Source organism: Candidatus Amarolinea aalborgensis, from assembly GCF_900491745.1.
Taxonomy (GTDB): domain Bacteria; phylum Chloroflexota; class Anaerolineae; order SSC4; family Amarolineaceae; genus Amarolinea; species Amarolinea aalborgensis.
On the sequence record NZ_UETR01000003.1, the window covers coordinates 1 to 230,686 of the forward strand.

The window sequence follows — 230,686 nt, forward strand, 5'->3', positions numbered from 1 at the left end:
ATGGTGAATGTTATCCCGGTGCACGACCAACCGATCGCCGGCGCCGGGCAACCCGCCCAAGCGATGAGTCTTGGGCGCATCACCGGCAAGCATACGCAGGCAAAATGAACCTCAGATGAAAACGCCGCCTGCGCACATGACAGTTTGTTCAACTTCGCCGCCGCCATCCAGTGTTTCCTACGCTGGCACTCTGCCTTTTTGCACTCGGCCCTTTGCCCTTTGCGCTCAACGTTCCGCCTTGAGCGAAAACATCAGCGGCAGGCTGCCGTCGTGATCGGGCAGGCGCCACCAGTTGTCAGGGCCTTGCACCAGGCAGGGCAGCAGTTGTTCGGTGCAAAAGGCGAATTCGTGCAGGAATTCCAGGCGCAAACCGGCGCGCGTGAGCGCCGTGACGATTTCGCCCAGGCTGTGATTCCATTCGAAGCTGTGCGCCGTGGTCAGGGCGCGCTGGCTGTCGGGGCTGGCAATTTCCCAGGTCAGCGGCTCCGGTGTGATGAAGTAAGAGTAGGCCAGGCGCAGGTCCTTCACGCGCTGGGCATCCTCGCGGAAGACACGCGCCAGCGGGTGGAATTCGGCCAGATAAAAGAAGCCGCCGGGCTTGAGGTACGCGGCGATGATCTCGGCCCAGGTAGTCAGGTCAGGCAGCCAGCTCAACACGCCAAACGAGGCGAAGACGATGTCGAACGCGCCTGGCAAGAGGCCCGGCAGGTCATACAGATCGGCCGCGAGAAACGTGGCGGGCAGGTCCAGCTCGCGGCTCAGGCGCTGCGCCGCGGCGACGGCCGTGGTGGAAAAGTCCACGCCAGTGACCTGTGCGCCCAGCCGCGCCCAACTCAAGGATCCCAGACCAAGGTGACATTGGAGATGCAGCACGCGCTTGCCGGCCACCGGGCCAATCTCCGCTAGTTCCAGGCTAGTCAGGCCGTTGAGGTCTGCGGCGCCTGTCGCAGGTAGGTTAGCGACGGCCTGCGCGGCCAACTCATCCCACAGGCGGCGATTGCTCTCTTGAATGTTAGGCGGCGCCATGCTGCTCCTCCGCTTAGCCATGTCGTTGTTCAGTCCTGCCTCAAGCCGTTTCCGTCGAGGAGCCATGATTTGTCCTCGTCATCGAACAGCCTGATCACGTTGGGCGTCACCCACTCCAGACCGATGAAGGTGGGAGTCTCGGTTGTCAGCAGCACGGACTGGCTGAGGTCCGCGGCGTTGATCCTCACGACGTACGACTTGCCCGACGAATTCGGGTCGCAACGCGATGGAGCCAACAGGTAGGCCACGGCGGCTCGACTGAGCTCGCCGAAGTCCTGGCTGTCTGGCGACCAGGCGAGCGCCGCCAGCGCAACGTTGGGAGCGACCGTCGGCCAGCGACCCAGCTCGCTGCCGTCAATGTCCCACAGGACCAACTCCTGGTTCCGCCAGGCGGCGAATTTCGTCCCGTCCGGCGAGCGCGATCCGCCGCCCAGTTCCTGGATCGTACCCGATGCGACGTCCACGCGCCAGACTGGGGGCTGCCAATAACCGCAGCCGTCAGGAACGCCTTCCCTGGCCGTGGTGTAGTAGAAATAGCGGCTGTTGGGCGACCAAAACAGGCCATCCAATCCGTACGCGCCCAATCCACCGCAGTAGATCAACTGGCTGTCAACGATGGCTGATCCCGCGCCATCGCTGTGGGCAAGGCTGATTGTTTCGTAGGCGTTGGCGCCGCCAGCCTCCGTTGGCGCGCAATCGAACATCGCCAGATCCACGCGCCACTGCTTGTCGGGGGACGCGTACGACCTGGTCTTGGGCTGAGCGCTGGCCTGAACCGTGGCGACGGCGCTTATCTCACTCAGAATGCTATCCAGCAACTCGACGTCCACCTGGGACCTGTCGGCCGTTTCCAGCAGCCAACGCTCGACGCCTCGGCCGGCATCAACGCGGCACGTCCTTGTCCCTCCCAGTTCGTAGCAGACCGCGCCCTGAAAAATCTGGATCGTCTCCGGCATACCGTAGGGCGGCAGATTGAAATGCACCAGCAGCCCGCGATACCCCAGGCGACCCGGATAAGGCGCAGGCGCGCCTGGCGAGAGGCCCGCCAGGCGCGTGAGCAGTTGTTGGCGCTGTGCGTCGGGCAGGGACCAGATCGGATTGGGTCGGCCCGAGAAGACATCCAGCTCCACAAACGAGACCGTGTCCCGCAGCGGGTCGAGCGCCGGAGCCGGTGGGGAAAACCGCACGGATGCGCCGATCTGGCGGATGTGCGCGCGGTCGGCCGACACGATCAGGGTGCGATTGTGCTCGTAGGCCGTGGGATACTGCACGAAGAGCAGCGCCCCGCCATCCGGCGGCTGCTGGTCATCCGAAGGCAGAATCAGGCAGGCCGGCTGTCCATCTACTTGCAGATGCTCCAAATTGGGATGGCTGCCGAAGCGCTGCTGGGGGTTTTTGTCTGTGCGGGTATTGCTTTCGATCTCCAGCGCGCATACCGTCTCGACGGTGTCCGCCACCATGTAGGCGGAGGTGAGGCCGAAAAACCCGTCTGCCCCGCGGAACAGCGCCGTATCATCCGGGTTGGCAGCGCGCCAGATCGCAGGATACGCCACGGTGACGCTGAACTGCTCACTCACATAAATTTGCGTGGCCGCCGGCGGCGCGCCGCTGGCCGTCGTCGGCGTCAATTTTCCCGTGTCGAGTGCGAGCTGCCAGATGCTCTCATCGCGGCTGCGCAGCAGCACCCGGTTTGCCTCCGGCCAGGCGATGGGCTGATAATACGCTGGGCCATCGTTCACGATTGTCTGCGTCCACGCAGGCGAATCGGCCCGCACCAACAAAAAGCGCCAGCCGGCCAATACGCCCTGCGCGTCGGTAAGCGCAGCCTGCATGGAAAACACCACTGCATCGCCCCGCGGCGACCAGACGAGGTCGCTGGCGAGCTGTGCGGCCTCGCTCCACTGGCTCTTGACCTCCTGGCCGGTCTGCAGGTCGCGCACGATGAGTCCCGGCCATCCGGCGCACTCCACATAGGCCAGCCGGGCTTCGTCCGGCGAGAGCGCCAGCGCGTAGAGCCGCCCCTTCCCCAGCAGCACCTCGGTCACAGCGCCATCGGCCAGGTTGAGCTTGAGCAGGCCTGATCCATTCATCATGCATTCGTGATCCGCGCTGGGAACAATCAGCATGGTCAAGGACTGGCCGTCGGCGGACCAGCGATAGGGCCGCAGCTCGCCTTTGTCCCAGCCAAACCGCTGGTCATCGAACGTCGCCTTCCATGCGACCGCGCCATCCTGCCGCGTCACGTGCAGGCTCATGTCGCTCTCCGACCAACCCGCCTTCCATTCCCCATCCGGAGAAGCGGAGATATCCACGGCCAGCTCTTGCACCGGCGCCGCCGTTGGCGTTGACAGATCAGGCGCAGGCGTTGCGGGCGGCGACACCGCCTGGCAGGCGAGGAGAAGCAGCGGCAGCAGGCAGCCAGAAAGCAGCTGCGGCGCATACCGCCTCACGAAATCGGCTGCAGGCCATTGTGTGGCTGCGAGCGGCACAGCTTTGCGCATCATGAGGATCCTTTTACTCCTTTCGCAGGCGAGCGCGCACCGTGTCGTCGAAAGGGTTTTGCCCGGCCCGCGCCGCGGCCAACCAGGCGCGGTGGGTCGTTTCCAGCGCGTTGCGGTCGGCGAATGCTTGACCGGTTGGCCAACTCAAGAACGCCTGTAGGTCTTCCACAGTTCCCGGCCAATTGCCCTGGCTGGCCCGCGCCAGGGCGCGGCCGTCGAAAGCCACTGGCGAGGTCTTCTGCTGGATGGCGCGGTCGCAATAAGGCAGGGCCAGGCTGGGCTGATTGTCGAGCGCCCAGGCCCAGCAGAGCGCGGTCAGACCGCGGGCGTCGTCGGGCTGCTGCGCCAGCAGGGCGTTGAAATCGGCCTGCCACTGCGCCGGACGATCGAGGCGCACATAGGCCAGCCCGCGATTGAGCAGGGCTGCGCCGCTGGCGGGCGTCAGGGCCAGGGTCTGCGAGTAGAAGGCGATGGCTGCGGGCAGATCAGCGGGGCGGCTGCGTTGACTGACATAACCGGATAGAAACGCCAGGGTGGCGGCGGCCTCCTGCTCGCTCGGCGCCTGCGCCGCGGCCTGGCTGAACGCAGAAGCGGCCTGATCCCAGGCGCCCTGCTGGCTGGACAGGAGTCCCAGGGTCAGCAGAGCCAGGCTGCGCACCTCGTTCGGGCGGCTGGCGTGGATGGGAAAGGAGAGGGACGCGGGCGCGGCCAGCAGGGAATCGAGAAGCGAGGCGGTCGGCGGCGCGTCCGCGGTCAGGATGACATAGTGAGCCGCCTGCAGGTCATCAGGGAAACCGGCTTCGGCGTCGCTGAAGCTGTCCTGACGCCAGAGAAGAAGGCTGGCTCGACTGCGGGCGCGCGCGGCCGCCGCGCTGTCGAAATTCGGCAGGACGACCGGCAGTTCGCGCAGCTCGGTCGTCGCGCCAAGACGCGCGGCTTGCAGTTCACGCTGCAGAGCGGCTTGCGCGGCTGCGGCGGCTTGGGATCCTTCGATTGCCAAGGCAAAGGTCTCACGCGACGCCAGCAAAATCAACGCTTGACCAGGGCGCGCGGTCGGAAGAGGCTTGACGGCGCCCCGCATCTGCTGCGTCCACAGCGCTCCGATGAGGAGTAAAGAGAGAAAACCAATCAGCGCCGGCCACAGGCCGCGGCGCAAGAAGGGACGCGCCGGCGCAGGCGGGACGGTCGCCGCGACCGGTTCCGCGGCGATGGCCGGTTGATCTGGGGCGACAGACGGCATAGGCGGCGCAGGCACGGCGGCCGCGGACACGGGCGTGGGGTCGGTTGCGCCCGTCACGTCGCGGACTGTGACCGCATCGCCAACCGGCGGTCGTGGCGGCGCGGCGGTTGCCGGGGCAAAGCCGGCTGCCAGCAGCAGCGCATCACTCTCCTCTCGCGAGAGGCGCAATTTGACCGCGCAGCGCACCACGTCATCGCGCTGGCGCGGCCGTTCGCTCAGTCCTTCCTTCCAGCGAAAAACCGTCTGGCGGCGCACACCGATGGCTCGCGCCAGTTCGCTATCGCTGATGCCGGTGCGCGCCGTGTATTGCGTTAGAAGTTCAGCAAATGTGGTCATGCGTGCTGACTGAGGCGCTGATCGCCCGCGATGTCGTCGTAGTCGGTCTTATTCTGTGTGTTACACCCAATGTGACACAGCGCAGAGCGCAAATGGTACACAATTGGCCCTTGAAATTGCCGGGGTTGGGCTTATAATCGTCCATAGAACGATTGGTCGAACGAAAGGTCACACTCGTCCAACCGATTATACCTGAAAGCCAGCGCGAGAATAAATCTTCTACGAAGGAGTGAGCATCATGTGGTCCAAGAAATCTGTGTTGGGTGGCCTGCTGTTGATCGGCGTGCTTCTGCTGCTGAGTTCATGCGGGGGATCGGTGCCTGACAGCGCGAAGGCGCGCAGTCGTGATGTGATTCAATCTGGCGGCATTGCGCCGGCCGAGGAACTGCGCGTGGCGGAGTATCTCAATTATTACGAGCAGCACTTTGCCGCGCCTGTCAACACCGCGCTGGGGCTTGACCTGCGCCTGGGGAATGGGTGGATGCCGACTCAGGGGGGCGAGGCCTGGCTGCAGGTGGGCATTCAAGCGCGCAGCGAGGCCAACGAGGCCATTGCGCCGCTCAACCTGGCGCTGGTGATTGATTGCAGCGGCTCGATGAGCGCGGCCGAGAAGATGCCGTATGTCAAAGAATCGCTGCGCGCCTTCTTGCGCAGCCTGGCATCCAACGATCGGGTTGCCATCGTGACCTACAGCGATAACGCCGAGCTGCTCGTGCCATCGCAGAGGGTGGGCGACGGCGCCTGGATCGAGCGGGCCGTTGAGCGCCTGACCACCAACGGCAATACGAACCTGTATGCTGGCCTGATGGCGGGTTTCAAGGAGGTGGAGCATAATTTCGATGTCCGCCGTAACAACCGGGTCATCCTGCTGACCGACGGCATCGCCAACAACGGCGTGACCGATTCCAACCAGATTGCCGCGGATGCGCGTGCTTTCAATGACCGCGGCATCTATTTGTCCACGATTGGCTTGGGGCATGACTTCAATGACGCCCTGCTCAGTCAATTGGCTCACCAGGGCAAGGGCGGCTATCACTTCATTGATTCAGCCGCCGAGATGGACAAAGTCTTCCGCGAGGAAGCGTCCGGTCTGATGCAGAAAGTAGCCGCTGACGTCTCCATTCTCTTGCAGCCCCAGGCCGGCGTGCGCGTCGTCAGCGTGACCGGATTCGACGGTGCGCCGCCCGCCGGACCGCTGGAGGTGCGGGCGCGTGACATGGGTACGGGCGATAGCCAGGTGATCGTGGTGCGCCTGGAAGTGGCGCCTGATCGGCGCGGGGCGCGGCCGTTGATGGATGTGACCCTGCGCTATCGCGATCTGTTTGCGCAGCGCGACGAGGCGTTGGCGGCCCAGGCCACGGTGGACGCCGCCAACATCACAGGCTATGACCCCTTGTGGGACCTGGAAGTGCTGCGCAACGTCACCATTCAGCGCACGGCGGAGGGGCTGCGGGAGATCGCCCGCTTGTATCAGTCACAGCGCTACGAAGCGGCCTGGGACCTGGCCTTTCGCCTGGAGCAGGCGCTGCGCCAGGTAGCCAGCATGACCGGCGAGGCGCAGATGATCCAAGACGCCGATTTGATGCGCACCTATCAAGACACCCTGGCGCGCTGGGTGCAGCAGCAAACGGGCCGCCTGCCGCAGCCCGTCGCGCCTGAACGCCCGTCACGCGGCCGCGAGGCCACGCCTTTGCCCGACACGGCGCCGACCATCGAGATTCGTTAGCCGCCGCAAAGAAGAGGAGAAGCAGGGGGACATTCATTACATGCTGCAAGCGGGAATAGGCTTCACTTGTCCGCCTAAGGAAACAGGCGCAACTCGTGCCCGCTTGCAGCATACTTGACCAGAATTTGTCCTCTGGCGCGTGCAGATGTAGAATTAAGTTGCCTGATATCTAGGAAGGCACAGCATGAAACGCTTTTTTGTAATCGGTAATAATCTGTTGCTCCTATTGGTATTGGGAATATGCAGTGTGGCACTTGTCTTTATGTTAATTGGGAAAGGACTGCTGCCAGAACCTGGTTTCTTTCAATCTGCGATTCCAACTTCAACGTTCATCCCAGTAGTTCTGCCCACACGCACGCCAACTACACTGCCTACATTTACACTACCGCCTCCACCAACGAAGATACCGCCCGACTTCGTTCCCGCTTACACCGGCACGCCGCCAACCGTCACCCCACGTCCTGATGAAACAAGATCGTCGGTTTTCATCTCCACACCTACCCCATTTCCAATATCAAAGGTTACTGACCTGGCAGTGGATTTGCCGGATGAGATGAAGTCAGTGTGCATCATCAAGCGCGTTGATGGATCATATGAGAAATTCTTGATTCCCGGCCCTTACACTGGCGATGTCAGGGTATTGATGAGACTAGCCCCTGATGATGTAATCATCAATCATTACCCTCTCATCGCACATCCGTCCACACCGGTGGTCACTCCTTTACCTTGTGGAGGCAAGTGTTAGCGAGGTATCTTGTGCCCACGCCGCGGCATCGCCTGGATGGCGCGGAAGTCGGCGCGGAGCTGCGCCAGTTCGCTCTCGTTGATTGGGTGGTCGCCATCGTAAACGCGCATGGTGGCCAGGGTCAGGCGCTACAAGGCGACGTCCTGGCCGGGAAAGGCATGCCAAAACAGCGGCAGGCAATCGTTCAGTGTCACAGTAGAGTTAACCGGGTTGCACCATAGGCTTTCGCCAGGGTGATTGCCTTGTCCAAGTGAAAGAGGCCGACCAGCTGCTCGAACAGCCATTCCAAGGTCGGCGCTGGACGGCAAAGAGCGCATCCAGCACGAAGCGGAAGATGTGGCCGAGAAAGACCCACAGCGGCCCCAGCCAGCGGATGAGGGCCAGAATTCCCGGCCTGTCAGCAAACCCCATGGCAAGGGACGCAACGTCGCCAACGCCAATCTTCGCTGCCTGGTTTGGCGACCACTGACTGTCGCAGTATAATCATGACGCCAGGTAGTACTGCCCAGACTCACATTGAGGTCTCAGACCATGGTCGAATCCACGCGCGGCGAAATCGAAGCGGCGCTCGCTGATGCCATCACCCAGTTCGAGAAAGAGCAAATGGGTCGCGGCCCCGTAGAGACGCGCGTCTACATCATCGAGGACATGATCCTTGTGCGTTTGCGCGGCGTGCTGACGCCTGCAGAAGTCCAGTTGGCGCAGAACCCTGATGGGCACGCGCTCATCAAACAGCTGAGGCGCCAACTCCTCGAAGGTTCGCGACCGCTCCTGGAGGAAATCGTCCAGCAGACGACGGGCGGCCGCGTGGTCAGCCTGCACACCGACATCAGCGTCAGGACCAGCGAGCGGGTGATTGTATTTACCCTGACCCAAAACCTGGAAGAGCGCTTTGGCCGGGGCAAACGGGAGAAAGTTCGCAAGAATCAGTCGTGGAGTACTTGACGATCGCACCCGTCTCTGCTATACTGACAGCAATAACAATATAGCTTTTCGTCGGTGGACGGAACAAAGAGTTCCTTGTAGTTATAGAGAACTGGTTGTTCGGTAGGCCGGCATCTTTTCCTTAAGGGAAAAGGTGTCGGCTTTTTTGTTTTGGCGTTGCGGAATGAGCGACTTGGGCCAAAATGAGGAGATGACTTGATCGCGGAATTAGAAACTCAAATCGTCGCTGCGCTCCAAACCCTATTCGACCGTTTTGGCTGGTTCGGCGTGGCCGGACTAATGGCCTTCGAAAACGCGACCGGCATCACGCCCAGCGAGATCGTCCTCGGGTTAGCCGGCTGGCTGTTACTGGCGGCGAAGAATGCAGGGTTTGGCATGGTTTTCGTCGGCGCGCTCTATGCCGCGTTGGGCAGCACGGCTGGCGCATCCGTCACCTATTGGCTGGCGCGCCTGGGCGGGCGACCCGTGGTTGACCATACGGCGCGCTGGTTGCGCATCACCCCGTATCACATCACGCGCGCCGAGGCTCAGTTTCGGCGTTGGGGCCCTGGCGTGGTGCTCTTTGGGCGCCTCGTGCCAGGGGTGCGAACGTGGGTGACGGTTCCCGCCGGCCTGGCGCGCATGTCCTACCTGCAATTCGTTGTGTTTACCTTTGCGGGCGCTTACGTATGGAGCGCGCTGCTTATCGGCGTCGGTTATGAACTGGGGCACGCCTGGTGGCGTATGCGTGATTTTGCCCAGCAATTCGCTCCCTGGTTCCTGGCTGGGCTGCTGGCCGTGGGGCTTCTCGGGTTGATGGCGCGCTGGCTGGCGGCCCAACGGCAGAGGCGTTCGGCTCTCGTGCCGGTAACAAATGAAGACGAAAAAGAAGCTCATTGTCACTTGACCATGAAGGACTGAAGCATGAATCCACAACCTACCTGGCATGTCCTGACGACTGATCAGGTCTTTGCCCATCTGAATACCGGCTCTGCCGGATTGACCAGCGCAGAAGCGGCGCAGCGGCTGGCTGAGCACGGCCCCAATGAGCTGCGCGCGGCCGGCCGCGTCTCGCCGTGGACCGTGCTGCTCGGCCAGTTCAAGAACGTGCTCATCGTGATCCTGCTCGTGGCCACAACGCTCTCGGCCGTGCTCGGGCACGGCGTCGAGGCCATCGCCATCGCCGTCATTGTGCTGTTGGCCGTGCTCTTGGGTTTTACCCAGGAATACCGCGCCGAGCGCGCGATCGAAGCGCTGCGACGCATGGCCGCGCTCACCGCAACCGTGCTCCGGGACGGCGAGGAGGTGGAAATCCCGGCGCGCGGCCTGGCGCCCGGCGATGTCATTCGGCTGCAAGCAGGCGACGTCGTGCCGGCGGATGCGCGCCTGGTAGAGTCGGTCAACCTGCAGATCGAGGAGGCTGCGCTCACCGGCGAGTCGGTCCCGGTGGAAAAGCACACTGCGCCGCTGGCCAACGAGAAGTTGGCGCTCGGCGACCGCAAGAACCTGGCCTATTCCGGCACGGTGGCCACCTATGGCCGGGGGCTGGCCGTAGTGATCGCCACCGGCATGAACACCGAATTCGGCAAGATCACCGGCATGCTGCAATCGGTGGAGACCGGCAAGACGCCGCTGCAAGAAAACCTCGACCGGATGGGCAAGTCGTTGGCCAAAGCCGCCCTGGTCATCGTGGCGCTCATCGTCGTTGCGGGTCTGCTGCGCGGCCAGTCCTTCATCGAGATGTTCATCTTCGGCATCGCGCTGGCCGTCGCCGTGGTCCCAGAGGCGCTGCCGGCCGTGGTGACGATCTCGCTGGCCCTCGGAGTCCAGCGCATGGTCAAGCGGAACGCCCTGGTGCGCCGCCTGCCGGTCGTCGAGGCCCTGGGCAGCACCACGGTGATCTGCTCGGACAAGACCGGCACCTTGACCCGGGATGAGATGACCGTCCGCAAGATCTTCGTGGCCGGCCGGCTGGTGGATGTCTCCGGCGCGGGCTATGAGCCGCACGGCGCATTTGCCCAGGATGGCTCCCCCGTCACCCCGTCCGGGCCGCTGCTGGAACTGCTGCGCGGGGCCGCGCTGGCTTCCGATGCCCGGCTGGTCGAGAAGGACGGTCACTGGGACATCAAAGGCGACCCGACAGAGGGCGCGCTGGTGGTGGCCGCGGTCAAGGGCGGACTGCAGCGAGCAGACCTGGAAGCCGAATTCCCACGGGTGAACGAAATTCCCTTCACCTCCGAGACCAAGCGCATGACGACCTTGCATGCGACCGCGGACGGCCCGGTGGCCTATGCCAAGGGCGCGGCCGAGGTCATCCTTGACGCCTGTACACAGCGGTTGACCGAAGACGGCGCACAACCGCTCGACGCCGCGTCCCGCGAGGAGATCCTGGCACAGGCGCGGCAGATGGCCGGCACGGCGCTGCGCGTGTTGGGCATCGCTGCCAAGCCCGGCGCGTCGATCGAGGATGCTGAACGCGAGATGACCTTCCTGGGGTTGATCGGCATGATTGACCCGCCCCGCGCCGAAGCCAAGGCGGCCATTCAGGCATGCGAGTTGGCCGGCATCAAGGTGGCGATGATCACGGGCGACCACCCGCTGACCGCGCAGGCGGTGGCGAGTGAATTGGGCCTGCTCAAGACCGGACGCAGCGTGACCGGCGCGGAGCTGGAGGCGATGAGCGAGGCCGAATTCGAGCGTGACGTGGAAGGGATCGAGGTCTACGCGCGCGTTTCGCCGGCGCATAAACTACGTGTGGTGACGGCTCTGCAAGGACATGGGCACATCGTCGCGATGACCGGCGACGGGGTGAACGATGCGCCCGCGCTCAAGAAGGCGGACATCGGCATCGCTATGGGCATCACCGGGACGGACGTCAGCAAGGAAGCCGCGGCCATGACCCTCACCGACGATAACTTCGCCTCCATCGTCGCCGCGGTGGAAGAGGGGCGCGGCATTTTCGTATCTTCTCAATAATCCGGGGTAACCAGTTATGTTGGTTCCCAGGAAGCGCCGAGTGACAGTTCGATGGCGCGCTGCGTGATGAGGTCGGCGAGATCAGGCATCTGGCAGGCGCCAGACACGCGATCATGGATGTAGCGATAGATGCTGACGCCCAGCTTCTTGGCTGTGGCCGTCAGAGTCATAAAGGTATCCCAAGCGTTGGCGCCATCGTGCGTACGCGGGCCAAAGCTGACATCACGTTTGCGCACGCGCTGGCGGGCACCCAGTTCGGCCGGGTTGTTGTGCAGCGGGATTTCGGGATGGTCGAGGACCAGCAAGAGGTTGGTCTTCTTGAACTTGGTCTTTTCAATGCGCTCATCCAAGGCTCGGTAGCCAGTCACCGTGGCGAACAAGGTATCGAACTTGGTCTCGAGTCGCGCTTTCTCGTCTGTGCTGGGCTGCTGACGGTAGGTCAGCAGTTCGTCGTAGTATTTCCAGAACTGCTTGGTAAACTCGGTCAAGAGGTTGCGGAACGGCGGACTGCTCGGGTCAAGTTTCTTGTAGTGGCGGCCTTCGTGAATCCAACACAGCGCCAGTTGCTCAGTCACCCAGTTGAATTGGGGAGCGTCATCGCACAGCAGGAGTTTGACGACCGGGAACTCCAATTGGGCATGGTAGGAGGCAACGGTCGCCGCTTCCAAGATGTGCGACCGCTGCTGCGGCCCCAGGGCCGGCAGACGTTCGTCCAACAGAGCTTTGAACTCGGCTTCACTCAAGTCCTGGTCTTGCGGCAGACCTTGTACGATGCGTACGGTGCGCTGCGCCAAGCCGAACACGTACAGAAAACTGATGGCTTCGGCATTGACCCGGAAGGTACGGACGTGCAGATTACGCAGTACGTCCACAATGGTCAGCCGGTCTTTGTGGGCCGTCGTGAAGTACGCCGTATACAGCGGATTACATACCACATGACAATGCTCATTCTGGCCATTGACCCGCGTTGCCGTATCGTCCAGGTGTTGCCACGGGCTGCTGCGCAGTCCCGCTTCGTAGATGGCAGCCTTCTCGGCGTGCAGGTCCGGCCAGTCTTTGATCAGCCAGTTCGACAACTCACCCGCCGACAGTTGGATACCAACATTGGCGAAGAACTCCAGGATCTTCGGCTCGGCCACGTTGCAGGCGAAATACTGCACCAACGCCAGCGCTTTGATCCCCGGCCCAAACTGTCCTGTGTAGCCCGGCGGCAGTGCCGCCAGATACACCCGGCGCTCGCTCGGTGAGTAGTACTTCTCTTTGTGGTACAGCACGTTGTCGGTGTGGATGACCACATCCTGCACAACGCTGTCTTCGTAACCCTTGAACTCCGCATCGGCAGGCAGTTGCGTCTTATCAACCGTCAGCACTTCTTCGCGATCAATCGTGATCTTGGCCAGCTTGCTGCCCTTCTGCCATGCCTGTGGCTTGCGCCGCTCGGCCTCTGACGAGTGGTTCTTATCTGCCCCAGGCGTCTTGCCACGCCGATTGGGCTTGATATCCGGCTTGCCTTGTTCACCCTTCAGGTGGTTGTTCTCGTCGCGCAGTCGCTGCACCTCGGCTTGCAACTGGCGCACCGTCGCCTGCAGATCCTCAACCAAGTTCAGCAACCCAACGATGGCACGCTTGGCCTGCGCTACATCCTCGAGCTGATCCAGATCAAGCTGTTCGAACAACATAATCCCTCACCACCTGCACGGGTCAGACTATTCAGCTTCACGGCACCCGGCACAACGACTCGCAGTATAGCACGACTGACAGCCGCTTGTCTATGATCATTGTCCTTGACACCGGGCTCAGTTCACTCCCCCCGGTTTATTGAGAAGATACGCATTTTCGGCAACATCAAGAAATATCTGATGTACCTGCTCTCGTCGAACATCGGCGAGATCGGCCTCATGGCCGGCGCCACCCTGGCGGGCCTGCCGCTGCCGCTGACCGCTGTGCAGCTCCTGTACGTCAATCTCGTCACCGACGGCCTGCCGGCGCTCGCCCTCGCGGTGGACCCGCCTGAGCGGGACCTGATGCAGCGCAAGCCGCGCGACCCGCGCACAGGCATCTTCACCCGGCCGGTGGTGTCGCTGATGACCGTGGGCGGGCTGTGGTCAACGACTGCCAACCTGGGCGTGTTCATCTGGGCGCTGAACTCCGGCCGCAGCGTGGCCGAAGCGATGACCATGACTTTCGTCTCGCTCGTGCTCATCCAGTTCTTCAAAGCCTACAACTATCGCTCGGATCGCAACTCCGTGTTGGATCGGCCCTTTGCCAACAAGTGGCTGAACCTGGCCATCGTCTCGCAGTTGGCGCTGTTGGCCCTGGTCATCTACTGGCAGCCTCTGCACGATGTGTTCGGCACCTTCTACCTAACGCTGGAAGATTGGTTGATCGTAACAGCCGTGGCGTTCACGGTCTCGCCGGTGCTGGAGCTGGCAAAGTGGATGGTGCGGCGCGGCTGGTTTGGGAAGATGAGTTGATCACTCGTACGAAGTCCGAGGCCGCCGATCAGCGGAACGTCAGCAGAAATGCGGCGATCCCAGCAACTACAAGTGGAGGTCATTGATGGCCGATGCGAATGGGGTGCAACAGCACGAGATGGCCCTGGCGGCGAGACTGCGCCTGCTCTGGGAGCAAGCGCACGGCGCGCCCGCCGGCGAGGTGCACGTGCTCATCGGACCCGACAGTGTGGCTGCTTGGCTCGATGACGTATTGAGCCTGGCCGAGCGGGCGGTGATCAAACGCGCGGATGGTCAACACTTGATGGAGCGCTATGCCGAACAGTTGTTGGCGGTCATCCAGCCTGAGCTGCAGGCGCACGTCGAAGCCGTGGCGGGGCGAAACGTGGTTTCCGGCAGCATTCGCGCCGATGTGGACACGGGGCGCGTGGTATGCTTCTTTCTCCTGGGCGAGCCGTTGGCGCCGCTACCCGTTCCCGGGGCCGATAGTCTCCCATCAGGAGGTTGCGATGCCCGCGCAGACTCTGACCGCTGAGGTCGTTTCGGTGCCGCGCTGGTCTGATGGTACAATTCAGTTACAAACAAGACGCTGAGGCGGGAGAAAGACGGCCATCCGATCGCGGACGCACATGAGGAGGACGCGTGCCACTACTCTTCTTCTTCGTTGGGTTGGCGCTGTTGATCGTCGGCGCCGAGGTGCTGGTGCGCGGGGCCACACGCCTGGGCGCCGCCTTTGGCATGCCCCCGATCGTGATCGGGCTGACCATCGTGGCCTTTGGCACCAGCGCGCCCGAGGTCGCGGTCGCCGTGCAAGCGGTTCTCGCCGGACAGCCGGACCTGGCGGTGGGTAACGTGGTAGGCAGCAACATCGCTAACATCCTGTTCGTGCTCGGCCTCGCCGCGCTGGCCACGCCGCTGATCGTGACCCAACGGCTCGTGCAGATTGACGTGCCGCTGGTGATTGGCGCGTCGTTCCTCATGTTATTCATGGCGCTGGACGGCGCAATCAGCCGGCTGGATGGCCTGGTGCTGTTGGCAGGCGGCGCGGCCTACACAATCTGGACGGTTAGCCAGAGTCGTGATCCGACGCAAGCGGTCCGCGCTGAATACGCGGGAGAATTCGGGGCGATCCGGGCTGGGCCAGGCACGTGGCTCGTTTCGGGTGCGCAGGTGCTGGCGGGGGTGGGGCTGTTGGCGCTGGGCGCTCACTGGCTGGTGCTCGGCGCCGTGAGTATTACCACGGCCCTCGGCGTGAGTGAGCTGGTCATCGGGTTAACGGTGGTCGCGGTCGGCACATCCATGCCGGAAGCCGTCACGTCAGTCGTGGCCGCCTTGCGCGGCGAGCGCAACATCGCGGTGGGGAGTATCGTCGGCAGCAACCTGCTCAATATCTTCTGGGTCTTGGGTCTCGCCAGCACAATCGCGTCCGGCGGCGTGTCCGTATCCCCGGCCGCCCTGCGTCTCGACATCCCGGTCATGATCGCGGTGGCCATCGCGTGCATGCCGATGTTTCTCCGTGGGAACGTGATTGCTCGCTGGGAAGGAGCATTCTTCCTCGGCTACTTCGTGGCCTATACGGCCTATCTCATCCTGGATGCTTCACAGCACCGCGTGCTCCCAGCTTTCAGCGCCGTGATGCTGGAATTTGTCCTGCCGTTGACAGCCGTGACGCTCGTGGTCATTTTGGTAGGTGCGGTGCGCGCAGCGCGCGCACCGCGAAGGAACCCTTAGCCTTGTTCGGATAGGCGCTTGGTTTCTGAAACCAATCATGCCACAGCTTGAAGCACATGTCAACAGCATGACATTCCGGATCTGCACCCTTCTTCGGGCGCCTGGCATCGCCTATGATGATAGCAGCCATTCAGCCAGGGAGCGGACTTCGATCGTGAGGCCGTTTGTCTCTATCGGCTCCGCATTGGCATCCGTCAGGATCAGCCCGTGCGTCAAGCCCAGGCCGCGCGTGGCAGCGGTCAAGGCGCGCAGCTCGCGCTCGCGGGTGGCTGGCTGCGCCAGGTTCTGGCTGACCTGGATCAACTCGCGGGTTTCCGGCAGATAGAAGTCCACCTCGAACCCTGCCGGCGACGTGTAGTAGTAGACCTCCGGCGTCCGCCGCCGGAGCGCCAGAAAGGCCAGGTTTTCCAGCAGTTTCCCCGTGTTGGGCGAGAAAGCAAAGCCTACCGCGCTCGCCAGGCCGGTGTCAATGGCATAGACCTTTTTCGGCGCCACCTGTTGGCGCTTGACCGAAAAGTCGTAGACGTTGGCCGTGAAGATCAGCCAACTGTTCTCCAGGTATTCGACGTAGTTCTTGACGGTGTTGACGCTGCCGAGCCGGAGCTGCTCCTTGAGCTTGTTGAACGACACCAGGCCCGCCGGGTTGCTCATCAGATAGAAGGCCAGCTCCTTGAGCGCGCGCACCTCCTCGATCCGGTGGCGCGTCGCGATGTCCCGGTAAAGCACATCGTCGTAGAGGGTGCGCGCCAACGGCAGCTCGGGGTACTTGAGCGGTTCTGGGATCCCGCCCAGGCGCAGGTACTCGCCCAGGTAACCCTGCAGGCGCGCCCCGTCTATCGTGGTCAGGCGGGTCAGGTCGGGCACGGCGTAACCCCGAAAACGCAGGAACTCGGCGAACGAGAAGGGGAATAGCTCGATCGGCACATAGCGTCCCGTCAGGCGGCTGCCCAGTTCGCGGCTGAGCAGCGAAGCGTTGGAGCCGGTGATGTAGAACTTGAGCCCCATCTCCATGAAGCGGCGGACGAAGTGCTCCCAGCCGGGCACGTTCTGGATCTCGTCTATCACGAAGACGCCGCGCTCGCCGAACAGCTCCACCAGCAGCGCGTACAGATCGTTCGCATCATCGGCCGCGAAGCCCAGGAAGCGTTCGTCCTCGAAGTTGATGTAGTAGAACCTGTCCTCGCCTAGGCGGTGGGCCAATTGCGCCAGCAGGGTTGACTTGCCAGCCCGCCGCAGGCCGGAGATGATAACCGCATGCGGCAGCGGCGCCGCGCGCTCAAGCTCGCCTAACTGCGCCCGTTCGATGCCGGTGTCGCGGCGCCAGAAGGCATCGAACTGTTCCAGCAGCATAGCCCGAACCTGGTCCCTAGACCACCTGGTTATCCAGCTATTGTCAGTCATACTGCAATCATACACCAAAATGCTTTCACTGTCAATGAAATCATTTTCAGGGTTAGACTGGCTGGGGATCTGCTTGCCGCGGCGTCTCCTGGATGGCGCGGAAGTCGGCGCGCAGCCGCGTCAGTTCGCTCTCGCTGATCGGATGATCGCCGTAGTGGACGCGCATGTAGGCCAGGGTCAGGCGCTGCAGGGCGACGTCCTGGCCCGGAAAGGCCTGGTGGAGGATGGGCAGGTATTCATCGGGGGCCACGGCCGGCGGCCGGGCAAAGCCGCGCTGCCGCGCCAGGCGCGTCAGGTTGGCGTAGAGGTTCTGCACGGAGATGGCGGCCAGGAGCTGGCTGCCCAGGCCGTAGCGGCGCACCAGGCGCGCCAGGTTGCGCAGCCGTCGCCAGCCGCGGCGCAGGCTGTTGCCGCCAAAGGTCAAATCCTCGTGCGCGACATCTTCGGCCTGATCGCTGACGCGCGACCGGCGCACGCGCCCGAGCATCAGGAGGACAAAGACGATCATCAGGCCCAAGACCACCAGCACCAAAGTGTAGCGAGCGGCCACCCAGATCCAGGGGGGGATGGGGTCGGCGGTTGGCTGCGTCGTCGCCTGGGTATCCAGGCTGGCAGCCTGCATCCTTTGAATGATGTTGTCCAGGCTGGTGAGCAGCGACGAATTACGAAAGAGGCCGACCAGGCTCTGGAACAGCCATTCCAAGATCGGCGCCAGGACCGCAAAGAGGGCATCGAGTACGAAGCGGAGGACGCGGCCGAGAATGACCCACAGCGGCCCCAGCCAACGGATGAGGGCCAGGATTCCCTGCGGCGTCACGACTGCGGCCAGGAGCGCGGTCGCGCCCAGCGTGACGCCGATCATCGCCAGGAGCTGCGCCAGGCGGCCCGCAGGCATCATCACGCCGGCGCTGTCGTACCCTCGCACCGCCTGTTGGTCAATGCGCGTGAGGGCCACGGCGGTCAGACCGAGGAAGAAGTAGAACCATACGAACTGCACGGCAGCCAGCGCCTGCGGTGCGACGCCGGCCAGCAAACCGCCGCCGACAATGAGCAGCAGAATCCCCAGGCGAAAGGCGACGCCGATGCTGAAGAAACCGAGGTCACGATTGGACGCGCTGGCCGCGCGCTGCCATAGGAAGAGCATGACCAGGAAGAAGAACAACTCCGGCCGCAGGCCGCGCTGGAAGTTGAAGATGGCGTCTGCCGTGTTGCGCAGCCAGGCCGCGTCGGTGAGCAGAGCGCGGCTGTAGAGGCCAAAACGAATCGCCAGCAGGGTCGTCAGCAGCAGCAGGCCCAGCACGCTCAGCTCGAACTGCGGCGATTCCAGGTCGCGGCGCTGCAGGATGTCGAGCATCAGCATGAGCAGCAGGAGGCTGGCCCAGAGCACGGCAAAGAGCGCCAGCGGGCTGGGAGTCGGCAGCGCCAGGTCTGCGCGCCAGATGCGCCGCGCCTGAAAAAACAGCAGGAGCAGCGGCGTCAGCCAGGCCATCTCCATGCCAGCCAGGCAAATGAAAATCAAGCGATGCCGACGATTACTCAGCAGCACGATCCTTCTCCAATCCCCGGTCTCCGATCTCCAGTCTCCAATCTCCGATCTCTGGTCTCCAATCTCCGATCTCTATCCTGCGATCTCTGGTCTCCTCACAGAACTCGCGTCTCAGCATCCTGCACCAACGTGGGGGTGAGCAGGTCCTCCACCAGATGCGGCAGGTGATAAATCATGATCCCAGGCATGAGGGCGACCGGCGGCTCCTCGGCCAGGGTGAAAAGGACGACACGGCGGCCGGCGCGGGCCAGGTCAAGCAGCGCGGCCAGCAGGGCCTCATGCGCGATGGCCGTCACCAACACCAGGGTGGCGCCCCACGGCGCGCGCGGCGCCTCACGCAGGAGCATCTCCTCGATCGGGCCGGTGGCGAAGTTGGTCACCGCGGCCAGCAGCTCCAGAATGTGCAGCAGTTGGTCAGGGCTGCGGCCTGGCAGCACGCGGATCGGCTGGTCGCTGTTGGGCAGCGCGCCGTTGGCGATGAGGCCGACCGGCAGGCGCTGCTCTGCGGCCAGCGCGGCCAGGGTGCCGGCCACGCTGACGACGCGTTCCAGCAGCTCAGGAATGTAGCCGTGCCAGTGGCGCACGAGCGTCGCCACGTTGAGGAAGATCAGCACCTGGGCTTCGGCGCTCGGCTCGAAGGCCCGACTGAGCAGCTGCTGTTGGCGCGCGGTGGCCTTCCAATGCACATGATGCAGCGAATCGGCCGGCTGCCAGGCGCGAATGCCCACCGTGCGCAGCGGATCGTCGAACAGGCGCCCGCGGGCGCCCTGGCTGCCGAACGGATTCTTGCGCGGCAGGCGCAAATCGGCCGCGCGGTAGAGGTGCGGATAGACAATCAGGCGCTGGCGTTCCATCAGGGTGGCGCGGCGGCTGAAGAGGCCAAAGCCATCACCGGTCGTGACCACCGATGGGCCGAAAGTGTAGAAGCCGCGCTCACTGCATTGAATTTGGAACGAACGCTGCAGGCGTTGAAACGCGCCGGGCATCCAGAAGGTATGGAACTCGCCCAGGTTGGTGGTGGCGTTGACCATGACTTTGCTGGCGTTGACCGGCAGTTCGACGGGGAAACGATCCACAATGCTAAGCCAGGTTAGGGGCAGGAGCTTCTGGTTGCGCACCATCAGCACCAGGTTGATGGTCTCGCCGCGAAAGGCGCGGATTTCGCTCAAATGCCGTTCGTAGTGCAGACCAAAGAGGCTGAGCGCGTTCCAGAGCCAGCTCGTCGCCGCGACCACGAGGAGAGCCACGGCGACCGCGGTCAAGAAGACATTCTGCAGCACCAGCCCTAAGAACAGCAGCAGCGCGCCCAGGACAACCCAGGCGTCGCTGAACTGCGTGTCGCTTTCGACATCTATGAAGCGATGGTGATGCGGTGTTCGAGATAGCCGACGCAGCATGTTCTTTGGCCCTCATTTGTACCGCGCGGTGCGGCGCATGGGAGACGAATCAGCCAGCGGATGGCGCGCCGGTTGGCATCAGGGTGGGCTGATAGGCGTCGAGCGCGCCTTCGGACAGCTTGAGATCATGCACATTCAACTGCAGACGGCGGTTGCCGTTGTACTCATTGGCTTCGAGCGCAAAAACCACGTCCAGGCGCTGACGCACGCGGCTCAGCCAGTGGCCTTGACGGAAGGCAATGGCGTCACGCGGCGGCCCGCCGTCGCTCAGCGTCAGCTTGAGATGCGCACCTTCGCCGCCAACGGTGCGCGCCTCCAGCACTTTGCAGTCACGCGCCAGCAGAACTGGCGGCCGGTTGTCCTGACCGCATGGCTCCAACTGCTGCAGAACCGCCAGCAGGCCAAAGTCCAGGTCGCTGAGGCGCACCACGGCGTCAATCTCGAACACCGGCTGCAGCGTCTGCTGCGCCAGCTCGGCCGCAGCCACGGCCTGAATCTCCTCGCGAAACTGGGGCAGGCGTTCGGTGCGAATCTTGAAGCCAGCCGCGGCTTCGTGCCCGCCGTGGCGCTCCAGCAGATGCGCCACCTGGTCGAGCGCGCGGGTGATGTGGAACGCTGGAATGCTGCGCGCGGAGCCGTGGCTGAAGTCAGGCCCGCGCTCGATGACGATGGTGGGCCGGTAGAACTCCTCGGTCAATTTACCCGCGGCCAGCCCCACCACGCCGTGCAGAAAATCGTCGCCTTCGGCCAGCAAGAGCAGCCCATTGCCGGGATTGGCTTCGATTTGACGCCGCGCGCGCTGCACGGTCTGCTCAGTCAGTTCTTGACGCTGGGTGTTCAGATGGCCCAACTGCGCGGCCAGCTCAGCCGCTTCGGTCTGATCCTGGCTGGAGAGCAGGCGGTAGGCCAGCATGGCCGACTGCAGCCGGCCGGCGGCGTTGAGGCGCGGGGCCAGCCGAAAGCCGATGGCGGTTGTATCCGCCTGGCCCGGCGTGACGCCCGCCTGCTGCATGAGCGCCTGCAGCCCAACGCGCGTCGTGCGGTTGAGGCGCGCCAGCCCCTGGCGCACCAGCTCGCGATTCTCCTGCAGCAGCGGCACGATGTCGGCCACGGTGCCGAGCGCGACCAGGTCAAGCAGATCGCTTTCGTCCAGGCTCGGAGGCTGAGCGCCGCGGGGCAGATTGGCGTTGACCGCGCGCAGGAGACCCTGCGCGACGCGATAGGCAACGCCAACGCCAGCCAGCCCGCTGAAGCCGTAGCGGCAGCCGGCCTGGCGCGGGTTGATGACCGCGAGCGCGTTGGGCAGCTCCGCGCCGACGTGATGGTGATCGGTAATGATCAGATCGAGGCCCAACGTGCGGGCATGGTCGGCTTCGGCCAGCGAGCGGATGCCGCAGTCCACGGTGATGACAAGCGCGAAGCCCTGCTGGTGCAAGAACGTCAGCGCCCGGTTATTCAGGCCGTAGCCTTCATCTACGCGGTGCGGGATGTACGGCTCCACCTGACCGCCGCACGCACGCAGCGCCTGTACCAACAGCGTGGTGGAGGTGACGCCGTCCGCGTCGAAATCGCCGTAGACCGCAATGCGTTCGCCCTGGCGCAGGGCGCGGCGGATGCGCGTGACAGCTTCGGGCAGCCCTTTCAGGCTGTATGGATTCTTGACCAGGGTGGATCCTTGCAGGAAGGCCTCGATCACGGTGGGATCGCGCAGGCCGCGGTTGTACAGAATCTGCGCCAGCACGCGATGCACGTGCGGCACTTGCGCCAGGAAGGCAGGTGGGGCAGGCTCGGCAATCTTCCAGATTCTGGACAGCGGCGGCACGGGTCAAACCTCAGCAAAGGGATGGGGTCTATTGTAGCACGTTGCGCCTGTTCTGCCAACGCCGGTTGCCAAAGCGCAGCAATTCCCAATGTGGGGCATAGTCAACCACAAGGAGCACATGCGGGGGTGGGTGAACGCAAAGAAACGGCAGACTAAACGCAAAACAGCAGTTTTTTGTGTTCTTTGTGATCTCTGCGGCGAAAAACTCGGCCAAATTTGGAACTACTGGCCAAAGCGCGGCGCCTGTGAATCTGCGGCGGCGAGATTGGAAAAGCCTGGGCTACCGGTTGTGTACGGCAGCCCAGGCTTCGTTCATGCACTGGGGAATTCCATGCCGGCTGGACCAGCTTCTCAGATGAGCGGCCCATGCGCTGCGCGCGCAACCGTCTATGAAAACGGCAGGCGGCCCCGGAGTCGCAAACTTGTTCGATTCTTTTTCGGTCAGCCTTCACACAAAGCCGCCGAGGGTCAATAGGTTCTTTGTGTCTTGGTGTCTTTGTGTGAGCCAGTCCTATCCGGGGAGCCAGCATCTTCAGGTCAGCGGTCCCATCCGCCCTGTGCGCGCAAGGCGGCGATGGTCTCTTTGGCCAGGGCTGACAGCGTCACGTAATCGGTCTTTGCCACCCGATTGAGAGGCAGCTGTCCAGGTTCCAAGATCACATAGTGCAGCGGTCGCATGTAGGCGGTCAGCCCGCGGCCATGCGCTTCCAGGTCCGCCGGGGTCAACTCAATTCCCGGCTTCTTTTCCACAAAGGCCACGATGGCTTCGACGAACACATCGTGCTCCACCCCCACCACGGCCGCGGCCGCCACTTTCTCACGCAATTCGCACAGGTAATCTTCCACCTGGGCCGGGTAGACCTGGTATCCCTTGGGCTTGATTACCCAGCGTGTGCGCGCGGTAAAGTGCAGACCGGCGTCGTCCTTGAAGCCGATGTCGCCGGTGTAGATGATCCCATCCGTGGAGATGGTGTGCGCCGTCGCTTCAGGGTTATTGACGTAGCCCAAGAATGTCTGCGGGCCGCTGAAGCAGATGTCCCCAATCTCGCCGTCGGGCAGCTCGGCGCCGGCCGCGCCATCAGCCTGCAGGGGCTGACGAATGGAGAGCGGATAGGCTGGCATGTCGAAGCCGACGCTGGCGAGAATATCATCCACGGTGCCATCGAGGGGCGAATAGGTGACAAAACCGCCGGTTTCCGTCAAGCCCAGCCCTGTGCCAAACTTGGGCGCCATGGCCTTGAGCCGCTCCAGGAACGAGCGCGGCACCTGCTGGCCGCCGTAGAGGGCAAACTCCAAGCTCGACAGGTCGTACTGGTCGTAATTCGGCAGGCGCCACTCCATGTTGAAAAGGGCCGGAATCTGGCCCATGACCGTGACCCTGTAGTCTTGGATGGCCTGCAGCGACTTGACCGGATCGAAGATGTGCAAAATGACGGCTGTGCCGCCCATCCAGAGGACAGTCATCAACTGCTCGGCCTGTCCGCCGACGTGCGATGGCGGCAGGTTGACCAACATGCGCGAGTCTTCCCCAATGCCAAAGCCGTAGGCCAGGCACATGTTTTGGCAGGTGATGTTGCGGTGCGAGAGCAGCGCCGGCTTCGGGTAGCCGGTGGAACCGGTGGTGAAAATGACCTGCGCGCCGTCGGTTTCCGCAACGGCCGCCGCCGCGGCGCCAAACGCGCGCAGGGTCGGCGAGTTCGCAGGGTCCTGCACCGCCGCCGTCGCCAGGGCCTGCGCCTCGGCGGCGAGAACAAAGGCCGACTTGGCGCCCGCGATCGTCTCATCGGGCGCAGAGAACTGAATGAAATGCTCCACGAACGGGCAGTGCGCCATCACGGCCTTGCCCAGCTCGCGGAAGTCGGCCAGTGGCGTCTGTCCGAGGAAGGCGTAACCTTTGGCTTTGATCAGGCTCAGGCTGCGAATCACCTCCGGCCCCTTCAAGCGCAGATCCAGCGGCGCATGGATCACGCCGATTTTGAAGCAGGCGTACTGTAGGAAAATGTGTTCGGTTAGGAACGGCAGCGAAGTCGCAAAAAAATCACCCTTCTTGAACCCCATCGCGACCAACTTCATGGCGAGCGCGGTGGTGGTCTTGTCGAATTGTTCCCAGGTGATTTCCTGCTTGGTGTCGGCGTTGATGAGGGCCAGCGCCTTGGGCTTGGCGCGCGCCCATTTGGCGACGATGCCATGCAGCAGATGCCGATCGGCGAAGTCAGTCTCATAATGTCCCAACGTCATTTGCGGGACGCCATGTCGCTTCTCAATCTCCACGATTTCTTCCTCCAGGCGGCGGGGGTTTACGAGTCCAATTTGAACACGCGCTGCGCGTTGTCGTGCATGAACCGGGCGCGCACGTCCGGCGGCAAATCGAGCGCCAGCGCTTGCTGCGTACAGGTTTCGAAGGATAACTGCGGGAAGTTGGTGGCAAACAGCACCTTGTCCCTGCCGTAGGTGCGCAAGAAGTGAAGCAGCGACGGTGGGTAGTAGCGCGGCAGGTAGGCGGATGTGTCAATGTAGACATTGGCGTGCTTCCAGGCCAGGCTGATCATCTCATCGGTCCAGGGATAGCCAATGTGCCCGCCGACGATGCGCAGTTCGGGAAACGTGAGGGCCACTTCATCTATGTAGGGAATGGGGCGCCCCGTTTCGGAGGGCATGAGGGGGCCGGTGTGACCCACCTGCGTGCAGAATGGGATGTCAAGCTCGATACATTTGACATAAAGGGGATAGTACAGCTTATCGTTGGGTGGGCGATTCCACAGCCAGGGGAGCACGCGCAGCGCCTTGAAGCCCAGCTCTTTGACTGCGCGCTCTAGTTCATGCACTGCTTCCAACGGGCGCTCGAGGTTGACCGCGGCGACGCCGTTGAAGCGGCCGGGGAACTCGCGTACAATGGCTGCGACGTCGTCGTTGCTGAACACCCAGGCGCCGGGCCGACGCCAGGCCGACAGCAGCACCGTTTGGATGCCGGCTCGATCCATCAGGGCGACTGTTTCTGCAGGGGTCAAACCGGTTTCGAGAAGATGGCTGGCGCCCGATTGGGCAAAGAGACGCAAGATTTCCGGCACGTGTTGGAAACCCTGCAGGGACGCGGGCTGCGCCCAGGCATCAATGATGGTCATCAGTTCAGTTGACATCGTTGTCCTTTGTGATGCTGACCTTATGTGATTATTTTAACATAGTCCTCGCCGATTGTCATCTTGTCGCCCTGCGTAGGGTGTGGTTCAAACTGGGGGCATTTCAGAATGGGGGCCGTTCGGCTGAGACCTCGTCGAAGCGGGTTGGGCGATTGAGGCTTCGTCGTGAGCGGCTCGACCGCACGGTTCGACAGGCTCGACCGCACGGTTCGACAGGCTCTGAGCTTGTCGAAGGCCGCTGCCACCACGGTTAATACGGTTAGATGCAGCTCCTCAGCCACGGGCTTGGCACCGGCTTGTCGAGGCCGCACGGTTCTGCACGGCAGGCTCAGCCCAAGCACGGGCCCGCGTCAGGCCTTGCGGCTCGAATGGAAAGGGCCCGCCACCTACGTAACCCAGCCGTTGACAAGATGCAACCAGTTCCTATCGGCTGCGCGGCCTGAAATACGTCAGCCACGCCGCTCCAGTTACAAGACGATGCCGCCAAGCCCCGATCCGGGAACCGTCCAGGCCGGCATTGCTGCCGAAACGTACCTCCAGGTCGGGCTGCACGCGTTCCATGCAGCCCGTAGACCCCGGCATCCGTTCACGGTAACCCGCCGCGCCGGCAGGCGCTTAGCTGGGTGCGCATCCGGCTACGACATCCGGGCCAGCACCCCCGCCGGAGGCCAAAGGCCATCCGGCTACGAGGTGCAAGCCCCTCCGGGGCTACGCCCTCAAACTGAAATGCACCCCCTTGCGTTGCCTTGTCGGCTTTACGGCTCGAAATGATCGGGATGATCCGCGACGAAGATCCGCAGGCGCTGCTCCGCGCGCAAGAGCGCGCTGGCAACTGCGCCGTACGTCGTGTTGAACTCTGAGGCCGCGTCCGCCAGGCTCTTGTCTCGCAGCCGACATTCAACGAATACCTGACGCTGCCAGGGAGACGTGACGCACCGCAACGCTTCGGTCATGGCTTCATCGAACAACAGGTGATCGCGGTCATGAAAGGCGACGCGCATGCGGTCGTTGGGATGAAGATCGAAGGGCGATTCCTCGGAACTCTCATGCAGCATTTCAATGTCGTAGGGCAGCGAGGCATCAAGCGCCTCATGCCGACGCAGCAGGTCAATCGTCAGATGCTGCGCGACGATGGTCAGCCAGGCCACGAAATCTACGTCCCACGGATAGCGCGTGAGAACGACAAGCAGCTTGAGGCACATGGTTTGGGCAATGTCTTCGCTGTCCACTTGCGCGCGTCGCCACGGCACCTGATAGCGGGTCAGGGAGCGCACGACCTGCGCCCTGATATCGCGATAGAGTGCACGCCAGACGGTTGGGTCGTTGGAAGTCAGCGCCAGCACATGGTCATAGTGCGTCTCGATCATCTGCGCGATGATCGCGACATACGGCATCCAGCCCTGGCGGGTGACCACTGCTCGCATACGCTGGAGGCGCTGCCAGCGGGGCCCGGTGAGGTTGTGATAGGCGAGCCGGTTGAGCAATTCTGCGCCATCGTCCGCGGGCCAACGGCGCCATGGTGTGCGCTGCTCGGCCCACGCCGCTTCGACGAGCTGAAAACAGAACGCGCGCAATTCATCGGTGGAAGGAACATACATGGTCATGCGGAGGCCCTCCTCAGCGGGTGTTCATCAGAGCATCATGACACGAGTAGTAGATTGTGGTACAATCTGTGAACGTAAAAAGTGGTCTCAACGACACCGCATCATCCGGGAAATCATGGGCGCCCGCGATAGGATGGGGTGAGCGTGCGAACCGGCGGCTATTACCATTATACTACGCATGTTGCCGTTTTTGCAAATCCGGCGCATCGCTGCACTCTAACTTGAAGGTGACAAAAATGACCGTTCAAATGACCTTTGACGAGATTGACCTCTATTCCGGTTTGGCGGCGCTGCATTGGTCCGCGTATGACGACCCGGCGTGGGATCATGATTTCTACAAGCGCATCGTGGAGCAGGCTGGCGGGCTGGCGTTGGACGTGGCCTGCGGCGCAGGCCGGCTGCTGCGCCGTTACTTGCAGGCCGGGCTGGAGGTCGAGGGCGTGGACAGCGCGGCCGACATGCTGGCGGTCTGCCGGCAAAAGGCTGAGGCCGATGGGTTGGCGCCCGTGCTTTACTGCCAGCCGATGCAGGCGCTCGACCTGCCCAAGCGTTACGCGTGCATCTATGTTCCGTGCGGCAGCTTCACCTGCGTCATTGGCCAGGAGAACGCCCTCGAAGCGCTGCGCCGCTTCCATCGCCACCTGCTGCCCGGCGGTGTGCTGGCCTTCAACGCCTATTTCGGCGATTGGGGCGATTACGACTACAACAAGCCGGAGGCCGAACGCATCTATCCGTCACCCTGGAAGCCGCACGTGATCAAGGAGTTTGGCGGGCAGCGGCGCCTGGTGGTCGAACGGCGCTGGACCGGCATGGATCCGGTCGAGCAGATCAGCAGCGAGCAGCGACGGTATCGCCTCTACGACGGCGAGCAGCTGCTGCAAGAGGAGATTCACGCCGGCCAGAACCATTGGTACTTCAGGAAGGAGATGCTGCTGATGCTGCGCCTGGCTGGCTTTACGGATGTGCAGGTCAAGGGCGATTACACCGACGAGGACTTCGGTCCGCAGCACACGGGGACCATGGTGTTCATCTGTCGCAAGCCCAACGTCCCGGCTTGACAGGCAGTAGTTCCAAATGCGGCCTGGTTTTTTGACCACAGAGATCACAAAGAACGCAAAGAAGCCGCCAATTTGCACCTGAGCTGCCTTTTCTTTGTGTTCACCCACCCCCGCATGTGTTCTTTGTGGTTGGATGTGTGCTACCTTTGGAATTCCGGCTTGACAGGTCCAGAACCGTGCGTTCAGCGGCGGGCGCCCGCCGCTTCAAGGAGAAACTCAGTGACCCTTTCTCTAGCCACCTTTGATCTGATCGTTATCGGCGGCGGGCCAGCCGGCTCGACCGCCGCCCTGCGCGCCCGCGAACTGGGCGTGTCCGTGGCCCTGATCGAGCGCGGCGCCATGGGCGGCACCTGCACCAACGACGGCTGCGTGCCGACACGGGTGCTGGCCCGCGCCGCGCGGCTTATGGCCAACGCCAGCCAGTACGCCGACTACGGCATGAGCGCGCCGCCGCCTGAGCTGGATTTTCAGCGCCTGCTGGCGCGCACCCAGGCCATCGTCTATGAGATCCACGAGAAAAAGCAGCTCATTGCCCACCTGGAGGCGTCAGGCATTCAAGTGTATGACGGCGTGGGCAACGCCCGCTTCCTGGATCCGCACACCGTTGAAGTGCCGGACGGTCGCCAGTTCCGCGGCGACAAGTTCATCCTGGCCGCCGGCGGCCGCGCGCGGCGGCTGGATTTCCCGGGCGCTGAGTTCGCGCTGACCCACAGCGATATCTGGCGCTTGCAGCGGCTGCCGCGTTCCGTGGCCGTGGTGGGCGGCGCAGCCACCGGCTGCCAGCTCGCCGCCATCTTCAACGCCTTCGGCAGCGCGGTCACCGTGCTGGACGTGGCTCCGCGCATCCTGACCACCGAAGACAGCCTCGTGTCGCAGGCCATGACCGAGGCGTTCCAGCGTCGCGGCATTGCCGTGGTCACGGGCATCAGCGGCATTGAACGCATCGAGCGACAGGGCAAGGAGCTGGCGCTGGTCTATCGCCGCGGCGAGAGCACGGAGACGCTGCTGGCCGAGGCGGTGGTGCTCTCCACCGGCTGGCTGGGCAACCTGGACGGGCTCAACCTGGCCGCGGCGGGCGTGGCCACCGACGGTCGCTATGTCCTTTCCGACGACACCTGTCGCACCTCCGCGCCGCACATCTTCGCCGCCGGCGACATTGACGGCCGTATGATGCTGGTACAGAGCGCAGGCTACGAGGCGCGCATTGCCGCCGAGAACGCGGTGTTGGGCGGGCAGGGCCGCAAGGAATACCAGATCGTGCCTCACGGAGGCTTCACCAACCCCGAATATGCCAGCGTCGGCCCGACCGAAGAGCAGGCGCGCAAGGAGCGCGCCGTCGCCGTCGCCGTCGTTCCCTACGCTGACCTGGACCGGGCCGTGATTGATGGCCGCACCGAGGGCTTCTGCAAGCTCATCGTGGACTGGGAAACGCACCGGCTCGTGGCCGCGCATGTGGTGGGCGAGCAGGCGCTGGAGATCGTCCATGTGGTGGCCGCAGGTATGGCGGCCGATATGCGCGTCGAGCCGCTGGCCGAGCTGCAGATCGCTTATCCGACCTTCACCGCGATTCTGGGCCTGGCCGCGCGGCGCATCGTGGCCGAGCTGGGCGTGACGCCGCTGGCGCCGGAATGGCGCACGCTGGGTCGCGCGCCGGCCGAGTGGGAGAGGAGCGAGTAGGGGGCGTTGGATCACGAAGATGCGAAGGAGAGCGCGAAGGCGCGAAGCAGTACGAAGGAGAGCGCGAAGGCGCGAAGCAGTACGAAGGACACGAAGCACGAAGATTGCTGACTTCGCGACCTTCGCGCTTCGCGACCTTCGCGCTTCGCGATCTTCGCGCTTCGCGACCTTCGCGCTTCGCGACTTCGTGGGTCTTCGCGTTTTCGTGATCCAGCGGTCTTCGCGTTTTCGTGATCCAGCGGTCTTCGCGTTTTCGTGATCCAGCGGTCTTCGCGTTTTCGTGATCCAGCGGTCTTCGCGTTTTCGCGATCCAGCGGTCTTCGCGTTTTCGTGATCCAGCCGCCCCCCGTAACGCTTATCGTAACGTTTCGCGGACGATCATCGGTTATTATGGAGTCTATGACAACAACTACGCCAGTTCTCACGCAAGCTAGTGGCCCCTTACTAGGCAATGCACGACGCGGCCGGCTGCTGTCCATCGCCCGCGTCGTCGCCATGCTGTTCATGGCCTTCTGCATTGCCACCTTCCTATGGGGCTTGCTGCTTTTTCCGCGCTATGGACTGACCAATCTGGATTCCATCCGTCCTAACGACAACTGGAGCGACGCGACCTTGTTGGCTGTGATGGCCTCCGCTGGCCTGTCGGTGGCCGCGTTGGGCTACACGCAACTGGCGGTGTCCGTGCTGGCCGCTTTGAGCCTGGTAGCTGTCGGCCTCATCATTTTCTGGCGCAAGGCGGATAGCTGGTTTGGCTTGTATGTGGGCGTTTTGTTTGTCTGGTTTGGTACACAGGCCAACTTTGTAACCGGGCCTGTGGGGCAGGTTCAGCCCATACTTGCGCCAATCCTCGATGTTCTCGGGAACCTGGCCTGGCTGGCCTTTTTCCCCTTGCTGTACCTGTTCCCCGATGGCCGCTTTGTGCCGCGCTGGACAGGCTGGCTGCTGCCGGTCTGGCTTGGGCTGATGACTCTTTTCACCTTGCAGCTTCTCCCCGATTCGTTGGCCTTTGCGCCGGTGGCGCTGTACCTGCTGCTTGGCATCGGCAGCCAGGGCTATCGTTTTGCCCGCCGGTCGGATGTCGTCCAACGACAGCAAACCAAATGGGTGCTGTTCTCTTTGGGTTTCGTAGTCGTGATGACGACTTGGGCAGGAAGCATCCTGGCTGCAAGCCAATCGGAGCAGCAGTTCACCGTGTGGGATTTGTGGGTTTCGACGGTGGCAACAACTCTCTTTGCGGTGAGCCTGGCTGCGTTGCCGATCAGCATCGGCATCGCCATCCTGCGCTACCGGTTGTGGGACATTGATGTCATCATCCGCAAAACGTTGGTCTACACTGCTCTAACCGGGTTGCTGGCGCTGGTTTACTTCGGCAGCGTGGTGCTGTTGCAGCGCCTGGTCGGCGCACTGACCGGCGCGGCGCAATCGCCGCTGGCCGTGGTCGTTTCGACGCTGGCGATCGCCGCGCTCTTCACCCCGCTGCGCCGCCGCATCCAGGATGGCATTGACCGGCGCTTCTTCCGCAAAAAGTACGATGCGCAGCAGGTGCTGGCGCAGTTCGCCGTCACCGCACGCGACGAGACCGACCTGGATGCGCTCACGGGCGAGCTGGCGCGCGTGGTGCAGGAGACGCTGCAGCCGGAGCAGGTCAGCGTGTGGCTGCGGCAACCTGTAGGCGCAAGAGCGACTGAGGCCCCCGGCAAATCCGGCTGATGCTTAACCGTTCTCGGCTACGTCTGATCGCTTGTCACCCCGAACCGCCCAGAGAAATGGCAGCGCCTTCGTGATCCTCATGTCCTGGTAACTGTCGCCTAGCGCTGCAATGTGTGGATCATAGGTGACCAGACAATCGGCGTTGCCGACAACAGCGCATGCCACCACGACATTGTCGTCGGCGTCAGCCAGCACCACCTGCTCTATGGCTTGGTCCGGCACATCCACCCATTCGGCCATGCTGTCGAGCAGCGCTACGAATGCCTCGATGTCTGCGCGTGCGATCCGGCGTTCGATCAATTTCTCGATGAGCTCGTCCACGATCGCGTCACAGACGAGCAAGGTAAACTCGCCGGCCAGCCAGCGGCCGATGAGTTCCTGGGTCGGGCTGGTGGGGTTACGGCTCAGATACGCTGAGACAAAGACGTTGGTGTCGAAGACGGCGCGCAGGCGCTCAGTCACCTTCCCAGTCTCCCTCGACGGCTGTGCCGGCAGCAACAGCTTGACTGCGTATTCGCTCGCCAACCTCACGGAACTGCGCGGCGAGCTGGTCGCGCGGTGCGCCACGCAGGACCACGGCGCGCCGGCGGGCTGCTTGCCGGATGTCGTCGGCTGTCATCTCGCTTACCCTCTGCTGTTTCAGAAAGGCAACGACATCGAGGAGGATAGCCAAATCGTCATCAGGAAGATTTGCGACTTCGACCACTGTTCGGCGGAGCAGAGACTGGTTAATCACCTGGACATGGTTCACGCTATTCACACCCTTTCTCAGCGCGCTGTAGGCGACAGTTGTTTCGTCGGCATTATAACACACCTATGCTGGGCCGGAAAGCCTCCGTATTCACTCAGCTAAAATGTTACCAGTGTGGTATGGTTCACTCAAATGAAAATGTTACTGAGGGGATCATGTCCACAGACGAGAAGATGTCGATTGATGAGCGATACAAGTATTTGCGGTTAATGCAGCGCCGGTATGCGAAGGCGAGCCGGCGTGAACGGCAGGGGTTACTGGATGAGATGGTGGCGGTGACTGGGTGTCATCGCAAGAGTCTGGTGCGACACATGAAGGAGTTGCCCAAGCGGGAGAAGCGGAGCAAACAACGGGGGCGGGTGTACGGAGCGGAAGTGGAAGATGCGTTGCGTGTGATTGCGCCGAGCTTCGACTACCTATGTGCGGAGCGATTGAGGCCAAACCTGGAGTGGATGGCAAGTCAGTTGGAGAAACATGGAGAGTTGGAGGTGAGCGAGGACTTACGTGCGCAGTTGCGTGAGATCAGCACGGCGACGGTTGGCCGGATTCTGGCGCGCATTGGGCAAGACGATATGCGATTGCCACGAAAAGGTCCGGCGCGGGCCAACCAGGTCAGGCGTGAGGTGCCGATGGAGCGTATCAGTTGGGATGAAACAGAGCCAGGACATTTCGAGGTGGACACGGTTCACCACAGTGGGATCAGCGCCAGCGGCGAGTACGTGCATACACTACAGATGATCGATGTGGCGACGGGCTGGAGTGAGCGGGTGGCCGTGCTGGGGCGCAGTTATCGGGTGATGCAAGACGGCTTTACCCGCATTCAGGCGCGTCTACCCTTTGCGATTCGTGAACTGCATCCGGATAACGGGAGCGAGTTCTTCAACGACCATCTGGTCGCTTTCTGGAAAGAGTTGGTGGTTGGCGTGCGCCTATCGCGCAGCCGACCCTACCACAAAAATGACAACCGTTTTGTCGAGCAGAAGAATGACACCTTGGTGCGTGCATACCTGGGCAATGAGCGACTCGATACGGTCGCACAGACATTAGCCATGAATCGTCTATACAACCAGATGTGGCTCTATTACAACCTTTTCCAACCAGTCATGCGCCTGTGCGCCAAGCAACCGGTTACTGAAAACGGCGAGCAGGTACGTTATCGCCGACGCTACGATGAGGCGCGCACGCCTTTCGACCGCGTGTGTGCTACCGCAGCCATCCTCCCACCACAACGTACACACCTGGAGCAGTTGCGCGACCGTATCAACCCACGCCAACTCCGCCAGAACATCTATGACGGCATTGACCAGCTCTTTGCACTTCCCTGCGCTGTGCCTGGCATCACCGAGGATATCTTTGCTACCCTCATCGCGCAAACCGGACCATCCCCCACCGGCGATGAGTGGTTGGCGCTGGCATCTCGCCCATCCAAGCGGCCAGCTGTCCCTCCTACCTGACACGCATCCATGGCGAGTCGGCAGTGTGGAATGTGTCAATGACTTTGAGACAACTTGAGTCTGGAAATTAGTGTACAGGCTTGATGCGCCGACCACCGGGCTGCCCTGGGAACCGGTTGGCGCCGGTCTGGGCTTCGACGTGAGCGGCTCGACCGAGCTCGCCGAGGTCTCAGCCGAACGGTGGCGCTCGCCGCATTGAACGTTTGGGTTTTTCGCTTTGTTGACAATGTAGCCCTGTGTGTGGATGAGGACGATGCGGGCAGAGTGACATGATCGTGACTCTGCCCGGCTACATCGTCAACGGGATCGGCGCTCGTGTCGCTCCCCAGCGTTGCACTATCCTCCGTCCCGCTAGGCGTAGTCTAGAGGATGGATGACAAAGGCGCAAGTGGCAGCACATCTGCTTGGGTGGTGACAGGCGGCTGCGCCGGCCGATCGGAAGCGGATGCTGATTGGTCTGCGATGGCCTTGGGGGGATTGATCCAGACCTCCTCAGACAATTTGCCTGGTTGGGGTGGGCTATTCTCAGCCGCTGAACTGTCTCGTGCTTCATTGGCACAATCGGGTGCCTATTTCATCACATGAAAGGAGAGGACTGCCCGGTAACATTATCAGTTGAGTGAATGACCCTGCCCGGTAACATTATCAGTTGATTTGACATGCCTCGCAATGCCCGCCAGGGGTCAGTTCTGGGCGCGTGAAATGGCTGGAATCGTATGTTCAACCGCTTCGTAACGCTTTTCGTAACGTTTCGTGGACGGTCGGGTGGTATCCTGTAGCCCAGGAGATAAACCATGAGCACCATCACTCAACGATCAGTTCAACCAATGCCTGCTCGCCGCCCGGATGTGTCTGGCCCCGCTGGCCTGCCCGTGATCGGAAACACGCTGCAGTTCCAGCGCGACCCGCTGGGATTCCTGATGCACACCGCGGCCGATTATGGCGACGTGGCTCGCTACCGGTTGGGCCACATCACCTTCTACCAAATCAACCACCCGGACGGCGTGCAGCGCGTGCTGCAGGACAACCATCGCAACTATGTCAAAGGCGACCTGTTCGACATCATCCGCCGGGTGGCGGGCGACGGCCTCTTCACGAGCGAGGGCGAGCTGTGGCAGCGCCAGCGGCGGCTCATGCTGCCGGCTTTTCACCGCCGCCGCATCGCCGGCTTTGGCGAGCTCATGACCGGCCGCACGCTGGATATGCTGGCGCAGTGGGAACAGCGCGCCCATCCCGGCCAGCCGCTCGACGTCGCCGAGGCGCTAACTGGCCTGACCATGGCCATCATCAGCGAGACCATGTTTGGCGCTCGGCTGGACGGCGACGTTCACGCCGTCAGCCAGGCCATCGGCGTGATTCTGGCCGACGTCAATTTTCGCTTCCAGGTGCCCTTTTACCCCTCCCTGCGCTGGCCGACGCCGCGCAACCGCCGCGCGCTGGCCGCCATACGCACCGTGGACGACGTCGTGCTAGGCATTGTCGAGCAGCGGCGCTGCAGCCGCGAGGAGCGAGACGATCTGCTGGGCATGCTGATGGAGGCGCGTGACGAGGGGACAGGGCAGGCGATGAGCGACAAGCAGCTGCGCGACGAGGTGGTCACCATCTTCGTGGCCGGCCACGAGACCACCGCTGTGCTGTTGACCTGGGTGTTCTACCTCTTGTCCCAGCACTCCGACGTGGAGTCCAGGCTGCACGCCGAGCTGACCGAGGTGTTGGGCGGACGCACGCCTGGCGTGGCCGACGTGCCCAATCTGCATACCGCTCGCATGGTGATTGACGAGACGCTACGTCTCTATCCGCCCGCCTGGATCACCAACCGGCAGGCTGTGGCTGATGATGAAATCTGTGGTTATCACATTCCGGCCGGCGCCGTCGTGGGCATCAGCCCGTATGTCATGCACCACCTGCCGGCCTATTGGCCCGAGGCGGAGCGTTTCAACCCGCAGCGCTTCGCGCCCGATGCGGCGCATGAGCGGCCGCGCTTCGCGTACATGCCCTTCGGCGGCGGCCCGCACCAGTGCATCGGCAACAGCTTTGCGCTGATGGAAGCAACACTGATCCTGGCCGCCGTGGCCCAGCGCTATCGCCTGCGCTTGCCGGCCGGCGCGGTGGCGACGCCCCAACCGAAAGCGACCCTGCGGCCGGCCAACGGGCTGCCGATGCTGCTGGATCTACGGTGAATAGATGAGAAGACAAGGAGATGTCATGAATACCTTGAACAAATGGAACCGGAAACTACATCGCTGGCTGGGATTGCCCTTTATACTAGCTTTCATCGTATTGGTGGTCAGCAGCCTCAGCCAGGGCGGCGCCTTCCAGCTGCCAGGCTGGCTGGCTGCTGTGGCGATCGGCTCGCTGCTGGCGCTGCTGCTGACGGGCGTGACTATGTTCGTGCAGCATTATTGGGGCCGCTGGCAGCGCGCCAGGCGCAGCAGCCGCACAGCGGCGAGTTAGGCGTCTATCGGTTGAATTCTTGTACAGGAAGCAACGATTCCCCTGCCACGAATTACACGAAGGCAGCAAGATCAATGAGTCTACAATGAAACATTTCCAGAATCGTCTCTGACGTTCGCCCGTCTATTGCTGGCTGGCCTTCCTGGTGTTCAAGTGGGTGTACTGGGTCGCCAGCATGCCCCGCTTCTTCGCTGGTCAACGCCGGCGCCATCCCGACTGTTGTGACCAGCGGCGGCGTGCAGGTGTCGCCTGCACTCTTGCGGCCGCTCGGCTGCCTGGGGAATCCGTTCCGCCTGGGCGCTCAACACCTCATCAACATCCTGAGCGCCGTCGTGTTCACGCTGACGGCCGCATTGGTGGTGTGGCGGTTGCGCACCTGGTTTGGCTGGATCACGGCCATGGCAAGTGTGCGGCGGTTCCAGCGTCCAGAACAGCCGTCCGCACGGCCATGATTTCGCGGTTGCCCAAACCATCTGGAAGCTGGCGCACTCATCTAGCCGCTCTTTCTTGTGTGGCTCTATCTCTTTCCCGATGGTCGTGTGCCGCGTTGACTGCGTTGGGCCATCGGCCCGTTGGTGGCCGTGTTTACATTGCTTTTCGTCGTTTCGGTCATCCCTGGCGTGCTCACCATCTTCCCGCGAGCGCTGACCTGGCCTCTGCACCCGCTCGGTTCGGAGCGGTCTTGATTGTCCCGCTTTTCTTCCTGGCCCCTTAGTTCGTCAAATCTATCGCTATGTGCGGGTGTCTGGCAGGGTCGAACGAGACCAAACGAAGTGGTTCTGTTCGGCCTGGTCGTAGCCGTAGGGTTTCCCCTGGTCGCCGGCTGTTCGTGACGCTGCCCGCCGAGGTCGAGGTGATAGTTTCGGCGATACCGCTGGGCATCGGTGTCGGCGTGCTGCGCTACCACCTGTGGGACATTGACGTCATCATCCGCAAGACGCTGGTCTACACCATGCTGACCAGCGCTGCTGGCGCTGGTTTACTTTGGCGGCGGTGCTCTTGCAGCGGCTGGTCGGCGCGCCGACAGGCGTCGAACAGTCCACGTTGGCGGTCGTCGTCTCGACGCTGGCCATCGCCGGTTGTTCACGCCGCTGCGCCGCCGCATCCAGGATATCATTGACCGGCGCTTCTTCCGCAAGAAGTACGATGCGCAGCGGGTGCTGGCGCAGTTCGCCCAGACCGCGCGCGATGAGACCGACCTGGATCGCGCCGACCGGTGATTGGCGCGGTGGTGCAGGAGACGCTGCAGCCGGAGCAGGTCAGCGGTGGCTGCGGCCAGCACCGGTCTGCCTATCGCCCCGAGGAGTCTGGAAGCCATGAGCGAATTATCAACCCAAGAGCTTCCAAGCGCGGCGGATGCGGGCCGTTACTCCAGTTCATGGCCGACTTCATCGGGTTCAAGCCCGAGCACGCCGAAGCCATCCGAGAGACGCGCTTGTGATCGAGGAAGCACATCCCAGCCATCGTGGGCGAATTCTACGCGCAAGTGCTGAGCTTTCCGCCACGCGCAAGCACTTCCTGCGGGCGGATGGGACGATTGACCAGGAGTACCTGGATCTGCGAGTGGCACCAGGCCAGCTTCTGGCGGCGCACTGCGCCGGGCCTCTTCGACGAAGATTATGCGCTTCGTGGACTACGTCGGCCGCGCATACCTCGCACGGCGCCGATCCGCAGGTCTACATCCCCGAACGCTACGTCATCGGCATGATGGGCTTTACTGGGCAGCGGATTGCCGGGCTGTGCCGGAGCTGCACGCTGGATCCGGGCTGGAGATACGCAGGGCTGGCCGCCTGGCACGCCCTGCTCATGTCCCTGATCGAACTACTGGCGCGACCGTATGGGGAAGGCCGCGAACCGGAGACCTTCCAGTCGCGCGAGGCGACGCCGAGGCGTCGGTGCGCGTGCCGGCGGTGGAGACGTATGAGAAGGCGTTGGATGGCGCGAGCGATCGAGTATCACGACGTGTCGAGCTGGCACGGTTGACGCAATCCCCGAAGGGCGGTGATCGTCGAGGCCGAGAACCTGTCCATCGGCGTGTTCCACCTGGACGGCAAGTGGATTGCGCTGCAGAATAGCTGCCTGCACCGCGGCGGGCCAGTGTGTACGGGCGAACTGGCGGGCGGCACGCTGACCTGCCCAGCACGGCTACCAGTACGATCTCCCACGGGCCAGCTTCCTGCTGATCGGGCGTCGGCCCCGCCCACTACCCGGTGTCGGTGCGTGACGGCTGGTGACCGTGCGAGTGCCGGTGCATCCGCGATGAACCCGACGTGTCGCTCACGGGCATGTTCGGCGGCGCTGATCAGCCGGCCGGCGCCGCCGAACGAGTTCCGGGTCGCCGATCTCAAGCCCGGCCAGATCAAGCGGGTCACGGTGGACGGGCAGGGCGTGGCCGTCTACAATGTCGAGGGGACGCTACGCGCACGCAGGATGCGTGTCCCCACGCCGGCGGGCTGTTGAGCGAGGGCAAGCTCGACGAGATCGTCATCTGCACCTGGCATGGGTCGTGTTCGACGTCACCACCGAGAAGTGCTGCTAGTCCGGCCAACAAGGCGTTGCAGACGTATCGCGGTGACTGATGGGGAGATGGCGCGTGAGCCGCAAACACAATGAAAAACGAATTGTCTGGCCGCCGGGCTTACCTACGCTCGGATAGGTGGGCTGTATTTGCCTTCACGCTGCTTTCACTTCAGATCGCTGGTCAAGTGGCCGCTTTCCACCAGGCGCAAAACCTCAGCCTGCTCCGGCCCAAATTCGGGAATTAGAAGGCATGGGCTTGAGTCTTGGATTCTATGCGACTTTTCGTTTCTTGCTGCAATTGCCAACCCCGATCCTGTGGGGCAGCCCGCCATCCTCATCTTTGGCGCAAATCACGTGAGCGCAGCGCCTTGATTTTATCAGCCATGATGTTGGGAATCGAACGGCGGGAGCCATCCCCATTTGGCAGGCGTTTGCTGCTGCTTATCCTGACTGGGTATGGATCATTCCCTTTGCGGCTTTTGTGGGCAATATGTATTTATACTCATTTTTCCTCGTTTTCCCCACCGGACGTTTTGTTCCGCGTTGGTCTGTTGGAGTGGCCATCGGGTTGAGTGTATACAATATCATAAACTCCTATCAGTTTGCGCTTCCGCCATTCTGGGTCATAGTGGGAAAAAACATGGAAGTGATTTTCCCGCTGTTTCTTATCACGTCGTTAGCCAGCGTCTTCCTCTTCCCTACCTATCGCTATCGTCGGGTATCAACACCCATTGAGCGAGAACAAACCAAATGGGTGGTATTCCCACTTTTCGTTGGCTTCACTCTCTTTGCGTTAGCAGCTTCGACCATATTCCTGGTGCCAAACAGCGTTCCCGATGAAGACATTTCCTTCGTCACGGTCTTTGTCCAGCCGCTTGGTTGGGTTACGTCACTTGGTCTGATTCCGCCTCTCGCTATCGCTGTTTCGATTCTGCGTTATCGCCTGTTCGACATTGACGTCATCATCCGCAAGACGCTGGTCTACACCGTGCTGTCTGGGTTACTGGGCCTGGTCTACTTCGGCAGCGTGGTGTTGTTGCAGCGGCTGGTCGGCGCGCTGACAGGCGTCGAACAGTCCACGTTGGCGGTCGTCGTCTCGACGCTGGCGATCGCCGCGCTCTTTACGCCGCTGCGCCGGCGCATCCAGGATGGTATTGACCGGCGCTTCTTCCGCAAGAAGTACGATGCGCAGCGGGTGCTGGCGCAGTTCGCCCAGACCGCGCGCGATGAGACCGACCTGGACGCGCTGACCGGTGAACTGGCGCGCGTGGTGCAGGAGACGCTGCAGCCGGAGCATGTCAGCGTCTGGCTGCACAAACAAGAAGCCCCGAAGAGCGCACTGGCGTCTTCGGGGCTAACCGAGCACGGAGCGTAAGGTGCCGCGTTCATGCCGCCAAGGGAACCTGGCGCGTCGTCAAGACATCGAGCGCGGACAAACGGCGCACTTGCTCAGGCGCCAGGGTCAGCAGCGCCCTGGTGGAACCATCCGGGTTCACGAATTCGACTTCATAGGCCAAACGCGGCGTGGTGTAGATCTCGACCACTGTGCCGAGGTCGCCGGCCAGGACGGAATGGCCAGGAAAGCTTGCCGTAGCGATGATGGTCTCTAACAGCTCGATAGTCTCGTTCATACAACTACTCCTTGCGCCGCGATGCAGGCTCAATGGTCACCAGGTCGGCCCAGTCGTTGCCGGGCCGGACGATCCAAACCGTTGTCACTTGCCTTGCCTCGCCGGTGGGACCAACCAGCGGCGCAGTGACGGTGTACTTCTGGCCGAAGGGCGACCGCTGGCCAGGTTTGGCGGGCTGCGTAAGATGCTGTTCTCGAATATCGCGCTCCAGCCGTCGCCAGTCTGCAGCGGTGTAGCCCATCTGCGCAAAGAATGCCGCTTTGAACCGGCCCGACTCATGGGCTGGGTTGAGAGCGTAATCTCGCAACTTGCGCGGATCGATGCGCGCTTGCCCTGGCGATGGAATGCTACTCGACATGGCGACATTGTACCATCATGGCAATAATTCAGCCAAGCAAGGTTGGTCGAACGATGACCGGACTTACGGAGGTAATAGAGGCCCATGCTCAATCATGACCTACATACCGGCCGCCTGATGCGCCTGTTGTGGGCTGTCACGGTGGTAGTGTTCACAGCGCTGTACCTGCTGGCCTTGCCGCAAAGCGTTGCCAAGGCGCAACAGGACCCCATGGCTTGGCTCGATATCGCCCTGCAAGCGATCTACTTGCTCTTGGCCTGGTTCGTGTTCTGGCAGCGTTCTGCCGATTCCGTGGCCTACATCTTCTCGCTGATCCTGCTGATGGCGCTGACTGGCGACAGATTTCAGGTTGTTTTCGCTGCCAGTACGACCGCCCAGTCGCTCGATCTCATCTTTGCAGCGCTTTCGAGCACACTGTTGATCTGGCTGTTCTACGTGTTTCCCGATGGGCGTTTCGTGCCGCGCTGGACGCGGTGGGCGGCTGTGGCGGTGGCTGCAGTCCAACTGGGGCGCATCTTTTTCGAGGAAGCCTACATGGCGCGCGGGTTCCCGGTGATGGGGCTGTTCATGCTGACCGGTGCTTTCGCGCAGGTATGCCGCTACCGCAGCATCTCTGACCCCATTCAACGTCAGCAAATCAAGTGGGTTGTCTTCGGTCTTGCGATTACGCTGGTCCCGATGGGCGTCATTCTTGCCGCCGTGGGCATCTTCGGGCTGGATCTCTTCGAAGGTAACTCGGCGGCTGAGACGCTAGGTTTGCTGGTGTGGATCGGCTTTCTGATCGTATTCCCGCTGTCTATCGTGGTGTCGATCCTGCGCTATCGGCTGTGGGACATCGACGTCGTCATCCGTAAGACGCTGGTCTACACGGTGCTAACCGCGCTGCTGGCGCTGGTCTACGTCGGCAGCGTGATCCTGCTGCAAGGGCTGGTCGGCACACTGACGGGCGTCGAACAGTCCACGTTGGCGGTCGTCGTCTCGACGCTGGCGATCGCGGCGATCTTCACACCGCTGCGCCGGCGTATCCAGGACGTCATTGACCGGCGCTTCTACCGCAAAAAGTACGACGCGCAGCAGGTGCTGGCGCAGTTCGCGCTCACTGCGCAGGACGAGACGGATCTCGATGCGCTGACCGGCGAGCTGGCGCGCGTGGTGCAGGAAACGCTGCAGCCAGAGCAGGTGAGCGTGTGGCTGCGCAAGAAGTGACGTCAGGAGATACCCAATGACCTTCGACGAAGTTGATGTGTATTCCGGCCTGGCGGCGCTGGAGATACCACATGGCGCATGAGCAGGTATTCAGGTGGTTCTTCATCGCCATCGGTGTCGGCGCGCTGTTGATCTCGGGCTATTTTCGGCGCAAGGCACGCCGATCAGGTGAAGCGATTCCACGGGCGCGCGAAGGCAAGCTTGTCCTGCTGTCGCGTCTGGTCTTCGCGGCTCCCTTGTACCTGTCCATCCTGGCCTACATGGTGAACCCTGCGTGGATGGCGTGGTCAGCAATGCCCTTGCCTGCATGGCTGCGTTGGCTGGGCGCCGCAGTCGGCCTGGCGATGTGGCCCCTGATTTACTGGGTGTTCAGGAGCATCGGCGACAATATCTCGGAGACATTTCTGACCAAGTCGCAGCACGTCCTGGTCGCTCATGGCCCTTATCGCTGGGTGCGCCATCCCTTATACTCCGCTGCTGCGCTGAGCCTGGTCGCGCTGAGTCTGCTGGCGGCGAACTGGTTCATGTTCGCGATGGCTTGCGCGGCTTTCCTGGGCATCGCTGGACTGGTGATTCCGAGAGAAGAGGCGGAGCTGATACAGAAATTTGGGGACGAGTATCGGGCGTACATGGCGCGAACGGGCAGGTTTGCGCCGCGCCTGCACCTTTTCCCGTAGAAGGAAACAGCTGACGACCTGGATTGCCGTGCGCTTTGGAAGGAAGACCTGTGACAATCACTTCAACAACAGCCAAGAACCTCGCGGAGCCAGCGGAGAAAATGCCAAGCGCCCTGATCATCGGAGGCGGCATCGGGGGCCTGACGGCGGCCCTGGCCTTTCGCCAGAAAGGGTGGAATGTCGCGGTGTACGAAGCCGCCCCGGAGTTACGCCCTGTCGGCAAAGGGATTTGGGCGCCCGCCAATGCAATGCAGGTGCTCAACGAACTTGGCCTGGCCGCCGCGGTTGCTGAGGCAGGGTGTCCGCTCGATTCCATCCAACTGCGCACGAAGTCGGGGACGGTGCTTTCAGCGTTCGACCTGGGGCCGGTGAAGGCTCAATACGGCCAAACAACGATCTCGATCCAGCGTGCCGCCCTGATCGGCATCCTCGCGGCCGCGCTGCCGGTCGGCGCGCTGCATCTCGGCAAGCGCTTCAGCCGCTTCGAGAGCGGCCCCGACCAGGTGGCAGCTTACTTCGAGGACGGCAGCCAAGCGGCCGGCGACCTGCTCGTCGGCGCGGATGGGATTCATTCCGTCGTTCGAGAGCAGCTCTTCCCCGGCGTTAAGCTTCGTTACAGCGGTCAAACCTGTTACCGCGGCATCAGCGCAATGACACTCCCCAGCGCATTGACCAACACGTGCTGGGAAGTGTGGGGCGGGCATTATCGCTTCGGCTTTTCGTCCATCGGGCACGGCCAGGTGTATTGGTTCGCACCGGTAAACGCAGCGGCAGGCGGGCATGCCGAGCCAGGCGAGATCGCGGCCAGGTTGGCGGATTGGTACGCGGACTTTCCGAGTCCGATCCCCGAAATCATCGCCGCCAGCCGCATGACCGACGTGATTCGCACGGATTTGTTCGATTTCCCACCGATCCCGCGCTGGCACGAAGGACGAGTCGTCCTGATCGGCGATGCCGCCCACGCGATGACGCCCAACCTCGGCCAGGGCGGCGCCCAGGCGATCGAAGATGCGCGGGTTTTGGCTGAGGAATTCAGCAAGACAGGCTCGGCAGCTCAGGCGTTCGAACGCTTCGAACGCATCAGAATGCCGAAGGTGAAGTGGGTCGCGAACACCGCCTGGCGTCTTGGTCAGTTGGCGCACGTGCAAAACCCGCTGGCGCGCGGCCTGCGCGATCTCGCGTTGCATTGGACGCCGGAGCGGGTCAACCGCAAGCAATTGGAGCGTTTATATCGCCTGGAACGCGGACAATGAGAAACTCGGAGCTGGCGCGCGTGGTGCAGGAGACGCTGCAGCCGGAGGGGGTGAGCGTGTGGTTGAAGGATGCCCCTACCCGCATATCCTGAGGAGTGAAACGTGAATCTACAGCGCCATCTCTGTGGCAGTCACTACGGTCAACCCGGGCACGCGCTCAAAATGCCGTTCGTTCAGGGTCAACAAAGGCAGCTGGTGTTCCAGACAGATGGCGGCAATCAATACGTCCTTGATCCCGATGTCTTGGTTGCGCCGAATGAGTTCGTCGTGCAGCTGCGCCGCGCGCCGAGCAGCCATGATGTCCAACGGCAACGTTTGCAGGGTTCCCAACAACGCATCTTCGCCGATGTGGCGACGCGCCCGCGCCACGCCGAAGAGCAGTTCATAGGCAGTGATGACGGTGACAAAGCAGTCCAATGTCCGCACGGCGTGTTCAACTGCAGAGGCGCCTGGATCGCGGCCTTTCAGAAAGGCAATCACAGGCCCTGTGTCTATGCAAAGACGGGTAAAGTCCATGCGGCCCATCCCCGCTCCAGTTCTTCGATGGCCTGGTCAAAGGCTTCGTCGCCGGCCAATACACCACGCAAGTTCAGAAAAGCCTCCAGGCGAGCGACTCGTAGCGTCTGCCCTTCGACTACAATCTTGACAGCATCGCCTTCTCGCAATTTCAACAAGCTGAAGAGCTTCTCTGGCAGGAAAATCGTATCTGCTCTCGTACTCCTCGCTACGAACGTCATAACGCACCTCCAGTAGTCCCGTGCTGTATTGATTGTAGTCGAGTGAAGTCTTTTTTGCAAACACGCCGTGAAGCAGTCGGTTAGCGCCGACAGGGGAAAGCGCAATCCATTGACCGCCAGCAGCCGACCTGAACACGCGAAATGGACGTCGCCTCACATTCAACAACGTCGTAACGCTTTTCGTAACGTTTCTTGGACGGTCAGGTGGTATCCTGTAGGCCAGGAGATAATCCATGATTGCAACAACTCTGACGTCACGGCAGGCAGCGCGGCCCGGCGCGGGGGTGACGCCCCAATCGCAAGCGATCCTGCGGCCGGCCGGTGGGCTGACAAGCGTCCAGCAGTCGCCGCTGCGCCGCCGCATCCAGGATGGCACTAACCACCGCTTCTTCCGCAAGAAGTACGATGCGCAGCGGGTGCTGGCGCAGTTCGCCATCACGGCGCGCGATGAGACCGAACCTTCGACATCGCTCAGGACAGGCCCGGATGCGCTGACCGCCGAGCTGGCGTGCGTGGTGCATGAGACTCTGCAGCCGGAGCAGGTCAGCGTGTGGCTGCGTCCGTCCTCGGATCGTTCTATGAGGTCGCAACCATGAGTAAGCTATCTGTCGCTACGCCCTCACGCTGGCTGCGCTGGGCGCAGATCGCCTGGATGGTGGTCGTCGCGGTCGCGCTGCTGATGTTCGTGGCCGGATCGGCGGTGTACTACGGCCAGTTGCGCCAGGTATGCACCGCGGCAGCCGCGCAGTGCGCGGAGTTCGACTATGCCACGCCCACAGGGGTCGCACAGCTTGCTGCCCGCGGCCTCTCGTTGGATGCGTATGCGCTGCTGCGGCTCGGCATCCTGGTCGTCTATGCCTTGATTCCGCTCACGCTCGGCCTCCTGATCTTCGCGCGCAAGCGCAGCGAACCGATCGCGCTTCTGGTTTCCTTCTTTTTGATCACATTCGGTACGATTGGCAATGCACAGAGCGTCCTGGCAGCCGCGTATCCTGCGTTCGCGCTCCCCGCAAAAATCATTGGGCTACTTGCCACCGTGTCCCTGCCGCTGTTTTTCGGCCTCTTTCCGAATGGGCGCATGATTCCGCGGCTCTACTGGCTCGCCGTCGCCTATTTTGGTGTTGCTTTCTTCCTACAAGACACGCTGGGGCTGATCAGCATCGGAAGCCCTTTGGGATCATTCCTGGCATGGACGGGGTGGCCGCTCGTATTGTTGGGCGGCGTGGCGGCGCAAATCTATCGTTATCGCCGCGTCTCCAATTCGGTGGAGCAGCGACAAACGCGTTGGGTGCTGTTCGGCATGGGCGCCATGGCCATACTCATGGTGGTTTTGTTGGCCTACATCGCCATCACCGGCGACCCAACGCTGGGGACAACTGCTGATCGCGATTTGCTGCGACGATCCGTCTTCCTCATCGTGGGGAATCTGATGTTCCAGGTCATCTTTCTTTCGATGGGCCTGGCGATCCTGCGCTCGAACCTGTTCGACATTGACGTCATCATCCGCAAGACGCTGGTCTACACTGTGGTGACGGCCCTGCTGGCGTTGATCTATTTCGGGGGCGTGATCCTGTTGCAGCGGCTGGTCGGCTCGCTGACCGGCGTGGCGCAGTCGCCGCTGGCCGTCGTGGTCTCGACCCTGGCCATCGCCGCGCTCTTCACCCCGCTGCGCCGCCGCATCCAGGACGTCATTGACCGGCGCTTCTATCGCAAGAAGTACGATGCGACGCAGGTGCTGGCCCAGTTCGCCGTCACCGCGCGCGACGAGACCGACCTGGATGCGCTGACCGGTGAGTTGGCGCGCGTGGTGCAGGAGACGCTGCAGCCGGAGGGGGTGAGCGTGTGGCTATTCACGCCAGATTCCGCTCAGGGACGCCGATAGATGTCGTGAGTGCCGATGTTGCGAAAGACGTAGATGATCTCCCCCATTTCCTCGTCCTGTTCGATGTGGAACGTGAAGACGTATTGCAGGGTGACGTGGCCTTCCCAAATGCTCGCATGCCCCTGCATCTTGCGGATGCGCAGCGATGGATGGAAGGGTGGATGCTCGGCGCCGTCCTGGAAGCGCTGGAACGCCTCCCGCGCCTTCTCCTTGATGTCAGCCGGGAGCGCTGCGTATGCTTCCCAGAAAGTCTGGGCAGGACGAAACTTCATTGCTGGTCTAGGAACTCGATCATGCCAGCGACGTTGCCAAAGGTTTCGACCCGTCCTTCTGCAATGGCCCGGTCTGCGGCTTGTTCCTTTTCCTGCCACGATGGCGCCCAGAAATAGGCTTGTTCGGCCGCCACGCGCAGGGCATTCAGGATTACTTCTTGGGCGGAAGCGCCTGACGATGGGCTGCTTGCCAACTTCGCCAGGGCCTCGCGGACAATGTCCGTTTGATCGAGAGGTACAGCTACGACCAACTGCGGCCGTCGAGCATCAGCAGTATCCAACCGCACATCAGACTGATAATGATGGGACATACAACTCCACTCCTTTTGCGAAGTACAGGCTCGCGCAACTTTCGCCATTATAGCATAGCTGTTCCAGGCTCAAAAGTAGCACTAGCCCTGCTGCCGACGTTCCCTGGGCGCGTGAAATGGCTGGAATCGTATGTTCAACCGCTTCGTAACGCTTTTCGTAACGTTTCTTGGACGGTCGGCGAGTATGCCAGTGGTAGTTGATCGGTGCAAGACGTCGGACGCCCGTGCATGGATCGTACAGGTCGTGGGGATGGTTGTGGTGTGACATGAGTTCAGGCGCCTGGCGTCAATCCAATATCATTTTCGTAGCAAGAAGGAGAGTAGTAATGTCTTACAAGACTCAGATAGCAGCTGGATGGAAAATCGTCGTGTTGATGCTGGCAACCGCGCTGGTTGTGGCGGCGTGCAGCGCACCGGCCGCCGCGCCGACCCCCACACCCGTGGCGATGCCAGAGGTGACGGTGGAGGTTTCGGACAGCGCCTTGACCGCGCCGGCGCAGGTGCCGGCCGGTCTGGTCGCGGTGACGGTCAAGAACAGCGGGCAGGCGGCGCATGGTCCGTTCTTAGCCCGCCTCAACGATGGCGCGACGGTGGAGCAGTTCATGGGGGCCGTGCAGGCGGCGGAAGGCCCGATGGCGGCGCTCGCCATGGTGACGCTGCTGGGCGGTGGACAGGCTGCACCGGGGGCCAGCCAGCGCGTGGTCTATGACCTCAAGCCGGGCAACCATATCATCCTGGACTTCGGCCAGGGCCCGCCACAGGTCGCCAGCTTTACGGCCACGGCCAACAGCGGTCCCGCCCCAGCCGCGCCAGTCGCCGCGGTCAACGTTGACCTGATAGACTTCCAGTTCACGCTGCCCGACCAAATCAAGACCGGCGCGCAGACCTGGAAGATCGAGAACAAGGGCAGCCAGTGGCATGAGATGATGATCGTCAAGCTCAACGAAGGGGTCACCGTTGCGGACTTGATCGCCATGATGGGACAGGAGGGGCCGCCCCAGGGACCGCCGCCCTACGAGCAGGTCGCCTTCTGGGCGCCCATGGGCGCCGGCGAGAAGGCGTGGACCACCCTGGACCTGCCGGTGGGCACGTACACAGTGCTGTGCGCCCTGCCCGACTTCGCCTCCACCCCGCCCATGTCCCACGCGCAACACGGCATGGTGCGCACGTTGACGGTGATAGAGTAGCATGGCGCAGGGCTGACCGCGTTGGTTTCGCCAGGCGCCGGTCCCGATGTTGCGGGATGGCGGCATGGCGAGCACACACGGTCAGTCCTGCACGTTGACTGTCTTCCATCCGACAAGCATGGTGAGGGCGGACATGAATACCGTGAACAAATGGAAGCTGAGCAGTCAGTGATCGGGTTCCGCAAGACGGCGCCACGGACACCGGAAGGGTCGTAATGAGAGATGAACGTCGTTGGGTGCGCTTCAGGTTCAACAAGCCCGGTCAAGGGCAGGCGGAGCCACAGGACAACAGACCATGAACAGCCAGCCATCGAGGTATGATCGTCTGCTCACCATCTGCTTTGCCGTGCTCCTGGCAGTTCAACTTCTGTATCTGCTGATCGGCTTTGCCAGCATCCCGTCCTACTATCACCGCGTCACGATGCAGACCATCGAGCCCGTGGTCTATTACGGACAAGTGCAGATGAGCAACGAGCTGGCGGCCCAGATGGCCGAGGCGCGGGGGCTGTCGCTGACGCAATACGCAGCTTATCGCATCGTTTTCAACGCGCTGGCGGCCCTGATTCCGCTGATGGTCGCGGCTCTGATCGTCCGGCGGGCCCGCTGGCAGTGGTTCGCCTGGTTCACCGCTTTCATCATCGTCTATCTGGGCGAGTCTGCTCTTGCCGAGCAGACCCTGGTCAGCCACCTGATTTCGGTGGAGGTGTTTGGCCTCAACGCCCTTTTCTGGTTCCTGGTGTTGCCCTATCTGTTCCTGTTTCCCAACGGCAAAGCCATACCGCGCCGCGCGGCGTGGCTGGTGGGAGCGCTGGTGGTGTACCATTTTTTCATCCAGGCAGGCACGGTGATCGCTTATGTTGCGCCAGATCTGGCCACGCGCTTCAACCTGCCTAATTGGGGACAACCCACTTATATCACGCCCGTTCTGTTGAACTTCGTCATCATTCTGGCTTGCCAGGTCTATCGCTACCGCCGCGTCTCGAGTGCCATCGAACGCCAACAAACCAAATGGTTTCTTGTCGGCTTCGGGTTGATCGTCGCGCTCACTTCGGTGACGGTTTTCTTGGATGCCACGGGGCGAGGCGGCATTCTGAATGACATCGGCGACGTTCTGCTTTGGGTGCCGCTCTACTTCGGCCTCCTCATCGCGATCCTGCGCTACCGCCTGTGGGACATTGATGTCATCATCCGCAAGACGCTGGTCTACACTGTGGTGACGGCCCTGCTGGCGTTGATCTATTTCGGGGGCGTGATCCTGTTGCAGCGGCTGGTCGGCTCGCTGACCGGCGTGGCGCAATCCCCGCTGGCCGTCGTGGTCTCGACGCTGGCCATCGCCGCGCTCTTCACGCCGCTGCGTCGGCGCATCCAGGATGTCATTGACCGGCGCTTCTATCGCAGGAAGTACGATGCGCAGCGGGTGCTGGCGCAGTTCGCCCTCACCGCACGTGACGAGACCGACCTGGATGCGCTCACGGGCGAGCTGGCGCGCATCGTGCAGGAGACGCTGCAGCCGGAGGGGGTGAGCGTGTGGCTCAAGCCTATTGACCGGCAACAAGGGCAATGAAGCACATTCGCACAGCAACGTTGCGAACTTCACTTTGCTCACCCATGATCACGCGTCTATAATGATATCTGAGGTTGATCGGATTTGGAAGGGAGGACACCATGACGATGCAGCTTGCCGTGAACGAGTTAACCGTTGCTCAGTTGGAACAGGCCGCGCGCGAAAGGAACACGACACCGCAACGGCTGGCCGAGCAGGCAATTCGTGAGTTTCTGCGCAGCGAGGCGCGCCGAAGTATGCAACGCGAGATGAATGCGTTCTTCCATCTGCACGCGCGACTGCTAGACGATTATTCTGGCCAATATGTGGCGATCCACCAGGGCAAGTTGGTTGATCACGACTCCGATCAGCTTGCGCTTTATCAACGGGTCGAGCGGCGCTATCGCAACACCCCTGTGTTGATCAAACAGGTGCTGGCCAATCCCGAAGAAGAGTATACGTTTCGTTCGCCTACGTTGGAAGGCGCGCCATGAGAGTGCTGACCTATCCGTACAGCAACGCGTACACACCGTCCATGCCTGTGGTTGATCTCGGTGTGAGCCGGCCTGGCGAGCGGCAACCAGCCCAGGTGATCCCAGCCGTCGTCGACTCCGGCGCGGATGGAACATTGATTCCCATAGACGTGTTGGAGGCCGTGAGCGCAGGATACGTGGGGGAGGCTTTCATCCGGGGGATCTCCGGAAGAAGGCGGGGAGTGAGCATGTACCTGGCGACATTGCACATTGGTTCTCACGTGCTCAACGCGGTGCGGGTTGTGGCAGTTCATGAAGGCAGCGAGGCTATTCTCGGGCGGAATGTCCTGCAGTTCCTGGTGGTGACGCTTAACGGCCCAGCGGCGGCGACCGAGATTGTCGCCTAGCGAACCGCACGCGGTATCTGCACAAGTCACAACGCCGGTCACGATGAGAGCGATGGCCGGCTTTTTTGCGTACAATGCTATCGTAACGCTTTTCGTAACGTTTCTTGGACGGTCAGGTGGTATCCTGTAGCCCAGGAGATAATGCATGATTGCAACAACTTTGACGTCACGGTCGGCAGCGCGGCCCGGCGCGGGGGTGACGCCCCAACCGAAAGCGACCCCGCGGCCGGCCGGTGAGCTGCCGATGGTGCTAGACACACGTGCTGGGCTGGATCTTTCAGAACATCGGCACATGACTGAACTGCCCTCGTCGCCTCAGACAAGTAACCTACTGCCGGGCAGCAAGCGCCACGGGCGCTTGCTGCCCGCTGCCCGTGCCTTGCTGGCCTTCGCCCTCGTGAGCCTTCTCGCGCTGTGGCTCGTCAGCCTGCCAGAGTATTTCACGCGCATCACGACGCTGACGGTGGAAAGCTACTCGCAGGCGGGTGAAGTCATCACGAGCAACGAGCTGGTGCAGGTGCAAGCTGAGGCGCGCGGGCTATCGTTGGCTGCCTATGCCCTTTATGAAATTGCCCTGAGCGTGCTCCTGATGGCTCCGTTCTGGCTAGTAGCCGGCCTCATTCTCTGGAGGGCGCAGGGCGAGTGGTTCGGCTGGTACACAGCGTTGGTCCTGGCCGGGTTGGGCGCTGTCAATGTAGAGAAAGTCTTTTACGTCGCACAGCCGCCCGGCCTGGTTTTTATGCTGATTGATCTGTTGGGTTGGGTTGTGTGGTCCGCCATGTTCATCTGGTTTTTCCTGTTCCCGGGCGGTGGAGCGATCCCCCGCTGGGCATGGCGGTTGGTAGTCGTCGCGCAAGCGATCTTCCTTGCGCTGTCAGTGCGAGGGTTTCTGGTTGCGTGGGGCGTGTTGGCGCCCGATCCCGCCAACCTGCAATTCGTCCTGGGGATGCCAATCGTGCTTGCCACCCTTGTGCTCGTCCTCTACGCTCAGGTTTATCGCTATCGACGCGTGTATTCGGCCGTGGAGAAGCAGCAGGTGAAGTGGTTCGTTTTCGGAATGGCGATCCTCTTGATCGAGGTTGTTATCTTCGCGGTTGCGCCGCCTGACGATGTTAGTTTATTTGTTCAGGATCTTTTCGGAATGGTGCTCTTAGTGATCCCAATATCGATCGGCATCGCGATCCTGCGCTACCGCCTGTGGGACATTGATGTCATCATCCGCAAGACGCTGGTCTACACTGTGGTGACGGCCCTGCTGGCGTTGATCTATTTCGGGGGCGTGATCCTGTTGCAGCGGCTGGTCGGCTCGCTGACCGGCGTGGCGCAATCCCCGCTGGCCGTCGTGGTCTCGACGCTGGCCATCGCCGCGCTCTTCACGCCGCTGCGTCGGCGCATCCAGGATGTCATTGACCGGCGCTTCTATCGCAGGAAGTACGATGCGCAGCGGGTGCTGGCGCAGTTCGCCCTCACCGCACGTGACGAGACCGACCTGGATGCGCTCACGGGCGAGCTGGCGCGCATCGTGCAGGAGACGCTGCAGCCGGAAGGGGTGAGCGTATGGTTGCGAAAAACAGAAAGCCCGAAGGGCGGTTGAAGCCATTCGGGCTGGAATGTGGCAAACGATGATCAGACCGCACAATCAGGCCAACTGTGGAACGGAGCGGATGTCTGCTTCCCACTGAATCTGCTGCACGAGGCGTACGCGTTTCTTCATTTCGACGTAGACGCGCCGGCTACCGTCGGGCAGCGGCGTAGCCTCTGCCAAAGCCAGATTGGCTTGGTTGAATACCGGATCGTTTGCATCCAGGAAGACTAGCATGGCCTTCTCTGGAATGCTGTCGAGGATCTGGGGATGATCAAAAATGTAGTGGTTGAACTGTTCACTCAACTCAAAGAGCTTGTCAGCCATTGTTTGAGCGTTCATTCTGCCCTCCATTGCCAGTACCTTTGCATGTAGAAGCGATAGTTCGTTCGGAGATCCCGCAGAGCGAAGTTGAAGCCATCTTCGTTGTCGGCAAACGCCATCGGTGGCGTCTTGATTTGAGAGCCATCAGGTTTGAGATCATCTCGATGCACAAATTGATGCGCATTGTCATAGCGCACGATCGGAGTCCAGTCTTGATCAATCAGCATTTCCAATTGCACGACAAAACGCAAAATGCGGCCCCGATCCTTCAGATACCGCACACGCAGGGTTGCACTGTCGGGCAAGGGGATGAAAAACTCGCGCTCGTCCATGGCGCCAAGATTATACTACGACGACAGGCAACCGCCAAGAAGAGCATTCTCGCCCCTGGGACACCCGCGCTGCGGTCGGCGCATGTGAGCGTGTGGTTGAATCACGCGGGCGATGGGAAAGGGCGAAGAGCATGACGAATCTCCGTCGGCTCGCGCGTGGGCTATGGGTCGCTATTTTTGTGTTGCAGATTGCCGTGTTTGCAGCGGGCGTTTCCGTTTCGTTTCCGGGCCTGCATCAAGTCTGCACCGACACCGCGCAAGCATGCCAGTCGCGCCTGCAACTGACACCGTCCGGCGTGGACGGACTGCACGCGATGGGGTGGTCAATCACCGGTTATGCCTGGTATACCACGCTCACCCGCAGCGCCCTGAAGCTGATTGGCGTCATCGTGGGCCTGTTGATCTTTCTGCGTAGACCGAACGATCGCATGGCGTGGGTGGCGTCTATCTATCTAATCATCGGCCTGGACAATTCAGTGATGGATGCATTGGCGGCGGTGATGCCTGCCTGGTGGCTTTCGACGCGGATCATCGAACTTCTCGGCATCGTCGCCTTCGCGCTCTTTTTCTACTTGTTCCCGGACGGCGGCTTCGTTCCCCGCTGGACGCGTTGGCTGGCGCTCGTTTGGACGCTCGTGTTCGCTGGCGTCTACTTTTTCCCTGCCACCGTGCTTGATATCAATCGGTATGTGATCGTCCTTGTGCCTTTCGCTGCCGTATTCTTTGGCAGTTTTGTCGCCGCGCAAGTATATCGCTATCGGCGCGTATCAACTGCGGTTGAACGGGTGCAGACCAAGTGGGTGGTGCTGGCGATTGGGGCAGGCATCGCAGGGTTCGCGATGGCGCTATCCATCGTTCTCACTCGCCACGATAACGCCTTGACCATGACCCCCTATTTCTTCTTGACGGATTGGGGGTTCAACGCCCTCGGGTATCTGTTGCCAATTGCGGTGGGCGTGGCGATCTTGCGCTATCGTCTGTTCGACATTGATGTCATCATCCGCAAGACGCTGGTGTACAGCGCGCTGACCGCGCTGCTGGCGCTGGTCTACTTTGGTAGCATTATATTTTTGCAGCGACTCTTCGGCTCGCTGACGGGTGTCGAGCAATCCCCGCTGGCCGTCGTGGTCTCGACGCTGGCGATCGCCGCGCTCTTCACGCCGCTGCGCCGCCGCATCCAGGGCATCATTGACCGGCGCTTCTTCCGCAAGAAGTACGATGCGCAGCGGGTGCTGGCCCAGTTCGCCATCACCGCGCGCGACGAGACCGACCTGGATGCGCTCACGGGCGAGCTGGCTCGCATCGTGCAGGAGACGCTGCAGCCGGAAGGGGTGAGTGTGTGGCTCAGGGCGCCTGCTGTGGCGAGAGGAGAGAGCGCCAATGGGCAAGATCAATAGTTTGATCGTCGCGGCTGGCCAGGCGCAAGCCCGCGTGGATTGATTTTTCGCCTAACGCTTGCACCAGCGCTCCGGGCAAGGATGACAGCGTAACGTGGTCTAGCAGGAAGCGAACAGCACCCTCATCGCTCAAGAGGAAAGACACCAGTCTATCCTCGACCTTTTCCCAATCCTGATAGCTCACCCGTCCCACTGAACGCCGAATCAGTGTTTGCTCGATGGTCAGCAACCGTCCGCGCACCAGCGATGGATAGCGAAGTCCTGCCGCCGCCCAATCCGCCAAGACATGATCGTACGGTCCCATGTTGCCTATCTGCGAGGTGATTCCGGCAGCAACCACGTCTGGTCGGGCCAGATTGTAGGAATCGCTACTCACGATCAACGCAGGTCGCACCTTGCCGCCCGTCAGATCGCTGTACTCATAGGGCACGGCAATGATGTCACCACGACGATGTGGCATCGTGGACCTCGTCTGCTATCCAGTCATCAGGCATGGCCTCCCAGTCCCCTTGCATGGAGGCTACCGACAGCCAGTAATCTTGGCGCAGCGCACCATCATCTCGTTCGAACAACAGCGCCAGCGCCTGTTCCACAACCGCAGCGTCGGTGACGCCGTGTGCCTGCGCCAATTGGCGTAACTGGCGCGCCGTACTTCGTGTTAAAGCTAGTGATAACTCTACCTGAGCCATTGTCATGACAACGACCTCTCCTTTGTCAGAGCCGCCCTGGAGTTGGCTGAGTGCATCGGCACGTTACCTGTGATGATCGGATTATAGCATAATTGCCCAGGGCATGGAAACGCCGAAAATTCGGCAAAGCGGTCGGCGGATGCGGGAACTGGACGCAAGTTTACGTTCAACAGCTTCGTAACGCTATTCGTAACGTTTCTTGGACGGTCGGGTGGTATCCTGTAGCCAGGAGATACCAGGCAAAGCCTGGCTGGGAAATGGAAGCAGCGGCCAAGTCGCTGTAAGAAGGCTTCCAACACTTGCGCATTGACCAATGGCTCACCCATGATGTCTCTGCTCCAGGTTGAGCTGCTGCAAAAAGAGGTTCATCGTTGATTCGTAAACGCTTAGCCAATCGAGGCCGGTCTTGTCGGTGTAAAGTCTGGCCAGGCCGCGCAGTCCCGCCTCGCCAAAGCGTTCGTCGGGACCTGGCAGATCATAATGCGCTCGTCCGAAGTAGTCAGGCAGCAGCCGAAAGTCGCCGAGGTAGATACGCAAGGTGCTCAGCCAGAGTCGTTGAAGATAGACCGCAGCTGGTAACTATTCAGGCATCCTGCGCCGACTGCAGCCGCCGAATGAATTCGGGCCGCAAGGGCGTGCCGCCGCCAGGTCGGCCGGAGCCGACCGGCGCCGCGTCCACTCAGGTGGACGCCTGGCGGAACGCCCATCAGGCGCGATTTCAATCGCTCGCTCGCCATGGCGCGCCGCCTGAATAGTTACGATTCGCCATGCATGAAAGTGGCGAGCTGCAGGAAACAAAAGTCCGTGTTTCGTAACGCTTGCCGTAACGATCTCAGGACGATCATCGGGTATACTGATGGCGTCATCAGGAAAAAAGTCTCTTGCTCGAATGAATATCAAAAAGGAGAGGTAGAAATATGAACCAACCTGCAAACGCGCAATCCCCCTGGCGAGGCGCGCACCATCTCTCGCTCGTCACGCGCGATTTGGACGCGACTGTACGTTTTTATCACGGATTGTTGGGGATGCCGCTCTTTGGGGCGATGGGGCCGAGGGAGAACCATGGTTGCCACTACCTCTTCAAGGCTGGTCATTTCATCATGCATTTCTTCGCGCAGCCGGACGCTGAAATTCCCACGCCGCCCGCCGGTTGGGAAAAACACGGTGTCGCCTTCCTTCCAGGCACGTACCAGCATGTGGCCTTAGAACTGGCAGATGAAATGGCCTTGCTGGATCTTCACACACGCCTCTCCGCCGCAGGCGCGACCGTTACGGATGTGACAAGCGAGGGGCCAATCCGGTTGTTCTATTTTACGGACAATAATGGCATCCTTATCGAGGCAAACTGGACGCCATTCGATACGTTTGCGATGCCAATAGATTACGGGAATCCCGCGCTATTCAGTGATCCCGACCCGGTGCCGGCGGTGCAGGAACTCCTGCGTCACGGTCGTCTCAGCGGGTAAAATACGAAGGGAATCCGGAGCGATTATGCGCAACCCATTTCGCAAGCAACCTCAGGTGGCAGCGGCCCAGCCTGTGCCCGTCGTCGAGGCGCCGGCCAGCCCGATCCCGGCGGCCGCACAAATCCTGCCGCTAGATTTCGCGCCCAACGACCCGCTCAGCCCTTACTTGCTGAGCGCCAGGGGCGCGGTGGACCTGGAGCGGGTCAAACTGGACTCGCCCGCGCTGCGTGCGCTGCGCGAGGCGGGGGTCAGGCTGATCGCGCCGCTGACCGGCCAGGGCGAGCTGATCGGCCTGCTCAACCTGGGGCCGCGACGCAGTGAACAGGAGTACACGGCCGACGACCGCCAGCTCCTCTCCGATCTGGCGACCCAGGCCGCGCCCGCCGTGCGCGTGGCTCAACTCGTGCGCCAGCAGCAGATCGAGACCCGCGCGCGTGAACGACTGGAACAGGAATTGCGCGTCGCGCGCGTCGTCCAGGAGACTCTGCTGCCGAAGGAGCTGCCCGAGCTGGCGGGCTGGCAGGTCGGAGCCTACTGGCAGCCGGCCCAGGCGGTCAGCGGCGATTTCTATGACTTCATCGCCCTGCCCGACGGCAACCTGGGCATCGTCGAGGCCGACGTGACCGGCAAGGGCGTGCCTGCGGCGCTCGTCATGGCGGCCGCACGCGGCATTCTGCGCGTCGCGGCTGAACAGGATCCCACGTTACCGGGCAAGGTCCTGGCGCACGTCAACGACTTGCTCTTCCCCGACATCCCACCCAGCATGTTCGTGACGTGCCTCTACGGCGTGCTGAATCCGACGACCGGGCGCTTCGTGTTCGCCAACGCCGGCCACAACCTGCCCACCCAACGCGCCGCGGATACAGTCCTTGAGCTGCGCGCGACGGGCATGCCGCTGGGGCTGATGCCGGACATGACCTATGACGAGCACGAGGCAATGTTGGCGCCCGGCGAGATGATTCTCATCTACTCCGATGGCCTGGTCGAGGCGCACAACCCGCAGGGCGAGATGTTCGGATTCCCGCGGCTGCGCACCCTGGCTGGCAGCGCCGGCAGCGGCGCCGATCTTATCGAGCACCTGTGCGGCGCCCTGGCCGACTTCACCGGTCCTGGCTGGGAGCAGGAGGACGATGTGACGTTCGTGACGCTGGAGCGCGTACATCCTCCCAGGACTCCCGAACTTGTTCGGGAGAGTGGGGTCAGGGGTGAGATGCTTGCCGACTTCACCGTTGCCAGCGCCGCCGACAATGAACGCGAGGCGATGGAACGGGTGGCGACCGCCGTCTCGGGGCTCGATCTGCCCGCGGATCGGCTGGAGCGGCTCAAGACCGCCGTGGGGGAGGCGACGATGAACGCCATGGAGCACGGCAACCGCTACGATCCCAACCTGCCGGTCGCCATCCAGGTGCAAACCAGCGCCGACGAGCTGATCGTCAGCATCACCGATCACGGCGGCGGCCAGCCGATCCCGCAGGCCGCCGCACCCGACCTGGAGGCCAAGCTGGCGGGGCTGCAATCTCCGCGCGGCTGGGGTCTCTTCCTGATCCGCAGCATGGTGGATGACATGCGTGTGACCGCCGACGATGGCGTCCATCACACCGTCGAGTTGGTGATGAAACTAGAAGAATCAAGGAGATAGTTATGCCAGTCCAACCGTTTGCCGCCAGCGTGCGCCACCAGCCGCCGAGCACCGGCATCATTGACCTGCGCGGCGAGATCAACGCCGCCGCCGAAGCAAGGCTGAGCGCGGCCTATACCGAAGCCGAGGGCCGCAACCCGCCCACCATCGTGTTGAACTTTGGCGATGTCAGCTACATCAACAGCACGGGCATCGCGCTGATTGTCGGCCTGCTGGCCCGCGCGCGCAAGGCCAAACGCCGCCTGCTCGTCTTCGGCCTCAGTCCGCACTACCAGGAGATCTTCCAGATCACCCGCCTGGCCGACTTCATGACCGTCTTCCAGGACGAGACCAGCGCGTTGGCCGGCAGCAAATAGACGTATCACGTATCACGCAAGGAGACAACCATGGCATCCGCCAAACTCACGATTACCACGCGCACGAGCAGCGCCAAAACGAGCATTCTGGACATTCGGGGCGAGGTCACTGGCACAGCCGAGCGCATCCTGATGGATGCGTACCACAAGGCCACGGAGGATGGCGCCCAGGCGATCATCCTGAACTTCAGCGGGCTGGAGTACATGAACAGCTCTGGCATCGGCCTGCTGGTGACAATGCTGATTCGCACGCAGCGCCACAAGCAGCGCCTGCTCGCCTATGGGCTGAGCGACCACTATCGGCAGATCTTCGACCTGACGCAGTTGGACAAGGCCATCGGCATCCACGTCTCGGAAGCCGCGGCGCTGGCCGCAGCCGGGTGATGATGGCCGATGGCAGCGAAGGTTATTGAAGGTTATTGGTAACTATTCAGGCATCCTGCGCGGACTGCAGCCGCCGAATGAATTCGGGCCGCAAGGGCGTGCCGCCGCCAGGTCGGCCGGAGCCGACCGGCGCCGCGTCCACTCAGGTGGACGCCTGGCGGAACGCCCATCAGGCGCGATTTCAATCGCTCGCTTGCCACGGCGCGCCGCCTGAATAGTTACGGTTATTGAAAGTTATTGATAGCGAATTGAAAATCAAGAATGGAGTAAACCATGTCTGAACTTGTTGACACACCCACTGTGCAAGAACCGGGCCGCGACGCGACCTACTGGGCCAAGCCGGTGGACGGGCTTCGGGTCGGCGACATTTCGCCGGAAGCCACCAACCTGAACGTCGAGGGCAAGCAGCTCTCCGGCCCCCTCGCGGGGTTCGGTCAGATGTGGCAGAAGACCTATCGCGTCCGCCTCCGCGGCGCAGACGTCACGCCGGAGCAGGTCATCAAGCTCTGGAAAGAGAACTTCGCCACGTTCTGGCCCGCAGGCAACCGTTACTTTGGCGGCGTGGGGATGGAGCCTGGCCAGGTGGCCGTGCTCAATCTCGCCGGCCCCGGCGGGATGAACGCGCCCGGCGGCGGACCGCTCATCTCCACCGGCATCATGGTCATTTACGCCGACGACGAGTCCTTCTCGTTCATGACGCCGCAGGGCCACATGTTCGCGGGCATGATCACCTTCAGCGCTGACCAGGAAATGAATCCCGTCAGCGGAGCTGAGCAGGCGGAGATGACTACCTGCGTCCAGGTGCAGGCGCTGGTGCGGGCCAGCGACCCCATCTACGAGATCGGGTTTCGCCTGGGGCTGCTGAAACAAGAGGACATCTTCTGGAAGCAAACGCTTACCGCGCTGGCCGGCTTCTTCGGTGTGCAAGGCGAGGAGCCTGATCTGAAGATCGTGCTCGTGGATCCAAAGGTGCAGTGGGCGCAGGCAAAGAATGTGTGGCACAATTCGGCCGTGCGCACCGGGCTTTACATTATGGCTGCGCCGGTGCGTTGGCTCCGCCGTCAGATGAATTAGCCGCTGGGACGCTTCATGGCTGCAAAACAATCCTATGACGCCGTCATCATCGGCTCCGGCCCCAACGGCCTGGCGGCCGCCATCACCCTGGCGACCGCTGGCCGCCGCGTCCTGGTGATCGAAGGCAGCGAGACGATCGGGGGGGGCACGCGCTCCGCGGCGCTGACCCTGCCAGGCTTCGTGCACGACGTCTGTTCCGCAATCCATCCGCTGGGCGTGGCTTCACCGTTTTTCCGCGATCTACCGTTGGCAAAACATGGCCTGGCGTGGGTTTTCCCACCCGCGGCCATTGCGCATCCGCTGGATGACGGTACGGCCGTCCTGGTCGAACGCTCGGTCGAGGCCACCGCCGCGCAGCTCGGCCCCGACGCCGCGGCTTACCGACGGCTGATGGGGCCGCTGGCCGCGGACTGGCGCAACGTGCTCGCGGAAATGCTCGGCCCGCTGCGCTTTCCGCGGCATCCGCTCAGCCTGCTGCGCTTTGGTCCGCCGGCCTTGTTGCCCGCAGCCAGTCTGGCGCGACTGTTGTTCCGCGGCGAGCGCGCCCGCGCCGTATTCGCAGGCATGGCTGCGCATGCGATCATGCCGCTCGAATGGCCGGCGACCGCCGCGTTCGGTCTCGTTCTGGGCATGCTGGCGCACGCGGTCGGTTGGCCCATGGCCCGCGGCGGCTCGCAGCGGATCGCCGACAGTCTGGCCGCGCACCTGCGCAGCCTGGGCGGCGAGATCGTCACCGGGCAGTGGGTCGGCCGGATGGACGATCTGCCGCCTGCAACCGCCGCCCTCTTCGATGTCACGCCGCGCCAACTGGAGAGCATCGCCGGCGATCGTCTGCCCCCGTCCTACCGGCGCAAGCTCCGCGGCTACCGCTACGGTCCCGGCGTTTTCAAAGTGGACTACGCGCTCGACGGGCCGGCGCCGTGGCGGGCGGCCGAATGCCTGCGGGCCGGCACCGTCCACCTGGGCGGCACGCTGGATGAGATCGCCGCGTCCGAACGCGCCATCTGGCGGGGAGACCATGCCGAGCGCCCCTATGTCCTCTTTGTGCAGCAGACACCCTTCGACCCGACGCGCGCCCCCGCGGGCAAGCACACGGCCTGGGCCTACTGCCACGTGCCGCATGGCTCAACCGTGGACATGACCGGCGCCATCGAGGCGCAGATCGAGCGCTTTGCGCCCGGCTTCCGCGACCGTATTCTCGCCCGCAGCACGCGCACCGCCGCCGAGATGGCCGCGTACAACCCCAACTACATCGGCGGCGACATCAACGGCGGCGTGCAGGATTTGCGCCAGCTTTTCACCCGACCGGTCGCCAGCCTGAGCCCCTACACGCCCCCGGACTTCGGCGAGGCTTCGATGAGCGGCTCGACTGAGCGCTCACGCCGAAGGCTCGCCGAAGTCTCAGCCGGATCGCTCAGTCGAGCCGCCAGCGGCATCTTCCTCTGCTCCTCTTCCACCCCACCTGGCGGCGGCGTGCACGGCATGTGCGGGTATTGGGCCGCGCAGGCGGCGCTGCGCAGGGGACTGTAGACGCCGACCATTGCGCCGCCCAGGTCGTTTGTCCCAGCGGAAACGACTCCCCCGATGCCCACCGTATACGGTGCAAGCCCTGGCGACGCTAAAACGCACACAGCCTGCGGATGTCAATCCGCAGGCTGTGACTGTGGGCGGGTAGGGGCTCGAACCCTAGACCTCACGGATGTGAACCGTGCGCTCTGACCGACTGAGCTACTCGCCCGTAACGGCCGGCAGTATACCATCAATCCACGCGCGGGGCAAATTTTGTGCTTGTGACCGCCCGGCGGTTGCGGCGGTCATAAGAGGTAGCTTACGCTTTTCGAGCGCAACGCAAAAGAATGAATTGACAGCGCCGTAGCTGACAGGTATAATTGGGCCACTTGCGCCCCCACAACTGCAGCTTGATTCCGTGACCATCAAGCGGCGGCTGTGCTTTGTAACGCTCGTGCCCAAGCATTAACTCACTGCCTGTGTAACTCAACCCGACTGGGCTGAATACTCATCATGTGAAAGGAGCGACTCTATGCCGGATAAAGATGCTGCGGTTATTGCAGCCGTCGCCAAAGGCCTCGAAGGGGTCATCGCCGCGGCGACCTCCATTAGTTCCATTGACGGAACCGCCGGCCGCCTGACCTACCGCGGTATTCCCATCGAGGAATTGGCTGCCAACTCGTTCTATGAGGAAGTGGCCTATTTCCTGTGGAACGGCCAGCTGCCCACGCAGGTCCAGTTGGACCAGTTCATGGCCAACTTGGTCTCCATGCGCACGCTTCCCGACAACATCGTGGCGGCTCTCAAACTCTTCCCTGCAAATTCCTCTGGCATGGATATGCTGCGCACGGTGATCTCGCTCCTCTCCGTGAGCGATCCAGATGAGGAGAACAACTCGCAGGAATCGAACCGGCGCAAGGCGCTGCGCCTGATGGCGCTGTTCCCTTCTATTATTGCCGGTTTCCACCGTGTGCGCAACGGGTTGGAAATCGTCCCGCCTGATCCGGTCCTGGGCCACGCCGCGAATTTCCTCTACATGCTGACCGGCGAGAAGCCTGATCCAGTCAAGGTCAAAGGCATTGACCTGTACCTGGTTCTGCTGGCCGACCATGGCTTGAACGCCTCCACCTTCACGGCCCGCGTGATTGCCGGCACCGAAGCAGACATGTACGCAGCCGTCACCGGCGCGCTGGGCGCGCTCAAGGGGCCGCTGCATGGCGGCGCCAACCAAGGGGTGATGGACATGCTCGACGAAGTCGGCAGCCTCGATCATGTGGACGCCTGGTTCGACGCCACCATGGCGGGCCAACGCCGCATCATGGGCATTGGTCACCGTGTCTACAAGACCGAAGATCCGCGCGCACGCGTCCTGCGCCGCGTCTCCGACGAGATGGGCTACGCGGTAGGGAAGCATGACCTGCACGAGATGGCGCTGCGCATCGAGCAGCGCGCCTTGTCGCACCCCCATTTCGTGGAGCGCAAACTGGCGCCCAATGTGGACTACTACTCCGCCACTGTCCTGTATTACGCCGGGATTCCTTTGGACCTCTTTACGACCATCTTTGCCATGAGTCGTATCGTGGGCTGGACTGCGCACCTGATCGAACAATACGCGGATAATCGCCTGATCCGCCCGCGCGCACAGTACATCGGCCCTGATTACCAGCCGTACATCCCAGTCGCGGAGCGAACGGTGGAGAAGTTGGCCGAAGTGGCTCAGTCTCTTCACATGAGCATGAGCCAGTCATAGTCCGCGACCTTGACATTCACGGCCGGGTCGCGTATCCAGTCCCGCTGGCAGGCCAGCGGGACTTTAGTTTTTCGCCGAGGCTTGAAGATAGATCATGAGTTTCGTGTCTAAGTTGTTCGGGAAAAAGAATGCCCAGCCCCCAGCCGCAACCGCAGCGCCGGCCGCCGCGCCGGCTGCCGGTCTGCCTGGCAGCGTTGTTTCGCCGAGTGGCAAAACGCCGTCCTTACGCATCGAGATTGACCGGCGCTGCTGTACGGCCATGGGCGACTGTATGCGCACAGCGCCAGGCGTTTTCGAAATTGATGAGCACGGCATTGCGATTGTCGTGGACGCGGCGGCGGCCGACCGTGAACGCCTGGTTCTGGCTGCGGAAAACTGCCCCACGCAGGCCATTCGCCTGTATGAGCTGCAGGATAAACGCGTCTACCCCGATTGGATGGACACGGTTGGCAGCGCCGGCGGCGGCGGGGCGGCCTTGGGATGATCGGCAGAACCCCCCGTTTGTCCATAAGCTCCCGCAATTGAAGGTCAAGGTGCAAAAGCTTGACAGCTGCGATTAGCCATATCAATGTGTCACTCGGCGGCGTTCCCAAGCTGCCTCAAGCGGCCGTGCGGGTCACGCGCCAGGGCCTGGAGGGCGACCGTCAACGCGACCTGGTTCACCACGGCGGCCCGGACCGCGCGGTTTGCCTTTTCTCGCTCGACCTGATCGAGGCGCTGCAAGGCGAGGGCCATGCCATCTTCCCTGGCGCAGCCGGCGAGAATATCACCGTGGCCGGGCTGGATTGGGCAGCGCTGCGCCGCGGGCAGCGCCTGCGCCTGGGCGCAGAGGTTGTCATCGAACTGACCGATTTTGCCAGCCCATGCAGCAATCTGACTCGCTATTTTGTGGACGGCGCCGTGCAGCGGATTTCGGCCCGCGTCCATCCTGGCTGGAGCCGCTTCTATGCACGCGTGCTGGTAGAAGGCGCGCTGCAGGTAGCCGACCCAGTGCAGCTGCTGGAGTCGCTTGATAGGAGAGAGTAATGGATTACGATGTCTTAGTCGTTGGCGCCGGCATGACCGGCTTGATGGCCGCGCTGCGCCTGCATGCGTTGGGTCAACGCGTGCGCCTTGTGGACAAGGGGCGCAGCGTGGGCGGACGCATGGCCACGCGACGCGTCGGGCCAGGCTTTGCCGATTTTGGCGCGCAGTTCATCACCGCGCATGACGCCGGCTTTGCTGACTTGCTGGCGCGCTGGGAGGAGGCGGGTCTGATCCATCCCTGGGCCGCCGGCTTCGCCCAGGGCAGCCTGCGCCCCAGCCCGGATGTGGTGTTCTATCCACGCTATGTCGCGCGTGACGGTATGACGTCCCTGGCAGAGCATTTGGCGCATGGGCTGGACGTGCAGACACAGGTCACGGTCAAGGCGGTGCGCCAGGTGCAGGGCGGTTGGCAGGTGGAAGACGCAGCCGGCGGTTTGACGCTCGCCCGCCGCGTGCTGTTGACTCCGCCCGTGCCGCAGAGCCTGGCCCTGCTGGCGGCTGGCCACGTGGAATTGAGCGCAGCCGATCAGGCTGCCCTCGCCTCCATCACGTATGACCCATGCCTGGTCGGTCTTTTTTGGCTGCAAGGCGAGATCTTCCTGCCGCCGCCTGGCGCGCTCATGCGCAGCCATCACGATCTTTTCTGGATTGCGGACAACCAGGAGAAGGGCATCTCGCCCGACGCGACGCTGATCACCGTGCAGACAAGCCCAGCCTTTGCGCGTCGACTGTGGGAGGCCGACGACGCGGATATCCTGGCTGAGATTCATACCAGCCTGCAGGAATTCCTGGCTCCCCAGAGCGTTGTGGTCGAAGCCTACCTCAAACGGTGGCGGTTTGCCACCGTGGCCTCGGTCTACCCGCGCCCCTATCTGCTCCCGTCGGGTTTGCCTGGCCTCGCTCTAGCCGGTGACGCGTTCGGCGTTCGCAGCGGCCTGGAAGGCGCGGTCTTTTCGGGCCAACAGGCAGCCGAGGCGCTCGCAGCCGCCTGACCTGAAAATAGGCCACGGATGAACACGGATCGCCACGGATTGCCTGTTTTCATCCACGGTTGTGCCACCGGGGCATGGGCAACTGACCTGAAAACTACTCAATGGCTTACACAAAGCCACCAAGACACCAAGAAGCTCAGTGCCTTGGTGGCTTGGTGTGAGGGCTGACTTAACCGGAAAACAGGCCGCGGATGAACACGGATCGCCACGGATTGCCTGTTTTTGTTCCTGGTCGTGCGTTGATATGTGGACGCCCGGCGGTGCGCCCATTCGGCGCGACGTCATTTGCTCTTGCTTAGCTGCCGGACATGAGCGCCTGGGCCGTGACGCCGCACGCGATGCCCAATGCCACCAGGGTGTCGGTGACGGCGGCGCGGCGACGAAATGTTCCTGCCAGGTACGGCAGCGCCGTCAGGGCAAGACTAACCTGGGCGGGCGGGGTCTCGAAGGAGAAACTGCCGGCCAAAACGCGCGCGGGGCCAAACGCCAGCGCGGCCAGGGCCAGGAAGATCGTCAGCAGCAGCCCACGCGCCGCCATGCGCGCCGCGCCATAGCGGTTGATCTCTTGCACGTAGGCCTCATCCTGGTGCGCGAAGATGCGCTCGCTGATGAACCAGACGTAGGTTGCCAACAGATAGCCGCACAGGATGACAGCCAGGTTGGGCGATAGAAACGGGACGGCGCCCGGAGAGCGCTGCGCGATCGAAGCGCAAGCCAGCCACAAGACGAGCATGTGCAGGGCCTGGTCGGCCAGGTAGCTGCGCACCACCCAGCGTGGACGCCAGCGCATGACGGCGTTCTTGCCTGCGTCCACGACGAAGTGCGCGGCCGCAATGACCGCCACCTGGGGCCAGACCTGGGCCAGGGTCGGGCTGACAAGGATGCCCATGACGACGATGTGAATGGCGACATGGGCGGACAAGCCCCGCAGCGTGCGCTTGGCGCGCAAGATCCACGGCAATTGCAAGGGATAATCTGCGATGAAATGCGCTAAGAGCAAGATCCAGAACATCGCTCGAATTCACTTCCCCCCGCCCAACAGGCGTTGATGCGTGCGGCGCATGCAAGTGTCCATCACGACCTGCAGACCGGCTTGGCGTGCGCGGTCGGCCGCTTGCTCGTGAATAATCCCCTCTTGCATCCAGACGACAGCCGCCTTGATCTGGATGGCCTGCTCCACGATGGCCGGCGCCTCTTCGCTGCGACGAAAGATCAGCACGGTGTCCACCGGTTCGGGAACGGACATCAAGTCAGGATAGGCTTTGGCGCCCAGCACTTCCATCAGCGTCGGATTGACCGGGATGATCCGATAGCCGTGGGCTTGCAGATAGGCTGGCACCGTCGTCGCTGGGCGCTCCGGTTTGTTCGAAATACCAACGACGGCAATGGTGCGCGATTCTTCGAGGATATGCCGTAATTCAGCATCCGTTGGCCGCTGACTTGGCCCCAGGGGGATCGGCGCCGACATCGCTGTGTCGGCGCGCACCGGAAGCAGCACCTGGAAACAGGTCTTGCCCGGCTGTGAGAAGGCCTTGATGTCGCCGCGGTGTTTGTGCACGACGATGTTGTAAGAGATGTCGAGCCCCAGACCGGTTCCCTTCCCAGGCGCTTTGGTCGTGAAGAAAGGATCGAAGATGCGCGGCAGCACGGCGGCCGGAATCCCCGGGCCATTGTCCTGCACCTCCACGACCACAAAACCGTCTTCGAGTCGCGTACGAATGATGATCTCGCCCTGACCGTCGGTCTTGCCATCCAACGCGTCCGCGGCGTTGTCCAGCAGATTCGTCCAGACCTGGTTCAATTCGCTGCCGTAAGCCTCGATGCGCGGCAGGTCAGACGCATACTCCCGCTTCAACTGGATGCCCTTGAGCTTGTGGCGCAGGATGAGCAGGGTGTGATCTAGCCCCTCGTGCACGTTGACCGCCTGCGTCGGCGCCTGATCCAAGTAGACATAAGACTTGAACGATTTGACGATGTCTGTGATGCGCGCAGCGCCCTGCGTCAGTTCGGCCAACAAGCTGTGCACGGCATAGATGGCGCTCAACCAACGCACAACAGGCGCCAGCGCATCGCTGGCGAACGTCGTCGTAAGGTCCGCCAGAAACGCTTCATCCGCCTGAACCTCAACCAGGGCGGGGGCCAACTCCCAGGCGTCGGGCACGTCGCGGCGCTCAAGCCACTGCTCCAGCGTTGCTTCGCGGTCGCTGCGGGTCAGCGCATCGAGCGGCAGCGGTTCGGCGGCCTGCTGCTGCACCTGCGCGGCCAACGCCTCCAGGCGCGCCATCTGCGCCGGCGGCAAGCCCAGTGCGTGCAGCGCGGCCTGCGCGGTCAGCAGCGCGGGCAGCGCGTCGCGCAGTTGGTCCGCGCCTCGATGGACCGCGGCGGCCGGGTTGTTCAACTCGTGCGCAATGCCCGCAGACAGCGTGCCGAGCTGCGCCATCTTCTCACTCTGCCGCAGCATGGTCTCCGTGGCGCGCCAGCGCGCCAGCACGGTTTCGAACATGGCCCGCGCCGCGGATGGGCTGGTCCGCAGCAGGCGTCCCAGTTGATCCTGGCGAATGGTGATCAAAGTGGCCGCGGTGCGGGCGCGCGCGGTCGCGGTGCGCGGCGAATCTTGCAGCAGAGACAGCTCGCCAATCACCTCGCCGGGCTGGCGTACGGCCAACAGTATCTGGCGGCCGGCTGTCGCTTTGAAGATCTCGATTTCGCCCTCGCGGATGATGTAGGCGCGGTCGCCGGCGTCCCCTTCGGCGAAAAGCGACTGCCCCGCCTCCAACGTGACCTCGTCAGCCATCTGGCACAGGCGCTCCAGGTCGTCGTCGGGCAGGTCGGCAAACAAGGGAATTTTGCGCAGGAAGGTGTAGGTGCTCATACCGCTTTCAGATACTGATGCACCAGGCTGACGGCGATGGCGCCCTCGCCGACGGCCGAGGCCACACGGCGGACCGCGCCCTGGCGCACATCACCGGCGGCGAAGATGCCAGGCACGCTGGTCTCCAGCAAGAACGGGTCACGCTTGAGGCGCCAGCCGGGCGGCCGCTTGCCATCGAGCAGCCAATCTTGTCCGGTCAATATGAAGCCGGCGCTGTTGCGTTCCACCACGCCCGCCACCAGGCTGCTGTGCGGCGCTGCGCCAATGAATAGAAAGAGCGCGGCCGCGGGCAGCGTTTGCACCTGGCCGGTCTGGCTGTGGCGCAGCGTCAACGCTTCCAGGCGCGCCGCGCCCAGGGTTTCGATCACGTCGGTGTGCGTAAGAACTTCGATATTCGGTGTCGCGGCAATCTGGTTGACCAGGTACTGTGACATGCTGGTCGCCAGCGAAGCAGCACGGACCACCATGCTGACCTGGCTGGCGTAGCGTGAGAAGAAGAGCGCGCCCTGGCCGGCCGAGTTGGCGCCGCCCACGACAAAAACGTGCTGCTGGCGGTAATTGGCGGCTTCGGTCAGCGCGGCGCCGTAGTAGATGCCCGCGCCTGTCAATCGCTCCACGCCAGGCGCGGCCAGGCGTTTGACCGTGACACCGGTGGCAATCAGTACAGCCCGGCAGCCGATCTCCGTGCCGTCGGCCAGGCGCACGTAGCGGTAGGGATCTTCGACGCGCACGGCCACGGCCTCTTGCGCGGTCAGAATCTCAGCGCCGAGGCGGCGCGCCTGCACAGTGGCGCGCTGCGCCAGTTCCGCGCCGCTGAGGCCTTTGGGAAAGCCGAGGTAGTTTTCGATGAGCGAGCTGGTGCCGGCCTGACCCCCGGTCGCGTGCTTGTCGAGCAGCAGGGTGCGCAGGCCTTCGGACGCGCCATAGACCGCGGCGCCCAGGCCGGCCGGACCGGCGCCCACGATCACAAAATCATAGAACGGCTGCGTGGCCTGCGTCTGCAAGCCGGCCCTGGCGGCCAACGTGCGCAGGTCTGGCTCGATCAACACGCTGCCATCGGCCAGGAAGACGACGGGCAGGCGGACGGGGCCGGGCGCAGCGCTCTCCACGAGCTGGCGCGCCGCGGCGTCGGTCTCGATATCTAGCCACTGGTAGGGAACCCGGTTGCGCGCCAGGAAATCCTTGACATCATGGCACGCCGGCGACCACAGCGTGCCCGCGACGCGAATCCCATCGAAGGGCACGGGCACGGTCTGCCACCAATCGTCCAGCAGGCCATCGAGCACCGGGTAGAGGTGCTGATCGGGCGGATCCCACGGCTTCATCAAATAGTAATCCAGCCCAATGCGGTTGATGCTGGCAATGGCGGCTTCGGTGTCGGCATAGGCGGTGAGCAGCACCTTGCGCGCCTCGGGGTAGAAGATGATGGCCTGCTGCAGAAACTCGGTGCCGCTCATTTCGGGCATGCGCTGGTCAACCAGCAGCAGCGCCACGGGATCGTTGCGCTGTTTGAACTGGCGCACGGCGTCCAGCGCCTCCGCGCCCGAAGCGGCCTTCACGATGCGATAATCGCCGCGATAATGCCGCCGCAGATCGCGCTCAATGGCGTTGCGGACTTGCAGTTCGTCGTCTACCGTAATGATGATTGGCTTGGCCATGTAATTGATATTACCATCACTGGCGCACATCGGCAAATGTTGAGGCATTAGCAGCGACGTTGTCGCGCCCGAAAAGGGTGCATTTCAAATTGGGGGCGTAGCCCCAGAGGGGCTTGCACCTCGTAGCCGGATGGCCTTTGGCCTCCGGCGGGGTTGCACCGGATGGCGTGCGCGCAACCAACGCCGCCCGATCGTGAACGGATCGGGCTACGAGGTGAAAGGCCCTATCGGGCCTGACCGTCCGGGAGGGGCTCGCATCTCATAGCGGGCGCATTTCAGTTTCGCGGTGCAGCCCACGCAGGTTAGGCTTGGCAGTGGTTGCAGCGATCGTTCGACTGAGCTCACGACGAAGCCTCAATCGCCCAACATGCCCCCAGTTTGAAATGCACCCGCCTGAAAACTGAAAATCGCCTCTTGACAAACAGACGCGGTGGTGTTATAAACAGGCCAACGATCGTCCCGTCTCCCGGCTTTACGACCCAACAGGCAGTTTGCACAGCCCGCGCAAGTCCTCTCTGGCCTGAGACATCCTTTTGGCAGTCAGGAAATGTCCCTGACCCCGCGTCGTTCCGTTCGCTGCATGAAAGGAGTCTGTTGTCATGACCCGTTGGCCTTCCTCATCGTTCCATCGCTCTTCAGGGCGCCTTCCTATCCCGCGACCGACGGCGCGCCCGCGGCTGGTCGTTCATCTGCTGGTTGTTTGCAGCCTGCTGACCTCAGCGGCTCGACTGAGACTTCGGCGAGCGGCTCGACTGAGATTTCGGCGAGCTCAGTCGAGCCGCTCGCCGAAGTCGGCGCGGCGACGGCCAGCTTCGCCTATGACGCCGACGGCAATCGCATCAAGAGCGTGCTGAACGGCGAGACGATCACCTACGTCGGCAGCTTGTACGAGAAGAAGGTGGTCGGCAGCGCGACGACGCACACGAAATACTACACCTTCGGCGGCCGGCGCATCGCGGTGCGTGTGGCGGGGATACTCTCTTGGCTGCTGAGCGATCACCTGGGCAGCACCACAGTCACCGCGGACGGCGTCAGCGGGGTGCGCACCGCGGAACTGTGGTACAAACCCTGGGGCGAGTCACGCGGCACGCCCTTCGGCGCGACGCCGACGACGTACCGGTTCACGGGTCAACGCGAGGATGCGAGCATCGGTCTGTACTTCTACAACGCGAGATACTACGATCCGACGTTGGGACGGTTCATCAGTGCGGATACGATCGTGCCGCAGCCGGGGAATCCAGCGGCACCGAACCGGTACGCCTACACGGCGAATAATCCGGTCAAGTACAATGATCCTACTGGGCACCGTTTTGAGTGCGGCGTGCAAGGCGGGGAATGTAGTAACGATACCTACTATACCGGCTTCAGCGTCCTTGATCGCCGCCCCTGGGTGCAGGCTTACCTGGCTGATCAAATGGATGGCCGCCACTTCGGAGAAATCATCCTTGCCGGTATCCTTGGCAATGCTATTGGCAATTTTGTCGGACAAGCGGTCGGTGACTTGTTTTGCATTGGCGCTCCACAAGTTCAAGTGGGCGCTGGACAGTCGAGTTTTAGGGCTAGTGATGCCGTTGGCGATCCTGGTTTCGGCCCTACTGCTTTACCTTCAACCGCGCGATTACTACCGAGTAATGAGGTTAGGCAGTGGTACAGCGATCAGGCAGGAAAGATCGACACAAGCGGGCCTCCCACTCGCGAGCTGGCGGAACAAGTGCATGCACAGCGAAATGCACTTAAGGTACAAGCTCGGTCTATGATGGTGGATCAAGCAGCAGCATCGCAACTTGACAAAGACTTCCCAATCCGAGACTTTACGTACTATGTGAATAAGTACAGCGCACAAGGCTACACAGGTACGGAGTTATGGAAACGTATTATTCAGGGAAGCGTAACACCCAATCAAGCTGTCAATGACAGATTCGGCATTAAATAATGATTACTGGAGGTTCATAATGGATGTTATCTCCGCCTTATTCGAAGAACGAATTGTCTGGCATTCGGTGGAACCAGAAGGAGAAGGGCCGGAATACTACGCTTACATAGACGGCGCCAAATGCGAGATCCGCATGAATGATTTCCCAGACGAGTCACTGTTTACCCTTAGGTTCCAGGGGCAATCGCTCAATATCGATAATCGCCCTTCAACATGGGTGTTTCCATTTGATCAAGACCATTGAACCGGAGAAATAGTCAAAGCATGTGTGTACCCAGAATTGATCAGTATCAATAGGCCTGAGACAACTCGCTGACAAGGTCATCGTGCAAATTTACACCACTCGCTATCGGTAACAACGCTACACCCTGACCTACGACGCCGAGAACCGGCTGACGGCGATGTCCGGGGGCGTCACGGCGAGTTACGTGTATGATGGCGATGGCAACCGGGTCAAGGAGACCATCGCTGGCGTCACGCGCGTCTTCATCGGCAACTATTACGAAGTAGACAACGGCGTCGTCAAGAAGTATTATGACGCCGGTTCGGTGCTCGTGGCGGAGAACAGCGGCGGCGCGCTCTACTACCTGCTGACCGATCATCTCGGCTCCACGGCGCTGACCCTGGACAGCGCGGGGAATCGGCTGAACACCAACACCGAGATCAGGTACTATCCCTACGGCGCGCCGCGTTACACGGCCGGCGCGACGCCGACGACCTTCAACTTCACGGGTCAGCGGCGGGACAGCGGATCGGGGTTGCTGTATTATGGGGCACGCTGGTATGATCCAGTCATCGGGCGGTTCATCCAGGCGGATACGATCGTGCCGCAGCCGGGCAATCCGCAGAGCTTGAATCGGTACAGCTATGTCGGAAACCAACCGCTCAGGTTCACAGATCCCAGCGGCCACGCAGCGATCTGTGGAACGAGCGCAGATGGGGGTTGTGGCGACACAGACGTCCTCCACACCATTGAAATGCAACTGCTGCGAGGAAGACTGGACCCGATCGGCGCCAAGCAAGCGTACTATCAGTATTACCGGACGCATCCAGGAGAAAGCGTCGGTGCCTATCAGCCAATCAAATCAACCGAAGAATTCAACGGAATCATCTCGACCGGATATGCGCAAGCTCAAGCGGAGTTAGGCGTAGCGAACCTCGGTGGGTTAGCATTGGGTGCAGCGACCACCAATGGCGTAATCTTCGAGGCGATGTCTGGTTATGGCGGGAATGCAGCTCACGGGATTGGAGTCTTGGCGGCCAGTGGGGTGCTTGGAAGCAGTACAATACTAAAGCGTGCCTTCAGGAGCGAACAGGATCGATTCTTAAGAAAGAGCGAAACCGGGTTATCGGTTCACATTGGTGCGACCGATGAACAGATCTCAACACACCTGCAGGGTGACATATTGACAGTGACGCACAGTGAGGTTCGTGACCTGGGAATGGCAGTCGTCAAGACAGATGGAACGATCCCAGAATTGGTTCCATACCACCACGAGATTGTGCAAGGTCCAGGACAGACATGGAACCAGTTCAAGAACGCTCTCAAGGGTTTATTGTGGAGGAAATAGTCAATGTGGCATTTACTTGATCAAGCCCCAGATGGATTCGACACTGGTTTCTTGGAGTGGCTGCGAGGAACCGAGGACTCTCTGTCAGTCTCTTTTGCAGACTGGCGTCCATCAGACGTGGAAACGCAGGAGTTGGAGCGAGTGATACATCGGACGGGCCAAGGAGTTCCTAGTGATTTGCAAATCTATTATATGCACGCCTATCCCTTCGATGGTGTGAAGAATGCAGCGTCATTATGGGCAGAACGGATCGAGCGATTTACGAGAATCTGGGTCGAACGGCAGAGATGTGAGGACTGGACAGCGGACCAGGAAGACAATCTATCATCTTCAATACCTGTTCTCTGGCCTGTAGACTGTTTTCGTCAATACGATACGGTGGCATTCCTTACTGAACGGGGCGACCTGGCGGTGATCCATATCGACGCATTGTCAGCCAAGGCGACACCTGTGGCTATGGGTCTTAGGAACTACTTCCTGACCCAAATAGCGCTGCAAATACTTGCAGATGAGCTGAATGTTGAACCCAACTGGGACAGGCTGTGTTCACACCCGGCAATCGCTTCGCTTTCGCGATGGCCTGTTGTTAATCCACCGCGCCACATATGCTTGGAAGCGGGACTTGCAAGTCAATGAGAGATCGCTAACAGGTAGCTGTCAACCTTCAGGACATCGTAGAATGAAGTGATGCACATTAACAACCATGAACCTTCAGGACATCGTAGAAAAACACCGGGAGAGAACCGCTTTGGCGAGGTTGCCGAGTCGAGTGCGCCAAGACGGTGAGTCATCCGAGTGTCGGGACGGTGGAGCAGTTTGTTGTACCGGGTTCCTGATTGGAAAGGGATGCTCGGCCAGGCAAAGACGTTGGCTGACATCTGGTGCGGTGTCGTAGACACGCAGCGTAGCGGTTCGAGCCGTGATGGCGAGCGTGACCCATACGCCCTGATCAGGCTGCGCTGCGGGGACATCCCACTTCAGATTGAGGACGGAGACGGTGCGTTCTTGAGTGACCCGACGGATGAAGTGCACTTCGCCGACGCTGACAGGCAAGGGGGTTAGCACTCGAAAGCCGGTCGGCAAAGTCCGGATGGGGGTGGCAAAATGCAGTTCGGCCGGAGAGCATCCATTCAAGGCCGAATGGTGTTGGCTGCTCCGATAGCTGGTGAAGAAGATCGCCGAATGCGTGCGCACGGCGGTAAGGTCGGGTAGTTGCACTTTGTCCCACACATTTTGGCCGTAGTCTTGATGGAAGCGTTCGACAAAGGCATTGCTCTCTGGGTGGTAGACTGGCGAGAAGACCAGTTGTGTGCCAACCAGCAGGGCCAGACGCACCACTTTACCGAAGACGGCTGGATGAGTAAACCCGCCGCTGAAACAGCTTTCGTTATCTACCTGCGTGTACGTGGGGATGCCCAACTCCTGCCAGACGTGGAGCAGAAAGGATGCGGCATCTCCGGAGCGCTTAGTCAAGTGCTGCTCCCCGTGTGGATAGCGCGAAACCACATCAAGCGCATTGAAACAGGACACGAGGTCACCCCCGGTTAGGTAGCGGGGAAAGATGTCGACCTGGATCAACTCGTGCGGATGCAGCGGACGTACATGCGGATAGATAATCTCCACGGACTCGGCTGGGTGATAAGGTCGCGTCATGCCGGCCAGGTGTAACACGCGCTCTATGCTGCTCACACCAGGTAGCGGCCTCATGCCTTTCTGCCGCAATCGAGATCGAACCGCATGGGCGCCAATGTATGACAGCTTGTCCGGTTCGTTGGCCTCAGCCTCAAGTTCGCTGCGAGCTTGCCGAATCGCCTGGCACGTCACTTGCGAGAGCCGCGTCGGCTGTCGTTTCGGCACCCTCGACTGCTCTTCCAGGGCATGCCAGTCGGCTTCCGCCAGATACCGCTTCCACCATTTGTAGACCCAGGCCAAAGATCGTTTCAGTTCTTCGGCCGTTTCAGCGGGCGTCTTTCCACTGCGCAGCAGATGAATCGCAGCTTTGCAGTCAGCGTTGTCGAATTGTGTCATGATCCACCTTCTTTACCTTACGTCCCGTTTGGGTGAATCGTAACACCGTCGCCCGAATTCTACGATGTCCTGAAGGTTTGGTTGTTAAGGAACTTTCCACGATGTCTTGAAGGTTTGACCATTAGCCTTTCTACGATGTCCTGAAGGTTGACAGGTAGCGAGTATCCGTCTCAAGTTGGGCTTCGCGCCCTGCGACGTTGGCCCGGTGTAGCAAAACACCTTCGCGTGCGGCTACACCTCCACGATCTACACCGCTCAGACCCATGGTGCCAATGAAGGCTGAGACAGTTCAAAGGTCAGACGTAGTGTGCAACAGGTGGGCGGTCAGCGCATCGTGTTGCGTGTGGCGGGGATAGTCTCCTGGCTGCTGAGCGATCACCTGGGCAGCACCGCAGTTACCGCGGATGGCGTCAGCGGGGTGCGCACCGCGGAACTGTGGTACAAGCCCTGGGGCGAGTCACGCGGCACGCCTTTCGGCGCGACGCCGACGACGTACCGGTTCACGGGTCAACGCGAGGATGCGAGCATCGGTCTGTACTTCTACAACGCGAGATACTACGACCCGGCGCTGGGGCGGTTCACTCAGGCCGATACAATCGTGCCGCAGCCGGGGAATCCGCAGGCGCTCAATAGATACTCGTACACGGTGAACAATCCCGTCAAGTTTGTAGATCCCAGCGGCCATATACCATGCTATGGTGATGGACCAGATGAGTGCAGTTGGGCGGGATACAAGGATCAACCTGCAGGCGCTCGACGTCATTCGTTGCGTGGGTATGCACGATTCCTAGAGAAACAAGTCACAGTCGGCGAAATGACAGCGCTCGATGCGGTGATCGATTTGTGGGGATTTGCTGGCTTGTATGGCAAAGACGCTGTTACTACCTCGGATGATGTCAGTTACACCCTGGTAGGGAGCGGCGGCACGTTCACTCTCCTAGGTGGATTTTTGCTGAAAGGTAAAGAGTTTCTTGGCGGCGCGTCACTCAACTTGCCGAACTTCGGGGATACCGGTTTCAATCCGAACTACCAAGATGGTCATAACCAGCCGTATCACTTTTGGGCGAATGTCAACACGACCGCTCAAGGCGGAAATCTTGGCAAAGGTATTGGCTTAGTCGCCAATGTCGTACATGAGATGGCGGATCCGACGGAGGCGCTTAAGACACCTCAGGAGCGCGGAACATCTTGGGAAGATTACTTCCTTTCCTTGAAAGGGATGGAGATGGGCCAAATGTTGCGTTCTGGTGAACTCACCGTTGACCAGGCTGGCGGTTGGATGCGGGCTAACCTCAGCGCGCCGGCCGGGCCAGCCTATGACTTCTGGAAATCTACCGGCACGAACTGGTGGCCGTCCGTCTGGATGCAGCGAGCGGTTGATCTTTTCCGTTGAGGAGGCGAGCCATGCCACAATTACGCTATCTTAAGTCGTCTACGTTCTCGGCTGGGGACAAAGTCAGATCGGCGCTGTGTGGCTTGATATGTGTCATGTTTCTGGCTGGATGCGGGCTTGCGCAGATTCCAGACAGCATCCACCGTTACGAGACCCGTCAGGCGGCGCGCTATCCCTGGACCGTCAAAGCAATAGATGAGGAGCATAAAGCCAAACTGTGCCAGGCGCTGCGGCTGAAGTCAAATGACCTTTTCTGTCAAGCCGAAACACGCGTGACGACGACCGAGCTCATGCAGACTGTGCAGCAGCGGTTTCCCGTAAATCGGACAACATATTCTGAGGTCGCGACTGCTTTGCAGGACTTTCCGGTAGTAGTCGAGGAATCCAAGTCACCGACGGGTATGGTGACAGGAAGAAGATATGCGTATCTGCTGGCCCAGTTCCGCGGGTTCTGTACTTACTTTGAGGTTAACTTGGACACACATACCGTCCATAGAATCTACAACACAAAGGCACCAGGCCTCTCTGACGGGCCAATTCCTGAGGTGTGTGGTCCTGCGATACGATCTGCGCTGCCGTAGTGTCAGGTGTGAGCTTGCGACGACATAGATTTCTGAGAACTCTCGTTAGTTCAGTACATAGCCAGGAACCGATCAAGGAAGATAGGCTACCGCAAATCCACCTGCTGTGCGCTGTTAGCTTCACAATAGCCGGGGTAGGGTGGTTGTTGGTCAAGGGGCCAACCCAGGTGATCCGAGGAACTGTGCCGCTGGACATTGAAGCTCCTTTCAGCTATATGGTGATGGCCTTTCCTTTTCTAGGGATCTTGGTGGCTGATGCTCTCGCCCTATGGAAGTTGGCGACGAAGTGGGCCAGCTTGGTTCTGATACTACAAGTGGGCTGCATCTGTTTCCTTTCCATAGTGCGCTTGACGTATCGCCTGCCCATCAGTGGACACGTACTGCTGATTGCATTCTTCATACTATACTCGCTCGGCACAAGGCGAGCTCTCGTGAGGACCATAGAGACTCTAGTCGCAGTGGTAGCCTTCTGTGTGCTGCTGGCTACGAAGCTGATCGCCTGGAGCGATTGGCAGACGCCAGCGGTCGCGCTGGCTGTCGCCGTCACACTGTGGATGAGCGGCAACATAGGTGGCCGAGCACTGGACATGGTCGGCAGACGTACCCGAGATAGATCTGGCAGCGCTGGATAGAGAAACTGCGTACCATCGAATTAGGTCATGCCGATCGAGGCAGGCGAGCCGGCACACGAGTACGAGCGACCTCTTGAGCAGCATAGCCTGGGTCTACGATCTGCGGGTGATCCAAGAGATGAAGGTCATCAACTGGACAGGCGGCGGGACGTTCGTCACGCAGCGAGGGTATGACCCGGCCGATCGGATGACGCCGTTGGTCTACCCTGGCGGGGAGGCGGTGAATTCTGTTTACAATGACCAGGGGCTGCTGCGGCGCATTTACACCACGGGGCTTGACTATGTGCAGAGCACGACGTATGATGTGGCAGGGCGGGTGACGCAGCGGGTGTTGGGAAACCCGGCCGTGGTGCAGGTGGGGTTCAGCTACTACCCCTGGACGACCGTCACCGGGCAAGGGCGCTTGCAGCAGCTGACGGCTGGGATACCGGGGGACCTCAGCAGCTTGCAGAACCTGACCTATGTGTACGATGCGGTCGGCAACGTGGATTGGATTAAAGACTGGGAGGCTGGCAGCCCACAGCAACAGGACTTCACGTATGACCGGCTGAACCGGTTGGTCAACGCTGTGGCGAGCGGTGGTGCGAATGGCGTCTACCCAACTGAGACCTATGGCTTCGCTCCCAACGGCAACCTGACCACCAAAACTGGGGTGGGCGCGTACAGCTACGGTGTGCAGGCGAGCAGTTGCCCAGAGGGTGCGTTGAGCAAGCCGCATGCGGCGGTGACCGCGGGCAGCAGCAGTTACTGCTATGACCAGAATGGCAACATGCGGCGGCGCACAGTGGGCGGCAGCACGTACACCCTGACCTACGATGCCGAGAGTCGGCTCGTCAGCATCAGCGGCGCGGCGACAGCCAGCTTCGCCTATGACGCCGATGGCAATCGCATCAAGAGCGTGCTGAACGGCGAGACGATCACCTACGTCGGTAGCTTGTACGAAAAGAAAGTGGTTGGCAGCACGACGACGCACACGAAATACTACACCTTCGGCGACCGGCGCATCGCAGTGCGTGTGGCGGGGACGCTCTCCTGGCTGCTGAGCGATCACCTGGGCAGCACCGCAGTCACCGCGGACGGCGTCAGCGGGGCGCGCACCGCAGAACTGTGGTACAAACCCTGGGGCGAGTCACGCGGCACGCCCTTCGGCGCGACGCCGACGCTGCGCCGCTTCACCGGGCAGGTGCTGGACAACGTCGCGGGTGGGTTGTATTTCTACAACGCCAGGTACTACGATCCGGCGTTGGGGCGGTTCATCCAGGCGGATACGATCGTGCCGCAGCCGGGCAATCCGCAGAGTTTGAATCGGTACAGCTATGTCGGAAATAATCCTCTGCGCTACGTGGATCCTTCGGGTCACCGAGAATGTGAGGGAGCCAGTAACTGCAACGGGCCTGATCCTGCGCTGCCAGCGGCGCCGCCGGCTTACGGCGGGCCTTGTATCAGCGTCGTGTGTTTGCCAACTCTCACTCCTGCCCCCTCAATGATGATGCCTGGAACTCCAGACCCGCAATGGGTTGCTCCAACGGCAACCCCATATGGGGGAGCATGGGTGGGGCCAGGAGGTCCGTGGACGCCAACCTCGACACCACATCCGTATGTACCGCCGTCGCAGCGCATCAATCGCCCATCCGTGTATTGGGCGATTGTGGCAGCTTACAATGAATTGCCGCGGGTAGTTTCCAAATTCACTCCAGTGACCGCACGCGCGGCAGGGCGAACCGCTGTGTTCGTCCCATTCCCAGAACCGGTCATCAAAACGATGGGAATCGTCGCCAACTATGGCCCCAATGTGGTGCAACATCTGCGCAACCATGACCACCCCTACGAGGTAGTTACCGACCTGGCGGTGGATACTGGCGGACTGGCGTTTTCTGCGCTGACAACTTCGGTGTTGACACCTGTCCTGGCGTTGGCGGGGCAAGCTATGGTTCCCACTGGCGGACAAGTGGTAGGCGGTATCGCTGGATTTCTTGGCGGCTCGATTGGCGGTAGCGTTTCCTGGGACGTGCTCATCGCTCCTGTCGTTAGGCCAACGATACGCTCTTGGGTTGGCAGCTACGGCGAGTTTTTCAGATAGGTACCAGGTATGCGTAAATTTACTGATGCCCACCGCGGCCCTTTCTCGGCGTTTCTGTTTGGTTTGTGCGCTGCACTTATTTCTTTCATGGGAATAGGGTTTTTCAGCGTAGTCAACGCAAAACTACCTCTTGGACTGTGGCCCTTGTGCCTTTTCTACGTCGTAGCTGGCGCCCTAATAGAATTAGCATCCAATCGGGTGGCTCATATCAGGGCGTTCCAGGTTGTTGCTATGACAGGATGGTCTCTCCTCCAGAGTGTGCTTTTGTGGAGAATCCTGTCCGCCGGGCAAACAGAGTTGTTCCAGGTATTTGCAGGGCTGACAATTGGCGTGATGATCATCGGGCTGATCTTCGTAGGCTATCGAGCGAACCATGATCGGCTTTATCTCGCTGACATTCCACAGGGTCCTTTTGGCGTGCTGGATAAGCAGACGGGCCTAGTAAATCCTTATGACTCTGAGCCTCCTCTGCGTGAAGCACAAAATCGAACCTCTACCGTGATTGGCCGTCTATACCGACTCATTCCCCTGGCCGTTGGCTTGTCCACATTGTTGGTTCGGGGTTTGCCTGATTCAGGCATTGCTACTGTGACGACTATGCTCGCCTTCGTGATGGCCGCAGGGGGATCTCTTGGTAGTGGCGCGTTCTGTTTCTTTCTTGTTACTACACTGCGTTGGGAACATACACACGGGAAGCAGATACGAGTCAATCGCTAAATTCTCAGCAGCGTCACGGCGAGCCACGTCTATGACGGCAGAGCCTGCCCTGAGCGCCGCCGAAGGGGCAACCGGGTGAAGGCGGTGATTGGCAGCAGCACGACGGTGTACGCGGGGGCCATCTACGAGCAGACGACCAGCGGAGGCAGTACGACGATCACGAAGTACTACCAGGCTGGCGGTCAGCGGATTGCGCTGCGGGTCAACGGGGTGGTGCGCTGGCTGGCGACCGATCACCCTTCGGCAGGCTCAGGGCAGGCCTGGGCAGCACGGCGGGTGGACTTTTGCCACGAATGGCACGAATTGCCACGAAGGTAAGAGTTCGATTCGTGAGAATTCGTGAAATTCGTGGCAGAGAAAGCGGTCAACGAGAGCAGAGTTCGGCTGCCGGAGATTCGCTACAAGCCCCTTCGGCAAGCGTTCGACTGAGCTCGCCGAAGTCGCTGCGCCGCTTCACCGGGCAGGCGCTGGACAGTGTGGCCGGCGGGCTGCGCTTTGACAACCACGAAACCGCTGACCGCGAGCATCTCGCGGTCAGCGGTTTTATCGTTCACGGCGTTTTGGGAGAAAGCGCCGAGCTGTCGGCGTTCGCTAACAGCTCGTGCCCCAACGCGCCGCCACCATCTGGATATCCACAATCGTCACAAAGCCATCGCCATTGAGATCATAGCCAGCCGGCGCGGGCTGCCCCCACAGCCCGGCAATCGCGATCAGATCAGCGATGTCAATCACGCCGCTGTGATCGAAGTCAGGACAGATGCCGCCATCCACCCGTATGTCAATCTGCTCGCTCGACCGCGCCAACATTCCCTCGCCGGCGACGACGGCGAACGCGGTGCGCGTGACCGCCTGCGTGGCCTGCGCCGTCCACGTCAGCGTCACGGGGACGTCTGGAGCAACGAAGCCGGTCCAGGTCACAGGCTGCGTCAGGGTGATGGCGCCGGTCGAGGCCGCGCCGCTCAACGGATTGAGGCCGTACGTGCTGAAGGGGAAGGCGACCTCGGCCGTCAGCGGGTAGCTGGTGGTCACCAGGGCGCTGTATGCCACTACGCCGCCCACCACGGTCGTCGTCGGGACGACGCTCAGGCTGATGCCGTAGTTCGGCTCCACACTGATGCCAACGAAGTCAGGCTTGCTGACGTTGCCGGCTTGATCCACGGCCACGGCCTGCATGAAGTTGAGGCCGACGGTGATCGGCACCGATGCGCTCCAGGCGCTGCTGTTGACCGTGGCCGTGATGCCGTTGACAAGGACGAAATCCAACCCGGTCTCCTCGGTGACAATGCCGCTGACGGTGATCAGGCTTTGGCCTACCGGCATGGGCACGGTCGCGGCGTTCAGCGGCGCGGTGATCTGCACCTCGGGCTGCGTCGTGTCGAACACGTCGGCCACCTTGTAGGCTGACTGACGGGTCGAGGTCATGCCCTGGCTGTCGGTCACGGTCGCCAGCAGGACTTCGTCGCGCACCGTGGCCGTGGGGATGGCAAACGTCAGTTGCGCGAAGCCGGTCAGCACCACGCTCTGGCTGAGCAGCGGCGTGCTGTCGGAGGTTGTCACCAGCACCTGCGTCGCGCCGACGCCGAAGAGGCTGACCGCGCCGCTGCCCGGCTGGCCGGGGCTGTAGACGCCGCGGTCGGCGCCCAAACCGGTGATGGTGGCCGCGCCGACATCCACGGTCGCCGCGTCGCCGCCCAGGATGTTGCCAGACGCGCTGTCCATGACTTCCAGCACGATCTGGTGCGCGCCAGGCTGTGTCGTATTCAAGATGCCGTGCAGAACGACTGGGGTCGCCCCCGCCGGCAGGGAGATGATCTGCCGGGCCGCAGCGCCCAGGTCGAGCAGCGCGCCGTCAGGCGCCAGCGCGTAGGCCGAGACCGCTGCGTTGGGCACAGGCCGGTTGACGCGCAGCGTGGCCGTGACCGTGATCGGGCTGCCAGGCAGCAGGCCTTGAGGCAAGGGAGCGGCCGGCCCGCGCCGGGGCGCTGCGCTTGCGCCCGCCGCCTGCACCGCCAACTGCTCGGTTTGCAGATCAACCCCAAACACATCCACCGGCAGGCTGCGCACTTCGCCGTCGTAGCCGTAGGTGAAGAAGTAGCGCCCACTGCGCACCATGGCCGGCAGCGCGTAATCCATCGTGAAGACGCCTGCGGTGCTGGCAGGCCGGGTGATCGGCACGGTTTCGGTCAGCGCCAGGCTGGTCCAGAGCACCGATCCCGGCGCGTCCGGGGCCGAGGAGAGCGGGATCGCGGCCGGCGCCAAGACAAAAGCGCCGTCCACGGGCCGCTGCAGGTGCAAGGTGAGATGCACCGTTTCGCCCGATTGGTAGCGTGCGCGATCCGATTCCAGCCACACGTCAGGATCGTCCCGCACCGGAATCCAACGGCTGTCAATGATCAGGTTGTGGCGCGTCTGCTCCGGGCTCAGCGCGTGCGTTTGCACGAGCACGCTCGCGCGGTCGCCGCTGGGGCCAACGTCGAAGGTCCACGGGATCACCACATCGTCGCCTGCGCCCAGCCCCACGGTCTGCGTCAGAGTCTGTGTGCCATAACGCAGCGCCACGTCGTAGAGCGCGCTCGCGCCGCTGAGGCCGTGCAGGGAGATCGTCCAGGTGGCCGGTGTGTTGGGCGCATAGCTGGTCGCGTCGAGGGTTTGGGCCAGGGTCATCTGGATGCCGCTGATGGCAACCGTGGCGCGCTGTTCGCTGTCGCCGCTGCGCACACTCGCCGCGTAGAGGCCATCCACCAGGTCAGGCGGCGCGGTGACGGTAAAATCATAGGCGGCCGTGGTGTAGCCCGCCACCGGGGTCAACACTTGGTACTCCTGATCGAACAGCAGGTAGGTCAACGGCATGTCGCCGGCCGGCCCGTTGTTGGTGATGAGGGCCGAAAGCGTGACCGCGCCGCCCGGGCTGCCGGCCGTGGCCGCCGCCCCGGTGAGCACGGCTTGCGGCGCCCATCGCGGCGCTCCGTTGATGGAAAGCTGGCCGCTGGCGGCAGCCGCGTCATCGGCCGTGACCAGGCGGCCGCGCAGCGTGTGCCCGCCCGACCGCTGGCTCAAGTCCAGGGTCAGATAGGTCGTATTCGCATCGCCGGGGTAAAGGGTCAGCGCCGTGGTGGAGACCACCGCGTCGCCGTCTTCGATGACCAGCGCGCCGCGCCAGGGCTGTTCGCTGCTGTAGGCGCTCCTGGCCGTCACATAGACCTGCTGCGTCTGCTGTTCGTCCATGGGATCAGCCTGCACGTCCACCGTGAGGTGATAGATCGGGGCCACGACGCGGAAGCTCAGCGTGGCGCTGCCAATCACGTGACCGAGGCGCGCATGGCGCACGGTCAGGCTGGCGCTGTAGTCGCCGACGGGCACGGCGCCCAGCGGCACGCTGATGCTGTTGATCCCCGGGGCGATGGTGCGCAGCTCGGAGCCGGCGCGGCTGACCGGGCCGCTCAGGCTGTAGTCGGCCACGACATCGAAAGTGGCCGGGCTGGCGTTATCGAGCACAAAGGCCAGGCCGGCGTTATCGCCCTGCACCAGGTCAGGCCCGGCGCTGGGTCGTTGACCCGCGCCGATGAGACTGCCCTCGTTACGCAGCACGCCGGTCGGGGTGATGGTCGCGCTGACGGTCTGGTCCGCAACCTGCAGCACAATGTTATCCGTGCGGCTGACGTCGCCGCTGTAAACGACGCTGACGGTGTAGGCGCCCGCCAGGGTCGGCGTGACGCTGCGGGTCAGGGTGGTGTCTTGGCCCGGGTCGAGCTGGATGGCCTGCGGGCCATTGCCGATGTCTACGGTGGCGAGGGCCGGGACTGCCCCCGCGTTATTCAGAAAGACCTGCAGATCGGCCGTTTCGCCCAGGGCAATGCTGGCCGGTACGAATTGACCGCTGGCGGCCAACGTGGCCGGGTTGATCTGCACGACCGTGGCGACGCTGAGCGCGCCTTCGGTCGTCGCGGTGTAAACCACCGATCCGGCCGGCGGCGTGGGGTCGTTGGCGCTGAAGCTGGCCTGCGCGCCTGGCGGGATGTTGGGCAAAGTCGCCGTGTAGATCGTCGCGCCATCGCTGCGCGTGATCGTCACCGGCAGCGTACGCGTGACGCCGGCGCTGTTGTTGACCGAGCCGGTCAGATGAACCGTCGCCAGGGCGTCATCCGCGGGGTAGCCCGGCAGATTGGCGCGATAGCGTGCCCGATCGGCCGTCAGGGTCAGGCCAATCTCGTTGACCGCAAACGCGTGGCTGGCGCGCGCCAGGATTTGGCGGCTGCTGGGAGGCGCTGCGGCCGGTTGTGACCCAAAGAGCGTGCCTTCCAGGAGCAGCGCGCCGCGCGCGCGCGGATCGTCCAGCAGATTGGGCGCATCCAGCACGCGCGGGTAGGTCAACACGCCGGCGCCATTGACCGCCTGCCATTCCTCACGCAGGACGATCGGGTCGCCCTGGGTGTCGGCGCTGCCGATGGGGGCGGCAGCCTGCAGGGCGTAGAAGACCGTTTCGGAATCGGGGCGCTGAGCCTGGGCGCCAGCAGCTCCAGCCTGCCGTGTTTCCCCCGGCGTGTAGCCGCCGACCAGGCCGGCGCTGCTCAGCGCCAGCGATTCGACGCTCGCCGGCAGATTGGCCGCGACGGTGTCTTGCTCGGAGAGGACCGTGCCGTCCAGCGCCACCAGCATCAGCTTAGACGACCCACCAAACCTATTCATGCGATAGATCACCAGGCGGTCGGCCGCGCCCACCATGACGTACTCCTGATTCTCGTACGCCAGCAGCGAACGCCGGATGCCGGTATTCAGGTTGAGGCCCTCGATGCTGTCCAGGCGCCCCGTGTCAGAGTAGACGCGTGTGGCCAGGAACAGCTCATGATCGGTCAGGACGGTGCTGGCCGGATCGAACTGGGCCTCAGGGAAAACGGTGCTGCTGGTCTCGTCGCCGGTGGGCGCCGCAAACGCCACGGTATGCTGCTCATACTGGTTTGCCATCGGATTGTAGGTCCAGTAATACGTCACGACGTAGCCGGAATTGGCGACGACCAGCGACGGACTCTCTGGCAGGGTCACGCTCCACAGGGCATCACCCGTGCCAATGTCATACGCGTTGAGGCTATTGTTGACGCCAACGAAGAGACGCCCATCAGCCAGGAGCGCGTCGTTGGCGCTGGCCGCGATGGTGCGTAGAGTGTTGCCGCCATCAGGATCGAGCACCTCGAAACCATTGTTGGTGCGCACAACCAACGCCGTGTCGGAGGCCAAGAGCAGACCGGGGTTGTCGAGCGTGCGCGACCAAACCAGCGCGCCGCTGTGAACATCGTACGCGGCGATGGCGCCCTCATAGCCACGCGTGACGACGGCATAGCGATGGTTGATGACGAGGCGGTTGGCATCGGGAATTTCCAGCGGGCCCCAGCGCGCATCGCCGCTGGTGCTGTCCAGCGCGACCAGGCGCCTGGGCAGGTTGGTGTTGCTATCGGCAGCCAGAAGCAGAATCACCAGGTCATCCACGGCCGCGGGCAGCGCACCCGGATCGCCTGACACGGTCCACGTGGCGGTAAACGGCGCGGTTGCGGTCTGGGCAATGTGCCCGCTGCGCCCCGCGTCGCCCTGTTGGCTGAACCATCCATCCCAGCCGCCGACGCGCGGGCTGGGCTTGAGCACGCGCAGGCGCAAACTGGCGCCGGCCAGGGCGGTCGGCGTGGTCACGGTGCTCGTGGTGGTGACGGTGTCGGTGGGCGCGTACACATCCGCATCGGTGACGACCCCCAGCGCCGCGCTGGCGCCGGTCACGGCTACGGCCTGGCGCAGAGAAACGAAGCTGTTGACTCGATCGCGTCCCTGGGCTGCCAGGTGGTAGGAACCGGAACGTACGCCCTGGGGAACCGTGAGCGTGAACGCGCGCGTGACGCTCAGCGGGAGCGTCTCCGTGATGGCGAGCGAGACGACCTGGATGTCATCGGCGTCCAGCAGGGATAGGCTGCCGGTCAAGGTCGTGCTGATGCCGCCGCGGTTCGTCAGAGAGACCGGCAGCGATGCCCCGGCCTGCACGTTTCCTGGGGCATCGAGGACAAGATCGTAGGGCGCCGCACGGAATGTGGCGCTGGTGTACCAGCTGTTGAGCCGCGGGGTGCTGACCTCCAACCCGTAGTTGCCGCTCTTGGGCAAATCGGGCACCGTCAGTGTCACTTCCAACCCGTCCGCTGTCACCGTAGCGGTTGGCACGCTGGTGAAATAGGTGAAGCTGTAATCCTGGCTGTGCAGGTAGATGTTGTAAGGGCCGCCCGCTGGCAGCTGCGCGCCCGTGGGCGGCGGCACGATGCGTGCGGTCAGCGCCTGACCGGCGTTCACCTGCGCGTCGGCCACTGTCAGACCGGGCGCGTTGACCGTCAGGGGGAAGCTGTAGGCGGTTGTTGACGCGCTGGCCGCGGCTCGACTGAGCTCGCCGAAGTCGCCCGTGATCTGCGAGGTCATGCTGACGACGACGGTGTAGTAGGCGTAGAGATCGAGGCTGGCCGGCAAGTCAAGGTCCAGATCCAGCGTTTGGAAACCACCGCCAATCGGTACGGTGATGACTGGCCCGGCGCTCAGAGGAGAGCCGTACAGGTTGAGGATGGTTTGGAGGCGCGCCGTGCCCTCGAAACCGGCATCATCCAGGCCGACCAAGACCGCGCCTGCGGTGCGCTGGCCGATGGTGGGAGACGTGGTGAGCGCCGCATCGAAGACAGTGGCCGGCGCACGCACGGGGATGGTCACGGTCTGCGCCGGAAACCCGCCAGGCAGGGCCGCGCGCACGGTATACTGTGCGCCGGCCGCAGCCGCGGGCAGGTTCACATTCAGCACGGTCGTTAAGTAACCGACGGCCGCGACCAGCGAAGTCGTCGTAGAGGTGATGAGCACGCCGTTGCGGCGCACCTCCCAGTCAACCGGCGTGCCGGGTACGCCGTTCAGGACGCTGGCGGTGATGATGGCCGTGGCGTCCAGGCCCGCCACGACACTGGTCGGCGTGGCATCGAGGCCGATCGAGGGGACGCGCAGGCTGAGCGGCGCAATCGCCTGGCTGACCACTTCGCCGTCCTCTTGCGCTTCCAGGCGCACCAGGTGCGACTTGGCAACCACGGTGGTATAGGTCTGCGTGATGACGCTGTGCGGGTCCACGGTCACGGTTTGCGGTGCGGCTTGCAGCCCGCTCACGGCTGCCAGGGTGAAGGTGCGCGCCACCGGCCGGTCATTGCGCAGCGTGGCGGTCAGCGTCGCGACCGCGCCGAAGGGGTAGTCGGGTTGGTCGCTGGTGAGACGGAAGTTGAACAGATCGGCTTTGACGGCTGCCGAACGCACCTGGTAGAAGGGGCCGGGAATGACGCCGGAGTAGCCCCAGGTGTTTGGATCGAAGCTGGGATTGCCGCCCAAGAAATAGCCGATGCGAAGAATGCCGGGTCGTTCGGGCGCTGGGAAGTTGAACGCGACCGTGGCCGCGGCTCCAGGCGCCAGCGGCGGGTTCAAGGTGATGATCTGCACGGCCCGCGTGGGATTCGGTTGATGCACGGCCCAGCGCCAGCTCTCGCCCAGGCGCCGCTCGTAATAATCGTCCCAGACAGTCACTTCGGTCATGGTGAGGGCCGTGGTGTTGGTGACTGGCGTGCTGAAACTGACCGTCTGGCCGGGCGCGACTGTCGCCAAGAGCGATGCGCCGCCGCGCAGCGCGGCCACGCCAAAGAGGGCGCGCGCGAAGATAATGTCATCATCGCTTTGCAGACCGTTCATGTAGAAGTCCGGGTACGCGGACGTGGCCACGACCAGGCCGGCGCCGTACGGATACTCGATCATGGCGGGCATCTGGTTGCCCGTGGTGCGCATCAAGACCACGGTAGCCGAGGTCGGCCACTGCGTGAAGGAGCCATCCACCTGAATGTTGGGGCGGTCGCGGTCCAGGCCGGTGATCCAGGCGGAGGCGTTGATGATGCGCACGGATGCATCCTTGCACAGGATGTCCTGGAAGTAGCCCAGGCCCTGCACCTCGCCGCCGGGCAGCAGCCCCCAATCGGGGCTGTCAGCCTGCGCCAGTACGACGAGCGTGCCGCCAATCGCGGTGTAAGTCGCCAGCCAGGCGCGCGCCTGTGCGCTCTCCTGGTAGCGATAGAGCCCGCCGCTGGGCACGATGACCACCGGCGGGGCCTGGTAGGGGTCCACATAGCGGCTTTCGGCCAGGCGGCTCGTACCGGTGCCGGCCACGATCTCGACCGGTCGCGCCTTGATGCCGAGGCTGCCGATGGCGCCTATCGCATCGAAGACCAGGCCGCTGTCCAGGATGCCCACGCCGGTCGCGCTCGTCATCTGGCGCAGTTCCCGCTGCAGCTCCAGCTCCTGACCGCGCAGGCCGGCGTAGATGCGGCGGGCAAACTCGAGCGCATCGCGCAGCACGCGGCGCTCCCGATCGAAAGTTGTGTTGTCGAGCTGGACGTAAAAATCGGTGTAAGCGGACTGCACTGCGTCGGTGATGGTCTGCCCTGGAGGCGGCAGGACGGTGCCGCTGATCAGGCTGCGCACCTGCACGTCGGCCGCCTGGTAAATGGCGTCCATTTCTAGCGTGTGGCTGATCATCTTCTGCGTGTCGGCCTCGAAGATCGCCAGCTCGGTGGCCGCCAGGGAGACGCGGTAGTAAGCGGCGGCGTGCGTGAAGCCGGCCTGATCTGCGATGGACACCTGCTGCTGGTAATACTGCAAGTCGCCGCTGAGGCCGGCCGGCGAGGGGTCATGATCGTTGAGCGAGGCGTCACGACGATCATCGGGCGAGCCGTTGGGCGGCGGCGGGTTCTTTTTGCCACCGCCGCCGGTGCCGCCGCTCCCACTGCTCCCGCCGCCGCCACAGCCGCCGCCGACTGACTGCTTCTGCGCTTCGCTGATCACCTTGAAGACGGTGTCCATGGTCTTGGCTGTTTCCACCAGGCGATAGACAAAGGTGATATACTGATAGCCGTTGGCAATGCTGATCACCAGGTCGAGCAGGGCCGATGCCTTCAGCTTGAGGCCGAACTTGCCGCCGACCTCCAGGTTGAATTCACCGAAGATGCCCAGCTCATTGGGAGTCTTGTCTGCTTCCAGTTTGAAGGCAAAGACCGGCGCCAGTTCCGCCCCCAGGAACCAGAGGCCGGGAATGGTGAAGCGTATCTTGGCTTTGCTTTGGAAGGTCTCGGAGATTGTCTTGAAGCGGAAGGTAACAAATTTGGCAATCTCCTTGAGCGCGTTCGCGTTGGCCTTGAGTTGATCCTTGGCGGCCTGCAGCGCCTGCTGCGATGGACAAGAGGCCGGGTCAATCAACACGCGCGTGTAGCGGGCGCCCAATGTCGTGGTCAGGGTCAGGCTGCCCAGCGGGATGCCCTCGCCCAACTTGGCGATGATCTTGTCCAGGTCATCCAATTGCGCGACATCGCGGTATTGGTTGCGCAGAAAATCGCGCACGCCGGTGGTGATCGTCGCCACCCAATCGCCGGGCTTGAAGAAAAGACCCGAAGGTTTGGTCTCGCACAGTTCGGAGCAGACCACGGCGTAACTGCCGACGTCAATCTCGATCACCTTGAGCTGAAAGCGAAACGAGGCCGTGATCGAGAAACCGGCGTCGTTGATGGGGCGGCGCAGGTAGTCGTACACGGTCTGCACCAGGTCGCCGACTTTTTGGAAGAGCCAGGAAATGTCGGCCGGGTCATGCACGATGATGCGCAGCCCGGATGGCTCCCCGCGGTCGCTCGGCACGCTGACCTGGTAGGTCAACGGCGCGGCCGGATCGAGCAGGATGGGCGCGGTTTCTTCATAGATCACCACGCCGTGCGGGCCAAGCACCTGCACCGTCAGCTTGTCCTCGACCGTCTTTGGCATCAGCGATTCGATGCGAATGTCATAGCGCCGGGCGAGCGGGTCGTAGGCAAAGCCGTCCACCACGACGCGCTTCTTGTGGTCGTCGGCCTGCACCTGCACCGTCGAGGTGTAGGTCACGGTGCGCCAGGAAAAGGGGCCGCTGCGTTCGCTCTGCACAAAGACCGGCGCCGATGGCGGCGGCGTCGCGGCCTCGGTCGGCAGGTCGGCCAGACGCCGCGTCAGCAGGGCCGCGTAGCCGTCGGGTGTGCGATATTGCACCAGCGCGGTGGTCAGGTCATCGCTGACATTGCCGATCTGCTCGACCTGAGCCACGGGCGGCGCAACCTGCTTTGTTACTTCGACAAAGACCGGTTGGCTGCTGGCTTCGACATGCCCTGACAGCACGGTGGCGTTGAGCAGGTAATAGCCGGCATCAAGATAAATTTCCGCGCGCGCGTGATAGGCATCCAACCGGCGGGCGACAAGGGGCGGCAGCAGCTCTTTGTCCGGCTCCGCGGCGCCTGCGGGAATCAGGTGCAGGGCGGTGAGCTGCACCGCGTCGAGACCCTCATCTATGGCGACGGTCGAGGTCACATCTACGACCAGGCGGCCATCCGGCTCGAAATGGGTGGTCAGGCTGGCGGCGCCGAGCTGTGTGTCATGGCCGATGCGTTGTGCATCCACATCGAAGGTGCGCACTTCGGTTGGACCTAAACCGGGCGCGCTGGCGCTGTAGAAAAAGGGGCCGCCCAGGTGCAGATCGTCCAGCACAAAATGCACACCGGCCGCCCCCCAGGCGTCGGCTGTCGTGCGGCGCTCCAGGTCAACCTGACGCGACGCGTTCCACAGATGAAACGTAACGGGCGTGCCGGCCGGGTTCTGTTGAGCCGCATCCGGTATCACCTCCACGGCGAGGTCGAGCTGGGTGTAGCGCACTTCCTGGCCGTCGCCGCCAACGCGCAGCACAGCGAGCGGCGTTGTCGGCAGTGGGTTGGTGCTGGGATCGCGGTCCGTATCCACGGCCGGCGAAAAGCGCAGCGCGCCGGTCAGCGTCGACGCGGCATGATCTACCGGCGGCGAGGACGACTCCGGGACGGGCGCGGCTTGAGGCGCGCCGGCCGCGCTATTTTCCGCGGCGCTGGCGTCAACACCCGGCGGGGGCAGCAGGCCGATCAGCAGGGTGATCAACAAGAGGTAGGACAGCAGGTTGTAGAGCCGGCGTGAGGTGGAACGCCCGCGCAAACGGCGGCTAAGGCGCGAGGGGAGAGCCATCCAGGATGTCATGAGTCATGCCTCCAAACAAAATCAACGGTTGCCGGCCGCGTGGATGCGACCTGCACGGATTATGCCTGGGATGACTATTCAATCCCTAGTTCAACTCCTGTTCATTTTCAGGTCAAATGATGGGGATCAGACGGCTTCAGTGACGGGGACCACGGCTTGCGGGATGCTGTTGCGCACCCGGTGGCCGATCCCGTCGCTGGCCGGCACCCACTCGCGGTGATTACATTCGAGACGATAGCCGAAATCGGTGCTGAAACTGCTGAAGGCCTTACGCGGCCAATCGCGCACAGGGTAGCGCGCGAGCTGACGCAGGCCGCGGCTGGCAATGCTGTTCCAACCGTACAGTTTGCGCGACAGCCAGTCATAGCCCTGCGCCAGCTGCTCATGGGTCATCTGCGCGGGGTAATAGGTGACATGGTTGGTGTCGTAAAGCGACCAGGGCACGTCCGGCAGCAGGCGATTTTCTTCGATCCACTTGGCGCGCTGCGGTGTGCCCACGTAGGGCGTCAGAACAGTGATGCTGACGCCGTCGAGGCCGCTGCTGCGGATGAAGTCATAGGTGCTTTGGAAGATCTGCGGGGTGTCGCCATCGAAGCCGAAGACGAACAATCCCACGACGCCGATGCCCGCGTCATGGACGCGCTGAATGACCTCACGGTAGCGCTCGATATTGCCCTTGGCCTTGCCGCCCAGTTCACGCCGGTTGCTTGGGTTGGCGCTCTCGAAACCAATGAAGAACTTGTCCAGGTGCGCCTGTCGGGCCAGTTTGAGCAGATCAGGATAGTCGCCCACGAGCAGCTCGGCCTGGCACGTCCAGCCGTGCAGCGGCAGCCGCGCCAGCGCCTTAAAGAGCTGCTCCATGTACTCGGGATGCAGCCGAAAGTTCAGACCAAAGTTGTCGTCGGTCAGGAAAAAGCGCTTGATGCCGCGGCGCTCGATTTCTTCGACGACTTGCTCCACCGGGCGCAGGCGCATGACCGCACCCGAAACCCGGATCGCAGTGCAGAACGTGCAGCTGCGAGGACAGCCGCGCGTAATCTCCATGTACGGCGTCCAGTAATTGCGGTTTTCATCCACCTGCTGCAGCACGCGGCCGGCCAGGGGCGGCAGGAAATCAAGGTTGGCCCATTCCGTGTCCACGTAAGACGGCTGCAGCTGGCCGCGGTCAAAATCGGCAATCATCTGCGGCCAGGTGCGATAGGCCTCACCCACGGCGACGCAGTCAGCCCAGGCGGCCACCTCATCTGGCGCCAGCGTGGCATGTGTGCCGCCAATGACGACCTTTGCCCCGCGTGCTTGCGCGCGCGTGGCGATCCAGCGCGCGCGGTCAATCTGCAGGGTTTTGGCCGTGATCCCCACCAGGTCCTGCGGGCCAAGCTCGTCGAACGGCAGCGGCCGCAGATCTTCGTCAATGATCTGCACATCCACGGCGTCCGGGACAAGCGAAGCCAGGCGCATCAACGTGTACGGCGCCATGGTGCCGCGGCCGAGGAAGCGTCCGTCGCGGCCGGGCTGCACCAGGTAAATTTTGCGGATTGGCATGAGCGCCCTTTCTGCGGTCTGAATTCCTGCACCGCCGAGCGGGCCGGCAATTGCACGCCCAGAAGAAAGCCTTTTTCTGGACGGGCCGAGGATGTCGCCCGATTATATGCACATAGGAGCAAAAGTCAAACGAACCGGGTCGGTGAGGTGCTGCCTGATCAATTTCGGCCAGTTGACGCTCTGCTGCCCAGGTGCTACAATCCGTGCCAGATACGACTGGTTCGCGCGGAGTGAAGCAGGATGAGTGCCTTGCAACGGATTCGCCAACTGGTGATTGATAGGCGCTACGACTTGTCCGCCTACGCCGAAGAAGAGATGTGGATTATGATTTGTGAGTTCTGCGGGGGCCAGACGATCAGGAAGAAGGTCCGCAAGATCCATTGGCTCCGACAACAACTTTATATCGTAGACGATGTCGAAGCTGAAGTCTGCCAAGAGTGCGGTGAGCGCTACTATCATGCCACGACGCTCGATGCCATTGATCGCATGTTGGCCGCGGGTAGCCTGCGCGTCAAAAAGCATCTCAGAGTGCCAGTAGTTGGCATGCGTGCCAGTAGTCCAGCCTGACCGGCGCCTCAACTACAGTATGGCCGATTATTGGCTGGATACATGGCAATAAATGAGGGAGTCAGGCATGACTGAGGTCGAACGTGTCCTCGCCACGCAGTGCGAGCTAGGCGAAGGGCCGTTGTGGGATGCGGCGACGCAGACCCTCTACTTCGTGGACATCCGTGGGCGCTGCTACTACCGCTGGTCTCCTGCGACCGCCGCGCTGAGGCGCGTGGACGTCGGCGTGACGGTGGCCGCGCTGACGCTGCGAGCTGAGGGTGGGCTGCTGCTGGCAACCAGCGCAGGCTTGCAGGCGTGGGATGAAGCGGCTGGCCGCCTGACGCCGCTCGTCAATCCGGAGCCGGACCGGCCCCTCAACCGCTTCAATGACGCCGCCGTGGATCGCTGCGGCCGCTGGTGGGCCGGCACCTACGGCGACGCGCCCTCGGTCTGGGGACAGAGGCTAGGCGCGCTCTACTGCCTGCAGCCGGACGGTCATCTACGCACGATCGAAACCGAGGTCGGCTGTGCGAACGGCATCGGCTGGAGCCCAGACGACAAGACGATGTATTTCACCGATTCCGGCGTGCGCACGATCTACGCCTACGATTTCGACCTGCCCAGCGGGGAGGTGTCCAATCGCCGCGTCTTCGTGCAGCCGCCGCCGGAGTTCGGCACGCCAGACGGGCTGACCGTAGACGCGGAGGGGGGCGTGTGGAGCGCGTGTTGGGGCGGTGGGCAAGTGGTGTGCTATGATCCCGCAGGCCGGCCGGCGCGCATCCTGCGTATACCGGCGCCAAATCCGACGAGCGTTATGTTTGGCGGGCCGCAGCTCGATCAGTTATTCATCACCTCAGCCTGGGATGGGCTGACGCCTGCGCAGCGAGCGGCGGCGCCGATGGCGGGCGATCTCTTCGTCGCCATGCCCGGCGTGCGCGGCCGACCAGAGCCGCGCTTCGGATAGCGCCCCGGCCGTCGTCTGCACGCTCTTCTTTGCCTCGTCCTTAAGCATCTTTTACGATCTCTTTACGGCGACGAGTCATACTTGCCGTAAGCAAATCGCCAGGATGCCCTGGCAAGATTGAAAATCAGAGGAGTATCAAAAACCATGCCCAATCAAGCCATTGATGATAAGGCGACGCCAGCCCCTGCGCTCAGCCCGATGGAGCAACTGGCGAAGGATATCAACGAGCTGCAGGCGCGCTATGAAGACTTGCAGAATAAAGTCAAATTGGGCGATCTGCGCCAGCAGGTGAGCCAGGCCGCTGACCAGGTGAAGGCCGTGGCCGATACGTTGACTTCCGTGCGTGGGCGGGGCTACACGCTGGACAAGGGCCTCGATGAGGGTGTGAGCAGCCTGAACGGGCAGTGGGCGCAGGCGCAGGCCGCGGCTGTCAAGCAGATGGATGAGCAGGCGCCCGCGCTGGCGGCCAGCCTACAACCGTTGGAAAGCCGCATGTTGATGATGGTGGCCGCTTCGACCAACCCCGCCGTGGCGCAGCCCATGGTGGCCGTGGTCAGGACCACGCTGGATGCCGTCGAAAAGCGGTTGAAAACGCTTGCGGAAAGCATCGCGGCGCTGCTCAAGGCGCCCGCTGAGCAGGCCAAGGCGCTGGAGGCGCGGCTCAGCACTATCAACGACATGCTCAAGCTGTTCGCCGAGGCGACCTTCAAGCTGCAGCCCGGGGAATCGCCGGTGGCCGTGGAGCGCGCGGCCTGGTTCCGTCACGGCGACAAGAAGGCCGATGATGATCCCGACGGCTTTATCTTCCTGACCACGCGGCGCCTGTTGTTCGAGCAGAACGAGAAGGTAGCCACCAAGAAGTTCCTGTTCATCACCACCGCATCGGAGACGATCCACCAGCTGCTGCTGGATGTGCCGCTGGCGCAGGTCGGCGCGATAACCCCGCGTGACATGGGCTTCCTCGGCCTGGGCGAGCACATGGACATCGTCTTCGACGGCGCTGCCGTGCCCTCGGCGCATTTCCAACTGGGCGCGGATAACGTCAAGTGGCAGAAGATGATTGAAGACGCGAAGGCGGGTGCTTGATTGAAGATTGCAGATTGAAGATTGCAGACACTTTGCACGAAAAACACCACCCTCATGCCCAGCGGCGCAAGGGTGGTGTTTTTGTTACGGGCTGCGGAGCTTACTCGCTGGCCGGCCGGCTGCGTTCTTCAGTCGGTTCGGGGCCGGACGGCTTGGGCAGGCGCTGCGCAGGTGCAGAGCCAGCATGCGGATCCGGTTGGTCGTCGCCGATGAACGGCACGGTCAACGCGACATCGTCAATGTAGAAGGAACTGCTGTACGACGCGTCCGTGGTGGCGCGGAAGCGCAACGTGACGGTTTGTCCCGCATACGCCGCCAGGCTGACGGTGCCCTGCACAAAGTTCGTGGTGGCATTGGACGAGCACAGGTTGTAGCTCTTGATATCGGTGGTGTTGATGCGCACGCGGCCATAGTCATAACCGCACACGTCCGTCGAGGCGATGCGATACCAGTAGCTCAGCGTGCCGCCCGTGGCGGGCACCACGATGACCTGGCTGATTTCAGCCGTGTCGTTGTTGGCGCCGCCCAGCCAGGCGCGCCAGGAGCCGAGGTGGGCGGCGCCGGTGCTAACCAGCGCGTACCCGAAGGTATCTGATTCAGCCCAGCCGACGTTGCGGCCTGACTCGAAGCCTGGATTGACGATCGCGCCAGAGCCAGAGGGTGTGGGCGTGCGCGTCGGCGTCGCCGTCGCAGCGCCTGGCGTGGGCGTGGCTGTTGCGGCTGCCGGTGTGGGCGTGCGCGTTGCGGTAGCGGCCGACGTGGGCGTGCGCGTCGGCGTTGCCGTGGCGCTGCTTGGCGTCGCGGTGGCGCCGCCAGATCCGCAGATCGGCCCGTTCATCTTGACCGCTTCCAGCGCGTTGCGCACATTGGTGCAGTCAGCCGATGCTGCGCCGTAGAGATCACCGCAGGAGCGGATAAGCCCGTTGTAGTTGTCGAGCATCTTGGCCGAGCTCGTCAGGTAGACCGTGTTCGTACGATACTCAATCGCCGCCGACTTGTCCATGCCGAGCGCGGCGATGGTATAGCCGTTGAAGGTGCCGCCATCTACCATGAGGGCAAAGGCCTTATTGGGCACGCCCGAGTTGGTGTGGACGCCGCCGCTGTCAGACGTGCCGCAGTAGTAGTAGGTGCTGTTGGTGCGGTCGGGATCGCTGAAGCGGGTGGGGTCCATCATGTCGCGAATCGCGCCGATGCCGGGGATGTCCTCGCCCATGTCCCAGCGCACGGCCGAGCTGTCGTTGCCGCCGGTGTTGGTCAGGTCAACCGCTTCGCCGAAGATGTCAGAGTAGCTCTCATTGAGCGCGCCCGACTGGTTGGAATAGACCAGAGCGGAGGAATACTCGGTAACGCCGTGGCTCAACTCGTGCGCGACCACGTCATCGGCCGCGGCAAAACCATCGCCATAGGTCATCTTGGAGCCATCCCAGAACGCGTTCTGATAGCCGGAGCTGTAGCAGACGTAGGAATTGAGCGCGCCGCCGGCGTTGTTGTAGGAGTCACGACCGTAACGGTTGAAATAGAAGTTATAGGTGTCGCCAGCATAGTCGTGCGCGTTGTTGACGTCGGTTGGCGTACAGCTCGGCGCCGTGGTTACCGCTCCCTGCGATTCTGTGCGGGCCAGCGTGGCCGACGTGTAAGACGTGCCATGCTTCATATTATAGGTGTTGCGGTTGCGGCCATCGGTGACAGCCGGGTAGCTGAAGCGCACCTCCGCCGACTGCGCATCCACAAAAACCCACATCGCCAGATGCGGCTGCGACGTCGAATCTACCCGCAGGCGAAAGGCAAGTCCGCTCCTGCTTGGCTGATCGGTAATCAGGCCGGGGTTCAGAATGACCAGGCTGCGGTCGGCGATGAAGGCATCGGCGGCGGCTACCTGACTCAGACCAGCCACGTCCACGACACTGGGCTTGGCGGCGGCGGTGGTGTTGACTGCGGCGGCGTCTGGTAGGGTGTAGCCGTTGACGGCGAGCACATTGCCCTGGGCGTCGAGGTGCACGATCAGGTCAGCGCCAAAGACGGGCACGCCGTTTTGCTGCTGGGCAAAGCGCACATGCGTTTGATTGAGTTTGTCCGAATTGACCGAAGTCAAGCTGAGCTGGCTGGCCTGGTCAGTCAATCCAAAGAGGGCGCCGTAGCTGCCCAGGAAGGCACGCGCTGTAGCTTCGGGGCTGCCCACGCCCGCAAACTCCGATGTGAGGGCGCCTTGCTCGGCGACCACAAAGCGGGCCGCGCCGGTCACCGGGTTGACATCAACCCGCAGCGCGCCCTGCGCCTGGCGTTGCAGTTTCGCCTGGGGGCCGTCATCCTGCCAGGTGGGCGCAGCCATGACCGCGCCGGCGAGCAGCGCCAGCAGGAGGAGCACGCCGCCGATCAAGGCGACGCGACGTTGAAGAGACGACGACGATTGGACCGATGACTTCATAGCAGAACTCAGCCTCCCTATCAGTTGACATAACAATTGATGCGCGGCGCACACCCTGGCGCCCTGAGGTCTCGAAACGGTGAGCGCTTATTATAGGCGAATCGGCCCGCGAGGCAAATTGCGTCGCGCGGCGGCTTGTCAGAACAAACGCTGAAGGCGGAACGCTGAACGCTGCATAGCTGGCGGGGAGGTTGGAGCAGCAGGGCGCATGAGACCGGCGCATCATTCTGCGGCCCAGTCAGCGTGACCTTCGGCGCGCCGACGACTGTGACGGTGAACGGTTTCACGCCGCAAGCTGGGGTGCCGACCGGCTGGCTGCTGGCCGCAGGATTGATTGCGCTGGTCGCTCTTGCCGGCGCGGCCGTTGTCTGGCGCCGCCGTATGGGCGCAGCCTGACCGCAAATCGCCCGACCGGCGGTAACGGCGAATTAACGCCGTCTTTACCGAATCTTAACAATCTCGTGGTATAGTGAGGAGAGCGTTTTCGCAAGAAACGCTGGATGTTGTCTTGAGCAGAGGAGCATAATAACCATGAATCGAACGCTGCAGATCGTCCTCGGCGTTGTCCTTTTGGTTGCGGTGGCCGGAGGTAGTTTTTATGGCGGCACGCTGTATGGTCGCAGCCAGGCGCAGGCCAATTTCCTGGCGCGGCGTACGGGCGGCGCGCCAGGCGCGGGCGTCATATTTGGCGACCCGAATCAGGCCGGAAACGCACGCCGCGCTAACGGCCAGGCCGGTTTCTTGTTCGGGCAGATCGAAGAGATTCGCGATGGCGTCCTGGTCGTGACCGATAACGATGGTAAACAGACGCAGGTGCAGGTGACTGACACGACCCTGATTGAGAAGAACGCATCGGTCAAGGTGACAGATCTACAAAAGGGCGAAACGGTCATTGTGTCTGGTTCACCCGGCAGCGATGGCACCATTACCGCACGCTCGGTCCAGGTTGCGCCTGCTGGCCGGTTTGGTCCAGGCGGGGCTGCCCCAACAGGCCAATAAGCCCGACGGATCGGGGGTTGATATGAAAGCAGTGCGCCTTGCCGCGCTGACGCTGGTTATTGTTGCTGTCGTCATCGGCGGCTTTCTATTCCTGCGCGGCCGCACGGCCGCCACGACGAGCAGCGCGGCGACCAGCGGTTACACGCAGGTCGTCGAAGTGCAGCGCGGCAACCTCAGCGCCAGCCTGAGCGTGGTTGGGCAGGTGGAGGCCGTGCAGCAGGCGAACCTGACCTTCACGCGGCTCAGCGGCACGACCAAGTTGGCGACGCTGGATGTGGCTGCGGGCAACACGGTGACCGCCTCGCAGGTGCTGGCGACCATTGACCCGGCGGTCTACCGGCAAGCCCTTGACCAGGCCCAGAGCGATCTGCAGGCGGCCGAGGAGAACCTGGCCGATCTTAAGGCATCGGTCACCGATCTGGCACGCGCCAAGGCTGACCTGGCGATTGCAAAAGCCGACTATGATAAGCAGCAGGCCGCGTACGATCTGGCGAACTTGCGTGCGCCTGATTTGAGCCGCCTGCGCAACAGCGTCAAGGATGCCGCAGATGCACTTACCCTTGCGCAGGTCCAGCAGACGCTGGCTGAGCACGATGCCTCGGCCAAGAGTGAGCGCGATTTGCAGTACACGGTGGACTGGCATCAGCGTCGAATTGCAGAGCTGCAGGCGCTGATTGCCAATGGCAAGGCCAACGCCGAACAGGTGACGCAGTTGAGCGATGAGCAGACGGCCTTGGGCGAGGCGCAGGCTGACCTGGGACGCGTGCAAGCCCAACGTCAATTGGCGCAGCAAGCCGCGGCCGCAGAGATCGTCAAGGCGCAGGTCGCGCTGGCGGATGCGCAGAAGGCGCTGGCGGATGCGCAGGCCGGGGGCGACAAGCTGGCGATGGCGAAGGCGCAGTTGGCCGTGCAGCAGGCGCAGGTCGCACAGACCGAGGCGGCTGAGAATCGGGCGGATTTGGACAAAGGGCCGGATGCGGTGAAGTTGGCGGGGGCGCAGGCGGATGTGGACAAGAAGCGCCTGGCGGTGGCCGATGCCGAGGCGGCGTTGGCGGGAGCGAATCTGACAGCGCCGTTCGATGGGACGATTCTGCAAACGAATGTGCAGGCGGGGGATTTGGTTTCGAGCAACACGCGCATCCTGACGGTTGCGAACCTGAAGACGCTGCAGATCGTGGCGTCGGTGGATGAGACGACGATTCGGCAAGTGGCGGCCGGGCAGACGGCGACGATCACATTCGATGCGTTTCCGGGGCGGACGCTGCGCGGGCGGGTGGCGTCGGTGCCGCTGCAAGGGACGCTGCAAGGGGATGTGATGGTCTATTCGGTGCCGATCACGCTGACGGGTGCGGTGGAGCTGCCGCTGCTGGTGGGGATGACGGCGAACGTGAAGATCGAACTTGGTCAGGCGACGCAGGTGTTGTTGGTGCCGACGATGGCGCTGCAGCGCAGCGGGGGTCTGGTGCAGGTGCTGGTGCCCAATGCGAGCGAACCGGGCGGCGCGCCGGTGGCGGTGCCGGTGGAGATTGGGCTGAGTGACGGGGTGAACACCGAGATTGTGCGCGGCCTCAACCCCGGCGACAAAGTGGTGATGCAGATCGCAGCCACGCAGTCCACCAACCCGTTCAACTTCCGCGGCGTTGGCGGCGTCCTGGGCGGCGGCGCCCCGCGCACCCAGCCTGCGGGCCGCTAACAGGAGTATACCGGTTATGCAGCAACGAAATCGAATCTGGCCTTTAGCGCTTGGGGTACTCGTGGTGGTCGCGGCCGTCGGTGGATTCCTAATTCTGCGCGGCCGCACGGCCGCCACGGCGAGCAGCGCGGCGACCAGCGGTTACACGCAGGTCGTCGAAGTGCAGCGCGGCGACCTCAGCGCCAGCTTGAGCGTGGTTGGGCAGGTGGAGGCCGTGCAGCAGGCGAACCTGACCTTCACGCGGCTCAGCGGCACGACCAAGTTGGCGACGCTGGATGTGGCTGCGGGCAACACGGTGACCGCCTCGCAGGTGCTGGCGACCATTGACCCGGCGGTCTACCGGCAAGCCCTTGACCAGGCCCAGAGCGATCTGCAGGCGGCCGAGGAGAACCTGGCCGATCTTAAGGCATCGGTCACCGATCTGGCACGCGCCAAGGCTGACCTGGCGATTGCAAAAGCCGACTATGATAAGCAGCAGGCCGCGTACGATCTGGCGAACTTGCGTGCGCCTGATTTGAGCCGCCTGCGCAACAGCGTCAAGGATGCCGCAGATGCACTTACCCTTGCGCAGGTCCAGCAGACGCTGGCTGAGCACGATGCCTCGGCCAAGAGTGAGCGCGATTTGCAGTACACGGTGGACTGGCATCAGCGTCGAATTGCAGAGCTGCAGGCGCTGATTGCCAATGGCAAGGCCAACGCCGAACAGGTGACGCAGTTGAGCGATGAGCAGACGGCCTTGGGCGAGGCGCAGGCTGACCTGGGACGCGTGCAAGCCCAACGTCAATTGGCGCAGCAAGCCGCGGCCGCAGAGATCGTCAAGGCGCAGGTCGCGCTGGCGGATGCGCAGAAGGCGCTGGCGGATGCGCAGGCCGGGGGCGACAAGCTGGCGATGGCGAAGGCGCAGTTGGCCGTGCAGCAGGCGCAGGTCGCACAGACCGAGGCGGCTGAGAATCGGGCGGATTTGGACAAAGGGCCGGATGCGGTGAAGTTGGCGGGGGCGCAGGCGGATGTGGACAAGAAGCGCCTGGCGGTGGCCGATGCCGAGGCGGCGTTGGCGGGAGCGAATCTGACAGCGCCGTTCGATGGGACGATTCTGCAAACGAATGTGCAGGCGGGGGATTTGGTTTCGAGCAACACGCGCATCCTGACGGTTGCGAACCTGAAGACGCTGCAGATCGTGGCGTCGGTGGATGAGACGACGATTCGGCAAGTGGCGGCCGGGCAGACGGCGACGATCACATTCGATGCGTTTCCGGGGCGGACGCTGCGCGGGCGGGTGGCGTCGGTGCCGCTGCAAGGGACGCTGCAAGGGGATGTGATGGTCTATTCGGTGCCGATCACGCTGACGGGTGCGGTGGAGCTGCCGCTGCTGGTGGGGATGACGGCGAACGTGAAGATCGAACTTGGTCAGGCGACGCAGGTGTTGTTGGTGCCGACGATGGCGCTGCAGCGCAGCGGGGGTCTGGTGCAGGTGCTGGTGCCCAATGCGAGCGAACCGGGCGGCGCGCCGGTGGCGGTGCCGGTGGAGATTGGGCTGAGCGACGGGGTGAACACCGAGATTGTGCGCGGCCTCAACCCCGGCGACAAAGTGGTGATGCAGATCGCAGCCACGCAGTCCACCAACCCGTTCAACTTCCGCGGCGCAGGCGGCGTCCTGGGCGGCCCTGAAGGCGGGCCTCGGATTCAGGTCATTGGCCGGTAATAGGAGAAGATCGCCATGCGAAAATTGATGATGGTCTTGCGCGTCGCGGTGACGGCGCTGACGGTGCACAAAATGCGCTCCATCCTCACCATGTTAGGCGTCGTGATTGGCGTGGCCGCGGTGATTGCCCTGGTAGCCGTCGGGCAAGGCGCGCAGGCGCAGATCGTCAGTCAGTTTCAATCGCTTGGCTCCAACCTGTTGACTGTCACCGCAGGGACGAACTTCGGCTTTTCACGCAACGGCTTGCAGCAGAATACGCGCCCACTGACCGACAAGGATGTAGAGGCTATCCGCGCGCTGGCAACCTCGGTCAATTTGATCGCGCCCGATTACAGCACAAACGCCACCGTGGTCTACCAGGGCAAAACGACAAACACCAGCGTCAGTGGGGTAACGGCGGATTACGCCGCCGTGCGTAATTGGAGCGTGGAACGCGGCCGCTTCATCAGCGCGGATGACAACACGAATCTCGCCATGGTGGTGATCCTGGGTCAGACTGTGGTCGAGAACCTGTTTGGCAGCACGCTGGTCAACCCGGTAGGCGAGGTCGTGCGCATCAACCGGCAGCCGTACGAAGTGGTGGGCGTCCTGAAGACCAAGGGGCAGAGCGGTTTCAACAACCAGGATAACACCGTGTTCATGCCGCTGCGCACGGCCCAGATCAAGTTGGGCGGCGCAGGCACCACCCAGGTGCGCTCCATCAGCCTGCAAGTGCGCTCCGCCGCGGAGATGGACCTGGCGCAGGCTGAAGTCACAGCGATTTTGCGCACCCTGCATGGGCTGCAGACCGGCGCGGAAAACGATTTCACCGTGCAGAACCAGGCCGATATTCTAAGCACGGTTGCCCAGACGACTGGCACCTTTACCACCTTGTTGGGGAGCATCGCCGCCATCTCACTGCTCGTCGGCGGCATCGGCATCATGAATATCATGCTTGTCAGCGTAACCGAGCGCACGCGTGAGGTTGGTCTGCGCAAAGCGGTCGGCGCCAAGCGCAGCGATATCCTTGTCCAGTTCCTGGCTGAAGCTGTTGTGCTCAGCATCACCGGGGGCGCTGTGGGCGTGCTGCTTGGCGTGGGCGGTGCGCAGCTGATCTCACCCTTGTTGGGGAATACCCGCGCCCTCGTCACGCCGCAAAGCATCATCTTGGCTCTCGCCGTTTCCCTCGCCATTGGCATCTTCTTCGGTCTCTATCCCGCCAATCGCGCCGCGCGCCTCAACCCCATTGATGCCCTGCGCTATGAGTAACTGAGCAACTTCCGTTTGACTTCTTGCATAGAAGAATAGGAAATCTCAGACGCAAAGATCGCCAGGCCCGATGGTTTACTTTGCGGTCTTGGCGTCTTCGCGATTCCTGCGCGATTCCAGATCTGATCCTCAAATTCCTCATTTTGGATCTTGACAAACCACATCGTGTATGATAGAATTTCCATAGTTAAGCGGTTTCTGAAAAATTGCTTCTCGGCTTGTCTCTTTGGTAAACCGCTTAATGTTGTCACGGCGCCACGATCCTTTGATGGCGCGCTGAATCGGGATGACCAGGCCGCGTCGCCAAGACGACCATCCTGGCCGCTGGATGCGAAGAAGCAGGAGCGTTCCCGTGCCGGTCACGATCTACGATGTAGCGAGACAGGCTGGGGTCTCAACGGCCACGGTCTCGAAAGTACTGTCGAACACGCCCTATGTGAGCGACAGCACGCGCGCCAAAGTGCTGGCGGCCGTTTCCGACCTCGATTTCATCCCCAGCCTGGCGGCGCGCGGCCTGAGCCAATCGCGCACGCATATCATCGGCTTGGCCTTTCCGTACGCGTCTGATTATCTCTTCGATGACCCACATTTGATGCTGTTCCTGCGCGGGGTTGAGAATATCGCCACGATGCACGATCACAGCATCCTCCTGATGACCGCCCGTCAATCCGACGACGCCGCGGGCGGATTGCGCCGCCTGCTGCACACCCACTATGTGGATGGCGCCATTGTCGTTGGAATGGAAAGCGTGCGGCCCGTGACGGCCGAGCTGCGCCATCGCGCCTATCCCACCGTCGCCCTGGGCTACTTTTCGCCGCTTGGCGACCAGAACACGGTTCATGCCGATGATTACCAGGGCGCGCGCCTGGCCGTGGCCCACCTCCTGGCTTTGGGGCATCGCCGGATTGGCCTGATCGGCGGACCGCCGGAGATCACCGCGGTCGGCCAGCGTATCCAGGGCTTTACCGATGCCCTATCCGATTATGGACTGAGCTTCTCCCAGGCGCTGATGGCCGCCGGCGACTTCACGCAGGAGAGCGGCTTTGCGGCCGCCGTTCACCTGCTGGCGCAGCCTGAGCGGCCAACCGCCGTTTTTTCTGTCAACGACCGCATGGCGCTTGGATTCATGGCCTACGCGCAAGCGATTGGTCTCGCCATCCCTGCCGATCTGTCCATCGTCGGTTTTGACGACATCCCTTCGGCAGCCTACTCGCATCCGGCGTTGACAACCGTCCACCAGCCCTCGCTCGACCTGGGACGCACCGCCGCCGAGCGCCTGCTGCAGTTGATCGAGCACGGCGCTGAAAGTTTTGCGCCGCTGGTTCTGCCGACGACCTTTGTCTTGCGCGGCTCAACGCGACCAGTTGCCTGAACTGCTGTGGCCGGTTGCAGTTACCGTGACGATCAGCCATTGACACAAACTGCCCATCCAGCCCCCGGCGCTCCCCGAGACGAATGTTGGTTGCAGTTTTGACCTGACTTTGACAGCCGAAAGGAGGCCGCTTAGGAAGAAAAACACCCGCATTCAGGATGACACCCGAAATGGAGAGAGAATGATGCGATGGATGCAGCAGATGTCCGTTTGTGCCAAAACGCCATCTGCGGCGCCAACGTCACAGCCCTGTTTAGTAGACAGAAGGAGAGCTTCTACGATGATGAAGAAATTGCTCGTACTATTGGTCATTGCTGCCACCTTGCTCACTGCGTGTGGCGGCGCGGCACAACCTACCACGGCTCCCGCGCAACCGGCCGCGGAAGTCACCATCCGCTGGCGTACGCGTCCTGACAACCAGGAAGAGCAGAACGTCTATCAGAAGATCAGCGATGAGATTGACGCCAAGCTGGCGAACGTCAAGCTGGTGTACGACCCAGCCCCGGTGCAGGGCTACATGGACAAGTTGACAACTGAGCTGTCCGCTGGCACTGCCCCGGACATCACCTGGATTCCTGGCGCCAGCACGGCTGACCTGGCCAGCAAAGGCGTCCTGCTTGATCTCATGCCCATGGCGACCAAGGACAGCGCCTTCAAGCTGACCGATTACTATGACGCGCCGATGAAGGAATTGCAGCATGACGGCAAGCTGTGGGGCCTGCCGCGCGACATCTCCACGATGGTCATTTACTACAACATGGACCTCTTCAAGGCGAAGGGGCTGCCTGATCCGGCTGAGCAGGCCGCGAAGGGCGAGTGGACATGGGACAACTTCCTGAAGGCCGCCCAAGCCATCCGTGATGAAGGCGCTGGCACCTACGGCTTCAGCTTCAGCAACTGGTGGGGCCTCTGGGGCTACTTCGCCTACGGCGGCGGCGGCAATCTCTTCAATGCCGATCGCACCGCCTGTGGCCTGGATCAGCCTGGTTCGATCACCGGCTTGCAGTTCATGTCCGATCTCTTCAACAAGTACAAGGTTGCACCGCCTCCAGGCGCCGAGGGCGGCGTGGGCGAGACCGACTTCCTGGCCGGCAAGGTGGGCATGTTCCCCAACGGCCGCTGGATGACGCCTGGCATGCGCCAGAATGCCAAGTTCAACTGGGGCGTGGTGGAGATGCCGCAAGGCCCAGGCGGCAAGACGACCTGGCTCTTCTGGGGACCGTACGTCGTCAGCGCCAAGACCAAGAACGCCGATGCAGCGTGGCAGGTCATCAAGGAACTGACCAGCCCCGACGTGCAGGCAAAGGTGGCCGCCTTGGGCAGCAACATCCCGTCCAACAAGGCCGACAGTGCCAAGCAGGCGTTCCTCGATTCCAAGCCGCCGGCAGACAACACCGCGTTCATCAAGGGCGCGGACTACGCCGTGGCTGAGATTCCCTTGTGGACTGGCAACTGGGGTGACATCGTAGATGCCATCTACCAGCCCAACATTGACAAGCTGTTGAACGGCAAGGCGACCGCAGAGCAGATCGCCAAGGATGCCTGCGCGGCTGCCAATCCTTTGTTCAAGAAGTAGCACCGATTGAGCAAGACTTCGGAAGTCCCGCCGCAGCCGCGGTTCGCTCCTGCGTTCAGGATTTCCGAAGTCTGCTCCCTCCCCGCCTTCGATCTCCGATCTCCGATCTCTCGCAACCAGGGAGGACTACGTCCATGACAGCTTCGGCCACGGTTCGTGCATCGAGTGCAGCATCCCGGCAACGACGCGAAGCCCTCGATGGAATTCTCTTCTTGCTACCCAATATCTTGGGCTTCCTGATCTTTTTCGCCGGCCCCCTCATTCTCTCGCTCTATTACAGCCTGACCGACTGGGACCTCTTCAATCCGCCCAAATTCGTCTGGCTGCGTAACTTCGTGCAAGCCCTTGGCTTTCAGATTCAGCCCGCAGCCTATCAGACGGCAATCGCCCAGGGAGAGGGTTTCTTTGCCGCGCTGGGCAAACTGCTCGCCAGTAACGACCCGCTCTTCTGGGTTGCGCTGCGCAACACCTTTGTCTATGCCGGCGGCGTGCTACTCCTGTCAGTGCTTCCCGCTTTCTTTTTGGCCTATCTGCTCAACTCCAAACTGCGCGGCATGACCTTCTTCCGCGGCCTCTACTACCTGCCGGTGGTGGCATCAGTCGTTGGCATCTCGCTGGTTTACCTCTGGATCTTCGACCGCCAGAGCGGCGCCATCAACTTCGTCCTGGGCAGTATTACGACGCTCATCAACCGGCTCTTCGGTACCGAATTGGCCAAGCCCCTGATCGGCTGGTTGAACGACCCCGATTGGGCTCTTTTTTCCCTCATCCTGATGAGCGCCTGGCGCACGGTTGGTTATGATATGGTGATCTTCCTGGCCGCGCTGCAAGGCGTCCCGCACAGCCTGACCGAAGCTGCGCTGGTGGATGGCGCTTCACGCGGCACCATTTTGCGCAAGATCATCATCCCCCTGATTACGCCAACGATCTTCTTCATTCTGGTCACAAATCTGATCGAAGTGCTGCAGATTTTCGCAGAACCTTACATCATGACCCGCGGCGGCCCCGCCAATGCCACGCTGACCATCGTCATGTATCTATACCAAAAAGGTTTTCAGCGCTTCCAAATGGGCTATGGCAGCGCCCTGGCCTGGCTGTCGTTCGCCATCATTTTCATCATCACCACCATTCAATTCCGCGCATCCCAGCGCTGGGTAGTCGAAGACTAGAAGGGAGGTTCATCCATGCTTGGCCGTAGTCAATCCATTCCGTGGGGGCAGCGCATCCTGCTCTACGCTTTCCTGATGATCGTTGGCGCGGTGATGGCCTATCCCTTCTTCTTCATGGTCACCACCTCACTCAAGGACAACCAGTCCACGTTTGCCAACATCTTGGCGCCCTTTGGCCCCTCGCTCGAATGGGCCAACTATCAGGCTGTGCTCAGCACCATCAACATGGGCCGCTACATGTTGAACACCGCCTTCATCACCATCTGCGTGGTCCTCGGGCAGATTTTCACCTCGGTCATGGGCGGCTTTGCCTTTGCGCGCATCAAGTTCCCTGGCCGTGATGCACTCTTTCGCGCGTATCTAGGGACCATCATGATTCCGTTCATGGTCGTGCTGATTCCGACGTATAAGCTCATGCTGCTGTTCAACTGGGTAGACCGTTATGAATCGCTGATCATTCCCTGGCTCTTCACGGCCTACGGCACCTTCCTGATGCGCCAGTTCTTTCGCAACATTCCCAACGAATTGGAGGAGGCCGCGGTGATTGATGGCGCCAACCGCTTCACCATCCTGTGGCGGATCTTCGTGCCGCTTTCGATGCCCGCAATTGCGACCCAGGCCACCATCAGCTTCCTCTACGCCTGGAACAGCTTCATCTGGCCGCTGGTGGTCATCCATAACAAGGAGATGTACGTCGTGACGCAAGGCCTGGCCGACCTGCAAGGCGGCTATCATGCCAATGTGCCGTACATCATGGCCGGCGCGACGCTCGCCATCTTGCCGACGGTGCTCGTCTACATCCTGGCCCAACGCTATTTCGTCGAAGGTATCGCCACAACGGGCCTCAAATAACGGCCGCGCCGGGTTCGCGGCGACCTCTCGCCGCCGCGCGCCTGACCGTCCTTCGCTGCGCATTGCAGAGAATTTTCTTTGTGGGCGCCGCGCGAAAGTTGGTACAATGGAAAATTACATGACCCCCACGCAGCTGTACGACGCGTACATCTTCGACCTGGATGGCACTGTCTATCTGGGCGACGCGCTCCTACCCAGCGCCGGCGAGACCATCAGTCATCTACGCGCCGTGGGCAAGCGCACCGTCTTCCTCTCAAACAATCCGACGCACACCCAGCAAGATTACGCGAACCGGCTGGAGCGCTTAGGCCTGCCTACGCCCTTGTCGGATATCATCAATTCCTCCATGGTGATGGTGGATTTCCTGCAGCAGCATTTGCCCGGCGCCCGCCTCTTCGTCGTGGGCGAAGCGCCGCTCTGCCATGACCTGGAAGCCGCTGGTTTCGAGTTGGTAGAAGACCCCTCGCGCGTCGACGCGGTCATTGCCAGCTTCGACCGCACCCTGGTCTACCGCAAGCTGCAGATCGCCTTCGACGCCATCCGCGGCGGGGCGCGCTTCTTTGCCACCAACGCCGATCGCTACTGCCCGGTGCCAGGCGGCGGTCAACCGGACGCTGCTGCGGTCATCGCCGCCATCGAAGCCTGCACCAACACGCGGGTGGAGGTGGTGGTTGGCAAACCGTCGGCCTTCATGGCCGAAGCCGTCCTGCGCGTCTTGACGCTGCCGCCTGACCGGTGTATCATGACCGGCGACCGCCTGGAAACCGACGTGAAGATGGGGCTTGATGCCGGTATGGCGGCGGCATTGACCTTGACCGGCGCCACCTCGGCCGCCATGCTGGCTGCGTCGCCTGTGCGCCCCACGTTCGTCCTGCGCCAGTTGGCCGATTTGCTGCCAGGCGCCATCTGAGACCTATGCCAACCAAACCTTTTTTGCTCGGACTCGACCAGGGCACCAGCGGCAGTCGCGCCCTCATCCTGGATGACCAGGGGCAGGTGCGCGGCTACGGCTATCGGCCCCTGGCGCGTATCTACCCCAACCCTGGTTGGGTGGAACAAGACCCGCTGGCGGTGGCTGAAACGGTGGCCGCTGCCATCACCGAAGCAATTGGACGAGCCGGCTGTCATCCCGCGGAAATTGCGGCCTGCGGCATCGCCTGCCAGCGCAACACCGATTTTGCCTGGCATGCGGTGAGCGGCCGGGCACTGGCCCCCGCCATCACCTGGCAAGACCTGCGCACCTTGCCCCTGCTCGATGAACTGCGGTCATGGGATCTCTATGCGCAGAGCCGTCGTCGCTTGGGCTACTCGCCCGGCCCATACAGCTCGGCGCTGCACCTTGCCTGGCGTTTGCGCAACGATCAGATCCTGATTGACGCCGCTGCCGCCGGACATCTCCGGCTGGGATTGTCCGCGGCGTGGCTGCTGGTCGCCTTGGGGCAGCCGGCGCAGCACGCCATGGACTTTTCCCTGGTGCAGGCCATGGGCCTCTACGATTTCCGCGCGCGCCAGTATTGGCGCGCCTGGCTGGAACGCCTGGGCGTGCCCGTGGACCCGCTGCCGGCGGCTGTGCCCACGGTGCATGAGTTTGGCGCGGTGCGGGTCCGCGCGCCCGGCGGTGCGAGCGCGGCCGTACCGGTCCTGGCGATGATCGGCGATCAACAGGCGGCTCTGTTTGGCTATGACTGCCGCCGCCCTGGCGACGCGGAGTGTACGCATGGCACCGCCTCGTTTGTGGATGTTTGCCTGGGCGATCGCGCGCCCGATCAGGAGAAGATCAACGTCTACGTTGCGTGGGCGCTGGCGCAGGGCGCCGACCCTGACCCGGCCTTCACCTACTGCCTTGAGGCCGACACTGCGGTCACCGGCGCGGCCATCCGTTGGATGCGCGAAAATGCGCGCCTGTTCGATCGCGACGATGAAGTGGGGCCGCTGGCCGCCTCGGTCGCCGACGCCGGCGGCGTCGTCTTCGTCCCCGCCTTCACCGGCTTGAATGTGCCCTACAACGATCACCGCGCGCGCGGCACCATTCTGGGTTTGACGCTGGGCAGCACGCGCGCCCACATCGTGCGCGCCTTCCTCGAGGCCCTGGGCTACCAGGTGCGCGCTATTTTAGAAACGATCCAGGCCGAAACTGGTCTGCATGTGGACCGGCTGCACCTGGGGGGCGGTGTTTCGGCTAGTGATGAAGCGTGCCAGATTCAGGCTGACCTCATCGGCATCCCGACCATCCGCCCGCAGTTCCGCGAGACCACCGCGCGCGCGGCCGCCATGTTGGCTGGAATCGGCAGCGGCGCCTGGAAGTCGCCTGCTCATTTGCCGCCCTTGCCCGAAGGAGTCACCCGCTTCGAGCCCCGGCTGACGGTTGACCAGCGTGACGCGGGCTACGCACGCTGGCAGCGCGCGGTCGAACGGGCACGCGCGTGGGACACGGAGGCGTAGACGACGGCGATGAGCGAGTGGCCGTGGTTGCTTGAACTTGACCCGCCGCCCGACCCGGTGGCGGTGTTTCAACACCTGGCGCACGATCCCTTCGCCTTGTTTCTTGACAGCGCCCTGGTCACACCCCCGCCCCAGCCGGCGGCACATGCGGCTCGACTGAGACTTCGGCGAGCTCAGTCGAGCCGCGCTCACGCCGAAGGCTCGCCGAAGTCGCCGGAGACGCCGACCGCCCATCCCCTGGGGCGCTATTCCTTCATCACGGCCTACCCGTTCGCCACACTGATCAGCCGCGGTGAGCAGACCGAGTTCACGCAGACCGACACCGGTCTGACCACGCTCAGCGCAGAGGACCCATTTGCCCTGCTGCAGCGGCACTGGCGCGCCTGCGCACAGCCTCCGATTTCCGGCGATGCCAACCTGCCGCCGTTTCAGGGCGGCGTGGCTGGTTACTGGGGCTATGAACTGGCGCATCGGCTGGAAAAAATTCCATTTGTCGCGCAACCTGCCCGTTCGACCGTACCCCCGCCTGACATGGCGCTTGGGTTCTACGATTGGGTGTTGGCCTGGGATCATGCCAGCGCCGGCGACCCGCGCTGCTGGCTCTTTTGCAGCGGCCGGCCGGCGACCGAACCATCCGACCGGTTGCCGCGCGCCCAACAGCGGGCAGAGCAAATTTTGGCCTTGATCGGCCGGCCGCCCCCAGCCTTGGCGCCCTGGCTGGTTTCACCTGCGCCGCCGGTCGCAGACATGCGTAAGCCCGCGCCGCGCTTTCACGTCCCCGGCCATCCCGGCCTCACTTCCACCTTCAGCCGCCCAGCCTACCTGGCGGCCGTGCGCCGCGTGCTGGCGTCCATTGCTGCCGGAGATGTCTACCAGGTCAACCTTGCGCAGCAGCTGCACCTTCCCCTGACAGCCCATCCGTGGGAACATTACCAGCGTCTACGCCGGATCAACCCGGCGCCTTTTGCGGCCTTTTTTGTGCTTCCGCCCGGCCCGGAGGCGGAGCCTGGCCGTGTGGGCGGCGCCATTCTCAGCGCCTCGCCGGAGCGCTTCTTGCGCGTGCAGGGCGGGCAGGTTGAAACGCGGCCCATCAAGGGGACGCGGCCGCGCGGGCGCACTGCCACGTCCGATGCGGCGCTGCGCGCTGAACTGGCCGCCAGCGCCAAGGATCAAGCCGAGAACGTCATGATCGTTGACCTCCTGCGCAACGACCTTTCTAAAGTCTGCCAGCCCTTCAGTGTGCAGGCGCCGGAGCTGTTCGCCGTCGAATCGTATACTACGGTGCATCACCTGGTTTCCACCGTGGTCGGTCACTTGCGTCCTGGTCTGGATGCGGTGGACCTGCTGCGCGCCTGCTTCCCCGGCGGCTCGATCACGGGTGCGCCGAAGGTGCGAGCCATGCAGATCATCGCCAGCCTTGAACCAACGCCGCGCGGCGTCTACTGCGGCGCGCTCGGCTACCTGGGCTTCGACGGCGCCTTCGACAGCAGCATTGCCATCCGCACGGCCGTGGCCGGCGCGCACGAGTTGAGCTTTGGCGTGGGCGGCGGCATCGTCGCAGATAGCGATCCAGCCGCGGAATACACGGAGACCCTGCACAAGGCCGCTGGCCTTTGGCGCGGGTTGACCCTGCCGTAGGAGGCGCTGCCATGTCCTTTGTGCATGTGAATGGTGAACTATTACCTGAGCAGAATGCGCGCATTTCCGTGCACGACCGCGGCTTCCTGCTCGGCGATGGCCTCTTCGAAACCATGCGCGCCGCCGGCGGTCGCGTCCTTCACCTGGATCAGCACCTGGCGCGCCTGAGCCGCGGCGCGGCCGTCCTGGGCTTCGAACTGCCGCCGCAGGCAGGTCTGGCAGATGCCGTGCACAGCACGCTGGCCGCCAACGACCTGGCGAGCCGCGAGGCAGTCGTGCGCCTCACCGTATCGCGCGGCGTCGGGCCGCGCGGCCTGGGGCCGCCGCTGCGTCCGTCGCCCACCGTGGTGATTATCGCGGCGCCGCTCACCGCGCCTCTGCCGGTTCAGCAGACGGCCATCACGCTCCCGTTTCGCCTGGATGCCGCATCGCCGTTGGTCGGGCTGAAGACCCTCAACTACCTGCCGCAGATTCTGGGTCGTCAGGCCGCGTTGGCGGCCGGCGCGGATGAAGGCATCTTCCTGAATCATGCTGATGCGCTGGTGGAGGGCTGCGCCAGCAATCTGTTTTGGGTGCGGGGCAATCTCCTCTGTACGCCCGATCTGACCTGCGGCCCGCTGCCAGGCATCACGCGCGCGATCGCCTTGACGCTTGCGTCCACGCTGGGGTTATCGGTGCGCGAAGGGGCGTTCGCGCGATCAGCGTTGGCGGAGGCGGACGAGGCCTTCCTCACCAACTCCGTCTTGGGTTTCATGCCGCTGACCAGGCTTGATGATCGCGCCATTGGCCAAGGAAAACCTGGATCAGTCACGGCGCGGCTGCAGGCGGCCTTGCAGCAGATGGCCGCGGCCTAGCTGATTGTTGTCTAGTCCAGCGCTTTGGGCTACAATACGGACTGATTTTTCATCTCGCTGGCAAAGGCGTTTTCGCAGGTCGTCGCAATGCTTGATCCAACCCTCATTCTCACCCTGGTTGTCGTGATCCTCACCGCGTTGCTCGGCGCGTACGTCAACGGCCGGCGTCGCGATCGCTGCCTGGCGCACTTCGAGGCTGATCACGTCAATATCGAACTCCTGGGCGGTCAGCAGATTTGGGGTCATCTGCACGTTGAACCGACCGGCGTCGAGCTTATCTATACACGCGATCATCGCGATCAGCAGGAGCACATCGAAACGACCTATCTGCTTTACAAGGACGAGTTCCCGCAAATTCAGGCTGTCTATCGCTACTGTGACGAGATGGATGCCGACGAGCAGCAAAAGCGCCGGGCGATGATTGAGCGGGTGTTTCATCCCCGTCCCAGCATGCGTCTGCGCCGCCGCCTGCGCAATTTCATCAGCTCCGCGTCTGATTCGCTCAGCCAGGCCATCGGCGTGATCGTGGGCAGCAGCAAGGCTCAAGGCTCCAAGCTCATCACCGAAGAAAGCCAGGACTACTTCACCAACCTGGGCAGCAACTTGATCGGTTACGCCGGCACTGACTACGATCCCCTGCTAGAGCGTTACGTTGGCGTCAAAGTGGTGGTGGAGCTGCGTGAAGGCGATGCGGTTTATGAACATGTCGGCATTCTGTGCGACTATACGGCCGATTTTCTGGAGATCCTCGATGTCCATTTCCCCATTGTGCAGACCCATCCGCTGGCGGCGCCAAGCGCTGGGATAGACACGCCGTTCGTGCGTGCAAATCGTACGGGCAAATCGCTCTATGTGGTCAATGTGGGCAAGAATTCGCTCCTGGTGCAGGCAGCGACGGCCGGCGAACAGCAGATGCCGATCAACGCGCTGCTCGATGTCAGCGAAGATCTGGCCTACGACCTGCCGAATGAGTTGGCAAGCGCAGAGGTTGAATTGACGATCAAGATCGTGCGTCATCTCGACTTCATCATCCCGCGCTCCCGCGCGCTCATCCGGCACAAAGCGGAACGTTACGATCCTGACCAGGTGTTCGATATTGGTCTGGGGTTGAAATCGAACTACACGCCGGAAGAGAAGAAACTGAGCGCGGCGCTGGAAGCAAATCCACAGGATGGCGTCAGCGCTGTAGCGCTCGGGCAGCTACTTTTTCGGCGCGGCCGCCTGCGCGAGGCCGAGCGCTGGTTCGATTATGCGCTGGCGCGCCGCGACCGGTTGCCAGACAACGGCAAGCTGGCCGAACGACAGCTGCGCTACATCAAGCTCAAGCGCAGCGAATTCTACAAATAAGCCGAGTTGCAGGTCAAGGCCCTGGGACATGCGGCGGTCAGAACGCTCATGTGACCCAGGCGAGGCGTTCGTCACGCTCGTGGAAGGAATCTACGAAGAAGCGCAGTCGTCACAGCAATGGTGTGACGCGAGCTATCGAATGGTCTGTCTAATGGTGGGCGTTAACGGCGTGATGCTGGCGCCCTGTTTTTTTTGCACACGCGGCAAGCAGCGCGCGTAGTGAGGAACCCAATGGGAACTATACGAACAATTGTTGAGGAACAGAGCGGCCAAACCGTCCTGCGGCGCCAAATCCCCTACGTGCGGCCGCAATCCTGGCGACGCCTGCTGATTGGCGACCGGCTGTCGAATGCGGACGCGCCGCACCAGACCATCCCCAAGGTGGTTGGCCTGGCCGTTTTCGCCTCGGATGCGTTGTCATCCACTGCCTACGCAACCCAAGAAATTCTCGCCATCCTGGCCCTGGCCGGCGCGGGCGCTTTGCCGTTTGCCCTCCCAATCGCCGTCGCCATCGTGGCCTTGCTGGCGATTGTCACGATTTCTTATGAGCAGACCATTCACGCCTACCCTGGCGGCGGCGGCGCCTACATCGTGGCGCGCGACAACCTGGGTGAGCTGGCCGCGCAGACGGCGGGCGCGGCCCTGCTGACTGATTACACGCTGACCGTAGCGGTCTCGATCTCATCTGGCGTGGCGCAAATTGTCTCGGCCTTTCCCGCGCTCTTGAACTGGCGCGTCGAAATTGCCATCGGCATGGTGCTCCTGGTCACGCTCATCAACTTGCGCGGGGTCAAGGAGTCCGGCAGCGCATTTGCCATTCCCACCTACTTCTTCATTGTCATGATGTTTTTGACCGTTGGACTGGCGTTTTTCCGTTACTTGACCGGCAGCCTGGGACAGGTCGTCAACCCGCCGCCCCTGGAGATGATCCATGAAGTTCGCGCGATGTCGCTCTTCCTCTTGCTGCACGCCTTTTCCAGCGGCACCACCGCGCTGACCGGCGTCGAAGCAATTTCCAACGGCACCACGGCCTTCCGCGAGCCGCGCAGTCGCAATGCCGGCATCACGTTGATCTGGATGTCGGTCATTCTGGGCACACTCTTCCTCGGCATCACCTTCCTCAGCGGTCAAATCGGCGCGGTGCCGTCCGAACAAGAGACGGTCATCTCGCAGCTGGTGCGTACGGTCTTTCAGGGGCAGGGGCCGCTTTACCTGGCCGTGATTGCGGCGACGACTGTCATCCTGATCATGGCGGCCAATACCTCCTACGCTGATTTCCCGCGCCTGAGCGCCCTGGTCGCCGGCGATGGCTTCCTGCCGCGCCAATTGACGTACCGTGGCAGCCGCCTGGTCTTCTCCCGCGGCATCTTAAGCCTGGCGGCGCTGGCGTCGGTCCTCATCATCGTATTCGACGCCAGCGTGACGCGCCTCATTCCGCTCTACGCGATCGGCGTGTTTCTCTCCTTCACCCTGTCACAGGCCGGCATGGCCCGGCGTTGGTGGCGCATCGGTCATTTGGCGCCCGAGCAAGAGGTCAAAGACGCCGGCTCCACACTGCACTATGAACCTGGCTGGCAGTTGAAGATGGTTATCAATGGCTTTGGCGCTTTCTGTACAGCCATCGTCATGCTGGTCTTTGCGCTGACCAAGTTTCAGGACGGCGCCTGGGTGGTCTTGATTCTGGTGCCCCTCATTGTGTTGGGTTTCTACACCATTCATCGCCATTACAAGCGCCTGGCCCGCCGACTGTCGCTGGAAGGATTCGGCCCGCCGCCCCTGATTCGCCGCCACCGCGTCATCATGCCGATCGGCGGGGTGCACCGCGGCACGCTCAACGCCTTGCGCTACGCGCGCACCCTGACCCACGACGTGACAGCCGTCTATGTCTCGACCGATGCGGCCACCTCTGATCGCGTCCGCCTGAAATGGGAGCATTGGGGCGAAGGTGCGCGCTTAGTTGTCCTGGAGTCTCCTTATCGCTTGCTCATGGAGCCGCTGCTTGACTTCGTGGATGAGGTCTGCACCTATCGCCAACCCAATGAACTCATCACCATTGTCGTGCCCCAGTTCGTCCCGGCCCATTGGTGGCAGAACCTTCTGCACACGCAGGCGGCGCTCACCTTGCGCATGGCCCTCATGCGGCGCAAGGGCATCGTCATCACCAACGTTCCGTACCAGATTGATGAGGAAGAACCTACTGAGGAGCATGCATGACTCACGCTGCGTTCACCACAACCACGCACGGCTTACGCCGCGATCTGCCGCCGATGCGGCTCTTCGAAAAAGCCAAACGTTACGGCATCTGGAATCCGAGCGAGATTGACTTCAGTCAAGACCGCCGTGATTGGTTGACCCTGGCGCCCACAGAGCAGGACATTCTCCTCCGCCTGACCAGCATGTTTCAGGCCGGCGAGGAGGCCGTGACGCTTGATCTCCTGCCGCTGGTGATGGTCATCGCCCAGGAAGGGCGCCTGGAAGAAGAAATGTTCTTGACCACCTTCCTGTGGGAGGAAGCCAAGCACACCGATTTCTTTCGCCGCTTCCTCGACGAGGTCGTCCAACACTCAGGCGATTTGAGTCGCTTTCATACCCCAAACTACGTCGCCCTTTTTTACCAGGCGCTGCCCGCAGCGATGAACGCGTTGGTCACGGATCGTTCCCCTGCGGCGCAAACGCGAGCGTCGGTCACCTACAACATGATTGTCGAGGGTGTGCTCGCCGAGACCGGCTATCATGCCTACTACACCGTCTTCAATCAAAACGGGATGCTGCCCGGACAAGTCAAAGGCATTGGCCTGCTCAAGCAAGATGAGTCGCGCCATATTGCCTATGGGGTTTATCTCATTTCGCGCCTGTTGGCGCAAGACGCCGGCTTATGGGCCGTGGTGGAAGACACCATGAACGAGCTGCTGCCGTTGGCGCTCGGCGTGATTGGCGACACCTTCGCCTGCTATGACCCAGCGCCGTTTGGGCTGACGCTCGATATGTTTACCGATTTCGCTCTCGGTCAGTTCCAGAAGCGGATGGAGCGCATCGAGCGTGCGCGCGGCGCCACCCTGGACCAGGTTATCGCGGCGACCCAGGCGATCATCGAGCAGGATAGCGCTTGAGATTGCGCGCGCATCGCGCAGACCCCGCGGCCATTCGTAACACAATCGGACGTGCCTGGACTACGCAGTAGATTCATCGCTGCCAGGAGGCACGTCCGATGCGTTTGACTTTGCTTCATGTTGTGTGCGTAACCCTTGTTGCTGTTGTTGGTTCTATCGTGCGGCCCAGCGCCCCTTTACGGGCCGCGCCCCCATTCGCTGCCGCCCCCACCGATTGCATGGCCTTCGCATCTTCCCTGCGCTGGTACCAAATTCCAGTGCAGGGTGTGCGGCCAGCCGCGCGGCGCGACGCCGCGCTCGCGTACGACGGCGCGCGCCAGCGCCTGATTCTCTTTGGCGGCCGCAACAGCGCTCCTCTCGATGACACCTGGGCTTTTGACCTGGTGGCGCGCGCCTGGCAGCCGCTGGCGACCGGCGCGGTCACCAGGCCGCCCGCGCGCTTCAGCATGGTGGCCGCGCACGATAGGGATCACAACCGCTTGCTCGTCACCACCGGTCAAGGCAGCAGCGCCCAATTCTTCAACGACGTTTGGAGCTTCGATCTTCTCAGCAACACCTGGACCCAGGTAATCGCACAGGGGGCCGCGCCGCCCATCCGCTACGGATCCGCAGGCGGATCTGCAAACGCTGGCGCAGCCGCGCTCTACCTGAGTCACGGTTTCACCGACCAGGGGCGCTTCGATGACACCTGGACGTTCGACCTCACGACCCAACAATGGACGAACGTGACGCCCACAGGCCCCTTGCCACTCAGACGCTGCCTGCACGCCGGCGCATTGACCGCCAGCGATACGCTCGTGATTTTTGGCGGCTGCGCCTCCGGCTTCGGCCCCTGCCCTCTCAACGACACCTGGCGCTTCAACGTGAGCACTGCCAATTGGACGCAGCTGGCAACGCAGGGCGCCACGCCGGCCGCGCGCTATTTCCCCGGCCTGGCCGCGATCAACACCTGCCAGCAGGCCGTGCTCTTCGGAGGCCACACCACGGGCGCTGACCTGAATGACGCCTGGCTGCTCGATGCCAGCGCCGGCGCCTGGAGCCCACTCACACCGCAAGGCGCGGCCCCTGCGGCACGCCAGAGTCACAGCATGGCCTGGCTGGCGCAGTTCGGCGAAATCTCCGGTCGCAGCGCGGTGGCCGTCTTTGGCGGCGCCAGCGCCAGCGACAATCTGAACGACCTGTGGGTGCTGCTGCCCGCGGTCACGTGCTATGATTTTGTCGCGCCGGTTGGTGTGGGCATCGAGGATGTGACCCTGATTGCCGATCACTGGGGCCAGACGGCCAGTCACTCGCAATGGGATCCCGGGTTTGATGCCAACGGTGATGGTCAGGTGGAGATCAGCGACGTGATGCAGGTGGCCGCAGCGTGGATGAGTCACTGCACCTCATCCTGACAGCACGCCATGCCCACCCCGTGGTCAGTCGTTATCGGCAGATTGTCAGGCATAAATGCTGGCGACTGTGATATAATGTCCCGTGTCCGACAATTGCCGCCGCATGACGGCGCGGCTGACCTTCCCCCATCATCATCCGTGGAGAAACGTATGCGAATCCGTTTGCCGATCTCTGTCATCGCTATTCTCATCGGTTTGTTGACCCTTCCCAGTATCGTATCGGGCGCCAAATCGTACAGCGCCGATCGCTTCGATGTGGATGTGGCCGTTCAGGACGATGGTTCCCTGCTCGTCACCGAGACGGTCATCTTCCGCTTCAACGGCGGCCCTTTCACCTATGTCTTTCGCGATCTTCCCACCGACCACACCGATGGCGTGACCGTGGTGAGCGCCAGCATGGACGACCAGACGCTGCCTCCTGGTAAGGACGCCGGTCAGGTGGAGATTCGCGGCCGTAATCCGATCAAAGTGCGCTGGCATTTTGCCCCCACGTCCGATAGCTCACACACCTTTGTCCTGGTCTATCGGGCGCTGGGCGTGATTCGCGTGAATCCGGAGGCCGATGTGCTGGCCTGGCAGGCGTTGCCAGACGATTACGACTATCCGATTGCCTCCAGCACGATCACGGTGACGTATCCTAAAGCCGTTCAGCGCATCGCTGCGCCCCGCCTGCGCGCCGGCGATGCCAGTGTGGAAACGAGCGCTGGCCAGGTGCGCTTCGTGGCGCAGAACCTGAAACCGAAATCACCCTTTGTACTTGAACTAAGCTTTGCGCCGGGCAGCGTGATCACGCAGCCCCCACAGTGGCAGGCGCGCGCCGCAGAGGCGAACCGGGTTGCGCCTACCCTGGGCCTGTTCACCGCGGCGCTGACTCTGCTGGGACTGGGAGGCGTCGCGGCTTACCTGCGGCGCTACAGCCGTCCAACCTCATCAACGGCCGCTGTTGTGCGTCCGACAACGCCTCCCAGCCGCTTGCCTCCAGCCATCGCCGGCGTGATCGGCAGCTCAGCCGCCGCCGCGTCGGGGTGGAATCAAGCCCTGGCTGCGCTCTTCGACCTGGCCGCACGCGGCGCCTTGCGCTTCGAAGAAGCGCCAGACAAGAAATGGTATCGCCAGCATGACTTCATCGTGCAGCGGCAGGGTCAGCCCGCCGGCCTGCGGCCGCACGAGCAGGCTGCGCTCGACCTGGTGTTCAGCCACCAGGGCCAGATGTTGACCAGCGTCAAGCTCTCGGACCTGCAAAATCGCCTGACCTCGCGGCTAGGGGAATTCAACAAGGCGATCGAGCAGGAAATGCAGGACTTGGGCTTGCTTGATCCGGCGCGGCGCCAGGTCAAGCGGTCGCTCGGCATTGCGGCCGCGCTGCTCTTCGGGCTGCTCATCGTTGGCTTGGCCCTGGGCGTCCTGATCGCCGTCAACACGGGGCTGTGGCCTGTCCTTCTGCTGCTGATCGCTGTCTTTAGCATGAGCATGGCGCTCTTCATCGCCTCTGCCGGCTTCTCACCCTTGTCTGAGGCCGGCATGGTGGAACATCAGCAGTGGAAGGCATTTGGCGACTACTTGCGCGAGGTGGTCAAAGGACGTGAATTATTCAGCGAGGCCGCCACGTCTTCCATGTTTGAGGCGAACCTGCCCTTTGCCGCGGGCCTGGGGCTGTTGGATCGCTGGGTGAAGTTCTTCCAGAAAGAGGGCGCCCTGACCATACCGACCTGGTTCAGCTCGTTGTCGAGAGCAGGCGACGGCAGCGAGATTGCCATTTTCGCCACCATGATGCACTCGGCGGGCAGCGTCGGCGGCGACGCCAGCGGCGCGGGCGCGGGCGCTGGGGCAGCGGGCGGCGGCGCCAGCGGCGCGGGGTGAAAGGAGAGTCAATTCTATGCGAGAAAACCATGTGGTTCGCTTGTTGATGACGCTGGTCGTCACTTTGTCTGTGTTGACGGCCTGCGCGCCGGTTGCATCTGATGCCACGCGCGCGGTTCCGCCGCTGCCTCCCACCAACACGGCCCAGCCGCTGCCTTCCTACGCCCTTCCCGCGCAGGCGCACCTGGCGCAGGCGCTAGGCGCGCCGCTCGAACAGGTGGTCGTCAAGGAGATTCAGCCCACGCAATGGCCCAATTCCTGCCTGGGCGTCATACGCACCGACGATGTTTGCCTGGAGGTGATCACGCCAGGGTATCGCATTGTCTTCGGCACACCGCAGGGCGACTACACCTACCACACCGATCAGACCGGACAGAAATTCCGCGCCGCCGAGCCGCCGCCGACAGGGACGCCCACGCTGGCCGTGACGCCCGGGGTCATCAAGCCGGGGGAAAGCGGCATCGAGGGAATTGTGACCATCAGTCCGACGTGCGGCGGGCCGGTGCGCCCTGGACAGGATTGCACGGCTCCGTACCAGGCTGTGATCACCGTGCTTGATGCGGCCAACAAGACTGTCGTTCAGGCGACAAGCGATGCGCAGGGACGTTTTCGCCTGCCGCTGCCGCCAGGCGTATACACGCTGCGACCAGAAAGGCCCAAGCCGGGGATCGCAACCGCCGCGGATGTCACCGTGACCGTCGAAGCGGGTCGCGTGACTCCCGTTGAGATCACGTACGATAGCGGCCTGCGCTGACGCTTGTTCATTTCGCGCTTACGCGCAATCTGAGTATAATCTAGGTAGAGTGACAGAGTGGCGCTGCCACATGAAGCCCGGGCGGCGCCATAGCCTACCCACGGCGGATGTGCATCAACAGGCGCCTGCACAGCCAGGCGCCTGTTTTGATTCAAATGAAGATTGCTGAGTAATTCGATGCCGATCATTGAGGACAATACAAGAACAACCGTGCTGCACCGTCCAGCCATATACACCCCTCCGCGGTCCTGGCGCACATGGTTGTTTGGCACGCCTCTCGCCACAGCGGAGGCTCCCCACCAAACGATCAGCAAACGCATTGGCCTGGCCATTTTTGCTTCAGACGCGCTATCGTCCACGGCCTACGCAACCCAAGAGATCCTGGTCATTTTGGCGGCCGCTGGAACGGCGGCGTTCGGCTATGCCTTCCCGATTTCCCTCGCCATTGTGGCCCTCTTGGCTATCGTTACCCTGTCTTACGAGCAAACGATCCATGCGTATCCTGGCGGCGGCGGCGCGTATATCGTCTCGCGCGACAACCTGGGCGAACTGCCGGCCCAGATTGCCGGCGCGGCCTTGCTGACAGACTATATCCTCACGGTGGCGGTCTCGGTTTCCTCTGGGGTGGCTCAAATCGTCTCCGCGTTCCCTGCGTTTTTTGAATATCGGGCCTATCTCGCTGTTGGGCTGGTCTTTTTCGTCATGCTGGTCAACCTGCGTGGAATCAAGGAGTCGGGGGCGGCCTTTGCCATCCCATCCTATTTCTTCTTGGCGATGATGGTAATCACCATAGGCTCGGCGTTGATTCGTTATCTGACTGGCACCCTGGGCGCTGTGATTGATCCGCCTCCGATTGAGATGCTGCACGAGGCCCAGGCGTTGAGTCTATTCTTGATCTTGCACGCGTTCTCCAGCGGCACCACGGCGTTGACCGGCGTCGAGGCCATTTCCAACGGCACCATGTCATTCAAGGAGCCGCGCAGCCGCAACGCCGGCATCACCCTGATGTGGATGGCTGGCATCCTGGGCACGCTATTCCTGGCGATCACCTTCTTTGCCGGCCAGATTGGCGCCGTGCCATCTGAGATCGAGACTGTCATTTCACAATTTGCCCGCACGGCACATGGCGGGGAGGGCATCCTTTACCTGGCGACCATCGCTGCCACGACGGTCATCTTGATCATGGCGACCAACACATCCTTTGCTGGTTTTCCCAGCCTGAGCGCGCTGTTGGCCGTAGATGGGTTTGTTCCACGCCAACTGGCGTTCCGCGGCAGCCGCCTGGTCTACTCCAACGGGATTATCGCGTTGGCGGTGATCGCCTCCATACTGATTTTCGTTTTCAATGCCAGCGTCACGGGCCTTATCCCGCTCTACGCGATTGGCGTTTTCCTTTCCTTCACCCTGTCGCAGGCGGGCATGGCGCGGCGTTGGTTCAAAATTGGCCGCCTGGCGCCTGGACAAGCGGTGCAAGAGCGCGGCTCGTTGCTGCGCTCCGACCCGCGCTGGGCTCTGAAGATGACAGTCAACAGTTTTGGCGCCCTCTGCACGGCGATCGTGATGTTGGTATTCTGCATCACCAAGTTCCAGGACGGCGCCTGGTTAGTGCTCATCCTCATTCCCGCCTTGGTCGTTCTGTTCATGCGTATCAGCCATCACTACCGCGATCTGGCCCAGCGCCTGTCGCTGGATCACTATGCCGCGCAGCCCACCACCAAACGTCACCGCGTGATTTTGCCAGTGAGCAGCGTGCATCGCGGCACCCTGACCGCGCTCCGGTATGCGCGTACACTCTCGAACGACATTACCGCCGTCCACGTTTGTGTTGACCCTGAAGCCCTGGCGAAGGTGAAGCAAAAATGGGAGGTATGGGGCGGCGGCGTGCGTTTGCAGATCATTGATTCTCCCTATCGGCTGTTGATTGAGCCGATGATGGATTACATTGCCAGCGTGGCCGAACTGCGTCAGCCCAATGAAATCATCACGGTCGTTGTCCCTCAGTTCATTCCGCGACACAGGTGGCAGAATTTGCTTCATACCCAAACGGCGTGGCTCCTACGCCTGGCGTTCCTTTCACAGCCGGGCATCGTGATTACCGATGTCCCCTATCAATTGGACCAGGACGATCCTAGTCCTAGCGAGGCAACATGAATGTGATTGTGGTTGGTTGTGGCCGCATGGGCGCTGAGCTCGCCTACCGGCTCTACCAGAATAGACACGAGATCACGGTCATTGATCAGGTTGGCGAGGCATTCCAGAATTTGCCGCCTGATTTCCGCGGCCGTATGTTAGAAGGCGACGTGCTCTCAAGCGATATGCTGCATCGAGCTGGCCTGGGCACGGCCCAGGCCCTGGCGGCCGTAACGAGCGCGGACACGATCAACGCGGTGGTGGGGCACGTAGCGCGCACCGTTTATCACATCCGCAATGTGGTGGTGCGCAACTTCGACCCGCGCTATCGCCCCATGCACGAGGCCTTTGGCCTGCAGATCGTCAGTTCCAGCAGTTGGGGCGCTCAGCGCATGGAAGAAATGCTGGCGCCAGGCGCGCTGCACACCGTTTTTTCAGCCGGCAACGGCGAGATCGAAGTCTACGAAATGCTCGTGCATGCAGGCTGGGACGGCCATACGCTGCAAGCGGCGGTGCCAACCGGCCAATGCCTCGTGATCTCCCTGACTCGCGCGGGCCGCGCGCTCCAGCCCACCCCGGACACGCTGCTGCGCGCGGGCGACATCTTGCACTTGAGCGCGGATCAAACTGGCATCGAAGCGGTGCGTCAACGCCTGGTCGCACTGGGGGAGAAATAACATGTTCGTTGTCATTGTCGGTGGCGGACGCACCGGCACTCAGTTAGCCACCCTGCTGCTCGCCCAGAACCACGACGTGCGCGTGGTTGAAAGTCGTTCCGAAATTTTGGCTCGCATCCACCGCGAGCTGCCAACCGAAACCATTTACGAGGGAAACACGACTGACCCCAACGTGCTTGAGCAGGCTGGGATCAAGACCGCTGATGTGGTGGCGGCGGTGACAAACAACGATGCGGATAACCTGGCCATCTGCTTCCTGGCGCGTTCACGCTACAAGGTGGGGCGCACCATCGCTCGCGTGAACAATCCCCGTTCGGCCTGGCTCTTCGACCAGAAGTTCCACGTAGACGTGGCCTTGAACGCCGCCGAGATCCTTTCCGGCTTGATCGAAGAGGAAATGTCGCTGGGCGATATGATGACGTTGCTCAAACTGCGCCGCGGCAACTACGCCATCGTGGAGCAAAAGGTGCCGGCCGGCGCCAAGGGATTGGGCATCGCCTTAAAAGACCTGGCGCTGCCGGAGCAGTGCATCATCGCGGCCATTGTGCGCCAGGGTGAAATCGTCTTGCCGCGGGGCATCACCGCCTTCGAAGTGGGCGATGAGGTCTTGGCGGTCACCGACTCGCAGGGCGCCCAGCAGCTGGCTGAACTGTTGTCCGCACCCGGCAACGGCGGCAGCAAACGCCCAGCATAGCCGAACGCTGAAGTCGTAATGCTGAGCGCTGACTAGGGAACGGCCAGCATTGGCTAAAGGTCAACCACATGGCTCACATCGCCTGTACGCGTGAGGGCATCACGCTTGACGAGCAGCCCTTCTACCTCTTGGCGGGCCAGGTTCACTACTTCCGCTATCCCCCGGCGGAGTGGCGGCCTCTCCTGTTGACCGCACGCGCAGCCGGGCTGAACACGATTGATTTTGTTATTCCCTGGAACCTGCACGAGCCGCAGGAGGGCCATTTCGATTTCAGCGATTTGGCCGATCTCCCGGCCTTCATAGATTTGTGCCATGACCTGGGTCTCAAGGTGATTGCTCGCCCCGGCCCTTACATCTGCGCGGAATGGGAAAACGGCGGCATTCCAGCCTGGCTGGCCGCTGTCCCCTCCATCGCCTACCGCCTGGACAATCCGGCCTTCCTCGCCGCCACCCTGCGCTGGTTCGACGTTTTGATTCCTTTGCTGGCTGCACGCCAGGCAGACCGCGGCGGCCCGATCATTCTGGTGCAGATCGAAAACGAGCATTGGGCGTCCGGCGTCTATGGGCACGATGCGCACCAGGCCACTCTGGCGCAGGCGCTGGCCGCGCGGGGCATCACCGTTCCGCTCTACACCTGCATGGGCGCCATGCCGGGCGTGGCCGAGTTTCGCAATGGCTGGACTGGCCTGGATCGCAAGCTGCAGGCGACGCGCCGCGCGTGGGCGGATAATCCGATGATCGTCAGTGAGCTGTGGAGCGGCTGGTTCGACAACTGGGGCGCCAGTCGCCACAACGGCAAGTCGCCAGCCGGCCTCGACGCACGCTTGCACGAACTAACCGCGGTAGGCGCCAGCGGCCTCAGCCATTGGATGTGGGCCGGCGGCACCAATTTTGCCTTTTGGGGCGGCCGCACCGTGGGCGGCGACACGGTGCATATGACCACCTCGTACGATTACGATGCGCCAGTGACGGAATACGGGGGACTGACAGCCAAATACTTCGTCGCCCGACGCCATCACCTGTTCCTCAGCACTCTGGGCGCTGCGCTGGCGCCGCTCCTGGCCGATGCGGCGTTCGGCGGGCCGCGTGTCCTGGGCGCCAAAGCTGTGGCCGGCCGCGCCGGCGGCGGCGGTGAACCGCTGTGCAGCGTGCGCCATGGCCATTTTGCCGCCGCCTACCTGCGCAACGAGTCAGCCGATCGCCAGGTCTACCAGCTGTTCGACAAACCGGTTGATCCGGGCGGCAGCGCAGTTCACCTGGCGGTCGAGGTCGAAGCCTTCTCACTCAAGCCGGTCTTCATGAACCTGCCCCTGGCTGACAGCGGGCTGCGGCTGCGCTTTCACACCGGACGTATCCTCGGTTTCTGGCATTGGCCCGCGGCCGATGTGCTCGTGATCTACGGTTTCCCGGGCGAGGTTGGCAGCCTGAGCGTAGAAGCCATGACAGATCTCCAACCCCAGGCATTGGATGATGGAGGTCGCCCGGCGGTGCGTTTGGAATGGCAGGAAGAGACGCCCAGCGCCAGCGGTCGGGTCGTTGGCAGCGAGCTTCAGGTCGCCTATTGGTTGCGCGCCGCGCCGGGCGTGGCGCGGGCGAGGATCCACCGCGCCGGCGCGGCGCCGCGCGACCTGCTGATTCTGCTCCTGACCCAGGCCTACGCCGAACGCTGCTGGCCGATCGGAGACCTGGGCTTCTTGCTCGGCCCGCATCTGGTCAACGAGTTTCGGGTGGACGCCGCGGGCGCGCTCTCCATCCAACTCGACGGCCGCGGCGTCGAGCCGTGGTATTGGGTGGACGCGGATGGGCGTCTGCTGGAAATCAAGCAGCCAACATCTGAAGCCCCAGCGCATGCGTCTGCGCTACACGCACCGGTACTTCAGGCGTGGGAGACGCTCCCTGTGGCAGAATTGGAAGCCAATGTTGGTTGGCAGGCGTTGGACGATCTACAGCGGGATCGGCCCAACGCGCACGGCTATGCCTGGTACCGCGCCCGTTTCACCGCGCAGCAGCCGCCCGGCCTCACTACCCTGGCCGCGCCGGGTCTGGCTGACCGCGGCCATCTGTTCGTGGATGGCGCGTTCATCGGCGCGCTCGGCGTGGGGCCGCACGGGCCGACCTTAGCCGTGCCATGGACCTTGACGCCGGGTGAGCACGACCTGCGCGTGCTCGTGGATGACCTGGGACGCTTCAATTACGGCAGCGGCCTGGGTGAAATCAAAGGCCTGACCGACACGCTGTATCTGGGCGGAGAGCAGACCGACATCACAACCGGCTGGACGGCGCTCTGGCAAGAGGCTGCTTTTGCGGGCGAAGCCCTGGCCAACGCCCGGCCCGCGCATGTGCGGCCGGACGCGGCCAACGTCAACCTGGCTGCTTTCGCCCCGCCGGAGGGGGCCGGCAGTGAACTGTGGCTCCTGCGCGACCTGCCCATACCAACTGGGAAACGAGCTTTGCTCTACGTGACCGGCGACCGCAACCCTGGCGGCCTGTTTATCAACGGCGCGCCGCTCATCCGCTTCAGTCGTCATTTTGGCGGCGGTTTTTTCAAATTCGACATTAGTCAGCACTTGCGTGCAGACGGCGCTAACGTGATTGCGCTGCATATCCGCGATTATGCCGGACACCCGTGGCGCGCGTGGCTGCTGACCTTCGACGCCGACCAGGCGCTGGACGCCGCGTGGGAGTTTCGCCCTGGCGTCAGTCCCATGGCCATGCCGCTCGATCATCAACCACCGCCGCGGCCCGCATTTTTCCGTTGTCACTTCGCTTATGATCCGGCCTTGCACGGCATGGGCCCGTTCAAACTGAGCCTGGGCGGACTGCGCAAGGGACAGTTGTGGCTCAATGGCCGCAACCTGGGTCGTTATTGGCAAATCGGCCCGCAGGAATTCTACAAAGCGCCGGTTTCCTGGCTGACCGCCGTCAACGAGCTGTTGGTCTTCGAAGAAGAACAAGGCTCGCCGGCTGGCGTGCGCTTGTGGGTGGATGAGCTGGGACAGGCTGCGCCGCAGGAACTTCTGCTGAACCGAGCCGCCCTGCCCCAGGGAGATTGACCCGGAGGAGGATCCATTGGCCGCGCCGCGCATCCGATCTATTTCGTTCGGGTTGAGCGTTTGCCTGCTGCTCGCCGGCGTGTTGATGGGCTGCAGCCGTGCATCCAATGGCTCCAATCCTGTCACGCCAGGCGCCAGCATGAACGGCCCTCTTTTCGAGCGCACAGCCGCGGGTCGCGACTTCCCCTTCACCGTCACCGTCGCCCAGGCCGCGGACCCCATCGGTATTGATGCACGCGGCGTCCTGGTGTCCGGCGGCGTGCGCGTGCAGCTGCTGGACGCCGGCGGGCAGCCGGTATGGCAGCAGCTTGTGACCGCGCCTGGCCCCTTTGTCATCAACACGGTCGTGCGGCCGTCGCAAGCCGGCGCCTACCAGCTCGGGTGGCAATGGGATGAGCCGCTGATCATCAACAACTACTCCCTACAATGGAAGCCAGGCCCCATCGCCGCCTCCGGCCTGACGCCGTTGATGCTGTTAGGGCCGCTGGGCATGCTGGCCGTAGCGGCCGGCTTTATCGTCTACGCCGTGCGGCGCACGCACGAGTGGCGCTATTTGATCTTTGGCGGCGTCTGCTGGGCCGTGGCGGTTGCGCTCAAGGTTGCTTGGGCCGTTCCCATCAATCCATCCATCTACCGCGCGCTTCATGCCTGGCCGCTCGGCGACTGGCTTCTCTATCTGTATGTCGGCGCGCTGACCGGCGTCTTCGAAGTGGCGCTGGTCTGGCTGCTCTTGCGCTTCACGCGCCTGGGCCAAGTGGCCTGGCCACGGGTGCTCGCCTTTGGCATCGGCTTCGGCGCGCTGGAGGCGCTGCTGCTCGGCTTGAGCGGCCTCGGCAGCGTGTTGGCGATCGTGCTGGCGCCCGAGCTCGTGCCGCCCAGCCTGAGCGCCAGCCTGACCGGCGTGACGGGTTTGGTCAACGGCCTGGCGGCCGGCTGGGAACGCTTCTTCACCGTGCTCGTTCATCTCTTCAGCAACGCCCTTCTGTTCTACGGCGTCCAGCGCCGCCAGCAGCGTTGGTTCTGGCTGGCCTTTGTGTTCAAGAGCCTGATGGATGCTGTCGCTGCCTGGGGCCAGGTAACCGGCCTCGATGTGCCGAAGACGTTGTTCATCGAAGCCATCGTTGCGGCCTGGGGCATCCTGGCCTGGCGCGGCGCCGGTTGGGTGCAATCTCGCATGGCCTCCGCCTGATACGTCTTCCCGCAATCTACAGCGCCGCATCTCGGTCAATTACGTCACGCGGACTTGGGTTTTCTCTGTCAGCGGGTTGACTGCACGTTTTTTGCATTTCCCTAGAATCGCCATTATAATGCGCACCTTCCACGCACGCCCGTCTTTTTTCCGTACAACCGCATAACCGTGTGTCGCCTCCCCCGTCACCAGAGGAAAGGAGCAGAACTCATGGCTAACAAGGGTAAGTCGCGCGAAGAAATGATCCGCGAGGACATGCGCGACCTGCACAGAATGGGTTACGCGCAGCAGTTGTTCCGCGAGATGGGAGGCTTCTCCAATTTCGCCATCTCATTTTCCATCATTTCCATTTTGACCGGCGCGATTCTCCTCTTTGGCTACGGCTTGCAGTTTGCCGGCCCCATCATCAACACCTTCGGCTGGCCCCTCGTCAGTTTCTTCACGATTTGCATCGCCGCCTCCATGGCCGAACTCGCCTCCGCCTATCCCACAGCGGGCGGCCTCTATTTCTGGGCGCATCGCCTCGGCGGCTTCAAATGGGCCTGGGTCACCGCCTGGTTCAACATGCTTGGGCAGATCATGATCACGGCCGGCATTGATTTTGCCGCCGCCATCTACATCGCCGGCGCGTTCAATCGCCTGTTCGGCACGACGATTGACACCACCAACACCATGACGATGGTCGTCGTGATGATGGTCATCATGATTCCGCAGGTGCTGATCAATATCTTCGGCATCAAGCTGACCGCGCGTTTGAGCGATTTCAGCGTCTACTGGCATATCGGCGGCGTTCTCATGATCGCGCTGCTCCTGACCTTTTTTGGCAAGCATACGCAGCCGCTCAGCTTCCTCTTCCAGGGTGTGACCACCGTGCAGCCGGCCGGCTTGACTGACACTTTTGCGGCTGGCCCGTTTAGCTTCAACTCACTCATGATGAAAATACCGGGCATGACCGGACTATATGCCGGCGGCGGCATTGCCCTGGCGTTCGTGCTTGGCCTCCTGCAGGCGCAGTGGACTTACACCGGCTATGACGCCTCGGCGCACGTGGCCGAAGAGACGGTCATGGCTCGCCTCAACAGCGCCTGGGGCGTCTTTCTCTCCGTTGCCGTCTCGTTTGTCGTTGGCTATGTCATGCTGCTCATCCTGACGCTGCACATCCCCGGCGGCGACATTGCCAAGACCGTGGACGCGGCCAACAGTCCGGCCGTGCTCTACATCGTCTACGAGAATTTCGACACTGTCTTCTTCGGCCATATCATCGCCATCATCATCGGCGTCGCGATGTGGCTGTGCGGCCTCTCTTCCATCACCAGCATGAGCCGCATGTGGTTTGCCTTTGCTCGTGATGATGGCATGCCTGGCTATCGCCTGATCAAACAGATCCATCCCACGCTGCGCACGCCGGTCTGGTCCATCGTCATCACCTGCATCCTCGCCGTGCTGCTCACGGTCTGGTCCGCGCTGTACACCGTGGTGGTGGCCGTCAGCACAACGGCGCTCTATGTCGCCTACGGCCTGCCGATCTACCTGAACCTGCGCAACAAACTGCGCAAGCAGGGCGAGTTCACCACGCCCAAAACAGCCCCCTGGAGCCTGAGGAACTGGGGTATTCTGATCAACGTGCTGGCTATTGCCTGGATCGTGTTCATCACCATCCTGTTCTCGATCCCGCCGAACGAGCTGGCCGGCTGGTCCATCATCCTGGTGGCGTTGTTCATGCTCATCTACTGGCAGGTGGACGCCAAACACCGCTTCAAAGGCCCCTCCCCGACGGACGAAGCCGAGCTGCGCAAGATCGAGGCTGACCTGGCGGCGGCCGCGCACGGGCAGTCCTAAGCCCAGCCGGCTGCATTCACCCTTGCGCCGCCAGCCCTCCATCGCCCGGCCTGTGCAGCGTCAGCGTGGAAGAAAGGACGCTGCACAGCCGGCGGCATGGGTCAGGCCACTGAGGCCGGCCCATTTGAGCCAATGAACCCAAGACCCCCGTTTGTTCTTGAGTCTGGAATTCAAAGTGAACCGTCATGACTGAAAGCTCCCGTACGATGCTCAGCGTGGGGTTGGACGTGGGCACCACCACGACCCAAATCGTCTTTTCGCGCCTGACGCTGGCCAACGTGGCCCGCGCCGCACAGGCGCCGCGCGTGGGGATTACCGCCAAAGAGGTGCTCTACCAAAGCCCGGTCACGTTGACCCCGCTGGCTGACGCGGACACGATTGATGTTGACCGCCTGACCGCGCTGGTCAAGGCGGAATATGCCCGCGCCGGCGTTGATCCGCGCCAGGTGGAGACCGGCGCGGTCATCATCACGGGCGAAACGGCCAAGAAAAAGAACGCCGAGCAAATCCTGCACGCGCTGGGCGGGCTGGCCGGCGAATTTGTCGTCACCGTCGCCGGGCCGCACCTGGAATCGTTGATTGCCGGCCGCGGCGCAGGCGCGGCCGCGTATTCGCAGAAACACTTCTGCCGGGTGACGAACGTGGACATCGGCGGCGGCAGCGCTAATTCGGCTACGTTCCACGCGGGCGAGGCCGTGGCCGCGGCCGCCATGAACTACGGTGGGCGGATCATCGAGATCGAACGACGCACTGGGCGCATCCGCCACCTGGCGCAGCCGGCCCTGGCCGTTCTCGCACACCTGGGTCTCAATCTGCGCCTGGGCGACGCGCCAACCCTTGAACAGCTCCGCCGCTTCACCGACTGCCTTGCCGATCTCACCATCGAACTGATCGAAGGCGCGTCATCATCGCTGGCCCGCCAGCTCTATCTGACCCCGCCGGCGGCCATCTCTGGCCAGGGTACGATTCTGATGCTTTCGGGCGGCATCGGCTATTATTTCTACCATCCCATTCCCATTCACAGCGTCAGCGATGCGGCCGTGCACGACGATATCGGCCCGCTGCTGGCTGAATCTCTGCGGCGCCACCCTGGCATCCTGGCCTATGAGGTGGTGCAGCCAGCCGAAACCCTGCGCGCCACGGTGTTGGGCGCCAGCTCGCAAACCGTTACTCTCTCTGGCTCGACGATCTGGGCCGAACGCGACATTTTGCCGCTGCGCAACGTGCCGGTGATTCGACCTGATCTGGACGTCACGCCAGACCTGGCCGCGGTTGGGATTGCCGCCGCCGTTCTGAGCGCGCTGCGCCGTTGGGACGTCAATCTCGCCAGCGATGACTTCGCCGTGGCATTTGATCTTCAGCGCGCTTTGGATTATACTCTGCTCTTGAAGCTCGCCGCCGGCCTGGCTGAATTCTCTCGTTCTCTGCCCGATGGCCGGCCGCTCGTCATCATTATCGGCCGCGACTACGCCCAGGCCCTGGGCCAAACGATCAAAGCGATGATCCCGCAGCGCCCGCTGCTCGTGATTGACCAGGTTGGCTTGAGCGAAGGCGATTACATTGACATCGGCGCCCCTCTGATGGACGGCCGCGTGGTGCCGCTCAGCGTAAAGACGTTGGTTTTTTATCATTGATGGTTCGACCGAGCCTGCGCGCAGTCGGCTTCAGGCCGACTGAACAATGGTTGCAGCGGCTTCAACCGCGTGCATCCGGCAGACCAGAAAAGGAGTGAGGATGCTCCTGCGCACCAAACTGTTTGGCAAAACCTATGAATTCCCCGACATTCGCCTCCTCATGGGCAAGGCGAATGAGGAAAAATCAGGCGATCGCCTGGCCGGGGTAGGCGCAGAGACCGCCGCCGAACGCATGGCCGCGCGCTATGTCCTGGCCGAAGTCCCGTTGTGGGTGCTGCATGATACGCCGGCCGTGCCGTACGCGGATGATGAAGTCACCCGCGTGATCCAGGACGGCGTCAATCAGACGATCTACCGCGAGATCAAGGACTGGAGCGTAGGTCAGTTCCGAGAATGGCTGCTGGCCGACACCACCGACGGCGCCATGATCCGCCGCATTTCCCAGGGCCTCACGGCCGAGATGATTGCCGGCGTGACCAAGCTGATGTCCAACCTCGACCTCGTTTACGCCGCCAGCAAGATTCGGGTGACCGCGCACTGCAACAACACGATCGGCATGCCTGGCACCCTCGCCAGCCGCAATCAGCCCAACCATCCCACCGATTCGCCCGAAGGCATCCGCGCTGAAATTTACGAGGGCCTCGCCTTTGGCTCCGGCGATTCGGTCATCGGCATCAATCCGGTGGACGACTCCTACGCCAGTGTGGCCCGCCTGCTCGACATGACCTACGACATCATCCAAACCTGGCAGATTCCGACGCAAAACTGCGTGCTGGCGCACGTCACCACGCAGATGAAATGCCTGGAGGCCGGCTCGCCCGTCGGCCTGATTTTTCAATCGCTGGCTGGATCGCAGCGCGGCAACGAGTCATTTGGCATCTCAGTCCCACTGTTGGATGAAGCGTATGCCCTGGCGCGCAAGCACTGCTTCACGGCCGGGCCGAGCTACATGTACTTCGAGACGGGCCAGGGATCGGAGCTGTCGGCTGACGCGCACCACGGCTGGGATCAGCTGGTGATGGAAGCCCGCTGTTATGGCCTGGCCAAGCGCTATCAGCCGTTCCAGGTCAACACCGTGGTGGGCTTCATCGGGCCGGAATATCTCTACGACGCCCGCCAGATTCAGCGCGCCGGGCTGGAAGACCATTTCATGGGCAAGCTGACCGGCATCCCCATGGGCTGCGACGCCTGTTATACCAATCATGCGCGCGCGGATCAAAACGCGATCGAGAACCTGGCTGTCATGCTGACAGCTGCGGGCTGTAACTATTTCATGGGCGTTCCGATGGGCGATGACTCGATGCTCTCCTATCAGTGCACGAGTTACCACGACGCGCCGACCCTGCGCCAGCTTTTCAAGCTGCGCCCCAATCCAGAGTTCGAGGCCTGGATGGAGCAGTTGGGCTTGATGTGCAACGGCCGCCTGACCGAAAAGGCCGGCGATCCGTCGTTTTTCTTGCAACGGCGCGCGGCCTAAGCGCAAAATACAAAGTGTAAAGTACAGAGTGCATTTTGTGTTCAGTAGCGGACACTTGTGACGAGCGGTGACAGCGGTAAGTTCGGTTCAGCGATCTCCGGTCTCCGGTCTCCGGTCTCCGGTCTCCGGTCTCCGGTCTCCGATCTCTGATCTCCGGTCTCTGATCTCCAATCCCCGATCTCCGGGAGAAAACGATGGATGAAGCGAAACTCAATGCGATAATCGAATCAGTGCTGAAGGAACTGACTGCGGCCGGGGCGATCCAGGCGCCGGCGCGGGGCGGCGCTGATGGGACTGCGCCGGCCGGCGACCCGTGGGCGCGCGTGACCATTGACCTGCCCGATCCCACCACGCCGGACATGCGTATGCGTCCACAGGTCAAGGCGCCTTATGATGCAGACGGACTGAAGGCGCTGATGGCAGCTACGACCGCGCGCATCGGCGTAGGTCGGGCCGGGCCGCGCTATACGACGCAATCGCTCTTGCTCTTTCAAGCCGATCACGCCGTGACGCAAGATGCGCTCTACCGGAATGTGGATCAGCGTTTGCTCGACGACCTGGGGCTGTTCACCGTGCAGACGCAGATCACGGGCGGCAAGCAGGAGTATCTGCTGCGCCCTGACCTGGGCCGGTTGTTGACTGAGGATGCCAAACGAACGCTCGCCGAGCGCTGCGTCAAAGGCGCCAACGTGCAAGTTGTAATCGGCGATGGTCTGAGCGCCGCGGCTGTGGAAGCCAACGTGCGCCAGATGTTCCCAGTGCTCAAGCAGGGCGTGCAGGCCGCGGGGTTGACCTTTGGCACGCCGTTCTTCATTCAATACTGCCGCGTCGGCGTCCTCAATGACATCGGCGAGGTGCTCAAACCCGATGTGGTGGTCCTGCTGATCGGCGAACGTCCGGGTCTGGGCCGCGCCGAAAGCATGAGCGCCTACATGGCTTTTCGCCCCAAGACCGGCGACACCGACGCCGATCGCGACGTGGTTTGCAATATCTTCGAAAATGGCGGCACCAACCCGCTGGAAGCTGGCGCGTTCGTCGTTCAGATTGCGCAGAAGATGCTCAAACACCAGGCGTCTGGCGTGAAACTCAAGTTGATGAAGTAGAACGGGAGCAACCATGGGAATTCTCGATCCATTGTATGCAACGCCTCTGGCGGTGAGGATGATCCCCAATGTAGACCGCGGGCTGGCGGAGCAGTTGGGCCTGCGGCCAGAGCAGCGCTCGCTCGGCTTGATCACGGCCGATAACGATGACGCGACCTACGTGGCAATTGACGAGGCCACGAAGATGGCCGAGGTTGAGGTAGTGTACGCTCATTCCTTCTATGCCGGGGCCAAACATGCGTCGGGCAAACTGTCAGGCGAAATCATCGCTGTGCTGGCCGGGGCCAATCCGGCCGAGGTGCGCGCCGGCCTGCAGGCGGCTGTGCAGTTCATGAAGAATGAGGCCATCTGGTACTCAGCCAATGAGGACGCCTCGATTGCCTTTTTCCCGCACGTGATTTCCCGCACGGGCTCCTACCTGTCAAAGGTGTGCAGCATCGCCGAGGGCGAACCGCTCGCCTACCTGGTGGCGCCGCCCATCGAAGGCGTCATTGCCCTTGACGCGGCGCTGAAGGCCGCGGCCGTGCGCATCGTGGCTTATACCGCGCCACCTTCGGAGACGAATTATATGGGCGCCATGCTGACCGGCGACCAACCCGCTTGCAAAGCCGCGGCCATGGCCTTTCGCGACGCCGTGTTGGAAGTGGCCGCCAACCCCCTGAAATACTGATTCTAATTAGACATAACTTACGGGAGATACACCTATGCCAGACATTGCAATGATTGCCTTAGGCATGATCGAAACCAAAGGACTGGTTTCGGCCATCGAAGCGGCCGACGCCATGGTCAAAGCCGCGAACGTCACCCTGATCGGTTCTGAGTTTATCGGCGGAGGCTACGTCACCGTGATGGTGCGTGGGGACGTGGGCGCGGTCAAAGCCGCCACCGATGCCGGCGCGGCGGCCGCGCAGCGCGTTGGCGAACTCGTTTCTGTGCACGTCATCCCGCGGCCGCACAGCGACGTTGAAATGATCCTGCCGCAGAAGGGCAAAGGCACGATGCCCGCGCGCGGGAAGTAGGCGTAAAACAAGGAACGCTGAATGCTGAACGCTGAGTGGAGATCATGCTCCACGTTCAGCATTCAGCGTTCTGTATTCACCATTTACCGGGGTTGCGCCATGCGCCAGGTTTTTACGGCTGCCGACATTCGAAAATTGCGCCAGCAGGGCACGCGCGTGCTGGTGCTCGCCCAGGCTGACTTGATCTCGCCGGAGGCGTTGGACGTTGCGCGCGAGGCTGGAATCGAGGTTCATCGTCCTGGCGCCGCGCCCGCCGCGCCGCCAAGCCCCGTCGCCCTGCCGCCGCTCAAGGCGGTGACGCGCGGCAGCATCAGCCTGCAGCCCTTTGGCGAAGGGCTGGCGACGCCAGGCGCTGATGTCCGCTTGAAGGATGTCATCACCAGCGATGATCGCACCCCGATGGCGGTGGGTTACATGAGCCTGGAGCGCGGCGAGTTTCCCTGGACGCTGACCTACGACGAGATTGACATTGTCCTGGAAGGCGAACTGGTCATTACGCGCGGCGCTGAAGTCGTACGTGGTCGGCCGGGCGATGTCATCTTCATCCCCAAGGGTTCCAGCATTACCTTCGGTACGCCCAGCTCCACTCGTTTTGTTTACGTGACCTACCCGGCAGACTGGAACAAGTAGCGCATGAATCCCAGCCTGCACGCGTTACTCAAGCAGACCGACGCCGTGATGAGCGCGCATCCCCCACGGCTGCGCGGCCGGCCAACCCACGTCGGCGTTGACCTGGGTACGGCTTATACCGTGCTCGTGGTGTTGAACGAAGCGCAGCAACCCCTGGCCGGCGCCTACCAGTTTGCGCAGGTTGTGCGCGATGGCCTGGTGGTTGATTTCCACGGCGCCATCAGTTTGCTACAGCGCCTTAAAAAGCAAGTTGAGCAGCGCCTGGGCGTTGAACTAACGCATGCCGCGTCCGGCTTTCCGCCGGGCGTGCCGCGCAGCGAAGTGCGAGCCACGGCCAATGTGCTGATTGCCGCTGGGCTCGAGTGCACTGATCTGATTGACGAGCCATCCGCGGCCAACAACGTCCTGCAGATTCGCGACGGCGCTATCGTAGATGTGGGCGGCGGGACTACCGGCATCGCGATCGTCAAGCACGGCCAGGTCATCTACACGGCCGACGAGCCGACCGGCGGCACGCATTTTTCCCTGGTCCTGGCTGGCGGGTTGGGGTTGACCTTCGAGCAGGCCGAAGAACTCAAGAAAAATCCACGCGAACAGGCGCGGCTCTTTCCGGTCCTGCGACCGGTGATGGAGAAGGTGGGCAGCATTGTGCGCCGTCACGTGGCCGGCCATGCCGTGGACACGCTCTACCTGGTGGGCGGCACGTGCGCCTACCCCGGGATGGCGCAGGTGATTGAAGAGTACACCGGCATCAAGACGCTGCTTCCCGGCAACCCGCTGTTCATCACCCCGCTCGGCATTGCCATGCACGATCGGGCCGATCGTTAGGCGCTTTTCTCCTGCGCGAGGAACCTATGCCCAAGAAATTCTTGACCGAACGCGACATTGATACCCTGCATGCGCAGGGTGTGACCCACCTGGATGTAGACGCCAACACGGTCCTCACCGCCTTGGCCCAGGATCGAATGCAGAAGCTCGGCATGGGCATCAATCGGGTGAGTGCCGCCCCAACCCCTATGCCGATCGCTCCCGATCTGCCCGCGCAGGTCAAAACCGCCGTCCTGGCGCGCCTGGGCGACCAGGTGGATGCCGCCCTGCTCGATGCCATCATTGCCCGTGTTCTCGCGCGAACGTAGCGGTTGTGAAAGAGTTAAAATTGGCTCCTGTGCATCCGGGTGAGGTTCTGAGCGAGGAGTTCCTGGTACCGTTGCACCTGACAGCGGATCAATTGGCGCTCGCTATTCACGTGTCAGTACGCCGCGTCCAGGAAATCATTCTGGGAAAACGTGCGATAACTGCCGATATTGCGCTGCGCCTGGCCCGGTATTTCGGCACTTCAGCCCATTTTTGGTTTGGATTGCAGATGGATTACGATCTCGACGTGGCTGAAGATGAACTGGATGACCGCATCGAACGGGATGTCAAGGTGCTCGAAAGAGGCTCAACCTCGAAATCAGGAGAAAGCGGTGTCATAGTCCTCAGAGAGAGGGCAGACGATTCCGATTTCCGATCTCCGACTTCCGATCTCTAGTCCCCGGTCTCCGGTCTCGGATCATCTTTTCACCCGCTGCTTGGTTTCCAGGTAATCAGTGTACCCGCCCGTGTAGTTCACCAACACGCCCTGGTCTGGATCCAGTTCTACGATGCGATCTACCGTCTGATCCAGAAAATAGCGGTCATGCGAAATGATGAGAACCGTGCCGTTGAAGTCGTCCAGCGCCTTCTCCAGCACCTCGCAGGAGGCGATGTCCAGGTTGTTCGTCGGTTCGTCCAGCAGCAGGAAGTTGGGCTGCTGCAGCATCAGCAGCGCCATCTGCAAGCGGCTGCGCTCGCCGCCGCTCAGACTGCCGACGGTCTGTTCATTCGCGCGCTTCCACTCGAAGAGGAACTGGGTCAGGAATGCCGCGGCTTCGCGCTGATACATCGGCTTGACCTCACGCACCATCTCCACCAGCGTCTTGCTGTAGTCCAGGCTCTGGTGTTCCTGGGTGTAGACGCCCATCTTGACGCTGGGCCCGATTTTGACCACGCCGCTGGTTGGTTGCAGCGCGCCGATGATGCAGCGAAACAGCACGCTCTTGCCCGCGCCGTTGGGGCCGACCAAGCCCACGCGTTCGCCGTGCCACAAGAGGAGATTGGCCCCGGCCAGCACCAACTCATCATCGAACGCCTTGACCAGATCAATGATCTCCAGCACCTTGCTCGACCCGCGCCAGCCTTCCAGCTCCAGGCCCATCGGCCGCTGCTCAACCACTGCATCCACTTTATCCATGCGTTCGATCTGGCGACGCTTGTTGCGCGCCTGCACCACGTGGCGTCGGTTGGACGCACGCGGATCAACCTGGCTGGCCCACAGTTCCATGCGCGCAATGGCGGCTTCCAGGCGGCTGATTTCCTTCTGCTGCGCGGCGTGCATCTGCGCCTGGCGCAGGCGCCGCAGCTCCCGCTCGACGACATAGGCTGTGTAGTTGCCGACGTAAAAATCGAGCTTGCCGCCTTCCAGTTCCACGATGCTGTCCGCAACCTCATCCAGCAGGTAGCGGTCGTGCGAGACGATGACGACTGCGCCAGGGTAGCCGCGGATGAATTTCTCCAGGAACGCCTTGCCGGCCAGGTCAAGGTGATTGTCCGGCTCATCCAGCAGCAGGCAGCTCGGCCGGTTGACAGCCAGCTTCGCCAGCGCCAGCAGCTTCTTCTGGCCGCCGCTCAAGACGCCAGTGGGCAAATCGAAATCGGCGTCGCTGAATCCCAACTGACGCAGGGTCGCCTTGACAGTGTTGTCATATTGCAGCCCGCCGGCCTCGGTGTAAGCGGCCAATAGGCGTTGCTGCTGCTCCAGGGCGCGTGTGAGCGCCCGCTCATCACTGTAGACGGCCGCGTTGCCCAGGTCTTTGGCGATTCTTTCCAGGTCCGCTTCGATGCCGGCCAGGCGGCCGGAGGCGGTCATAGCCTCGGCCAGGACGCTGCGCACCGGGTCGAGGCGCACCTCTTGCGGCAGATAACCGATGCGGGTGCCCTTGGCTGTCACCACGAAGCCGGCCGCCGGCGTCAGCTCCCCGGTCAGCAATTTGAGAATGGTGCTTTTGCCCGCGCCATTGGGGCCGACAAAGCCAAGCCGTGCATCGTCCGCGATGGCCCAACTCAGGTTTTGCACCCCAGGGCCGTCGGGGTGGGTGTAGGAGACGTTATCGAGTCGTAGAATGATCATGATGTATGGTGGCGCGGATTATAGCAATCCCGGTGGTTAGCGTCAAACACGAACGCGCCCCGTGCAGTCTGGCGTAGTGGCTTGCGATGACGCAACATGGAGCCAGGCATGCAGTTGGCGCGCACAAGTCGAAGAAAAGGCTCTCGTGTGGCTGTTCACAAGACAGACAATGAGTCCTGCCCTTCTCTCGCTTCCCCACACCTGAGAGGTTGAACAGACACCGAGAGCCTCGAAGCGTCGCTCACGGCGGCTGAGCCGAAACTCAGCCGCCGTGGCGTCAGGGACGTTGCGGCCAGTCGGGGGTATGGCCGCAACGGCGGTCAACTAGACCCTCAGTTGGACCATCCGAAGTCGGCGGCCACCTTCTGAATGTCCACGATGGTGATGAAGCCATCGTCGTTGATGTCATAGCGGCTGTCGTAAACGCCGTTCCAGCGTGCGGCCGTCGCCGCAATGTCGAGCACATTCACGGTATTGCTGCAGTTGACGTCAGTGCGCTTGCAAACCTGCACAACGCCTGTCGCACCGGTGTTCTCCACGTCGTGATAGGGGAAGACGCCGATGGTGTTGAACTGACGCCGATAGGTCTGGCCGCGATCCAGCAGACCGGAATCGAAGCCGGCTGTGTGGGCGCGAGCGTCCAAGTCGCTGGTGGCGCTGTGGAAGCTGCCGTCTGCCAGCTCGGTGTTCTTCCAGGCCACGGTCGCGCCTTGCCACACCTGGATCATGGCCGGCTGGAAGCCGCTGGCGTCCACGTTCACGCCGGCCTGCGTACTGTTGTAGACTTTGGTCAGGGGAACGTCGAGATGCTGCGGCGTATCCACCACGGTGATGGTCCAACTTCGATACGGCTGGTACTGCGCATCGCCAGCCACGGTAATGCGGTAGTTGCCAGGCGGCGTGAAGAAGCTGTAGTAGCCATCCGCGCCCGTGATTTGTGGATTGATCTGCGCCTCGTAATACTCGGCGGGCCAGCGAATCCACGTACTCAGGGCGATTTCTTCCAGCGCAGTCACCGTGCGTCCCATCAGGTTGAAGATAGGATCGGTCTTGTCCACGCCGGTATCCACATCGAACACGTAACCGTCCGGGTCAATCAGGCCGGTGCCGCCGCCGCCGGTGGTGTTGCCATCGCAGGAGCACTGTAAGGAGAGCGCTGTGTTGCCGCCGGTGACGCCAGGCAGAACGGTTTGGTACCAGCCGCCGCCGATGTGTGTCATCACATAGGGCGTGACGCCCATGGTAATGGTGACCTGCGCGGATGCTGGCAGTGTGCAGCACACGTGCACATCCACCGTGTAGGTGAAAGGCGCCCGCATGCGCACCGTCCAGCCGTTAGGATCGGCGCGGCCTGATCCATTCACGATGTGTTGGACGTAGGGGACATTGCCATAGTAGGCCGTGAAGGTCAGCGAGAGCGGGTCCCAGGTCAGCGCGGTGTTGACGATGACCACGACTGTGGGCGACGGCGGGCTGTTGTTGGCGCCGATACGTGCGATCGCATAGATGGAGTGCGGCCCGTTGCTGAGGCCCGTCACCGGCAGACTCCAATCGCCGTTGCCGTTGGTCGTGGCCGTGCCAGCCAGGCTGTTGTCCACGTACACATCCACCACGGTGCCCAGTGCGCTCGTGCCGGCTACTGTGATGCTACCTGAACAGGTGGTGCCGGCCAGCGGCCAGGTGATGCGCGGCGGCATGAGCGGGACGATGCCGCTGGCGCTCGATGTATTGTTGCTTGGATCATCGCCTGGGGTGGTGGTGCTGATCGTAGCCGTGTTGGTGACCACAGTCCCGGACGGCAGGCTCGTCGCGGGCGCGTACAGCCACAGATCAATGAACCCGTTGTCGCCTGGCGACAGGGCGCCGATGCTCCAGGTGGCGCTTGTGCCGCCCACGGCGGGCGGTTCATGGTTCGGATTGGAGGTGCTGCTGGCGTAGCTCATGCCAGTGGGGAACACGTCAGTCACGCCGACATTGCTGGCGGTGGCGGTGCCGCTGTTGCCATAGTCAATGTGCCAGAGCGCACGCCAGCCATTGCCCTGCTGCCCAGGAATCGAGGCGCCGTCCTCAGGCTCGAAGCGCTGGAAAGTCTTGTGGATCCAGACATCCGGGTTGCCGACGCCGTCGCCATTGAGGTAGTCCTCGGTTTCCCCGAAGCGATAGGCGCTGGCGGGGCCGCGACCGTCCGGCCGCAGCGTGCCCGGATTGATAGGCGCCATCGCCTCTGACAAGGTCAGCCGCAGCCACATAGACTGATTCGGATTGGGGTTGAAGGGCAAGAAGATCGGCGAGGTAACGGTATAGACGCCGGGGCCGAAATTGATCACCTGGTTCTTGACCGCCCATTCGTCAGGCGCGATGGGCAGGCCGGGGCACTGGAAGGTGTCTTCCCAGTCGCCGTCGCGATTCCAGTCGAACCAGGCATTGACATAACGGGTACGCGCCGGGCCAACCACCGTCACCACGTAGGTGATGCTGGTAGGCTGGCAGTTCGGGAGGTTGAGCGGTCGCACCAGGCCATCGTCCATGCTGTCATGGTTCGGCACATTGGCCGGCGGGTCAATGTTGGTCACGCCATCCTGGTCGGGCATCAGGTCAGCGTCGCGCTCGCCGGTTACGCCATAGCCCAGGAAGGCATCCGCCTTGGGCTGCAGGTGGCGCGGGCCTTGCACGGCGCCGGTGGCCGGGTCGAACACGGTGGGGTAGCGAGCGCCCACAGCCGGGTAGGCGGTCATGGCGGCGCCGAAGTGGTTCGTGTTGTCCGGTGCATCGCCGAGATCTGGGCACACCAGGTAGAAGTTGACTGGATTCGAGGTCAGTGTAACGCCATCCGGCGAGGTCAACGTAGCGCGGTTGATGATCTTCTGGTTACATTCTGGCGGCGTCGTGGGGTTGCCCACCACGGTCACCTTGAACCAGATAATCACCTGGCCCATCGGCGGCAGGTTGCCTGTCCATTGGATGGCCGTACCTGTGAAGATGGCGGTTGGCAGGGTGGCGCCCACGCTGCCGCTGACGTAGGTCGTTCCGGCCGGAATCGGATCGGTCACGGTCAGGCCAGTGGCCGGCGTGTTGCTCAGATTCTTGACCGTGATGCTGTAGGTGATGGTGTCGCCGATCCAGCCATGCTGAACATCCGAGGTCTTGTCTATTGTCAAGTGCGGCGGATCGCCGGGGCGGCCAGGCAGCAGATAATCTTCTGTTTCGCCCATGCGGTAACCAGAGGCCGGGCCGCGGCCATCGGGATTGCCGCTGCCGGCGGGCGGCGCATTGACATCAGACAGCGTTATGCGCATCCAGACCGGTGAGTTTGCCACCGGCGTCCAGGCGATATAAGGGTTGCTGGTAAACAGCGTGCTGCCGAAGCTCCCCGAACCGGGGACGGCGACCACCTGGTTTTGCACGGCCCATTCCTGGGCAACCAACCCATTGGCGCACTGAATTGTGTCTTCCCAGTCGCCATCCTGGTTGAAGTCAAACCAGACGTTGACGACGCGGTTGCGCGTGGCGCCCGGCTGGGCCGACACCGTGAAGTCCAGGGTGTTTGACTGGCAATCCAGCAGGCTGACCGGCAGCTTCACGCCGTCATCGAAGCGATCCTGGTCGGCCGCGTTCATGATCGGATCGAGGTTAGGACGTGCGTCTTCGTCCGGCATCTGATCGGCGTCGCGCTCGGCGCTCACCCACGGACCGAGCCAGGCATCGGCTCGCGGCAGTCGGTGCAAGGGGCCTTGCGGCAGACCGGTCGCTGCGTCGAAGACGGTTGGGAAGCGCCCCTGAACGCCGCTGCCGTAGGCTTGCATGTTGAGCGAGAAGTGGTTCGTGCTGTCTGGCGCATCGCCAAGGTCAGGGCACATGATTTGTGTCGAAACCAGGTTCGAGTTGAACACGGCGCCATTGAGGAAGAATTGCGCCTTGTTGTCAATGCGCCCGCTGCACTCCTGTGGTGTTGCGGTTGAGCCAACCACCACTCTGAAACCAAAGGTCACGCTGCCAAAGGGTGGAATGTTGCCTGACCAAACGACCTTGTTAAAAACCCAGCCCGCAGTGCCGCTGCTGGCCCACGCGCTGCCCGATACGTAACTGGTGCCAGCGGGAATCTGATCCTCGGCAGTCGCCCCAATGATGGGGGTTGCCGTGGGGTTGCTCAGCGTGATGGTGTACCAAAGCGTATCGCCGAGCGAAGCCGACGTAGGGCTGACCATCTTCTCGATAATCACGGGCGCCGGGCAAACAATCTCGGTGTTCGCCGTGTTGGTTGCCAGGATTTGCCCGTTGAACATGACCATACCCGCGTTCTGCACCAGACCGGGACACTGGAAAGTACTGTTGACAGTGACCTGGAAGGTGATGGTGACACTGCCGCTGGGGGGGATGTTGCCGATCCAGTTGACCGACGTTCCCCCAAAGGAGACGGTGCCGCTGCTGGCAGTGGCGCTGCCCGAGACGTAGGTTGTTCCCGGCGGGATGTTGTCCTGGAACTGTACGCCGGTGGCCGGGCCGCTGCCGTTGTTCGAGATGACAATGGTATAGGTCAACGTGCTGCCGGGCGTGGCCATGGTGGGATTGACCGTCTTGACCGCATGCAAATCAGGGTGACCCTGCTGCTCGTGAATAAAGTAATAGTCCTCGGTTTCTCCATAGACATAACCAGGATCAGGGCCGCGACCATCGGGGCGTGAGGTAGATGGGTTGACGGGCGGCTGTTCTTGGCGCGTCAAAGTCATGCGCATCCACATCAGATTGGCGGCCGCCGGCAAGTAAGGCGTAAACGACGGCGTCGTGATCGTGTAAGAGCCAGGACCGAAGCCGATCGGCTGGTTCTGAACGGCCCACTCATAGACCAACGTTCCATCTGGACACTGAATGACATCTTCCCAATCGCCATCCTGGTTGAAGTCGAACCAGGCGTTGAAGTAGCGTTGGGTAGCAGGCCCAACGATTGTCACGCGATAGCTGAAAGTGGAGGATTGGCAATGAAGGAAAGTGCCGCCGAGATAGCCATCATCCATGCCGTCGTGGTCGGACACGTCGAACGGCGGCTCGAGATTGCGGAATCCGTCGTTGTCCCAGAACAAGTCGGCGTCGGCTTCGGCGCTGACATTAGCTCCCAGCCAGGAGTCAGCGCGGCTGAAGCGATGGTAGGGGCCGCGCACTGAACCAGGAGGGCCGCCGAAGACCGTGGGGTAGCGCGCGGCAACGCCAAGCGGGCCGCCGGGCGGATAGGCGGTCATGCTGGCGCCAAAGTGATTGGTGTTATCAGGCGCATCGCCCAGGTCTGGACAGATGACTTGGATTGCCGCCGGCGGCGATTGTCCGATCGCCACGCCGACCCGTACGTACGCGTGGTTGATGATGATCGTCTGGCACGTCACCTGGGGAACGATAATGGCGCGGAAACGGATCATCACATTGCCGCCAGGCTGAACATCGCCTGTCCAACTGATGTAGTTGCCATCCGCAACGGCGTTGCCGGAGCTGGCGCTCAGCGAACCCTGCTCGTAAGTAACCAGCGAGGGTAGGGCGTCGGTAACCACAACGCTGGGTACGAGCTGTTGGCTGGTGTTATGCAGCGTCACGGTATAGGAAACGGTGTCTCCGGCTGTCACGTCTGTGGGGTTCACGACCTTGCCGATGGAGATCACCAGGCCGCCTTGCTGCGGCGGCGCCGCATCGTTGCTGGCGGCCACAATCACGGCGCCGACGAGTAAGAGCGTCAGAGCGCCAACTATCGCCAACAGCATGACGTTCGAGCGTGGTTTCATGGTATGCCTCCTGCGAACTGAACCTGGGGATGTGAAACGACTAGAACCAAAAGCAATTGCGATTGCACTCGTGCGGAATCAAAGAAGCGATCACAGAAGGCATCTTGCATCTTGTGTCTTGAGCTATGGAATTCCTCTTACAAAGAAAAAGCCTACCGACGGGCATTGCCCGGCGATAGGCTTGGTCAAGCTGCATTCATGTGTAACCTGACGGTTGCTCAGGCTGCGGTGGCGTAATCCTCCGCATCGTTCTCCATGTCATCCGCCGCCGCATTGCTGGCGCTGAAGGCAACGACTTTGGCCCCATCGGTTGGCCCGAAGTTGTGAACGCCAAGACCTGCTTTGGTCCTGATCTCGCCCTCCATGTGAGCCATGATCTCTGGATGCTCACGCAGGAAAGACTTGACGTTTTCCCGACCCTGGCCCAAGCGCGTTTCATTGTACGCAAAGTAGCTGCCGCGTTTGTCTACCAGGCCCATGGAAACGCCGAGGTCAAGCACATCTCCTTCTTTCGAGATGCCTTCGTTGTACATGATGTCAAATTCGGCCACGCGGAAGGGAGGCGCCACTTTGTTCTTCTTGACCGTCACGCGTGTGCGGCTGCCAACCATGTCGTTTCCGCTTTTGAGAGTCTCGATCTTGCGGATGTCAAGGCGCACCGAGGCGTAGAATTTGAGCGCCATACCGCCGCTGGTGGTCTCCGGGTTGCCAAACATCACGCCGATCTTCTGGCGCAGCTGGTTCGTAAAGATCATTACGGTGTTGGACTGCTTGATCGCGCCAGAGAGCTTGCGCAGCGCCTGACTCATCAGGCGCGCCTGCAGACCAACATGGCTGTCGCCCATTTCACCTTCAATTTCGGCCCGCGGCACCAAGGCCGCGACCGAATCTACGACCACGACGTCAATCGCCCCAGAGCGCACCAATGCCTCAGCGATTTCCAACGCTTGCTCGCCAGTGTCTGGCTGGGAAACATAGAGGGCTTCCACGTTCACGCCGCATCGCTCCGCGTATTTGGGGTCGAGCGCATGTTCGACGTCAATGAAAGCACAGATGCCGCCCCGCTTCTGCGCTTCGGCAATGATGTGCTGGCAGAGGGTTGTCTTACCGGAGGACTCCGGCCCATAAATCTCAATCACGCGCCCGCGCGGCACACCGCCAATCCCCAGAGCCAGGTCGAGCGACAGCGCGCCCGTGGGAATGGAATCTACGTGCAGCTCCGTCGCGTCGCCCATTTTCATCACGGTGCCCTCACCGTAGCGCTTCGTCAGGCTGGCAATGGTCGTTTCTAGGGCTTTAGACTTGCCGTCAGTCGGGGTCTTGCTGGAAGTGGTCTTATCAGTTGTGGCTGCGGCCTTGCTTGCTGCCATGTGTCAGGTCTCCTTGTCCAATGTCATGTGTAGAGAAACAAACGGATGTCACACTATAGCACGAATGTTCTAATCTGTCAAATGCGCTCTTACGCGTGGGTGCATTTCAGAATGAGGGCTGGTCGGGCGATTGAGGCTTCGTCGTGAGCGGCTCGATCGAGCTCGCCGAGGTCTCAGCCGAACGATCGCTACAACGCCTGCAAAGCTCGCCTGCGCGAGCTGCACCGCGCAATTGAAACGCGCCCGCCACGAGGTGCAAGCGCCTGGCGGCCAGTCAGGCCCGATAAGGTCTTCCACCTCGTAGCCCGATCCGTTTACGGTCGGGCGGCGTTGGTTGCGCGGCCAGCAACGCCGCCGGAGGCCAAAGGCCATCCGGCTACGAAGTGCAAGCCCCTTCGGGGCTGCGCCGCCAAATTGAAATGCGCCCCTTAGGCGTTCGCAAAGAGAACAGCCGTTATGGCTGCGGCAATTTGACGTTCTTTCGCTTTTGCGGTACACTCCCGCCTCAAGTTTAGCAAGGTATTTGTAGAGAAAGTCAACTCATGTCCAGGACCCATTCGGCCCGTCAGTTGATGTGCAGCTCCTGCTCCTGTCGCTAGCGGGCGCAGCCGACCATGAAGGTGCGGCTGCCCCGCATAGTCGAGCGGAGCGGTGAGTCGCGCATACCTGGCGGTGGCCGGATGTGAGTTGAATGGATTAGCGGACGCCTGGCGTCCCAAGATACGCGCAGTTGGTGGATAATCGTCTGCCAACCGCGATGACGAGTGTACAAGGCTCATCGCTCAGTGATCTCACTGATGATGGGCTTTTTTGTTGTCTCAGATTTATCCTCCCCCTTGACTCGCCGATATGAAAGTAAACCAAAACGAGGTAATTACCACAATATGGCAACGGTTTTCATTCCCACCCCGCTGCGCCGCCTCACCGGTGGGCAATCGAAAGTAGAGGCGACAGCCGCCAGCGTGCTCGCCGTGATTGGCGAGCTGGATGCCGCTTTCCCTGGCCTGCGCGATCGCCTGCTCGATGAGCAGGGCGAGGTCAAGCGTTTCATCAATATCTTTGTGAATGATGACGAAATCCGCACCCTTCACGGCAAGGATACCGCCATCGGTCCAAACGACCGTATTTCGATTGTGCCGGCGATGGCTGGCGGCTGCTAAGCATCGTAACGATGTGGGACGCTGTTATTTGACGGATGCAAAGGGAGATTTCACAACGAGCATGACCAATCCTATTACCAGAGACCAACTGATCGCCCGCGCTAAGTCGGAGATCCAAGAGATCACGGCAAGCGAAGTCAAGCGACGCCTGGCGTCCAAAGAAGACTTCACCCTGGTGGACATCAGAGAGCGGGACGAGTTCGACCAGGGAAAGATCCCCGGCGCCGTTTTCATTCCGCGCGGATTCCTGGAGCTGCGCATCGAAGAGAAACAGGCCGATCGTGATGCGCCGATCGTTGTCTATTGCGCAGGGGGCGTCCGCTCGGCCCTGGCGGTGCGCAATCTTATGGAAATGGGCTACACCAACGTCCAATCCATGATCGGCGGCTTCAACGGCTGGAAGAACGCCGGTTATGGCTTCGACCTGCCGCGGCGCCTGACCCAGGAGCAGAAGATTCGCTACAGTCGGCACACGATCATGCCCAATGTGGGAGACGCTGGACAGGAAAAACTGCTCGATGCCCGCGTCCTGCTGATCGGCGCGGGCGGCCTCGGCTCCCCAGCCGCGTTGTACCTGGCCGCGGCCGGCGTGGGCACCCTCGGCATCGTTGATTTCGATACCGTTGATCTGAGCAACTTGCAGCGCCAGATTTTGCACGGCACGTCTGACATTGGACGTCTCAAAATCGAGTCGGCCGCGGACACGGTCCGTGAAATCAACCCTGATGTCCGCGTGATCGGATACCAGGAGCCTTTGAGCAGCGCCAATGCGTTCGACATCATCAAGGATTATGACCTGGTGCTCAACGGCTCGGACAACTTTCCTACGCGTTACCTGGTCAATGACGCCTGTCACTTCCTGCGCAAACCGTTGGTAGACGCCAGCATTTTCATGTTCGAAGGTCAGGTGACGGTCTATCTGCCTGCGCACCCTGATCTGGGCCTTGTCGGCGGGCCTTGCTACCGCTGCCTCTATCCTGACCCGCCGCCGCCAGGCGAAGTGCCAAGCTGCGCGGAAGCAGGCGTCCTCGGCGTTTTGCCTGGCATCGTGGGGTCATTGCAGGCCGTAGAGGCGATCAAGCTGATCTTGGGCATTGGGGAACCGTTGGTCGGCAAACTGCTCATGTTGGATACCCTGGACATGAGCTTCCGCACGCTCAACGTGAAAAAGAATCCCCAGTGCCCGCTGTGCGGCGATCACCCAACCGTGACGGAGCTGATTGACTACGAGCAGTTCTGCGGCGTGGCTCCGCCCGTGACTGGCGCCGTGCCTGCGGCGCGTCCCGTGCTGGCAGTCAACGGCCGCTCGCAGCAGACGGCTGCGCTGGCGCGCTAGGGCTGCCTGGGCCGGATGCTTTGTACAATCTGAGGTTTCACCTATGGAGGACCTGATGCGCCCAACCACGATGATTGAACCACGACCCCATGGCCGAGCCGCCGCCGCGGCCGACATGATCTGGCGTGTGGCGCCGAGCCGGCTGCCCGGCACGCTGCTCGACCAAATCGGCCAGACGCCGCTCTTGCGCCTGGCGCGCGTCACCGCCGACTTGCCGGCATCCGTCGGAGTCTGGGTGAAGGCCGAATGGTTCAACCCCGGCGGCTCGGTCAAGGATCGGGCCGCGCTGCGCATAGTCGAAGAGGCGGAGCGCCACGGCCACCTGCATTCCGATAAGGTGCTGATTGACGCCACCAGCGGCAACACGGGCATCGCCTACGCGCTGATTGGCGCGATCAAGGGTTTCCAGGTTGAACTGGTGATGCCTGCGAATGTCAGCCAGGAGCGCAAAGCGCTGGTGCGCGCATACGGCGCGCGGCTGATCGAAAGCGATCCCCTGGAAGGCTCCGATGGCGCGATTCGTCTGGCTCGCCAGATCGTCGCCCAAGACCCCGCGCGCTACTTCTACGCGGATCAATACAACAACCCGGCCAACTGGCAGGCGCACTTCGACACCACGGGCGTCGAGTTGTGGGAGCAGACCGCCGGCCGCATCACGCATTTCGTGGCTGGCCTGGGCACCAGCGGCACGATGATGGGCGCAGGCCAGCGCCTCAAGGCTTTCAACCCGGACATCCAATTGGTAGGGGTGCAGCCAGCCGACGAGCTGCAGGTTATCGAAGGCCTCAAGCACATGGAAACGGCCATCGTACCTGGCATTTACGAGGCGCGACTGCTCGATCATGAGGCGCGAGTGGAGGCTGAGGATGCGCTGGCGATGACGAGGCGCCTGGCGCGCGCTGAAGGCCTGTTTGTGGGTTTTTCGGCCGGCGCCGTCGTCCACGCTGCGCTGCAAATCGCGGCGGGCTTGCAGGAAGGAATCGTCGTGGCCCTGGCCGCGGACGGCGGCAGCAAGTATGTGAGTCTCGGCCTCTTCTGAGCCGAACGCTCGCAGGAATCATGAGGGAGGAAATCATGTCAAATCAACGGGTTGATCAAACTGCGCTGCGCTTCAACCAGGCCAGCATCATCGCGCTGCTGAGCCTGGGCTTTGTCCTCAACGCCTGGGCGCTGGTGGCGTTCGTGGCGCTGGTGATGGCCGTCGGCACCCTGGCGCCAGGCGCGGGGTTGTTCAAGCGTTTCTATCAGCACGTGCTCAAGCCGGTCGGGCTGCTGCGCGCCCAGGTCATCGCCGATGACCCGCGGCCGCACCTGTTTGCCCAGGGCGTAGGCGCCCTTTTCTTGATCGCCAGCACCCTGGCTTTCCTCAGCGGCGCGGCGCTGCTGGGTTGGATTCTCGCCGGCATCGTTGTGGTGTTGGCTGCGGTGAATCTGTTTGCCGGTTTCTGCCTGGGCTGCTTCGTGTACTATCAGCTGGCGCGTCGCGGTGTGCAGGCCAATTTGCCCTGGTGGCAGGCGGCTTGATTTCAGGTAACTGCTCAGGCGACGCGCCGTCGCCAGCGATTGTTGTAACTTAACAATTTAATCAGACATATGGTAGACTCGGCCACGAAAGGTAAGGAGGTGGCCGAGATGAGTCGTCGATATCATCTAACGCTAGACGATGAGCAACGAGCACAGCTCGAGCGTTGGGTAAAGAATCCACCAAAACCATATCTGCGTGATCGGGCCCGTGCGATTCTGGCGGTTGCTGGCGGGGAGGAGGGGCAAGAATTGGCCCAGAAACTACGAACCCGAGTTCATCGTACGACGGTGGGGGAGTGGGTAAAGCGCTATCAGCAGGAAGGGATCAATGGATTGAAGATACGATCCGGGCGGGGGCGCAAGCCCCTTTTTTCCCCCTCTGACGCCGGAGAAAGCGGAGGCGCAGGTTGAGTTGGTCCTGCATCGGTCCCCGCGTGAATATGGAATCAACCGTACACGGTGGCGTTTACAGGATGTGCGCAAGGCAATATCGTGGTTGGGAGACTGCAGTGACCCTGGCATCTGCAAGTTATTGAAACGATTGGGTTTCAGTCGCAAGCAAGCCTTACATTTCATCCAAAGTCCGGATCCGGAGTTCCACGTCAAATGGCGTGCCATCTTGCGTGCTTTTGAGGATGCTGCGTACCATCCTGAAACGACAGTAATTCTCTTTCTCGACGAGCTCACATACTATCGGCGGGCCACCAAAGCACCGGCCTACCATCGCAAAGGTGATGATCAGCCCCGCGTGATCGGTGCTGCTGGTGCCAACACGCAAACACGCGTGGTTGCGGTGCTCAATGGGCTGACTGGCCAGGTTCTGCACTTACAGGACTACATCATCGGGAAAAACGCACTGGTGTCATTCTACGACCAGATTGGCGCCGCCTATCCCAACATCAAGAAAATCTATGTCGTCCAAGATAACTGGCCTACGCATAGACTCCCTGACGTTCTTGCCGCCATGCAAGCCAATCGTGTCACACCTGTCTTCTTGCCAACCTACGCCTCCTGGCTCAACCCCATTGAAAAACTATGGCGTTGGCTCAAGCAAGATGTCCTGCATAATAATCCGAATGCCGCTAACCTCAAGGAGCTTCGAGCACAGGTTGTTGAGTTCCTGAGTCGTTTCAACAAGAACTCAGATGGCTTGCTTCGCTATACCGGCCTTATGTCTGAATAAATTGTTAATGTTCAAAAATCGCGCCTGATAGGCGTACCGCCGGGCGTCTACCTGCGTAGACGCGATGCCGATTGGCAACGGCCGACGGCTCGACTGAGCGTTCGACTGAGCGCTCACGCCGAATGCTCGCCGAAGTCCTGTCGGCGGAACGCCCTTGCGGCCCGAATTCATTCGGCGGCTGCGGTCGGCGCAGGATGCCTGAGCAATTACCATTTTGGAGACGATCAGAGCAGGAGCGGGGAAGCGTCATGACCGAGCGTTTGATTCTTTTGACCCTTTTTGGATTGACCGTCGTCGCGGCCTGGGCAGCCAGCCGCTGGTGGCTAAGTCTGCGCGTGCAGCGGCTGCAGCGGGTGGATGCGCCGCCTGAGCTGGACGCGCTTGGCCTTGCCCCAACGCAGCCGGCGATCCTGTATTTCACCACCACCACCTGCGGGATTTGCCGTTTGCAGCAAGCGCCGGCGTTGAGACAGGTCACCCAGCGCTTGTCAGGCCGCGTCTCCGTGCATCAGCTGGATGCCGTGGCGGCTGAATCGCTGGCGCGCTACTACGGCGTACTCACCGTCCCCACCACGGTGGTGTTGGACCACCAACGTCGGCCTTTGCACGTGAACCATGGCCTGGCGCCGGCCAACCAGCTTATGCAGCAGCTGGCGGCTATCGAGTGGTCTTCGCCGGCGCTGCCTGGTGCAACAATAAGCACAGGCGCATAGCTATTGTTCACTATCTTCGACTCTGAGGGCCTGCACGCGCTGTTTGAGTTGAGTGAGTGACACAGTCACGGCGTGGCTGTTGATCTCCCCTGTGAGTTCCAGCTTCAAGGCCAGGTGCAGTTGTGATTGGCCTAACCTACTCAACGCAGTCGCTGTTTGTAGGACGCTGGCTAGTTCGATGGGCGTGACGGCGCCCTGGAAGCGGATGACGCGGGTGCCGGGCGGTAGGACTGCGGGTTGGCCGAGGAAACCTTGCAGGCTGAATTCTTTCAGGTCAAAGCCCACGGAGGCGGCTGCTGTCGGCGCAAAACCAAAGCGCTGTTCGCGGATGCAGCGTTGGATGGCGCTGGTCAAGGCTTGCTCAGTGACCCGTTCAGTGCCGTATTGTTTGACGGCGTTTTGAAATAGGGTTTCCACGGCAATGCGCCCATCGGTCGGAATCAGGCGGGTGATTTCATCACCCGTGACGGGGATCGGGACGTCTTCGCCAATCAGCCAGCCAGAGAAGCGGATGTCATGGGAAGCAATATCTGCGTCTGGACCGCGCAAGACGGGCGCATTGGGCGATGGCGTGTACCCAAACAGCCCGGCTTTGACGCCGGCACAAACGGCTTCAAAGAAAGCCCCTTTGTACACCATGCCTTGAATCGCGGCCGACCGGCGGGCATCTCCGAAAGCCATCTCGACCGTCTGACGTTGACCGTGAAATACCATCGCCACTTCTTCGGGGCTGATAGCCGGGAACTGCGCTTGCACCTGCGCGGCGCGCAGCAGCACGGCACGTTGGCTGATCTCCACTTCCCGCATTTCCACCGCGTCGAACTCACCAAAATAGACCTTGCCGCGGGCATAGGACGCGGCCTTGAGCTTGTCCTGGTCGGCATCCAGCAACAGACCGTAGCGCGCCGGATCTGGGGTTCCACCCCATCAATCATCTGGCGCGCCTGCTCCATGGCGTCCGCCTCGCCCAGCGCCAACCGATCAAAAATGGCGCGCAGCGATTGGCTGAGCAGCACTTCGCCGACGACATCGAACACCTTGTCGCCCAGGTCTTTACGCATCTGCTTGAGTTTATCGAGCAGCGCCTGCTTGACTTCATCTTCCATCGAGTTGCGGGCCAGCAGGTTGAAAATATAGACCACCGGCGCCTTCTGCCCGTAGCGGTGGATGCGCCCCATGCGCTGTTCCAGGCGGGTGGGGTTCCACGGCAGGTCGAAGTTGACCATGACGTGACAGCATTGCAGGTTAATCCCTTCGCCCGCCGCCTCGGTCGCCACCAACACGCGCGCCTTGCCCGCCCAGAATTCCTTCTCCGCCTGTCGGCGCTCATTCAGATCCATGCCGCCGTGGATGCAGGTGGCGGAGATTTCCCACGCTTGCAGGCAGTCCAGCAGGTGGTCAAGCGTAGCCTTGAACTCGGTGAAGACAATCAACTGTTCGCCGCGTTCTTTGACCCACAAACGGCATGCGTTTTCCAGTTCCCGGATCTTCTGCTGGTCGCCGCGGTCAATCAGCGCCGTCGTACGTTCGATGAGATGGTCAATCTGCTTCACGTCGAGCAGTTCCGCGGCGCTTTCCTCCGCGCGTCGTTCCCGCGCCCAGCGTTCGGACTCTGTCAGGTCGTCCCAGTCCTCGATGTTTTCTTCATCCTGTGCTTCCGTCGTCCGGCGACGGCGCATCGCCGCGGCGCGCATGTTCTCCAATGATTTCTTCAGCGCATACGGGCTGGAGGCCAGCCGCCGCGAGAGCATAATCAGGGCAAAGGCCGCGTTTTGCCGGTTGAGCGCTTTCGCCCTCTCGAAGCGTTTCTTGACTACTTTGAGCACCTGCTCGAGTAGTTCCCCCTCACTGGCCGACAGGTTGAACGGGATGGTGTCCACAATCCGTTCAGGGTACAGTTTATCCCCATCCGCCGTGCGCATCTCCTCTTTGGTGCGCCGCAGGACCACCGGATTGGGACCTGGCCCGTGCGCCAGCGCGTCGCCCCATTGCGGGTCAACCAATTGGATGAGTAGGCGGTAGTTTTCTGGGTCGCCTTTATGGGGCGTGGCGGTCATCAGCAGGAAGTGCGTGGCCCGGCGTGAAAGCACCTCGCCCAACTCATACGCCTGTGTGCGCACGATGCTTCCGTTTGGGCGCCGGTACGCGGCCAACTTGTGCGCTTCGTCCACGATCACCAAGTCCCATTCGGTCGCTTCCAACGCGCGGCGAATGTTTTTCTGCCGCGCATACGCAACCGACGTCAGCGCAAAATCGGTCTCACGCCAGACATCCAGGCTATCCAGGCGTTCCTGGTCGAGATATTCCCTGGAAACGACGGTGAAATCCTCGCCGAACTTGGTCAGCAGTTCGCGGCGCCACTGGGATGTCAGCGCGGCCGGTGCGACAATCAACACCCGGCCGATGCCCTGCCGCCGCTTGAGCTCCTTGATGAGCAGCCCAGCCATGATCGTTTTGCCCGCGCCGGCATCATGCGCCAGCAGGGCGCGCACCACAGGGCAGGCCAGCAGGTGTTCGTAGACGGCTTCAAATTGGTGGGGAAGTGGATCAATCCGGCTGGCGTTCAAGCCGGCGTAGGGGTCGAGCGAATGGGCCAACCACAGTCTCAGCGCCTGAATCCCAAGTCGAAAGCGCTGCGGGTCGCCGGTAAATGGCAGTTGACCATGATCGGCCTGAGACACACGGCGAACGTTAGCCCAATCAACCGGCGTGAGCACCACGGGGCGGGTGGGTCCGCCCGCTGGTTGAAAGACGGACACCACATCATAGCCCGTATGAGGGGCGATATGGAGTATTTGAACGGTCCCTTGCCAAAAAGGTCCTTCAAGCCAGTCACCTGGTTGGATTGATGCGGCCAAGTTTGAATCCTGACAGTGTGGTCTTGGTATGAGTCTACCACCGTTCGCACTGCTTCTCTCCCTGAAACACCAGGCAGCTTATGCATATGCAGCTTCACGAAAAGTGGTCAACAATGGACGCGCAACAAAGATTGCTCTATTGTGTCATCCGAGAACTGCTTCCAAAGCGTGTTCCGTTTCCTCAGATGTACGCTCAGCCTCCAGTTCATGCAATGCTTCGGGAGCAAAGTCTGCTTCATTCGGCCAAACCACTGTTCCCGCCACTGGGTCTAGCGTCATGCGGGCAAAGTACGCAGGATCCTGCAACGGCTCAAAGATGGGACCGTCAAGTAGTGACCACACATTCACCCGCTTGTGTACGCCGTCGTTGAAGACAACGTATAGCGAATGCGGACCACAGACCTTGGCTTCGATAATTCGCACAGCCATCGCTTGTTCTCTCCTCACTCTAGCGGCGGAATCTTGCGCAACGGCAGACCCGCACGCGCCAAGTCCCAATTCTCTCGCAATTCAGTCTGGTACATGGCCGCCCATTCAAAGACCATCGACTGCACTCGCCTTGGCAAGATTCCTTCGATGAGTCGGATCGGATCAATGCCGATTTCCGTATCGTACTGCGCATAAATCGCATGAAAATGCGGCGGCGCATGTTCTTTATAGTACATGTACACCGCGATGCCATAGAACTCCGACACTCTCGGCATGCCCTGCTCCTCACCCCTCATGACCGATGCAGCATTGACTACTCTGGCTGACAACGATTATAGCACAATAACCTTGTTTGTAGGTATTTTTTCCCAGCCGTGACACTCGTTGCCGCCCAACCAGTGTGTATACAGAATGATTCTGCCAAGCGCCGGCCTGGTCACCGCGGACAATAGGCGTCTATTGCGGAAGGACTCGAACTATTTTGATTTTAAGTGTGTACTGGTGAAATGTCAAAGGCACCGAATGACCCAGGGGTTTCGCTGATTTCGGACGCCTTTTCGATGTTGCTCTAGCGAACTCTCTCGCGCAGTTGATGCCAAGACTATTACCACCGATACCCACATCGAACATTCTGCAATGCTATGCTTGTAGGCGTACCGGCCGGTCCGTTCTGAGCTAGGTCCGTGGCCCGCGTGCCCACCAGCGCCGCCGGGCAGGGCGACGCTGGCGGATCTGGTCCTCATACAGCTCGACATAGCGCTGCGTGGTGGCGCGAATGTCATAGCGCATGCTGGTCTCGCGCGCGTGAGCAGCCAGGTTGGCGCGCAGGGTTGGCTCCGAGAAGAGGCGCAGCATCTTCAATGCCAGCGCGGCGTAATCGTGTTCCACCACAAAACCGTTGACGCCGTTCACGATGGTGTCGCTGATGCCCGGCGAATCAATGCCCAGCACCGGCAGGCCTGCGGCCATGGCTTCCAGCACCGTCATCGGGTGCACCTCGCTCACACTGGCCGTCACAAAGAAATCTGCCAGCGCCAGGTAACCAGGCATGTGCTCGTATGGAACCGGCCCGGTAAACAGGACTTGACCGCCAATGTCCATCTCCTGCGCATCCTGACGAAAATCTTCTAGCTCGGGGCCGCCGCCAATCATTAACAAACGCGCATCGGCTGACTCTCGCGCCACAGGAGCAAAGGCCCGCAGCAGGGTGCGTACGTTTTTTTCCCCGGACATGCGGCCCACAAAAGCAGCAACCGATGCCGACGCCGGCAGTCCCACGCTCGCACGATCTGTGCGCCAGGCGGGCTGGCGAAACCGCGCCACGTCAATCCCGTTCGGCACCACCTCGATCTGTCCACGCACACCCCAGCGTCGTAGGACTTCTTTGATACCGGCGGACGGGGCGATCACCAGGCTGCAGCGCTGCGTAAAGGCCGGGAAGAACGCCTCCAGGAATGAATCTGACATCGTGGCCGGCACAATGGGGAGGTACTGCTGCGCATACAGGTCGTAACGTGTGTGACTCGTGAACACCACGGGGATGCCATAGCGTGGGCCGAGTGTGGCCGCCATGGCGCCGCTCAAGAACGGGTGATGGACGTGCAGGATGTCCATACCGCTGAGCAGCTCGCGAATCTCGCGGTTGTAACCGAAGTTGATGTGATAGCCGGTATTGGAAAGCGGCACGGCCTGCGAGCGCACCACTCTGAACTCATCATCCTGGTAATCCGTGTGCCCCAGGGTGACGATCCACGGCTCGTGGCCTGCGTCCTCCAGTGCACGCTTGTGCAGGCTGACGAACGTGGTGATTCCGTTGATGATCGGTTTGTAGGCGTCCAGAAGCAATGCGATTCGCATAGTCAAATAACTACCCCAGTGAGTTCAACTATTTGCGTAAGCTAATAGATCGTTGATTGTGTCAATATCACGCGGCAGCGGCCGGTCGAAAGCCACGGGCGCCAGGGCATCGGCATAGGTAGACAACAGGGGACGCCCGCCGACATCTCCCGTGATGGCCAATAAATCGGGGAAAGTGCGCTGGTCGAAGAGCACGGGATTGCCGCGCGGCCCGCGATAAGTCGGAACCACCAGCGGAGCGAGGGTGGCGCGATGCCGGGCGACCAGGGCATCCACCACGTCAGGCGTCACGTCCGGCTGATCCGCCAGCAGGAAGACGGCTGCGGCCACAGGCGCCTTGTGCTCGCGCAGCGCACGGATGGCCGCATGCACCGAAGCTGATTGGCCCTCTGCCCACAGCGGGTTGCTGACGATCTGGATGCGCGCGCCAAAGGGCGTCAGCGTGGGCCGGATGATGTCCTCCCCGCAGCCCAGGACGACGACGATCGAGCTGAGGCTGGCGGCGTCCAGGGCCTGCTGAATGACGTGGTTGAGCAGGGTTGCGCCCTGCCAGGGCAGCAGCTGCTTCAGCCCGCCAAAGCGCCGCGCCGCGCCCGCAGCCAGGATCACGCCGGCAACGCGCCCCACGACCTCCACCGCGGGAACAGGGGTGGCGACGGCGCCCAAAATCACCTCGCTGATGCCAGCTTCTTGCTGCAGCAGCCGCTGCGCCAGCCGCGTGCTCACCTGGCCGATCTGCTCAGCGCCGAGCAGATCGAGTTTGTTGAGCAAGGGCGCGACGCGCGCGCCCGGTGGTCGGCCTTTCAGCCCGCCGTCCGCCTGACCAAGCAGGCGCGCGATGATCTCTGGGGTGACTGGCTCGCCAGGCCCTAGTCCCGTCAAGGCCGCCACTCGCGCGGGCCGATGGACATGAGCTTCGGTCAAAGGTTGGCCTAACACGTCCAGGCCAACGACAGGCGCCAAGATCGTGGTGCAGGCTGGAACGACCGGCTCATGTTCAGCGGGCGCTTTCAGCGGCCGCATACGCGCGCCGTCCGCTTCGACCAGCACAGCATCCACGCCCGGCATGCGGCTCATCGCCTCAACCGTTGCCGCCGGTACGCCGGGCGCTTTGTCCTGGATGTCATCGGTGGGGCCTGTCACCACGACATGGCGGTGCACAGCCAGCGCCGCGGCCAATTCAAACGGCAGGTAGGTCAGTTGATCCAGGCGCAGGTGGCACGGCGCCAGGCGGGTTTGGGTAGAAAAGATGCGCGTCGTGGATGTCGTGACGACCTGCCAGCCAGCGCTGACCAGTTCTTGCGCCAGGCAGAACATGGCCGTGGTCTTGCCGCCGCCGCCCGTGAAGCTGACAATATCACCGCGAACCAGCCGCAGCGCTTGGCTCAGGTTCATGGCGCACCATGACTCAAGATGGCTTCCAGGACACCGCCCGCCACGGCCAGCGATTTCTCTGAGATGGTGAAGCAATGACTGACATCCCCACGTGGGTCAAGGTCGCCAACTTTGCGACCGGCCTCCACTGCGCGGGATGGATGCACAAGGCCCCGCAGCACACCAGGAAAGAGCGCACGCACCGGGACTCCTTCTTCGCTCGCTGGCTGTGGACCGACGCGCGCAATAATCTCTCCGCTCTTGATGCGCTCGCCGATGGCATGCAGTGGAACGACATAACCATCTATCGGTGCGCGCAGCACTCGGGTGGCTGTATATCCTTCGATGGGGCCGGGCGTACCGGTATCTGGCAGCGCCTGACCCTCCCAAAGAACGCGGCCCAGGGTGTGCCCGCGGTGCGTCTCCACGATGGCGTGACAGTCCTGGCCCGCGGTAAACCCGGGCCCCAGTGCAATCACCAGCGGCGCATCGGTCGAGTGTGTTCCGGTGTTCTGCTTCGCCATGATGGCATCCACCACCACAGCCGGCTTCAGCGCATGCAGCAGATCGGCCGGCGGCGTCACCAGTATTGGGATGGCGCCGGCCGCCAGCGTCGCCAGGGTCTCGGCCAGTGTATCCACCCGCTGCGCCCTCATCCCTTCGATGATGGTTTCTCCGGCGTAAACCGCTTCGGCAAAGCAGACGGCGCGCCGCACACAAAACGGCTGCGCGAGCTCGGTCATTGCCACGGCAAAGCCACAGCGGCGCAGCCGGTATGCCACACCAGAACCGAGATCGCCTGCGCCCTTGATGAGCACTACCCTCTGATCTGAGGCGGCAAGCCCTTTACTCATGCCGCCTCGCGCCACGCAGCGCCCGCCACACCCGTTCGGGCGTGAGCGGCAGGTCGTTCATCCAGACGCCGGTTGCCGCATGCACGGCGGCGACAATCGCAGGCGCCGTGGGGATGAAGGGCATCTCGGCCATGCCGCGTGCGCCAAACGGGCCTTGCGGGTCAGGAATTTCCAGGATCACCGGCTCCACCTCATCCGCCACGTCGGCGATGGTGGGGATCAGGTAAGTGCTCAGGCGACTTGTGAGCACCTGGCCGTCCTTCTGCTTGAAATCTTCCAGGAGCGTCCAGCCCTGCGCCTGCGCCACCGCGCCCTCGATTTGTCCTGTGACCTGCTGCGGGTTGATGGCTTTGCCCACGTCATTGACGGAAACGAGGCGGCGGAGGTGAATGCGACCGGTGTCCACATCTACTTCGACTGCGGCTGCCTGCGCGCAATAGCCGAAGGTGATATTGGGGTCCGATTCGCCGGTCTCCTTGTCGTAAGCTGTGGTGGCACGCGGCAGGTATCGCTGGCGAACGACGACCGGCCGATCCTCCTCAGCTTGCCATTGCGCCAGCGCCTGGCGCGCCGCGGCGACGATGGCATTGCCGGCCATGAAGGTCATGCGGCTGGCTGAGGCGCTGCCGCTGTTATCGGTCAGCGCGGTGTCGGAAGCGATCAATTCAACCTGCGCCAGCGGGACGCCGATGGCCTCCGCGGCCATTTGGCGCATCAGGTTGTGCGCGCCCTGGCCGACATCGGCCCCGGCGTGATGCACAACCACCCGTTCAATCTGCGATTCTCCGTGCAGTTCGATGGTAGCAAAGGACTCATCCACAAAACCCAGGCTGAACCCGACATTTTTGAATGAAAGCGCCAAGCCCGTCCCGCGGCGCAGGTTCTCGCCGGCCGCATCCAACGCCGTCTGGAAGCGATGCGCAGGCGCCGCGGCCCGGCTGAAGGCTGGGTCGGGCTGCCAGCCGTTCGCCATGCGCACCCAACCGGCTTCGCTGGCGCAGCGCGCCAATACCTCCGGCGCGGTGCAACCCGCGGGGATTCGACTGCGGGTCGCCAGGATGGAGCCTTCGTGTAGTACGTTGCGCGCTCGAAACTCTACCGGATCGAGACCCAGGGCTTCGGCCAGGTAATTCATTTGCATTTCGGCGGCAAAATGCCCCTGCGGACCGCCAAACCCACGGAACGCGCCGGACGGCACGTTGTTGGTGTAGACCGTGCGCGCATCCACGGCGACGTTGGGGATGTCGTACGGCCCCAGACACATCAGCGTGACGTTGCCGAGCACTTTGGTGCTCGTGTACGTGTAAGCGCCGCAGTCGCTGGTCACATCAACGCTGGCGGCCAGCAGGCGTCCGTCACGGTTTGCGCCCCAGCGTGCCTTGATGACCATGGGATGACGCTTGTGGTGACCAATGATAGACTCTTCGCGACTCCAGACGATCTTGACCGGTCGGCGGATGCCGCGCTGACTCAAGCGCCATGCGGCTAACGCCAGGACAATCTGTACGGACATGTCCTCACGCCCGCCAAACGCGCCGCCGATGGCTGGATAGATCACTCGAATTTGATCGAGCGGCAGGCCCAGTGCGTGCGCGATCTCCTTGCGGTCTTCATGCACCCATTGCCCGGCCACATACACCGTGACCACGCCGTTGTCGTCCACGGCGGCAAGACCCGCTTCTGGCTGCAAGTAAGCATGCTCTTGCGCATGGGTAGTGTAGGTCTGTTCGATCACGACATCGGCCGCCGCCAGTGCTGCCTCGACGTCGCCGCGGCGGATGCGGTAGCTGTGCACCACGTTGCTGGGGCGTTCCGGGTGGACGCGAGGGCTGCTCGTCAGCATGGCTTGGAGCGGGTCGGTGACCACTGGCAAGTCCTCATAATCCACCTGGATCAAGGAAAGCGCGGCCGCTGCCTGCGCGGCCGTTTCGGCCACCACCAGGGCAACCTGGTCGCCAACGAAGCGCACGATGTCGCTGCCTGCCTGCGTATTCACGTCATCCAGCGGTCCACAAAGCACCGGTTGGTCAGCGATAATCAAGCCGTAGCTGTTGTGCGGCACATCACGAGCCGTAAACACGGCCACCACGCCGGGCGCAGATTCAGCGGCGGTCGTGTGCAGCGCGCGGATACGAGCATGCGGCCGCCCGGCAAAGAGGATTTTCATCCACAGTTGATCTGGCAGGTCTATGTCGCCTGGATAGTGCGCGGCGCCCGTCACCTTTGACCAGGCGTCGGCGCGAGGATGACTGCTGCCAACAGCACGCATAGAGACTCCTTCCGCCGCGACGGCGTTACTTCGGTGTGGCGGTCGCTTGTGGCAACGCCGGATGGCTGGCTCTGACAACGGCCTCGATGATTTTCGCATAGCCAGTGCAGCGACAGAGGTTGCCAGCAAGGGCTTGCTCAATGGCGTGGCGGTTGGGGGATGGATTCTCGGCCAACAAGCGGGTGGCCGACATCAAAAGACCGGGCGTGCAATAGCCGCACTGCGTGGCGCCGGCCATGACGAAGGCCCGTTGCAGGGCATTGACAGCGGGGGACATGACGCTATTGTCCACATCTGCTGTCAAGCCTTCGATGGTGACGACGCTGCAGCCCTCAAGCGCCGGCGCAGGCACAAGGCAGCTCATCACCGCCGCGCCGTTCAGCAAGACGGTGCAAGCCCCACATTCTCCTTCTGCGCAGCCTTCTTTCGTCCCGGTCAGGTGGGCGCCGCCAGCTTCGGGCGTGGCGCGCAGGAGATCGAGCAGCGTTTTGCCATTGGCATGATGAACCGTTGCTGGTTGGCCGTTGAGCGTGAATTGAATCGCGTCGGCTTCACGGGGAATGGAGGCGCCTGATTCATCGGCTGATGGGTGGTGCCAGGCGCACGCGCCCAGCGTAATGGGGTTCGGCTCCCATCCCTCGCGCGTGCGTCCATCGCGAATCTGCGTCAGGGCGCGGCGGGTCAGCACCGCAACCATGTCACGGCGGTAGTCGGCGCTGGCGCGCACATCATCAATTGGGCGGCTGGCGGCCGCGGCCAACATGGCCGCCTGCTCAATCGTCGTCTCATCCAGGATCGAGCCGACGAGTGCTTGCTCGGCGTCTGTGGCGCGCACGATGGTTGGCGCTACCGCGCCCAGGGCGATGGCCGCGTGCTGCACGTGCTCACCCTGGCGATGCAGCACGATCGCCACGTTGACCACGGAAATCGCCTGCGCGCGTCGCAAACCGAGCTTGAGGAACGCGCCGCTGGCGTGGTCATCCAGTCCACGGAAAGCAATGTCAACCAGGAGTTCGTCGGGCGCCAGCGCGGTGCGGCGCACACCCTGGAAAAACTGCGCGCACGAGAGCGTGCGCGTTCCGCGCCGGCTCAGCAGCGTCAAGGTTGCGTCCAAGGCCCACAGCGGTGTGATGGTGTCATTCGCGGGCGACGCGGTGATCACGTTGCCGGCGACGGTGCCCCGGTTGCGAATCTGCGGCGCGCCAACTTCCCAACAGGCACGCGCCAGGGGGAACGCGCGTTCAACCGCCAGGGGTGATGCGACCACCTGATTGTGAGTGACGAGCGGGCCCAGGTGCACCCAACCGTCGTTGTCCAGGCGGATGGCATCGAGGCCGGGGATGCGCGTAATGTCAATGAGAATCTTCTGCGGGCGAACGCCGCGCGCCAATTCGAGCAGGAGGTCCGTACCGCCGGCGATGATGCGCGCATCATTGCCATAGTCAGCCAACAGATCCAACGCGTCGGCCAATGAGGTCGGCGTTATGTAGTGGTTCCAGGTGGAAGAAGCCATGAGTTTGTTCTAACCAGGAGCTTGTTCAGGAATAGCCGTCGGCAAAGGTGTCAATCATCAGCTTGACATCACCCATGGGATACAAGATGGGGCAGGTGCAGCCGTTGGCGACGTACTCGCGCACCCTGGCGCGCGCCTCGTCGGGCGTTCCCGTGGCGCTGATGCGCAAGACCAAATCGTCTGGCACGTATTTCATGGCCGCGCGCACCTGTTCGTGCGTGGCCGGCCAGCCGAGGATGCTCTGAATTTGGGCCACGACATCAGGCGAAACGCCGCTGGCTTTGGCAATGTGAGGTTGCTGCGCCAGGTATTGGGTCAAGAGCTCTTTGGCGCCCTCGATGGCCTGGCCGCGGTCTTCGTGCACCGAGCAGACCACCAACTGCGGCCGATCAATGTCGTCGAGGCTGCGGCCTGTGCGGCGCGCGCCCTCGGCCAGGGCTTCCAGCGCCGGGGCGTTGTAATCTGGCGGTACGCAATAGTTGAGCACCACGCCATCGGCAATCTCACCGGCCAACTTCATCATTTCCATGCCGGTCGCGCCAATATACATCGGCACGTGACGGGCTTCGTGGCGACCATGCACGACATCGAGTTCAATACCAGTGACATGGTGGAATTCACCGTCGAACGTGACCGTTTCCATACGCAGGAGGCGACGCATCACCTCGATGGTCTCACGCATGGCCAGCAGCGGCTTGCGGCGCTCGATGCCGACATTGCGCGCCAGCGGGTCCCACCAGGCGCCGATGCCGCAGATGATGCGATCGGGCGCCAGATCGTCCAGGGTGAGGAAGGTTGCCGCCAACAGGCCGATGTTACGCGTCCAATTGTTGATGACGCCGGAACCGATTTTGATGCGCTTGGTGACGGCGGCGAAGGCTGCCATCGGCACGATGGCGTCACGCACCAGGCGGGATTCGGCCTGCCAAACCGCTTCGAAGCCGCGGTCTTCGGCGTACTGGGCGTACTCCATTCCCTCACGGATGTCATGTTTGTCTTGCAGGTAGAGAGCTACTCGATCTGGCATGGAACGACCTCCTCGTCGCGTTTGAACCGGCGGCGTGCGAGAGATGGCGCCGACAGCATGGTGATCACGTCTACCCGTCATTCTACCAGCGAACGTTGGTCACGTCAACCTGAATTGCTTGCACCAATCCGAGCGATGAGCGCAGCTCAAGATGGCAGCGCGTTCGGCGGCGACAACCGACGGGGCAACCGTAGGCCATGGTCACGGCTTCTGAGAAGCCAAGAACTAAAAAGCGCGCCCTGGAACTCAATCCGAGCGCGCTTTTTTGACAATGGGGAAAGAAGGTTAACCTGGCTCGTAGCGACTTGCCAACTCCGGCGCGGACAGCAGCTTTGCCAGCGCCTCCTTTTGGATCTGGCGCACGCGTTCGCGCGTCAGCCCCACATGTTTGCCGATCTCGGCCAACGTGTGTTCTTGCCCGCCTCCCAGGCCAAAGCGCATACGCAGGATTTCCGCCTCGCGCCGGTCCAGTCGAGTCAACTCGTCGTTCAGCGCATCGTAGAGCAGCGAGCGATAGGCGTGGTCCACCGGTTCAGGCGCATGGGCATCGCTGATGCGGTTCATCAGGGTGCGCTCTGCCTTGTCGTCTTCGTCGCCGCCAATCGGTGCATTGAGCGACGCGGCATGCATATCGCCCAACTGCAGGGTGTAGCTGACTTGCTCAGACTCCCAACTCAGACTTTCGGCTATCTCTTCCGTAGATGGATCGCGCCCCAAGCGCTGTGAAAGCCGATCGCGCGTCTGATAGATTTTGCTCAACTGTTCCACGCGATAGGATGGCAGTCGAATGGTGCGACTCTGATTCGACAGTGCGCGCGTGACGGCCTGGCGAATCCACCAGACGGCGTACGTGCTGAACTTATTCCCCTTGCGCCAATCGTACTTTTCAACGGCTTGCAGAAGGCCTGCCATCCCTTCCTGCACCAAATCTTCCATGGGCAGTCCCAGGTTCTGATAGCGTCGGGCCACACTAAAGACCAGCCGCAGGTTTGCCAAGATGAGCGCCTGGCGGGCGCGCTCGCCCTGCCGTTGTTGCGCTTCCAACTCATACCGTTCTGCTTCTGTGATGGCTTGACGATTGTGCAGGTTTTGACGAGCCGCTTTTCCGGCTAACATGTGCTGAGCTAACAGGCGCTCTTTCTGAACATCGAGCAGCGGGGTTTGCGCAATCTGTTCCGTATAGTGTCCCATGCAGCCACCTCGATCTTGCCATGATCCCAGTCTGTTCGTTTTGGTCAATGAGGCTGGTCAGGCCGCGGTTTCCATACTTTTTATGATCTTATTCAGAAAAATTATAGCACAACGGTGCAACTTCACCGTAGCATGTCTTCCAAAAGTGACTGAATGCGGTGGATGTGCGCGGATGAGAGCCGGGGGAAATAGACAGGCGCCCATCTTTGAGTGGTCTAAGATGGGCGCCTGCCTCTTCGGTTCTACGGAAATGACGAGGGAGAGACCGAGGGCCACCGGCGGGTGTGGCAACGAGGTTCCCTCTGAAGGCGGTTGGCGTCAACGCACTGGAGGTCGAACGACGCCGCGGAGGTTACTCTCCGATCCCGTCAACCCGTGGTGACGAAAACACCGCTTGGTGTCACTCGAAGTATAACAAAAAAGTGACGAAACTCCAAAAAGCGACTTCAGCCATCCGCAGACCTCCGGTGAGAGGTCGCAGCGGCTACATGCTGTAGCGCACCGTGTAGGTGATTTCCGCCGAACCGTTAGCCTCAACTGGCACGCGCCACTCGATGGTCTGCGCGTCTGCCTTGGTGTAGCCCTTATCGCTGGCCTGCACGATCTCCCACTGGCTCCAGCGGTATAGATGCTCGACCACGCGCACTTCCACGGCGCTCTCCTTGCGGTTGCGCAGGACGATCTTGAAGGTTTCCTCGACGGTCTTGTCGCCCAGGCGCTTGAAATCGGTTTGGGTGCGTTCGCCCACAATATCGAACGCATCGCCGACATAGAGTTCAACCTTCTCGCCTTTGGCCGTGTGACCGATCTGATTTTCGCCAATCAGCAGCGGCACACCATCCACATCAGGCTTGAAGACACGCACCACGCCGGCTGGCAGCGCCGCGTCCAGGTTGTTCGCCTTGCCCGTGGTGAATTCCAACATCGTCTTGACCTTTGCCTGGTTGGCGGCGCCGTAGCTTTGGTCGAAGACTGGCCCATAGCCGCCGTATGTCAGGGCAGAGCCATCGAAAACGAAACTCTTCGTCGTCGTGATGTTGGCGCCGGTCACGAATTCGACCTGCTTGGTTTGATTGTTGCTCACGGTAACGGGCCGGTTTACTTCATACAGATGATATTCAAAGAAGCCGCGCTCGCTGACTTGCGGTGCTGGCGGCGCCTGTGCTGCATCCACCGTGCGCGCCAGCATCAGCTTTTCGCTGTTATCGGTTGCGGCGCGTGCGATATTGCCGGCCACCAGCTTGAGCTTGGCGTCCTTGTAGGCCGCGCCGCTGTGGTTGTCTAGCGTGATCCAACCATTGAGATCGAGGGCCTTTTCATTTTCTGCCAACAGAAGGACATAATTGGCTTGCCAACTGAGGCCGCCTGTCAGATATGTGACATCCGTTGTGTGGGAACCAGCCTTGTCGGTGTCAACGGTCCACACGAGGGTGGGGCGCGTGATAAGGCCGTCGGGCAGGGCCGGGAAGGTAAAGGTGCGAATCTCGTCGCGGCGCAGAACCGTGACCTGGCCGTCATCCGCCATCAGGATGACATCGCCGTTGCCATTCAGCAGTTTGCCTTTGTGGCTTGCGCCGTCTTTGGTGACGATTTCAATCGCCTGGTCAAGGTACTTTTCCAGCAGTTTATCTGCGCCGACCAGGTCATACTCGTAGTTTTGTTCCAGCACACGGGTGCCGGCTGGCGAGGTGCGCGAGGCAAAGCGCACACTGGTTGGGTCAATCATCGCCGGCACATCGGCGTAGCGAATCTGATTCAGGCCCAGGGTGAGGGTAATGGGTCGAGTTTCCTTGACTAACGCCAGGTTTTCATTGTACACCGTCAACTCGATGCTCTTGTTGCCTTCATCACCTGCAGATCCTTGCCAGGCTGGCGCCGGCAGCGCGGTCGTGAGGATGAGCAGCGCCGCCATGAGAGCAGCCGCCAAGCGCCGCTCCGGTTTGTGGATGATGAACGCTCGTTTCAGTGTCAACATGATCTTCTCCTTCAGGTGTCTCTTGCATGGTTCAATATGCGTATTTGTGGCCCGCGGCTGAGTGTCCGCATTGGCTGTCTGCCAGACGGATGAGGCGAAAGAAAGGTTCCCCCTGTTCGCCGGAGAGTCCACTTGGATATTTCGGCTCGCTCAATAGGCCGGCTTTGAGAGGATCTTCCCATCGCCCACTATGCGTGTTCACTGCGGGTCATTGGAGAGTTGAATCAGCAGGTACCCAACGCCTGGCTCGCTGCGGATGATTTGGGGATGGGCGGGGTCAGCTTCAATTTTCTGGCGCAGACGGTAGATACTGGCGCGCAGGATGGTTACATCGTCGCGATACTCGGGTCCCCAGACGGTGCTCAAAAGGTAGCTGTGCAGCAGCACACGGCCCGGGTGACTGATGAATTCGACCAGCAATCCATATTCCGTGGGAGTCAAGTGTACCTCGTTGCCCGCCACCATCACTCTGCGCAGGCCCAACTCAACGCGTAACTGCCCGCTTTCAAAGACGCCAGCGTCAGCCGGCCGCGGCGCCGCGTGATAGCGGCGCAGGACAGCCTGAATACGGGCGAGCAGTTCGCGGCGGCCAAACGGCTTGGTGAGGTAGTCATCAGCGCCCATTTCTAGGCCGCGCACCTTATTGTCTTCTTCTTCCCAGGCGGTGACAATGATCAGCGGCACGTCGCTCACCTGCCGCAGGCGCGCCAGAACATCGAAGCCATTCAACCCGGGCAAACCGAGGTCCAGCAGCACCATGTCCACATCAGGTTGCTGCGCCATCTGCAGGCCTTCTGTGCCGGTGCTGGCAGTCAGCACGCGATAGCCGGCCAATTGTAAGGTGGTGCGGAGCAGCTGCAGGATGCGAATTTCGTCGTCAACGGCGAGAATAGTTTGCTTGGTCATGTGACTATTCCCATCCTTTCTGGGCGATGATGTGAATCAGCCGTAGTCGTAGGCATGGTTTTGGGGATAGGCGCGGGGCAACAGCCTGATTGTAGCCCCAAATGGAGTTCGGCGCAACTCACCCGCCCATGAAAAACGGGGCAAGCCACGCATGAGTGGGCACAAAAAAGAGCCGATCATGTGTGTGATCGGCTCTTTGCTGCAACAAGCGGAGTGGTACCCCAGAGGCGACTCGAACGCCTGGCCTTCTCCTCCGCAGGGAGACGCTCTAATCCACTGAGCTACTGGGGCATCTGGACTGACAAGCAAAATTGTAGCACAAAGCTGTATGAGCGCCAAATTTGCATGGCATGTTCACGCGTGCGCGGCAAGGCTGGCGCAGCGCACGGCGTTCCGTGGGCGGCGGCTGCCCTGTCCTCGCCCCTCGTGCATCTCAGCGGCGATCGAAGCGGTTGCATTTGTACGCGCGGGCGACCAAAGTTTGACATCCATCCTCATTTGTGTAATAATTACACTTGATATGGCAGCGAATCAAACGTTGCTGTTGGCCGCTCGTTCGCCGTTGCGACATCAGTTGCAATGACATGGTTAGGCAAGACGTTCAGCATGCTGAACACCTTGGTGACTCGATGTCACCTTTGACCAGCGCACGAGCTTTCTAGAGGTTTTATGGACGTTTGCTCTACGAAGCGGGTGTTTGACGCAGAAAACAGCGTGGTAGAACACGACCGGTCAGGTAGGCTGGGCGGCTGAGGCGCGTCTTCTCAACTCACTGAGTGATCCAGAAGACTTTTTCTCCGCCGCCGGCCCGCAACGATTCAGATGCGGGCTTCTTTCTGCCCTCTGCACGATCCTACGAACGCTGCGCCGTCCTTTGTTGACGGCGACTCTTGCGCCAACCAATCCCGCTCACATCAGGTAACTGTATACTTTTTTGCTGCGTACGCGCCTGCCTGGCGCGCCGCGGAGCAACGCTGGGTGTGTGAATCATCTGCCTGGCGTTTTGTGTGTGTGTGCCCGCGCGGGTGAGCCGCATGGGCACTTTCGGGCAGCGGTTGGCTGCACAGACATCGCACAGATCATAGGAGGGCATTGGTCCAGTTGCAGACGTTTGCTTCTTTCATGCAGTCCCGGTTCCATCGGTCGCCGGAAGGTCACTTGACCGATTTCATGTCCCGTCAGCAGGGCCACCTGATGCTCGGTGGTCGTGTTGACTTGAATGTCCTCGCGGCTCGCTATGGCACGCCGTTGGAACTGGCGTATCTGCCGCAAATCACGCGCCAGGTGCATGCCATGATGGGGTGGGCGGCCCAGGCCGCGCGCACGACGGATTACGCGGGAACGTTCTTGTACGCGTACGCAACGAAGGCCAATTTTGCCGCCGACGTCGTACGCACAGCCCTGGAGGCCGGCGCTCACTACGAAACGTCGGCGGCTGCGGACGTGGAGATTGCTCACCATCTCTGGAAGCAAGGCATTCTAAAAGCAGACCGCATGCTGATCTGCAATGGGTCGAAAGAAGCACATTACACGGACGCCATTCTGCGTCTGCGTCGCGCCGGTTTTTCGCAGGTGATCTCTGTTCTCGATGACCTGGAAGAGTTCGCCACGCTGCGCGCCTGCCCACTTCCTATGCAGTTTGGGCTGCGTGAGCGGGAGGCCGGCAACCGTGATGGCTCTCATCCGGGGAACGATCGTTTTGGGCTGACCGCCGCCGAAATGGACGCCATCACTGCTGGAGTGGCAGGCACGCCTCATGCCGTGGTGATGTATCATGCCATGATTGGCAGCCAGGTGGAGAATGCCGATCATTTTCTGACCACGCTGCGCGCTTCAATTCGCAACTACTGCGAACTGCGCCAGCGTGTGCCGACGCTGCGTTTTTTCAACTATGGAGGCGGCACCCCCACCTCTGGCTACCGGCTCGATTTTGAATTCGACTACACCGGCTTCTTGACTTTGCTCATGGAAGAGATGCGCGCATTGTGCGCCGAGTATCGCGTGCCGATGCCTGACCTGGTGGGTGAATTTGGTCGCTATACGGTCGCGAACCACAGCCTCTTCCTCTTCGACGTGGGACAGGTGAAGGCCGGGGCTGAGGGACAGCCAGACTGGTATCTGATCAATGGCAGCCTGATGGTTTCGGCCCCTGACAGCGTGCTGGTGCCTGACCAGCGCTTCATCATCTTGCCGCTGGATGGCTGGGATCGCCCTGTGCGCGCGGTGCGGCTGGGCAGCCGGCGCACGTGCGATTCGGACGATGTCTATCCGAGGCCGGGCAATGCGCCGCTGATGCTGCCCGACTCCGGCGTTGGTACTGTGATTGCGGTCTGCGGTATTGGCGCGTACCAGCAGATGATCTCTGGCCGCGGCGGCGCTCACCACTGCCTTAGCCCGGAGCCGCGACGTATTATTTTTGAGGAGAAAGAGGGTCGTCTGGTGCAGCGCGTGGAAGCCGCACAGTCTCAGGCCGACCTGATGCGCCTGATTGGCTATCAGCCGGCGCGCCAGCCCGCGCCCATACTGCCTGTGCACCCGCCCATGTGGGCGCCGCTCACGGCCAGCCGCCGGGCCAAGACCGTGCGCCTGCGCCAGCGTCCGGTCATCGCGCAGGCAGGCATCCCGACCTGACTGCACGATGTCACCCTGCCGCTGTGCAGGGATTGGAACGTTGCCAAGAACCAGCCGCACGGCTGGTTCTTTTTTATTCGTCCCAGTAGCTCAGATCGGAGCGCTGCGCTGACCACATCTCTGTGAACATGGCGTCAATGTCGGCCGGTGCACAGACGGCGGCGGTCAGGGGATCAAGCTGTAAGGCATAGCGGGCAGCTTGAAGATTGCGCGCCAGCAGCGCCTCGACGACCAGCTCATGCACGGCCATGTGCGCTCGGTTCAGCGCGGCCAATTGCGGCGGCAGCGGCCCAAAGTGCGTGGCGGTCAGCCCATGGCGGTCCACCAGCACCGCGACCTCCACGCAGCCATCGGGCAGATTGTCAATCAGCCCCTGGTTGCGTACATTGCCGTAGATGACCGCAGGCCGGTCGAGTTGGTGCGCCTCGATGATATCGGCCGCGTATTCTTCGCTGCGGGCCAGGCTGATTTCGGCCTGACCCGCCAACAACGCGCGGATGGTTTCATCGTTGGCCTGGCGCCAGCGCGGCCAGTTGTTGGCATAGAAGCCCGTTTCGCCCCGATAGCCAGCACGGCAGTAGCGTTCGATCAACTCAGGTCGCTTGCGGAAATAGGGCACATACTCCGAGAAATGGCCGCTCGACTCCGTGACGAAAGCGCCGAAAAAGCGCGCGATCTCGAAGCGAATGGGATCGCTGTCATAGATCTCTGGGTCGCGCGCCCGTTCGAGCAGGCGTGGATACTGATCAACGCCGTTGTGCTCCAATACGGTAAACCAGGCGTTGTGGTTGATGCCCGCGCAGCGCCAGTACAACTCAGCATAGGGCACATCCAGATAGTCTGCCAGTTGGCGGGAGGTGCCCTGCACGGAGTGGCAAAGCCCCACCACGGGCAGGCGCGTTGTCTTGAGCGCGGCCAGGGTCAGGATGGACATTGGGTTCGTGTAGTTTAGGATTATCGCGCGCGGGCTGAGCCGTTCAATGTCGTGTACGATGTCCAGCCAGGCCGGGCCCGTGCGCAGCGCTTTGAAGATGCCGCCCGGCCCAATCGTATCGCCAATGCATTGATTGACCCCATACTTGAGTGGAATATCGAAATCGTGGCGCACATTCGCCAGCCCGGCTACTTCAATCGTGTTGATCGCATAGTCACAATCGTGTAGGACGCGTGTGCGATCCGTGCTGGCTTCGATACGCCACGGCTTTTGACTGAGTGCAATCAGCCGCTCGCCGATCTGCTGCGCCAATTCCAATCGCTCGCTGTCAATATCCACCAGTGCGAAGACGCCGTGATGCATCGTGGGAATTGCCAGGATGTCGGTCATTAGTTGGCGGGCAAAGACGGTGCTGCCGGCGCCGACGATGGCTATCTTCACCGGGCGCTGTTGGCCGGACGACGGCATTGCGCCCGCAACCTCGATTCGCTCCTGGCGCCAGGCGGGCATGTCCGCAGCGGCGGCTGGTGTCACGGGAATGCTGGCTGCTGCCCGCGCGGTGTCATCAATCGGAATGTCCACATCCCCCACCTCGGCCGTGGCGACGTGAATCTCCAGCCGATGTTTTTGGCCCACCGCCAGCGGTTTGCCCACGATTCGGACGCGCACCTCGATGCCCCTGCTCAGCTGTAGGGGCGCCTGCGCCTGGATTGTGGTCGCCGATCGCTCGCGGCCATCATGCCCGCTCACGAAAATCGAGCTTGCGCCATAGGCGTCGGCATCGGCCGTGATCTGGTTGAGGGCAATCACCGTGACTGGCGCGATGTTGTTCTTGACCACGAACTCGAAGCCGTCACTGCGGCTGCGGAGACTTTGGGGGAGGTAGAGTTTGCGTAGGATGAACTTGGGAAAAGCCGACATGATCCTCACCGAAGGTGCTGACTAAGCAAAATCCTCACCGATTGGTGAGGATTTGCCTGCTGCCTGGTACCCCCAAGGGGATTCGAACCCCTGTCTCCACCTTGAAAGGGTGATGTCCTGGGCCTCTAGACGATGGGGGCATCCCATAATTCTTTCCAGGACTGGGGCGATTCTACCAGAGATGCGCGCGCCCGTCAAATCTTTGGGCCGTTATGGCGATGCTTCTCGCGTCTGGGAAACAGGGCGACCACGACGACGGCATGCACCGGCGCGGACGGCGCCCGGCCAATGCGCCGTTAGCGCGATTCAACCAGGCAGCGGCCGTTGCGCAGGCACACACCGCATGTTTCGCACAAATCTTCCGCCTGACCAGGCTTCATCAGGCCTTTATCTTGCCGCCATTGCACGAGTTTTGCCACTTCGTCCGCGGGGAAGGGGCGCTCCTGGCCGACCTGCACCAAGATGCGCGTGATGTTGGCGGCTGATTCCAGCTTCTCCAGCTTCAGATAGGCTTCGAACGGCGTCCCGGCCACGGTCACAGAACCGTGGCGCTGCAAGATGAGCGCATCGTAACGTTTGATCAGGTCACGAATGACCACCGCGCCTTCGGCGGAGGCCGGCGTTGCATAATCGGTGGTGGGAATGAGACCCATGCCCATGATGACCTCCGGGAGCAGGCAGCGCGCCAGTGAAATGCCAGCAATGCTGAGAGCGATCGCAATGGGTGGGTGGGCATGGACGACGGCCCCGATGTCCGGACGTTGGCGATAGGCTTCCAGGTGCAACAGCATCTCTGAGCTGGGCCGTAAGCCGCGAGCCGCGCCGTGCTGCGAACCAATGACCTCGAGCTGGTCGTTGACGATGAGCAGTTGGTCTGGCTCAATGAAGCCTTTACTGAAGCCGCTCGGCGTGACGAGATAGCGACCGGCTGCCAACTTCACCGAGACGTTGCCGTCGCTGGCAATGGCGTAGCCTTTTTCCCACAACAGACGGCAAACGAAAACGACCTCTTTACGCCAGGACAGCTCCGTCATCGGCAGTGGGCGACCCGCATTGGTCATCGGTCGTTCATAGCGCGGCTGGGCCATGTATCCTCCTCACAACAGTCGAATCTCAGCGTCTCCATCTTAGCACGGTCGCCCCAAAATCCCAAACCCAAATTCCGATAGCATGGTAGACGTCATTTTACCTGCTCTCCGCTTCCTTCCGCATTTTGTCTGCCGCCGCGGCCGTGCTACAATTCTTGGGTGACTATGTCCCGATGGGTGGGGGGAGCGATGGACAATGTGATCGTTTGTGTCGTGCAGCAAAAAATGCGTTTACCGGCCGACCTGGCCGACTTCGAGAGCGAACTGCGGCGTTTCTTGCGCGTCGCGCAGGCCAAAGGCGCGCAGTTGATCGTATTTCCCGAATTGGCCGGCATGATGGCCGCGCCGCCCCTGCTCAACGGACTGCGCGCCGGTCTCTTGAAGCAGGCTGACCGCGGCCGGCAAAGCCGCGTGAATTTTTGGGAACGCGCGCGCAGCAAAATGGCGGCGGGAACCGCGGGCCTCCTCGGCTCTGATTTTCAGCGGGAATTGGGCCGCTTACTGGATCAAAACAGCCAAACGCTGTGGGACAGCTATGCTGAGTTGTTTGGCCGTCTGGCCCAGGAAGTGAGCGCGACGATCGTGGCGGGCAGCCTTTACACGGTGGACAGCGTGGATGGCGGGATCCGCAATGTCGCTACCGTGTTTGGGCCGCAAGGCGCGGTGCTGGGCCAGCAATCACGCGTGGTGATGGCGGGCGAAAATGCCGCATTGGCCGAAGCTGGCGACGGCTGGGGCGCCATTTCGACGCCAGTGGGGCGCATCGGTCTGCTCTTGGGGTCAGATGTTCTGTATCCAGAGACGGGACGCATCCTGGCTTACCAGGGCGCAGAGATGCTGATCAGCCTGGGCGCGTGTACAGAGCCGGCCCTCTATCATCGCCTGCGTGCGGGATTGCTGGCGCGGGTGCAGGAGAACCAACTCTACGGCGCGATCAGCTTTACCGTAGGCTACAACCCGTTTACGCCAGGCGAGACGGAGCCTTTCATCGGCCGCAGCGCCATCTGCGCGCCGCTTGAGTTCACCAACCGCTACACGGGCATCATGGCCGAAGTGGGCGCAGAAACCACCGAGGGCATCCTGACCGCGGCGTGGGATTTCGCGGCGCTGCGCCAGTTATGGGAGGCGGGCGCGGTGCCTGTGCGACGCACGATTCCGCTGGCTATTGCGGCGCCTATTTTGACCAGTATTTACCAGCGCGGCGCGGGCCAACTGCCGTCTCCCAGCGATGCGGTCACGCCCTTATCGTTGCCTGCGCCGACGGAGGCGTCCGAAGACATCTCCCCACCGGCAACGCCAGAGGCTCCTGCTGCGCTGGATTCGCGGCCCACCAATCCAGATCGGCCCGTCAGCCTCGACGACCTGCCGGTCATGGCTTCCAGCGAAGCGCCGCTGGAGCCGCTGGCCGAGGAGGTGCTAGAAGGGACGTCGGAACCGGCTACAGAGCAAGAACCGGCCAAGCCCCGGCGTTGGCCCTGGCAGAGGTGAGGCATAATCCATGACGCCAGGAATTGAATTACACGTCCCAGCAGATCTGCGCGAACTGTACGATGTGCATGAGTATCGGCATGCCGCTGCGCTGTTATTCAGTGAGTTTCCAGATCTGTACAAAGAAATATGCGATGGACTTCGCATCTTCAGGTTTACCAAGGCCCAAGTCGTTGAAAGCGGGGGGAACGAAAGCGAGATTCCCAAGACTTTTTCAAGTATCCTGCGTCCCAGAGGCTGGATAGAAGGGAAACTGAGTGCTGCGCTCGTTGTGGACAACCAGACTGTCCAACAAGATACGCACAAGATTGACTACATCAAAGGCCGCGTCGCTTTCGATCTTGAGTGGAATAGCAAGGACCAAACGTTTGACAGAGATTTGTTCGCTTTCCGTACTTTCTTCGACTACGACAAGATCAGTGTTGGAATTATTGTGACGCGTAGCGAGGACCTGAACTTGCTGTTTCGCGAGCTGGGTATTACCCAGAAATACGGGGCAAGCACAACACACCTTGGCAAGTTGCTGCCACGTCTAAAGGCGGGCCGTGGCGGCGGTTGCCCGCTGCTCATTTTTGGCATTACACGCAAACTGCTGAAGGAGAATTAGATGTCCAAGACGGCCGCTGAAGACCTTCTTGCACAGGTTCACGGCAAATTTGGCACCATTCTTGCCGATCCTCCATGGCGATTTCAGAACCGAACGGGCAAGATGGCGCCTGAGCATCAACGCCTGAGACGCTATGCGACCCTGGATTTCGAGGAGATTTACCAATTGCCGGTTGGCGAGTTGGCTGCCGAACAAAGTCACCTCTACCTGTGGGTTCCCAATGCCCTCTTAGCCCAGGGACTTGAAACTATGAGCCGCTGGGGTTTCACGTATAAAACGAACCTGGTTTGGTATAAGATCCGCAAAGATGGTGGGCCTGACGGTAGAGGGGTCGGCTTCTACTTCCGTAACGTCACCGAGCTTGTGTTGTTCGGAGTGCGTAATTCGCTGCGCACCCTTCCGCCAGGAAGACGACAAGTAAACCTGTTCCGATCCATGAAGCGCGAGCACTCACGGAAACCTGAAGAACTGTACGATATTATCGAGGCGTGTAGCCCTGGGCCATTCCTGGAACTGTTCGCGAGGCATTCTCGAGAAGCATGGTGTCAATGGGGCAACGAAGTGGCGGAAGATGACCTTGATGCGCTGACTTCTGAGCCAGACAACCGCGCCGAGGGCATTCAACTCGCTTTGCTGGATGCACATGCCGCCGATTGGCGCGCTGGATGAGCTGCGGTTCCCGGACAAAGGCTGAAACAGTTCGCCCTGCCTGAGACTCAAGGCAGGGCGAACTGTTGATTTTGGGCAGCGACGCTGGCGTCTCGTCGAGCCTGATGGCTGAATCTACGGCATGCGATACACGATCACCAGGCGCGGCCGGCCGGCGGTGGGCGGACCGGAGGGCCAGACTCGTTCTGAGCTGTTGAAGCCAACCTGCACACTGGCAGGCCCATCGCCTTTGAGCAAGAATCCAAAGTTCGCAGTTGGTTCGCGCAGCCAGAGCCTGATCGCTTGCGTAACATCCCAGCGCACCCAACCTGATTGATCCGGCAGACTCTGCACATCAAGCGCGGTGAGGTCGTGATCCAGGCTGCTGCTGGCGCCGGGTAGAGCCCAGGGCTGGCCGGTGTTGGCCTGCTGCCAGGTCAGCGCGGCCGCCGCCCAACCCCGGCGCATCATGTGCGCGCTGACTGTCAGCGGCGCGCCGTTGGAACGATCGTGCAAGTACAGCTCCAGCCACGCGCCCAGCACCTCGGCCTCCGCAGGCAGCGCTTCTTGGTTGAAGGACAGAAGTGCGCGTGCCACGGTGTCCTGTGAGCTTGAACCCACGCGCAGAATGGACTCTGAGGCATGGGTCGTGGATGGAGAGCCTGCGCTCATCCAGGAATCATTGACGCCAAAATAACCGCGCACGCCCTGCTGCAGGATCAACGTTCGTGCGTCGGGAACGGCAATGGGCGTCGGCGAGGGTGTTGCGCTTGGCGTCGCCGTGGGCAGCGGGGTCATCGTGTAGGTGGCCGTGGGTGTGGCGGTCGGCACAGCGGAGTTCGTGGTGTAGACCAGGCTCAGGCGCGGGCGTAAGCCGGCGTCGCGGCCATATTCACTGCTGGCAAAGCTGACCAGGACCGTGTCGTTGTTGTCTGTCTGCCCCTCCAGTAGCAGCCCCCGGTTGGCAGCTGGTTGGTTGACCCACAGTTGCACGATACGTGTCACATCAAACACGCGCCAGCCTGAGTAGCTGTTGATCACGCTGCGCATGAGTGGCTCATTCTCACGGTCGCTGTTGGCGCCCGCGACGCCCGGTCTGCTCCAGAGCAGCGGGCCGCCGACATCCTGCATCGCGCGGTTCCAGGTTACGTCTGTTTCCCACCATGTGCGCAGAATTCGATAAACCGAGAGGTTCATCGGCGTGGCATTGCTGCGGCTGACCTGGTACAGTTCCAGGGTCGCTTGTTGGATGACGGCGCCTGGCGGCACGGTTTGCAGGTTGAAATGAACCAGCCCTTTCATGTCGGCGGCGGCTGGCCAAATGTCGTTCGACCAACGGATGTTCAGATAGGCGTCATCGCCGTGATTCGCGTCAGGCGCATACGAGTCAATCCGAGCATCCTGCATGCCGGTGTAGCCCTCTCGCCCTTGCTGCAGGACCAGCGTTTGCCAGTAACCCGGCGTTGGCGTGTTGACGGGCGTTGGCGTCGGCGTGTAGGTTGGCGTGCTGGTGGCGGTTGGCACAGACGGATCGGTGGTGTAAGCAATGCGCAGGGTGGGCCGCGTGTCCACCTGCCAATGGGTGCTGCTGCGGATGTCATAGTAGGCGGTCTGGTTATCCAATCCTTCAATCATCAACATGAAGCCGTAGTTCTGCCCAGGGTTGTTGAGCCAATACTGCACCAACGTAGTCATGTCGAGATTGACCCAGCCGTTGGGTTGGTTGATGATCTGGGATATCGTGGGATCGGTCAAACGGTCAGTCTCCGAGCCGTCGGCGCCCGGTCGCGTCCACGGACCGCCAGTACTGGCATTTTGCCAGGTGGCTTGATATTCCCACCAACGACGCACCATGCGGTATACCTTCAGATTGACCGGATGGGGATTGGAACTGTAGGGAATGTACAACGACAATGTTGCGTCGCGCACCGGGGCGCTCCACGGAATGCTGTCCAAGCCGAAGCGGATCAACACGCGTTGGTCTTCGGCCGGATCGTCGAAATCGTCGCGCCAGCCAACGGTGAGGAGAGAAAACGTGCCGCGGTTGGTGGTGGGCTGCCAACGCACCAGGGTTGTGTCTTGCACATCGTCGAAGTCATACAGTCCCTTGCGGAAGGTGACATTCTGCCAGGGCGTCGCCGTGGAAGCTGCCGTTGGCGTTGGCGTGGGCAGGTCACGGTCTGTCGAGTAGACGACGCGCAGCAGCGGGCGTAGATTGACTTGACCATTCTGTGAACTCAAGAAGGTGTAGGCTGCATCGGTGCCGTTCAAGCTGGTAATTGCCAGGAGCATTCCGTAGTTTTCGTCTGGATTGGCAATCTCGAACTGCACCAGTTCGGTCACGTCCAGGGCAACCCAACCGTCGGACTGCGTGAATACCGTGTCGGCATTCGGCTCGCCGGCGCGATCGTGGCTGATGTGATCCGCGCCTGGCAGTCCCCATTTTGCTCCACTGACTGGTCCCAGCCAGGTCGCCTCGGTTTCGTTCCAGGGCCGCAGGAGACGCCAACCGCGCAGCTGCACAGGTTCGCCTTCTGGCCCAGCCGGGACGAAGAAAAACATCTGCGCCTCGCGCACGCGCGCCGTGGTTGGCACATCATCCAGATCGAAGCGCACCAAACTGCGCTGCGTATCTGGCCGGTCATTGGGGCTGCGGCGCCATTGCAGCGTGAGGTAAGAGTCAGCGCCCAACGGCAGGGCCGGTTGCCAATAACTGATGGTGGCATCGTCGGCAACGTTCTCTCCATAGCGCCCCTCCTGCGCCAGTTTGACCTGCCATGAGCCAGGCGCGGCATGGCTGATCGTCAGGCGCGGGCGCAGTTCGGGCGATGGATTGTCAGCTGCGGCAAAGGTGTAATGGACGGTCTCCCAGTCCAGCCCTTCAACTTCCAGGATCAAACCGAAGTTGCGCTCGGGCGAGGCCGTCCAGTTTCGCACCAGGTTGGTCAAAGGGATATGCACCCAGCCCTGATCCTGGTTGATGTCCACTTCGACCGCGGGCGCGGCCTCGCGGTCTGCGCCCAAACCGGCAGCGCCGGCCGCAACCCAGATTCCCGCGGTTTCGGTATGGGGTCGCGTCCAAGTCACCGTGGCTTCGGACCAGTGACGCAGCATTCCCCACACGCGCAGGCGCGCGGGCGTCGCCGTGCTGCGCCGCGTGACGTAAAGACTGAGCGTGGCTTCGTTGACCGTGTCCGTGGATGGAATCTGCCACAGATCTACCCGCATCAGGGTGCGGTCATTTGGCCCAGGCCAGTAGCTGATCCAACTGACAGTGGTTTCCGGCCGCGCCCCGTAATTTGTATTCGGCGTGCCGCTGGTGATGGTCGCATCATAGAAGCCCTGAAATCCGTTCATGCCTTGCACGAGCGTTGTCGTAATCCACGGGTTTGGGGTAGGCAGCGGCGTGGCCGTATCCATCGGGAGTGGGGTGACTGTTGGCGTATCGGTTGGCGTGGGGGTAAACGTCGGTTCCAGCGGATCGGTCGTGTAACTGATCGTCAGGCGCGGCCGCTGCATGGTTTGACTGTTCTCGCGGCTGGCCAGATTGAAGCGTGCAAAAGCGCCTGGTTCGCCCGCGAGTTGCAAGATCAAACCAGCATTGTTGGCCGGCTCGGCGGTCCAACGCTGCACAAAGGGCAGTATGTCGAGTGTGACCGTGATCGAGCGGCTGTCCGCATGACCGATCGTCTGCAGCGCGTCGCGATCTGCGCCAATGGCCGCCGCGCCTGCTTGCTGCCAGGGCGCGCCGGCCGCAGCTTCTTGCCAGGTCGCTTCGTTTTCCACCCACGCGCGCAGCAGCGGCGCCGCGCTGATGGTCACCGCGCGCGTTGACGTAATGTCCGTTGCTGTCAACTCCAAGCGCGCGCTGCCAATTGTGGCCGTGATCGGAATCGAACGGAGATCGAACAGGAGCAGGGCGCGGCTGCTGTCTTCGGAATACGCCTGCCACTCCAAAGTCAGCGTGTTGCGCCAGCCATCTGGTTGGGCGGGGGTCAATGCGCTCAGGGTCGTGTCACGGCTGCCAGTGTAGCCGGCAGCGCCTTGTTGAAAAACAACGGTTGTCCATTGGGGTGTCGCCGTGGCCGATGGAAATGGGGCAAAGACCTGTGCAAGAACAATGAAGACGACGATCAGGGCGACGGGCATTCCCAACACGGCAACTCGAGTTGACAGGCGCCTTGTCATAATTTTCTCACCTCATGCGTGGTTGAGCCGATTATACTCGAAAGCAACCGAAAAACCGAAAACGACCACGTACGTCGTCATGACGTGGTTTTGGGCTTTGATTGACCTTTGGTAGAATGATCGCGGTCCATGCGACCGGAAAATGTTGAGGAACATGCGAAGACCTATTTCACAGAAACCCCCTGATGAGAAACGTGCGCAAGCCGCGCCGCGCGCCCGTCTCTACTGGGCATTGGCCCTGCTGATGACCCTCTCGTCGCCAGCGGTCATGGCCGCGCCGCCGCGGCAGCCGGCAGCTTTGGGCGGCGAGCGCCTGGTGTTGGCGTTTTACTATAACTGGTTCGATGAAAACACCTGGCGCCAGGACAAAGTCCCTGATTTCCCGGCTGCACTCTATGTATCACGGGATCGTGCGGCGATGGCGCGCCAGATCGAGCAGGCGCAGAGCGCTGGCATTGATGCGTTTGTTGTGAGTTGGTACGGCCCACGTACGGAGAACAATCAGACCGAAACCAATCTACGCATGCTGCTCGATGAGGCCGCGGCTAGAAACTTTCGCATAGCCATTGACTTCGAGACTCAAGGGCCATTTTTTGGATCAAGCGGCGATGTGACTCAGGCCTTGCGTTCGCTCTTAGCGACTCATGCCAACCACCCGGCGTATCTGCGGGTGGACGGCCGTCCGGTCATTTTCTTTTGGCGTCAGCAGCGCTTTGGAGTGGGGGCATGGCAGGGGCTTCGTGATGCGGTTGATCCCGGACGCCAGGCCTTATGGATCGCGGAAGGCGTGGATATTAGCTTCCAACAGGTTTTTGACGGACACCACCTTTACAGCGTGGCCTGGTCGGCCGATCCTGGCGTGCATTTGATCAAGTGGGGGCAGCGCGTGCGCGCCGCCAGCCAGACCTGGGGACGCAAGATTTGGGTAGCCACCGTGATGCCGGGTTACAACGATACGCGCACTGGCCGCGGTGATGCCTTCATTCGGCCGCGCGACGACGGCGCTTACTATGCCAAGACCTGGAATGGCGCACTCGCAAGCGGCGCGGATTGGGTTATCATTACGTCATGGAATGAATGGCCGGAAGGAAGCTACATCGAGCCAAGTCAGGCCTATGGCAGTCGCTATCTGGATTTGACGCGCGATTGGGTCGCACGCTACAAGCGTGGGGAAGGCGCCGCGCCCGCGCCCGCGCCCGCGTCTACACCGCGACCGACCCCGACGCCCGCGCCCACACCTTCTTCGCCCCAGGTGGTGGTGCGCGGCGATGTGATCAATCTGCGCTATGGACCTGGCACCGATTACCCGGTGTTGGAGCAGTTGGCCGCTGGCAGGCGGTTGCCCATCGTGGGTCGAGCGCCCGCGCAGGCTGGCAGGGGCGCGTGGTGGCAGGTGTGCTGCACCACGGATCAGCGCGTTGGCTGGGTGGCCGCCCAGCTCGTAGACGCGCAAGGCCCGTTGGCGCAGGTTCCCGTTGTGTCGCCGCCGCCCGCGCCGCGCGTGCGCCCGTGGAACATACCTCAAGAGGCCATGACAAGTTCATAACAGCCTGTGAGGTTGGGCATGATGATGAGTCGTTGGAGGAGGAAAGGATGGAGAACCGTTTGAGCGCCGAGGCCGCATCTACCGGCCAGGATCCCGAAGGAATGGAAGCCGACATCTTGCGCATTTTGATCTCACGCGAGGCCTTGCAGGCGCGTGTAAGTGAGCTGGGTGCGCAGATCAGCGCCGATTATGCGGGCCGCGACCTTTTTTTGGTTGCCGTGCTCAAGGGGAGCGTTGTGTTCCTGGCCGACCTGATGCGCGCAATCAGCATCCTGCATCGGATTGACTTCATGGCGACATCGAGCTATGGCGCTTCGACCCAATCTACGGGGGTCGTGCAGATTCTGAAGGACCTGGAAGAGAGCATCGAAGGTCAGAACGTGCTGATCGTCGAGGACATCATTGACAGCGGGCATACCTTGGCCTATTTGCGGCGCTTACTGTTGGCCCGCAACCCCGCCTCTTTGTGCATCTGCTCGCTGCTCGACAAAAAGGAGCGCCGTGAATCGGACGTGCCTGTGGATTACATCGGCTTTTCCATTCCGAACGAGTTTGTCGTCGGGTATGGGCTTGATTTCAACGAGATGTACCGCAATCTGCCGTTCATCGGAGTATTGAAGCCGGAAAAGTACCGCGTTTGAGTTTTTTCGGGCGCCTGCGCTGGCCTTTCGACCGGCGCAGACACCCGATGGGCCAGCGCGTTAGCCGCGCAAGCCGTAGAAGAAGTGAAGAATGGTGGCCACGCCGCGGCGAATCTGGGACAAGCTCATTTTCTCGTTGGGGCTGTGCAGACCATCATCGGGCAGGCCAAAGCCCATCATCAGCGAAGCCATGCCGAATTTCTTCTGCAGCAGGGCCACGATCGGAATCGAGCCGCCTTCTCGCACAAAGAGCGGTTCTACGCCGTAGACGGCCTTGTAGGCTGCGCTGGCTACTTTCATGGCGGGATGATCTCGACTGACGCTGGCGCCAGGGCCAGACTGGATCGGCTGGATCGTGACGCGCACAGCCGGCGGCGCCAACGACTGCAGATAATCGCTGAGCAGGCTGCGGATCTCCTCTGGGTCTTGATCCGCAACCAGGCGACAGGAAATCTTGGCGACCGCACGTGAGGGCAGCACGGTCTTGATGCCGTCGCCGGTGAAACCGCCCGCAAAGCCGTTGATTTCCAACGTGGGCCGGCTGGTGGTGCGTTCGACAATGGTATAGCCAGGCTCGCCCCAATCAGTCGGCGGCTGACCAGCTTCAGCCAGCCATGCGGTGCGATCAAAGGGCAGCTGTGCCAGGCCGGCCCGATCTTCATCTGTCAGCGGGCGCACGCGGTCATAGAAATGCGGAACGGTGACATGACCATCGGCGTCGTGCAACTGCGCCAGCATCGTGCTCAGCGCCTGGATGGGATTTTGCACCGCGCCGCCAAAGATACCTGAGTGCAGGTCTTTGTGTGGTCCGGTCACCTCGATATGCAGGGCCATCAGCCCGCGCACGCTGGTGATGATGACGGGACAATCAGGCGCCAACATGTGCGAATCGGAGATGAGACAGACATCGGCCTGGAAGCGATCGTGATGGGTATCGAATAGGGCGTCCAGGCTCGGACTGCCGATCTCCTCTTCGCCTTCGATGATGAACTTGACATTGACCGGCAGGCGGCCATCGGCCTTGAGCATGGCTTCGACGGCGGCCAGGTGGATGATCAACTGGCCTTTGTCGTCCGCGGCGCCGCGGGCGATGAGATTGTCCCCTTCGATGGTTGGCTCAAAGGGGGGAGTGCGCCACAGTTCTGCGGGATCCGCTGGCTGCACATCGTAATGACCATAGCAGAGGACTGTGGGCTGGCCTGGCGCATGCAGCCAGTCGGCATACACCACCGGGTTGCGGCCGGTCTCCAACACACTCGCATGTTCGAGACCAATCTCTTGCAAATACGCGCTGACCCAGGCGGCTGCCTGTTCAACGTCCGGTTTCGCTGCCACCACGGTGCTGATACTGGGGATGCGCAGAAGTTCTTGTAAGCGCAGGAGTCGCTGCGGCTCGCGCTGCTGAGCTACAGCGAGCGCTTCAGTAATGGGCATAAGAATTCCTCTAAAAGAACATGATTGACGCGATTATCGCATAGGAAACAAGGCATGTCAAAACCGATGCCAAAATACGGCTGGATGGGACGCTTGCTTTTTGGCTTGATCCTCGCCTTTGGTTTGAGTCTGTGGGTCAGCCCTGGGCTAACTGCCTCTGCGAGCGATGTCTGGGGCAAAGAGGCCGCGCAGGCGGGCGCTACGGTGCATGTGGTGGCGGCCGGTGAAACGCTGAGTGCGATTGCGGCGCGTTACGGCGTCACCACGGCTGCGCTGGTTGAAGCAAACAAGCTGGACAATCCTGACCGCCTGGCAATCGGTCAGCGCCTGGTGATCCCGCCGCGCGCTGGCCCTGACCAGGCCGTCAATGTGCGGCCGCGCCTGCGTTACCTGGTTCAGCCTGCAGAAACATGGGACAGCCTGGCGAAGAAATTTCGCATAGCGAAGAGCCTATTGAAACAAACCAATATACCTTTGTCTAAAATGTCACTGGAGCCTGGCGGCGTAATCGAAGTTCCAGTCCTGCTCGATTTCTCCGCATTGGGCGTTGATCGGTTCGACATCGCGCCAGCGCAGCCCCAGCAAGGGGACGCGGCCGCTGTTGTCGTGTCCGCCAACCGCCCGCTGACGCTTGCAGTTCGTTACAGCGGGGAGGATCTGGCACCGGTGGCAGGCGGCGTGGGGCGCGTCTGGGCCTTATTCGGCATTCACCCCTTCGCTGCGCCAGGCCTGAGCTGGTTGGATGTGGATATGGATGGCCTTGACCTGCCAGCTTGGCTGCGCTCGGAACCAGACGATCAGCGACTGCACCTGCGTTGGCCTGTGCCGGTGCAGCCTGGCCGCTTTGAGACTCAGCATCTGGTGCTGCCTGCGGACAAAGGCGAGCTGCTCAATCCCACGCTGGTGGCGCGCGAACGAAACACGTTGAACATCATCTGGTCTCAGCACGATCTAGCGCCGCAGTGGACAGGGGTTCTTACGCGGCCGCTAAGCAGCGAGTTTCAGGTTACGTCGCCGTTTGGCACGCGACGCAGCTACAACGGTGGGCCGGTGGCAAGTTTTCACGAGGGGCAGGACTTTGGTGCGCCGGCGGGCACGGTTGTCGTGGCGCCGGCGCCGGGCGTGGTGGTTTTGGCAGAAACACTCGCCGTGCGCGGCAATGCGGTCATTCTGGATCACGGCGCCGGATTACACACAGGTTACTGGCATTTGTCGCAGATCGCGGTCAAGGTGGGGCAGCACGTGAAGAGCGGTGAGAAAATTGGCGAGGTGGGCACCACAGGACTTTCCACAGGGGCTCATTTGCATTGGGAGATGCGCATCGGCATGACGCCAGTCAACCCGTTGACGTGGCTCGAGCGCGTGCTCCCTGAGTGAGATGGGTTGGCCGTGTAAAAACCAGAGCCAGACCGCAGAAGGTCTGGCTCTGGTTCAGTTGAAATCGGTTCGGCCGATCAGCGTTTTTCCCACCAAACGTGGATTTCAGCCATACCTGTGCGCTCGAAGTATTCTACGACGATCGTGTGAGCGCCCGGATTGAGCACGACATCCCGGTAAAAACCGGTGACGGCTTGCTCGCGCCATTCATCAATCTGGTTCGCGCCGTCTACCCACAAACGCACTCCGTCGTCGCTGCGTGCATAGAAGCGGTAAGTGCCGCCGCTAAAACTGGCGCTGCGACTCCACTGCACCGAGAAATGGTCGGCCATCACGCTGGCGGGTGCAGGCGATCCAAAGCCCCAATTGAAGTTGATGGCCGCGTCGCGGCGGGTCAACACCGGCGATCCGCTCAGATCTTCGTTGTTGTAGAATTTGGCTGTCCACGGCGCGCTGCTCGGAGGTGGGGGCGTTGGGGGTGTCGGCGGCGGTGGATTGCACGGAATGCGCAGGCGTTGTCCTACATAGATACGATTGATGTCGCCAATCTGATTGGCTGCGCGCAGACCAAGGACTGAAACATGGAAACGATTGGCGATTTTTACCAGGGTATCGCCTCGCGCAACCACGTACGTGATCGGGCACGCTGGCGGTGTACTGCCGCCCGGAATACACAGCACCTGCCCAACATGAATTCGGTTCAGGTTGGTGATGCCATTGGCGCGCGCGAGCGTCCAGACGTCGGTATGGTAGCGGGCAGCAATCTTGGTGAGCGTGTCACCGGCGCGCACGGTGTAGTATGTACTACAACTGGCTGCCGCTGGCGCCGGATCAGCGGGCGCAGCCAGCGCGGCAAATGGCGTGACCAGCATAAGGCCGGCCAGCATGACGATGAACAACGGTCGCAGTCGTGTCTTCACGGCAAACCCTCCTAACCAAAACTCGCTTGTGTCTCTTGGCGGCGTCGCCTCTTCGCCTCAACTGTTTCGGGAGCCTTGTCGTGCATTTCTGCTGAAATGACGGCCGCCAACTATTCTGCAAGCAGACCTGGGCTTCCTTTTCTAGCCTCAGGAACAAGGCGCAAGTAGCGCCTGCTTGCCGCATAGTATGACGCCGCAGGCTGTAAAAAGTGCCGCGCCTGCGGCGGCCTTGAGGCCGCAAAGCCTAGACTGCTTCGATCAATTCGCTCATTTGGCGGGCGACGCCGAGCAGACTAATTCCAAGTTTCACCCAGTCGCCCGGCTGTAGGCGGCTTACGGCACTGCTCTCTGGTTCATCACGGTTCGTGGCAATCCAAGCCAATACGACGCCGAAGATGGCGCCAATGATGAGACCAAAGACGAGACGTTGTTGTCTTTTTTCCATTGTGCTGTTGCTCCTTGAGTCAGAAATGAAATGGCGCGCCTAACGTCGCAAAGAACGCAGAAGGGCGCGTCCGGTCGTGGTCCACTGAGCGTAGAAACTATGGGCGCGAATCACCGGAGTTGCGGCTTTCTCCGCCCCGCCGTCAACCAGCGCCTGCGCCCATCGCACCTTGGCCTGTGCTTGCGGCGCAAAGGCCTGCGTTTTGCGCTTGAGCGCCAGGGTGCCGCGCACCGCAAAGAACATGATGATGAGGGGGACCAGGCACATGATGAACGACAGAATGGAGAGAATGATGAGCGACGTATCGCGCAAAGCCTGAATCAACATGACGATCTCCGTTCTAGAAAGGACGCGGTTTGGGCGTGCGCATCAATGCGGATCATTTTCTACCGTGGGGTCGGCATTCGTCCCTTGCCCGCGCGGATTGCGGGATCTGCGCTGCAGCGGTCCTGGCTCAATGATGGCGAAAATGGTCATGATGACCAGGATGGCAATCAAGACAAAGCCGATAATTTCCCAGAAGGTCAAATAGAAAACCATTTGTTCTTTTCCTGCGTTGTGTGCGCGCCGCCATCGGGCATGGCCGCGGTCCGTGGCCCCTGCGCAGGGCGCACAACCGTGGATGAAAACAGGCAATCCACGGTGATCCGTGTTCATCCGCGGCCTATTTTCAACTCAGACGCGCGCCATAGTCTGCTTCTGACGATGGCTTTCAGCCTCAGCCAGGGCCACGGCCCCGATCAAAACCACATCGTCGCCCAGGGCGGCTGGCACGATGGATAGGCCTTCCCAATACTGCCGCGGCGCGCGGGCGCGAATCGTCTCCCAAATGACGTCGGTGAGCATCGTTCCTGCCTTCGAAACGCTGCCGCCCAGCACAATCATGCGCGGGTTGAAAAGGTGCAGCAGGCTGGTAATGCCCACACCGAGATAGAAACCGGCGCGGCGAAACTCCGCTTGCGCAAAGGCGTCGCCGGCCTTTGCCGCATCGTGCAGTTCCTTGGCGGTGATCCGCCCTAAGTCGCCGGCCACCATGTCTGTCACCATGCTGACCGCGCCTTTGCGCAAGCCGTCAACCGCATGCCTGGCGATGCTGGGGCCGCTGGCATACGATTCCAGGCAGCCTGTGTTCCCGCAAAGACAGCGGATGCCTTGCGCCTCGACGGTCATGTGACCCACCTCGGCGGCAAAGCCGTGACTGCCCAACAGCATCTCGCCATGCGAAATGATGCCGCCGCCAACGCCGGTGCTGACCGTGATGTAGATCATGTCGGACATGTCGCGACCCGCGCCAAAACGATTCTCGGCGAGGGCAGCCAGGTTGGCGTCATTGCCCAGGAAGGTCGGTACGCCATAAGCTCCGGCAATGATATTGCGCAAAGGCACCATCTCCCAACCGGGCAAGTTGGGTGCAAACACGATGACGCCGGGGGTCGGATCGAGCGGGCCAGGCGCTGCAAGCCCAATCGCTTTGACGACGCCGATGTCTGGTTTGGGCCACACCTGGTCAATCAAGGCTTTCATGCGGCCAATCACTGCATCCTGGCCCTCATCCGCCTTGGTGGCCGTAGCCACACGTTTATAGATTTGTCCTGTGGCGTCGCTCAGTACTGCTCGCACTTGGGTGCCGCCTAAATCAACCCCAACCACATACGAGTGCATAGTTTACGACTTCTCCTCCAACGTCTGTTGAAAAAGTTCTGACGGTTGAATTTACGTCTTAAGTATACCACAGCCTGCGCGCAGATGTGCATTTTTGACTACCAACAAACACGTGATGGGCATCGCAATTAGCTCATTTGTCAACCTGACAGGGGTTTGGTAGAATCCAGACTGACGCCCTCGTAGCTCAGAGGATAGAGCAGCTGTCTTCTAAACAGCGGGTCGCAGGTTCGATTCCTGCCGGGGGTACCATCTAGCCTGCAAGCGGGCGTAAAGTGCACGTTTTTCCTCAAGTTGAAATGGAGGATCTGATCCCCACTTGCATGATACCATGCGCTTTGCGCTGCACTTCTTGTGCAGTTTGGCAGGGCGCATGGTATTTTGTCTAGATGCGCCAGATGAGCGTTGCCCCATATCCCACAACAGGAAAGAAGGAGATACGATGGACACGATCAAGGTGATTCTCAATCCGTATGCAGGCCGCTGGCTGGCCGAGCGTTCGCGTGGCGCCATTGAGCGCGCACTGACGTCTCTGGATATTCCGTTTGTGCTGGAAGTGACGTCCAAACCAAACGCGGCCATTGAGATGGCGCGCCGGGCCAGCCACGACGGATTCCGGGTGGTCGTGGCCGCCGGCGGCGATGGCACCGTCAGCGAAGTCGTCAATGGCCTGGCGTTGGCCGCCGATGATATGGGCAAGGCAACTGCGGGCGTCCTCGGCGTGCTGCAGGTGGGATCCGCGAACGACATGGCGGAGATCGCAGGCGTGCCTAATCAGCTCATGGCGGCGTGTGAAGCAATCAAGCGCGGCCGCACGCGCCTCATTGACTTAGGCGTCGTCAACGGCCGCTATTTCGACAATAACGTCGGCGCCGGGTTCGAGGCCCAGGTCACGATTGAGAGCCGCAAGATCAAGCGCCTGCGCGGCACCTTGCTCTACCTCATCGCTGTCATTCGCGCCTTGGCGCACTATCCCTCGCCGGTCATGCGCGTGACCTGGAACGAGGGCGAGGTGACCCGTCCCTTGCTCATGGTCTCTGTCGGCAACGGACGACGTACGGGCGGCGGTTTTTTCGTCACCCCGGACGCGATCCAGGATGATGGCTTGCTCGACCTGGGCGTCGCTAATGCCCTGCCGCGCCTGCAGATTCTGAAGCTGCTGCCCAAGGTCATGCGCGGCACGCACAAGAATGACCCAGCCATCATGCTCACGCGCACCACCCATGTCACCGTGGAATCAGACTATCCGCTGCCGGTTCACGCGGACGGCGAGGTCATCTACACAGACGCCAAACGCCTCGATATTTCCATCCAACCTGCCCGGCTGGAGCTGATTGTCTAAGCGCATCGCAGGACGAGAGAGCTGATCGGCTGGCGGCGCTGCGGGCCGTAACGCCCGCCTTGGCTGATACGGACATCGGGCTGGCTTTGTGGTATAATCTGCCAGCATTGCTGGCTGGGCAGCAGAAATCGTTCCAGGAGACCGGGCCAGGTTGGCACAAATCAGCAGCACAGAACCGGAGATCTCTCCGATCACTTCCCGGTTGAGCGCCAGAGATGACGCGCGCATCGCTTTGATTGGCGCGCCTTTGATTTCGCTGCGGGTCAACATGAGCCCGGTGATCTGGCGAATTGGCCCAGCCTGGGTGGTCTTGGCGGCCGCGTGGCATGGCCGGCCGGCCGCCTGGAGCGGCTTCTTTCTTCTGCAGCTGGCGACGGCTGTCATCTTAGCCGATTCAATTTGGGGCGCGTTTTGGAATGTCCTGCGCCATGATCCTGGCGCGGCGCCGATGGCAGTCCCTGCGCCGCATAAACAGATGCGTTTACCGTATGCAACCCCTCACGCGCCAGCGGCGCGCTTGGCGCGTTGGCTCAGCGACGAAGCGCAGCCCGGTCATGCGCTGCAAGGTTGGCCGTTGGCGTTGATGCTGTCTGGGCTGCTGGCGCTGCCCCTGGGACGCAGCGCTTTGATTCTGACGGCGGCGGTTGTTCTGGTCAGCCTGCTGGGCCTGGCTTGGGTTCGACGGCGGCATCGTGCGCCCGCCAGTCTGCAAGCGCTCATGATGGTGACGATCCCGTGGCTGCTCGGTCAGTCGCTGGTTGGTCCCATGACGACGCTGACCTTGCCGCTGGTTGTAGGCTTCACCGTTCTCGTGTGGGGCCTTGTGCGCAGCGCGCAGCACACACCGGTGACTTGGTTAGCCCCAGTCGGGTTGCTGCTGGTCGTTTGCACCTTAGTCGTGCAAGGAGCGCCGGTCGCCGCTGGCCTAACCGGCATGGCAGCTTCGATTCCATTTTGGTTTGGCTTGGGCCGCCCAGGCGCGCTGCGGCCGGCCGATTGGGCGCAAATCCATCCCTGGTTGCTGATCACCCTGGCAGTGGCGGCCGCCGGGTAGTGAGTGCTAGAGGCTGAAACAAGGAACGTTTGATAGGACAGGCCATGGTGACGATTGAACAGGTAAGGCAGGACCCCGAAGTCGCGGCGTTTATTGACCGGGCGAATGAGAGCCTCAAAGCCCTGGGTTATACCGAACACGGCCCCCGTCACGCGGGCCGCGTGGGCAAAGAAGCAGCGCGGGTGCTGGCCGAACTGGACTTCAGCGTGCGCGATGTTGAGTTGGCCGAGATTGCTGGTTATCTACACGACACCGGCAACTTGATCCATCGTGATTACCACGCACTTTCTGGCGCGCAAATCGCCTGGCAAATACTGCGGCGACTGGGAATGCCGCCAGACGAAGTGGCCCTGGTGATGGGCGCGATCGGCAATCACGAAGAAGAGCGTGGTATCCCAACCAACCCGATTGCCGCGGCGGTCATCATTGCGGACAAGGCCGATGTGCACCGCAGCCGCGTGCAAAATCCAGATCGGGCCAGCTTTGACATTCATGATCGCGTGAACTTTGCAGCCACGCGTTCGACTGTCTTGGTGGACCCGGAGCAGCGCACGATCACCCTGGCCTTGAACATTGACACCAGCGTCGCGACGGTCATGGAGTATTTCGAGATTTTCCTGAGCCGGATGGTCATGATGCGCAAGGCCGCGGCGCTGCTGCACTGCCAGTTTCACCTGGTAATGAATGACACCGAACTATCTTGATGAGGCAACCGATGCGAATTGTCCGTTATGAACATCAGACCAGCCGCGGCTACGGTCTCGTCGAAGGCGACATGATTCGCCCGCTGGCTGGGCCTCCGTTCGACGGCGTACGCATGAGTCGCGGCGCGGCCGTGCCGCTGGCAGACGCGCGACTGCTGGCGCCGTGCGAGCCGAGTAAGATCGTGTGTATCGGCCGCAACTACGCGGCGCATGCCGCCGAGCACCACGCGCCTGTGCCTACGGAGCCGCTGATTTTTCTCAAACCGCCCAGCGCGCTCCTGGCCCCAGGCGAGGCCATCGAACTAACGCCGTTATCGGCGCAGATTGAGCATGAAGGGGAACTGGTTGTGGTGATTGGCCGCCGCTGCCGGCATGTGCCGGTGGAGCAAGCGTTCGATGTGATTTTTGGCTACACCTGCGGCAACGACGTCACTGCACGTGACTTGCAGCGCAAGGACGGTCAATGGGCGCGCGCCAAGGGTTTCGACACCTTCTGCCCGCTTGGTCCCTGGATTGAAACCGATCTCGACCCGATGCACGCCGCGGTGACATGCCTGGTCAATGACGTTGTACGCCAGCAGGGAACGACCGCCGACCTGATCTTTTCGGTCGCCCAACTCATCGCCTACGTCACGCAGGTCATGACCCTGGAGCTAGGCGACATCATGATGACCGGAACCCCCGCCGGAGTCGGGCCGTTACAGGCGGGAGATCACGTGGTGGTGCGGATCAGCGGCATTGGCGAACTGCGCAACCCCGTCGTTTCGTCTTGAGATAGAACTCACACTTTTTTCAAGGAGAGTCGTTCTTATGCGTCACTTGTTAGATATCAGCGATCTGTCGTCCGATGATGTGTGGCAGATCTTGCATACAGCCGAAACCCTGAAGGCGGAGTGGCGCCAGGGTGGCAACGCGCCCATTCTGCGCGGCAAGGCCCTGGGCATGGTGTTCCAGAAACCTTCGTTACGCACACGGGTGTCATTCGAGATGGCAATGCAGCACCTGGGCGGTCACGCGCTCTATCTCTCGCCCAATGAAATCTCGCTCGGTGCACGCGAGAGTGTGCCCGATGTGGCGCGGGTTCTTTCCCGTTACGTAGACGCCATCATGGCCCGCACCTTCGATCATCAACATATTCTGCAATTGGCTCAATACTCGCGCGTGCCGGTCATCAATGGCCTGTCTGATTTCAGCCATCCCTGCCAGGCGCTCAGCGATCTGTTTACGATCTACGAGAAATACGGGCGCTTGGCGGGACTCAAATTGGCCTACGTGGGTGATGGCAACAATGTGGCGGTCTCTCTGGCGCAAGCCAGCGCCAAGGTTGGCATGTCTATCGCCATTGCATCGCCCCCTGGTTTCAGCGTGGCGCCCCAGGTTGGCGCGGCCGCGGCCGCTGAAGCAAGTAAGCAGGGCGCGGACGTCGTTTTGACAACCGATCCCCAGGCGGCGGTGAGCGGCGCGGATGTGATCTATACCGACACGTGGACCAGCATGGGTCAGGAAGCAGAGGCAGTCCGGCGGCGTCAGGTCTTCCCGCCTTTCCAGGTGAACGAGGCACTTGTCGAGGCCAGCGGCAATGACGATGTCATCGTCATGCACTGCCTGCCGGCGCATCGCGGCGAGGAAATCACCGACGCGGTGGCTGATGGGCCGCATTCGGCGCTGTGGGATCAGGCCGAGAATCGCATGCACTGTCAGAAAGCAATTTTGGCCCTCCTGATGACCTGAACTGGTACGTGAGGGCGGGATTCAGCAGGCACAGGGCCAATCGAATTCCGTATCCTGCCCTCAGGCATGGAGTTCGCTCGTTTTGATCGAGATAACCAGAATTTTTAGCCGCTTTACGTGGGAGAACGCCGCCGACATTCTGTTGGTGGCGCTCATCTTCTACACCCTGCTGCGCTTGTTTAGGGGCACGGCGGCTGTCCAACTGTTACGCGGTATCCTGGTTCTCACGTTCGTGGTGGTGCTCATCTCGAACATGGTCGAGCTGACGGCCTTTCGCTGGCTGGTCAATAATTCGTTGAATGTCATCCTGGTCGCCATTCCCGTCATCTTTCAGCCGGAATTGCGACGCGCGCTCGAACGACTTGGCCGCACGGCGCCGTTATTTGGACGCCGCGCATCGCAAGCCACCACCGAATTCCTGGTCAGCGAGCTGCTGCGCACCGTGGATACCCTTTCTGAGCGCCGACATGGCGCCATCATTGTCCTGGAAGGCGCCACGGGCCTGGAAGAGTATATCGAGACTGGCACGCGTCTTGACTCGGTTGTCTCACGTGAGCTGCTGCTCACCATTTTCTTCCCGAACACGGCGCTGCACGACGGCGCGGTGATCGTGCGCGGCGATCGCATTCTGGCCGCTGGCTGCGTACTGCCGCTCACCCAGCGTCAGTTTGCCGACACGCAGATGGGGACGCGCCACCGCGCCGCGGTCGGCATCACCGAACAAAACGACGCCATCGCCGTGGTTGTGTCAGAGGAGACTGGCATCATTTCGGTTTCACGTCACGGCCGCATCGTGCGCCGACTAGATGAAAAACGGTTGCGCAAGATCTTGCAGGCCTTCTATGAGCCGCGCCGCGCGGCGCCGCGAGATGAGCGATGAACAGCATTTCAGATTTTCTCAACAATTTAGGCTCTATTGCCCTGGCGCTTATCTTGGCGCTGATTGTCTGGGTCGTGGCAGTCCAGCACCAAGATCCATCGGTTGAAAACACCTACGACCGCCTGATCCCCATCACGCGCATCGGGCCTGATCAAGGCGTGGTGCCGTTTGGCGGCCTGCTGGAGCGCGTCCAAATTCGGATTCGCGCGCCGCAGTCAAGTTGGGCCACGCTGGCGCCTTCCAATTTCACGGCGCAGCTCGATTTGCGCGGCCTCAAGGCCGGCACCTACAACATCCCCTTGAAAGTCACCAGCAGCGATCCGCGGGTCACGATCGTCAGTCGTCAGCCGGAGGATGTATCGGTTGTGCTTGAGCCGCTCGTGGATCGCCAAATGCCGGTGCAGATCAACATCACCGCACAGCCGCCCTTTAGCTACTATCTACCGTCGCCGCAGGTGGCGCAGCCGATGACAGTGACGGTCAGCGGCGCAAGGCAGCTCGTGGAACAGGTCGCCTCCGTGGTGGCCCAGGTTTCGCTGTCCAACGTCACGGCGCCGGTGACCGTCCGCCGCCCCGTCCTGCTGTTCGACCTGCAAGGCGAAGAGATTCGCAACGGCCTGACGATCGAGCCGCCCACCGTGGTCATCTCGGCTACGGTTGAACAACGGCCCGGCTATCGCGTCTTGCCTGTGGTGCCCAAGCGCACCGGCCAGCCCGCGGCCGGCTACCGTTACACGAACATTGACGTTGAGCCGCCAGAAGTGGTGGTCTACGGAAGCCCTGCCACCATCAACAGCCTGCCTGGTTACATCGGGACTTTGCCCTTCAGCATCGAAGGCGCGGTCAGCGATGTCATCGAGCGCGTCGGCCTGGACCTGCCGGAGAACATCTCGGTGATCGGCGATACACAGAGCGTCTCCGTGCACATTCGCATCACGCCGCTCGAAGATAGCATTACGGTCAGCCGTTCGCCGGTTTTTTTGGGTTTGGGTGAAGGTTACACGGTCACGACCAATCTGCAAACGGTGGAAATCGTGCTGGCAGGGCCGGTGCCGCGGTTGAATACGTTGAAGCCAGGGGATGTGCGGGTCGTACTCAACCTGGTGGGCCTCGAACCGGGGCTGCACAACCTGGAGCCAGAAGTGATCGTGCCAGAGGGCTTGCGCACTGAAAGCATCGTCCCACGCACCGTGCCGGTGGAAGTGCGCTTGCTGCCAGTGCCAACGGCCACGGTGACGGCCACCAGTGGGCCACAATCGCCGACGCCCACGGCAACGACAACTCGCCGGCCGCAGTGGACCGTGACGCCAACGCCCAAGCTAACGCCCGTGGTGCCGCCGCCGCGGTAGCGACCAAAGAACGAAGATAGCGAAAACTTATGCCAAAACCGATTGTTGCGCTGGTAGGACGGCCCAATGTGGGCAAGTCCACCCTGTTTAACCGCCTGGTGGGTCAACGCCTGGCGATCGTGGAAGATCTGCCTGGCACGACCCGCGACCGTATCTATGCCGAAGCCCAATGGACCAACGTACCCTTTACGCTGGTTGACACCGGCGGCTTGGAGGCATTGACTCAACCTCCGCGGCCGACGCCTGAACAGCCGGCCGCCCTGGCGACAGCTTCGTCAGGCTATGTACGTGAGATTCGCGAGCAGGCGCTCATCGCCATCGAGGAAGCCAACGCGGTCGTCTTTGTGGTGGACAGCGAAGAAGGCGTCACCGCAGGCGATCGTGATGTGGCCGATATTCTGCGCCGCGTGGCCGACAAGGTGGTGCTGTGCGCCAACAAAGCTGACAATGAGGCGCGCCGCCAGGCTGCGGTCGAATTTTGGGAATTGGGCCTGGGTGAGCCGCTGGCGGTCTCCGCCATTCATGGCACTGGCACCGGCGACCTGCTCGACGCAATTGTCGAGCGTTTACCGCCGGTGACCGAGGAAGCGACCGACGATTCCGTCAAAATCGGCATTGTGGGCCGTCCCAATGTGGGCAAGTCCTCACTGCTCAATGCCCTGCTGGGCCACGACCGCGCGATTGTCAGCGATCTCCCGGGGAGCACGCGCGATGCGATTGACACCTCGTTGACTTACGACGGGCAGACGATCACCTTGATTGACACAGCCGGCATCCGGCGCCGCGGTAAGATCGAGGTCGGCATCGAAAAGTACAGCGTTCTGCGCGCGCTCAAGGCCATCGAACGCTCTGATGTGGTGCTCCTGCTGGTGGATGCGGTGGAGAAAGTCACGGCGCAGGACGCGCATGTCGCGGGTTTCATCCTGGAAGAGCAGAAAAGCGCAGTAGTCATCGTCAATAAATGGGATGCCATCGAAAAGGATGAGCACACGATGAACACCTACCGCGACATGGTGCGCAGCGAACTGCGCTTCATGGACTATGTGCCGGTCATCTTCATCAGCGCCAAGACGCGCCAACGCGTCAACTCCGTGCTGCCCACCGCGCTCAAGGTTGTCCAGGAACGCCGCGTGCGCATCCCCACGGGCGAGCTGAACCGCCTGCTGCGCGGCGCCGTGGACGCCAACCAGCCCCGCTTCAAGGGCGGTCGGCGCCTGCGCTTCTACTTCGTCACCCAGGCCAGCGTGAACCCGCCCACCTTTGTAATCTTCGTCAACGATCCCGATTTGCTGCACTTTTCCTACGAGCGTTATCTGGAGAATCGCATCCGTGAACATTACCCGTTCGAGGGCACGCCGATCAAGCTGGTATTCCGCGGTAAAGCCGGCGCGGACGATGCCGAGGTTTAGTCACGGCGCCGCGGCTTGCAGTCCTCGACCTGTCGACGAGGTATTCTGGCGCATCATGATGCGCTCAGCACAACTGAGGATTCATGTCACGAATTCGCTTCATTGAAATAGCACTCCTGGTGACCCTGGCGGCCGCGCTGGCCTTTTTTGGCTACATCGGATATGAAGCCATACCGAAGCCAACGCCAACGCCGATCCCACGCCAAACCTTCGACGGCGCGCTGGCCTTGGAACAGGTGCAGGCGCAAATGCGCTTCGGCCCGCGGCCAACGGGCAGCGAGGCCAATCTGCGCCTGGGCGATTACATCACGCAGACGTTGCAGTCGCTCGGCTGGCAGACCACCATCCAGGACTTCACCTATCGAGACACCCCCGCGCGCAATATCCTGGCCCGACGGCCCGCGCAAGCCAAGACGGCCAGCACGAAGCGTCCAATCATCCTGATTGGCGCGCACTACGATACGCGGCTCTATGCCGACAACGACCCCGATGTCACCCGACGCAGCGAACCGGTGCCCGGCGCGAACGACGGCGCCAGCGGCGTCGCGGTTCTGCTGGAGCTGGCGCGCAGCCTCGATGCTGCGGTGATGCAGGACGATGTCTGGTTGGCTTTTTTCGATGCGGAGGACAATGGCCGCATCAACGGCTGGGACTTCATCGCTGGCTCGCGCTTCATGGCGCAGAACCTGCCAGCAGGGGCGCGCCCGGAAGTGGCGGTGGTCGTTGACATGATCGGCGACGCCAATCAGCAACTCTACCTGGAGCGCAATTCCAACGAGAAATATCAGCAGCAGTTGTGGCAGATCGCCGCCAAGCTCGGCTACCAGGCCGCGTTCATTGCGCAGCCCAAGTGGACTATGGTGGATGACCATATTCCCTTCAAAGAAGCCGGCATCCCGGCCGTGGACATCATTGATTTCGACTACCCCTACTGGCATACGACGCAAGACACGGCCGACAAGCTCAGCGCGGACAGCCTGGAACGTGTGGGGCGCGTGCTGGAGTATTGGCTTGAGGAGACGAGGTAACGCATGACTCTGCGTCCCGCACATCGGCTTGACCGCATTCCTCCTTATGTTTTCGCCGCCCTGGCCGCGCGCATCCGTGCGCTGGAAGCCCAGGGCATGGACGTCATTCGCCTCGACATCGGCAGCCCCGATCTGCCGCCGGCCAATTTCATCATCGAAGCGCTGGCCGCGGCCGCGCAACGGCCTGATGTGCACGGCTATCCCAGTTACACGGGGACACCCGCCCTGCGCCAGGCCATCGCCGCCTATTACGGACGGCGGTACGGCGTCAGCCTGCACCCCGACCATGAGGTGCTGCCGCTGATCGGCTCCAAAGAGGGCATCGTCAACCTGACGGTAGCCTGGCTCGATGCGGGCGACCTGGCGCTCGTGCCTGACCCTGGCTACCCGGTTTACCAGATGGCGGCGCTCATCGCAGGCGGCGATGCCTATTCCGTGCCGTTACGCGCGGAAAACGACTTCCTGCCTGACCTGGACGCCATCCCAGTCGAGGTGGCGCAGCGCGCGCGCCTGTTGTGGCTGAATTACCCGAATAATCCGACCGGCGCAACGGCCGACCTGGCTTTCTTTGAGAAGGCGGTGGCCTTTGTCCGTCATTACGAGATTCTGCTGTGCCATGACGCGCCGTACTGTGACGTGACCTTCGATGGCTATCGGGCGCCTAGCCTGCTGTCCGTACCAGGCGCCAGGGACGTGGCGATCGAGTTCAACTCACTGAGCAAATCGCACAACATGGCTGGTTGGCGCGTGGGCATGGCCGTGGGCAATCCGACGGCGATCAAGGCGCTGACCCTCATCAAGAGTAACGCGGACTCCGGCATCTTCACGGCGATTCAAGAGGCCGCCATCGCCGCGTTGACGGGCGATCAGTCCTGGCTGCAAGCGCGCAACGCCATCTACCAGGCGCGGCGCGACCTGGTGTTGGCCGGTCTGGCGGCGGCCGGCATTCAGGTCGAAGCGCCCAAAGCCGGCCTCTACGTCTGGGCGCATGTGCCGTCTGGCTTCACCGCGGCTGATTTTGCCACCCTGCTCTTGGAAAAAACGGGCGTCAGCCTGACGCCCGGCTCTGCCTTTGGCGCGCACGGCGAGGGCTTTGTGCGCGTCTCATTGGGGATGGAGACCGAACGCATTCGAGAAGCGATGGGGCGCGTGGGCGCCTTTCGCTGGTAAAGCATAGGAGAACGACTATTTCTGCGCATCTGATAGAAACCGATAAGCCCCGTGATGTAGCCTTGCTCGTCGGCGTCGAACTGCCGAACCAGGATACGCCCTGGACGCTCGAAGACTCGATGGCCGAGTTGGCGCAGTTGGCGCGCACCGTGGACGTGGACGTGGTGGCGACGTTGACGCAAAATCTGCACGAGATCAACCCGGCGACGCTGATCGGCAAAGGCAAGGTCGAGGAGATGATCGCCCTGTGCACCGCCAGTGGGGCCAACATCGTCATTTTCGATGAAGAACTGTCGCCGCGTCAGCAGCGCGAATTAGAGAAGCTGCTGGGGCTGGAGATCAAGCTGCTGGACCGCACCGCGCTGATCCTGGACATCTTTGCCCAGCACGCCAGCACGCGCGAAGGCGCGCTGCAGGTGGAACTGGCGCAGTACGAATACCGCCTGCCGCGCCTGACGCGACAATGGACGCACCTGGCGCGTCAGGCGGGTGGGGGAGGCGGCCGTGGCGGCAACGCCGGCGTTGGTCTGCGCGGCCCAGGCGAAACCCAATTGGAAGTGGACAAGCGCGAAATCAGCCGACGCATCACGCACCTCAAGCAGGAGTTGGAGGAGGTGCGCAAGCACCGCCAGCAGTACCGCCAGCGCCGGCGCCAGGCCGCGATTCCAGTTGTGTCCCTGGTTGGCTATACGAATGCGGGCAAATCCACCTTGCTCAACGCACTGACCGGCGCCGAGGTCTACGCAGCGAATCAGCTCTTCGCTACGCTCGATCCCACGACCCGGCGGCTGGTGCTGCCAGGCGGCCGCGAAGTGCTGCTGACCGACACCGTAGGCTTCATTCAGAAACTGCCCACCGACCTGGTGGCCGCGTTTCGTGCGACCCTGGAAGAGGTGGGCGAGGCCGACCTGCTGCTGCATGTTATTGACATAACGCATCAAAACGCATTGGAGCAGGCCGCGACGGTGGAAGAGGTGCTGGAAGAGATCGGCGTGACCGACAAGCCGATCATCACGGCGCTGAACAAGATAGACCGCCTGCCGCCAGAGGGGCTTGAGCGCACGCAGGAGCTGCGCGCCCGATTTCCCAACAGTATCCCCGTGTCGGCGCTGACGGGGCAGGGGCTGGAGAACCTGATTGTGGCGATTGAAGAACTTCTGACCGAGGAGTTCATCCCGATCAAGGTGCACATCCCGTACCGTGAAGGCGACCTGGTCGCGCTGTTCCATCAGCGAGGGCTGATCGAAGAAGAGAAGCATGACGGCACGGGCACCACGCTGGTGGGGCGCCTGCCGGCGCGGGTCGCGCCGCTGTTTGCGCGCTACCGGCGTTAAGCGGCAATGCTGAATGAGGAAAGCTGAATGCTGAATAGGGCAGAGCGCATAGCACAAAGTGCAAAGTGCAAAGTGCAAAGCTCGCTCCATTTTCAGCGGTCTCTGATCTCCGATCTCAATTCAGCGTTCCTCATTCAGCGGTCCTTTGGGGCTGCCAAACGCGGCTTGATGGGCGGCGCGAACGGCGCCGTCTTCCAGTTTCGCATAGACTCTTGTGGTGACAGGCGAGCTGTGGCCGAGCGCCGTTTGCGTCACGCTCAGATCATGGGTGGTTTGATAGACCTTCGTGGCGAAGAAATGGCGCAAAGCGTGGGGTGTGATGCCTGCATCTCCGAGACCCGCGGCCGCGGCCAGCGTTTGGAACATGCGCTCGACAGCTTCGGTGCTCAGCCGCAAGATCTTGCCGCCTGAGCGCTTGTCATGACGGGCAAAGACCGGCAATTCGCCCAGTGGCCGCCCTGTCGCGCCGTCGAGCGCCTTGCGCGCCTCAAGATACGCCTGAACCGCGCGCCAGGCGGCGGCGTCGAAGAATACCTGTCGCTCCTTGCGCCCTTTGCCCACGATCCACGCCGTATACGCGCCCTCGACTTCTTGACGCAACTGTTTGCGCTTCAGCCCAACCGCTTCACTGATGCGCAGCCCAGTGCAGCGCAGTACTTCGATCAACGCGATGTCGCGCAGACGCGCCAGGCTCGCGCGCTCGTTGTCTGGCGCTACAGCGCGCTGGCGCGCTGCTTCGATCAACTGCTGCACCTGGGCCGCGGTGGGGGGATGCGGCAGCAACTGCGCCGGCCGCTGCGCCTTGCGCGTTCGCCGCAGGCCCTCGCGCAGGCGTACGGCCTGCTGGCCGCTCAGCTCCAGCCAATCTCGAATCTGCAAGAACTCAACATAACGCACGAGCGCCGCCAAGTAGGTTTGCAGGGTGCGCTGGCTGACCCCGCGCTCGTCGAGCAACCAGGTGGGCCACGTGAGAATCTGATCCACCGTCAACGCCTGGGGCAGGGTGGTCTTGGCGTCCGTTTCGCACTCCTGTTCGAGATAGAGCACAAAGGCGTTCAATGCGGTGCGATACGCGGCGCGTGTTTGACTGGCGCCGAGCATCGCGTCGCCCAAAAACAGCTCGATGCTGGTTGTTATGGCCGGTGATGTATTGGTGTTTGACATGCGAAACGCTCCGCTGGCCTTTGATGGCAGCCACACGATGGGGCGGTCACGGCAGGGTCTGGCTGGCTCGGCCTATCTCTTTTTACATCGCACAACTAAACTTGTACCGCTTAAAAAGCATTGTACGCCAAAGCGATCCTCCTGTCAAATGGCCCCTGTGGTGCGCAGTCCGCACCACCCACGTGCGGACTAGAAGAAAACAGCCGGCGAGACATGAAAGCGATCGGCCAGGGCGCGAATCTGACGCACATTCAGCTCGCGCCTGCCCGCCAGAATCTCTGATACCACCCCTTGCGACCCAATCTCAGGCAATTCTGCTTGCGTCAACCCGTGCTCTTGCATCAGATAAGCCAGCACATCCGTTCCGCTGCTGCGTGGCATTGGATAGTGCCGTTCCTCGTAAGCGGCGATCACGACACCCAGTGTATCGAGTAAGTCGTACAACGGATGGGTCTCGTCAGTTCCCACGTCATCAATCAGGCGGTTGAGCCTTTCCACGGCGACTTGATACTCATGCTCGTTGCGAATCGTGAAGATTGGGCTTATGGCAGCCCACTGCGCTTGCATGTTCTGAATCAGCACACTCATTTTTTCCACTCCCCCCGGTCATAATCGCTATGCGTCAATATATGCCGAACGTACACCTTGCCTCGATTGAAATGAACGGACGCAATCAAACGGTACTTATTGCCTCCGATGTTGAAGACCACCAAGTCCCCCACCAAATCTGCTGACGGAAAGGTTGCGCGTAGCGCGGTGAAGCTGCTGTACTCGGAACGCTCGATAATTTTGTACCAACGCAACAACGGGCCTTCGCTATCAGGATAACGTTCCCAGAATTCGCGCAGCGTCTTCCGTGAGATGATGTGCATGGCACGAGTATATCTCAAAATGAGATATGGCGCAATATCTGATTGATTTGACAATCGTTCTTTCTCCCATTACACTGTAAACGATCGTCCCCCTGTGATTCATCGTTCAGCGTTCATCATTCCGAATTTCTGTCCCATGGTGACGCCAAACACCAAAGTGTCTTGATTAACAATGAAAACTACGCGTTCTATGTGTTCTTTGCGTTCTCTGTGGTAAATTACTGCGCGGCGGAGCGCAGAGACAACAACAGGAGATGCAACCATGGATGAAACGACAACGACCCCGGACGCGACCGAGGATCGGTTCGCGTTCAAGTGCTCGAAGGGGCACATCAGTTGGTACAACCGCCAGGACGCGTGCGCCAAGTATCGCGTCGTCTATCGCGGGGAGAACGGGCTGAACACCCTGGCCCTGCCCTGCCGCTCGCCCGGCTGCGGGCTGGTGGTCAAGGTGCAGGTCAACTGCGGCGGCGTGACATGAGCGCGGACGGCCCCCTGCTGCCCTCCGAGCCGCTCGACGCGGCCGATGAACGGCTGCTCGCGACCTTCGACGAGATCGAGAAGCAGCAGCTCGACTTCTTCGACAGCGCGGCCAAGCGCATCATCGAGCTGGTCACCGCGCTGCTGGGCGTGCTGGTCGCGCTGCTGGCCCTGGGCGACAAGTTTCCCCCGGCCTACCTGGCCGGCCACGCCTGGGTCAAGGGCCTGGCCGCGGCCGCGCTCGTCTGCTACGTGCTCGCCCTGGTCGCGGCCGCGATCACCACCGCGCCGCGGCGCCTCAAGCGCTATGCGTACAACCTGACCCTCATGCGCCAGGAACTCGATGCCCTGCTGGCGGTCAAAGCGCGCTGGCTGACCATCGCCGGACTGCTCTTCGGTCTCGGCGCCATCACCCTGGCGTTGGCCCTGGCGCTCATCATCACATCGGCGTGAGGGGCACCCCGAACTTTGCCACGAATTGGACGAATTTCACGAATTCATCAGGGCCAATTCGTCCAATTCGTGTCATTCGTGGCAAAACTCCGCTTCTTTGCGCCCTGGCGTCCTGGCGTTCAGGAATCCTGCCTGTAATTTGCTCCGTTATCCACGCGTGGTATACTCCCCGCACGTTTTCCTGCTGATTTTCCCATCGGTTCGTCCAACTGAAAGGAGCCTTGCAACGATGCATCGTCGAATGGTCTTTGTCCTGCTGATTGCGGTCTCGTTGTTGTTGCCCGCGGCGGCGACGCCCGTCGCGCGCGCCGCCGATTCACTTCCGACCAAACAACTCGCTGGCCCGGCCGCGGAAATGGCTGCTATGCGCCTGCCCGCGGCCGACACGCTCGGCGTTCGTTCCCATGCCGCGATGCTGCCGATTACCTTCGGCGCAGACGGCGCCTGGCGCAGCCAAATCGCGGTGGATGACGCCGCGGGTTTCAAACTGCTGCTCCTCTCCCCCACGGCCGCCGATTGGCAGCTCGACGTGATGATGCCTGATGCTGGTTCTGTCAAGTGGCAGAAGGACAGCGCCAGCGCCGGCGTCACTGCCCAGGAAGCCGCCGTCGGTCTGGATGGCGTCAGCCATCCCGCGCAAGCCTTCACGTTCGACGCCGCGCGGCCGGGACTGTGGCAGGTCATGGTGACCGCCCCTGCGGCCGTCTCGGGCTCGGTGCAAGGTTTCCTGGTTGTTTCCAGCCAATCGCCGTATCGTCTCTACACTTATGTCAATACTCAGCGCCTGGTGGTCGGTCAGGAGATCGGCCTGGTCGCCTCGTTGTTCGATCAGCGCCAGGCGAGCGACAGTGCGAAGCCGGCCGCGCTGGCCGGCTCCATCCGTGAGGCCAGCGCGACGTTGCGCGGCCCAAACGGCGCGTCGCAGGCACTGCGCCTGGCCGATGACGGCCGCCACGCCGATGGCGCCGCGGGCGACGGGGTCTTTGGCGCGATTTTTGTGCCGTCCCTGGCCGGCGATTACACGGCGCAGGTCACGGTCACGGGCGCGACGCCAGAGGGCGCGGCGTTCATCCGCACAGGCGAGCACGCGTTCCCGATCCTGGCCGCCAACGTCAGTCTGAGCGGCGGCGCGGAGGCCCGCGTGGCCGACAGCATGCGCCTGACCGTGGTCGCGCCGGTCAGCGGCCTGGCCGCCGGTCAGCGCGTCAACGCCTACGCCGAGGTCTGGAGCGCGGGTCAGCCGGCGGCCTGGATCGGCGGCATCGTGACGTCCGATGGCGCGAGTGTGCCGCTGAGCCTGGACGGCCGCTGGTTGGCGCTGGCCGGCGCCCGCGGCGCGTTCGAGCTGCGCAACGTGCGCGTGCAAGATGTGGACACGTCGGTGGTGCTGGCGCAGGTGGACCAGATGGCGTTGAAGATGGGAAGCCTGCCGGAAGCGGCCAAGGGCGCCGTGGCTGAAATTACGGAGGAGATGCGCATGGGGCCGCGGCCGGCCAATCTGGCCAAGGCCGACGCGCCGAACGCCGGGCGCCTGCTCTTGGTGCATGGCTACTGTTCATCCAGCAATCCCTGGCCGTTGGCGCAGTTCACCAATGCGTCGCTCTTTGCTGATCTGAATCGCAACCGTACGCACGACCAGTTCGCCAACCTGATCAAGACCTTTGGCGCGGCCTGGACCTCGTTTGGCGTCGTGGCGCACAGCCAGGGCGGCGCGGCCTCGCTGCACCTGTACACCTACTACTGGAGCGGTTTGGACAATGCGACCGGGCCGCGCCTGATTCAGTCGGTGGGGACGCCGTACCAGGGCACCAACCTGGCCGGCAATCTGGCGCTGCTCGGCCAGATCTTTGGCGCGGGCTGCGGTTCCAACTACGACCTGACCTACAGCGGGGCTGCGACCTGGCTGGCTGGCATCCCATCCTGGGCGCGGGCTAAGGTCTACTATCACACCACGTCCTTTACCGACGTCTGGTATCGCTACGACTATTGCAATATCGCCACCGATCCATTCCTGAGCGACCCTGAGGACGGCGTGGTGGAGCAGGCGTATGCGCAGTTGTCCGGCGCCAACAACCTGGGCCACAAGACCGGTTGGTGTCACACGAGCGGCATGCGTGACCCGGCGCAGACCTCGGATTCCAGCCGCAACGCCAACATGAACAGCAACGCCGCACGCTGATTGCAGTGTTGTTGACAGGATGAACAGGATTGACAGGATGACAGGATAAGACAATCCTGTTCATCCTGTCAATCCTGTCTTTGTCAGGCTCGATTACAAGACACGCGCCGCGTCTGGGCCCATGCCAACGATGTCCAGCCGCCGCGCCGGGCCAATCACCTGGCGCGGCGAAACGCGCAGGCGCAGCCCTTCCTCGCCCGTGTGCATTTCGAACAGCAGCCGCGTCAATACATCCTCCGCGCGCAATAACGCCCGGCGATCATGCTCGTGCGCCAGCGCGTACGCGTGGCCAGCCTGCCGCCAATTGGTCTGGCTGAGCAGCGCGCCGGCCAACGTGCGTACATCCCGCAACACCGACGACAGTCCGCAGCCCCAAATTGGGTTGGGCGCCATGGCCGCATCGCCAATCAACACCAGGCCGGGCGCGTGCGGATGCTCGACCCAGGCCTCGGCGCAGTCAAAAGTCGCCATGGGACCGCCCAGGCGCGCCCCGTCGAACCAGGCAGGCGGCACGCCGATCTCTTGACAAACGGCCAGCAGGTGCGTCAGGTTGCGGTGCCCACCCAGGCTGACCGGCGTCGTTTCCGTGGGGTAAACGACGTAGGTGCGAAAGCGTTGATTGCCGAGCGGAAAGAGCATCGCTGCGCGCGCACGCGGCGGGTAGTAGAGCACATGGACGGAATCCTCCGGCGCTTGTACGCCTTCCAGCAGCACCCCAGCAATCGAGAGCGGATGGGGCTTGCGCTGTACGATGAAACCGCCCCAACCGCGCGAACGCGCCAGGCGGCCATCGGCCGCCACCACCAGGTTGGCGCGCAGGGTCTCAAGCTGACCGTCCATCTCAGCCTGCACCGTGGCCGGATGTCCAGGCTCCACGTGAATCACGGCGGCCCCCCGCTGCACGCTGGCGCCGGCGCGCGCAGCGGCTTGCAGCAAGGTCTCCTGCATCGTGGGATGATAGAAGGTCAAAGCGCCAGCTTGATGCGGCGTGGTGAGGATCAAGTCTCGGCGGTCGCCGGGCGGCGCGCCAAACGAGGTGGTCCAGTAGCGCACTTCGCGGCCGCAGGTGAGCATGGCGGGCAGCAGCCCCAGCGCCCGCGCCTCGGCCACGCCCCACGGATGAATTGCTTCGCCGCGCACCCGATCCTTGAAGACCCGCTCGCGTTCCAACACGAGCACTTCAATTCCCTGATTGGCCAACACCGTGGCCAGGGCTGAGCCGGCGATCCCCCCGCCGATCACGATTACATCGTAGGCCATGCGCGCATCCCCAATCTTGACATCACAGTCCCGCGCCTAGTTTTATGTCAATGTTGTGCTGTATTCCCCGCTGCCATTGGCGCAATCTCGATCAGCGGCAGATAGATGCTGGGCATAGACTTAGCCGCCTCCAGGTGAGAGTCACAGCCAGGGATTGAGGACGGGGACGCCCGTGTCTCGAAAGTCAACATCGTTACGCGTTACCAGGGTGCACTGATGATACAGAGCAACGGCCGCAATGAGTGAATCCATTGCTGGTAACGGGCGCCCGCTCCGCTCCAGGCGGCCGGTTAATTCTCCCCAGGCAAGCATCACGGGGACGTTCAGCGCCAAGATACGATCTTCAAAGCGAATCAGTAGATCTTCGGTCAGCCAGCGATGAAGCGCAGTTTTGCGCACTGACTCGGATAGTTTCGCGATGCCTTTGGCCAACTCACCGATTGTGACAACACTGAGGTACACGCTGTCAGGATCAACGGCATCAATCCAGGCAATAACACGCTCGTTGGGACGTGCAGAGACAAATTCTGAGATTACGTTGGTATCGAAGAGGTACTTCACAGGACCACCTCATCACGCAGTGGGCTAGTATCTCGTGTCAAATCCAGATTAGCGCCAGCCAGCGGTGAATCGCGGAAAAACTCTGACAGTTTCTTCTGACGTAGCAGTAGCTTCCGATAGTCCGCAAAAGACAAAACGATCGCCGTTTCTATGCCACGCTTTGTGATTAGTTGTGGCCCATTTTTTACGGCTTCTTCTACCACTTCGCTGAATCTACCTTTTGCTTCCTGTAATTGCCAAACTTGTGTCATGAAGTTGTCTCCCTTTAGTTGTATCAGTCTAGTCTGACTAGATTTTACACCTCATCACATGATCCCGTCAAATTACCGCCACGATACGGCGAGTTTCACCCAAAGGCAACTGGTATGCGGCGCAGCAAGAAGGGAATCGGCAGGCGCGCGAGCCAGGGCACGGCGGCAAAACTGAGACCGAGCAGAGTGTCCTCGTCAATCATGCGCAGCTCATCTACGATGTAAGCGAAGGGAAACGGCGAGCCAGGCGCGTAGTTGAGGGTGATGCCCGGCCGGCCATCTACGCGCGAGGGCAGCCATTGTGCGGTCATGGGCAGCACGCGCTGCACCACCCCACGGCGTCGCACCAGGTTGACGCCGTGGCCCTGGCTGTCAAAAGCCTTGCCCAGCCAGCCAGCCAGGGGCGTGATGACCAGGCCAGGGGGCGCAAAGCGGCGCAGCCAGGCTGGCCCCACGAACTCCGCCCGGTAGTCGCCGGCCAGGCTTTCAAAGCTGGGCGAGGCCAGGAGCGTAAAGGCCGTCCGAAAGGCGCCCAGCGAAAGGCTGTTGATCGGCGCCTGGCGACCCCTGACCGGCAGAAAAAGGGAAGTCGTCATGGTTTCCACCTGTGCAATCTGGCGGATTGCGCTACTGAAAATAGACATCCTGCCAGGGGGCGCCTGGCAGGATGTGGTTTGTCGCCGCAATCGCGGCAGTGAATCCCAAGTCCAACCTGCGTGGATTGGTGGCTGCTTTCGTAGGCCGCAGAATCAGAAGTTGCTGTAGAGCAGCGCCTTCTTGACGTCGCCGATGGCCTTGGTAATGTCAATGTCGCGTGGGCACGCTTCGACGCAGTTGAAAACGGTGCGGCAGCGCCAGACGCCGTCGCGCTCATTGAGCACTTCGAGGCGCTGCATCCTGCCCTGGTCGCGATCATCGAAGATGAAGCGGTGCGCCTGCACGATGGCCGCGGGGCCGACGTAGTCCTCATTGGCCCAGAAGCTGGGACAGGCGGTGGTGCAGCACGCGCACAGGATGCACTTGGTAGTGTCATCGAAACGCTCACGCGCCTCGATGGTTTGCAAGCGCTCGGTATCCGGCGGCGGGCTGTCATTGATCAGGTAGGGCAGCACAGAGCGATACTTGGCAAAGAAGGGCCGCATGTCCACCACCAGGTCTTTGACAATTTTCATGCCGCGAATCGGCTCCACCGTGATGTTGGCGCCGACGTGCTTGACCAACGTTTTGCAGGCCAGGCGATTGCGGCCGTTGATGACCATCGCATCCGAGCCACAGATGCCGTGCGCGCAGGACCGGCGCAGCGTCAGGGTGCCATCCTGGTACCATTTGACCTTGTGCAGCACGTCGAGGATTTGGTCATTGAGCGCCGCCTCGACCTGATACGTTTTCCAGTAAGGCTTCTTGTCCTGTTCAGGATTGAAGCGCTGAATTTTGATACTAACTTGCATCATGGGCCTCCCAGGCAAATACGGAACGCTGAATTCTGAACGCTGAATCTTGAACCGACACGGTGTGGGCCGACATTCAGCATTCCTCGTTCAACATTCAGCGTTTAGTAGACGCGCTCCTTTGGCTGGTACTTGGTGATTGTAACCGGCTTATAAGTCAACTGCACCCCAACGCCGCTGCCGTCATCTTCCAGGCGCGCCAGGCTGTGCTTAAGCCACTTGACATCATCGCGCTTCGGATAGTCGTCGCGGGCATGACCGCCGCGGCTTTCGGTGCGCGCGAGCGCGGCCGCAGCCGTAACGTAGGCCAGGTCAAGCAAATTTCCCAGCTCAAAGGCTTCCAACAGCTCGGTATTGTAGCGTTTGCCCTTGTCCATGATGGAAATGTTCTGGTAACGCTGCTTCAGTTCGCGCAGCTTGCTCAACGCCTCCTGGCACAGCTGCTCCGTGCGGAAGACGCCCACATTGGCCATCATCATGACCTGCATGTCGCGCCGGATATCGGCCACGTTTTCCTTGCCCGTCGCGTTGCGAATGCCCTCCAGGCGAGCTTTGACATCACCTTCTGGATTGGCCGGCAGCGGTGTGAAGTCAACTTGTTTGGCATACTCGGCCATGCGCACGCCGGCTACCTTACCGAAGACCACCAGGTCCACCAGGGAGTTGGTGCCCAGGCGGTTGGCGCCGTGCACGGATACGCACGCGCACTCGCCCGCGGCGTAGAAGCCAGGGAGCACCGTGTTGTTTTCGTCAATCACCACTTCCGCATCCAGGTTGGTGGGGATGCCGCCCATCGCGTAATGCGCGGTGGGTTGAATGGGCATCGGCTGTTTGACCGGATCCACGTCCAGGTAGGTGCGGCAGAAATCGGCAATGTCGGGCAGTTTGGCTTCGATCTCCTCCGCCGTGACATGGATGGGCTTGCCATCCAGGCCCTTGCGGCCGTCCATCTCTGCGTACTTGTTGATGGTTTCCGGTCGCACGTCCAGGTAAACGTAATCCTTGCCTTCGACGCCGCGGCCCTGCATGATTTCCAGGTAGATGGCGCGGGAGACGACATCGCGCGAGGCCAGGTCTTTGACCGTGGTGGCGTAGCGTTCCATGAAGCGTTCGCCCTTACCGTTGATCAGCACGCCGCCTTCGCCGCGCACCGCTTCGGTGATCAGGATGCCCATGCGCCAAATGCCGGTGGGATGGAACTGGAAGAATTCCATGTCCTCCTGCGGAATGCCGCGGCGCAGAGCAATGGCGTTGCCGTCGCCGGTCAGCGCGTGGGCGTTGCTGGTGATCTGCCAGACGCGGCCAAAGCCGCCGGTGGCAAAGCAGACCGCCTTGGCATGGAATACGTGGTATTCGCCGGTGTCAATCTCCAACGCCACGATGCCGTTTACCTTGCCATCGGTGACGAGCAGGTCAACGACATGGAACTCATCGAAGAAGGTGACATTGTTTTTGATGCACTGCTGGTAGAGGGTTTGCAGGATCATGTGCCCGGTGCGATCGGCCGCATGGCAGGCCCGGCGCACCGGTTTCTTGGTGACGTTGTTGGTGTGGCCGCCGAAGGGACGCTGGGAGATGCGTCCGTCTGCGGTGCGATCAAAAGGCAGGCCCATGTGCTCCAATTCGTAGACCACATTGACGGCCTCTTTGCACATGAAGTCAATGGCATCCTGATCGCCCATGTAGTCGCTGCCCTTGACCGTGTCAAAGGCGTGCCATTCCCAATGGTCTTCTTCCAGGTTGGCGAGCGCGGCCCCAATGCCGCCCTGCGCCGTACCGGTGTGTGAACGGGTGGGATAGAGCTTACTGACTACGCACGTCTTGGCGCCCTGTGATGCGTACAGGGCCGCCATCAAACCAGCGCCGCCGGCGCCGACAATGACGACATCAAATTTATGGGTTGGCATGGTTGATCTCCGTCTCAGGCCTTAATCTGGAAGCGAAAAATGGTCATGACGCCCATCAGGATCATCAGGCCAACCAAGAGATAAACAAGGCTCTTGACCACCAGGTTCCAGCCTGGGCTGCGCACGTAGTCGTCAATGACCCAGCGCGCGCCGTTGGCGCCATGGATAAAGGCAAACAGGAGCAAGGCCATGTCGTAAAGGCTCCAGAACCAGCCGGAAGGCCCAGTCCAGCGTTGCACGATCACGTCGAACGTGATTTTCTCGACGCGCAAGACCAGGTGCATGTAGAGCAGGTGGAACATGGCAAGAAAGAGCAGGGCCAGGCCTGAAAGGCGCATGAAAAACCAGGACAGCGCCTCGAAGCGGCGGCCGCGCACACGATACTGCGAAAGTGCACTCATGATGGCTCCTCCTACGCGGGTTTGAAAAGCGTGCTCAGGGTGACAATGGCCGCGGGCACGAAGATGAGCAGAACAACGACCAGCGCGATCCGGTACATCAAGCGTTGGTATTTGGTGGAGGAAGGCCAGAAGTCCACGATGATGACGCGGAGGCCGTTGATCGCATGATAGATAACGCCGAAGATCAGGAAGACTTCCATGACCTTGAAAGGGGGACCGCTGTAGAGAAACAGGAACTTCGAGAAAGTCTCTTCGCCCAGGTTCATTAAATAGATGTCGAACACGTGCAGAAAGAGAAAGAGAAGAATACCGAGTCCGCCGACACGGTGCATCATCCATGCCCAGTGACCTTCACGGCCCCGGTAGGTAATGCCCCGCCACAGGGATTCAACGAGCGCCGCCATAACGAGCTAGCCTCCTTGTGTGGTTGAACTGCATCGCAGCTTCAGCAACGAAGCCGCGAGCCGCTGCCTGAGTCCAGGCCTTAGATCCAAATGCCGAAGGCTCCTCAGGCTCTTGAGTGATGTAACATCCTAAACCCCTACCGCGCCGCGGGGTATGACGCAGCGCAGTTTGTTCAGAAAGTCACACACAAATGATTATACAGGCAGAACGAGTAAAGTACAAAGTGCAAAGTGTGGAATGCAAGGCGGCAGCGTGCTGCCAGCGTTTTGCATTCTGTGCTTTGCACTTTGCATGAACTACAGGTTGGCGATGATGGCGGAGGCAAACTCGGAGGTCTTGACTTCGGTAGCGCCTTGCATTTGGCGGGCAAAGTCGTAGGTGACGATCTTCTGCTCCACCGTCTTGATGTATGCGTCAATGATGGCCTGGCCGGCCTCTTTCCAGCCGATGTACTCCAGCATCATGACGCCGGAGAGCAAGAGCGAGCCGGGGTTGACCTTGTCCAGGTTGGAGTATTTGGGCGCGGTGCCATGCGTGGCTTCGAACACGGCCATGTGATCGCCGATGTTGCTGCCGGGCGCGATGCCGACGCCGCCCACTTCGGCGGCCACTGCGTCCGACAGGTAGTCGCCGTTGAGGTTGGGCGTGGCAATGACATCGAACTCATCCGGCCGCAGCAGCATCATCTGAAACATGATGTCGGCGATACGGTCCTTGATGACGATCTTGCCGGCGGGCGCCTGACCGTTGTAGGGCGCCTGCCACAGCTCGTCCTCGGTGATGGTGACATCGCCGAATTCCTCTTTGGCTAACTCGTAGCCCCAATTGCGAAACGCGCCTTCGGTGAACTTCTGAATGTTGCCCTTGTGCACCAGGGTGACGCTCTTGCGGCCGTACTCCAGCGCATATTGAAGAGCCTTGCGCATCAGTCGCTTGGTGCCGAACGCACTGATCGGTTTGATGCCAATCCCTGCACCCTCGAAGAAGCGCGCGCCCATCTCCTCACGCAGGAAGCGCGCCACTTTTTCATTTTCAGGCGTGCCTGACTTGTACTCAATGCCGGCGTAAACATCTTCGGTATTCTCGCGGAAGATGACGACATCCACTTTTTCGGGATGGCGCAGCGGGCTGGGCACGTTGGGGAACCAGCGCACGGGGCGCACGCAGGCGTACAGATCCAGCTCCAACCGCAGCGCGACGTTGAGGCTGCGGAAGCCGCCGCCCACCGGCGTGGTCAGCGGGCCTTTGATGCCAACGTAGAACTCGCGAATGGCGTTGAGCGATTCTTGCGGGAAGTAGTCGCCGTAGGTGTTGAACGCCTTCTCGCCGGCATAAATCTCGGCCCAGGCCACCTTGCGCTGGCCGCCGTACACCTTCTGCACGGCCGCATCCCAGATGCGCATACTGGCCCTTGTGATGTCCGGCCCGATGCCATCGCCTTCGATGAACAGCAGGATGGGATTGTCCGGCACTGCCAATTTGCCTTCGCGCACACTGATCCGAGCCCCATCTGTGGGAATGATAATTTTATCGTACGCCATGAAAAGCTCCTCCTTCGTAGGCGCCATTTTACCATCGAATGGGCAAAGCCCTTAAATTTTGCACGGCAGCCCGAAGCCGTCTGGCGACGACGTGAAAGCCCCGGCATGGCTGGCGTCCGGCGTCGGCGTGAAGACAGGCGCTTGACAAACTGATCTCTACGTCATACACTTGCGCAGTATTCGTGCACTACTTTGTACCGACCCAGGTGCATGCCCAGGCCATGATGGCCACGCCGCTGCAGGTCGCACCAGGCGTCACCCGTCTCTGCCAAAACGCCGCGCCGCCAGGCGATGATGACTACTTCCTACCACCCCACGCTCCCGATGGATAGCGAGTTTCATGTTTATCATGCTTGCTGAGGAGGTATCCTCTATGTTGCCCATCTTCGTGCGTGCTAGACAGACTGTTGCCCGCCTGCATCGCCCGCGCCTACCGATGACGCCGCCCCGCGGCATCGCATGGCAGGCTGCCGCGACGATCCTCATGCTGCTTGCGGCCAGCGCACTCCTCACGCGCTCATCGCTGCCCGCGCAAGCCTTCGGCTCCACCTTTCCCGGCGACGTGCATCAGGATTTCACGAGCCGCGCCCTGCGTGGCCTTGGATTTTCTGGCAGCCAGGCCAACAAGATTATCAAAGGAATCGTGCGCGCGGACGTAAGCGGCGACAACGGCTACTACACCTATCCACCTGCACACATGGACGATTATACGTTCACGCAGGCCCGCGGCTGGATGACGGCGCGCTGGAATACGGCCCTCGACTATGTGGGCAGCTGTAGCACACAGGATTTCGCGCTTGAACAGTTGGGCCTGATGCTGCACACTGTCCAGGATTTCTACAGTCATTCCAATTTCGTCGAAAAAGGGGGCGCCCCCCCGCTCGGCGCCCAATTCCGCACCACGTTCGGCAACGTAGACAGCCTCAATACGCAGGTCACCGACGCGGCTGGCCAGCTTCTGCGCATCAAGACCGAGAGTTATGTTGACTTGATTACGCACAACCAGGCCTGCTGCAGCTACCAGCTCGTGGGCGGCGGCAACGGCGGAACGCCAACCCTAGAGCTGGTCTGCAACCAGGATCGGCTGCGCGACGAAGTCACGGCCTGCTTTCACGCCGACATGAATAAGGATATCTCAGCCGGTCTGGCCACATCCATCGGCGCGCTCATTTTCGCGGCGCCGCAGAGCGCGCAATACTACGACCAGGCCGTGGCAGACGCCATGGTCGAAACGGTCAAGCAGTGGCAGCTGTTCGAAAGCGATGTGCACCAGCGCTATGGTTCCAATGCCGACAAGATCATTCGCCAGCTCAAGCATGGTTGCAACGACTATGACGTGGTGATCACCGCCAACCAGCCCTCGTATCAGGCCTGCACCAATGCCGGATTTACCATCAATATCTATGACAGCAATGGCAATCCGATTGATCCGGACACCTCCCTGGTCAACTCAACCAATCCGGGCGAATACTTTCGCGCAACCCTTGACGGCACGCGGGTTGATCAAAACTTGCAGCGCATTGATGTCGGCGTGTACCGCTACAACACGGCTGCCAACCCCGCGCTTTATTTTCGCACCGCACAATCGCATCTGTTCCTGCTGGATGTCTGGCGCAAGCAGTTCTCCACGATGGGGATTCCCGACAAGATCGTCGGCGGCGGCGACCTTCTTTTTAATGTAAAGCTGCCGCCGCAGCAATACTACCAGGCGCAGTGCAGTCGTATTCCCAAGGTCTGGGACTCCACGCAGTGCCAGTATGTCTTGCCGCAGCCGCTGCCCAACATCACGTGCAAGCCGGATGAAAATCAGAGTGTGGCCGACCTGGACCTGGCGATGATGCCGGAGTACCAGGCCGGCTCCCCCATCGCGCCCGTGGCCGCGAGCCCCGTGGTCACCAGCCAGGTGGCGATTCTCGACAACGGCTATGGCTTTGCGCTGGCCCAGCTTCTCAACGGTCTCAACATCCCCGCGGACCGCCTCCAACCCGATTTCACACCCGCGTTGGCCGCGCGCTACCCGGTCTTGTTCATTCCCAGCGGCGGCTTGAGCGGCTATGCCGATTCCAGCCTCATGAAAACCCGGCTCGCTGCGTATGTGGCTGCCGGGGGGACCCTGATCGTCATGGACCAGGCAACCGGGCAAGATTTTTCGCTTTTACCCGGCGCAGGCTGGCGCGCCTATGGCTTCCAGGAGGATTTCTACTGCCAGTTCGCCTCGGTCGGCATTGCAGCCTATGCCGGCATGTTTGCCAGCCAGCGCAGCTCGGTGCTGAACCTGAATATTGACGGCTTCTTCAGTGCCATTCCGGTCGGCGCGCAGACACTGCTGCGGCGCACGGCCACCGGCGCACCAGCCATGGTGCTCTACACGCCCGGCAGCGGGCCGGGCCGGGTCATCGCCACGACCGCCTACGCGGATATGGCAACCTTCATGGGCCAGGGCACGGAGGACGAGCATGCCTTGCTGCGCGACCTGGTGGTTTGGGCGTTGCGACAGGATAATGTCGACGCGTATGGCGATAGCGACGCCGTAGCGACGACCCTGACCATTACCAATACAGGCCATGTGACAGCCACCAGCGCCTCGCTCTCAATTTCGGGCCTGCTGCAGCATGCCTACCGCGCCTACGATACGCTTCTGGCGCCCGGCCAGGCCACGACCTTGCCCTTCACCGCGACCCTGGATGCCGGCTTCCCGCGGGGCTATCAGGACGTGAACGCACTCCTCTTCGCCGATAATGGTTCCCTGGTCACGAGTCAAACCGCGTATCGGTATGCCCTGCGCACCTTCGATGGGACTGCACAGAACTGGACTTACCAAGGCTCGCCCCACGTGCTGGTGATCACGAGCGACAACGAGCGCTATCCTTACGGAGCGACAGCCCTCTTTACCTTCCATCTCTGGAACTATACCAACGCCGCTGCGCACTATCGGGTTGATTGGCGGGTTTTCCAGGTCGGTGAGTTTAGCCAGCAGATCACGGCGCCGGCTGGCCAGGAAGGGACTTTTCTTTACCAGCTGCCCAACCTGACGAAACCTGTGCGCCTGAGCGCGGCCTACTACGTGCAGGAGGGATCAGAGTGGCGCCTGCTTGGCTCGGCTGAGCGCGGTATTTGGACCGTATCTCCCGATTTTAGTGTGCAGATGGTGACCGCCAAATCCACCTACAGTACCAATGAAACGGTGCCCATCACCGTGAGTGTCATCAACCGCCTGAATCTACCCCAGACTATCAGCGGCGCCGTCACGGTCTACAACGCCGCGCGCCAGGCGTTGATCACGCGCACGTTGGATATCACCCTGGCGCCCAATGCCGTGGGACAGCGCACCGTGACCTTCGCCGCACCTCCCTGGCCCGTTGATTCCTATACCGTGGAGTGGCGCACGCACGTCGCCGACCTGCCCGCTGGCAACTTTACCGTCCCCTTCATCGTGCCCCTGGCCGCACTGCAAGTGCATGCCACGCTGCCGCCGGGGCTGGCCGGCTCGACCCCGCTGACGCTCACCCTGGCCAATCTGAGCGCAGTCGACGCGTTTAGCGGCACGCTTGCCGTGACCTTGACCAATCCGGTTGGTCTCGACGTCTGGACCCACACGGAAGGCCTGTCCCTGGCCGCCGGCGCACAGGCCACGCAGCATCTTACCATGACCCTGGGCGTACTCACATTCGGCGCTTACTCTTTGCACTACAGCTTTCTTCCCTTCGGTCAGAGCCAGTCCTTGAGCGGCCGCATCCTGACTCTACAGAATAAGCTGGCCGGCTATGTGGAGCTTACAGACGCCACCGTACGCGTACGCGCGCCGCTCCATGTGGCGCTGCACCTGTTCAATGTGGGCGATTTCACCGTGGCGCCCACGATGACTTTTAGCCTGCCTCTGGCTGGTATCAGCGTTACCCAGCCCAGTCCTTCCCTGGCGCCGGGCGCGGTCGTGACGCGCAGCGCTGTCCTGACCCTACCCGCCATGCTCGATTCCGGCGCGGCCAGCGTTGTTGCGACATTGACGCTGGCCAATAGCATCTCGCGTACCGCGCCCATCTTCCTCACCCCCGCCGCCATCGCGGCGCAGCTTTCTGGCACTACGGCGCTGGCCGGGCAGTCGTTTGCTGTACGTCTGACCAATACGGGCGGCATTGACGCCAGTGTGAACTACAGCCAGACCCTCCGCGATCGCTTTGGTCACATGCTCGGCCAGGCGGGCGCGTTGTCGCAGACTATCGAAGCCGGCGCCGCCGTGACCGCAAGCCTGGCTGTGCCCGCGAGCGCCGTCTCCGGCCGCTACACCCTTGCCACGCACGGCATCATCAGCGGCACTTTCGACCACTTTGACCAGGAACGCACGGTGACCGTTGACGGCGTCGCCGCCGCTCTGCAGGTGTTGACCCAGCGCCCATGGTACCTTACGACCGATACGGTCACAACCACTGCCGCCATCACCGGCAGCGGCGCACTGCTGACTGGGACTGACCTCGATCTACAGATCGTGAAAGCCACGGCGGATGTCACGAATCGCTGGACGACCTTTGTGGACACCGACGGCTTGCCTGCCAATGACGTGCGTGCGTTGACATTCACCCCTGACGGGCTGAAGTGGTTCGGCGCGGTTGACTGGCAGGCTGGCCCTAGCGCGGGACGCGCTGGCGTGCTGGACGACGGCGGTACACCCTTCGATAAAGCAGACGATACCTGGCAACACTTCGACGCCAGCGATGGACTGCTGGCTGACGAAGTGCATGACCTGGCCATCGAAGGCAACGGCCTGATCTGGTTCGGTAATCTGGGTCAGTTTGCCGGCTCCGACGGGGGCAACCACTGGCCTCACCAACCCGACAATCGCCCATTGATCAACACGGGCGGGGTCAGCGTCCTGGATGATGGCGGTACACCCTTCGACAAAACAGATGATACCTGGCAGACGTTCAGCGAGGCCGACGGCCTGGCCAACTACAACGTCAACGCCGTTGCGATTCAAACTATCAGCCCAACCTTGGCCTACAAGTGGTTCGGCGTTCATTACGGCGGCGTGAGCCTGCTCGATGACCACGGCACGCCTTTCAACAAGGTTGACGATACCTGGGTTACTTTCACCCCCGCCGACGGCCTGACCAGCAATCGTGTCTATGCAATCCGGATTGACGCAGCGGGCCGCAAGTGGTTCGGCACGCAGGGGGGCGGGGTCAGCCTGCTGGACGATAACGGAACGCCGTTGAACAAAGATGACGATACCTGGACTAGTTTCACCAGCCAGGATGGGCTGCTTGCCGACAATGTGTATGCGATTGCCATTGATAATGCGGGCTTGAAGTGGTTTGGCGTTGCCTCTTCGGGCGGTACACGGCCCAGCTTGCCCCTGGACGCCGACGGCCTCAGCGTACTTGACGACCACGGGACCCCCTTCAACAAGAATGATGACACCTGGCAGAGTTTTACGACAGCGGACGGCCTGGCGGTCGGCGTCGTCACTGGCATTGCCATCGACGCGCACGGCCGTAAGTGGCTGGCAACCGGGGCAGGCGGCGTCAGCGTGCTTGACGATCATGGCACGCCCTTTGACAAGACTGATGATACCTGGACAACCTACACCAGCGCGGATGGTCTGGCGAATGATGTCGTACAGGCCGTACGCGTGGCTCCCAGCGGCCGTGAGTGGTTTGGGACAGTCAACGGGACCAGCGTGTTGGGCGAGAATGAGGGCGAAGGGTTGCGCCTGGTGTGGGAACGCCACGCGTCCGTTGACCTGCCCGGAGTCACGCAGGTCATCACGAGCGCAGGCACGCTCACCGACACAGGCAAGTACTATCTGCTCGGCCGGCTGACAACGCCCCTGGGCCAAACCGTGGCCCAGGCCGCACCCTATCCCTTCTATGTCTTCCCGGCGCAGACGGCGCTCCTGCTCGACGCCGGACCAGGGCCGGTGCGTCCGAGTCAGCCGTTGACGCTGAGTGTGGTGGCGCGCAACGACGCGGTCCTGCCGCTGGACAACCAAACGCTGACCGTTACCCAGGACAGCGCGGTCATCTATGTCGCAGGGCCTTTCAGTGTGCCCGCTGGGGGCGCAACGCCCTTTACCGTGACCACCGCGGCGCCGACCACACCCGGCCTGACCCGCCTGGCCGCAAGTATGGGGTCGCTCAGCGTCTCCGAGGATATTACCGTCAGCGCGCCCCTACTGCAGGTCGGGATAGATGCGCCCGCGGTCGCAGGCCGCGATCCCTTCTCACTGACGGTGGTGCTTACCAACAGCGGTCAGATTGCAGCCGACGTGACGGTCGCCGTGGCGCCCCAGGCTCGCCCATTACGGCCGGCCGACGGCAGCGCGTACCACCTGGCGCCCGGCGAGACGGTGCGCGCCGCGTCGAGTTTTCAAATCAGCCAGGATACGACCTTTGACATTCAGCTCAGCGGCGATCTGAGCCAGACGTTGAGCGTGGGGGTGAGCGAAGGCCAGCGCGCGAGCCTGGCTGCGAGCGTGGCGCCGCTCAACCTGGCAGGCCAGGTGGATGTTGCCGTACAGGCGGCCAACCTGGGGACGCTCGCCTATCCGTTTGGCGCCGTTTTTGTCGTTCATGGGCAGACCGTGACGCGCACCTACGCGCCTGCGCCGGGCGCCGCGATCAGCGATACGGTCGGTTATGTGCTGCCTGCGGGCGCGTACACGCTCACCTACAGCAGCGCCGCGGGCAGCGGCAGCATTCCATTTATGGTACGCGCCCCGCGGCTGAACGAGATCACCGCCCAGCTCGACGTGCCCAACTCCGTGGCCGCGGCCACGCCAGTAACCGTGACCCTGACCAATGAGGGTGACAATGACGTCAACGGCCATGCGGACGTGACTACGCCCTGGCAGAGCCTTTCGCTGCCCTTTGCTCTGCCTGCGGGCGCGCAAACGACCCTGACAACCACCCTGAGCAGCGACGGCGCGCTGGGGCCGGGCGTCTATACGGCCACGGTGCAGGCCGTCGCCAACGGCGATGTGCTGGCGGACGATTCTGCCCTATTTAGCATCACGCCGACGTCCATTCGCCTGGGCCTACCGGCTGCAATCACCGCCACCGCGGGCAGCACCATAACCGTTGGCGTTGATGTAACCAACGGCGGCGGTTTGACCGGCCTGGTCGCCGTAGGTGTTGATCTGATTGGGCTGCAGAATTACACGCGCACGCTGGTGCTGCGGCCGGGCGAAACCAGTCACCTGGACTTTGCCGTGGCTATACCGGACGACCTGGGCGCCGTGCGCGGCCAGGGGAAGGTGGTTGCGGGCGATGCGACTGGTACGTTCCCGGTCCAAATTGAAGGGCTGACACTGGCCTTGAGCGGGCGCAGCGACCTGCCGGCCTATCACGTCGGCGATATGGCTGTTGTCACCCTCAATGTGACAGACACCCGCAACCTGCCCACTCCTGTCCCCTTGCAGGCGCGGGTCAACGCGGCCGGCAACCTCTACAACACACAACCCTTCACCCTGACCGGCAGCGCCAGCCTGATCTTCACCGTGCCGGTCATGAGCCGAGATAGCCTGGTGAGTTTCGGCATCTACCAACCCTCCGGGCGTTCGCTGCTCCTGGATACCCTGCGCCTGCGTACGATCAGCGGCGTGGTGTATGTCTACCCGGACCGGGATGTGTATCTGCCAGGGGATACCGTGCTCGCCACGGTCGTTTCACAACTGGAAGGGCCGCTGGCCGTCAACGCGCCTGGGTTGGTGTCTACCCTGGATGTCGTGACCGGCACCCAGGCTTTCAGTTTTACGTTGCCGTTCGATCTCAACGCGGGCAGCTATCAGATCACCTACGACCTGGCCGATTATCGGAATGTGGCGTCGTTCGAAGTCCAAGCCGTACAGGCCAACATCGTGCACGCCGATCTGATCCGCAGCGGCCTCGAGGCCGGCGCGCGGTTGGCGATCGAGACCAACCAGCCCCTGCCGGACGCGACCATAGACTGGGAGATTCAAGACCCGCAGGGCGGGACGCTAGGCGCCTGGCAGCTCGCCCTTGACCTGCCCATCAACTCCTCAGACGTTGAGCTGCCGCAACATACTTTTGCAACGTCTTGGAGCGGCACCCACCGCCTGGCCTATACGCTGCGCTGGCAGGGGCGCGACATGGCTTCGGGGATGCTGGCCTTTGACGTGGATGGCGTCAGCTTGCTGGGAATTGCGCCTGCGCGGTCGGTGTATCGCGCCGGCGCAGCGGTGACCGTTCTCGCCAGCGCCGTGGGACAGGGCAGTGCGACATTGTCTTATACGGTGGACGGGGCCGCCGTTGGGCAGCAGATCGTGAGCCTGCCTGGCGGCCTGGGCAGCTTTAGCACGATGCTGGACGACTTGTTGCCGGGAAGTCATCAAATCACCGCGGACCTGGCGCAGGGCGGCAGTCACAGCGCAGCCGCGGCGAGCGTGAGCGTGGCGCCGCTGCCCTCCGTCGCGATCGTCCCGCAGACGATTCCGGTCAGCGCAACCGAACAACTGCGGATTGCGCTGCGGGCCGACGAGGACGGAGCCACAACTTTCTACCGTTGGGATGCGGGTGACGTCCTGCAATACCTGGACCAGGCCCTCACGCTGCCCAACCCGCGGCGGCATCTGCTCAGCGCGTACGCGCGCGGCGCGGATGGCGCGGTCGGGCCGGTGACGCAGCAGCGCTTTGCCGCCAACGCTTGCTACACGGCCGACGCCAACGCAGACGACCGCATTGACGCCTTAGACATAGCCGACGTGGCCGGACGCTGGAACAACCGCGTGGGGGACCCGCCGTATAGTCTGCTGGCCGATATGGACCTCGACGGCGACATTGACATTGTTGACATCGAGCTGGTGGCTGCGCGTTGGGGGCAGGATTGCCTTTGCAGCCTGGCCGATTTCGACGGTAGTGGCAGCATTACCGTCGCCGACATCGAACAGCTGGTCGCGCACTGGGGATTCACGTCCCTCGACCCGGCCTGGGATCCGCGCTTCGACCTGGACGGCAACGGCGCAATCGCCGTCGCGGACCTGGTGCTGGCAGCCACGCACTGGGGCGCGACTTGCCCATAGGGAGGAGGCGCATGAATCCCCGGCACACAGGCTATCTCGCGACCAGTCCGAGAAGTCAAGCCAGTTCAATTGTTTGACTTCTCAGGCTGTGAGAAGTACACTTCTGGCATGAAGCGTTCCCCAGGAGACCGAGTCGAAGCTGTGTCTAGTCGCGAACACCATATGCGTCCTACGATCGGCGTTCTAGCCGGTTGGCAAATCTACTGGACAGCCAGGCCGCTTAGTTACCTGAGTCCCATCTTTCGTGGAATCCGCGTGGCCGCGGCCGACCTGGGCTGCAACTTGCTGTTGGGCTGCGGTTTAGGCCCAACCGCGGCATCCAGCGACCCTTTGCGCCCCGCCTGGCCGTTCCCTTCGCCGGATGCCGACTTCGTGCCGGTCGGTCCCTGGAACACGGATGGCCTCATTGCGATCAATCCACTGTATTCAGAAGCACGCTCGCGCGATCTGCAGCAAGTGAGAGCCTCCGGCCATCCACTGCAGTTCATCGGTTCCGGGGAACATGGTCCTACGATCGTGGCTGATAACGCGGGCGGCATCCTGGCCGCGATGCAACACCTGGTCGAGCATGGACATCGGCGTATTGCGTTCATCGCCGGCGGCCAAGAGGACATGGCGGGTGACAGCGGCGCGCGCCTGATGACCTACCGCGCCGCGCTGGCCCAGTATGGGCTGACGGCCGATGAGCGCCTGGTGGCCTATGGCCGGCATGACTATGACGTTGGCTACACGGCCATGCAGCAGGTGATCGGCTCTGGCGCCGCGTTTACGGCCGTACTCGCCAGCAACGATGAATCGGCCTTTGGCGCGATGCAGGCGCTGGCAGAGGCCGGCCTGAAGATTCCCCATGACGTGGCCATCATCGGCTTCGATGACCGGCCGGAATGTGCTGTCCAAGAACCAGCATTGACCAGCGTGCACATCCCCCTTTTCAAGATGGGCTATCGAGCGGTGGAACTGCTCCTGCAGCAGATGAGTGAGCGCAGCGAGCCGGTCGAGCCTGTAAAAATGGCAACCCGCCTCGTGCTGCGGGAGTCGTGTGGATGCGGGTGGCGCGAGCTGCGCCTCCATTCGCTTACACCGCCCGCACCAGCGGTCGAGCTGAGTCATGCGCCCGACCGGCCTGCGCGCCTGGCGCACGCGATGACCGAGGCGATCCTGACCGAGGCCCAGAGTTCTACCTTCGACACTGTCTATCGGCATTGCCAGCAATTCATCACGGCGTTTGTCGCTGGCGTAGAACAGCGCGACCGGGCGAGCTTTCAGCGAACGCTGGACGGGCTGCTGCGCGAGGCGGCCGCGGACGGGGAAGGCGTCCACGTCTGGCAAGCGGCGGTCGCGCTCTTGGGCAGCGAGCTGCCGACGCTGTTAGGCTCCTGGGAGCAGCCTGCCACACGTGAGATTGCGCGCGATCTGCTCGATCAGGCGCGTATCGCGATCAGCGCGGCTACGCTGCGCCAGCATCAGCAGTTCGTCGTGGATCAGAGCTGGACGGCTGGACGGATCGGCCTCTTGACGGCCCGCCTGCTCACCGCGCTCGACGAGACGCAGGTCTATCAAATCCTGGGGCAGCGTTTGCCCGAAATGGGTATCCACACGGCCGCGGTCGCGCTCTTCGAGCCTGAAGGGGACGATCCGGTGGCATGGAGTTCCCTTCGCATCGTCACCACGGCCCAACAATCAGTGCGCCGTCACCGGACGCGTGAGTATCCGCCCGCGGACCTCTGCGCCGGCGATCAACCTTTCAGCCAGGCGCTGCTGCCGTTGGTCAACCCGCGCGGCCAATTGGGATACGTGGCGTTCGATACCACCCATCTCGAGCTCTACGGCGCGATCGCGCAGCAGATTGCCGGCGCATTGAACACCGCGCAGTTGTATCGCGAGGCAACGGAAGGCCGGCGCCTGGCCGAAGAAGCGAATCAGATGAAGAGCCGCTTCCTCTCGACGGTGAGCCACGAGCTGCGCACGCCGTTGAATCTCATCGTCGGGTTGGGTGGAATCCTGTTACGGGATCATGATCAGGGGGGCGCACCGCTGCCGCCGGCCGCGCGCAAAGACATCGAACGTCTCAATGCCAACGCACAGCATCTCGGACGGTTGATCGGCGACGTGCTCGATCTAGCAAGCAGCGACGCGGGACAACTACGGTTGACCAACGAACTGGTTGACCTGGGACAAGCCTTGCGCCTGGTGGCCGAAACCGGCCGCCAATTGGCGCTCGACAAGGGTTTGGTCTGGCGCGCAGCGTTGCCCATATCTGGGCCGTGGGTTTGGGGGGATCGAACACGCCTCTGCCAGATCGCGCTGAACCTCATTAGCAACGCGATCAAGTTTACCGCGAGAGGCGAAGTGAGCCTGGTAGTCGAGACTGACGCCGGTTCAGTCACCGTGAGTGTGCATGACACCGGGCTTGGTATTCCACCCGCGGAGCAACAAACGATCTTCGATGAGTTTCGCCGGTCGGAGCGCAGCATCACGCGTGGATATGGCGGCCTCGGCCTGGGACTGGCCATCTGCAAGCGCCTCATCGAGCTGCATGGGGGCGCGATTGGCCTCCATTCGACCGGTCAGGAAGGCGCTGGTTCGACATTCTACTTCACGCTGCCTACAGTGGAACCGCCAGCGCAGTCGCAAAAGGGCCGCGCCGCTGCCCCGTCTGACCAAAGCGTGCTCGTCTTGACCAACCGTGCGGGGGCGGGCGAGCGCTTGCGCGATCACCTGCGTCAGCGCGGATTCGAAGTGCAGATCGCGTTGATGGATGAGCCGGCAAGCTGGCAATCTCGGCTGGCAGTTTCGCCGCCAAGCGTCGTCGTCTTGGATGTGAGCGTCGCATCCGACCACGGGTGGCGCGTGCTCAGAGCCATCAAAGGGAATCCGGGGACGCAGGGAATTCCTGTGTTGTTCTACGCGCTGTCGCCTGACAGCGGGTCGGTGTTGGAACTGGATTATCTCACCAAGCCCATCGAGTTGGCCGAGCTGACGCGCGCCCTCGACCAACACTGGCTTCTCGCAGACACCAAACACCCGCTGCGCACTTTCCTGGTGGTTGACGATGACCCCGATACGCTGGAAATGCATGCACGGATTGCGCAAACGCGCTCGTCTGCGACTCGGGTGCTCAAGGCGCACAACGGTCTTGAGGCGTTGGAGATTATGGGACGCGAGCGCGTTGACCTCGTCCTGCTGGATTTGATGATGCCCGAGATGGACGGCTTTGCGGTTCTGGAGGCGATGCATGAGCGGGAGGCCACGCGGGACATCCCCGTCATTGTGGTCACCGGTCAGACGCTTACCGAGGGGGACATGGCCCGGTTGAACCTCGGTGTGACCAAGGTGTTGAGCAAAGGCTTGTTCAGCCTGGAAGAAACGTTGGCCCACCTGGACGGAGCGTTGGCGCGCAAGCGCGATCTCAGCGGCGAAGCCCAACGCCTGGTGCGCCAGGCCATGGCCTACATCCAGGAACACTACGCCGATCCGATCTCGCGCCAAGACCTGGCCGACCACGTTGGCTTGAGCGATGATTACCTGACCAGTTGTTTTCATAAGGAACTGGGGCTGACGCCAGTGGCCTATCTCAATCGCTACCGCGTCCAGCAAGCCAAGCAGCTCCTGCGCGGCACTCACCTGAGCATCACAGAGATTGCCCTGCAAGTTGGTTTTTCAGGCAGCAGTTACTTCAGCCGCATCTTCCACCGTGAAACCGGCATGACGCCCGCAGCTTATCGGCGTATGTAGGCGTCTACCTTTCAGATTGTTTCCGCAATCTTTCGTAAAATCGGGATGACGCCCGCAGCTGAGCGGCGCATGTTGATCTTCTTCTCAGATTCCTTCGTAATCTTCTCGGAAAACTGCACGTCTCGTTCGCTTTTCGACAAGCTTTATTTCAGCAGAACTCCTATAATAATGACAGATTGTGGAACCGATCCCAACGCCACGCCGGGGGCCGATATGACACTGACTTTGAAGCAGGTCGCTGAACTAGCAGGGGTTTCACGTTCAACCGCGTCACGCGTACTCAATGAACATCCTGGCGTCCGCCCCGAAGTGCGCGAGCGTGTGCTGCAAGTCATTCGCGACTATGGCTTTCATCCTGATCCCACCGCCCGCTTACTCGCCTCCCGGCGGTCTCAGATCATCGAAGCCGATCTGCCAGATGCGAGTTTGAGCGGGACCCCCGCCGGTTCGACAAGAGCGACTGCCTAGCCAGCCTTTCTTCATTTCGCCGCTGAAGTCGCTCCCAGAAACAGCCAGAGGAGGTAGCAAATCGAGCAGACACCGCACAACCTGAGATCACCGACACGTGTTTTCGTTCAATCCCCATACTATGTCATAAGTAGGAGAAGAGTATGATGTCCAAGAAATTCCTGACCCTCGTTAGCATGATCATCGTGCTGACCACGCTGTTGACCGCCTGCGGCGGCGCCGCAGCTCCGACCACGGCCCCTGCGACAGAAGCAACCAAGGCTCCCGCGATGGAAGCGACGAAGGCTCCCGCGATGGAAGCGACCAAGGCTCCCGCGGGCGCGAAAGCAACTCTGAAGGTCCTCGTTCACCAGAATCCTCCCATGGTGGAGTTCATGACCAGCTTCAATGAGAAGTTCCAGGCCAAGTACCCCGAAATCACCGTGGATATGTCGGTTGTGAACGCCAACGACCTGAGCACGGTCACCCAGACCCGCCTGGCCGCCAATGATGTGGATGTTGTGGACATGTTTGGCTTTGCCAATGCGTCCCAGCCGTACATGAAGAACGTGACGCCGCCCAACTGGCAGACCCTGATCGAAGCCGGCCTGTTGATGGACCTCACCGACCAGCCGTTCGTCAAGAACTACGATGCGGCAGCGGTCAAGGACGCCGGTTCTTACAACGGCAAGGTGTATGAGGTCAACCTCGGCCGCGTTTCCTACAGCGGCATCTACTACAACAAGGACATGTTCGCCGCGAACAATGTCAAGGTTCCCACGACGTGGAGTGAGCTCGTGGCGGCTTGCGATGCGTTCAAGAAGGCGAACATTCCCTGCATGACCGCCGGCGGCAAAGACGGCTGGCCAATCTTCGTGGGCGCGTACGGCCTTATCGGGGCGATCTATCCCGACCAGGCGGCCTTGGTCGAAGGTCTGTGGACCGGCAAGATCAAGTGGAACGACGCCAAGTCCCTCGATATGTGGACGAAGATGAAGACCTACACCCAGAACATGATGGAAGCGGGCGCCAGCGGTATTGCTGGCGATGCAGCGCCTGGACGCTTTGCCTCCGGCGCAGTCGCCATGTTCCCCGGCGGCACCTGGTACGGTTCTGCCATTGACACGGCGCAGCCAACCTTCAAGTGGGGCTATATCCCGTTCCCTGGCAGCGATAACGCCGACGATAACAAGTACCTGTTCGGGAAGTATGATCAGGGTTGGGCCATTGCCGCCAACACGCCGAGCAAGGATGCCGCCTTGAAGTATTTGACCGAGTTCTCGGACCCGGCGAACTACCAGGCCTTTGCCAACGCCGTTGGCTTCATCCCCACCCAGCCAACCGCCACCCTGGATACGCAGATCGGCAAGGAAGTTGCACCCTATCTCGCCAACTTCCGTGTGGGTTACGAGCAGTACTGGACCGCACCGAAGGGCGCTGGTCAATATGCCAACCCGTATGCTTCGTACTTCAAGCCGTTCGGCACCTACGACGACCCCAAAGAACTCGCTGACAAGGTGCAAGCAGACCTTCAATCCGGGTTAGACGCGAACAAGTAGCCACCTGTCTGTTGTCCTCTATAGGCTTCTCGCTCCCGGGGCGAGAAGCCTACCCTGTAACATTCAGAACCGAGGCATACCATGGTCAACTATCACTTCGGTCGCGGCCGGGCCAGATGGGCACCCTATCTCTTGCTTCTGCCCGGAATCCTCTTTTACGTGCTTATTAGCCTGGGGCCATCCCTTGCTACCGCCGTATATTCGTTCACGGATGCGACTGGCATCAAAGGCGCGCCGATCCATTGGATTGGGTTGGCAAACTTCAAAGAGTTTCTCTTCATGGGCCAGGCGTCGCGCGACAACTATGACGCCCTGGGCCGGACCCTGCTGTTCTGTTTCTTTGTGACCAGCATCCAATTTGTACTTGGCCTGGTCGTTGCGCTGCTCGTCAATCAGAAGCTGAAGGGCGTCAATTTTTTCCGCACGCTCTACTTCCTGCCTGTGATCCTGGGCGCCGTGATCCAGGGCTTGATCTGGTCGCTCTTCCTGTATCCACTGGGCGGCCCCGTGGCCAGACTGCTGGCATCGCTCGGCCTTCATTCCGAATTTTTTGGCGGACAGCCCAGCGAGGCTTTCGCCTGGGTCATCGCCGTGCAAATCTGGGCCAACCTGGGCACCACGATGATGATCTTCATCTCCGGTTTGCAGACGATTCCAGAAGAACTGTACGAGGCGGCGCGCATTGATGGCGCTGGCTCATGGCAGGTC

Annotated in this window: 187 protein-coding genes, 4 tRNA genes and 5 pseudogenes (1 of these 196 cut by a window edge); 124 read left to right on the forward strand and 72 right to left on the reverse strand. The window is 61.8% G+C overall.

The genetic code is table 11. The annotated features are described in order from the left end of the window. Positions 1–225: 225 nt before the first annotated feature. From ACPQ6D_RS04770 to ACPQ6D_RS04780, 3 genes are read right to left on the reverse strand one after another with little or no spacing between them, the layout of a single operon-like run. Complete coding sequence (locus ACPQ6D_RS04770; protein ID WP_423223162.1) at positions 226–1,026, reverse strand: class I SAM-dependent methyltransferase; 801 nt, start codon at positions 1,024–1,026, stop codon at positions 226–228. A gap of 29 nt (positions 1,027–1,055) precedes the next feature. After that, a complete protein-coding gene (locus tag ACPQ6D_RS04775) occupies positions 1,056–3,530 on the reverse strand; it encodes a TolB-like translocation protein (RefSeq protein WP_423223163.1) in 2,475 nt (824 codons plus the stop codon). Positions 3,531–3,540: 10 nt separating this feature from the next. Next, positions 3,541–5,103, reverse strand: coding sequence for a tetratricopeptide repeat protein (locus ACPQ6D_RS04780; protein WP_423223164.1), 1,563 nt, complete (start codon positions 5,101–5,103; stop codon positions 3,541–3,543). Between the two features lie 238 nt (positions 5,104–5,341). On the opposite strand from ACPQ6D_RS04780, the gene ACPQ6D_RS04785 reads away from it, so the two are divergent. From ACPQ6D_RS04785 to ACPQ6D_RS04805, 5 genes and pseudogenes are all read left to right on the forward strand, one after another. Beyond that, positions 5,342–6,829 (forward strand): vWA domain-containing protein, encoded by a 1,488-nt coding sequence (locus tag ACPQ6D_RS04785; protein ID WP_423223165.1) that lies wholly within the window; start codon positions 5,342–5,344, stop codon positions 6,827–6,829. A gap of 184 nt (positions 6,830–7,013) precedes the next feature. After that, entirely contained in the window at positions 7,014–7,574 is a 561-nt protein-coding gene (locus ACPQ6D_RS04790) for a hypothetical protein (RefSeq protein ID WP_423223166.1), read from the forward strand. A 531-nt stretch (positions 7,575–8,105) separates the two neighbouring features. After that, entirely contained in the window at positions 8,106–8,519 is a 414-nt protein-coding gene (locus tag ACPQ6D_RS04795; RefSeq protein WP_423223167.1) for a Na-translocating system protein MpsC family protein, read from the forward strand. Positions 8,520–8,714: 195 nt separating this feature from the next. Beyond that, the gene (locus tag ACPQ6D_RS04800) at positions 8,715–9,419 is read left to right on the forward strand and encodes a DedA family protein (protein WP_423223168.1); all 705 of its coding nucleotides are present in this window, start codon (positions 8,715–8,717) and stop codon (positions 9,417–9,419) included. A 3-nt stretch (positions 9,420–9,422) separates the two neighbouring features. Beyond that, positions 9,423–11,459: pseudogene (locus ACPQ6D_RS04805) on the forward strand (cation-translocating P-type ATPase); the annotation flags it as partial. 29 nt (positions 11,460–11,488) lie between these two features. Here ACPQ6D_RS04805 and ACPQ6D_RS04810 read toward each other — a convergent pair. Further along, on the reverse strand, positions 11,489–13,153 hold the full coding sequence (locus tag ACPQ6D_RS04810; protein WP_423223169.1) for an IS66 family transposase: 1,665 nt from the start codon (positions 13,151–13,153) through the stop codon (positions 11,489–11,491). Positions 13,154–13,306: 153 nt separating this feature from the next. Between ACPQ6D_RS04810 and ACPQ6D_RS04815 the strand changes: the two are divergent. From ACPQ6D_RS04815 to ACPQ6D_RS04825, 3 genes and pseudogenes are all read left to right on the forward strand, one after another. Then, positions 13,307–13,948: pseudogene (locus ACPQ6D_RS04815) on the forward strand (cation transporting ATPase C-terminal domain-containing protein); the annotation flags it as partial. Positions 13,949–14,033: 85 nt separating this feature from the next. Further along, on the forward strand, positions 14,034–14,462 hold the full coding sequence (locus ACPQ6D_RS04820) for a Na-translocating system protein MpsC family protein (protein WP_423223170.1): 429 nt from the start codon (positions 14,034–14,036) through the stop codon (positions 14,460–14,462). A gap of 107 nt (positions 14,463–14,569) precedes the next feature. Next, complete coding sequence (locus tag ACPQ6D_RS04825) at positions 14,570–15,658, forward strand: calcium/sodium antiporter (protein WP_423223171.1); 1,089 nt, start codon at positions 14,570–14,572, stop codon at positions 15,656–15,658. Between the two features lie 111 nt (positions 15,659–15,769). On the opposite strand, the gene ACPQ6D_RS04830 is transcribed toward ACPQ6D_RS04825, so the two are convergent. The 7 genes from ACPQ6D_RS04830 to ACPQ6D_RS04860 form a co-directional block, all read right to left on the reverse strand. Beyond that, a complete protein-coding gene (locus tag ACPQ6D_RS04830) occupies positions 15,770–17,008 on the reverse strand; it encodes an ATP-binding protein (RefSeq protein ID WP_423223172.1) in 1,239 nt (412 codons plus the stop codon). 103 nt (positions 17,009–17,111) lie between these two features. Then, positions 17,112–18,605 carry a DUF4129 domain-containing protein gene (locus ACPQ6D_RS04835; protein ID WP_423223173.1) on the reverse strand — a complete coding sequence of 498 codons (1,494 nt, stop codon included), beginning with the start codon at positions 18,603–18,605 and terminating at the stop codon, positions 17,112–17,114. A gap of 95 nt (positions 18,606–18,700) precedes the next feature. Next, a complete protein-coding gene (locus ACPQ6D_RS04840; RefSeq protein WP_423223174.1) occupies positions 18,701–20,002 on the reverse strand; it encodes a DUF58 domain-containing protein in 1,302 nt (433 codons plus the stop codon). Positions 20,003–20,051: 49 nt separating this feature from the next. After that, positions 20,052–21,824: a single-stranded-DNA-specific exonuclease RecJ gene (gene recJ, locus ACPQ6D_RS04845; RefSeq protein ID WP_423223175.1), complete on the reverse strand. Its 1,773-nt coding sequence runs from the start codon at positions 21,822–21,824 to the stop codon at positions 20,052–20,054. A gap of 537 nt (positions 21,825–22,361) precedes the next feature. Further along, positions 22,362–24,095, reverse strand: a complete 1,734-nt coding sequence (locus ACPQ6D_RS04850) for a class I adenylate-forming enzyme family protein (protein ID WP_423223176.1) — start codon at positions 24,093–24,095, stop codon at positions 22,362–22,364. A gap of 26 nt (positions 24,096–24,121) precedes the next feature. After that, positions 24,122–24,946, reverse strand: coding sequence for an amidohydrolase family protein (locus tag ACPQ6D_RS04855; protein ID WP_423223498.1), 825 nt, complete (start codon positions 24,944–24,946; stop codon positions 24,122–24,124). Between the two features lie 770 nt (positions 24,947–25,716). Then, positions 25,717–26,565, reverse strand: a complete 849-nt coding sequence (locus ACPQ6D_RS04860) for a sigma-70 family RNA polymerase sigma factor (RefSeq protein WP_423223177.1) — start codon at positions 26,563–26,565, stop codon at positions 25,717–25,719. Between the two features lie 236 nt (positions 26,566–26,801). Between ACPQ6D_RS04860 and ACPQ6D_RS04865 the strand changes: the two genes are divergently transcribed. The 3 genes from ACPQ6D_RS04865 (at position 26,802) to ACPQ6D_RS04875 (ending at position 31,010) form a co-directional block, all read left to right on the forward strand. Beyond that, a complete protein-coding gene (locus tag ACPQ6D_RS04865; protein ID WP_423223178.1) occupies positions 26,802–27,623 on the forward strand; it encodes a class I SAM-dependent methyltransferase in 822 nt (273 codons plus the stop codon). A 219-nt stretch (positions 27,624–27,842) separates the two neighbouring features. After that, entirely contained in the window at positions 27,843–29,300 is a 1,458-nt protein-coding gene (locus tag ACPQ6D_RS04870; protein WP_423223179.1) for a dihydrolipoyl dehydrogenase family protein, read from the forward strand. 399 nt (positions 29,301–29,699) lie between these two features. After that, positions 29,700–31,010, forward strand: coding sequence for a hypothetical protein (locus tag ACPQ6D_RS04875; RefSeq protein ID WP_423223180.1), 1,311 nt, complete (start codon positions 29,700–29,702; stop codon positions 31,008–31,010). A gap of 3 nt (positions 31,011–31,013) precedes the next feature. Here ACPQ6D_RS04875 and ACPQ6D_RS04880 read toward each other — a convergent pair whose 3' ends face one another. Together ACPQ6D_RS04880 and ACPQ6D_RS04885 are read right to left on the reverse strand one after the other, a co-directional pair. Then, positions 31,014–31,472, reverse strand: coding sequence for a putative toxin-antitoxin system toxin component, PIN family (locus ACPQ6D_RS04880; RefSeq protein ID WP_423223181.1), 459 nt, complete (start codon positions 31,470–31,472; stop codon positions 31,014–31,016). Further along, the gene (locus ACPQ6D_RS04885; protein ID WP_423223182.1) at positions 31,465–31,761 is read right to left on the reverse strand and encodes a hypothetical protein; all 297 of its coding nucleotides are present in this window, start codon (positions 31,759–31,761) and stop codon (positions 31,465–31,467) included. The genes ACPQ6D_RS04880 and ACPQ6D_RS04885 overlap by 8 nt, the downstream gene beginning before the upstream one ends. A gap of 155 nt (positions 31,762–31,916) precedes the next feature. On the opposite strand from ACPQ6D_RS04885, the gene ACPQ6D_RS04890 reads away from it, so the two are divergent. The 11 genes and pseudogenes from ACPQ6D_RS04890 (at position 31,917) to ACPQ6D_RS04940 (ending at position 39,564) form a co-directional block, all read left to right on the forward strand. Beyond that, a complete protein-coding gene (locus ACPQ6D_RS04890) occupies positions 31,917–33,215 on the forward strand; it encodes an integrase (RefSeq protein ID WP_423223183.1) in 1,299 nt (432 codons plus the stop codon). 70 nt (positions 33,216–33,285) lie between these two features. Then, complete coding sequence (locus tag ACPQ6D_RS04895) at positions 33,286–33,414, forward strand: hypothetical protein (protein WP_423223184.1); 129 nt, start codon at positions 33,286–33,288, stop codon at positions 33,412–33,414. A gap of 595 nt (positions 33,415–34,009) precedes the next feature. After that, entirely contained in the window at positions 34,010–35,395 is a 1,386-nt protein-coding gene (locus tag ACPQ6D_RS04900; protein ID WP_423223185.1) for a cytochrome P450, read from the forward strand. A gap of 25 nt (positions 35,396–35,420) precedes the next feature. Next, complete coding sequence (locus tag ACPQ6D_RS04905; protein ID WP_423223186.1) at positions 35,421–35,669, forward strand: hypothetical protein; 249 nt, start codon at positions 35,421–35,423, stop codon at positions 35,667–35,669. Positions 35,670–35,911: 242 nt separating this feature from the next. After that, positions 35,912–36,121: a hypothetical protein gene (locus ACPQ6D_RS04910; RefSeq protein WP_423223187.1), complete on the forward strand. Its 210-nt coding sequence runs from the start codon at positions 35,912–35,914 to the stop codon at positions 36,119–36,121. A gap of 627 nt (positions 36,122–36,748) precedes the next feature. After that, positions 36,749–36,889: a hypothetical protein gene (locus ACPQ6D_RS04915; RefSeq protein ID WP_423223188.1), complete on the forward strand. Its 141-nt coding sequence runs from the start codon at positions 36,749–36,751 to the stop codon at positions 36,887–36,889. A 217-nt stretch (positions 36,890–37,106) separates the two neighbouring features. Beyond that, a complete protein-coding gene (locus ACPQ6D_RS04920) occupies positions 37,107–37,652 on the forward strand; it encodes a hypothetical protein (protein ID WP_423223189.1) in 546 nt (181 codons plus the stop codon). A gap of 51 nt (positions 37,653–37,703) precedes the next feature. After that, a pseudogene (locus tag ACPQ6D_RS04925) lies at positions 37,704–37,796 on the forward strand (Rieske (2Fe-2S) protein); the annotation flags it as partial. 132 nt (positions 37,797–37,928) lie between these two features. After that, positions 37,929–38,129: a Rieske (2Fe-2S) protein gene (locus tag ACPQ6D_RS04930; protein WP_423223507.1), complete on the forward strand. Its 201-nt coding sequence runs from the start codon at positions 37,929–37,931 to the stop codon at positions 38,127–38,129. After that, a complete protein-coding gene (locus tag ACPQ6D_RS04935; protein WP_423223190.1) occupies positions 38,126–38,248 on the forward strand; it encodes a hypothetical protein in 123 nt (40 codons plus the stop codon). The genes ACPQ6D_RS04930 and ACPQ6D_RS04935 overlap by 4 nt, the downstream gene beginning before the upstream one ends. Before the next feature lie 581 nt (positions 38,249–38,829). Next, positions 38,830–39,564: a hypothetical protein gene (locus tag ACPQ6D_RS04940; RefSeq protein WP_423223191.1), complete on the forward strand. Its 735-nt coding sequence runs from the start codon at positions 38,830–38,832 to the stop codon at positions 39,562–39,564. Positions 39,565–39,574: 10 nt separating this feature from the next. Here the strand turns inward: ACPQ6D_RS04940 and ACPQ6D_RS04945 are convergent, their stop codons facing one another. Next, the gene (locus ACPQ6D_RS04945; protein WP_423223192.1) at positions 39,575–39,820 is read right to left on the reverse strand and encodes a DUF4926 domain-containing protein; all 246 of its coding nucleotides are present in this window, start codon (positions 39,818–39,820) and stop codon (positions 39,575–39,577) included. 4 nt (positions 39,821–39,824) lie between these two features. Beyond that, on the reverse strand, positions 39,825–40,178 hold the full coding sequence (locus ACPQ6D_RS04950; protein ID WP_423223193.1) for a DUF6883 domain-containing protein: 354 nt from the start codon (positions 40,176–40,178) through the stop codon (positions 39,825–39,827). 84 nt (positions 40,179–40,262) lie between these two features. Between ACPQ6D_RS04950 and ACPQ6D_RS04955 the strand changes: the two genes are divergently transcribed. From ACPQ6D_RS04955 to ACPQ6D_RS04965, 3 genes are all read left to right on the forward strand, one after another. Then, positions 40,263–41,384, forward strand: coding sequence for a hypothetical protein (locus ACPQ6D_RS04955; RefSeq protein WP_423223194.1), 1,122 nt, complete (start codon positions 40,263–40,265; stop codon positions 41,382–41,384). A gap of 71 nt (positions 41,385–41,455) precedes the next feature. Beyond that, positions 41,456–42,061, forward strand: coding sequence for an isoprenylcysteine carboxylmethyltransferase family protein (locus ACPQ6D_RS04960; protein ID WP_423223195.1), 606 nt, complete (start codon positions 41,456–41,458; stop codon positions 42,059–42,061). Positions 42,062–42,111: 50 nt separating this feature from the next. Then, positions 42,112–43,314, forward strand: coding sequence for an FAD-dependent monooxygenase (locus ACPQ6D_RS04965; protein WP_423223196.1), 1,203 nt, complete (start codon positions 42,112–42,114; stop codon positions 43,312–43,314). Between the two features lie 108 nt (positions 43,315–43,422). On the opposite strand, the gene ACPQ6D_RS04970 is transcribed toward ACPQ6D_RS04965, so the two are convergent. Both ACPQ6D_RS04970 and ACPQ6D_RS04975 read right to left on the reverse strand, forming a co-directional pair. After that, a complete protein-coding gene (locus ACPQ6D_RS04970; RefSeq protein WP_423223197.1) occupies positions 43,423–43,839 on the reverse strand; it encodes a type II toxin-antitoxin system VapC family toxin in 417 nt (138 codons plus the stop codon). Beyond that, positions 43,806–43,988 (reverse strand): hypothetical protein, encoded by a 183-nt coding sequence (locus ACPQ6D_RS04975; protein WP_423223198.1) that lies wholly within the window; start codon positions 43,986–43,988, stop codon positions 43,806–43,808. The genes ACPQ6D_RS04970 and ACPQ6D_RS04975 overlap by 34 nt, the downstream gene beginning before the upstream one ends. A 296-nt stretch (positions 43,989–44,284) precedes the next feature. On the opposite strand from ACPQ6D_RS04975, the gene ACPQ6D_RS04980 reads away from it, so the two are divergent. Next, complete coding sequence (locus tag ACPQ6D_RS04980; protein WP_423223199.1) at positions 44,285–44,647, forward strand: hypothetical protein; 363 nt, start codon at positions 44,285–44,287, stop codon at positions 44,645–44,647. After that, positions 44,644–45,933, forward strand: coding sequence for a hypothetical protein (locus ACPQ6D_RS04985; RefSeq protein WP_423223200.1), 1,290 nt, complete (start codon positions 44,644–44,646; stop codon positions 45,931–45,933). The genes ACPQ6D_RS04980 and ACPQ6D_RS04985 overlap by 4 nt, the downstream gene beginning before the upstream one ends. On the opposite strand, the gene ACPQ6D_RS04990 is transcribed toward ACPQ6D_RS04985, so the two are convergent. Together ACPQ6D_RS04990 and ACPQ6D_RS04995 are read right to left on the reverse strand one after the other, a co-directional pair. Then, positions 45,918–46,205: a hypothetical protein gene (locus ACPQ6D_RS04990; RefSeq protein ID WP_423223201.1), complete on the reverse strand. Its 288-nt coding sequence runs from the start codon at positions 46,203–46,205 to the stop codon at positions 45,918–45,920. The genes ACPQ6D_RS04985 and ACPQ6D_RS04990 overlap by 16 nt on opposite strands. Beyond that, positions 46,202–46,516: a hypothetical protein gene (locus ACPQ6D_RS04995; RefSeq protein WP_423223202.1), complete on the reverse strand. Its 315-nt coding sequence runs from the start codon at positions 46,514–46,516 to the stop codon at positions 46,202–46,204. The genes ACPQ6D_RS04990 and ACPQ6D_RS04995 overlap by 4 nt, the downstream gene beginning before the upstream one ends. A 326-nt stretch (positions 46,517–46,842) precedes the next feature. Here ACPQ6D_RS04995 and ACPQ6D_RS05000 point away from each other — a divergent pair, with 326 nt between their 5' ends. From ACPQ6D_RS05000 to ACPQ6D_RS05020, 5 genes are all read left to right on the forward strand, one after another. Then, entirely contained in the window at positions 46,843–47,703 is an 861-nt protein-coding gene (locus tag ACPQ6D_RS05000) for a hypothetical protein (RefSeq protein WP_423223203.1), read from the forward strand. A gap of 295 nt (positions 47,704–47,998) precedes the next feature. Beyond that, positions 47,999–49,267, forward strand: coding sequence for a hypothetical protein (locus tag ACPQ6D_RS05005; RefSeq protein ID WP_423223204.1), 1,269 nt, complete (start codon positions 47,999–48,001; stop codon positions 49,265–49,267). Between the two features lie 74 nt (positions 49,268–49,341). Further along, entirely contained in the window at positions 49,342–49,740 is a 399-nt protein-coding gene (locus tag ACPQ6D_RS05010) for a DUF5678 domain-containing protein (RefSeq protein ID WP_423223205.1), read from the forward strand. Continuing rightward, positions 49,737–50,126 carry a retroviral-like aspartic protease family protein gene (locus tag ACPQ6D_RS05015; protein WP_423223206.1) on the forward strand — a complete coding sequence of 130 codons (390 nt, stop codon included), beginning with the start codon at positions 49,737–49,739 and terminating at the stop codon, positions 50,124–50,126. Before ACPQ6D_RS05010 ends, ACPQ6D_RS05015 begins: the two co-directional genes overlap by 4 nt. A 145-nt stretch (positions 50,127–50,271) precedes the next feature. Beyond that, positions 50,272–51,720, forward strand: coding sequence for a hypothetical protein (locus ACPQ6D_RS05020; protein ID WP_423223207.1), 1,449 nt, complete (start codon positions 50,272–50,274; stop codon positions 51,718–51,720). A 45-nt stretch (positions 51,721–51,765) separates the two neighbouring features. Here the strand turns inward: ACPQ6D_RS05020 and ACPQ6D_RS05025 are convergent, their stop codons facing one another. Continuing rightward, positions 51,766–52,050, reverse strand: coding sequence for a DUF5647 family protein (locus ACPQ6D_RS05025; protein WP_423223208.1), 285 nt, complete (start codon positions 52,048–52,050; stop codon positions 51,766–51,768). After that, a complete protein-coding gene (locus ACPQ6D_RS05030; RefSeq protein ID WP_423223209.1) occupies positions 52,047–52,364 on the reverse strand; it encodes a DUF7718 family protein in 318 nt (105 codons plus the stop codon). The genes ACPQ6D_RS05025 and ACPQ6D_RS05030 overlap by 4 nt, the downstream gene beginning before the upstream one ends. 131 nt (positions 52,365–52,495) lie before the next feature. Here ACPQ6D_RS05030 and ACPQ6D_RS05035 point away from each other — a divergent pair, with 131 nt between their 5' ends. Then, positions 52,496–53,761, forward strand: a complete 1,266-nt coding sequence (locus tag ACPQ6D_RS05035) for a hypothetical protein (protein ID WP_423223210.1) — start codon at positions 52,496–52,498, stop codon at positions 53,759–53,761. Here ACPQ6D_RS05035 and ACPQ6D_RS05040 read toward each other — a convergent pair. From ACPQ6D_RS05040 to ACPQ6D_RS05050, 3 genes are all read right to left on the reverse strand, one after another. Continuing rightward, positions 53,709–54,221, reverse strand: a complete 513-nt coding sequence (locus ACPQ6D_RS05040; RefSeq protein WP_423223211.1) for a type II toxin-antitoxin system PemK/MazF family toxin — start codon at positions 54,219–54,221, stop codon at positions 53,709–53,711. The genes ACPQ6D_RS05035 and ACPQ6D_RS05040 overlap by 53 nt on opposite strands. Then, positions 54,202–54,456, reverse strand: a complete 255-nt coding sequence (locus ACPQ6D_RS05045; RefSeq protein WP_423223212.1) for a hypothetical protein — start codon at positions 54,454–54,456, stop codon at positions 54,202–54,204. Before ACPQ6D_RS05045 ends, ACPQ6D_RS05040 begins: the two co-directional genes overlap by 20 nt. Positions 54,457–54,768: 312 nt before the next feature. Continuing rightward, positions 54,769–54,987 (reverse strand): hypothetical protein, encoded by a 219-nt coding sequence (locus ACPQ6D_RS05050; protein WP_423223213.1) that lies wholly within the window; start codon positions 54,985–54,987, stop codon positions 54,769–54,771. A gap of 380 nt (positions 54,988–55,367) precedes the next feature. Here ACPQ6D_RS05050 and ACPQ6D_RS05055 point away from each other — a divergent pair, with 380 nt between their 5' ends. From ACPQ6D_RS05055 to ACPQ6D_RS05080, 6 genes are all read left to right on the forward strand, one after another. Beyond that, entirely contained in the window at positions 55,368–55,916 is a 549-nt protein-coding gene (locus ACPQ6D_RS05055) for a VOC family protein (protein ID WP_423223214.1), read from the forward strand. A gap of 25 nt (positions 55,917–55,941) precedes the next feature. After that, entirely contained in the window at positions 55,942–57,555 is a 1,614-nt protein-coding gene (locus tag ACPQ6D_RS05060; RefSeq protein WP_423223215.1) for an ATP-binding SpoIIE family protein phosphatase, read from the forward strand. A gap of 2 nt (positions 57,556–57,557) precedes the next feature. After that, on the forward strand, positions 57,558–57,911 hold the full coding sequence (locus ACPQ6D_RS05065; RefSeq protein ID WP_423223216.1) for an STAS domain-containing protein: 354 nt from the start codon (positions 57,558–57,560) through the stop codon (positions 57,909–57,911). Between the two features lie 30 nt (positions 57,912–57,941). Beyond that, complete coding sequence (locus ACPQ6D_RS05070; RefSeq protein WP_423223217.1) at positions 57,942–58,295, forward strand: STAS domain-containing protein; 354 nt, start codon at positions 57,942–57,944, stop codon at positions 58,293–58,295. Positions 58,296–58,568: 273 nt separating this feature from the next. Beyond that, a complete protein-coding gene (locus ACPQ6D_RS05075) occupies positions 58,569–59,369 on the forward strand; it encodes a hypothetical protein (RefSeq protein WP_423223218.1) in 801 nt (266 codons plus the stop codon). Between the two features lie 15 nt (positions 59,370–59,384). Beyond that, a complete protein-coding gene (locus ACPQ6D_RS05080) occupies positions 59,385–60,899 on the forward strand; it encodes a phytoene desaturase family protein (protein WP_423223219.1) in 1,515 nt (504 codons plus the stop codon). Between the two features lie 134 nt (positions 60,900–61,033). On the opposite strand, the gene ACPQ6D_RS05085 is transcribed toward ACPQ6D_RS05080, so the two are convergent. Continuing rightward, positions 61,034–61,107: transfer RNA gene (locus ACPQ6D_RS05085), tRNA-Val, on the reverse strand. Positions 61,108–61,410: 303 nt separating this feature from the next. Between ACPQ6D_RS05085 and ACPQ6D_RS05090 the strand changes: the two genes are divergently transcribed. The 4 genes from ACPQ6D_RS05090 to ACPQ6D_RS05105 all read left to right on the forward strand — a co-directional run bounded on the left by ACPQ6D_RS05090 (position 61,411) and on the right by ACPQ6D_RS05105 (position 64,646). Then, positions 61,411–62,628 carry a citrate/2-methylcitrate synthase gene (locus tag ACPQ6D_RS05090; protein WP_423223220.1) on the forward strand — a complete coding sequence of 406 codons (1,218 nt, stop codon included), beginning with the start codon at positions 61,411–61,413 and terminating at the stop codon, positions 62,626–62,628. 94 nt (positions 62,629–62,722) lie between these two features. Further along, the gene (locus tag ACPQ6D_RS05095; protein ID WP_423223221.1) at positions 62,723–63,112 is read left to right on the forward strand and encodes a ferredoxin; all 390 of its coding nucleotides are present in this window, start codon (positions 62,723–62,725) and stop codon (positions 63,110–63,112) included. A gap of 59 nt (positions 63,113–63,171) precedes the next feature. Then, a complete protein-coding gene (locus tag ACPQ6D_RS05100; protein WP_423223222.1) occupies positions 63,172–63,654 on the forward strand; it encodes an MOSC domain-containing protein in 483 nt (160 codons plus the stop codon). Next, positions 63,654–64,646, forward strand: a complete 993-nt coding sequence (locus tag ACPQ6D_RS05105) for an NAD(P)/FAD-dependent oxidoreductase (RefSeq protein ID WP_423223223.1) — start codon at positions 63,654–63,656, stop codon at positions 64,644–64,646. Before ACPQ6D_RS05100 ends, ACPQ6D_RS05105 begins: the two co-directional genes overlap by 1 nt. A gap of 295 nt (positions 64,647–64,941) precedes the next feature. Here the strand turns inward: ACPQ6D_RS05105 and ACPQ6D_RS05110 are convergent, their stop codons facing one another. Genes ACPQ6D_RS05110 through ACPQ6D_RS05120 form a run of 3 tightly spaced genes read right to left on the reverse strand, consistent with a single transcriptional unit; the run spans position 64,942 to position 69,176 of the window. Then, positions 64,942–65,658: a DUF3307 domain-containing protein gene (locus tag ACPQ6D_RS05110; RefSeq protein WP_423223224.1), complete on the reverse strand. Its 717-nt coding sequence runs from the start codon at positions 65,656–65,658 to the stop codon at positions 64,942–64,944. 9 nt (positions 65,659–65,667) lie between these two features. After that, positions 65,668–67,518: a CoA-binding protein gene (locus ACPQ6D_RS05115; RefSeq protein WP_423223225.1), complete on the reverse strand. Its 1,851-nt coding sequence runs from the start codon at positions 67,516–67,518 to the stop codon at positions 65,668–65,670. Further along, positions 67,515–69,176, reverse strand: a complete 1,662-nt coding sequence (locus ACPQ6D_RS05120) for an FAD-dependent oxidoreductase (protein ID WP_423223226.1) — start codon at positions 69,174–69,176, stop codon at positions 67,515–67,517. Before ACPQ6D_RS05120 ends, ACPQ6D_RS05115 begins: the two co-directional genes overlap by 4 nt. Before the next feature lie 700 nt (positions 69,177–69,876). Between ACPQ6D_RS05120 and ACPQ6D_RS05125 the strand changes: the two genes are divergently transcribed. The 4 genes from ACPQ6D_RS05125 to ACPQ6D_RS05140 all read left to right on the forward strand — a co-directional run bounded on the left by ACPQ6D_RS05125 (position 69,877) and on the right by ACPQ6D_RS05140 (position 73,316). Continuing rightward, positions 69,877–71,109 carry an RHS repeat-associated core domain-containing protein gene (locus ACPQ6D_RS05125; protein WP_423223227.1) on the forward strand — a complete coding sequence of 411 codons (1,233 nt, stop codon included), beginning with the start codon at positions 69,877–69,879 and terminating at the stop codon, positions 71,107–71,109. Positions 71,110–71,128: 19 nt separating this feature from the next. After that, positions 71,129–71,353 carry a hypothetical protein gene (locus ACPQ6D_RS05130; RefSeq protein ID WP_423223228.1) on the forward strand — a complete coding sequence of 75 codons (225 nt, stop codon included), beginning with the start codon at positions 71,129–71,131 and terminating at the stop codon, positions 71,351–71,353. Between the two features lie 157 nt (positions 71,354–71,510). Then, positions 71,511–72,680 carry an RHS repeat-associated core domain-containing protein gene (locus ACPQ6D_RS05135; RefSeq protein ID WP_423223229.1) on the forward strand — a complete coding sequence of 390 codons (1,170 nt, stop codon included), beginning with the start codon at positions 71,511–71,513 and terminating at the stop codon, positions 72,678–72,680. A 3-nt stretch (positions 72,681–72,683) separates the two neighbouring features. After that, positions 72,684–73,316: a hypothetical protein gene (locus ACPQ6D_RS05140; protein ID WP_423223230.1), complete on the forward strand. Its 633-nt coding sequence runs from the start codon at positions 72,684–72,686 to the stop codon at positions 73,314–73,316. Between the two features lie 75 nt (positions 73,317–73,391). On the opposite strand, the gene ACPQ6D_RS05145 is transcribed toward ACPQ6D_RS05140, so the two are convergent. Then, positions 73,392–74,708: an integrase core domain-containing protein gene (locus ACPQ6D_RS05145; RefSeq protein WP_423223231.1), complete on the reverse strand. Its 1,317-nt coding sequence runs from the start codon at positions 74,706–74,708 to the stop codon at positions 73,392–73,394. Between the two features lie 316 nt (positions 74,709–75,024). On the opposite strand from ACPQ6D_RS05145, the gene ACPQ6D_RS05150 reads away from it, so the two are divergent. The 5 genes from ACPQ6D_RS05150 to ACPQ6D_RS05170 all read left to right on the forward strand — a co-directional run bounded on the left by ACPQ6D_RS05150 (position 75,025) and on the right by ACPQ6D_RS05170 (position 80,429). Next, positions 75,025–76,101 carry an RHS repeat-associated core domain-containing protein gene (locus tag ACPQ6D_RS05150; RefSeq protein ID WP_423223232.1) on the forward strand — a complete coding sequence of 359 codons (1,077 nt, stop codon included), beginning with the start codon at positions 75,025–75,027 and terminating at the stop codon, positions 76,099–76,101. Positions 76,102–76,112: 11 nt separating this feature from the next. Beyond that, complete coding sequence (locus ACPQ6D_RS05155) at positions 76,113–76,682, forward strand: hypothetical protein (protein WP_423223233.1); 570 nt, start codon at positions 76,113–76,115, stop codon at positions 76,680–76,682. Between the two features lie 705 nt (positions 76,683–77,387). Beyond that, positions 77,388–79,394 (forward strand): RHS repeat-associated core domain-containing protein, encoded by a 2,007-nt coding sequence (locus ACPQ6D_RS05160; RefSeq protein WP_423223234.1) that lies wholly within the window; start codon positions 77,388–77,390, stop codon positions 79,392–79,394. 9 nt (positions 79,395–79,403) lie between these two features. Then, positions 79,404–80,111 (forward strand): hypothetical protein, encoded by a 708-nt coding sequence (locus ACPQ6D_RS05165; protein WP_423223235.1) that lies wholly within the window; start codon positions 79,404–79,406, stop codon positions 80,109–80,111. Between the two features lie 75 nt (positions 80,112–80,186). Continuing rightward, positions 80,187–80,429, forward strand: a complete 243-nt coding sequence (locus tag ACPQ6D_RS05170; protein WP_423223236.1) for a hypothetical protein — start codon at positions 80,187–80,189, stop codon at positions 80,427–80,429. A 273-nt stretch (positions 80,430–80,702) separates the two neighbouring features. Here ACPQ6D_RS05170 and ACPQ6D_RS05175 read toward each other — a convergent pair whose 3' ends face one another. Together ACPQ6D_RS05175 and ACPQ6D_RS05180 are read right to left on the reverse strand one after the other, a co-directional pair. Further along, the gene (locus ACPQ6D_RS05175; protein WP_423223237.1) at positions 80,703–91,217 is read right to left on the reverse strand and encodes an outer membrane protein assembly factor BamB family protein; all 10,515 of its coding nucleotides are present in this window, start codon (positions 91,215–91,217) and stop codon (positions 80,703–80,705) included. 126 nt (positions 91,218–91,343) lie between these two features. Then, positions 91,344–92,759 (reverse strand): B12-binding domain-containing radical SAM protein, encoded by a 1,416-nt coding sequence (locus tag ACPQ6D_RS05180; protein ID WP_423223238.1) that lies wholly within the window; start codon positions 92,757–92,759, stop codon positions 91,344–91,346. A 240-nt stretch (positions 92,760–92,999) separates the two neighbouring features. On the opposite strand from ACPQ6D_RS05180, the gene ACPQ6D_RS05185 reads away from it, so the two are divergent. From ACPQ6D_RS05185 to ACPQ6D_RS05195, 3 genes are all read left to right on the forward strand, one after another. Further along, positions 93,000–93,326 (forward strand): YgiT-type zinc finger protein, encoded by a 327-nt coding sequence (locus ACPQ6D_RS05185; protein ID WP_423223239.1) that lies wholly within the window; start codon positions 93,000–93,002, stop codon positions 93,324–93,326. A gap of 67 nt (positions 93,327–93,393) precedes the next feature. Then, on the forward strand, positions 93,394–94,272 hold the full coding sequence (locus ACPQ6D_RS05190; RefSeq protein ID WP_423223240.1) for an SMP-30/gluconolactonase/LRE family protein: 879 nt from the start codon (positions 93,394–93,396) through the stop codon (positions 94,270–94,272). A gap of 144 nt (positions 94,273–94,416) precedes the next feature. Then, on the forward strand, positions 94,417–95,358 hold the full coding sequence (locus ACPQ6D_RS05195; RefSeq protein ID WP_423223241.1) for a hypothetical protein: 942 nt from the start codon (positions 94,417–94,419) through the stop codon (positions 95,356–95,358). Between the two features lie 100 nt (positions 95,359–95,458). Here the strand turns inward: ACPQ6D_RS05195 and ACPQ6D_RS05200 are convergent, their stop codons facing one another. Next, the gene (locus ACPQ6D_RS05200) at positions 95,459–97,783 is read right to left on the reverse strand and encodes a M4 family metallopeptidase (protein WP_423223242.1); all 2,325 of its coding nucleotides are present in this window, start codon (positions 97,781–97,783) and stop codon (positions 95,459–95,461) included. 273 nt (positions 97,784–98,056) lie between these two features. Here ACPQ6D_RS05200 and ACPQ6D_RS05205 point away from each other — a divergent pair, with 273 nt between their 5' ends. The 5 genes from ACPQ6D_RS05205 to ACPQ6D_RS05225 all read left to right on the forward strand — a co-directional run bounded on the left by ACPQ6D_RS05205 (position 98,057) and on the right by ACPQ6D_RS05225 (position 103,425). Then, the gene (locus ACPQ6D_RS05205; RefSeq protein WP_423223243.1) at positions 98,057–98,179 is read left to right on the forward strand and encodes an LPXTG cell wall anchor domain-containing protein; all 123 of its coding nucleotides are present in this window, start codon (positions 98,057–98,059) and stop codon (positions 98,177–98,179) included. Positions 98,180–98,314: 135 nt separating this feature from the next. Further along, a complete protein-coding gene (locus ACPQ6D_RS05210) occupies positions 98,315–98,782 on the forward strand; it encodes a DUF5666 domain-containing protein (RefSeq protein ID WP_423223244.1) in 468 nt (155 codons plus the stop codon). Positions 98,783–98,804: 22 nt separating this feature from the next. Continuing rightward, entirely contained in the window at positions 98,805–100,475 is a 1,671-nt protein-coding gene (locus ACPQ6D_RS05215) for an efflux RND transporter periplasmic adaptor subunit (RefSeq protein ID WP_423223245.1), read from the forward strand. 16 nt (positions 100,476–100,491) lie between these two features. After that, a complete protein-coding gene (locus ACPQ6D_RS05220; RefSeq protein WP_423223246.1) occupies positions 100,492–102,177 on the forward strand; it encodes an efflux RND transporter periplasmic adaptor subunit in 1,686 nt (561 codons plus the stop codon). A 15-nt stretch (positions 102,178–102,192) separates the two neighbouring features. Further along, a complete protein-coding gene (locus ACPQ6D_RS05225; protein ID WP_423223247.1) occupies positions 102,193–103,425 on the forward strand; it encodes an ABC transporter permease in 1,233 nt (410 codons plus the stop codon). On the opposite strand, the gene ACPQ6D_RS05230 is transcribed toward ACPQ6D_RS05225, so the two are convergent. After that, positions 103,416–103,676 carry a hypothetical protein gene (locus ACPQ6D_RS05230; RefSeq protein WP_423223248.1) on the reverse strand — a complete coding sequence of 87 codons (261 nt, stop codon included), beginning with the start codon at positions 103,674–103,676 and terminating at the stop codon, positions 103,416–103,418. The two genes, ACPQ6D_RS05225 and ACPQ6D_RS05230, sit on opposite strands and share 10 nt — an antisense overlap. A gap of 101 nt (positions 103,677–103,777) precedes the next feature. Between ACPQ6D_RS05230 and ACPQ6D_RS05235 the strand changes: the two genes are divergently transcribed. The 29 genes and pseudogenes from ACPQ6D_RS05235 to ACPQ6D_RS05375 form a co-directional block, all read left to right on the forward strand. Next, positions 103,778–104,797, forward strand: a complete 1,020-nt coding sequence (locus ACPQ6D_RS05235; RefSeq protein WP_423223249.1) for a LacI family DNA-binding transcriptional regulator — start codon at positions 103,778–103,780, stop codon at positions 104,795–104,797. A gap of 280 nt (positions 104,798–105,077) precedes the next feature. Next, on the forward strand, positions 105,078–106,373 hold the full coding sequence (locus tag ACPQ6D_RS05240) for an ABC transporter substrate-binding protein (protein WP_423223250.1): 1,296 nt from the start codon (positions 105,078–105,080) through the stop codon (positions 106,371–106,373). Between the two features lie 134 nt (positions 106,374–106,507). Continuing rightward, positions 106,508–107,542 carry a carbohydrate ABC transporter permease gene (locus ACPQ6D_RS05245; protein ID WP_423223251.1) on the forward strand — a complete coding sequence of 345 codons (1,035 nt, stop codon included), beginning with the start codon at positions 106,508–106,510 and terminating at the stop codon, positions 107,540–107,542. A gap of 15 nt (positions 107,543–107,557) precedes the next feature. Then, a complete protein-coding gene (locus ACPQ6D_RS05250; protein ID WP_423223252.1) occupies positions 107,558–108,394 on the forward strand; it encodes a carbohydrate ABC transporter permease in 837 nt (278 codons plus the stop codon). A gap of 118 nt (positions 108,395–108,512) precedes the next feature. Beyond that, positions 108,513–109,304, forward strand: a complete 792-nt coding sequence (locus tag ACPQ6D_RS05255; protein WP_423223253.1) for an HAD-IIA family hydrolase — start codon at positions 108,513–108,515, stop codon at positions 109,302–109,304. Positions 109,305–109,309: 5 nt separating this feature from the next. Further along, positions 109,310–110,836, forward strand: a complete 1,527-nt coding sequence (locus ACPQ6D_RS05260) for an FGGY family carbohydrate kinase (RefSeq protein ID WP_423223254.1) — start codon at positions 109,310–109,312, stop codon at positions 110,834–110,836. 9 nt (positions 110,837–110,845) lie between these two features. Beyond that, on the forward strand, positions 110,846–112,474 hold the full coding sequence (pabB, locus tag ACPQ6D_RS05265) for an aminodeoxychorismate synthase component I (RefSeq protein WP_423223255.1): 1,629 nt from the start codon (positions 110,846–110,848) through the stop codon (positions 112,472–112,474). An 11-nt stretch (positions 112,475–112,485) separates the two neighbouring features. Next, on the forward strand, positions 112,486–113,328 hold the full coding sequence (locus ACPQ6D_RS05270; RefSeq protein WP_423223256.1) for an aminotransferase class IV: 843 nt from the start codon (positions 112,486–112,488) through the stop codon (positions 113,326–113,328). Between the two features lie 87 nt (positions 113,329–113,415). Then, a complete protein-coding gene (locus ACPQ6D_RS05275) occupies positions 113,416–114,675 on the forward strand; it encodes a tetratricopeptide repeat protein (RefSeq protein WP_423223257.1) in 1,260 nt (419 codons plus the stop codon). 231 nt (positions 114,676–114,906) lie between these two features. Then, complete coding sequence (locus tag ACPQ6D_RS05280) at positions 114,907–116,889, forward strand: APC family permease (protein ID WP_423223258.1); 1,983 nt, start codon at positions 114,907–114,909, stop codon at positions 116,887–116,889. Then, on the forward strand, positions 116,886–117,785 hold the full coding sequence (locus ACPQ6D_RS05285; RefSeq protein WP_423223259.1) for a R2-like ligand-binding oxidase: 900 nt from the start codon (positions 116,886–116,888) through the stop codon (positions 117,783–117,785). Before ACPQ6D_RS05280 ends, ACPQ6D_RS05285 begins: the two co-directional genes overlap by 4 nt. A 218-nt stretch (positions 117,786–118,003) precedes the next feature. Then, a complete protein-coding gene (locus ACPQ6D_RS05290; protein ID WP_423223260.1) occupies positions 118,004–119,179 on the forward strand; it encodes a Kelch repeat-containing protein in 1,176 nt (391 codons plus the stop codon). A gap of 150 nt (positions 119,180–119,329) precedes the next feature. Next, complete coding sequence (locus ACPQ6D_RS05295) at positions 119,330–121,039, forward strand: DUF2207 domain-containing protein (protein ID WP_423223261.1); 1,710 nt, start codon at positions 119,330–119,332, stop codon at positions 121,037–121,039. A 16-nt stretch (positions 121,040–121,055) separates the two neighbouring features. Continuing rightward, entirely contained in the window at positions 121,056–121,793 is a 738-nt protein-coding gene (locus ACPQ6D_RS05300; RefSeq protein WP_423223262.1) for a carboxypeptidase-like regulatory domain-containing protein, read from the forward strand. Between the two features lie 177 nt (positions 121,794–121,970). Beyond that, positions 121,971–123,944: an APC family permease gene (locus ACPQ6D_RS05305; RefSeq protein WP_423223263.1), complete on the forward strand. Its 1,974-nt coding sequence runs from the start codon at positions 121,971–121,973 to the stop codon at positions 123,942–123,944. Continuing rightward, positions 123,941–124,600 carry a potassium channel family protein gene (locus ACPQ6D_RS05310; RefSeq protein ID WP_423223264.1) on the forward strand — a complete coding sequence of 220 codons (660 nt, stop codon included), beginning with the start codon at positions 123,941–123,943 and terminating at the stop codon, positions 124,598–124,600. The genes ACPQ6D_RS05305 and ACPQ6D_RS05310 overlap by 4 nt, the downstream gene beginning before the upstream one ends. 1 nt (position 124,601) lies before the next feature. Next, complete coding sequence (locus tag ACPQ6D_RS05315; protein WP_423223265.1) at positions 124,602–125,294, forward strand: potassium channel family protein; 693 nt, start codon at positions 124,602–124,604, stop codon at positions 125,292–125,294. Positions 125,295–125,362: 68 nt separating this feature from the next. After that, positions 125,363–128,347, forward strand: coding sequence for a beta-galactosidase (locus ACPQ6D_RS05320; protein WP_423223266.1), 2,985 nt, complete (start codon positions 125,363–125,365; stop codon positions 128,345–128,347). A gap of 16 nt (positions 128,348–128,363) precedes the next feature. Next, the gene (locus ACPQ6D_RS05325; RefSeq protein WP_423223267.1) at positions 128,364–129,536 is read left to right on the forward strand and encodes a YhfC family glutamic-type intramembrane protease; all 1,173 of its coding nucleotides are present in this window, start codon (positions 128,364–128,366) and stop codon (positions 129,534–129,536) included. Between the two features lie 210 nt (positions 129,537–129,746). Next, positions 129,747–131,375, forward strand: a complete 1,629-nt coding sequence (locus ACPQ6D_RS05330; RefSeq protein WP_423223268.1) for an amino acid permease — start codon at positions 129,747–129,749, stop codon at positions 131,373–131,375. Positions 131,376–131,560: 185 nt separating this feature from the next. Next, positions 131,561–133,009 (forward strand): ethanolamine ammonia-lyase reactivating factor EutA, encoded by a 1,449-nt coding sequence (locus ACPQ6D_RS05335; protein ID WP_423223269.1) that lies wholly within the window; start codon positions 131,561–131,563, stop codon positions 133,007–133,009. A 100-nt stretch (positions 133,010–133,109) separates the two neighbouring features. Then, positions 133,110–134,486, forward strand: coding sequence for an ethanolamine ammonia-lyase subunit EutB (locus tag ACPQ6D_RS05340; RefSeq protein WP_423223270.1), 1,377 nt, complete (start codon positions 133,110–133,112; stop codon positions 134,484–134,486). Positions 134,487–134,680: 194 nt separating this feature from the next. Beyond that, entirely contained in the window at positions 134,681–135,589 is a 909-nt protein-coding gene (gene eutC / locus ACPQ6D_RS05345; protein WP_423223271.1) for an ethanolamine ammonia-lyase subunit EutC, read from the forward strand. A 13-nt stretch (positions 135,590–135,602) separates the two neighbouring features. Continuing rightward, positions 135,603–136,259, forward strand: coding sequence for an ethanolamine utilization microcompartment protein EutL (gene eutL, locus ACPQ6D_RS05350; RefSeq protein ID WP_423223272.1), 657 nt, complete (start codon positions 135,603–135,605; stop codon positions 136,257–136,259). Positions 136,260–136,302: 43 nt separating this feature from the next. Then, the gene (gene eutM, locus ACPQ6D_RS05355) at positions 136,303–136,608 is read left to right on the forward strand and encodes an ethanolamine utilization microcompartment protein EutM (RefSeq protein ID WP_423223499.1); all 306 of its coding nucleotides are present in this window, start codon (positions 136,303–136,305) and stop codon (positions 136,606–136,608) included. A gap of 21 nt (positions 136,609–136,629) precedes the next feature. Then, the gene (locus ACPQ6D_RS05360; protein WP_423223273.1) at positions 136,630–137,238 is read left to right on the forward strand and encodes a cupin domain-containing protein; all 609 of its coding nucleotides are present in this window, start codon (positions 136,630–136,632) and stop codon (positions 137,236–137,238) included. 3 nt (positions 137,239–137,241) lie between these two features. Next, positions 137,242–138,066 carry an ethanolamine utilization protein EutJ gene (gene eutJ / locus ACPQ6D_RS05365; protein ID WP_423223274.1) on the forward strand — a complete coding sequence of 275 codons (825 nt, stop codon included), beginning with the start codon at positions 137,242–137,244 and terminating at the stop codon, positions 138,064–138,066. 26 nt (positions 138,067–138,092) lie between these two features. Then, positions 138,093–138,374 (forward strand): hypothetical protein, encoded by a 282-nt coding sequence (locus tag ACPQ6D_RS05370; protein WP_423223275.1) that lies wholly within the window; start codon positions 138,093–138,095, stop codon positions 138,372–138,374. A gap of 5 nt (positions 138,375–138,379) precedes the next feature. Beyond that, a pseudogene (locus ACPQ6D_RS05375) lies at positions 138,380–138,670 on the forward strand (HigA family addiction module antitoxin); the annotation flags it as partial. A gap of 120 nt (positions 138,671–138,790) precedes the next feature. On the opposite strand, the gene abc-f reads toward ACPQ6D_RS05375, so the two are convergent. The 3 genes from abc-f to recA all read right to left on the reverse strand — a co-directional run bounded on the left by abc-f (position 138,791) and on the right by recA (position 147,581). Then, positions 138,791–140,446 (reverse strand): ribosomal protection-like ABC-F family protein, encoded by a 1,656-nt coding sequence (abc-f, locus tag ACPQ6D_RS05380; RefSeq protein WP_423223276.1) that lies wholly within the window; start codon positions 140,444–140,446, stop codon positions 138,791–138,793. 332 nt (positions 140,447–140,778) lie between these two features. Further along, positions 140,779–146,211: a GEVED domain-containing protein gene (locus ACPQ6D_RS05385; RefSeq protein WP_423223277.1), complete on the reverse strand. Its 5,433-nt coding sequence runs from the start codon at positions 146,209–146,211 to the stop codon at positions 140,779–140,781. A gap of 218 nt (positions 146,212–146,429) precedes the next feature. After that, a complete protein-coding gene (gene recA / locus ACPQ6D_RS05390; RefSeq protein ID WP_423223278.1) occupies positions 146,430–147,581 on the reverse strand; it encodes a recombinase RecA in 1,152 nt (383 codons plus the stop codon). A gap of 797 nt (positions 147,582–148,378) precedes the next feature. Here recA and ACPQ6D_RS05395 point away from each other — a divergent pair. The 7 genes from ACPQ6D_RS05395 (at position 148,379) to ACPQ6D_RS05425 (ending at position 153,497) form a co-directional block, all read left to right on the forward strand. Continuing rightward, a complete protein-coding gene (locus ACPQ6D_RS05395; RefSeq protein ID WP_423223279.1) occupies positions 148,379–148,741 on the forward strand; it encodes a MoaD/ThiS family protein in 363 nt (120 codons plus the stop codon). A 61-nt stretch (positions 148,742–148,802) separates the two neighbouring features. After that, complete coding sequence (gene moeB / locus ACPQ6D_RS05400; RefSeq protein WP_423223280.1) at positions 148,803–150,077, forward strand: molybdopterin-synthase adenylyltransferase MoeB; 1,275 nt, start codon at positions 148,803–148,805, stop codon at positions 150,075–150,077. A gap of 115 nt (positions 150,078–150,192) precedes the next feature. Continuing rightward, positions 150,193–151,116 (forward strand): PLP-dependent cysteine synthase family protein, encoded by a 924-nt coding sequence (locus ACPQ6D_RS05405; protein ID WP_423223500.1) that lies wholly within the window; start codon positions 150,193–150,195, stop codon positions 151,114–151,116. A 35-nt stretch (positions 151,117–151,151) separates the two neighbouring features. Beyond that, the gene (locus ACPQ6D_RS05410) at positions 151,152–151,601 is read left to right on the forward strand and encodes a DUF4395 domain-containing protein (protein ID WP_423223281.1); all 450 of its coding nucleotides are present in this window, start codon (positions 151,152–151,154) and stop codon (positions 151,599–151,601) included. A 108-nt stretch (positions 151,602–151,709) separates the two neighbouring features. Further along, a complete protein-coding gene (locus ACPQ6D_RS05415; protein ID WP_423223282.1) occupies positions 151,710–152,012 on the forward strand; it encodes a helix-turn-helix domain-containing protein in 303 nt (100 codons plus the stop codon). Next, complete coding sequence (locus tag ACPQ6D_RS05420) at positions 151,981–152,784, forward strand: IS630 family transposase (RefSeq protein WP_423223501.1); 804 nt, start codon at positions 151,981–151,983, stop codon at positions 152,782–152,784. Before ACPQ6D_RS05415 ends, ACPQ6D_RS05420 begins: the two co-directional genes overlap by 32 nt. A 248-nt stretch (positions 152,785–153,032) precedes the next feature. Continuing rightward, complete coding sequence (locus ACPQ6D_RS05425) at positions 153,033–153,497, forward strand: thioredoxin family protein (protein WP_423223283.1); 465 nt, start codon at positions 153,033–153,035, stop codon at positions 153,495–153,497. On the opposite strand, the gene ACPQ6D_RS05430 is transcribed toward ACPQ6D_RS05425, so the two are convergent. From ACPQ6D_RS05430 to ACPQ6D_RS05495, 14 genes are all read right to left on the reverse strand, one after another. After that, positions 153,498–154,046 (reverse strand): hypothetical protein, encoded by a 549-nt coding sequence (locus tag ACPQ6D_RS05430; RefSeq protein WP_423223284.1) that lies wholly within the window; start codon positions 154,044–154,046, stop codon positions 153,498–153,500. Continuing rightward, positions 153,989–156,178, reverse strand: coding sequence for a DEAD/DEAH box helicase (locus ACPQ6D_RS05435; protein WP_423223285.1), 2,190 nt, complete (start codon positions 156,176–156,178; stop codon positions 153,989–153,991). Before ACPQ6D_RS05435 ends, ACPQ6D_RS05430 begins: the two co-directional genes overlap by 58 nt. A 321-nt stretch (positions 156,179–156,499) precedes the next feature. Further along, positions 156,500–156,784: a DUF2442 domain-containing protein gene (locus ACPQ6D_RS05440; RefSeq protein WP_423223286.1), complete on the reverse strand. Its 285-nt coding sequence runs from the start codon at positions 156,782–156,784 to the stop codon at positions 156,500–156,502. 14 nt (positions 156,785–156,798) lie between these two features. Further along, positions 156,799–157,059, reverse strand: coding sequence for a DUF4160 domain-containing protein (locus tag ACPQ6D_RS05445; RefSeq protein ID WP_423223287.1), 261 nt, complete (start codon positions 157,057–157,059; stop codon positions 156,799–156,801). Positions 157,060–157,459: 400 nt separating this feature from the next. Next, positions 157,460–158,641, reverse strand: coding sequence for a glycosyltransferase (locus tag ACPQ6D_RS05450; RefSeq protein WP_423223288.1), 1,182 nt, complete (start codon positions 158,639–158,641; stop codon positions 157,460–157,462). Between the two features lie 24 nt (positions 158,642–158,665). Next, positions 158,666–160,036: a selenium cofactor biosynthesis protein YqeC gene (gene yqeC / locus ACPQ6D_RS05455; RefSeq protein ID WP_423223289.1), complete on the reverse strand. Its 1,371-nt coding sequence runs from the start codon at positions 160,034–160,036 to the stop codon at positions 158,666–158,668. Beyond that, positions 160,033–160,869: a selenium-dependent molybdenum cofactor biosynthesis protein YqeB gene (yqeB, locus tag ACPQ6D_RS05460; RefSeq protein WP_423223290.1), complete on the reverse strand. Its 837-nt coding sequence runs from the start codon at positions 160,867–160,869 to the stop codon at positions 160,033–160,035. Before yqeB ends, yqeC begins: the two co-directional genes overlap by 4 nt. Beyond that, entirely contained in the window at positions 160,862–163,138 is a 2,277-nt protein-coding gene (locus ACPQ6D_RS05465) for a xanthine dehydrogenase family protein molybdopterin-binding subunit (protein WP_423223291.1), read from the reverse strand. Before ACPQ6D_RS05465 ends, yqeB begins: the two co-directional genes overlap by 8 nt. Before the next feature lie 25 nt (positions 163,139–163,163). Further along, positions 163,164–164,651, reverse strand: a complete 1,488-nt coding sequence (locus ACPQ6D_RS05470) for an FAD binding domain-containing protein (protein ID WP_423223292.1) — start codon at positions 164,649–164,651, stop codon at positions 163,164–163,166. Between the two features lie 25 nt (positions 164,652–164,676). Further along, positions 164,677–165,678: an LLM class flavin-dependent oxidoreductase gene (locus ACPQ6D_RS05475; RefSeq protein ID WP_423223293.1), complete on the reverse strand. Its 1,002-nt coding sequence runs from the start codon at positions 165,676–165,678 to the stop codon at positions 164,677–164,679. A 285-nt stretch (positions 165,679–165,963) separates the two neighbouring features. Next, entirely contained in the window at positions 165,964–166,869 is a 906-nt protein-coding gene (locus ACPQ6D_RS05480) for a sigma-70 family RNA polymerase sigma factor (RefSeq protein WP_423223294.1), read from the reverse strand. A gap of 484 nt (positions 166,870–167,353) precedes the next feature. Next, on the reverse strand, positions 167,354–168,844 hold the full coding sequence (locus tag ACPQ6D_RS05485) for a DUF4139 domain-containing protein (RefSeq protein ID WP_423223295.1): 1,491 nt from the start codon (positions 168,842–168,844) through the stop codon (positions 167,354–167,356). A 198-nt stretch (positions 168,845–169,042) separates the two neighbouring features. After that, positions 169,043–169,750, reverse strand: coding sequence for a response regulator transcription factor (locus ACPQ6D_RS05490; protein WP_423223296.1), 708 nt, complete (start codon positions 169,748–169,750; stop codon positions 169,043–169,045). 214 nt (positions 169,751–169,964) lie between these two features. Further along, positions 169,965–170,041, reverse strand: a tRNA-Arg gene (locus tag ACPQ6D_RS05495). An 867-nt stretch (positions 170,042–170,908) separates the two neighbouring features. Here ACPQ6D_RS05495 and ACPQ6D_RS05500 point away from each other — a divergent pair. Further along, positions 170,909–172,381: a type III PLP-dependent enzyme domain-containing protein gene (locus tag ACPQ6D_RS05500; protein WP_423223297.1), complete on the forward strand. Its 1,473-nt coding sequence runs from the start codon at positions 170,909–170,911 to the stop codon at positions 172,379–172,381. A 73-nt stretch (positions 172,382–172,454) separates the two neighbouring features. Here the strand turns inward: ACPQ6D_RS05500 and melA are convergent, their stop codons facing one another. The 3 genes from melA to ACPQ6D_RS05515 all read right to left on the reverse strand — a co-directional run bounded on the left by melA (position 172,455) and on the right by ACPQ6D_RS05515 (position 175,324). Beyond that, the gene (gene melA / locus ACPQ6D_RS05505; protein WP_423223298.1) at positions 172,455–174,236 is read right to left on the reverse strand and encodes an alpha-galactosidase; all 1,782 of its coding nucleotides are present in this window, start codon (positions 174,234–174,236) and stop codon (positions 172,455–172,457) included. A gap of 64 nt (positions 174,237–174,300) precedes the next feature. After that, positions 174,301–174,376 (reverse strand) — tRNA-Glu (locus ACPQ6D_RS05510). 156 nt (positions 174,377–174,532) lie between these two features. Then, complete coding sequence (locus ACPQ6D_RS05515; protein ID WP_423223299.1) at positions 174,533–175,324, reverse strand: class II aldolase/adducin family protein; 792 nt, start codon at positions 175,322–175,324, stop codon at positions 174,533–174,535. A gap of 189 nt (positions 175,325–175,513) precedes the next feature. Here ACPQ6D_RS05515 and ACPQ6D_RS05520 point away from each other — a divergent pair, with 189 nt between their 5' ends. From ACPQ6D_RS05520 to ACPQ6D_RS05530, 3 genes are read left to right on the forward strand one after another with little or no spacing between them, the layout of a single operon-like run. Then, positions 175,514–176,812: a nitrilase-related carbon-nitrogen hydrolase gene (locus ACPQ6D_RS05520; protein WP_423223300.1), complete on the forward strand. Its 1,299-nt coding sequence runs from the start codon at positions 175,514–175,516 to the stop codon at positions 176,810–176,812. A gap of 10 nt (positions 176,813–176,822) precedes the next feature. Continuing rightward, a complete protein-coding gene (locus tag ACPQ6D_RS05525) occupies positions 176,823–177,419 on the forward strand; it encodes a BglII/BstYI family type II restriction endonuclease (protein WP_423223301.1) in 597 nt (198 codons plus the stop codon). Continuing rightward, positions 177,420–178,088 (forward strand): MT-A70 family methyltransferase, encoded by a 669-nt coding sequence (locus ACPQ6D_RS05530; RefSeq protein ID WP_423223302.1) that lies wholly within the window; start codon positions 177,420–177,422, stop codon positions 178,086–178,088. 114 nt (positions 178,089–178,202) lie between these two features. Here ACPQ6D_RS05530 and ACPQ6D_RS05535 read toward each other — a convergent pair whose 3' ends face one another. Further along, the gene (locus ACPQ6D_RS05535; RefSeq protein ID WP_423223303.1) at positions 178,203–182,255 is read right to left on the reverse strand and encodes a DNRLRE domain-containing protein; all 4,053 of its coding nucleotides are present in this window, start codon (positions 182,253–182,255) and stop codon (positions 178,203–178,205) included. 154 nt (positions 182,256–182,409) lie between these two features. Between ACPQ6D_RS05535 and ACPQ6D_RS05540 the strand changes: the two genes are divergently transcribed. Together ACPQ6D_RS05540 and hpt are read left to right on the forward strand one after the other, a co-directional pair. Beyond that, a complete protein-coding gene (locus ACPQ6D_RS05540) occupies positions 182,410–183,801 on the forward strand; it encodes an endo-1,3-alpha-glucanase family glycosylhydrolase (RefSeq protein ID WP_423223304.1) in 1,392 nt (463 codons plus the stop codon). Between the two features lie 101 nt (positions 183,802–183,902). Continuing rightward, positions 183,903–184,442, forward strand: a complete 540-nt coding sequence (gene hpt / locus ACPQ6D_RS05545) for a hypoxanthine phosphoribosyltransferase (RefSeq protein WP_423223502.1) — start codon at positions 183,903–183,905, stop codon at positions 184,440–184,442. A 60-nt stretch (positions 184,443–184,502) separates the two neighbouring features. On the opposite strand, the gene ACPQ6D_RS05550 is transcribed toward hpt, so the two are convergent. Beyond that, positions 184,503–185,876 carry a dipeptidase gene (locus ACPQ6D_RS05550; RefSeq protein ID WP_423223305.1) on the reverse strand — a complete coding sequence of 458 codons (1,374 nt, stop codon included), beginning with the start codon at positions 185,874–185,876 and terminating at the stop codon, positions 184,503–184,505. A gap of 54 nt (positions 185,877–185,930) precedes the next feature. Here ACPQ6D_RS05550 and ACPQ6D_RS05555 point away from each other — a divergent pair, with 54 nt between their 5' ends. Then, positions 185,931–187,253, forward strand: a complete 1,323-nt coding sequence (locus tag ACPQ6D_RS05555; RefSeq protein ID WP_423223306.1) for a peptidoglycan DD-metalloendopeptidase family protein — start codon at positions 185,931–185,933, stop codon at positions 187,251–187,253. Positions 187,254–187,330: 77 nt separating this feature from the next. Here the strand turns inward: ACPQ6D_RS05555 and ACPQ6D_RS05560 are convergent, their stop codons facing one another. The 5 genes from ACPQ6D_RS05560 to ACPQ6D_RS05580 all read right to left on the reverse strand — a co-directional run bounded on the left by ACPQ6D_RS05560 (position 187,331) and on the right by ACPQ6D_RS05580 (position 190,280). Then, on the reverse strand, positions 187,331–188,173 hold the full coding sequence (locus ACPQ6D_RS05560) for a LysM peptidoglycan-binding domain-containing protein (protein ID WP_423223307.1): 843 nt from the start codon (positions 188,171–188,173) through the stop codon (positions 187,331–187,333). A 244-nt stretch (positions 188,174–188,417) separates the two neighbouring features. Beyond that, on the reverse strand, positions 188,418–188,618 hold the full coding sequence (locus ACPQ6D_RS05565) for a hypothetical protein (RefSeq protein WP_423223308.1): 201 nt from the start codon (positions 188,616–188,618) through the stop codon (positions 188,418–188,420). A gap of 39 nt (positions 188,619–188,657) precedes the next feature. After that, a complete protein-coding gene (locus ACPQ6D_RS05570) occupies positions 188,658–188,945 on the reverse strand; it encodes a hypothetical protein (protein WP_423223309.1) in 288 nt (95 codons plus the stop codon). A gap of 42 nt (positions 188,946–188,987) precedes the next feature. Then, positions 188,988–189,158, reverse strand: coding sequence for a hypothetical protein (locus tag ACPQ6D_RS05575; protein WP_423223310.1), 171 nt, complete (start codon positions 189,156–189,158; stop codon positions 188,988–188,990). A 135-nt stretch (positions 189,159–189,293) separates the two neighbouring features. After that, positions 189,294–190,280: an ROK family protein gene (locus ACPQ6D_RS05580; protein ID WP_423223311.1), complete on the reverse strand. Its 987-nt coding sequence runs from the start codon at positions 190,278–190,280 to the stop codon at positions 189,294–189,296. 176 nt (positions 190,281–190,456) lie between these two features. Between ACPQ6D_RS05580 and ACPQ6D_RS05585 the strand changes: the two genes are divergently transcribed. The 12 genes from ACPQ6D_RS05585 (at position 190,457) to hflX (ending at position 202,281) form a co-directional block, all read left to right on the forward strand. Beyond that, positions 190,457–190,532 (forward strand) — tRNA-Arg (locus tag ACPQ6D_RS05585). Between the two features lie 190 nt (positions 190,533–190,722). Then, positions 190,723–191,622 (forward strand): diacylglycerol/lipid kinase family protein, encoded by a 900-nt coding sequence (locus tag ACPQ6D_RS05590; RefSeq protein WP_423223312.1) that lies wholly within the window; start codon positions 190,723–190,725, stop codon positions 191,620–191,622. A gap of 151 nt (positions 191,623–191,773) precedes the next feature. Beyond that, positions 191,774–192,676, forward strand: a complete 903-nt coding sequence (locus tag ACPQ6D_RS05595) for a hypothetical protein (protein ID WP_423223313.1) — start codon at positions 191,774–191,776, stop codon at positions 192,674–192,676. Between the two features lie 44 nt (positions 192,677–192,720). Then, entirely contained in the window at positions 192,721–193,380 is a 660-nt protein-coding gene (locus tag ACPQ6D_RS05600) for an HD domain-containing protein (protein ID WP_423223314.1), read from the forward strand. 11 nt (positions 193,381–193,391) lie between these two features. After that, entirely contained in the window at positions 193,392–194,153 is a 762-nt protein-coding gene (locus ACPQ6D_RS05605) for a fumarylacetoacetate hydrolase family protein (RefSeq protein WP_423223315.1), read from the forward strand. A gap of 37 nt (positions 194,154–194,190) precedes the next feature. After that, entirely contained in the window at positions 194,191–195,111 is a 921-nt protein-coding gene (gene argF, locus ACPQ6D_RS05610; RefSeq protein ID WP_423223316.1) for an ornithine carbamoyltransferase, read from the forward strand. Between the two features lie 82 nt (positions 195,112–195,193). Continuing rightward, on the forward strand, positions 195,194–195,991 hold the full coding sequence (gene cdaA, locus ACPQ6D_RS05615) for a diadenylate cyclase CdaA (protein WP_423223317.1): 798 nt from the start codon (positions 195,194–195,196) through the stop codon (positions 195,989–195,991). Beyond that, entirely contained in the window at positions 195,988–197,340 is a 1,353-nt protein-coding gene (locus ACPQ6D_RS05620; RefSeq protein ID WP_423223318.1) for a CdaR family protein, read from the forward strand. The genes cdaA and ACPQ6D_RS05620 overlap by 4 nt, the downstream gene beginning before the upstream one ends. 29 nt (positions 197,341–197,369) lie before the next feature. Further along, complete coding sequence (gene der, locus ACPQ6D_RS05625; RefSeq protein WP_423223319.1) at positions 197,370–198,749, forward strand: ribosome biogenesis GTPase Der; 1,380 nt, start codon at positions 197,370–197,372, stop codon at positions 198,747–198,749. A gap of 83 nt (positions 198,750–198,832) precedes the next feature. After that, complete coding sequence (locus ACPQ6D_RS05630) at positions 198,833–199,777, forward strand: M28 family peptidase (protein ID WP_423223320.1); 945 nt, start codon at positions 198,833–198,835, stop codon at positions 199,775–199,777. A gap of 3 nt (positions 199,778–199,780) precedes the next feature. Continuing rightward, positions 199,781–200,947, forward strand: a complete 1,167-nt coding sequence (locus tag ACPQ6D_RS05635) for an LL-diaminopimelate aminotransferase (RefSeq protein WP_423223321.1) — start codon at positions 199,781–199,783, stop codon at positions 200,945–200,947. A gap of 62 nt (positions 200,948–201,009) precedes the next feature. Continuing rightward, a complete protein-coding gene (gene hflX / locus ACPQ6D_RS05640) occupies positions 201,010–202,281 on the forward strand; it encodes a GTPase HflX (RefSeq protein WP_423223322.1) in 1,272 nt (423 codons plus the stop codon). A 120-nt stretch (positions 202,282–202,401) separates the two neighbouring features. On the opposite strand, the gene ACPQ6D_RS05645 is transcribed toward hflX, so the two are convergent. The 3 genes from ACPQ6D_RS05645 to ACPQ6D_RS05655 all read right to left on the reverse strand — a co-directional run bounded on the left by ACPQ6D_RS05645 (position 202,402) and on the right by ACPQ6D_RS05655 (position 204,371). Then, positions 202,402–203,445 (reverse strand): tyrosine-type recombinase/integrase, encoded by a 1,044-nt coding sequence (locus ACPQ6D_RS05645; RefSeq protein ID WP_423223323.1) that lies wholly within the window; start codon positions 203,443–203,445, stop codon positions 202,402–202,404. A 189-nt stretch (positions 203,446–203,634) separates the two neighbouring features. Further along, on the reverse strand, positions 203,635–204,033 hold the full coding sequence (locus tag ACPQ6D_RS05650) for a helix-turn-helix domain-containing protein (protein ID WP_423223324.1): 399 nt from the start codon (positions 204,031–204,033) through the stop codon (positions 203,635–203,637). Beyond that, positions 204,030–204,371, reverse strand: a complete 342-nt coding sequence (locus ACPQ6D_RS05655) for a type II toxin-antitoxin system HigB family toxin (protein ID WP_423223325.1) — start codon at positions 204,369–204,371, stop codon at positions 204,030–204,032. The genes ACPQ6D_RS05650 and ACPQ6D_RS05655 overlap by 4 nt, the downstream gene beginning before the upstream one ends. Positions 204,372–204,579: 208 nt before the next feature. Here ACPQ6D_RS05655 and ACPQ6D_RS05660 point away from each other — a divergent pair, with 208 nt between their 5' ends. The 3 genes from ACPQ6D_RS05660 (at position 204,580) to ACPQ6D_RS05670 (ending at position 207,429) form a co-directional block, all read left to right on the forward strand. Further along, positions 204,580–204,798 (forward strand): hypothetical protein, encoded by a 219-nt coding sequence (locus tag ACPQ6D_RS05660; RefSeq protein ID WP_423223326.1) that lies wholly within the window; start codon positions 204,580–204,582, stop codon positions 204,796–204,798. After that, a complete protein-coding gene (locus ACPQ6D_RS05665) occupies positions 204,795–205,250 on the forward strand; it encodes a hypothetical protein (protein WP_423223327.1) in 456 nt (151 codons plus the stop codon). Before ACPQ6D_RS05660 ends, ACPQ6D_RS05665 begins: the two co-directional genes overlap by 4 nt. A 229-nt stretch (positions 205,251–205,479) precedes the next feature. Then, on the forward strand, positions 205,480–207,429 hold the full coding sequence (locus tag ACPQ6D_RS05670; protein WP_423223328.1) for a choice-of-anchor X domain-containing protein: 1,950 nt from the start codon (positions 205,480–205,482) through the stop codon (positions 207,427–207,429). Positions 207,430–207,522: 93 nt separating this feature from the next. Here the strand turns inward: ACPQ6D_RS05670 and ACPQ6D_RS05675 are convergent, their stop codons facing one another. The 9 genes and pseudogenes from ACPQ6D_RS05675 to icd form a co-directional block, all read right to left on the reverse strand. Continuing rightward, the gene (locus ACPQ6D_RS05675) at positions 207,523–208,689 is read right to left on the reverse strand and encodes an FAD-dependent oxidoreductase (RefSeq protein ID WP_423223329.1); all 1,167 of its coding nucleotides are present in this window, start codon (positions 208,687–208,689) and stop codon (positions 207,523–207,525) included. A 141-nt stretch (positions 208,690–208,830) separates the two neighbouring features. After that, entirely contained in the window at positions 208,831–209,250 is a 420-nt protein-coding gene (locus ACPQ6D_RS05680; RefSeq protein WP_423223330.1) for a type II toxin-antitoxin system VapC family toxin, read from the reverse strand. Continuing rightward, positions 209,247–209,501, reverse strand: a complete 255-nt coding sequence (locus ACPQ6D_RS05685) for a type II toxin-antitoxin system Phd/YefM family antitoxin (RefSeq protein WP_423223331.1) — start codon at positions 209,499–209,501, stop codon at positions 209,247–209,249. Before ACPQ6D_RS05685 ends, ACPQ6D_RS05680 begins: the two co-directional genes overlap by 4 nt. A gap of 95 nt (positions 209,502–209,596) precedes the next feature. Continuing rightward, the gene (locus ACPQ6D_RS05690) at positions 209,597–210,097 is read right to left on the reverse strand and encodes a hypothetical protein (RefSeq protein ID WP_423223332.1); all 501 of its coding nucleotides are present in this window, start codon (positions 210,095–210,097) and stop codon (positions 209,597–209,599) included. 153 nt (positions 210,098–210,250) lie between these two features. Next, a complete protein-coding gene (locus ACPQ6D_RS05695; protein WP_423223503.1) occupies positions 210,251–210,949 on the reverse strand; it encodes a succinate dehydrogenase iron-sulfur subunit in 699 nt (232 codons plus the stop codon). Positions 210,950–211,053: 104 nt separating this feature from the next. Further along, positions 211,054–212,856, reverse strand: a complete 1,803-nt coding sequence (locus tag ACPQ6D_RS05700; protein ID WP_423223333.1) for an FAD-dependent oxidoreductase — start codon at positions 212,854–212,856, stop codon at positions 211,054–211,056. 14 nt (positions 212,857–212,870) lie between these two features. Further along, positions 212,871–213,257 carry a succinate dehydrogenase/fumarate reductase transmembrane subunit gene (locus tag ACPQ6D_RS05705; protein WP_423223334.1) on the reverse strand — a complete coding sequence of 129 codons (387 nt, stop codon included), beginning with the start codon at positions 213,255–213,257 and terminating at the stop codon, positions 212,871–212,873. Between the two features lie 11 nt (positions 213,258–213,268). Continuing rightward, positions 213,269–213,661: a succinate dehydrogenase, cytochrome b556 subunit gene (gene sdhC, locus ACPQ6D_RS05710; protein ID WP_423223335.1), complete on the reverse strand. Its 393-nt coding sequence runs from the start codon at positions 213,659–213,661 to the stop codon at positions 213,269–213,271. Positions 213,662–213,961: 300 nt separating this feature from the next. Continuing rightward, a pseudogene (gene icd, locus ACPQ6D_RS05715) lies at positions 213,962–215,203 on the reverse strand (isocitrate dehydrogenase (NADP(+))); the annotation flags it as partial. Between the two features lie 182 nt (positions 215,204–215,385). Between icd and ACPQ6D_RS05720 the strand changes: the two are divergent. From ACPQ6D_RS05720 to ACPQ6D_RS05745, 6 genes are all read left to right on the forward strand, one after another. After that, positions 215,386–215,535 (forward strand): hypothetical protein, encoded by a 150-nt coding sequence (locus tag ACPQ6D_RS05720; RefSeq protein ID WP_423223336.1) that lies wholly within the window; start codon positions 215,386–215,388, stop codon positions 215,533–215,535. Positions 215,536–215,576: 41 nt separating this feature from the next. Further along, entirely contained in the window at positions 215,577–224,237 is an 8,661-nt protein-coding gene (locus ACPQ6D_RS05725; protein ID WP_423223337.1) for a hypothetical protein, read from the forward strand. Positions 224,238–224,399: 162 nt separating this feature from the next. Beyond that, positions 224,400–227,972, forward strand: coding sequence for a substrate-binding domain-containing protein (locus ACPQ6D_RS05730; RefSeq protein WP_423223338.1), 3,573 nt, complete (start codon positions 224,400–224,402; stop codon positions 227,970–227,972). Between the two features lie 69 nt (positions 227,973–228,041). Beyond that, positions 228,042–228,440, forward strand: coding sequence for a LacI family DNA-binding transcriptional regulator (locus ACPQ6D_RS05735; RefSeq protein ID WP_423223339.1), 399 nt, complete (start codon positions 228,042–228,044; stop codon positions 228,438–228,440). A 143-nt stretch (positions 228,441–228,583) separates the two neighbouring features. Then, positions 228,584–229,978 carry an ABC transporter substrate-binding protein gene (locus ACPQ6D_RS05740; protein WP_423223340.1) on the forward strand — a complete coding sequence of 465 codons (1,395 nt, stop codon included), beginning with the start codon at positions 228,584–228,586 and terminating at the stop codon, positions 229,976–229,978. An 81-nt stretch (positions 229,979–230,059) separates the two neighbouring features. Continuing rightward, positions 230,060–230,686, forward strand: the 5' portion of a protein-coding gene (locus ACPQ6D_RS05745; RefSeq protein ID WP_423223341.1) for a carbohydrate ABC transporter permease. It continues 303 nt past the right edge of the window; 627 of the gene's 930 nt are visible here — the first part of the coding sequence; the start codon lies at positions 230,060–230,062; its stop codon lies off the right edge, out of view.

Coding starts and splice junctions, on each gene's coding strand:
- ACPQ6D_RS04770 (WP_423223162.1), bottom strand. CDS start 1,026: ATGGCGCCGCCTAACATTCAAGAGAGCAATCGCCGCCTGTGGGATGAG.
- ACPQ6D_RS04775 (WP_423223163.1), bottom strand. CDS start 3,530: ATGATGCGCAAAGCTGTGCCGCTCGCAGCCACACAATGGCCTGCAGCC.
- ACPQ6D_RS04780 (WP_423223164.1), bottom strand. CDS start 5,103: ATGACCACATTTGCTGAACTTCTAACGCAATACACGGCGCGCACCGGC.
- ACPQ6D_RS04785 (WP_423223165.1), top strand. CDS start 5,342: ATGTGGTCCAAGAAATCTGTGTTGGGTGGCCTGCTGTTGATCGGCGTG.
- ACPQ6D_RS04790 (WP_423223166.1), top strand. CDS start 7,014: ATGAAACGCTTTTTTGTAATCGGTAATAATCTGTTGCTCCTATTGGTA.
- ACPQ6D_RS04795 (WP_423223167.1), top strand. CDS start 8,106: ATGGTCGAATCCACGCGCGGCGAAATCGAAGCGGCGCTCGCTGATGCC.
- ACPQ6D_RS04810 (WP_423223169.1), bottom strand. CDS start 13,153: ATGTTGTTCGAACAGCTTGATCTGGATCAGCTCGAGGATGTAGCGCAG.
- ACPQ6D_RS04820 (WP_423223170.1), top strand. CDS start 14,034: ATGGCCGATGCGAATGGGGTGCAACAGCACGAGATGGCCCTGGCGGCG.
- ACPQ6D_RS04830 (WP_423223172.1), bottom strand. CDS start 17,008: ATGCTGCTGGAACAGTTCGATGCCTTCTGGCGCCGCGACACCGGCATC.
- ACPQ6D_RS04840 (WP_423223174.1), bottom strand. CDS start 20,002: ATGCTGCGTCGGCTATCTCGAACACCGCATCACCATCGCTTCATAGAT.
- ACPQ6D_RS04855 (WP_423223498.1), bottom strand. CDS start 24,946: ATGACCATCATTGATGCCTGGGCGCAGCCCGCGTCCCTGCAGGGTTTC.
- ACPQ6D_RS04860 (WP_423223177.1), bottom strand. CDS start 26,565: ATGACCATGTATGTTCCTTCCACCGATGAATTGCGCGCGTTCTGTTTT.
- ACPQ6D_RS04865 (WP_423223178.1), top strand. CDS start 26,802: ATGACCGTTCAAATGACCTTTGACGAGATTGACCTCTATTCCGGTTTG.
- ACPQ6D_RS04875 (WP_423223180.1), top strand. CDS start 29,700: ATGACAACAACTACGCCAGTTCTCACGCAAGCTAGTGGCCCCTTACTA.
- ACPQ6D_RS04890 (WP_423223183.1), top strand. CDS start 31,917: ATGTCCACAGACGAGAAGATGTCGATTGATGAGCGATACAAGTATTTG.
- ACPQ6D_RS04900 (WP_423223185.1), top strand. CDS start 34,010: ATGAGCACCATCACTCAACGATCAGTTCAACCAATGCCTGCTCGCCGC.
- ACPQ6D_RS04905 (WP_423223186.1), top strand. CDS start 35,421: ATGAATACCTTGAACAAATGGAACCGGAAACTACATCGCTGGCTGGGA.
- ACPQ6D_RS04930 (WP_423223507.1), top strand. CDS start 37,929: ATGAACCCGACGTGTCGCTCACGGGCATGTTCGGCGGCGCTGATCAGC.
- ACPQ6D_RS04940 (WP_423223191.1), top strand. CDS start 38,830: ATGGAAGTGATTTTCCCGCTGTTTCTTATCACGTCGTTAGCCAGCGTC.
- ACPQ6D_RS04945 (WP_423223192.1), bottom strand. CDS start 39,820: ATGAACGAGACTATCGAGCTGTTAGAGACCATCATCGCTACGGCAAGC.
- ACPQ6D_RS04950 (WP_423223193.1), bottom strand. CDS start 40,178: ATGTCGAGTAGCATTCCATCGCCAGGGCAAGCGCGCATCGATCCGCGC.
- ACPQ6D_RS04955 (WP_423223194.1), top strand. CDS start 40,263: ATGCTCAATCATGACCTACATACCGGCCGCCTGATGCGCCTGTTGTGG.
- ACPQ6D_RS04960 (WP_423223195.1), top strand. CDS start 41,456: ATGGCGCATGAGCAGGTATTCAGGTGGTTCTTCATCGCCATCGGTGTC.
- ACPQ6D_RS04970 (WP_423223197.1), bottom strand. CDS start 43,839: ATGGGCCGCATGGACTTTACCCGTCTTTGCATAGACACAGGGCCTGTG.
- ACPQ6D_RS04980 (WP_423223199.1), top strand. CDS start 44,285: ATGATTGCAACAACTCTGACGTCACGGCAGGCAGCGCGGCCCGGCGCG.
- ACPQ6D_RS04985 (WP_423223200.1), top strand. CDS start 44,644: ATGAGTAAGCTATCTGTCGCTACGCCCTCACGCTGGCTGCGCTGGGCG.
- ACPQ6D_RS04990 (WP_423223201.1), bottom strand. CDS start 46,205: ATGAAGTTTCGTCCTGCCCAGACTTTCTGGGAAGCATACGCAGCGCTC.
- ACPQ6D_RS04995 (WP_423223202.1), bottom strand. CDS start 46,516: ATGTCCCATCATTATCAGTCTGATGTGCGGTTGGATACTGCTGATGCT.
- ACPQ6D_RS05000 (WP_423223203.1), top strand. CDS start 46,843: ATGTCTTACAAGACTCAGATAGCAGCTGGATGGAAAATCGTCGTGTTG.
- ACPQ6D_RS05005 (WP_423223204.1), top strand. CDS start 47,999: ATGAACAGCCAGCCATCGAGGTATGATCGTCTGCTCACCATCTGCTTT.
- ACPQ6D_RS05015 (WP_423223206.1), top strand. CDS start 49,737: ATGAGAGTGCTGACCTATCCGTACAGCAACGCGTACACACCGTCCATG.
- ACPQ6D_RS05020 (WP_423223207.1), top strand. CDS start 50,272: ATGATTGCAACAACTTTGACGTCACGGTCGGCAGCGCGGCCCGGCGCG.
- ACPQ6D_RS05025 (WP_423223208.1), bottom strand. CDS start 52,050: ATGAACGCTCAAACAATGGCTGACAAGCTCTTTGAGTTGAGTGAACAG.
- ACPQ6D_RS05030 (WP_423223209.1), bottom strand. CDS start 52,364: ATGGACGAGCGCGAGTTTTTCATCCCCTTGCCCGACAGTGCAACCCTG.
- ACPQ6D_RS05035 (WP_423223210.1), top strand. CDS start 52,496: ATGACGAATCTCCGTCGGCTCGCGCGTGGGCTATGGGTCGCTATTTTT.
- ACPQ6D_RS05040 (WP_423223211.1), bottom strand. CDS start 54,221: ATGCCACATCGTCGTGGTGACATCATTGCCGTGCCCTATGAGTACAGC.
- ACPQ6D_RS05045 (WP_423223212.1), bottom strand. CDS start 54,456: ATGACAATGGCTCAGGTAGAGTTATCACTAGCTTTAACACGAAGTACG.
- ACPQ6D_RS05055 (WP_423223214.1), top strand. CDS start 55,368: ATGAACCAACCTGCAAACGCGCAATCCCCCTGGCGAGGCGCGCACCAT.
- ACPQ6D_RS05060 (WP_423223215.1), top strand. CDS start 55,942: ATGCGCAACCCATTTCGCAAGCAACCTCAGGTGGCAGCGGCCCAGCCT.
- ACPQ6D_RS05065 (WP_423223216.1), top strand. CDS start 57,558: ATGCCAGTCCAACCGTTTGCCGCCAGCGTGCGCCACCAGCCGCCGAGC.
- ACPQ6D_RS05070 (WP_423223217.1), top strand. CDS start 57,942: ATGGCATCCGCCAAACTCACGATTACCACGCGCACGAGCAGCGCCAAA.
- ACPQ6D_RS05075 (WP_423223218.1), top strand. CDS start 58,569: ATGTCTGAACTTGTTGACACACCCACTGTGCAAGAACCGGGCCGCGAC.
- ACPQ6D_RS05080 (WP_423223219.1), top strand. CDS start 59,385: ATGGCTGCAAAACAATCCTATGACGCCGTCATCATCGGCTCCGGCCCC.
- ACPQ6D_RS05090 (WP_423223220.1), top strand. CDS start 61,411: ATGCCGGATAAAGATGCTGCGGTTATTGCAGCCGTCGCCAAAGGCCTC.
- ACPQ6D_RS05095 (WP_423223221.1), top strand. CDS start 62,723: ATGAGTTTCGTGTCTAAGTTGTTCGGGAAAAAGAATGCCCAGCCCCCA.
- ACPQ6D_RS05105 (WP_423223223.1), top strand. CDS start 63,654: ATGGATTACGATGTCTTAGTCGTTGGCGCCGGCATGACCGGCTTGATG.
- ACPQ6D_RS05110 (WP_423223224.1), bottom strand. CDS start 65,658: ATGTTCTGGATCTTGCTCTTAGCGCATTTCATCGCAGATTATCCCTTG.
- ACPQ6D_RS05115 (WP_423223225.1), bottom strand. CDS start 67,518: ATGAGCACCTACACCTTCCTGCGCAAAATTCCCTTGTTTGCCGACCTG.
- ACPQ6D_RS05120 (WP_423223226.1), bottom strand. CDS start 69,176: ATGGCCAAGCCAATCATCATTACGGTAGACGACGAACTGCAAGTCCGC.
- ACPQ6D_RS05130 (WP_423223228.1), top strand. CDS start 71,129: ATGGATGTTATCTCCGCCTTATTCGAAGAACGAATTGTCTGGCATTCG.
- ACPQ6D_RS05135 (WP_423223229.1), top strand. CDS start 71,511: ATGTCCGGGGGCGTCACGGCGAGTTACGTGTATGATGGCGATGGCAAC.
- ACPQ6D_RS05140 (WP_423223230.1), top strand. CDS start 72,684: ATGTGGCATTTACTTGATCAAGCCCCAGATGGATTCGACACTGGTTTC.
- ACPQ6D_RS05145 (WP_423223231.1), bottom strand. CDS start 74,708: ATGACACAATTCGACAACGCTGACTGCAAAGCTGCGATTCATCTGCTG.
- ACPQ6D_RS05155 (WP_423223233.1), top strand. CDS start 76,113: ATGCCACAATTACGCTATCTTAAGTCGTCTACGTTCTCGGCTGGGGAC.
- ACPQ6D_RS05165 (WP_423223235.1), top strand. CDS start 79,404: ATGCGTAAATTTACTGATGCCCACCGCGGCCCTTTCTCGGCGTTTCTG.
- ACPQ6D_RS05175 (WP_423223237.1), bottom strand. CDS start 91,217: ATGACATCCTGGATGGCTCTCCCCTCGCGCCTTAGCCGCCGTTTGCGC.
- ACPQ6D_RS05180 (WP_423223238.1), bottom strand. CDS start 92,759: ATGCCAATCCGCAAAATTTACCTGGTGCAGCCCGGCCGCGACGGACGC.
- ACPQ6D_RS05185 (WP_423223239.1), top strand. CDS start 93,000: ATGAGTGCCTTGCAACGGATTCGCCAACTGGTGATTGATAGGCGCTAC.
- ACPQ6D_RS05190 (WP_423223240.1), top strand. CDS start 93,394: ATGACTGAGGTCGAACGTGTCCTCGCCACGCAGTGCGAGCTAGGCGAA.
- ACPQ6D_RS05195 (WP_423223241.1), top strand. CDS start 94,417: ATGCCCAATCAAGCCATTGATGATAAGGCGACGCCAGCCCCTGCGCTC.
- ACPQ6D_RS05200 (WP_423223242.1), bottom strand. CDS start 97,783: ATGAAGTCATCGGTCCAATCGTCGTCGTCTCTTCAACGTCGCGTCGCC.
- ACPQ6D_RS05210 (WP_423223244.1), top strand. CDS start 98,315: ATGAATCGAACGCTGCAGATCGTCCTCGGCGTTGTCCTTTTGGTTGCG.
- ACPQ6D_RS05215 (WP_423223245.1), top strand. CDS start 98,805: ATGAAAGCAGTGCGCCTTGCCGCGCTGACGCTGGTTATTGTTGCTGTC.
- ACPQ6D_RS05220 (WP_423223246.1), top strand. CDS start 100,492: ATGCAGCAACGAAATCGAATCTGGCCTTTAGCGCTTGGGGTACTCGTG.
- ACPQ6D_RS05225 (WP_423223247.1), top strand. CDS start 102,193: ATGCGAAAATTGATGATGGTCTTGCGCGTCGCGGTGACGGCGCTGACG.
- ACPQ6D_RS05240 (WP_423223250.1), top strand. CDS start 105,078: ATGATGAAGAAATTGCTCGTACTATTGGTCATTGCTGCCACCTTGCTC.
- ACPQ6D_RS05245 (WP_423223251.1), top strand. CDS start 106,508: ATGACAGCTTCGGCCACGGTTCGTGCATCGAGTGCAGCATCCCGGCAA.
- ACPQ6D_RS05250 (WP_423223252.1), top strand. CDS start 107,558: ATGCTTGGCCGTAGTCAATCCATTCCGTGGGGGCAGCGCATCCTGCTC.
- ACPQ6D_RS05255 (WP_423223253.1), top strand. CDS start 108,513: ATGACCCCCACGCAGCTGTACGACGCGTACATCTTCGACCTGGATGGC.
- ACPQ6D_RS05260 (WP_423223254.1), top strand. CDS start 109,310: ATGCCAACCAAACCTTTTTTGCTCGGACTCGACCAGGGCACCAGCGGC.
- pabB (WP_423223255.1), top strand. CDS start 110,846: ATGAGCGAGTGGCCGTGGTTGCTTGAACTTGACCCGCCGCCCGACCCG.
- ACPQ6D_RS05270 (WP_423223256.1), top strand. CDS start 112,486: ATGTCCTTTGTGCATGTGAATGGTGAACTATTACCTGAGCAGAATGCG.
- ACPQ6D_RS05275 (WP_423223257.1), top strand. CDS start 113,416: ATGCTTGATCCAACCCTCATTCTCACCCTGGTTGTCGTGATCCTCACC.
- ACPQ6D_RS05280 (WP_423223258.1), top strand. CDS start 114,907: ATGGGAACTATACGAACAATTGTTGAGGAACAGAGCGGCCAAACCGTC.
- ACPQ6D_RS05285 (WP_423223259.1), top strand. CDS start 116,886: ATGACTCACGCTGCGTTCACCACAACCACGCACGGCTTACGCCGCGAT.
- ACPQ6D_RS05290 (WP_423223260.1), top strand. CDS start 118,004: ATGGCCTTCGCATCTTCCCTGCGCTGGTACCAAATTCCAGTGCAGGGT.
- ACPQ6D_RS05295 (WP_423223261.1), top strand. CDS start 119,330: ATGCGAATCCGTTTGCCGATCTCTGTCATCGCTATTCTCATCGGTTTG.
- ACPQ6D_RS05300 (WP_423223262.1), top strand. CDS start 121,056: ATGCGAGAAAACCATGTGGTTCGCTTGTTGATGACGCTGGTCGTCACT.
- ACPQ6D_RS05305 (WP_423223263.1), top strand. CDS start 121,971: ATGCCGATCATTGAGGACAATACAAGAACAACCGTGCTGCACCGTCCA.
- ACPQ6D_RS05310 (WP_423223264.1), top strand. CDS start 123,941: ATGAATGTGATTGTGGTTGGTTGTGGCCGCATGGGCGCTGAGCTCGCC.
- ACPQ6D_RS05315 (WP_423223265.1), top strand. CDS start 124,602: ATGTTCGTTGTCATTGTCGGTGGCGGACGCACCGGCACTCAGTTAGCC.
- ACPQ6D_RS05320 (WP_423223266.1), top strand. CDS start 125,363: ATGGCTCACATCGCCTGTACGCGTGAGGGCATCACGCTTGACGAGCAG.
- ACPQ6D_RS05330 (WP_423223268.1), top strand. CDS start 129,747: ATGGCTAACAAGGGTAAGTCGCGCGAAGAAATGATCCGCGAGGACATG.
- ACPQ6D_RS05335 (WP_423223269.1), top strand. CDS start 131,561: ATGACTGAAAGCTCCCGTACGATGCTCAGCGTGGGGTTGGACGTGGGC.
- ACPQ6D_RS05340 (WP_423223270.1), top strand. CDS start 133,110: ATGCTCCTGCGCACCAAACTGTTTGGCAAAACCTATGAATTCCCCGAC.
- eutC (WP_423223271.1), top strand. CDS start 134,681: ATGGATGAAGCGAAACTCAATGCGATAATCGAATCAGTGCTGAAGGAA.
- eutL (WP_423223272.1), top strand. CDS start 135,603: ATGGGAATTCTCGATCCATTGTATGCAACGCCTCTGGCGGTGAGGATG.
- ACPQ6D_RS05360 (WP_423223273.1), top strand. CDS start 136,630: ATGCTGAACGCTGAGTGGAGATCATGCTCCACGTTCAGCATTCAGCGT.
- eutJ (WP_423223274.1), top strand. CDS start 137,242: ATGAATCCCAGCCTGCACGCGTTACTCAAGCAGACCGACGCCGTGATG.
- ACPQ6D_RS05370 (WP_423223275.1), top strand. CDS start 138,093: ATGCCCAAGAAATTCTTGACCGAACGCGACATTGATACCCTGCATGCG.
- abc-f (WP_423223276.1), bottom strand. CDS start 140,446: ATGATCATTCTACGACTCGATAACGTCTCCTACACCCACCCCGACGGC.
- ACPQ6D_RS05385 (WP_423223277.1), bottom strand. CDS start 146,211: ATGAAACCACGCTCGAACGTCATGCTGTTGGCGATAGTTGGCGCTCTG.
- recA (WP_423223278.1), bottom strand. CDS start 147,581: ATGGCAGCAAGCAAGGCCGCAGCCACAACTGATAAGACCACTTCCAGC.
- ACPQ6D_RS05395 (WP_423223279.1), top strand. CDS start 148,379: ATGATGGGCTTTTTTGTTGTCTCAGATTTATCCTCCCCCTTGACTCGC.
- moeB (WP_423223280.1), top strand. CDS start 148,803: ATGACCAATCCTATTACCAGAGACCAACTGATCGCCCGCGCTAAGTCG.
- ACPQ6D_RS05405 (WP_423223500.1), top strand. CDS start 150,193: ATGATCTGGCGTGTGGCGCCGAGCCGGCTGCCCGGCACGCTGCTCGAC.
- ACPQ6D_RS05410 (WP_423223281.1), top strand. CDS start 151,152: ATGTCAAATCAACGGGTTGATCAAACTGCGCTGCGCTTCAACCAGGCC.
- ACPQ6D_RS05415 (WP_423223282.1), top strand. CDS start 151,710: ATGAGTCGTCGATATCATCTAACGCTAGACGATGAGCAACGAGCACAG.
- ACPQ6D_RS05425 (WP_423223283.1), top strand. CDS start 153,033: ATGACCGAGCGTTTGATTCTTTTGACCCTTTTTGGATTGACCGTCGTC.
- ACPQ6D_RS05440 (WP_423223286.1), bottom strand. CDS start 156,784: ATGGCTGTGCGAATTATCGAAGCCAAGGTCTGTGGTCCGCATTCGCTA.
- ACPQ6D_RS05445 (WP_423223287.1), bottom strand. CDS start 157,059: ATGCCGAGAGTGTCGGAGTTCTATGGCATCGCGGTGTACATGTACTAT.
- ACPQ6D_RS05450 (WP_423223288.1), bottom strand. CDS start 158,641: ATGCGAATCGCATTGCTTCTGGACGCCTACAAACCGATCATCAACGGA.
- yqeC (WP_423223289.1), bottom strand. CDS start 160,036: ATGAACCTGAGCCAAGCGCTGCGGCTGGTTCGCGGTGATATTGTCAGC.
- yqeB (WP_423223290.1), bottom strand. CDS start 160,869: ATGAGTAAAGGGCTTGCCGCCTCAGATCAGAGGGTAGTGCTCATCAAG.
- ACPQ6D_RS05465 (WP_423223291.1), bottom strand. CDS start 163,138: ATGCGTGCTGTTGGCAGCAGTCATCCTCGCGCCGACGCCTGGTCAAAG.
- ACPQ6D_RS05470 (WP_423223292.1), bottom strand. CDS start 164,651: ATGGCTTCTTCCACCTGGAACCACTACATAACGCCGACCTCATTGGCC.
- ACPQ6D_RS05475 (WP_423223293.1), bottom strand. CDS start 165,678: ATGCCAGATCGAGTAGCTCTCTACCTGCAAGACAAACATGACATCCGT.
- ACPQ6D_RS05480 (WP_423223294.1), bottom strand. CDS start 166,869: ATGGGACACTATACGGAACAGATTGCGCAAACCCCGCTGCTCGATGTT.
- ACPQ6D_RS05485 (WP_423223295.1), bottom strand. CDS start 168,844: ATGTTGACACTGAAACGAGCGTTCATCATCCACAAACCGGAGCGGCGC.
- ACPQ6D_RS05490 (WP_423223296.1), bottom strand. CDS start 169,750: ATGACCAAGCAAACTATTCTCGCCGTTGACGACGAAATTCGCATCCTG.
- melA (WP_423223298.1), bottom strand. CDS start 174,236: ATGTCGGCTTTTCCCAAGTTCATCCTACGCAAACTCTACCTCCCCCAA.
- ACPQ6D_RS05515 (WP_423223299.1), bottom strand. CDS start 175,324: ATGGCCCAGCCGCGCTATGAACGACCGATGACCAATGCGGGTCGCCCA.
- ACPQ6D_RS05520 (WP_423223300.1), top strand. CDS start 175,514: ATGGACAATGTGATCGTTTGTGTCGTGCAGCAAAAAATGCGTTTACCG.
- ACPQ6D_RS05525 (WP_423223301.1), top strand. CDS start 176,823: ATGACGCCAGGAATTGAATTACACGTCCCAGCAGATCTGCGCGAACTG.
- ACPQ6D_RS05530 (WP_423223302.1), top strand. CDS start 177,420: ATGTCCAAGACGGCCGCTGAAGACCTTCTTGCACAGGTTCACGGCAAA.
- ACPQ6D_RS05535 (WP_423223303.1), bottom strand. CDS start 182,255: ATGACAAGGCGCCTGTCAACTCGAGTTGCCGTGTTGGGAATGCCCGTC.
- ACPQ6D_RS05540 (WP_423223304.1), top strand. CDS start 182,410: ATGCGAAGACCTATTTCACAGAAACCCCCTGATGAGAAACGTGCGCAA.
- hpt (WP_423223502.1), top strand. CDS start 183,903: ATGGAAGCCGACATCTTGCGCATTTTGATCTCACGCGAGGCCTTGCAG.
- ACPQ6D_RS05550 (WP_423223305.1), bottom strand. CDS start 185,876: ATGCCCATTACTGAAGCGCTCGCTGTAGCTCAGCAGCGCGAGCCGCAG.
- ACPQ6D_RS05555 (WP_423223306.1), top strand. CDS start 185,931: ATGTCAAAACCGATGCCAAAATACGGCTGGATGGGACGCTTGCTTTTT.
- ACPQ6D_RS05565 (WP_423223308.1), bottom strand. CDS start 188,618: ATGGAAAAAAGACAACAACGTCTCGTCTTTGGTCTCATCATTGGCGCC.
- ACPQ6D_RS05570 (WP_423223309.1), bottom strand. CDS start 188,945: ATGTTGATTCAGGCTTTGCGCGATACGTCGCTCATCATTCTCTCCATT.
- ACPQ6D_RS05575 (WP_423223310.1), bottom strand. CDS start 189,158: ATGGTTTTCTATTTGACCTTCTGGGAAATTATCGGCTTTGTCTTGATT.
- ACPQ6D_RS05580 (WP_423223311.1), bottom strand. CDS start 190,280: ATGCACTCGTATGTGGTTGGGGTTGATTTAGGCGGCACCCAAGTGCGA.
- ACPQ6D_RS05590 (WP_423223312.1), top strand. CDS start 190,723: ATGGACACGATCAAGGTGATTCTCAATCCGTATGCAGGCCGCTGGCTG.
- ACPQ6D_RS05600 (WP_423223314.1), top strand. CDS start 192,721: ATGGTGACGATTGAACAGGTAAGGCAGGACCCCGAAGTCGCGGCGTTT.
- ACPQ6D_RS05605 (WP_423223315.1), top strand. CDS start 193,392: ATGCGAATTGTCCGTTATGAACATCAGACCAGCCGCGGCTACGGTCTC.
- argF (WP_423223316.1), top strand. CDS start 194,191: ATGCGTCACTTGTTAGATATCAGCGATCTGTCGTCCGATGATGTGTGG.
- ACPQ6D_RS05620 (WP_423223318.1), top strand. CDS start 195,988: ATGAACAGCATTTCAGATTTTCTCAACAATTTAGGCTCTATTGCCCTG.
- der (WP_423223319.1), top strand. CDS start 197,370: ATGCCAAAACCGATTGTTGCGCTGGTAGGACGGCCCAATGTGGGCAAG.
- ACPQ6D_RS05630 (WP_423223320.1), top strand. CDS start 198,833: ATGTCACGAATTCGCTTCATTGAAATAGCACTCCTGGTGACCCTGGCG.
- ACPQ6D_RS05635 (WP_423223321.1), top strand. CDS start 199,781: ATGACTCTGCGTCCCGCACATCGGCTTGACCGCATTCCTCCTTATGTT.
- ACPQ6D_RS05645 (WP_423223323.1), bottom strand. CDS start 203,445: ATGTCAAACACCAATACATCACCGGCCATAACAACCAGCATCGAGCTG.
- ACPQ6D_RS05650 (WP_423223324.1), bottom strand. CDS start 204,033: ATGAGTGTGCTGATTCAGAACATGCAAGCGCAGTGGGCTGCCATAAGC.
- ACPQ6D_RS05660 (WP_423223326.1), top strand. CDS start 204,580: ATGGATGAAACGACAACGACCCCGGACGCGACCGAGGATCGGTTCGCG.
- ACPQ6D_RS05665 (WP_423223327.1), top strand. CDS start 204,795: ATGAGCGCGGACGGCCCCCTGCTGCCCTCCGAGCCGCTCGACGCGGCC.
- ACPQ6D_RS05670 (WP_423223328.1), top strand. CDS start 205,480: ATGCATCGTCGAATGGTCTTTGTCCTGCTGATTGCGGTCTCGTTGTTG.
- ACPQ6D_RS05675 (WP_423223329.1), bottom strand. CDS start 208,689: ATGGCCTACGATGTAATCGTGATCGGCGGGGGGATCGCCGGCTCAGCC.
- ACPQ6D_RS05685 (WP_423223331.1), bottom strand. CDS start 209,501: ATGACACAAGTTTGGCAATTACAGGAAGCAAAAGGTAGATTCAGCGAA.
- ACPQ6D_RS05690 (WP_423223332.1), bottom strand. CDS start 210,097: ATGACGACTTCCCTTTTTCTGCCGGTCAGGGGTCGCCAGGCGCCGATC.
- ACPQ6D_RS05695 (WP_423223503.1), bottom strand. CDS start 210,949: ATGCAAGTTAGTATCAAAATTCAGCGCTTCAATCCTGAACAGGACAAG.
- ACPQ6D_RS05700 (WP_423223333.1), bottom strand. CDS start 212,856: ATGCCAACCCATAAATTTGATGTCGTCATTGTCGGCGCCGGCGGCGCT.
- ACPQ6D_RS05705 (WP_423223334.1), bottom strand. CDS start 213,257: ATGAGTGCACTTTCGCAGTATCGTGTGCGCGGCCGCCGCTTCGAGGCG.
- sdhC (WP_423223335.1), bottom strand. CDS start 213,661: ATGGCGGCGCTCGTTGAATCCCTGTGGCGGGGCATTACCTACCGGGGC.
- ACPQ6D_RS05725 (WP_423223337.1), top strand. CDS start 215,577: ATGTTGCCCATCTTCGTGCGTGCTAGACAGACTGTTGCCCGCCTGCAT.
- ACPQ6D_RS05730 (WP_423223338.1), top strand. CDS start 224,400: ATGCGTCCTACGATCGGCGTTCTAGCCGGTTGGCAAATCTACTGGACA.
- ACPQ6D_RS05735 (WP_423223339.1), top strand. CDS start 228,042: ATGTTGATCTTCTTCTCAGATTCCTTCGTAATCTTCTCGGAAAACTGC.
- ACPQ6D_RS05740 (WP_423223340.1), top strand. CDS start 228,584: ATGATGTCCAAGAAATTCCTGACCCTCGTTAGCATGATCATCGTGCTG.